The sequence below is a fragment of the Pseudomonas sp. B33.4 genome, assembly GCF_034555375.1.
Lineage (GTDB): Bacteria > Pseudomonadota > Gammaproteobacteria > Pseudomonadales > Pseudomonadaceae > Aquipseudomonas.
Genome location: NZ_CP140706.1, coordinates 1323377 through 1549747, shown reverse-complemented (window position 1 = coordinate 1549747; position 226371 = coordinate 1323377). Strand labels below are relative to the sequence as shown.

General features: G+C 59.1%; 223 protein-coding genes, 3 tRNA genes, 1 pseudogene and 1 riboswitch (2 of these 228 only partly in view). Of the genes and pseudogenes, 108 read left to right on the top strand and 119 right to left on the bottom strand.

Annotated elements, in window-relative coordinates; genetic code table 11:
- The 3 genes in view from U6037_RS06890 to rpoE are tightly spaced (at most 30 nt apart) and all read right to left on the bottom strand, a layout consistent with a single transcriptional unit that may run on beyond the window.
- Nucleotides 1-773, bottom strand: partial view of a MucB/RseB C-terminal domain-containing protein gene (locus U6037_RS06890; RefSeq protein WP_322846229.1) — the 5' portion only. It extends 193 nt beyond the left edge of the window; the window shows 773 of its 966 coding nt (coding positions 1-773); the start codon lies at nt 771-773; its stop codon lies off the left edge, out of view.
- Nucleotides 774-781: 8 nt separating this feature from the next.
- A complete protein-coding gene (locus U6037_RS06885) occupies nt 782-1369 on the bottom strand; it encodes a sigma-E factor negative regulatory protein (protein ID WP_034153146.1) in 588 nt (195 codons plus the stop codon).
- A gap of 30 nt (nt 1370-1399) precedes the next feature.
- Complete coding sequence (gene rpoE, locus U6037_RS06880; RefSeq protein ID WP_003172477.1) at nt 1400-1981, bottom strand: RNA polymerase sigma factor RpoE; 582 nt, start codon at nt 1979-1981, stop codon at nt 1400-1402.
- 558 nt (nt 1982-2539) lie between these two features.
- Here rpoE and nadB point away from each other — a divergent pair.
- Entirely contained in the window at nt 2540-4156 is a 1617-nt protein-coding gene (gene nadB / locus U6037_RS06875) for an L-aspartate oxidase (RefSeq protein ID WP_322846228.1), read from the top strand.
- Here the strand turns inward: nadB and U6037_RS06870 are convergent.
- Nucleotides 4125-4577 (bottom strand): protein YgfX, encoded by a 453-nt coding sequence (locus U6037_RS06870; protein WP_322846227.1) that lies wholly within the window; start codon nt 4575-4577, stop codon nt 4125-4127. The genes nadB and U6037_RS06870 overlap by 32 nt on opposite strands.
- Complete coding sequence (locus tag U6037_RS06865; protein WP_053118052.1) at nt 4561-4815, bottom strand: succinate dehydrogenase assembly factor 2; 255 nt, start codon at nt 4813-4815, stop codon at nt 4561-4563. The genes U6037_RS06870 and U6037_RS06865 overlap by 17 nt, the downstream gene beginning before the upstream one ends.
- Nucleotides 4816-4965: 150 nt before the next feature.
- Here U6037_RS06865 and U6037_RS06860 point away from each other — a divergent pair, with 150 nt between their 5' ends.
- Nucleotides 4966-5907: a folate-binding protein YgfZ gene (locus U6037_RS06860; protein WP_322846226.1), complete on the top strand. Its 942-nt coding sequence runs from the start codon at nt 4966-4968 to the stop codon at nt 5905-5907.
- Between the two features lie 35 nt (nt 5908-5942).
- Entirely contained in the window at nt 5943-6764 is an 822-nt protein-coding gene (locus U6037_RS06855; protein ID WP_322846225.1) for an HDOD domain-containing protein, read from the top strand.
- Nucleotides 6765-6872: 108 nt separating this feature from the next.
- Here U6037_RS06855 and U6037_RS06850 read toward each other — a convergent pair whose 3' ends face one another.
- Both U6037_RS06850 and U6037_RS06845 read right to left on the bottom strand, forming a co-directional pair.
- Nucleotides 6873-8258 (bottom strand): sensor histidine kinase, encoded by a 1386-nt coding sequence (locus tag U6037_RS06850; protein ID WP_064119692.1) that lies wholly within the window; start codon nt 8256-8258, stop codon nt 6873-6875.
- Entirely contained in the window at nt 8251-8922 is a 672-nt protein-coding gene (locus tag U6037_RS06845; protein WP_007911422.1) for a response regulator, read from the bottom strand. Before U6037_RS06845 ends, U6037_RS06850 begins: the two co-directional genes overlap by 8 nt.
- A gap of 235 nt (nt 8923-9157) precedes the next feature.
- On the opposite strand from U6037_RS06845, the gene U6037_RS06840 reads away from it, so the two are divergent.
- The 5 genes from U6037_RS06840 to U6037_RS06820 are packed head-to-tail and all read left to right on the top strand — an operon-like array spanning nt 9158 to nt 14539.
- Entirely contained in the window at nt 9158-10450 is a 1293-nt protein-coding gene (locus U6037_RS06840; RefSeq protein WP_322846224.1) for an OprD family porin, read from the top strand.
- A gap of 53 nt (nt 10451-10503) precedes the next feature.
- A complete protein-coding gene (locus tag U6037_RS06835; protein ID WP_322846223.1) occupies nt 10504-11481 on the top strand; it encodes a tripartite tricarboxylate transporter substrate binding protein in 978 nt (325 codons plus the stop codon).
- 56 nt (nt 11482-11537) lie between these two features.
- Nucleotides 11538-11996 carry a tripartite tricarboxylate transporter TctB family protein gene (locus tag U6037_RS06830; protein WP_008083560.1) on the top strand — a complete coding sequence of 153 codons (459 nt, stop codon included), beginning with the start codon at nt 11538-11540 and terminating at the stop codon, nt 11994-11996.
- Nucleotide 11997: 1 nt separating this feature from the next.
- Entirely contained in the window at nt 11998-13512 is a 1515-nt protein-coding gene (locus U6037_RS06825; protein ID WP_322846222.1) for a tripartite tricarboxylate transporter permease, read from the top strand.
- Nucleotides 13505-14539 (top strand): AbrB family transcriptional regulator, encoded by a 1035-nt coding sequence (locus U6037_RS06820; RefSeq protein ID WP_322846221.1) that lies wholly within the window; start codon nt 13505-13507, stop codon nt 14537-14539. The genes U6037_RS06825 and U6037_RS06820 overlap by 8 nt, the downstream gene beginning before the upstream one ends.
- 124 nt (nt 14540-14663) lie before the next feature.
- Here the strand turns inward: U6037_RS06820 and ung are convergent, their stop codons facing one another.
- The gene (gene ung / locus U6037_RS06815) at nt 14664-15356 is read right to left on the bottom strand and encodes a uracil-DNA glycosylase (protein WP_064119805.1); all 693 of its coding nucleotides are present in this window, start codon (nt 15354-15356) and stop codon (nt 14664-14666) included.
- A gap of 132 nt (nt 15357-15488) precedes the next feature.
- On the opposite strand from ung, the gene U6037_RS06810 reads away from it, so the two are divergent.
- Complete coding sequence (locus U6037_RS06810; protein WP_322846220.1) at nt 15489-16601, top strand: enoyl-CoA hydratase/isomerase family protein; 1113 nt, start codon at nt 15489-15491, stop codon at nt 16599-16601.
- 66 nt (nt 16602-16667) lie between these two features.
- On the opposite strand, the gene U6037_RS06805 is transcribed toward U6037_RS06810, so the two are convergent.
- From U6037_RS06805 to U6037_RS06785, 5 genes are all read right to left on the bottom strand, one after another.
- Nucleotides 16668-22232 carry a calcium-binding protein gene (locus tag U6037_RS06805; RefSeq protein WP_322846219.1) on the bottom strand — a complete coding sequence of 1855 codons (5565 nt, stop codon included), beginning with the start codon at nt 22230-22232 and terminating at the stop codon, nt 16668-16670.
- Nucleotides 22233-22349: 117 nt separating this feature from the next.
- Entirely contained in the window at nt 22350-23090 is a 741-nt protein-coding gene (locus U6037_RS06800) for a hypothetical protein (protein WP_322846218.1), read from the bottom strand.
- A gap of 1 nt (nt 23091) precedes the next feature.
- Nucleotides 23092-24336: a glycosyltransferase family 4 protein gene (locus U6037_RS06795; protein WP_322846217.1), complete on the bottom strand. Its 1245-nt coding sequence runs from the start codon at nt 24334-24336 to the stop codon at nt 23092-23094.
- Nucleotides 24337-24531: 195 nt separating this feature from the next.
- Nucleotides 24532-24939, bottom strand: coding sequence for a hypothetical protein (locus tag U6037_RS06790; RefSeq protein WP_322846216.1), 408 nt, complete (start codon nt 24937-24939; stop codon nt 24532-24534).
- 180 nt (nt 24940-25119) lie between these two features.
- On the bottom strand, nt 25120-25383 hold the full coding sequence (locus tag U6037_RS06785; RefSeq protein WP_322846215.1) for a hypothetical protein: 264 nt from the start codon (nt 25381-25383) through the stop codon (nt 25120-25122).
- A gap of 283 nt (nt 25384-25666) precedes the next feature.
- Nucleotides 25667-25767, top strand: a riboswitch (guanidine-I (ykkC/yxkD leader).
- 63 nt (nt 25768-25830) lie between these two features.
- Between U6037_RS06785 and U6037_RS06780 the strand changes: the two genes are divergently transcribed.
- The 16 genes from U6037_RS06780 to U6037_RS06705 all read left to right on the top strand — a co-directional run bounded on the left by U6037_RS06780 (nt 25831) and on the right by U6037_RS06705 (nt 42330).
- On the top strand, nt 25831-26898 hold the full coding sequence (locus tag U6037_RS06780) for a putative urea ABC transporter substrate-binding protein (protein WP_322846214.1): 1068 nt from the start codon (nt 25831-25833) through the stop codon (nt 26896-26898).
- An 18-nt stretch (nt 26899-26916) separates the two neighbouring features.
- Nucleotides 26917-27732, top strand: coding sequence for an ABC transporter permease (locus tag U6037_RS06775; protein ID WP_077571513.1), 816 nt, complete (start codon nt 26917-26919; stop codon nt 27730-27732).
- On the top strand, nt 27729-28517 hold the full coding sequence (locus U6037_RS06770; protein ID WP_127926183.1) for an ABC transporter ATP-binding protein: 789 nt from the start codon (nt 27729-27731) through the stop codon (nt 28515-28517). The genes U6037_RS06775 and U6037_RS06770 overlap by 4 nt, the downstream gene beginning before the upstream one ends.
- A gap of 13 nt (nt 28518-28530) precedes the next feature.
- Complete coding sequence (locus tag U6037_RS06765; protein WP_322846213.1) at nt 28531-29256, top strand: urea amidolyase associated protein UAAP1; 726 nt, start codon at nt 28531-28533, stop codon at nt 29254-29256.
- Nucleotides 29257-29267: 11 nt separating this feature from the next.
- Nucleotides 29268-29909, top strand: coding sequence for an urea amidolyase associated protein UAAP2 (locus U6037_RS06760; RefSeq protein WP_322846212.1), 642 nt, complete (start codon nt 29268-29270; stop codon nt 29907-29909).
- Between the two features lie 278 nt (nt 29910-30187).
- The gene (uca, locus tag U6037_RS06755) at nt 30188-33820 is read left to right on the top strand and encodes an urea carboxylase (RefSeq protein ID WP_322846211.1); all 3633 of its coding nucleotides are present in this window, start codon (nt 30188-30190) and stop codon (nt 33818-33820) included.
- A 24-nt stretch (nt 33821-33844) separates the two neighbouring features.
- A complete protein-coding gene (gene atzF, locus U6037_RS06750; protein WP_322846210.1) occupies nt 33845-35617 on the top strand; it encodes an allophanate hydrolase in 1773 nt (590 codons plus the stop codon).
- A 280-nt stretch (nt 35618-35897) separates the two neighbouring features.
- On the top strand, nt 35898-37385 hold the full coding sequence (locus U6037_RS06745; RefSeq protein WP_322846209.1) for a sensor domain-containing diguanylate cyclase: 1488 nt from the start codon (nt 35898-35900) through the stop codon (nt 37383-37385).
- The gene (locus U6037_RS06740; RefSeq protein WP_108225318.1) at nt 37378-37608 is read left to right on the top strand and encodes a cysteine-rich CWC family protein; all 231 of its coding nucleotides are present in this window, start codon (nt 37378-37380) and stop codon (nt 37606-37608) included. Before U6037_RS06745 ends, U6037_RS06740 begins: the two co-directional genes overlap by 8 nt.
- Before the next feature lie 33 nt (nt 37609-37641).
- Complete coding sequence (locus U6037_RS06735) at nt 37642-38334, top strand: pseudouridine synthase (protein ID WP_322846208.1); 693 nt, start codon at nt 37642-37644, stop codon at nt 38332-38334.
- A 316-nt stretch (nt 38335-38650) separates the two neighbouring features.
- On the top strand, nt 38651-39535 hold the full coding sequence (locus tag U6037_RS06730) for an alpha/beta fold hydrolase (protein WP_102900243.1): 885 nt from the start codon (nt 38651-38653) through the stop codon (nt 39533-39535).
- 158 nt (nt 39536-39693) lie between these two features.
- Nucleotides 39694-39767, top strand: a tRNA-Gly gene (locus U6037_RS06725).
- Between the two features lie 226 nt (nt 39768-39993).
- Entirely contained in the window at nt 39994-40143 is a 150-nt protein-coding gene (locus U6037_RS06720) for a type II toxin-antitoxin system HicA family toxin (RefSeq protein ID WP_322847290.1), read from the top strand.
- Between the two features lie 48 nt (nt 40144-40191).
- On the top strand, nt 40192-40599 hold the full coding sequence (locus U6037_RS06715) for a type II toxin-antitoxin system HicB family antitoxin (protein WP_186623803.1): 408 nt from the start codon (nt 40192-40194) through the stop codon (nt 40597-40599).
- Between the two features lie 143 nt (nt 40600-40742).
- Nucleotides 40743-41060, top strand: a complete 318-nt coding sequence (locus U6037_RS06710) for a helix-turn-helix domain-containing protein (protein WP_007911474.1) — start codon at nt 40743-40745, stop codon at nt 41058-41060.
- Nucleotides 41053-42330 (top strand): type II toxin-antitoxin system HipA family toxin, encoded by a 1278-nt coding sequence (locus U6037_RS06705; RefSeq protein WP_322846207.1) that lies wholly within the window; start codon nt 41053-41055, stop codon nt 42328-42330. Before U6037_RS06710 ends, U6037_RS06705 begins: the two co-directional genes overlap by 8 nt.
- 58 nt (nt 42331-42388) lie before the next feature.
- Here U6037_RS06705 and U6037_RS06700 read toward each other — a convergent pair whose 3' ends face one another.
- Nucleotides 42389-42751: a DUF6124 family protein gene (locus tag U6037_RS06700; protein ID WP_322846206.1), complete on the bottom strand. Its 363-nt coding sequence runs from the start codon at nt 42749-42751 to the stop codon at nt 42389-42391.
- Nucleotides 42752-43319: 568 nt separating this feature from the next.
- Between U6037_RS06700 and U6037_RS06695 the strand changes: the two genes are divergently transcribed.
- A complete protein-coding gene (locus U6037_RS06695; protein WP_322846205.1) occupies nt 43320-44102 on the top strand; it encodes a class I SAM-dependent methyltransferase in 783 nt (260 codons plus the stop codon).
- Nucleotides 44103-45438: 1336 nt separating this feature from the next.
- Complete coding sequence (locus U6037_RS06690) at nt 45439-46302, top strand: HNH endonuclease (RefSeq protein WP_322846204.1); 864 nt, start codon at nt 45439-45441, stop codon at nt 46300-46302.
- 89 nt (nt 46303-46391) lie between these two features.
- Here the strand turns inward: U6037_RS06690 and U6037_RS06685 are convergent, their stop codons facing one another.
- Entirely contained in the window at nt 46392-46652 is a 261-nt protein-coding gene (locus U6037_RS06685; RefSeq protein ID WP_273914379.1) for a hypothetical protein, read from the bottom strand.
- A gap of 610 nt (nt 46653-47262) precedes the next feature.
- Nucleotides 47263-48033: a trans-aconitate 2-methyltransferase gene (tam, locus tag U6037_RS06680; RefSeq protein ID WP_322846203.1), complete on the bottom strand. Its 771-nt coding sequence runs from the start codon at nt 48031-48033 to the stop codon at nt 47263-47265.
- A gap of 377 nt (nt 48034-48410) precedes the next feature.
- Between tam and U6037_RS06675 the strand changes: the two genes are divergently transcribed.
- The 3 genes from U6037_RS06675 (at nt 48411) to U6037_RS06665 (ending at nt 50113) form a co-directional block, all read left to right on the top strand.
- Nucleotides 48411-48914: an inclusion body family protein gene (locus tag U6037_RS06675; protein WP_016982769.1), complete on the top strand. Its 504-nt coding sequence runs from the start codon at nt 48411-48413 to the stop codon at nt 48912-48914.
- 126 nt (nt 48915-49040) lie between these two features.
- The gene (locus U6037_RS06670; RefSeq protein ID WP_322846202.1) at nt 49041-49580 is read left to right on the top strand and encodes an AidA/PixA family protein; all 540 of its coding nucleotides are present in this window, start codon (nt 49041-49043) and stop codon (nt 49578-49580) included.
- Between the two features lie 122 nt (nt 49581-49702).
- Nucleotides 49703-50113: a low affinity iron permease family protein gene (locus U6037_RS06665; RefSeq protein ID WP_064119712.1), complete on the top strand. Its 411-nt coding sequence runs from the start codon at nt 49703-49705 to the stop codon at nt 50111-50113.
- A gap of 81 nt (nt 50114-50194) precedes the next feature.
- Here the strand turns inward: U6037_RS06665 and U6037_RS06660 are convergent, their stop codons facing one another.
- The 8 genes from U6037_RS06660 to U6037_RS06625 form a co-directional block, all read right to left on the bottom strand.
- A complete protein-coding gene (locus U6037_RS06660) occupies nt 50195-50698 on the bottom strand; it encodes a DUF4142 domain-containing protein (RefSeq protein ID WP_322846201.1) in 504 nt (167 codons plus the stop codon).
- 76 nt (nt 50699-50774) lie between these two features.
- Nucleotides 50775-50930 (bottom strand): KGG domain-containing protein, encoded by a 156-nt coding sequence (locus U6037_RS06655; RefSeq protein ID WP_007911485.1) that lies wholly within the window; start codon nt 50928-50930, stop codon nt 50775-50777.
- A 117-nt stretch (nt 50931-51047) separates the two neighbouring features.
- The gene (locus U6037_RS06650) at nt 51048-52397 is read right to left on the bottom strand and encodes a bifunctional diguanylate cyclase/phosphodiesterase (protein WP_322846200.1); all 1350 of its coding nucleotides are present in this window, start codon (nt 52395-52397) and stop codon (nt 51048-51050) included.
- Nucleotides 52398-52476: 79 nt separating this feature from the next.
- Entirely contained in the window at nt 52477-53115 is a 639-nt protein-coding gene (locus tag U6037_RS06645) for a LysE family translocator (protein ID WP_116028846.1), read from the bottom strand.
- Nucleotides 53116-53175: 60 nt separating this feature from the next.
- Nucleotides 53176-53592 (bottom strand): fosfomycin resistance glutathione transferase, encoded by a 417-nt coding sequence (gene fos, locus U6037_RS06640; protein WP_322846199.1) that lies wholly within the window; start codon nt 53590-53592, stop codon nt 53176-53178.
- A 4-nt stretch (nt 53593-53596) separates the two neighbouring features.
- Nucleotides 53597-54322 carry a hypothetical protein gene (locus U6037_RS06635; RefSeq protein ID WP_322846198.1) on the bottom strand — a complete coding sequence of 242 codons (726 nt, stop codon included), beginning with the start codon at nt 54320-54322 and terminating at the stop codon, nt 53597-53599.
- 29 nt (nt 54323-54351) lie between these two features.
- Nucleotides 54352-55086, bottom strand: a complete 735-nt coding sequence (locus U6037_RS06630; protein ID WP_322846197.1) for a hypothetical protein — start codon at nt 55084-55086, stop codon at nt 54352-54354.
- 22 nt (nt 55087-55108) lie between these two features.
- On the bottom strand, nt 55109-56020 hold the full coding sequence (locus tag U6037_RS06625; protein ID WP_322846196.1) for a LysR substrate-binding domain-containing protein: 912 nt from the start codon (nt 56018-56020) through the stop codon (nt 55109-55111).
- 77 nt (nt 56021-56097) lie between these two features.
- Here U6037_RS06625 and U6037_RS06620 point away from each other — a divergent pair.
- Nucleotides 56098-56585: pseudogene (locus U6037_RS06620) on the top strand (DMT family transporter).
- 76 nt (nt 56586-56661) lie between these two features.
- Here the strand turns inward: U6037_RS06620 and U6037_RS06615 are convergent.
- Nucleotides 56662-56820, bottom strand: a complete 159-nt coding sequence (locus U6037_RS06615; RefSeq protein WP_322847377.1) for a hypothetical protein — start codon at nt 56818-56820, stop codon at nt 56662-56664.
- 377 nt (nt 56821-57197) lie between these two features.
- Here U6037_RS06615 and U6037_RS06610 point away from each other — a divergent pair, with 377 nt between their 5' ends.
- Both U6037_RS06610 and U6037_RS06605 read left to right on the top strand, forming a co-directional pair.
- The gene (locus U6037_RS06610) at nt 57198-58433 is read left to right on the top strand and encodes an aminotransferase class I/II-fold pyridoxal phosphate-dependent enzyme (protein ID WP_322846195.1); all 1236 of its coding nucleotides are present in this window, start codon (nt 57198-57200) and stop codon (nt 58431-58433) included.
- 15 nt (nt 58434-58448) lie between these two features.
- Nucleotides 58449-59609 carry an MFS transporter gene (locus U6037_RS06605; protein WP_322846194.1) on the top strand — a complete coding sequence of 387 codons (1161 nt, stop codon included), beginning with the start codon at nt 58449-58451 and terminating at the stop codon, nt 59607-59609.
- 9 nt (nt 59610-59618) lie between these two features.
- Here the strand turns inward: U6037_RS06605 and U6037_RS06600 are convergent, their stop codons facing one another.
- Nucleotides 59619-60920, bottom strand: coding sequence for a hypothetical protein (locus U6037_RS06600; RefSeq protein WP_322846193.1), 1302 nt, complete (start codon nt 60918-60920; stop codon nt 59619-59621).
- A 219-nt stretch (nt 60921-61139) separates the two neighbouring features.
- On the opposite strand from U6037_RS06600, the gene U6037_RS06595 reads away from it, so the two are divergent.
- Entirely contained in the window at nt 61140-61751 is a 612-nt protein-coding gene (locus U6037_RS06595; protein WP_322846192.1) for a hypothetical protein, read from the top strand.
- Between the two features lie 29 nt (nt 61752-61780).
- Here U6037_RS06595 and yiaY read toward each other — a convergent pair whose 3' ends face one another.
- Nucleotides 61781-62929, bottom strand: a complete 1149-nt coding sequence (yiaY, locus tag U6037_RS06590; RefSeq protein ID WP_322846191.1) for an L-threonine dehydrogenase — start codon at nt 62927-62929, stop codon at nt 61781-61783.
- A gap of 153 nt (nt 62930-63082) precedes the next feature.
- Here yiaY and U6037_RS06585 point away from each other — a divergent pair, with 153 nt between their 5' ends.
- On the top strand, nt 63083-64102 hold the full coding sequence (locus U6037_RS06585; RefSeq protein ID WP_322846190.1) for a DUF4917 family protein: 1020 nt from the start codon (nt 63083-63085) through the stop codon (nt 64100-64102).
- A gap of 101 nt (nt 64103-64203) precedes the next feature.
- On the opposite strand, the gene U6037_RS06580 is transcribed toward U6037_RS06585, so the two are convergent.
- Nucleotides 64204-64746 (bottom strand): XRE family transcriptional regulator, encoded by a 543-nt coding sequence (locus tag U6037_RS06580; RefSeq protein ID WP_322846189.1) that lies wholly within the window; start codon nt 64744-64746, stop codon nt 64204-64206.
- Nucleotides 64747-64852: 106 nt separating this feature from the next.
- Here U6037_RS06580 and U6037_RS06575 point away from each other — a divergent pair, with 106 nt between their 5' ends.
- On the top strand, nt 64853-65635 hold the full coding sequence (locus U6037_RS06575) for an aldolase (protein WP_322846188.1): 783 nt from the start codon (nt 64853-64855) through the stop codon (nt 65633-65635).
- Nucleotides 65636-65657: 22 nt separating this feature from the next.
- Nucleotides 65658-66539: a dihydrodipicolinate synthase family protein gene (locus U6037_RS06570; protein ID WP_322846187.1), complete on the top strand. Its 882-nt coding sequence runs from the start codon at nt 65658-65660 to the stop codon at nt 66537-66539.
- A gap of 138 nt (nt 66540-66677) precedes the next feature.
- Here the strand turns inward: U6037_RS06570 and U6037_RS06565 are convergent, their stop codons facing one another.
- The 3 genes from U6037_RS06565 to U6037_RS06555 all read right to left on the bottom strand — a co-directional run bounded on the left by U6037_RS06565 (nt 66678) and on the right by U6037_RS06555 (nt 68115).
- Nucleotides 66678-67022: a YegP family protein gene (locus U6037_RS06565; protein ID WP_322846186.1), complete on the bottom strand. Its 345-nt coding sequence runs from the start codon at nt 67020-67022 to the stop codon at nt 66678-66680.
- 192 nt (nt 67023-67214) lie between these two features.
- The gene (locus U6037_RS06560) at nt 67215-67520 is read right to left on the bottom strand and encodes a ribbon-helix-helix domain-containing protein (protein ID WP_322846185.1); all 306 of its coding nucleotides are present in this window, start codon (nt 67518-67520) and stop codon (nt 67215-67217) included.
- 13 nt (nt 67521-67533) lie between these two features.
- Nucleotides 67534-68115 carry a DJ-1/PfpI family protein gene (locus U6037_RS06555; RefSeq protein WP_116028833.1) on the bottom strand — a complete coding sequence of 194 codons (582 nt, stop codon included), beginning with the start codon at nt 68113-68115 and terminating at the stop codon, nt 67534-67536.
- 292 nt (nt 68116-68407) lie between these two features.
- Between U6037_RS06555 and U6037_RS06550 the strand changes: the two genes are divergently transcribed.
- Nucleotides 68408-69313: a DMT family transporter gene (locus U6037_RS06550; RefSeq protein ID WP_322846184.1), complete on the top strand. Its 906-nt coding sequence runs from the start codon at nt 68408-68410 to the stop codon at nt 69311-69313.
- Between the two features lie 81 nt (nt 69314-69394).
- On the opposite strand, the gene U6037_RS06545 is transcribed toward U6037_RS06550, so the two are convergent.
- From U6037_RS06545 to U6037_RS06530, 4 genes are all read right to left on the bottom strand, one after another.
- A complete protein-coding gene (locus U6037_RS06545; RefSeq protein ID WP_322846183.1) occupies nt 69395-70612 on the bottom strand; it encodes an SAM-dependent methyltransferase in 1218 nt (405 codons plus the stop codon).
- Nucleotides 70613-70933: 321 nt separating this feature from the next.
- Nucleotides 70934-71551: a hypothetical protein gene (locus tag U6037_RS06540; protein ID WP_322846182.1), complete on the bottom strand. Its 618-nt coding sequence runs from the start codon at nt 71549-71551 to the stop codon at nt 70934-70936.
- 33 nt (nt 71552-71584) lie between these two features.
- A complete protein-coding gene (locus tag U6037_RS06535) occupies nt 71585-72334 on the bottom strand; it encodes a TPM domain-containing protein (RefSeq protein ID WP_322846181.1) in 750 nt (249 codons plus the stop codon).
- Between the two features lie 115 nt (nt 72335-72449).
- A complete protein-coding gene (locus U6037_RS06530) occupies nt 72450-73058 on the bottom strand; it encodes a LemA family protein (RefSeq protein ID WP_034153093.1) in 609 nt (202 codons plus the stop codon).
- A 262-nt stretch (nt 73059-73320) separates the two neighbouring features.
- Here U6037_RS06530 and bglX point away from each other — a divergent pair, with 262 nt between their 5' ends.
- Entirely contained in the window at nt 73321-75612 is a 2292-nt protein-coding gene (bglX, locus tag U6037_RS06525; RefSeq protein WP_322846180.1) for a beta-glucosidase BglX, read from the top strand.
- A gap of 98 nt (nt 75613-75710) precedes the next feature.
- On the opposite strand, the gene U6037_RS06520 is transcribed toward bglX, so the two are convergent.
- The 5 genes from U6037_RS06520 to U6037_RS06500 form a co-directional block, all read right to left on the bottom strand.
- Entirely contained in the window at nt 75711-76868 is a 1158-nt protein-coding gene (locus U6037_RS06520) for a phosphatidylserine/phosphatidylglycerophosphate/cardiolipin synthase family protein (RefSeq protein ID WP_322846179.1), read from the bottom strand.
- A gap of 1 nt (nt 76869) precedes the next feature.
- Nucleotides 76870-77460 (bottom strand): YceI family protein, encoded by a 591-nt coding sequence (locus U6037_RS06515; protein WP_322846178.1) that lies wholly within the window; start codon nt 77458-77460, stop codon nt 76870-76872.
- Nucleotides 77461-77603: 143 nt separating this feature from the next.
- Entirely contained in the window at nt 77604-77900 is a 297-nt protein-coding gene (locus tag U6037_RS06510; protein WP_322846177.1) for an amidase, read from the bottom strand.
- Nucleotides 77897-78976, bottom strand: a complete 1080-nt coding sequence (locus tag U6037_RS06505; RefSeq protein WP_322846176.1) for a serine hydrolase — start codon at nt 78974-78976, stop codon at nt 77897-77899. Before U6037_RS06505 ends, U6037_RS06510 begins: the two co-directional genes overlap by 4 nt.
- A gap of 166 nt (nt 78977-79142) precedes the next feature.
- Complete coding sequence (locus U6037_RS06500) at nt 79143-80021, bottom strand: acyl-CoA dehydrogenase family protein (RefSeq protein ID WP_322846175.1); 879 nt, start codon at nt 80019-80021, stop codon at nt 79143-79145.
- A gap of 153 nt (nt 80022-80174) precedes the next feature.
- Between U6037_RS06500 and olsB the strand changes: the two genes are divergently transcribed.
- Both olsB and U6037_RS06490 read left to right on the top strand, forming a co-directional pair.
- The gene (gene olsB / locus U6037_RS06495; protein ID WP_322846174.1) at nt 80175-80930 is read left to right on the top strand and encodes an L-ornithine N(alpha)-acyltransferase; all 756 of its coding nucleotides are present in this window, start codon (nt 80175-80177) and stop codon (nt 80928-80930) included.
- Nucleotides 80930-81724 (top strand): lysophospholipid acyltransferase family protein, encoded by a 795-nt coding sequence (locus U6037_RS06490; RefSeq protein WP_322846173.1) that lies wholly within the window; start codon nt 80930-80932, stop codon nt 81722-81724. Before olsB ends, U6037_RS06490 begins: the two co-directional genes overlap by 1 nt.
- A 104-nt stretch (nt 81725-81828) precedes the next feature.
- Here the strand turns inward: U6037_RS06490 and U6037_RS06485 are convergent, their stop codons facing one another.
- On the bottom strand, nt 81829-82413 hold the full coding sequence (locus tag U6037_RS06485) for an ACP phosphodiesterase (RefSeq protein WP_322846172.1): 585 nt from the start codon (nt 82411-82413) through the stop codon (nt 81829-81831).
- A 170-nt stretch (nt 82414-82583) separates the two neighbouring features.
- On the opposite strand from U6037_RS06485, the gene U6037_RS06480 reads away from it, so the two are divergent.
- The 3 genes from U6037_RS06480 to U6037_RS06470 are packed head-to-tail and all read left to right on the top strand — an operon-like array spanning nt 82584 to nt 85165.
- Entirely contained in the window at nt 82584-82886 is a 303-nt protein-coding gene (locus U6037_RS06480) for an ArsR/SmtB family transcription factor (RefSeq protein WP_007917068.1), read from the top strand.
- A 34-nt stretch (nt 82887-82920) separates the two neighbouring features.
- Nucleotides 82921-84087 (top strand): MFS transporter, encoded by a 1167-nt coding sequence (locus U6037_RS06475; protein WP_322846171.1) that lies wholly within the window; start codon nt 82921-82923, stop codon nt 84085-84087.
- A 28-nt stretch (nt 84088-84115) separates the two neighbouring features.
- On the top strand, nt 84116-85165 hold the full coding sequence (locus tag U6037_RS06470; RefSeq protein ID WP_122845029.1) for an alkene reductase: 1050 nt from the start codon (nt 84116-84118) through the stop codon (nt 85163-85165).
- A gap of 480 nt (nt 85166-85645) precedes the next feature.
- On the opposite strand, the gene emhR is transcribed toward U6037_RS06470, so the two are convergent.
- A complete protein-coding gene (emhR, locus tag U6037_RS06465) occupies nt 85646-86278 on the bottom strand; it encodes an efflux system transcriptional repressor EmhR (RefSeq protein ID WP_007917080.1) in 633 nt (210 codons plus the stop codon).
- 266 nt (nt 86279-86544) lie between these two features.
- Here emhR and U6037_RS06460 point away from each other — a divergent pair, with 266 nt between their 5' ends.
- From U6037_RS06460 to U6037_RS06440, 5 genes are all read left to right on the top strand, one after another.
- Nucleotides 86545-87702: an efflux RND transporter periplasmic adaptor subunit gene (locus tag U6037_RS06460; RefSeq protein WP_127926135.1), complete on the top strand. Its 1158-nt coding sequence runs from the start codon at nt 86545-86547 to the stop codon at nt 87700-87702.
- 3 nt (nt 87703-87705) lie between these two features.
- Nucleotides 87706-90855: an efflux RND transporter permease subunit EmhB gene (emhB, locus tag U6037_RS06455; protein ID WP_322846170.1), complete on the top strand. Its 3150-nt coding sequence runs from the start codon at nt 87706-87708 to the stop codon at nt 90853-90855.
- On the top strand, nt 90852-92312 hold the full coding sequence (gene emhC, locus U6037_RS06450) for an efflux RND transporter outer membrane subunit EmhC (protein ID WP_322846169.1): 1461 nt from the start codon (nt 90852-90854) through the stop codon (nt 92310-92312). The genes emhB and emhC overlap by 4 nt, the downstream gene beginning before the upstream one ends.
- A gap of 442 nt (nt 92313-92754) precedes the next feature.
- Entirely contained in the window at nt 92755-94014 is a 1260-nt protein-coding gene (locus U6037_RS06445) for an OprD family porin (protein ID WP_322846168.1), read from the top strand.
- Between the two features lie 269 nt (nt 94015-94283).
- Nucleotides 94284-95087: a methyltransferase domain-containing protein gene (locus tag U6037_RS06440; protein WP_322846167.1), complete on the top strand. Its 804-nt coding sequence runs from the start codon at nt 94284-94286 to the stop codon at nt 95085-95087.
- A gap of 106 nt (nt 95088-95193) precedes the next feature.
- Here the strand turns inward: U6037_RS06440 and pcaC are convergent, their stop codons facing one another.
- The 11 genes from pcaC to pcaR all read right to left on the bottom strand — a co-directional run bounded on the left by pcaC (nt 95194) and on the right by pcaR (nt 106197).
- Nucleotides 95194-95586: a 4-carboxymuconolactone decarboxylase gene (pcaC, locus tag U6037_RS06435; RefSeq protein WP_025110738.1), complete on the bottom strand. Its 393-nt coding sequence runs from the start codon at nt 95584-95586 to the stop codon at nt 95194-95196.
- A 13-nt stretch (nt 95587-95599) separates the two neighbouring features.
- Nucleotides 95600-96388 (bottom strand): 3-oxoadipate enol-lactonase, encoded by a 789-nt coding sequence (pcaD, locus tag U6037_RS06430; protein WP_322846166.1) that lies wholly within the window; start codon nt 96386-96388, stop codon nt 95600-95602.
- 12 nt (nt 96389-96400) lie between these two features.
- Nucleotides 96401-97765 carry a 3-carboxy-cis,cis-muconate cycloisomerase gene (locus U6037_RS06425; protein ID WP_322846165.1) on the bottom strand — a complete coding sequence of 455 codons (1365 nt, stop codon included), beginning with the start codon at nt 97763-97765 and terminating at the stop codon, nt 96401-96403.
- 46 nt (nt 97766-97811) lie between these two features.
- Nucleotides 97812-99107 (bottom strand): MFS family transporter, encoded by a 1296-nt coding sequence (locus U6037_RS06420; RefSeq protein ID WP_180699771.1) that lies wholly within the window; start codon nt 99105-99107, stop codon nt 97812-97814.
- 196 nt (nt 99108-99303) lie between these two features.
- Nucleotides 99304-99870 (bottom strand): protocatechuate 3,4-dioxygenase subunit alpha, encoded by a 567-nt coding sequence (gene pcaG, locus U6037_RS06415; RefSeq protein ID WP_322846164.1) that lies wholly within the window; start codon nt 99868-99870, stop codon nt 99304-99306.
- 1 nt (nt 99871) lies between these two features.
- Entirely contained in the window at nt 99872-100576 is a 705-nt protein-coding gene (gene pcaH, locus U6037_RS06410; protein ID WP_016982815.1) for a protocatechuate 3,4-dioxygenase subunit beta, read from the bottom strand.
- A 36-nt stretch (nt 100577-100612) separates the two neighbouring features.
- The gene (gene pcaF / locus U6037_RS06405) at nt 100613-101818 is read right to left on the bottom strand and encodes a 3-oxoadipyl-CoA thiolase (RefSeq protein WP_258709367.1); all 1206 of its coding nucleotides are present in this window, start codon (nt 101816-101818) and stop codon (nt 100613-100615) included.
- Nucleotides 101815-102594: a CoA-transferase subunit beta gene (locus tag U6037_RS06400; RefSeq protein WP_016982817.1), complete on the bottom strand. Its 780-nt coding sequence runs from the start codon at nt 102592-102594 to the stop codon at nt 101815-101817. Before U6037_RS06400 ends, pcaF begins: the two co-directional genes overlap by 4 nt.
- The gene (locus tag U6037_RS06395) at nt 102594-103451 is read right to left on the bottom strand and encodes a CoA transferase subunit A (protein WP_053117863.1); all 858 of its coding nucleotides are present in this window, start codon (nt 103449-103451) and stop codon (nt 102594-102596) included. The genes U6037_RS06400 and U6037_RS06395 overlap by 1 nt, the downstream gene beginning before the upstream one ends.
- Nucleotides 103452-103713: 262 nt before the next feature.
- On the bottom strand, nt 103714-105060 hold the full coding sequence (locus U6037_RS06390; protein ID WP_322846163.1) for an MFS transporter: 1347 nt from the start codon (nt 105058-105060) through the stop codon (nt 103714-103716).
- A gap of 294 nt (nt 105061-105354) precedes the next feature.
- The gene (gene pcaR, locus U6037_RS06385) at nt 105355-106197 is read right to left on the bottom strand and encodes a pca regulon transcriptional regulator PcaR (RefSeq protein ID WP_322846162.1); all 843 of its coding nucleotides are present in this window, start codon (nt 106195-106197) and stop codon (nt 105355-105357) included.
- A gap of 652 nt (nt 106198-106849) precedes the next feature.
- Between pcaR and U6037_RS06380 the strand changes: the two genes are divergently transcribed.
- Both U6037_RS06380 and U6037_RS06375 read left to right on the top strand, forming a co-directional pair.
- Nucleotides 106850-107050, top strand: coding sequence for a hypothetical protein (locus U6037_RS06380; protein WP_008080067.1), 201 nt, complete (start codon nt 106850-106852; stop codon nt 107048-107050).
- A 374-nt stretch (nt 107051-107424) separates the two neighbouring features.
- On the top strand, nt 107425-108900 hold the full coding sequence (locus tag U6037_RS06375; protein WP_322846161.1) for an inorganic phosphate transporter: 1476 nt from the start codon (nt 107425-107427) through the stop codon (nt 108898-108900).
- Nucleotides 108901-110010: 1110 nt separating this feature from the next.
- On the opposite strand, the gene ccoM is transcribed toward U6037_RS06375, so the two are convergent.
- The 3 genes from ccoM to U6037_RS06360 all read right to left on the bottom strand — a co-directional run bounded on the left by ccoM (nt 110011) and on the right by U6037_RS06360 (nt 110889).
- The gene (gene ccoM, locus U6037_RS06370) at nt 110011-110124 is read right to left on the bottom strand and encodes a cytochrome c oxidase subunit CcoM (protein WP_003222396.1); all 114 of its coding nucleotides are present in this window, start codon (nt 110122-110124) and stop codon (nt 110011-110013) included.
- Nucleotides 110125-110269: 145 nt separating this feature from the next.
- Nucleotides 110270-110431 (bottom strand): hypothetical protein, encoded by a 162-nt coding sequence (locus U6037_RS06365; RefSeq protein ID WP_201227655.1) that lies wholly within the window; start codon nt 110429-110431, stop codon nt 110270-110272.
- Nucleotides 110432-110547: 116 nt separating this feature from the next.
- Nucleotides 110548-110889 carry a hypothetical protein gene (locus U6037_RS06360; protein WP_003222394.1) on the bottom strand — a complete coding sequence of 114 codons (342 nt, stop codon included), beginning with the start codon at nt 110887-110889 and terminating at the stop codon, nt 110548-110550.
- 254 nt (nt 110890-111143) lie between these two features.
- Here U6037_RS06360 and rapA point away from each other — a divergent pair, with 254 nt between their 5' ends.
- Entirely contained in the window at nt 111144-113990 is a 2847-nt protein-coding gene (gene rapA / locus U6037_RS06355; RefSeq protein WP_322846160.1) for an RNA polymerase-associated protein RapA, read from the top strand.
- Nucleotides 113991-114152: 162 nt separating this feature from the next.
- Here the strand turns inward: rapA and U6037_RS06350 are convergent, their stop codons facing one another.
- Nucleotides 114153-115502, bottom strand: a complete 1350-nt coding sequence (locus tag U6037_RS06350; protein ID WP_322846159.1) for an MFS transporter — start codon at nt 115500-115502, stop codon at nt 114153-114155.
- A 301-nt stretch (nt 115503-115803) separates the two neighbouring features.
- Here U6037_RS06350 and U6037_RS06345 point away from each other — a divergent pair, with 301 nt between their 5' ends.
- Together U6037_RS06345 and U6037_RS06340 are read left to right on the top strand one after the other, a co-directional pair.
- Nucleotides 115804-116172, top strand: coding sequence for a YkgJ family cysteine cluster protein (locus tag U6037_RS06345; RefSeq protein ID WP_282358523.1), 369 nt, complete (start codon nt 115804-115806; stop codon nt 116170-116172).
- Nucleotides 116173-116321: 149 nt separating this feature from the next.
- Nucleotides 116322-118604, top strand: a complete 2283-nt coding sequence (locus tag U6037_RS06340) for a bifunctional diguanylate cyclase/phosphodiesterase (RefSeq protein WP_322846158.1) — start codon at nt 116322-116324, stop codon at nt 118602-118604.
- On the opposite strand, the gene U6037_RS06335 is transcribed toward U6037_RS06340, so the two are convergent.
- Nucleotides 118495-119391, bottom strand: coding sequence for an NAD(P)-dependent oxidoreductase (locus tag U6037_RS06335; protein WP_322846157.1), 897 nt, complete (start codon nt 119389-119391; stop codon nt 118495-118497). The genes U6037_RS06340 and U6037_RS06335 overlap by 110 nt on opposite strands.
- A gap of 197 nt (nt 119392-119588) precedes the next feature.
- On the opposite strand from U6037_RS06335, the gene U6037_RS06330 reads away from it, so the two are divergent.
- Nucleotides 119589-121787, top strand: coding sequence for a hypothetical protein (locus U6037_RS06330; protein ID WP_322846156.1), 2199 nt, complete (start codon nt 119589-119591; stop codon nt 121785-121787).
- 303 nt (nt 121788-122090) lie between these two features.
- On the opposite strand, the gene U6037_RS06325 is transcribed toward U6037_RS06330, so the two are convergent.
- Nucleotides 122091-122411 (bottom strand): DUF2288 domain-containing protein, encoded by a 321-nt coding sequence (locus tag U6037_RS06325; RefSeq protein ID WP_322846155.1) that lies wholly within the window; start codon nt 122409-122411, stop codon nt 122091-122093.
- A gap of 352 nt (nt 122412-122763) precedes the next feature.
- Between U6037_RS06325 and U6037_RS06320 the strand changes: the two genes are divergently transcribed.
- The 9 genes from U6037_RS06320 (at nt 122764) to U6037_RS06280 (ending at nt 130500) form a co-directional block, all read left to right on the top strand.
- The gene (locus tag U6037_RS06320; protein ID WP_034154998.1) at nt 122764-123891 is read left to right on the top strand and encodes a branched-chain amino acid ABC transporter substrate-binding protein; all 1128 of its coding nucleotides are present in this window, start codon (nt 122764-122766) and stop codon (nt 123889-123891) included.
- A 230-nt stretch (nt 123892-124121) separates the two neighbouring features.
- Nucleotides 124122-125045, top strand: coding sequence for a high-affinity branched-chain amino acid ABC transporter permease LivH (gene livH / locus U6037_RS06315; RefSeq protein WP_008082254.1), 924 nt, complete (start codon nt 124122-124124; stop codon nt 125043-125045).
- Nucleotides 125042-126298: a high-affinity branched-chain amino acid ABC transporter permease LivM gene (locus tag U6037_RS06310; protein WP_322846154.1), complete on the top strand. Its 1257-nt coding sequence runs from the start codon at nt 125042-125044 to the stop codon at nt 126296-126298. The genes livH and U6037_RS06310 overlap by 4 nt, the downstream gene beginning before the upstream one ends.
- The gene (gene livG, locus U6037_RS06305; RefSeq protein ID WP_041478028.1) at nt 126295-127062 is read left to right on the top strand and encodes a high-affinity branched-chain amino acid ABC transporter ATP-binding protein LivG; all 768 of its coding nucleotides are present in this window, start codon (nt 126295-126297) and stop codon (nt 127060-127062) included. The genes U6037_RS06310 and livG overlap by 4 nt, the downstream gene beginning before the upstream one ends.
- On the top strand, nt 127063-127764 hold the full coding sequence (locus U6037_RS06300) for an ABC transporter ATP-binding protein (protein ID WP_003222380.1): 702 nt from the start codon (nt 127063-127065) through the stop codon (nt 127762-127764).
- Nucleotides 127765-128053: 289 nt separating this feature from the next.
- Complete coding sequence (locus tag U6037_RS06295; protein ID WP_322846153.1) at nt 128054-128359, top strand: DUF2282 domain-containing protein; 306 nt, start codon at nt 128054-128056, stop codon at nt 128357-128359.
- Nucleotides 128360-128384: 25 nt separating this feature from the next.
- Nucleotides 128385-129272 carry a DUF692 domain-containing protein gene (locus U6037_RS06290; protein WP_322846152.1) on the top strand — a complete coding sequence of 296 codons (888 nt, stop codon included), beginning with the start codon at nt 128385-128387 and terminating at the stop codon, nt 129270-129272.
- The gene (locus tag U6037_RS06285; protein ID WP_322846151.1) at nt 129269-130027 is read left to right on the top strand and encodes a DNA-binding domain-containing protein; all 759 of its coding nucleotides are present in this window, start codon (nt 129269-129271) and stop codon (nt 130025-130027) included. The genes U6037_RS06290 and U6037_RS06285 overlap by 4 nt, the downstream gene beginning before the upstream one ends.
- A complete protein-coding gene (locus U6037_RS06280; RefSeq protein ID WP_322846150.1) occupies nt 130024-130500 on the top strand; it encodes a DoxX family protein in 477 nt (158 codons plus the stop codon). The genes U6037_RS06285 and U6037_RS06280 overlap by 4 nt, the downstream gene beginning before the upstream one ends.
- A 22-nt stretch (nt 130501-130522) precedes the next feature.
- Here U6037_RS06280 and U6037_RS06275 read toward each other — a convergent pair whose 3' ends face one another.
- Nucleotides 130523-131437 (bottom strand): LysR family transcriptional regulator, encoded by a 915-nt coding sequence (locus tag U6037_RS06275; protein WP_322846149.1) that lies wholly within the window; start codon nt 131435-131437, stop codon nt 130523-130525.
- A 104-nt stretch (nt 131438-131541) separates the two neighbouring features.
- Between U6037_RS06275 and U6037_RS06270 the strand changes: the two genes are divergently transcribed.
- From U6037_RS06270 to U6037_RS06260, 3 genes are all read left to right on the top strand, one after another.
- Nucleotides 131542-132141: a short chain dehydrogenase gene (locus U6037_RS06270; RefSeq protein ID WP_322846148.1), complete on the top strand. Its 600-nt coding sequence runs from the start codon at nt 131542-131544 to the stop codon at nt 132139-132141.
- A gap of 59 nt (nt 132142-132200) precedes the next feature.
- Nucleotides 132201-132854, top strand: a complete 654-nt coding sequence (locus tag U6037_RS06265; protein WP_322846147.1) for a hypothetical protein — start codon at nt 132201-132203, stop codon at nt 132852-132854.
- A 97-nt stretch (nt 132855-132951) separates the two neighbouring features.
- Nucleotides 132952-134565, top strand: a complete 1614-nt coding sequence (locus U6037_RS06260; RefSeq protein ID WP_322846146.1) for an NAD(P)/FAD-dependent oxidoreductase — start codon at nt 132952-132954, stop codon at nt 134563-134565.
- Between the two features lie 119 nt (nt 134566-134684).
- Here U6037_RS06260 and U6037_RS06255 read toward each other — a convergent pair whose 3' ends face one another.
- Nucleotides 134685-135779 carry a PLP-dependent cysteine synthase family protein gene (locus U6037_RS06255; protein WP_322846145.1) on the bottom strand — a complete coding sequence of 365 codons (1095 nt, stop codon included), beginning with the start codon at nt 135777-135779 and terminating at the stop codon, nt 134685-134687.
- 251 nt (nt 135780-136030) lie between these two features.
- On the opposite strand from U6037_RS06255, the gene nhaA reads away from it, so the two are divergent.
- The 5 genes from nhaA to U6037_RS06230 all read left to right on the top strand — a co-directional run bounded on the left by nhaA (nt 136031) and on the right by U6037_RS06230 (nt 139513).
- Nucleotides 136031-137218: a Na+/H+ antiporter NhaA gene (nhaA, locus tag U6037_RS06250; protein ID WP_322846144.1), complete on the top strand. Its 1188-nt coding sequence runs from the start codon at nt 136031-136033 to the stop codon at nt 137216-137218.
- Nucleotides 137219-137299: 81 nt separating this feature from the next.
- On the top strand, nt 137300-137569 hold the full coding sequence (locus tag U6037_RS06245) for a hypothetical protein (protein WP_322846143.1): 270 nt from the start codon (nt 137300-137302) through the stop codon (nt 137567-137569).
- Nucleotides 137570-137777: 208 nt separating this feature from the next.
- Complete coding sequence (locus U6037_RS06240; RefSeq protein WP_322846142.1) at nt 137778-139007, top strand: colicin E3/pyocin S6 family cytotoxin; 1230 nt, start codon at nt 137778-137780, stop codon at nt 139005-139007.
- Nucleotides 139008-139015: 8 nt separating this feature from the next.
- Nucleotides 139016-139270 (top strand): colicin E3-like toxin immunity protein, encoded by a 255-nt coding sequence (locus U6037_RS06235; protein WP_007918564.1) that lies wholly within the window; start codon nt 139016-139018, stop codon nt 139268-139270.
- 9 nt (nt 139271-139279) lie between these two features.
- Nucleotides 139280-139513, top strand: coding sequence for a hypothetical protein (locus U6037_RS06230; protein WP_093438749.1), 234 nt, complete (start codon nt 139280-139282; stop codon nt 139511-139513).
- A gap of 57 nt (nt 139514-139570) precedes the next feature.
- On the opposite strand, the gene U6037_RS06225 is transcribed toward U6037_RS06230, so the two are convergent.
- Complete coding sequence (locus tag U6037_RS06225; RefSeq protein WP_007918566.1) at nt 139571-140035, bottom strand: glycine zipper 2TM domain-containing protein; 465 nt, start codon at nt 140033-140035, stop codon at nt 139571-139573.
- A 179-nt stretch (nt 140036-140214) separates the two neighbouring features.
- Between U6037_RS06225 and U6037_RS06220 the strand changes: the two genes are divergently transcribed.
- The gene (locus U6037_RS06220) at nt 140215-140451 is read left to right on the top strand and encodes a hypothetical protein (RefSeq protein WP_322846141.1); all 237 of its coding nucleotides are present in this window, start codon (nt 140215-140217) and stop codon (nt 140449-140451) included.
- 5 nt (nt 140452-140456) lie between these two features.
- On the opposite strand, the gene pdxH is transcribed toward U6037_RS06220, so the two are convergent.
- The 5 genes from pdxH to dinG all read right to left on the bottom strand — a co-directional run bounded on the left by pdxH (nt 140457) and on the right by dinG (nt 148410).
- Nucleotides 140457-141104 (bottom strand): pyridoxamine 5'-phosphate oxidase, encoded by a 648-nt coding sequence (gene pdxH, locus U6037_RS06215; RefSeq protein ID WP_322846140.1) that lies wholly within the window; start codon nt 141102-141104, stop codon nt 140457-140459.
- A gap of 24 nt (nt 141105-141128) precedes the next feature.
- Entirely contained in the window at nt 141129-142235 is a 1107-nt protein-coding gene (locus U6037_RS06210) for an OmpA family protein (RefSeq protein ID WP_322846139.1), read from the bottom strand.
- A 113-nt stretch (nt 142236-142348) separates the two neighbouring features.
- Nucleotides 142349-143494 (bottom strand): serine hydrolase domain-containing protein, encoded by a 1146-nt coding sequence (locus U6037_RS06205; RefSeq protein ID WP_322846138.1) that lies wholly within the window; start codon nt 143492-143494, stop codon nt 142349-142351.
- A gap of 195 nt (nt 143495-143689) precedes the next feature.
- Nucleotides 143690-146170, bottom strand: coding sequence for a beta-galactosidase (locus U6037_RS06200; protein WP_322846137.1), 2481 nt, complete (start codon nt 146168-146170; stop codon nt 143690-143692).
- A 95-nt stretch (nt 146171-146265) separates the two neighbouring features.
- A complete protein-coding gene (gene dinG / locus U6037_RS06195) occupies nt 146266-148410 on the bottom strand; it encodes an ATP-dependent DNA helicase DinG (RefSeq protein WP_038358136.1) in 2145 nt (714 codons plus the stop codon).
- A 98-nt stretch (nt 148411-148508) separates the two neighbouring features.
- Between dinG and U6037_RS06190 the strand changes: the two genes are divergently transcribed.
- The gene (locus U6037_RS06190) at nt 148509-148973 is read left to right on the top strand and encodes a CopD family protein (protein ID WP_322846136.1); all 465 of its coding nucleotides are present in this window, start codon (nt 148509-148511) and stop codon (nt 148971-148973) included.
- Nucleotides 148974-149168: 195 nt separating this feature from the next.
- Here the strand turns inward: U6037_RS06190 and U6037_RS06185 are convergent, their stop codons facing one another.
- From U6037_RS06185 to U6037_RS06170, 4 genes are all read right to left on the bottom strand, one after another.
- Nucleotides 149169-149927 (bottom strand): hypothetical protein, encoded by a 759-nt coding sequence (locus U6037_RS06185; RefSeq protein WP_105707455.1) that lies wholly within the window; start codon nt 149925-149927, stop codon nt 149169-149171.
- The gene (locus tag U6037_RS06180; protein ID WP_038358130.1) at nt 149920-150201 is read right to left on the bottom strand and encodes a DUF1145 domain-containing protein; all 282 of its coding nucleotides are present in this window, start codon (nt 150199-150201) and stop codon (nt 149920-149922) included. The genes U6037_RS06185 and U6037_RS06180 overlap by 8 nt, the downstream gene beginning before the upstream one ends.
- A gap of 163 nt (nt 150202-150364) precedes the next feature.
- The gene (locus U6037_RS06175) at nt 150365-151087 is read right to left on the bottom strand and encodes an OmpA family protein (RefSeq protein ID WP_141129689.1); all 723 of its coding nucleotides are present in this window, start codon (nt 151085-151087) and stop codon (nt 150365-150367) included.
- A 91-nt stretch (nt 151088-151178) separates the two neighbouring features.
- Nucleotides 151179-151874 carry an OmpA family protein gene (locus tag U6037_RS06170; RefSeq protein WP_095119209.1) on the bottom strand — a complete coding sequence of 232 codons (696 nt, stop codon included), beginning with the start codon at nt 151872-151874 and terminating at the stop codon, nt 151179-151181.
- A gap of 200 nt (nt 151875-152074) precedes the next feature.
- On the opposite strand from U6037_RS06170, the gene U6037_RS06165 reads away from it, so the two are divergent.
- From U6037_RS06165 to U6037_RS06150, 4 genes are read left to right on the top strand one after another with little or no spacing between them, the layout of a single operon-like run.
- Complete coding sequence (locus U6037_RS06165; protein ID WP_322846135.1) at nt 152075-152572, top strand: DUF6231 family protein; 498 nt, start codon at nt 152075-152077, stop codon at nt 152570-152572.
- Between the two features lie 4 nt (nt 152573-152576).
- Entirely contained in the window at nt 152577-153053 is a 477-nt protein-coding gene (locus U6037_RS06160; protein ID WP_322846134.1) for a YchJ family protein, read from the top strand.
- Between the two features lie 42 nt (nt 153054-153095).
- On the top strand, nt 153096-153590 hold the full coding sequence (locus U6037_RS06155; RefSeq protein ID WP_242204765.1) for an LEA type 2 family protein: 495 nt from the start codon (nt 153096-153098) through the stop codon (nt 153588-153590).
- Nucleotides 153587-153790, top strand: coding sequence for an SEC-C metal-binding domain-containing protein (locus U6037_RS06150; RefSeq protein ID WP_034154967.1), 204 nt, complete (start codon nt 153587-153589; stop codon nt 153788-153790). The genes U6037_RS06155 and U6037_RS06150 overlap by 4 nt, the downstream gene beginning before the upstream one ends.
- Nucleotides 153791-153991: 201 nt before the next feature.
- Here the strand turns inward: U6037_RS06150 and U6037_RS06145 are convergent, their stop codons facing one another.
- The gene (locus tag U6037_RS06145; protein ID WP_322847289.1) at nt 153992-154549 is read right to left on the bottom strand and encodes a cysteine hydrolase family protein; all 558 of its coding nucleotides are present in this window, start codon (nt 154547-154549) and stop codon (nt 153992-153994) included.
- A 146-nt stretch (nt 154550-154695) separates the two neighbouring features.
- On the opposite strand from U6037_RS06145, the gene U6037_RS06140 reads away from it, so the two are divergent.
- The 11 genes from U6037_RS06140 (at nt 154696) to pdeM (ending at nt 168791) form a co-directional block, all read left to right on the top strand.
- Complete coding sequence (locus U6037_RS06140) at nt 154696-155340, top strand: glutathione binding-like protein (protein ID WP_322846133.1); 645 nt, start codon at nt 154696-154698, stop codon at nt 155338-155340.
- A 191-nt stretch (nt 155341-155531) separates the two neighbouring features.
- Nucleotides 155532-157982, top strand: a complete 2451-nt coding sequence (locus tag U6037_RS06135; protein ID WP_322846132.1) for a penicillin acylase family protein — start codon at nt 155532-155534, stop codon at nt 157980-157982.
- Between the two features lie 334 nt (nt 157983-158316).
- On the top strand, nt 158317-159351 hold the full coding sequence (locus tag U6037_RS06130) for a ligase-associated DNA damage response exonuclease (RefSeq protein ID WP_322846131.1): 1035 nt from the start codon (nt 158317-158319) through the stop codon (nt 159349-159351).
- Nucleotides 159348-161036, top strand: a complete 1689-nt coding sequence (locus U6037_RS06125; protein ID WP_322846130.1) for an ATP-dependent DNA ligase — start codon at nt 159348-159350, stop codon at nt 161034-161036. The genes U6037_RS06130 and U6037_RS06125 overlap by 4 nt, the downstream gene beginning before the upstream one ends.
- 234 nt (nt 161037-161270) lie before the next feature.
- Nucleotides 161271-162053, top strand: a complete 783-nt coding sequence (locus tag U6037_RS06120; protein WP_007918608.1) for a transporter substrate-binding domain-containing protein — start codon at nt 161271-161273, stop codon at nt 162051-162053.
- A gap of 56 nt (nt 162054-162109) precedes the next feature.
- On the top strand, nt 162110-162838 hold the full coding sequence (locus tag U6037_RS06115) for an ABC transporter permease (RefSeq protein ID WP_150749395.1): 729 nt from the start codon (nt 162110-162112) through the stop codon (nt 162836-162838).
- On the top strand, nt 162835-163545 hold the full coding sequence (locus tag U6037_RS06110) for an ABC transporter permease (protein WP_016986412.1): 711 nt from the start codon (nt 162835-162837) through the stop codon (nt 163543-163545). Before U6037_RS06115 ends, U6037_RS06110 begins: the two co-directional genes overlap by 4 nt.
- A gap of 28 nt (nt 163546-163573) precedes the next feature.
- Nucleotides 163574-164692: a succinylglutamate desuccinylase/aspartoacylase family protein gene (locus U6037_RS06105; protein ID WP_322846129.1), complete on the top strand. Its 1119-nt coding sequence runs from the start codon at nt 163574-163576 to the stop codon at nt 164690-164692.
- Between the two features lie 13 nt (nt 164693-164705).
- Nucleotides 164706-165470, top strand: a complete 765-nt coding sequence (locus tag U6037_RS06100) for an ABC transporter ATP-binding protein (RefSeq protein ID WP_034154958.1) — start codon at nt 164706-164708, stop codon at nt 165468-165470.
- Between the two features lie 178 nt (nt 165471-165648).
- A complete protein-coding gene (locus tag U6037_RS06095; RefSeq protein ID WP_322846128.1) occupies nt 165649-168138 on the top strand; it encodes a ligase-associated DNA damage response DEXH box helicase in 2490 nt (829 codons plus the stop codon).
- Nucleotides 168135-168791 (top strand): ligase-associated DNA damage response endonuclease PdeM, encoded by a 657-nt coding sequence (gene pdeM, locus U6037_RS06090; protein ID WP_322846127.1) that lies wholly within the window; start codon nt 168135-168137, stop codon nt 168789-168791. Before U6037_RS06095 ends, pdeM begins: the two co-directional genes overlap by 4 nt.
- 46 nt (nt 168792-168837) lie before the next feature.
- On the opposite strand, the gene U6037_RS06085 is transcribed toward pdeM, so the two are convergent.
- Nucleotides 168838-169047, bottom strand: coding sequence for a hypothetical protein (locus U6037_RS06085; protein ID WP_127926082.1), 210 nt, complete (start codon nt 169045-169047; stop codon nt 168838-168840).
- Nucleotides 169048-169155: 108 nt separating this feature from the next.
- Nucleotides 169156-169722: a dCTP deaminase gene (gene dcd, locus U6037_RS06080; protein ID WP_242204783.1), complete on the bottom strand. Its 567-nt coding sequence runs from the start codon at nt 169720-169722 to the stop codon at nt 169156-169158.
- Nucleotides 169723-170075: 353 nt separating this feature from the next.
- On the opposite strand from dcd, the gene U6037_RS06075 reads away from it, so the two are divergent.
- Nucleotides 170076-170285 carry a cold-shock protein gene (locus U6037_RS06075; protein WP_002554837.1) on the top strand — a complete coding sequence of 70 codons (210 nt, stop codon included), beginning with the start codon at nt 170076-170078 and terminating at the stop codon, nt 170283-170285.
- 165 nt (nt 170286-170450) lie between these two features.
- On the opposite strand, the gene U6037_RS06070 is transcribed toward U6037_RS06075, so the two are convergent.
- Nucleotides 170451-171458, bottom strand: a complete 1008-nt coding sequence (locus U6037_RS06070) for a DUF481 domain-containing protein (protein ID WP_242204785.1) — start codon at nt 171456-171458, stop codon at nt 170451-170453.
- Nucleotides 171459-171623: 165 nt separating this feature from the next.
- Between U6037_RS06070 and U6037_RS06065 the strand changes: the two genes are divergently transcribed.
- From U6037_RS06065 to U6037_RS06050, 4 genes are all read left to right on the top strand, one after another.
- Nucleotides 171624-171977, top strand: coding sequence for an MGMT family protein (locus U6037_RS06065; protein WP_034154953.1), 354 nt, complete (start codon nt 171624-171626; stop codon nt 171975-171977).
- A 43-nt stretch (nt 171978-172020) separates the two neighbouring features.
- Entirely contained in the window at nt 172021-173580 is a 1560-nt protein-coding gene (locus tag U6037_RS06060) for an AmpG family muropeptide MFS transporter (protein ID WP_322846126.1), read from the top strand.
- Nucleotides 173581-173709: 129 nt separating this feature from the next.
- Nucleotides 173710-175425, top strand: coding sequence for a proline--tRNA ligase (locus U6037_RS06055; RefSeq protein WP_034154951.1), 1716 nt, complete (start codon nt 173710-173712; stop codon nt 175423-175425).
- A gap of 17 nt (nt 175426-175442) precedes the next feature.
- The gene (locus U6037_RS06050) at nt 175443-176396 is read left to right on the top strand and encodes a hypothetical protein (protein WP_322846125.1); all 954 of its coding nucleotides are present in this window, start codon (nt 175443-175445) and stop codon (nt 176394-176396) included.
- Nucleotides 176397-176489: 93 nt separating this feature from the next.
- Here U6037_RS06050 and dinB read toward each other — a convergent pair whose 3' ends face one another.
- Entirely contained in the window at nt 176490-177551 is a 1062-nt protein-coding gene (dinB, locus tag U6037_RS06045) for a DNA polymerase IV (RefSeq protein WP_077571383.1), read from the bottom strand.
- 280 nt (nt 177552-177831) lie between these two features.
- On the opposite strand from dinB, the gene U6037_RS06040 reads away from it, so the two are divergent.
- The 5 genes from U6037_RS06040 (at nt 177832) to U6037_RS06020 (ending at nt 183285) form a co-directional block, all read left to right on the top strand.
- A tRNA-Met gene (locus U6037_RS06040) sits at nt 177832-177908 on the top strand.
- A gap of 222 nt (nt 177909-178130) precedes the next feature.
- Nucleotides 178131-178207: transfer RNA gene (locus U6037_RS06035), tRNA-Met, on the top strand.
- A 279-nt stretch (nt 178208-178486) separates the two neighbouring features.
- On the top strand, nt 178487-181126 hold the full coding sequence (mprF, locus tag U6037_RS06030; protein ID WP_322846124.1) for a bifunctional lysylphosphatidylglycerol flippase/synthetase MprF: 2640 nt from the start codon (nt 178487-178489) through the stop codon (nt 181124-181126).
- Nucleotides 181126-182421, top strand: a complete 1296-nt coding sequence (locus tag U6037_RS06025) for a virulence factor family protein (protein WP_322846123.1) — start codon at nt 181126-181128, stop codon at nt 182419-182421. Before mprF ends, U6037_RS06025 begins: the two co-directional genes overlap by 1 nt.
- Nucleotides 182422-182970: 549 nt before the next feature.
- Nucleotides 182971-183285 (top strand): DUF3077 domain-containing protein, encoded by a 315-nt coding sequence (locus tag U6037_RS06020; RefSeq protein ID WP_322846122.1) that lies wholly within the window; start codon nt 182971-182973, stop codon nt 183283-183285.
- A 197-nt stretch (nt 183286-183482) separates the two neighbouring features.
- Here U6037_RS06020 and U6037_RS06015 read toward each other — a convergent pair whose 3' ends face one another.
- A complete protein-coding gene (locus U6037_RS06015; RefSeq protein WP_416221717.1) occupies nt 183483-185324 on the bottom strand; it encodes a potassium transporter Kup in 1842 nt (613 codons plus the stop codon).
- 349 nt (nt 185325-185673) lie between these two features.
- Between U6037_RS06015 and rimO the strand changes: the two genes are divergently transcribed.
- The 6 genes from rimO to tsaA all read left to right on the top strand — a co-directional run bounded on the left by rimO (nt 185674) and on the right by tsaA (nt 191136).
- Nucleotides 185674-187011: a 30S ribosomal protein S12 methylthiotransferase RimO gene (rimO, locus tag U6037_RS06010; RefSeq protein ID WP_322846120.1), complete on the top strand. Its 1338-nt coding sequence runs from the start codon at nt 185674-185676 to the stop codon at nt 187009-187011.
- 445 nt (nt 187012-187456) lie between these two features.
- Nucleotides 187457-187930, top strand: a complete 474-nt coding sequence (locus U6037_RS06005) for a GNAT family N-acetyltransferase (RefSeq protein WP_322846119.1) — start codon at nt 187457-187459, stop codon at nt 187928-187930.
- 190 nt (nt 187931-188120) lie between these two features.
- Nucleotides 188121-188831: an rRNA pseudouridine synthase gene (locus U6037_RS06000; RefSeq protein WP_042704893.1), complete on the top strand. Its 711-nt coding sequence runs from the start codon at nt 188121-188123 to the stop codon at nt 188829-188831.
- A 72-nt stretch (nt 188832-188903) separates the two neighbouring features.
- Nucleotides 188904-189371, top strand: a complete 468-nt coding sequence (locus U6037_RS05995; RefSeq protein WP_034154940.1) for a DUF1456 family protein — start codon at nt 188904-188906, stop codon at nt 189369-189371.
- Nucleotides 189372-189544: 173 nt separating this feature from the next.
- Nucleotides 189545-190315, top strand: coding sequence for an SDR family oxidoreductase (locus U6037_RS05990; RefSeq protein WP_322846118.1), 771 nt, complete (start codon nt 189545-189547; stop codon nt 190313-190315).
- 122 nt (nt 190316-190437) lie between these two features.
- Entirely contained in the window at nt 190438-191136 is a 699-nt protein-coding gene (gene tsaA, locus U6037_RS05985; protein WP_322846117.1) for a tRNA (N6-threonylcarbamoyladenosine(37)-N6)-methyltransferase TrmO, read from the top strand.
- A gap of 157 nt (nt 191137-191293) precedes the next feature.
- On the opposite strand, the gene fpr is transcribed toward tsaA, so the two are convergent.
- Nucleotides 191294-192073 carry a ferredoxin-NADP reductase gene (gene fpr, locus U6037_RS05980; protein ID WP_007908723.1) on the bottom strand — a complete coding sequence of 260 codons (780 nt, stop codon included), beginning with the start codon at nt 192071-192073 and terminating at the stop codon, nt 191294-191296.
- A gap of 133 nt (nt 192074-192206) precedes the next feature.
- Here fpr and U6037_RS05975 point away from each other — a divergent pair, with 133 nt between their 5' ends.
- Complete coding sequence (locus U6037_RS05975) at nt 192207-193133, top strand: LysR family transcriptional regulator (RefSeq protein ID WP_038358063.1); 927 nt, start codon at nt 192207-192209, stop codon at nt 193131-193133.
- Here U6037_RS05975 and U6037_RS05970 read toward each other — a convergent pair.
- The 3 genes from U6037_RS05970 to U6037_RS05960 all read right to left on the bottom strand — a co-directional run bounded on the left by U6037_RS05970 (nt 193130) and on the right by U6037_RS05960 (nt 195188).
- A complete protein-coding gene (locus U6037_RS05970; RefSeq protein WP_003222276.1) occupies nt 193130-193492 on the bottom strand; it encodes a diacylglycerol kinase in 363 nt (120 codons plus the stop codon). The genes U6037_RS05975 and U6037_RS05970 overlap by 4 nt on opposite strands.
- A gap of 74 nt (nt 193493-193566) precedes the next feature.
- Nucleotides 193567-194217, bottom strand: coding sequence for a response regulator transcription factor ErdR (gene erdR, locus U6037_RS05965; RefSeq protein WP_008077176.1), 651 nt, complete (start codon nt 194215-194217; stop codon nt 193567-193569).
- Nucleotides 194218-194441: 224 nt separating this feature from the next.
- Nucleotides 194442-195188 carry a tRNA-uridine aminocarboxypropyltransferase gene (locus tag U6037_RS05960; protein ID WP_322846116.1) on the bottom strand — a complete coding sequence of 249 codons (747 nt, stop codon included), beginning with the start codon at nt 195186-195188 and terminating at the stop codon, nt 194442-194444.
- A gap of 189 nt (nt 195189-195377) precedes the next feature.
- Here U6037_RS05960 and U6037_RS05955 point away from each other — a divergent pair, with 189 nt between their 5' ends.
- Nucleotides 195378-195803, top strand: coding sequence for a PA3611 family quorum-sensing-regulated virulence factor (locus U6037_RS05955; protein WP_008077172.1), 426 nt, complete (start codon nt 195378-195380; stop codon nt 195801-195803).
- Here the strand turns inward: U6037_RS05955 and U6037_RS05950 are convergent, their stop codons facing one another.
- Nucleotides 195804-195998, bottom strand: coding sequence for a hypothetical protein (locus U6037_RS05950; RefSeq protein WP_034154934.1), 195 nt, complete (start codon nt 195996-195998; stop codon nt 195804-195806).
- A 348-nt stretch (nt 195999-196346) separates the two neighbouring features.
- Here U6037_RS05950 and U6037_RS05945 point away from each other — a divergent pair, with 348 nt between their 5' ends.
- Entirely contained in the window at nt 196347-197465 is a 1119-nt protein-coding gene (locus U6037_RS05945; protein WP_322846115.1) for a TIGR00730 family Rossman fold protein, read from the top strand.
- A gap of 56 nt (nt 197466-197521) precedes the next feature.
- On the opposite strand, the gene recX is transcribed toward U6037_RS05945, so the two are convergent.
- The 37 genes from recX to U6037_RS05760 all read right to left on the bottom strand — a co-directional run.
- A complete protein-coding gene (recX, locus tag U6037_RS05940) occupies nt 197522-197992 on the bottom strand; it encodes a recombination regulator RecX (protein WP_008077166.1) in 471 nt (156 codons plus the stop codon).
- Nucleotides 197993-198000: 8 nt separating this feature from the next.
- The gene (gene recA / locus U6037_RS05935; protein ID WP_007908746.1) at nt 198001-199056 is read right to left on the bottom strand and encodes a recombinase RecA; all 1056 of its coding nucleotides are present in this window, start codon (nt 199054-199056) and stop codon (nt 198001-198003) included.
- An 83-nt stretch (nt 199057-199139) separates the two neighbouring features.
- Nucleotides 199140-199640 (bottom strand): CinA family protein, encoded by a 501-nt coding sequence (locus U6037_RS05930; RefSeq protein WP_322846114.1) that lies wholly within the window; start codon nt 199638-199640, stop codon nt 199140-199142.
- Nucleotides 199641-199707: 67 nt separating this feature from the next.
- A complete protein-coding gene (locus U6037_RS05925) occupies nt 199708-200226 on the bottom strand; it encodes a lysis system i-spanin subunit Rz (RefSeq protein WP_322846113.1) in 519 nt (172 codons plus the stop codon).
- The gene (locus U6037_RS05920; protein WP_322846112.1) at nt 200205-200771 is read right to left on the bottom strand and encodes a glycoside hydrolase family 19 protein; all 567 of its coding nucleotides are present in this window, start codon (nt 200769-200771) and stop codon (nt 200205-200207) included. Before U6037_RS05920 ends, U6037_RS05925 begins: the two co-directional genes overlap by 22 nt.
- A gap of 36 nt (nt 200772-200807) precedes the next feature.
- The gene (locus U6037_RS05915) at nt 200808-201062 is read right to left on the bottom strand and encodes a hypothetical protein (RefSeq protein WP_322846111.1); all 255 of its coding nucleotides are present in this window, start codon (nt 201060-201062) and stop codon (nt 200808-200810) included.
- A complete protein-coding gene (locus tag U6037_RS05910) occupies nt 201062-202222 on the bottom strand; it encodes a hypothetical protein (RefSeq protein ID WP_322846110.1) in 1161 nt (386 codons plus the stop codon). Before U6037_RS05910 ends, U6037_RS05915 begins: the two co-directional genes overlap by 1 nt.
- An 18-nt stretch (nt 202223-202240) precedes the next feature.
- A complete protein-coding gene (locus tag U6037_RS05905; RefSeq protein WP_322846109.1) occupies nt 202241-202687 on the bottom strand; it encodes a phage tail assembly chaperone in 447 nt (148 codons plus the stop codon).
- On the bottom strand, nt 202688-203584 hold the full coding sequence (locus U6037_RS05900) for a phage tail protein (RefSeq protein WP_322846108.1): 897 nt from the start codon (nt 203582-203584) through the stop codon (nt 202688-202690). It abuts the gene before it with no gap.
- A 41-nt stretch (nt 203585-203625) separates the two neighbouring features.
- Nucleotides 203626-204093: a phage tail assembly chaperone gene (locus U6037_RS05895; protein ID WP_322846107.1), complete on the bottom strand. Its 468-nt coding sequence runs from the start codon at nt 204091-204093 to the stop codon at nt 203626-203628.
- Nucleotides 204093-205019 carry a hypothetical protein gene (locus U6037_RS05890; RefSeq protein WP_322846106.1) on the bottom strand — a complete coding sequence of 309 codons (927 nt, stop codon included), beginning with the start codon at nt 205017-205019 and terminating at the stop codon, nt 204093-204095. The genes U6037_RS05895 and U6037_RS05890 overlap by 1 nt, the downstream gene beginning before the upstream one ends.
- A gap of 22 nt (nt 205020-205041) precedes the next feature.
- A complete protein-coding gene (locus U6037_RS05885) occupies nt 205042-205608 on the bottom strand; it encodes a tail fiber assembly protein (RefSeq protein ID WP_322846105.1) in 567 nt (188 codons plus the stop codon).
- Between the two features lie 7 nt (nt 205609-205615).
- The gene (locus U6037_RS05880) at nt 205616-206695 is read right to left on the bottom strand and encodes a phage tail protein (protein WP_322846104.1); all 1080 of its coding nucleotides are present in this window, start codon (nt 206693-206695) and stop codon (nt 205616-205618) included.
- Between the two features lie 57 nt (nt 206696-206752).
- On the bottom strand, nt 206753-207178 hold the full coding sequence (locus U6037_RS05875) for a phage tail assembly chaperone (RefSeq protein WP_322846103.1): 426 nt from the start codon (nt 207176-207178) through the stop codon (nt 206753-206755).
- A 1-nt stretch (nt 207179) separates the two neighbouring features.
- The gene (locus U6037_RS05870; RefSeq protein ID WP_322846102.1) at nt 207180-207911 is read right to left on the bottom strand and encodes a hypothetical protein; all 732 of its coding nucleotides are present in this window, start codon (nt 207909-207911) and stop codon (nt 207180-207182) included.
- Nucleotides 207912-207925: 14 nt separating this feature from the next.
- The gene (locus U6037_RS05865) at nt 207926-208525 is read right to left on the bottom strand and encodes a YmfQ family protein (RefSeq protein ID WP_322846101.1); all 600 of its coding nucleotides are present in this window, start codon (nt 208523-208525) and stop codon (nt 207926-207928) included.
- Nucleotides 208513-209556, bottom strand: a complete 1044-nt coding sequence (locus U6037_RS05860; RefSeq protein ID WP_322846100.1) for a baseplate J/gp47 family protein — start codon at nt 209554-209556, stop codon at nt 208513-208515. Before U6037_RS05860 ends, U6037_RS05865 begins: the two co-directional genes overlap by 13 nt.
- A complete protein-coding gene (locus U6037_RS05855) occupies nt 209546-209944 on the bottom strand; it encodes a phage GP46 family protein (protein WP_034154915.1) in 399 nt (132 codons plus the stop codon). Before U6037_RS05855 ends, U6037_RS05860 begins: the two co-directional genes overlap by 11 nt.
- Nucleotides 209944-210453 carry a phage baseplate assembly protein V gene (locus tag U6037_RS05850; RefSeq protein WP_016985044.1) on the bottom strand — a complete coding sequence of 170 codons (510 nt, stop codon included), beginning with the start codon at nt 210451-210453 and terminating at the stop codon, nt 209944-209946. Before U6037_RS05850 ends, U6037_RS05855 begins: the two co-directional genes overlap by 1 nt.
- A gap of 114 nt (nt 210454-210567) precedes the next feature.
- Entirely contained in the window at nt 210568-211614 is a 1047-nt protein-coding gene (locus tag U6037_RS05845) for a phage baseplate assembly protein (RefSeq protein ID WP_322846099.1), read from the bottom strand.
- Between the two features lie 3 nt (nt 211615-211617).
- Nucleotides 211618-212853: a DNA circularization N-terminal domain-containing protein gene (locus U6037_RS05840; protein ID WP_322846098.1), complete on the bottom strand. Its 1236-nt coding sequence runs from the start codon at nt 212851-212853 to the stop codon at nt 211618-211620.
- A complete protein-coding gene (locus U6037_RS05835; protein WP_322846097.1) occupies nt 212840-214615 on the bottom strand; it encodes a phage tail protein in 1776 nt (591 codons plus the stop codon). Before U6037_RS05835 ends, U6037_RS05840 begins: the two co-directional genes overlap by 14 nt.
- A 130-nt stretch (nt 214616-214745) precedes the next feature.
- Entirely contained in the window at nt 214746-215042 is a 297-nt protein-coding gene (locus U6037_RS05830) for a phage tail assembly protein (protein ID WP_007908778.1), read from the bottom strand.
- The gene (locus U6037_RS05825; RefSeq protein WP_007908779.1) at nt 215039-215386 is read right to left on the bottom strand and encodes a phage tail tube protein; all 348 of its coding nucleotides are present in this window, start codon (nt 215384-215386) and stop codon (nt 215039-215041) included. Before U6037_RS05825 ends, U6037_RS05830 begins: the two co-directional genes overlap by 4 nt.
- A gap of 67 nt (nt 215387-215453) precedes the next feature.
- The gene (locus tag U6037_RS05820; protein WP_160056277.1) at nt 215454-216950 is read right to left on the bottom strand and encodes a phage tail sheath subtilisin-like domain-containing protein; all 1497 of its coding nucleotides are present in this window, start codon (nt 216948-216950) and stop codon (nt 215454-215456) included.
- Complete coding sequence (locus U6037_RS05815; RefSeq protein ID WP_034154909.1) at nt 216950-217129, bottom strand: DUF2635 domain-containing protein; 180 nt, start codon at nt 217127-217129, stop codon at nt 216950-216952. The genes U6037_RS05820 and U6037_RS05815 overlap by 1 nt, the downstream gene beginning before the upstream one ends.
- On the bottom strand, nt 217126-217710 hold the full coding sequence (locus U6037_RS05810; protein WP_322846096.1) for a hypothetical protein: 585 nt from the start codon (nt 217708-217710) through the stop codon (nt 217126-217128). The genes U6037_RS05815 and U6037_RS05810 overlap by 4 nt, the downstream gene beginning before the upstream one ends.
- A 160-nt stretch (nt 217711-217870) precedes the next feature.
- On the bottom strand, nt 217871-218902 hold the full coding sequence (locus U6037_RS05805; RefSeq protein WP_322846095.1) for a phage late control D family protein: 1032 nt from the start codon (nt 218900-218902) through the stop codon (nt 217871-217873).
- Between the two features lie 9 nt (nt 218903-218911).
- Nucleotides 218912-219124 (bottom strand): tail protein X, encoded by a 213-nt coding sequence (locus tag U6037_RS05800; RefSeq protein WP_064393145.1) that lies wholly within the window; start codon nt 219122-219124, stop codon nt 218912-218914.
- Nucleotides 219117-219500, bottom strand: coding sequence for a phage tail protein (locus U6037_RS05795; protein ID WP_322846094.1), 384 nt, complete (start codon nt 219498-219500; stop codon nt 219117-219119). The genes U6037_RS05800 and U6037_RS05795 overlap by 8 nt, the downstream gene beginning before the upstream one ends.
- Nucleotides 219500-221476 carry a phage tail tape measure protein gene (locus U6037_RS05790; RefSeq protein ID WP_322846093.1) on the bottom strand — a complete coding sequence of 659 codons (1977 nt, stop codon included), beginning with the start codon at nt 221474-221476 and terminating at the stop codon, nt 219500-219502. Before U6037_RS05790 ends, U6037_RS05795 begins: the two co-directional genes overlap by 1 nt.
- 129 nt (nt 221477-221605) lie before the next feature.
- On the bottom strand, nt 221606-222187 hold the full coding sequence (locus U6037_RS05785) for a phage tail assembly protein (protein WP_322846092.1): 582 nt from the start codon (nt 222185-222187) through the stop codon (nt 221606-221608).
- Between the two features lie 90 nt (nt 222188-222277).
- The gene (locus U6037_RS05780; RefSeq protein ID WP_016985055.1) at nt 222278-222784 is read right to left on the bottom strand and encodes a phage major tail tube protein; all 507 of its coding nucleotides are present in this window, start codon (nt 222782-222784) and stop codon (nt 222278-222280) included.
- Nucleotides 222784-223950: a tail protein gene (locus tag U6037_RS05775; RefSeq protein WP_016985056.1), complete on the bottom strand. Its 1167-nt coding sequence runs from the start codon at nt 223948-223950 to the stop codon at nt 222784-222786. Before U6037_RS05775 ends, U6037_RS05780 begins: the two co-directional genes overlap by 1 nt.
- Before the next feature lie 2 nt (nt 223951-223952).
- On the bottom strand, nt 223953-224138 hold the full coding sequence (locus U6037_RS05770) for a hypothetical protein (protein WP_122843259.1): 186 nt from the start codon (nt 224136-224138) through the stop codon (nt 223953-223955).
- Nucleotides 224139-224370: 232 nt separating this feature from the next.
- Nucleotides 224371-224949 carry a phage tail protein gene (locus U6037_RS05765; RefSeq protein WP_322846091.1) on the bottom strand — a complete coding sequence of 193 codons (579 nt, stop codon included), beginning with the start codon at nt 224947-224949 and terminating at the stop codon, nt 224371-224373.
- Nucleotides 224950-224958: 9 nt separating this feature from the next.
- Nucleotides 224959-226371 carry the 3' portion of a phage tail protein gene (locus U6037_RS05760; protein ID WP_322846090.1) on the bottom strand. Its footprint extends 201 nt past the window's final position, so 1413 of the gene's 1614 nt are visible here — the last part of the coding sequence; its start codon lies off the right edge, out of view; its stop codon occupies nt 224959-224961.

Genomic DNA, 226371 nt, shown 5'->3' with positions numbered 1-226371 from the left:
AGGAAAACCGAAAAACGCGCCAGACCGTCGTCATACAGCAAGCTGTTGACCTGGGTCTTGGTTTCCGGATCTTTGTGCGAAGTACTGCTGGTCAGTTCGAAACCTGGCGGCAGCCAGTCCGAATGCCATACCTGCGCAGTCTTGACGGCCGAAGCCTTGTCGCTGTCGAGCGTAATCGCCTTGCAGTCGGCATCGGCCTGCAAGTCTTTGTCCGAAGGGACTTCGTCAGTATCAAGACTGGTGAACTGGAAACGCTCGAGCAACTGCCCTTTGTCGTTCAGCAACAACGACTTCAGCGGCAGGCCGGTTTTCTTGTCCTGATGCAATTCAAAGCCGTAACGATGCTGATCGCGAGGCGTCAGCGATACGATCACTGCGTCTCGCCCAGCCACGCGCGATTTGCCGATGACGGCAAGGTCATACCAGTTTTTCAGCTTTTGCGGATCGAGAGGACGAGCGGCTGAGTTCGGAGAATCCCCCAGCCCGGCAATCAGGGTGCCGCTGACGCATTGAGTATGTCCATCAACGCGCACGACTTCCTGCGCCGAGCCGTCGAGCTGGAGTAAACGCTCGCGGACCTGGCCATTCTGGACGCGATGCCAGATGTTATGGGTAGAAAAGCTACCGTTACGCTCGTAAACGAATGTGCCGTGAAAGCTTTGCTGCTGCTCGGCCTGGCCCAGACGGGTCAACCAGTCCTGGGCCTCATCAGCGTGGGCTGGAACAATGAACCAGCCGCTTAGCAGAAGCGAAAGTAGAGGTATGGCGCGCATGATCCTCCTTAACGGTTTTCCAGACTTGCTGCACGTGCGTATGGCAACGCGCTTTCAGTGCCTTTCAGTGCAGCCTGTTGAGCGTGCTGGCGCAGGTAACCTGGCAGACGCTGATCGTGCCAGCCTGGCTGACCTTGCAGTACGCCGTTAGCCATCGGGCCAGTGGCTTCCGAGCTCTCGCTGTAGCCTGCCAGAACAGCCGGACCTTTGACCTGTGGAGTGGCCAGGGTTGGCTGATTGGATTGCTGAGCCAGTTCGACACCAGCGATTTCGTCCTGGTTGTACAGGCGAACACCGGCCAGAACGGCAACAGTCACCGAGGCCGCAACAGCCAGACGGCCGAGGTTGCGCCATGGGCTGCGAGATACTTTGGCCGGAGCCGTTTCGTCTTCCAGTGCAGCAGACACTGCCGCAGCGATATCCAGACGTGGAAGCAGCAGATCCTTGTGCATGGCTGCCCGAGCGATCTGGTAACGAGCCCAGGTCTCACGGGTATCAACATCGTCCAGTGCATTGAGCACTCGACGCAATTCCAGTTCGTCCGCTTCGTTATCCATCACTGCGGACAGCGATTCCTGCAGGGCTTCACGACTCATGGCGTTCCTCTCTTGGCTGTCGCCGCTGTCTCAGTTTTCCTGCAACAACGGCTGCAGGGCTTTATCGATGGCCTCCCGGGCGCGGAAAATCCGGGAGCGCACGGTACCCACCGGACATTGCATGACGCTCGCAATGTCCTCGTAACTCAGACCATCGAATTCACGTAAAGTTAAAGCCGTACGCAAATCCTCTGGCAGTTGCTGAATGGTTCGATGGACGGTGCCTTCGATCTCATCCCGCAGCAGTGCACGTTCTGGGGACTCGAGATCCTTGAGGCCATGATCGCCATCGTAGAACTCTGCGTCTTCGGAACTTACATCGCTATCCGGCGGCCGGCGGCCGCGTGAAACCAGGTAATTCTTCGCCGTGTTAATGGCAATACGGTACAGCCACGTATAAAACGCACTGTCGCCGCGAAAGTTTCCAAGTGCTCGATACGCCTTGATAAAGGCTTCCTGAGCCACGTCCTGGGCTTCATGGGTGTCGTGCACAAAACGCACGATCAACCCGAGAATCTTGTGCTGATACTTCAGCACCAACAGATCGAAAGCTCGCTTGTCGCCGCGTTGAACGCGCTCGACCAGCTGCTGATCCTCTTCCTGGGTTAGCATGAACACTCCTCGATAAGCCCGAAGGAGACTTGCATAACTAAACGACCAGACTTGCAAACATAGACTCGGGCTTTTCGCAAAAGTTCTCCCCCTCCAGGCAAGTTTCCTGCGGGCTCTGATTTGGCACGCACGAAAAACGCAGCGCGGGATAAACCGGCTGCGCGAATAATCTTGTTATCGGTTTCGCCGGGCAGGAATCCAACCGCAGATTCCGCACTGAAGCCGACACGTCCCTTGTTTCTGGCACCGACTATTGATCTTGGGCCTTTGGCAAAAGTTCCAATTATTTATAGCCGCACCGCCCGGACATTGGGCAACCCAGGGCAGAAAAATCCTGTTTCAGCGCCGATACAGTCGTGTTCTACCCAAAAGGGTGAAAAAAACTTCCGACGAAGCACGCGGTTTTTTCCTACGCAGTAGTTTCACAATGCCATGTCGGCTCGGCTATTGTGCCGCCCCACCCCTCTATATACTAGTGGGCTGTGTGGCTGTCTTGACTCGCCGATCCAGCTGTCTTGCGCCACCCCCGACCCGGGTCGCTTTGAGCGGAATCCTGTAATGAGCCAACAATTCCAACATGATGTTCTGGTCATAGGCAGCGGTGCTGCCGGTTTGAGTCTCGCGCTGACCCTGCCGGGTCATTTGCGCATTGCCGTTTTGAGTAAAGGCGATCTGGCCAACGGTTCGACCTTCTGGGCCCAGGGTGGCGTCGCCGCCGTGCTCGACGACACTGATACTGTCGAATCCCATGTTGATGACACCCTGAACGCCGGTGGCGGTCTGTGCCATGAAGACGCCGTGCGTTTCACTGTGGAGCACAGCCGCGAAGCCATCCAGTGGCTGATCGACCAAGGTGTACCGTTTACCCGCGACGATCAATCCGGCACTGAAGATGGCGGATTCGAATTTCATCTGACCCGCGAAGGCGGTCATAGCCACCGTCGCATCATCCATGCGGCCGATGCTACCGGCGCGGCAATCTTCAAAACTTTGCTGGCTCAGGCCAAAGAGCGTTCGAACATCGAATTGCTGGAGCAGCGGGTTGCCGTTGATCTGATTACCGAACGCCGTTTAGGCATGGAAGGCGAGCGCTGCCTCGGCGCCTACGTACTCAACCGCAAAACCGGCGAAGTCGATACCTACGGCGCACGCTTTGTGATTCTGGCCTCGGGCGGCGCGGCCAAGGTTTACCTCTATACCAGCAACCCCGACGGCGCTTGCGGTGATGGCATCGCCATGGCCTGGCGCTCCGGCTGTCGGGTGGCGAACCTGGAATTCAACCAATTCCATCCGACCTGCCTGTACCACCCACAAGCGAAAAGCTTCCTTATTACCGAAGCCCTGCGCGGCGAAGGCGCACACCTGAAGCTGCCGAACGGCGAGCGCTTCATGTATCGCTTCGACAAACGCGCCGAGCTGGCACCGCGCGACATCGTCGCTCGGGCCATCGACCATGAAATGAAGCGTCTGGGTGTCGACTGCGTCTATCTAGACATCAGCCACAAACCCGAAGACTTCATCAAGACCCACTTCCCCACTGTTTATGAGCGCTGCCTCGGTTTCGGTATCGACATCACCAAACAACCTATTCCGGTCGTACCCGCCGCGCACTACACCTGCGGTGGCGTCATGGTCGATCAACAAGGTCGCACCGATGTGCTGGGCTTGTATGCCATCGGCGAAACCAGCTTCACCGGCCTGCACGGCGCCAACCGCATGGCCAGCAACTCGCTGCTGGAATGCTTTGTCTATGCCCGTTCAGCGGCGGCCGACATCGTCGCGCAACTGGACGATGTCGCCGCGCCAAGCGCCCTGCCCGTCTGGGACGCCAGCCAGGTGACCGACTCGGACGAAGACGTGATCATCGCGCACAACTGGGATGAACTGCGGCGGTTCATGTGGGACTACGTCGGCATCGTGCGCACCAACAAGCGCCTGCAACGGGCGCAGCACCGCGTGCGTTTGCTGCTGGACGAGATCGACGAATTCTACAGCAACTATAAAGTCAGCCGCGACCTGATCGAGTTGCGCAACCTCGCTCAGGTCGCCGAACTGATGATCAGCTCAGCCATGGAGCGCAAGGAAAGTCGTGGCCTGCACTACACGCTCGACTATCCCGATATGCTGCCCGAGGCGCTCGACACTATTCTGGTGCCGCCCACCTACGTCGGCTGAACTTGAGCCGCACTCGCAGGCGTCGGTGCAGATCCGCCGCCTGCGAGTCCCTTGGCACGCAGATCGATCTGACCCGCCATTCTCCGCGCAACCTGAACCTCAGCACCACGATCAGCGGCAGCGCGAGACTGTCCGGGCGTAGCTGCGCTGCCTGCCAACCCTGCACCTGGTTCCACAGCTGCCAGCCATCGGCGTCCCGGCGCAATCCACGAAACGCGGCGGGATGACTCAACAGAATCTGTCGTGGCAACACCCAAAAACCATGAAGCAGGCAGACTAAAGCTCCCAGCAGACTAGTCCAGAGTGGAATCGACAGAAGAAACAGGGAACCCAGTGCGAGCGCCTGGGCCAACAGATACGCCGCCAGCAACTGCCGTGAGGCATGCCAGCGGCATTCGAACGTATTACTTGGGCTGGACACGGTCCAGAATCATGCGAACCATGCGCTGCAGCTCCGGGTCTTCAGACTCGCTGCGCTCCATGAACCAGCCGAACATGTCCTGATCCTCGCACGTCAGCAGACGCACATACAGATCGCGATCCACCTGATTCAGAGTCGCGTAAACCTCCTTCACGAATGGCACCAGCAATACGTCAAGCTCAAGCATGCCGCGACGGCTGTGCCAAAACAGGCGATTCAGTTCAACTTGTTCGACCATGGGGCCCTCCTCAAATTTGCCGGCAAGTATACAGCCCCGACGCGGGTCGCACAGTCGGCTTTGGTCGGGCACCACCGATCCTTTATCAACTACCCATTTCACCAACGCACCCTTATGATGTGCCCCAGTCTATTTACCCTGCGATGACCCATGGCCGATTCTGCTTTTTTCTGCACCCTGTCACATGAAGGCGTTCTCGCGGTTCGCGGCGCGGATGCCGGAAAATTCCTGCAAGGCCAGTTGACCTGCAACCTCAATTACCTGAGCGACAGCCGCGCCAGCCTCGGCGCCCGCTGCACGCAGAAGGGCCGGATGCAGTCGAGCTTCCGCATTCTGCTCGAAGGTGACGGCGTGGTCCTGGCAATGGCCAGCGAGCTGCTGGAGCCGCAACTGGCGGACCTGAAAAAGTACGCGGTGTTCTCCAAATCGAAACTGACCGATGAAAGCGCCGCCTGGGTGCGTTTCGGCGTGGAGAATGGCGACAACGCTTTGACCGGCCTCGGTCTGGACCTGCCGGCCGAAACCGACAGCGTCGCGCGTAACGAAGGTCTGATCGCGATTCGCGTCTCGCCCGATCGCGCCGAACTCTGGGCGCCGGCCGATCAGGCTGAAGCGATCAAAGCCAAATTGTCCGCAGTCCTGTCTGAAGCCGAGCTGAATCAATGGTTGCTGGGCCAGATCCGCGCCGGCATCGGCCAGGTCATGCCGAGCACCCGCGAGCTGTTCATCCCGCAGATGCTCAACCTGCAAGCCGTCGGTGGCGTGAGCTTCAAGAAAGGCTGCTACACCGGCCAGGAAATCGTCGCGCGCATGCAGTACCTGGGCAAACTCAAGCGTCGTCTGTATCGCCTGAGCCTGGACGCCGCTGATTTGCCGGAGCCCGGCACGCAACTGTTCGCGCCAAGCCACAACAGCTCCATCGGCGAAGTGGTGCTGGCCGCCAAGGCCGGGCAAAACATTGAACTCCTGGCGGTGCTGCAGGCCGAAGCAGCCGAAGCCGGTGATTTGCATCTGGGCACCCTCGAAGGTCCCGCGCTGCATCTGCTCGACCTGCCTTACGAACTGGATCGCGACCGCGAAATCCAGCGCTGATCGCAGCATTTGTTGCAACACCCTAGAGAGTTTAAATGAGCGAACTGGCGGAAAAAGTCCAACAGGATTTGGTTGAGGCCATCGATAACGATGACCTGGTTCTGCCCACGTTGCCGGAAGTGGCCCTGCAGATTCGCAAGGCCGCTGAAGACCCGGAAATCAGCGTCAGCGACCTGAGCAAAGTCATCGGCCGTGACACCGCGCTGTCGGCGCGCCTGATCAAAGTGGTCAACAGCCCGCTGCTGCGCGCCGCCCAGGAAGTTACCGACCTGCACACAGCCATCACCCGTCTGGGCATCAACTACAGCAGCAACCTGGCGATCGGTCTGGTGATGGAGCAGATCTTCCACGCCCGCTCAGAAGTGGTCGAACAGAAAATGCGCGAAGTCTGGCGCAAGAGTCTGGAAATTGCCGGGGTCAGTTACGCGTTGTGCCGCCGCTACACGCAGCTCAAACCCGATCAGGCTGCGCTCGGCGGGCTGGTGCATCAGATCGGCGTGCTACCTATTCTGACCTACGCCGAAGACCACTACGAACTGCTCTCGGACCCGGTAAGCCTCAACCATGTGATCGATCACATTCATCCGTTGCTGGGCGACAAACTGTTGCGGGTCTGGGAGTTTCCGGAACGTCTGGTGGAATTGCCGGGGCGCTATCAGGACTTCAAGCGCGACTCGACGGCCATTGATTACGTCGATCTGGTGCAGGTGGCAAGCCTGTATTGCCACAAGGGCACTGACCACCCGTTTGCGCGGATTGATCCAATGACTGTTCCGGCGTTCAGGAAGCTCGGGATCGACCAGGAGAACAAAGAACTGTGCGCGGATCTGGAAGAGTCGCGGACGATGTTTTACTGATCCGAGACCGCGCCGCCCCCTTCGCGAGCAGGCTCGCTCCCACAGGAAAATACATTCCAGAGTGGGAGCGAGCCTGCTCGCGAAGAGGCCTGCAAGAACACCGCAAAGTCAGCCGGCAATAAAACTGACCCGCACCTTCAACCCCGCCTGCTCACCATCATGCAGACTGATCTGCGCCAGATGCGCCCGGCAGATTTCACCGACAATCGCCAGGCCCAATCCAGAACCTGCAACCTGCTGATTACGCCGGTAGAACCGTTCGAACACCCGATCGCGCTCCTCCAGCGGAATGCCCGGCCCGTCATCTTCAACTTCTAGCACCGCCGGCGCCGTGACGCGCAAAATTACATTGCCGCCCGGCGGCGTATGCGCCAAGGCGTTGTCTACCAGATTGCTCAGCAACTCATTGAGCAACGTCGGCTCACCGCGCAACCACACCGGTTCGTCCGCCTCCAGCGCCAGCGCCACCCCGCGTTTGTGCGCCAGTGGCGCCATGGCCATGCCCAGTTCCCGGGCCAACTGACTAAGATCGAGCAACTGCGCGCCACCTTCGGCGATCGCCCGCGCACCGTTTTCTACACGCGCCAGTGACAGCAACTGATTGGCCAGATGGGTCAGGCGATCAGTGCTCTGCGCCGAGGACTCCAGCGTCGAGCGCCAGATTTCGGCATCGTTCGAGCGCAGGCCCAATTCCAGCCGAGCCTTGAGCGCCGCCAGGGGCGTGCGCAATTCGTGGGCTGCGTCGGCAATGAACTGCGCCTGCCGCTCAAACTGGCCACGCAAGCGCTCGGTGAAATGGTTGAGCCCGCGTACCAGCGGCCACAGTTCATGCTGCACTTCCACCAATGGCAGCGGACGCAAGTCGTCGGGCTGTCGCTCCTCCACCGCCGTGCGCAAGCGCTCCAGCGGTCGCAGCGCAGCACTGACCGCAAACCACACCAGCAACAACGCGCCGATCGCCAACATGCCCAAACGCAGCAATGTGTCGGCGGCAAGACTGCGGGCCATGCTCACCCGCGCCTCGTCAGTTTCGGCCACGCGGATTTCCGCCATGCCGTTCATGTTCGGCTCGGTCACCGCTTTCAGCAGACTGACCACGCGCACGTTCTGGCCGTTGTAGGTCGCATTGTAGAAGCGCGCCAACGCCGGGTAACTGTCAGTGCGCGGCGTACCGGGTGGCGGGCCGGGGAGATTTTCGTAGCCGGAAATCAGCTTCTGATGGATATCGTTGACCTGGTAATAAATCCGCCCGGCGCTGTCGTAGGCAAATGTATCGAGGGCCACGTAGGGCACGTCGGCGCTGAGGCTGCCATCGCGTTGCGACAGGCCCGCCGCGATGGTCCGCGCCGAGGCCAGCAACGTGCGGTCGTAGGCAGTGTCGGCAGCTTCGCGGCCATTCCAGTACGCACTCAAACCACTGGCGAGCATCAACACCACCAGCAGCAATGCGAGGTTCCACAGCAAGCGCCAGCGCAGGCTGCTGGGCTTATGCATCGCGGCTTTCCAGCAGATAACCGAGGCCACGGAAAGTCACGATCGCCACCGGTTGCCCATCGAGTTTCTTGCGCAAGCGATGCACGTAGATTTCGATGGCGTCGGGGCTGGCTTCTTCGTCGAGGCCGAACACCTGAGAGGCCAGTTGCTCCTTGCTCATCACCCGCCCCGGACGGGCAATCAGTGCTTCCAGCACCGCTTGTTCGCGAGAGGTCAGCGTCAGCAACTCTTCACCGAGGGTGAAGCGCCGGGTGTCGAGGTCATAGGCCAGCACGCCACAACGTTGCTGACGCTCGCCGCCCAGCACACTGCGGCGCAGCAAGGCTTTGACCCGAGCTTCCAGTTCAGTCAGTTCGAACGGTTTGGCGAGGTAATCGTCGGCACCGAGATTGAGGCCATGGACGCGATCCTTCACATCGCTGCGCGCGGTCAGCATCAGCACCGGCAGATTTTTTCCGCGAGCGCGCAAACGCGCGAGCACTTCGAAACCGTCCATGCGCGGCAGGCCGACATCGAGGATCGCCACGGCATATTCCTCGCTGCCCAGCGCCAGATCGGCGGCCACGCCATCGTGCAACACATCCACGGTCAGACCGGTGCTCTTGAGCGCCTGAGCGACACTTTCGGCCAGTTGCAGATGGTCTTCGACGAGCAGAACACGCATGGATTTTTACCTCGTTCAGGGATGGCCGGCGCCACGCTTTGCCGCGGAGTTTACAGCCGCAACCGCCGCTGTGAAGCCCGAAAACCGTGAAAGTCAGCTGAAAGGTTAGCGAAAGGTTAGCCCGTTAGAGTCGGCCCACGGACAGTTCCGACTGCCGTCGCTGATGCCACACAGCGTAAAGAAAAACGCCACGAAGCGTTTTCGACCAATAAGAACAATAAACGGAGTACCCCGCATGCCGTCCATGCAGACCAAGGCACCTGTGCCTGTTCGCCCTTCCCGTTTCAGCCACACCGCCCTTGCCAGTGCCGCCGCTCTTGCCGGTTTTTCGCCGTTGAGTTTTGCCGACTTCATTGAAGACAGCAGCGCCACTTTCGAAACCCGCAACATGTATTTCAACCGCGACTTTCGCGATGGCACCAGCGCCCAGCAATCCAAGCGTGATGAATGGGCCCAGGGCTTCATGCTCAATCTGCAATCGGGTTACACCGACGGCACCGTGGGGTTCGGTGTCGATGCGTTAGGCATGCTCGGCGTCAAACTCGATTCAAGCCCGGACCGCACCGGCACCGGTCTGCTGCCGACCCACGGTGACGGGCGCGCCGCCGATGAGTACTCCAAGGTCGGCCTGACCGGCAAAGTAAAAATCTCCGCCACGGAACTGAAGATCGGCAGCCTGATTCCTGAACTGCCAATCCTCAAACCCAACGACGGACGCATCCTGCCGCAGACCTTTGAAGGCGGTTTGCTGACCTCCAAAGAGATCAAGAACCTGACCTTCACTGGTGGTCGACTGGAGAAGGCCAAGGATCGTGACAGCACCGATTTCGAGGACATCGCCCTCAACAACAAGAACAGCCGTTTTGCTGGCACCGCTGCCGGCAAGCATTTCGATTTTGGCGGCGTGGACTACAAGTTCACCGACAAGATCACCGGCAGTTACCACTTCGCCCAGCTCGACGAAGTCTACAACCAACACTTCTTCGGTCTCGTGGCTTCACGTCCGATGGGCCCAGGCACGTTTGCTACCGATCTGCGTTTCGCCGTCAGCGATGACCAAGGCGCGGCCCGTGGCGGCGAAATCGACAACCGCTCGCTCAACGGTCTGGTCAGCTACGCGCTGAGCGGTCACAAGTTCAGCGCCGGTTATCAGCACATGTCTGGCGACAGCGCTTTCCCTTATGTCGATGGCAGCGACCCGTATCTGGTCAACTTCGTGCAGATCAACGATTTCGCCGGCGCTGAAGAACGCTCCTGGCAGGCTCGTTACGACTTCGACTTCGCCAAACTCGGCATCCCCGGCCTGAGCTTCATGAGCCGTTACCTGAGCGGTGACAACATCAAGCTCAAGAACGGTGAGGAAGGCAAAGAGTGGGAACGCAACACCGAGATCAAATATGTAGTACAAAGCGGCGCCTTGAAGGATGTCGCCGTGCGTTTGCGTAATGCCACTTACCGCTCCAACTACTCGGCTCGCGATGCAGACGAAGTGCGTTTGCTGGTGAGCTACAGCGTCGCACTTTGGTAACTGCCCGTAAGTGAAAAACACGTCGAATAACAACAATGCCCGTGGAGAATCGAATGAACCTGTCACTGCGTAAAGTTGCACTAGCCGCCAGTTGTGTCCTGTTTGCCGGCCAACTGATGGCCGAACCGAAACGTCCTGAATGTATCGCCCCCGCCTCGCCCGGTGGTGGTTTCGACCTGACCTGCAAACTGGTGCAGAGCGCCCTGGTCAACGAAAAACTGCTGACCAAACCGATGCGCGTCACCTACATGCCCGGCGGTGTCGGCGCGGTGGCCTACAACGCCGTGGTCGCTCAGCGCCCGGCCGATGCCGGCACGCTGGTGGCGTGGTCGAGCGGTTCGCTGTTGAACCTGGCCCAAGGCAAGTTCGGTCGTTTTGACGAAACCAACGTACGTTGGCTGGCAGCGGTTGGCACCAGCTACGGCGCCATCGCAGTGAAAAGCGATTCGCCCTACAAGACCCTCGACGATCTCGTTCAGGCGCTGAAGAAAGATCCTAGCTCGGTGGTGATCGGTTCCGGGGGCACCGTCGGTAGCCAGGACTGGATGCAGACCGCCCTGATCGCCAAGGCTGCCGGGATCAACCCGCGCGACCTGCGTTACGTCGCCCTCGAAGGTGGCGGCGAAATCGCTACCGCCCTGCTCGGCGGTCACATCCAGGTCGGCAGTACCGACATCTCCGACTCCATGCCGCACATCCAGAGCGGCGACATGCGCCTGCTCGCGGTGTTCGCCGACAAGCGTCTCGACGAGCCGGAAATGAAAGACATCCCTACCGCTCGCGAGCAAGGCTACGACATCGTCTGGCCGGTGGTGCGCGGCTTCTACCTGGGGCCAAAAGTCAGCGACGAAGACTACGCCTGGTGGAAAGACTCGTTCGACAAACTGCTGGCCTCGCCGGAGTTCGCCAAGCTGCGCGATCAGCGTGAACTGTTCCCGTTCGCCATGACTGGCCCGGAACTGGACACCTATGTGAAGAAGCAAGTCGCGGACTACAAAGTGCTGGCCAAAGAGTTCGGCCTGATTCAGTGATCGTCCCTGTCTAGCGGCTGCGTTCCCGGTTGCGGGGACGCGGCACAGGAGCTCCCATGCTTATTCAACGCATTTTCGCCTCGGTGCTGTTGCTGGTCTGCGTCGGCCTGGCACTGATGGCGTGGCCGTACCAAGCGGCCTTTTCCTACGAACCGGTCGGCCCACGTGCCTTTCCTTTGCTGATGCTCGGCCTGATGGGCGCGGCGCTGCTGTACATGGTGTTTCGCCCGGCGCCGATCAAACACAGCGATGACGAGCCGCCACTGGATCGCGAAACCCTGACCAAAATCGCCATTTGCGTCGCACTGTTGTTGGTATTCGCCGGCCTATTCGAACCGCTGGGTTTCATCCTCAGCAGCATCCTCATCGGCATTCCGATGGCGCGCCTGTATGGCGGTCGCTGGATGCCGAGCATCGTGGTGACCACGCTAATGGCCATCGGTCTGTACCTGCTGTTCGACCGTGTGATGGACGTTCCGCTGCCCCTTGGCCTGCTCGACGTGCTGGAGAACTGATATGGATACCCTTGGTTATTTGGGTCAAGGCTTCGGCGTTGCGCTGAGCCCGTACAACCTGGTCACCGCGCTGTGCGGCACGCTGATCGGCACCGTCGTCGGCCTGCTCCCGGGCCTCGGCCCAATCAACGGCGTGGCACTGCTGATTCCAATTGCTTTTGCCCTCGGCCTGCCACCGGAGTCGGCATTGATTCTGTTGGCAGCCGTGTATCTGGGCTGTGAATACGGCGGCCGGATCAGCTCGATTTTGCTGAACATTCCGGGCGAAGCGTCCACCGTGATGACCACCCTCGACGGCTACCCGATGGCCCGCAAAGGTCTGGCCGGTGTAGCGCTGTCGTTGTCGGCGTGGAGTTCGTTTATCGGTGCGTTTATCGCCACCTGCGGCATGGTGCTGTTTGCGCCGTTGCTGGCGAAATGGGCGATTGCCTTCGGCCCGGCGGAATACTTCGTGCTGATGGTGTTTGCGATTGTCTGTCTCGGCGGCATGGCCGGTGATCGACCGTTGAAGACGTTTATCGCGGCGTTGATCGGTCTGTTCCTGTCGAGCGTCGGCATCGACGCCAACAGCGGCGTTTACCGCTTTACCGGCGACAACATTCACCTGACCGACGGCATTCAATTCGTCGTGCTGGTGCTGGGCCTGTTCTCGGTCAGCGAAATTCTGTTGCTGCTGGAGAAAACCCATCGCGGCCAGGAAGCGGTGAAAGCCACCGGGCGGATGATGTTCAACTTCAAGGAAGCGTCGTCGGTGTTCGTGGTGAACATCCGTTGCGGCCTGCTAGGTTTCATCATGGGCGTGCTGCCAGGTGCCGGTGCAACGCTGGCCAGTGCCGTGGCCTACATGACCGAAAAACGCATCGCCGGTGCCAGTGGCAAATTCGGTCAGGGTGACGCTCGTGGTCTCGCCGCGCCGGAAACCGCCATTGGCGCTTCGGCCTGTGGCGCACTGGTGCCAATGCTGACCCTCGGCGTCCCTGGTTCGGGCACCACGGCGGTGATGATCGGCGCGCTGTCGCTGTACAACATCACCCCGGGTCCACTGCTGTTCCAGCAACAACCGGACATCGTCTGGGGCCTGATCGCCTCGTTGTTCATCGCCAACATCATGCTGGTGATCCTCAACATCCCGATGATCCGCATCTTCACCCGCATCCTTGCCGTGCCGAACTGGGCACTGGTGCCGGTGATCGCGATCATCACCGGGATCGGCGTCTACGCGGTGCACGCCACCACCTTCGACCTGTTCCTGATGGTCGGCATCGGTATCTTCGGCTACATCCTGCGCAAGCTCGACTTCCCGTTGTCGCCGGTGCTGCTGGGTTTCATCCTCGGCGGGCTGATGGAACAGAACCTGCGTCGTGCGCTGTCGATCTCCAACGGTGCGCTGGAAATCCTCTGGTCGAGCCCGATCACCTTCGGTGTCTGGGTGCTGACCGCGATCATGCTGCTGATGCCACTGTTGCGCATCTGGCGCAAACGTTCGGTCGCGCGTCGCGCCCTCGCCGATGTTTGATCGCGCCTCACTGAAATCCTGGTGGGGAACCCCGCTGGTCGGTCTGCTTGGCGGTTACCTCGCCAGCCAGATCGGCTGGCCTCTGCCGTGGATGGTCGGCTCGTTGCTGGCGATCATCCTCGTGCGCTGCCTGACGCCGTGGCAACTCACGGAAATCCCTGGCGGCCGCAAGTGCGGCCAGTGGATTGTCGGGATCGGCATCGGCCTGCACTTCACCCCGGTGGTGATGGAGCAGGTACTCAGCCATTTCGGTTTGATCTTCTTCGGTGCGCTGGTCACCAGCCTGTCGGCGGTGGTCGGCGTGTGGTTGATGCGCCGCACCGGTGAGGACCGCGCCACCGCGTTTTTCTCGAGCATGCCGGGCGGTTCCGGGGAGATGGTCAACCTCGGCGCGCGTAACGGCGCGATGCTCAGCCACGTCGCGGCGGGGCAGAGTTTACGGGTGTTGGTGGTCGTTTTGTGTGTGCCGGCAGCGTTCAAGTATCTGCTCGGTGACGGCACACCGATTTCTCATGCGGGCAGCGTCGATTGGCGTTGGCTGGCGATTCTGTTTCCGGCGGGCGGTTTGCTTGCGTGGCTCTGGCAGCGTTTGCGCCAACCCAATCCGTGGCTGTTCGGACCGTTGCTGGTGAGTGCGGCGGTGAGTATCAGTTGGGATTTGCACATCGGTCTGCCCAATGGCGGCAGCCAGATTGGCCAATGGCTGATTGGCAGCGGTTTGGGCTGTCACTTCAACCGGCAGTTCTTCCGCCGGGCGCCTTCATTCATGGGGCGGACTTTGATTGGCACGGCGTTGACCATGTTGATCGCAACGTTGGCGGCATTGGGCTTGAGTGCGCTGACCCATCTGGATCTGCGTTCGCTGACGCTGGGCATGATGCCCGGCGGAATCGCCGAGATGAGTCTGACGGCGGAGACGCTGCAATTGTCGGTGCCGCTGGTGACGGCGATGCAGGTGATGCGGTTGTTGTTTGTGCTGTTTCTGGCGGAGCCGTTGTTCAAGTACTGGAATCGTAATCCGGAGTAAGACCGAGTTGCCCCATCGCTGGCAAGCCAGCTCCCACAGGCTTTTGGGTTGTGTACAAAAACTGTGGCACCCACAAGTACCTGTGGGAGCTGGCTTGCCAGCGATGGGCCCCTTCAGACCCCCATCAGATGGGCGGCAAACGCCACTCGATCGGCGTCTCGCCATTCTGCTCGAGAAACTTGTTGGTTCGGCCAAAGTGCCCGCAACCCAAAAACCCGCGATACGCCGACAGCGGCGACGGATGCACCGACGTCAGCACCAGATGCTTGGTCGCGTCGATCAGCTTCTGTTTGCTCTGCGCATGCGCGCCCCAGAGCATGAACACCAGATGCGGCTGGCGCTCACTGACCAGCTCAATGATCCGGTCGGTAAAAAACTGCCAACCCTTGTCCTTGTGCGCATTGGCGTTGGCCCGCTCGACGGTCATGGTCGTGTTGATCATCAGCACGCCCTGATCGGCCCAGCTCTGCAGGTAACCGTGATTGGGAATGTCGATGTTCAGGTCGCGCTTCAACTCTTTATAGATGTTGACCAGCGACGGCGGCGCCGGCACGCCCGGTTGCACCGAGAAGCACAAACCGTGGGCCTGGCCTGGGCCGTGATACGGATCCTGGCCGAGGATCACCACCTTCACTTTATCCAGCGGCGTTGAATTCAAGGCGTTGAAAATCATCGGTCCCGGCGGATAGATTTCCTTGCCGGCCGCCCGCTCCTGCTGCAGAAACTGGCGCAACTCTGCCATGTAAGGCTGGTCGAATTCAGCACGCAGTGCCTCCTTCCAGCTCGGTTCGAGTTTGATACGGTCGTCAGCAGTCATGGTCATACCCGGCAAAAACAATGGGGCGAACCCTAGGAAAGCCGACCACGCTTGTCAATTGCTCTGACACAGATCCGGCACTTTCCCACACAACGATCATACTGATCGTTCAAATTCCCGATCGAGGTCACGATGAATCTGCACTTCGAAGAACTCACCGGCACCGACGGCGCCCGCATGGGTATCGCCAGCCTGGATGCTGAAAAATCGCTGAACGCGCTGTCCCTGCCGATGATCAACGCCCTCAGCGACAAGTTGAACGCCTGGGCCAAGGATCCGCAAATCGTCTGTGTGTTGCTGCGCGGCAACGGCGCCAAGGCTTTCTGCGCCGGCGGCGAGGTGCGCAGCCTGGTCGAAGCCTGTCGCGCTCATCCCGGCGAAGTCCCGCCGCTGGCTGCACAGTTTTTCAGCGCGGAATATCGATTGGACTACAGCCTGCATACGTACCCGAAACCGCTGATTTGCTGGGGCCATGGTTATGTGCTCGGCGGCGGCATGGGTTTGCTGCAAGGCGCCAGCACGCGGATCGTCACGCCAAGCAGCCGTTTGGCCATGCCTGAAATCAGCATTGGTTTGTATCCGGATGTCGGCGCCAGTTGGTTTCTCGCGCGGCTGCCGGGCAAGCTCGGTCTGTTCCTCGGATTGACCGGTGCGCACATGAACGGTCGTGATGCGATCGATCTCGATCTGGCCGACCGCTTCCTGCTTGATGAACAACAACCGCAACTGATCGAAGGCCTGTTGCAGCTCAATTGGCAGGAACAGACCGACATGCAGCTCAATAGCCTGCTCAAAGCGCTGCAACAGGAAGCCGTGGCGCAGATGCCCGAGGCGCAGTGGTTGCCGCGTCGTCAGCAAATTGATGAATTACTGGATGTCAGTGACATCACCTGTGCGTGGAAAGCCATCAGCCTGCAACGCGACAGCAGCGATCTGTTGATCGCCCGCGCGGCGAAAACCATGAGCGAAGGCTCACCGCTGACCGCGCATCTGGTCTGGGAACAGATCATTCGCGCACGGCACCTGTCGCTGGCTGAAGTCTTTCAGATGGAATACACCCTGAGCCTCAATTGCTGCCGGCATCCGGAGTTCAGTGAAGGGGTTCGCGCGCGGTTGATCGACAAGGATCAAAAGCCGCACTGGCATTGGCCGGACGTCAGTAGCGTGCCGGATGCGGTGGTCGAGGCGCATTTCCACAAGGTCTGGGAGGGGCGGCATCCGTTGGCGGATTTGACGCAGTATTGAGATTGATTGCCCGCGATGATCACCTCTTGGTCCCATCGCGGTTCCCTCAATCTGAAGTTATTGCGGTCACATGTTCAGTTCGTAGAACTGAATTATTTCGGCCAATGCGAGTTGCGCCTCTTCATTTTCCTTTACAAGAATATCCTCCACATCACGCAGTGGTGGAAGAGGATGCAGTCGTTCGGTAATTTGCATGGCGGTGTAGTCTTGAACTGTCTTTCCTTCACCGCTAACCCTTATGAACCCAATCGCGCTTTCGCCTCCAGAGAAATGATTAGCCACTCGAATCTTCGGGCCCATGCCATAACTGACCACTATGACAAGATCTTCCTGATCGCGATGAAACCTTAATTGTTCAATAGGTAGACCCACACCAGAAAAATCGATTCCATCGATCCCACCCCCGGTGTTATTAATCAAGTCTCTTCCAAGACCATCGTATTTATAGAGATCGTTGCCAGCACCACCAGACAATGTGTCATTACCTGGACCGCCTAGCAGTACATCATCGTCAACACTCCCCATCAGCGCATCATGTCCCTGCATACCTCTGATTTCACCTGCACCGCTTAAAGTGTCATTACCGTGACTTCCCACCAGCGGGAGCGTTTGGCCATCTCTCAAAGATTTGGCGCTGGCCGCATTAGCGACCAAGAGACCATTGTGATAAGTATCCGGTGCAGGACCCAGCTGACTGGAGCCAAACAACTCTTTGAGACTAGCGCTTGATCCATCTGCAAACTTTATAACCTCGATACCGGAACCCACAACATCCCCGGCATTGGGTAGAACAATACGAACTTTCTGCGACCCACCCCATTTAATATCGAGTGTCGAGTAGAGCATTTTTGCCCGAGGCGGATGGCGATAGGCATTACGAGGCGGATCAGGTGCCAACTCAACATTGACTGTTTCAATGAGTGTTGCGCCCCAACTGAGCTGCAAATTCTCCTGCGTCGCGTCCCCTGGAAGCACGACAGTATCTTGATCGACCACCCCATACTCGTCCTTCCATCCGGCCACACCTACTTCAGGTCGGAGAAAAACCGGATTCAGCACATCCGCGATAATGGTCGTTGCGCCAGCATGCGCCTGCACGATGTAAGTATCGGCACCGTTCTCACCGTACAGGTAATCATCCCCTGAGCCGCTCACTAAATAATCAGCGCCTTCAGAACCGAGCAGGGTATCGTTGCCTGCCCCGGCGGACAAAAAGGCACCCGGTATCCTGTCATTGATAGAGCCATAATTAAGCAGAAAACCAGAATAGGCGACGATCAGGTCATCGCCCGCACCACCCTGGAAAAGATTGCCGACTTCGACATTAACTCGCCCACCGGCATCGTCGCCGTAGACAACTTTATGTTTGATCGTTTCAGTTGTGACATCCCGCCGAAATTCCCTGCGGACAGTTTCGCCCGCCGCGAAACTTTCAGCGGGATAGACGTACCACCCTTCAATAGCGCCTGAATCTTTTCTATCCGCGATAATTACGTCGCCGATTTTGAATGAAAAACCGCTGGCAGTGCCTGATCGAAAATAACGTGGTATCAGGGATGACGGCGCTGCTGTGCCCTCTTTCTTGACCTCTCGAAAACTGGATTGGGATGTAGAGTTTGTCTGTCTTTCGCTAAATACCGCATCACCAGTGGCAGCCCCCATCCATTGAGGTGTTTCAGACAATGTACCCGTTTCAGTGTTTTCATTTACCACGTCAGTGTGGGTGATATAACCCGTATCGCTGGTGGCTATATAGCTCCGATCCCAAACACCTTGGTTATTCAAAGTAAAACCTGTTACATGCCTGCTTTTGGAACGCTTTGCCTTGAGCTCCGCCAGGAACCTGTCTGTCCAGCCAACATTATGTTCAATGGCATTACTTCGTTCCTCACCAGGAACAACGATCCCTGATTGGTCCGGAACAGCAACCGGATCTTCGTCTGCAATGATGTCTTTATCTTCTTCTTTGGCCAGCACTCCATCCCCTGCTGGCGGTTCGATGACCTCTACGGCTGGCAGCGTTTTTTTCATGACTTCTTGATAGCCGAGATTGACACCATCGCTAAACGTGAACGTTGAAGTCTTCCATTCTTCATAATTCCTGATAAGTATGGCGTCCCCCTCGCCATTGAACAGCCGCAATACCCGGCCTACGGAAACATCAATGATGTCGGCCTTCAGACTTTCCGCAGAAAACCCGGCGCCGAACTTGATGACATTGCTGCCACCTGAATCGGTGATGACGTCAAGACCATCACCAGCGCCGAAATAGTAGACATCAGCTCCGTCATGGCCTTCCAGCACGTCGTTACCTGCACCGCCATCAAAAACGTTATTGCCAGAATCGCCGCGAAGGTGGTCTACGCCCTCCCCGCCCAATAACGTGTCATTGCCACCACCGCCGAGCAAGGTATCGTTACCTGAACCACCGTCCAGATAATCTGCGCCGTGTTCAGCCTGGGCTGTCTGCTCGTAGTCGCCGGATAACATGTCATCATCAGCGCCGCCATAAAGTGTGTCGGCGCCCAAGCCGCCCAAAAGGGTATCGTTTCCTTCATCGCCTTGAAGGTAATCATTGTTGATTCCACCTGACTGCAGGTTGGACACATCGCCATCCATCGCGTCAGCTCCTGCCCCACCGATCAGGGTATCGGAGCCACCCATTCCCTGAAGTGTGTCATCGCCCGTTCCGCCATCAAGTAAATCATCACCGTGATAACGAACCGGATGCTCAGCATAATCCCCGGCCAGCGCGTCGTTACCTTCACCTCCGAACAGCAGATCATCCGCCCCACCGCCCCAGAGTGTGTCGTCTCCCCCACCACCGTCCAGCAGGTCATTTCCAAAAAAGTGGGCGGCATCACCGGCAACGCCGTTCAGTACATCGTCATCCCCGTGGAGAGTGTCATTACCTGAGCCACCATAAATCGCATCGGCTCCACCGTTACCAGCGAGCCAATCATCGCCACTGCCACCGTCCAATACATCGTTGCCATGGTGTTTGCTTTGCAGGCCACCGCCCCAGTCGAGGTTATCGCCCATCATTGTGTCGTTACCGCTTCCTCCAGCCAGGGTGTCATCCCCCCCATCCCCTCCAAGAAGATCATCTTCAGTTCCGCCATCAAGCAGATCCTCACCCCATCCACCATTGAGAACATCGCGACCGCCCTGGCCGTAGAGAACATCGTTATCGCCTTGCGTCGAACTGTTAAAGGAGGCCTTTGAAAAGACAGTTCGGTGACTGGTGACGCCACCGTCTATAAGCACTTCGACGCGTTTGAATGCCCATTTCTGCTCCAGCGCGCCGGTCGTTTCATCCCCTGATAAAACGTCATCTCCCGCACCTCCAATCAGCGTATCCCGATCGTTACCGCCTAGAAGCACGTCCTGGGATGCCGTACCGATGAGCAAATCGTGGCCAGCACCGCCATCAAGCCAATCGCCTCGAGCGGCTTTCCCTTTAGAGTCGCCAGCGGCCAGGGCTTTTTCGAGCGTCGTCTGTTTATCCCCAAACAACTGATCGTTTCCAGCCTTGCCGAACAATCGGTCTGATCCGCCAAGTCCGAGAATGACATCGTCTTTTGCAGAGCCGTAAAGCACATCGGCCTTGTTTCTCTGTTTTACGTTGGGCAATAACAAGGCGTTGCCCAACTCATCGTATGAGAACTGATCCCCGGGAACATTGGGCTCGATATCTTTCGCTTTCCAGTCGCCCTGGAGAACCAGATCGGGAGCAGAGAACGTAGGGTCTTGGGGTTCGGGAAGTCGGATGCCAAGCATCCCGGGGCGGAAGTTCTTGATAACGACGAGATCGTTCAGGCCATATTTGATGTTGAGCGTGGGTTCAGTGAGTTCTTCGATGAGGGTCAGGGTGATGGCCTGATCCTCGGTCGACCAGATATTGCTCAAAGGGGCGCGACGTTGGAGTGAAGGAATCGGCAGGCCGTTGATCCATAACTGCCCATTTACGTTGGCGTCGAAGATCTCATCGATGCCATCACCGCTGGAAAACTCATAGCGATCGCTGCCCTCGCCACCGATCAAAGAGTCGCTGCCCTTTCCTCCGACCAGAACATCATCACCGGCCATTCCGTGCAGCGCATCATTGCCGTCGCCTCCGGCAAGCAAGTCGTTGCCGCGTCCACCCTCGATGACATCGTGACCTGCCAGTCCGTTGATCGTGTCATTGCCCGCGCCGCCATACAGATGATCAGTGTTCACACCGCCCTCGAAAGACCGCGCGCCGTCATCACCGAACATGACCAGCGGATTCAACACACCGGTGGTCATCAGCGCCTGTTTGGCTGAGGCGAGATCGGAGTAGGAAAACTTCTGCAGCGAGTTTTCTCCAAACGAGCCCTGAGTTCGGGCAATCAACCGGGCCAACATCTGCGCACGATCGGCAAGCCATTGCGCGGTGATGAAACCTTCGCCGGTCAGCGGATCGTAGAGCTCCAGTCCGCGTCCGGGGTAACCGTCAGCTCGTTCTATGACGACTTCGCTTAGTTGCTTCAGGGAATTGCGCAACGACAGGCCGATGGGTGTCGACTCCCCAGCCAGTTTTGCCCATGAATTCGCGTTTCCGTATTCGCCTATTGATTGGGTGACGATGCTTTGGGACTGCTCCGGTGAAAATGCCGAGAAGAATGCGTGAGCGTTGGTGGCGAAGGTTTCATCGGTAGTAGGTGGCGCTGCTGAATCGCCGTCGTAAGTGCGCTTGAACATGTCCAGGAATTCGTTCTGGCCATAGCGCAATATCAGGTCGACCACGACGGAAACCGACGTGCCTTTCACGACATGCTGAATCAGCGGATTGAGGCTGCCACTGGCGAGCGCGATATTGATTTGCTCCGGCACGACGGAAAGCAGACTTTGCAATGGGTTGACGCCGAAATTACTGATCGCCGCTCGCAGGCCGACACTGTATGAATCGATGGCGAACAGAATATTTTTATAGTCATCGAGCCTGTTGGCTTTTGCTTGAATCGGCGGGCCGCCATCTCCCCGCTCCGCGTCACCAGCGGAGATCAATCTCCAGGTCTCATAGGGTGGCATTCCGCCCAACAGGCTGAACCCGACTGTCCCGGACCAACCGGCGTTATGGCTCACGGCTGTATCCTTCTCTCCGCAAGCCTCACTAAACAGTGCCTTGCCGATCGCACTGGCATCAATCTCTGCAATCTGGCTGATGGACGGCACCGTCCAGGGTGCCAGTCGACCGGCGAGGGATCCGTCGATCAAGGTATTGATGAAGTTGGCGGCGACCTGATTCGATGACAGTTGCATCAGGTGTTCACTGAAGATTTTATTCAATCTCAGTTCACCTTGGCGCGAGGTGTAGCCGCGAATCAGGGCGGAGTAGGCACCGTTTCCACCGTTGGCATCAATGGCCACGGCAAGCCAGAGCCTGGCGCTTTTCAGAATTTTTCCAGCCTCTTTATCGACGGCGGTAATGTCGGAAACTCTTCCGCCAATAATATCGAATAGTTTTTGATACAGCGGCGCGCAGCTAGCCCCTATTAATTTCAGCGCAAGATATTCGACATCTTCAGAATCGAACATCAACCCCTTGCAAATATTTGCTGCATTTAAAATTTCTGATTTTTCCAGATCATTAAAAACATAACTCATCGTTACTTCCTTGTAATAACAGAGCGTGAAAGATAGCCACTCAGAAACTTGAGCATTTCAGGTGATTCGCGTAATGACGATAGACCGAGACTTACCCGACCGTGCCCTCCGGAAAAGTCAAAGTTGTGTAACTCCACGGTGCAAAAAAAAATTCAAACTTCCGAAATCCAGATTTTCCAATTCAGTTCTGTTGAGCTTTGCCAATTTCTCGTCAGTCAGTTTTTCCTCAGCAGCCGGGCGAATCAAGCCGTTACAACTTATCAATCGAGGGGTGCCATCACGCCGCGGCCAGTCAGCAATGACAAACTTTCGAACGGAAGCCTCATTCTTGAAATGCGGCGGAGGTGCATTAAGCCAAAGTTCCAGCCCAGGATAATTTTTCAATTTCACAATCAACTCATCCGGCCAGTTGACGTGTCGATAGCCCCTTTCATGGGGCTCGGCAGTCTCTTTTCTTGTATAAAGCCCGGCGGTAATTTTATAAAGACGCCAACTTTCAGGAATCGACTTCAGGCTCTGATCCTGGTACCGGTGCAAACCCGTCCCGGTCCACCAGAAATGCCCCTTGAGCGTATTGGCCAGACACGCTTTCTTGTTCGCCAATTCAGGCATGCCCACATAAAACTCCGGCACCAGAGTCTTATCCACGTAGCTGCCGCCCAGTATTGGCACCTGCTTCATGCTCGCCAGCTTCTTTTGACAGGCCTCCTGATCCGCGTAATAGATTGCCATCGCCTCGGCGACTTCTTCTTCACGAATATAAAAACCCACCACGCAGTAACAGACATAAATAAACAAGCCGTATTTCAACAACTTCTTAAACCAATTTACCCATTGCTTACGCGACATCCGGAGCATTTCAAATCTCCCGGTCAAGCTGAGGTTCAGGCTGTTTCTTGAGATGCCCGGACATCGCGTTTTCAAATACCTCAAAGTACTGTTTAGTGCCGTACTCCACATCAAATCTGCTCGCTGTCAACTTCGCAGCGCGGCGAAGGCAGTCGTACTCATCAACGGAATCAAGAACCTTGGTAATACGTTTGGCGATACCGTGATGATCGAAGAAATCCACCAGCATTCCATTGTGCCTATCGACGATCACGTCCCTTACCGGAGCCGTATCTGACGCTACTACCACACACCCAGCCGACATCGCCTCCAGTAACGACCACGACAAAACAAACGGATACGTCAAATAAACATGAACCTTTGAACAGTCCAGAACCGCGCGGTAAGTCCGGTAAGGAAGCTTCCCTGTGAAATGAACGGTGGAATGATCGAAACTTACCTCTGCCTCCATCCTGCTGCGCCAATTTGCATAGCCAACCGGCTTACACCCGTAACTGACGTCATCACCGCCCACTATGATTATCTGTGCATCGGGACACACAGACTGAATAGGCGGGATCGCTCGCATAAAACTGTGAAACCCGCGATAAGGCTCAAGATTCCTCGCGACATAAGTAACGATCGGCTGCCCAGCTCTCAGTTCGATGCCATTGGGCAACCTGACGACCCCAGCTTTCGCCAAACAAGAACCTTGAATGACGCCCTCGTGAATAACCCGAATGGCCGACTGATAAGCGGCCGGAAACAGACTGCGCTGCCACCGCGTGGGCGCAATGGCAATGTCACATTGCTCGAGATTCAAAAGATGCAGCGAATTGAGCACTCGCAGCCTTGATGACTCTCTTGTGGCTCGCGGGAATTCAGGGTCGAACCCGGAATCCGCGCCCTGCGCCCGATAGTAATATTCGCAATAGTAAATAAGCGGCGTGGCAGGATAGACATCCTTGACGAAGAGCGTTTCCCCCCAGCCGGGATGAGCGAGAATCACGTCCGGCCGATAACCCGAATGTTTCAGCCTGTTCAGAACTTCAAAAACCTTCTGTCCATCAGTCACCGCTTGTTCGTAACGGGTCAGGTAGGGGTGAATATCACCCGGTGCTCTGCTGGCAGCGTGATATCGATATGTTTTCACCCCTGCGATACCCGGCGCCGTATCCCGACCTATCGCCAAAACCTCATAACGCCGGTCAATCGCAGCCAGCACCACCTGACGGAACTGGCCCGGAAAGTTTTGGTGAATCACAAGAAGCTTCATAGCGGCATCGTCCTTTTATTCGCCGCTATTGAACTGAGTTTTGCTCACCTCAATCGGCAGGAACAAACGCTAACAAATGCAAGGAAATGAAACTGTAGGAAGCGTCTGGGAATGCCCTAGGAGATGGCTAACGGGGCGACTTTTCGACGGGCATAAAAAAGCGGCGCTAATTGCGCCGCTTTCTTTTGCGTGGATTTACCAGCGGTTACCACGCCCATTGTGATCACCGCGTCCACTGTGTCGGTCGTAATTGCCACGACCGCGATGATCGTTATCCCAACCGCCGCGGCGGTGGCCATCCCAACGTCCGCGATCGTTGTCGTGCCAGCGACGGCTTTCGTAGTAACGCGGGGCGGGTTGATAGTAACGCGGCGCCGATTGGTAATAACGCGGTTGCTGGTAGTACCGCGGTTGCGGTTGGTAGTAACGCGGCTGCGCGTAATAGGTGTTGCCGCCTCTGTAATACGTGCCGCCCGTGTTGTAGTAGGCCGGTGCAGGTGATGTGTAGACCTCTGAGCTGTAATACGAGTCCGCGTAGGAGTACGGGACGCAACCGGCAACGGAAAACATCAACGCAGCAAGTAGAAGAATTCGTCTATACATGGCGGCCTCCTGGACCGCGGGTTGGCCACACCAGCGACGCTGGCAGGCGACAGTCATTTAATCGGTGACTGTCGAAAAATCAGACAGCGTTTTCGGCATCTGGTGCGTTCCTGCAACAAGTTGAAACAAGTGATTCATGAAACCTTGTTCACCCGCAGAACGCCGTCATTCAGCTGCTGATTAATGGTGCCCGCCGTGATATCCGCCGCCGTGATAACCCCGCCCGTAACCGCCACGATAACCGTAGCCACCGTAGTAATAACGTGCGCCGCCGTAGTAGCGCGGGCCGTAATAACTGCCGTAGGAATAAGGTGAGTAATAGCCGGGATAGTAGTAAGTGGCGGGATAACTACCGTAGGGTCCGGCGTAGTAGTAACAACCGGACAGACCCAACCCGAGCACCGCGCCCAGCAGCACCCTTCGCAACGTTTTCTGAATGAGCATGGCGGCCTCCTGAAAGACCCGCGACAGCAGTCGGCACAGACCGGCTGACACCTGTTTTGACTGGCAAAGCCATGTCGAGTGCCAAGCCCCAAGAGCCATCGGATCAGCGGCAACCACGCTGCATCACGGTGCAGCCACGCACCAACACAAAGCGCCCCACTGCCCTCTCCGCCAACCTGACTCAAGCCGCGCGCCCGTGCCAGAGCGCCTGACGCGACTTGGCACGCGTCTCGCTTTAGCAAAGCCGTGCAGGAGTCATCACAGGTTCGCGGCACCACAATTTGCAATGGCTGACTAGGGTTCCGGCTCGCATTCGCGAGTGGCTGGTCCGAGAGTTGGCGACCTCCAGTTGAGGTTACACGGCGGGACAAAAGCCCGGGAGACAAGCCACCGTTCGCGGTGCCGCGTTGCCTTCCTGTCCGCCCTTGATCAACTGGAGAATCCGCCATGACCCGACTACGTTTGCCCACCCTGCTCGCCGCCGCGTTCGCCGCGCTCATCAGCACGCAATCCCCCGCCGCCCAGAAAGATCACTTCAGCGTGTGCTGGACGATTTACGCCGGCTGGATGCCATGGGAATACGCCGGCAGCCAGGGCATCGTCGACAAATGGGCGAAGAAGTACGGGATCAAGATCGACGTCGTGCAGCTCAACGACTACGTCGAATCGATCAACCAGTACACCGCCGGCCAGTTCGACGGTTGCACCATGACCAACATGGACGCACTGACCATTCCAGCGGCTGGCGGCGTCGACAGCACCGCGCTGATCGTCAGCGATTTCTCCAACGGCAACGACGGCATCGTCCTCAAGGGCAGCGGCAAGAAAGTCACCGATCTCAAGGGCATGGACGTCAATCTGGTCGAGCTTTCGGTCTCGCATTACCTGCTGGCCCGCGCGCTGGACTCGGTCGACCTGACCGAGAAGGACCTGAAAGTGGTCAACACCTCCGACGCCGATATCTCTGCCGCGTTCAACACCGAACAGGTCAACGCGGTGACCACTTGGAACCCGATGCTCTCGGACATCAAGGCCAAACCGGGCGTTACCGAAGTGTTCAACTCCAGCCAGATTCCCGGCGAGATCATGGACATGATGGTGGTCAACAGCACCACCCTCAAAGACAACCCGGCGCTGGGCAAAGCGCTGACCGGTGCGTGGTTCGAAGTGGTCGAGCTGATGAACGCCAAAAGCGCCGCGAGCAAGGCTGCGCTGGAGCACATGGCCAAGGCATCGGGCACTGATCTGGCCGGATTCCAGGCACAACTCGACACCACCAAACTGTTCGCCACGCCGAGCGAAGCGCTGATTTTCGCCACCAGCAAACAACTGCCGGAAACCATGCGCAAGGTTGCCGAGTTCTCCTTCCAGCACGGCTTGCTGGGGGAAGGCGCGAAAGACACCAGCGCGGTCGGCATGGCCTTCGCCAACGGCGTGACCAGTGGCGATACCGGCAACCTCAAGCTGCGTTTCGATCCGACCTACGTGCAGATGGCCGCCGACGCCAAGCTGTAAGCCACGGAGGATTTGGCCATGCGCCTGATCAATCGCCACCCGGATCGCCCGAGTCGCCTGTTGCTGGTGATCCTGCCGTTCGCTCTGCTGCTGTTCGCCTACTTCATGGGCTCGGCCGAGCGTCTGGCGGACAACCCCAACGACAAACTGCTGCCCAGCGCCGTGCAGATGACCGACGCAGTAAAACGCCTGGCCTTCAATGCTGACAGCCGCACCGGTGACTACCTGTTATGGCAGGACACGGCTTCCAGCCTGCGGCGGCTGGCCATCGGCCTTGGTATTGCCGCGCTGGCCGGGCTGTGCCTGGGTATCGCTGCCGGCACGCTGCCGCTGTTCGGCGCGCCGTTGTCGCCGCTGCTGACGGTGCTGTCGATGGTGCCGCCACTGGCGATCCTGCCGATTCTGTTCATCGTTTTCGGTTTGGGCGAGTTATCGAAAGTCATGCTGATCGTGATCGGCATCACCCCGGCGCTCGCTCGCGATCTGGAACAGCGCGCGCGGGAAATACCGGTCGAACTGCTGATCAAGGCGCAGACCCTCGGCGCTTCGACCTGGACGCTGATGCTGCGCGTGGTACTGCCGCAGTTGCTGCCACGCTTGCTGATCTCGTTGCGGCTGATGCTCGGTTCGGCGTGGCTGTTCCTGATTGCCGCCGAAGCAATCGCCTCCACCGACGGCCTCGGCTACCGGATTTTTCTGGTACGGCGTTATCTGGCGATGGACGTGATTCTGCCGTACGTGGTGTGGATCACCCTCCTCGCCTGGCTGATGGATTGGGGCCTGAAATACCTGACCCGTCGCGCCTTCCCTTGGTATGAGGGGGCGGCGAAATGAGCTTCATCACCGTGAAAAACGTCTGGCAGCAATACGCCGATCAGGTCGTGCTGGAAGGCTTGAACCTGAGCGTCAACGAGGGTGAATTCTGCACCCTGGTCGGCGCGTCCGGTTGCGGTAAATCGACCTTCTTGCGCCTGCTGCTCGGTCAGGAAACCGCGAGTCGCGGCGAGATTCTGCTCGACGGTCAGCCACTGGCCAGCGAACCGGATGCCAGCCGTGGCGTGGTGTTCCAGCGCTACTCGGTGTTCCCGCATTTGAGCGTGCTCGACAACGTCGCCCTCGGCCTCGAACTGCCGCGTGCGCCATTGCTCGGTCGGCTGTTCGGCAGCGCCAAACGCGAGGCGCGCGAACAGGCTGCGGCATTGCTGGACAAAGTCGGCCTCGGCCATGCGCTGGACAAGTACCCTGCGCAGTTGTCCGGCGGCATGCAGCAACGTCTGGCGATTGCCCAGGCACTGATCATGAAACCGCGCGTGTTGCTGCTCGACGAACCGTTCGGCGCGCTCGATCCGGGCATCCGCAAAGACATGCACGCGTTGCTGCTGGAACTGTGGCGCGAGACCAAACTGACGGTGTTCATGGTCACCCATGACCTGTCCGAAGGCTTCAGCCTCGGCACGCGTCTGCTGGTGTTCGACAAGGTGCGCCTCGACCCGCACGCCCCCGGCGCCTATGGCGCGCGCATCACCTACGACATCCCTTTGAACAGCGACCGCCGCGCCCAACGCGCCGCCGTCGACGCCCTGCCGTTGCCACTGGCCGGCGCCCTTCGCACCGCTTGAGAGGACTGCTGCAATGACTGATTCGACTCAACTGTTCCCACCCTTCGCCGAAGAAATGCTCCCCGGCGGTGGCCACCGTTCCTTCGTACTCAAGCGCGGTCAATTGTTGCGCCTGACCGATCTGCGCAGCGGCGCCAACGTCAGCCTGACCCTGCTCAACGCCAATGAAAAAACCGAACGGCTGAACCTGCCCGACAGCCTCAAATGCCAACACACCGCCAAGCTCACCACAGGCCATTGCCTGTACTCGGACATGGGCCGCGTGCTGGCCGCAATCACCGCCGACACTTGCGGCTGGAGCGACAGCCTCGGCGGCGTGCTCTGCGCTGAAGAGGTCGCGCAGAAGTACGGTCAGGGCCGTTATCAGGAGCTGCGCAACGGCTTCTTCCGCAACGGCACCGACAACCTGCTGGTGGAACTCGGCAAGTGGGGCCTGGGCCTCTCCGACCTGTTGATGACGCTCAATCTGTTCAGCCGCGTCAACGTCGATGAGGCCGGGCGTTTCCACTTCGTCGAAGGCAACTCCAAGGCCGGCGACTACATCGAGTTGTACGCGCCGATGGACACGCTGGTGGTGCTCACCGCGCTGCAGCACCCGATGGACCCGGCGCCCGAATACGCGCCAAAACCGCTGAAGCTGAGCTGGATGAATGCCGACGCCAGCGTCGCCGAACACTGCCGCACCTCGCGCCCGGAAAATGAGCGCGGCTTTATCAACACCGACCGTTTGTTCGCCTGAGGATCGCTGCCATGTCAGTTGCTATCGCCACTTCGCCAAAACAACCCGACACAGCGGTGTACCGCGCCACGATCCCGGCCGGTGAACCCTGGCTGATGGAGGTCAAGGCTGGACAGACCCTGCGCATCCTCGATCTGGAGGGCAATCAAGCGGTCGATACCTTGTTCTATAGCCTCGCCAATCCCAAGGAACGCTACGACGTGCAACGCACGCTGCGCCGGCAGAACAGCGTCTACCTGAGCACCGGCAGCGTGCTCTATTCCAACCTCGGTCACGCGATGCTGACCATCGTCGCCGACACCTGCGGGCGCCACGACACCCTCGGCGGCGCCTGCGCGCAAGAGAGCAATACCGTGCGCTACGCCCTGGAAAAACGCTACATGCACAGCTGCCGCGACAACTACCTGCGCGCCTGTGTGCATGACGGGCGATTGGGCAAAGGCGATATCGGGCCGAACATCAATTTCTTCATGAATGTGCCGGTCACGGCGGACGGCGGACTGACGTTCGAGGACGGGATTTCGGCGCCGGGCAAGTACGTCGACTTGCGTGCGGAGATGGATGTAATCGTGCTGATTTCCAACTGCCCGCAGTTGAACAACCCGTGCAACGCCTACAACCCGACACCTGCGGAGCTGCTGGTATGGAACTGAATTTAAATCGACTGCGCCGTTGGCTTTTCGCACTGTGCCAGGCGCGCTCCGGCCAGTGCCTGAAAAAGTGAAACCACCACAAATCCCATTGTAGGAGTGAGCCTGCTCGCGATCGCGGTGTGTCAGACACATCAGTTTTGACTGATCCGACGCTATCGCGAGCAGGCTCACTCCTACAGGGGCTCGCTGGTGATCTGAAGTGTTTTTTTCATCCGGGACGGCCCGGATGTCTGTCGAAAAACGGCGGGACGGCCCGCTTCCCCTTCAGGGGTTATGCCATGTTCGAAAAAGTCCTCATCGCCAACCGTGGCGCCATCGCCTATCGCATTCTGCGCACCCTTGAATCCTTGCAGGTCAAAGGCGTGGCGGTGTATTCCGAAGCCGACGCCGCGAGCCTGCACATCCTGCACGCCGATGAAGCGCACAGCCTCGGTGAAGGCGCCGCAGCGGGCACTTATCTGGCCGTCGAAAAGATCCTCGCCATTGCCAAACAAAGCGGCGCCACGGCGATCCATCCCGGCTACGGATTTCTCTCGGAAAACGCCGCGTTCGCAGAAGCCTGCGCAGCGCACAACATCGCCTTCATCGGCCCGACGCCCGAGCAACTGCGCGTGTTCGGCCTCAAACACACGGCCCGCGCGTTGGCCAAGCAGCACGGTGTGCCGATGCTTGAAGGCACCGAACTGCTCGACAGCCTTGACGCTGCACTGATCGCCGCTGAGCAAGTCGGTTACCCGGTGATGCTGAAGAGCACCGCCGGCGGTGGCGGCATTGGTATGCGTGTGTGCCGCAGCGCCAGCGAATTGAGCGAATCGTTCGACGCAGTAAAACGCCTCGGCCAGAACAATTTCAGCGACGCCGGGGTGTTCATCGAGAAGTACATCCAGCGTGCCCGGCATCTGGAAGTGCAGGTGTTCGGCGATGGTCGCGGTGAGGTTATCGCCCTCGGCGTGCGTGACTGTTCGGTGCAGCGGCGCAATCAGAAAGTCCTCGAAGAAACCCCGGCGCCGAACCTGCCGGACGGCATGGCCGATGAGCTGTGCGCGGCGGCAATCAAACTGGCGAAAGCGGTGAACTACCGCAGCGCCGGCACGGTGGAATTCGTTTTCGACAGCGAGGCGCAGCGTTTCTATTTTCTCGAAGTGAACACGCGATTGCAGGTGGAGCACGGTGTTACCGAACAGGTCTGGGGCGTTGATCTGGTGCGCTGGATGATTGAGCTGGCCGCGGGGGAATTGCCGCCGCTGAGCGAGTTGTATCGCCAACTGAAACCTGAAGGCCATGCGATTCAGGCGCGGCTGTATGCGGAGGATCCGGGGCGGGATTTCCAACCGAGCCCAGGTCTGCTGACGGCAGTGGAATTCCCGCCGGCTAACGGTATTCAGCTGCGTATCGATACCTGGGTCGAGGCCGGCTGCGAGATCCCGCCGTATTTCGATCCGATGATCGCCAAGGTCATCACCTGGGCGCCGACCCGCGAACAGGCGCGTGCCGAGTTGCACCAGGCGTTAGGCGACAGTCTGTTGTACGGCGTGGAAACCAACCGCGATTACCTGCGGCAGATTCTCCTCGATGCTCCGTTCGCCAGCGGCGAGCCGTGGACCCGTTGCCTGGAAGGTCTGGTTTATCGCGCCAACACTTTCGAAGTGCTCAGCGCCGGCACACAAACCAGCGTGCAGGATTATCCCGGCCGCCTCGGCTACTGGGCCGTTGGTGTGCCGCCGTCGGGGCCGATGGACAGTCGCGCGCTGCGCCTGGGCAACCGCTTGCTCGGCAATGCTGAAGGCGCGGCGGCGCTGGAAATCACCATGAGCGGGCCGCTGCTGCGCTTCAACTGTGAGGCGGTGGTCGCGGTGACCGGTGCGCCAATCGCGCTAACGTTTGAGGGTGAAGGCGTACCGATGAACACCGCGCTGCTGATCCCGGCGGGCGCGACGTTGCATCTGGGCAGCATCAGTGGCGCCGGGGCACGCAGTTATCTGTGCCTGCGCGGTGGTTTGCAGGTGCCGGATTATCTGGGCAGCAAAAGTACTTTCACCCTTGGCCAGTTTGGTGGGCATGGCGGACGGGCGTTGCGTGCCGGGGATGTATTGCATATCCCTGCGCTGACTGACCGCAGTGCTGGTCAGCAGCTGGCCGAACAGCACATCACCGCGTTGCCAGTAGTGCGGCAGATTCGTGTCATTTATGGCCCGCACGCTGCGCCGGAATACTTCACCGAAAACTACATCAACACATTCTTTGAAACCCAGTGGGAAGTGCATTTCAACTCCAGCCGCACCGGTGTCCGCCTGATCGGGCCGAAGCCGGAATGGGTGCGTGCCGACGGTGGCGAGGCCGGGTTGCATCCATCGAACATTCACGACAATCCGTATGCCATCGGCGCGGTGGATTTCACCGGTGACATGCCCGTCATCCTCGGCCCGGACGGCCCGAGCCTTGGCGGGTTTGTCTGCCCGGTGACGGTGATCGAAGCGGATCTGTGGCAATTGGGGCAGCTCAAGGCTGGCGATAAAATCCAGTTCATCCCCGTCGACCTCAAGACCGCCCGCGATTTCGCCCTGAAATGGGATCAATGTAGGAGTGTGCCTGCTCGCGATGAAGTTGATGCGGTGCCTGAACTGGCCTCATCGCGAGCAGGCTCACTCCTACAGGGGGTTGTGTCGCCTGTGGTGCTGGAGTTGGGTCAAGGTGATATGCGCCTGGTCGGGCGGGTTTCTGGGGATACTCATCTTTTGCTGGAAATCGGCGAGCCTGAACTCAACCTGGTCCTGCGCTTCCGCGCCCACGCCCTGATGCAAGCACTGGAAAGCAAAACCCTGCACGGCGTGATCGATCTCACCCCCGGCATTCGCTCATTGCAAATCCACTACCAGCCCGAGCAACTGCCACTCGCCGATCTGCTCGGCATCATTGCCGGCGAGTGGGACGCGGTGTGCGCCGCCAACGACCTGCAAGTGCCGTCACGCATCGTGCATTTGCCACTGTCCTGGGATGACCCGGCCTGCCAGTTGGCCATCGAGAAATACATGACCACCGTGCGCAAGGACGCGCCGTGGTGCCCGAGCAATCTGGAGTTCATCCGCCGCATCAACGACCTGCCCAACCTCGACGAAGTGCAGCGCACGGTGTTCGAGGCGAGCTATCTGGTGATGGGGCTTGGCGACGTTTACCTCGGTGCGCCAGTCGCCACGCCGCTCGATCCACGTCATCGTTTGGTCACGACCAAATACAACCCGGCACGCACCTGGACCGCCGAGAATTCGGTGGGCATCGGCGGCGCCTACATGTGCGTGTACGGCATGGAAGGCCCCGGCGGTTATCAGTTTGTCGGGCGCACCTTGCAGATGTGGAATCGCTACCGCGAAGTCGCCGCGTTCGATGGCAAACCGTGGCTGCTGCGCTTCTTCGACCAGATTCGTTTCTACCCGGTCAGCGCCGATGAGCTGCTGCGCATCCGCCGCGATTTTCCACTGGGGCGCTTCGATCTCAACATCGAACACAGCCAGCTCAACCTCGCCGATTATCAGGAGTTTCTCAGCCGCGAAGCCGAAGGCATCAGCGCCTTTCGCGCTCAGCAACAGGGCGCCTTCAATGCCGAGCGCGAACGCTGGATCGCCAGCGGTCAGGCGCATTTCGACAGCGAAGAAGCCCTGCCAGAATCGACCGAGGATGCGCCACTGGCCGACGGCGAACACAGCGTCGACAGCCACATTGCCGGCAATCTCTGGCAGGTGCAGGTCGAGGCCGGCAGCCGTGTCGCGGCGGGCGATGTGCTGGTGATTCTCGAGTCGATGAAGATGGAAATCCCGGTACTCGCGCCGCTGGCCGGGGTGGTGCGCGAGATCCGCGTACAGCCCGGTTCGGCGGTGCGTGCCGGACAACGGGTCGTGGTGCTGGAACTCGACTGAAGCCAATTGGATAAGGATCAACTCATGAATCTGCAACTCGATGTTCTGCGCCAGGCCTATCGCAATGGCGACACCACACCGTGCCAACTGCTGCTGAAACTGCGCGAAAAAGCCGCCGCGCTGAACCCGGATTACCACCTGTTCATTCATCTGCTCAGCGTCGCCGAACTGGAGCCGTATCTGGCTGCCCTCGATGGTCGTGATCTCGACAGTCTGCCGCTGTACGGCGTGCCGTTTGCGATCAAGGACAACATCGATCTGGCCGGCATTCCCACCACCGCCGCCTGTCCGGATTTTGCTTATGTGCCGGAGCGCTCGGCGACCATCGTCGAGCAACTGATCGCGCTGGGGGCGATTCCGCTGGGCAAGACCAATCTCGATCAATTTGCCACGGGGCTCAATGGCAGCCGCTCACCGTATGGCGCGTGCCCGAACAGCGTGTTGCCGGAATATCCGTCCGGTGGTTCCGGCGCCGGTTCGTCGCTGGCGGTGGCGTTGGGCGTGGCGAGTTTTGCCTTGGGCACCGACACCGCAGGCTCCGGTCGGGTGCCGGCAGCTCTGAACAATCTGGTCGGATTGAAGGCGAGCAAAGGCCTGATCTCCACCGCCGGCGTGCTGCCGGCGTGTCGTACGCTGGATTGCGTAACTACGTTTACCGCCACCGCGCGTGAGGCCAGCCAGTTGCTGGCGCTGACGGCAAAACTTGATCCGCGCGATGAGTACAGCCGTCGCAATCCATCGTGGAATGACGGCTCGGCGTTTGGTGCACCACGCGCGTTTCGTTTCGGCGTGCCCCGCGCGCAGGATCTTGAGTTCTTCGGTTGCGTCGAAGGGCCGCTGTTGTTCGGCGACGCCATCGATCAACTCAAGGCCCTGGGTGGCGAAGCGGTCGAACTGGACCTGTCGCCATTCCTTGAAGCCGCGCGCCTGCTTTACGAAGGGCCGTGGGTGGCCGAGCGTTACAGCGTGGCGGGTGAGTTGATGGAGCACAATCCCGAAGCCATTTTACCGGTGATCCGCGCCGTGCTGGCCAAAGCTCCGGCGGTGACCGGCGTGCAGACTTTCCGCGCGCAATATCGGCTGCAAACCTTGAAAGCGTTGTGCGATCAGGCACTCGAAGGTCTCGACTGCGTGCTCACACCGACCATCGGCCGTCCGGTGACGCTGGCCGAACTGCACGCCGAACCGGTGCTGCGTAACTCCGAACTGGGTTACTACACCAACTTCATGAACCTGCTCGACTACGCCGCCGTCGCCGTGCCAAGCGCGTTCATGGCCAATGGATTGCCGTGGGGCGTGACGCTGTTTGGCCGGGCGTTCACCGATCAATATCTACTGAGCGTGGCCGATGCGCTGCAGCGTCAGCTGGATTCGGAGTTGCCGACACCTGCGAACGTTGCGCGCCATGATCGCGCACGCATCGTGGTGTGTGGCGCGCATCTGCAAGGGTTGGCGTTGAACTGGCAACTGACCCAGCGGGGTGGACGCTTGCTGGAGACGACGTTGAGTTCGCCGGATTATCAACTGAATGCGTTGGCTGGCGGCCCGCCGCTGCGTCCGGGCATGGTGCGGGTCAAGGACGGCGGCGTGGCGATTGCGGTGGAAGTGTGGGAATTGCCGAGCAGCGAATTGGGCTCGTTCCTCACCGGGATTCCAGCACCGCTGGGACTGGGCAAGGTGCAACTGGCGGATGGTCGCTGGGAGAGCGGGTTTATCTGCGAGCCGTATGGTCTGGAAGGAGCGCTGGACATCAGCCATTTGGGGGGATGGCGGGCGTATCTTGAAACTCGCAGCTGATCCAGAAACCAACCCACCCTAGCCCTCTCCCTCCGGGAGAGGGGACTGACCGAGGTGTTTGTCAGGTGGTTGCCATTCAGTGACACCCCGTCGAACTCAGGTTTTGAAATCACCACAATCTAGCTCCCTCTCCCTCCGGGAGAGGGCTGGGGTGAGGGAGCGATCCTGCAGACACACCCTCTACGTCATATCCCCCGCCATTTCAGGCACAAATCCCGCAGTCTTTTCCCGACCATCCCACTAGAATGCATGCCATCGGGCCACTGCCAACGGAACTGCCATGCCGCTTCGTTCTCCCCTCTACTCGCAACACTCGCTGGTCCTGACGCTGATCGCCCTGCTCGGCGCCGGTTTTCTCGCCACCTCGTTGCTCAGCTACTACGCCTCCCGAGAGTCGATCCGCGACAACATCGTCAACACAGAATTGCCGCTGACCTCCGACACGGTGTACTCGGAAATCCAGAAAGACCTGGTCCGGCCGATCCTGATCTCCTCGATGATGTCCCGCGACACCTTCATGCGCGATTGGGTGGTCAACGGCGAGCAGAATCCCGAGCAGATGACCCGCTACCTCGACGAAGTCATGACCCATTACGGCGCCTACACCGCGTTCTTTGTTTCCAACGCCAGCCACACCTATTACCACGCCAAAGGCGTGCTCAAGCAGGTCAAGGTCGACGAACCGCGCGACACCTGGTACTTCCGCGTGCGTGACATGAAGGATCCGTACGAGATCAACGTCGACCCGGATCTGGCCAACAAGGACAACCTGACCTTCTTCATCAACTACAAGGTTTACGACTACCACAACCGCTTCATCGGCGCGGCGGGCGTCGGTCTGACCGTGGACGCGGTGATCAAGCTGATCGACAAGTATCAACAGCGCTATCAACGCAGCGTGTACTTCGTCGACACCTTCGGCCGATTGGTGTTGACCGGCGCCGACGGCGGCCCGGAAGGCGCGCACATCGGCCAGAGCCTGAGTGAACTGGAGAGCATGAAAAGTCTGGTCAGCCAGTTACCGAAACCCCACAGCGGCAGCTACGAATACTCCGCCCACGGCCAGGGACATTTCCTCAACGTGCGGTTTATCCCGGAGCTGAACTGGTATCTGTTTGTCGATAAACGCGAAGACGGCGCGCTGAGTGAAATCCGTCAGTCGCTGTATCTCAATCTGCTGATCTGCCTGCTGGTGACGCTGATTGTTCTGGCGCTGCTCAACCGCGTGATCAAACGCTATCAAAGCAAAATTCAGGCGCAGGCCATTCTCGACAGTCTCACCGAACTGCCCAACCGCCGTGGCTTCGACATTCTCGCCGCACAGGCCCTGCACGAAGCGCAACGCGAAACCAAACCGCTGACCGCGTTGCTGCTCGACCTCGACCACTTCAAAGTGTTGAACGACACCTACGGGCACATGGCCGGCGATCAGGTGTTGATCGGTTTTGCCCGCGACCTGCAAAGTTGCCTGCGCCACGCGGACATTGTCTGCCGCTGGGGCGGTGAGGAATTTATCGTGTTGCTGAAGGACACCGACGGCGACACCGGTCAGAAAATTGCCGAGAAGATCCGCCAACACGTCGAACAACACGAATATGCCTACGACGGCCATCGCCTCAATCTGACGGTGAGCATCGGCGCCACCACCCTGCAACGCGATGACACCTTGCACAGCTTGCTGTCGCGGGCCGATCATGCGATGTACCGGGCCAAACAAACCGGCCGCAACCGCACCTGCGTGGAAATGCCTCACTCGACTTATGCCTGATTCCGACGTTAAACCCGACCATTGCCCGGCCTGCGGCGCCCGTAACGACTGCAGCCTGGCCGACCCGCGCACCGCAGACCGCGAATGCTGGTGCTATGGCGTGAGCATCGATCCGGCCGTACTTGAAGCGCTGCCGCCAGAACTGCGCAACCAATCCTGCCTGTGCCCACGTTGCGCGCAAGTCGAGGCGCAACTGCAAGCAGCCAGGCGGCCGATCCCGTAAGATGCGCGCCCCTTCATTGATCGAACTCTGAACATGCGCGTCGACCGATTCCTCAGCAACCTGCCCCGTTACAACCGTCAGCAGGTTCGCCTGTTGCTGGTGGAAAAGCGCGTGCGGGTTGACGGAAAAGTCGTCAGCGATCCGCACAGTGAAGTGCTGGAGTTCAGCCGCGTCGAAGTCGATGACGAAGTCCTGCAAAGCGGCAAACCGGCGCGCTACTTCATGTTGCACAAGCCGCCGGGCTGCGTCAGCGCTACTCGCGATCCGCAACACCCGACCGTGCTCGACCTGATCGATGAACCGGACAAGGACGATCTGCACATCGCCGGGCGCCTGGACTTCAACACCACCGGTCTGATGCTGATCACCAACGACGGCGCGTGGTCGCGACGCCTGACCCAGCCGCAGACCAAATTGCCGAAGGTCTACTACGTCGAGACCGAGCAGGAGATTGGCGCGCAATATGCGAGCACCTTTGCCGAGGGGATTTACTTCGCGTTCGAGGATCTGACCACGCAGCCGGCGCAGTTGGAACTGCTCGGGCCACGGTCGGCGCGGCTGAGCATCGTCGAGGGTCGTTACCATCAGGTGAAGCGCATGTTTGGGTTCTTCAACAATAAAGTCCTGCGCCTGCACCGCGAATCGATGGGCCCGCTGCTGCTCGATAACGCGCTAAAACCGGGCGAGTACCGCGCTTTGCGCACCGAAGAGATCCATTTGTTCTAAGCCCGCGACCGCTCAGCAGAAGTTGTCGAACAATTTACCAACGGCACTTGCGCGATCCCGACTCCCCTGCTTGAATCAGGACGTCGGCCAAATTGTGACCGATGAGTCACAGCATACCTCTAAGAAACTTTTTGCCGGTAGAGAGCCTTCAAGGCTCCGCCTCAGCCGGCAGACTGCCCGCCAATAACAATACCCGTCGACCGCAGTCATGGATCGACATGGGCCAAGCAAATTCCAGGCGTATGCCTACCTGTCACAAAGCTCGTGCAATCTCTATTTGCGCGCATACCCGCTTGCTTGCCAGGAGTCTTATGACATGAGGCCAGAAATCGCTGTGCTGGATATACAGGGTCAGTATCGGGTTTACACGGAGTTCTATCGCGCAGACGCCGCAGAAAAGACCATCATCCTGGTCAACGGCTCGATGGCCACGACTGCGTCGTTTGCACAGACTGTGAAAAACCTGCACCCGCAATTCAACGTGGTCTGCTACGACCAGCCCTACGCGGGTCGGTCAAAAGCCCACAACCGCCATGAGAAACATCTGACGAAAGACGTCGAAGGGCAGATTCTGCTGGAGCTGATCGACCACTTCGCCGCCGAACACGTGCTGTCGTTTTCCTGGGGCGGTGCCGCGACGCTGGTCGCCCTCGCCCACCAGCCACGGCGCATTGAACGGGCGGTGATCAGCTCTTTCTCGCCGGTGATCAACGCACACATGCTCGATTACCTCGAACGCGGCGTCGACTACCTCGGCCAGCGTGACGGCGACCGCGTCGGCCATCTGGTCAACAACACCATCGGCAAACACTTGCCGTCACTGTTCAAACGCTTCAACTACCGCCACGTCAGCAGCCTCGCCGAGCACGAATACGGGCAGATGCACTTCCACATCAGCGACGTGCTGCACAGCGATCGGCAGTGCTATCTGAATGCAGCGAAAAAGATCAACGTGCCGGTGCTGTTTCTAAACGGCGAATGGGACGAATACACCGCTGCCGAAGACGCGCGCCTGTTCGGCAACCACGTGGCGCAGAGCACGTTTACCACGCTGCAAGCCACCGGGCACTTCCTCGACATGGAACACAAGGCCGCGTGCCGCGATAGCCAGAATGCCCTGCTCGGCTTTCTGAAACCGGCGCCGCAAGCCAGCCGAACGCGTTACTCGTTTGTTCAGGATCAACATGCATTGGCTATTTGAAAGAGTGTCTTCGCGTGCGGGACTGCGGGATCGAGATTTTGCTTTTCTCACCGCAGTGCTCGCCCGCGATTGACCGTTTTCAGTGATTCAAAGCGTTCATGAGTAAAAGAAAAACTTCAAATCCGTGGCCGAGTCTGGTACAAAGTCAGCCGCTCTGAGCGGGTATAGTTTAATGGTAGAACAGTAGCTTCCCAAGCTTCCGACGAGGGTTCGATTCCCTCTACCCGCTCCACTCGAATATGAATCTCACGTTGTGTTTTTTGACGGGGGATGCAGGAACAGAAAAAACCGGCCTTGATGGCCGGTTTTTTTGTGCCTGAAAAAATCCGATGCTGCATTTCGAAACAATGCAAAAACCTGCAACACACTCTGAATCCTTGGGGATTCAAACCTCTGAGCCGAATGACGGACAATGACCACTTGGTGGTTATAGTGTTGATCACAAAAGCCAAGTAGGTATAGGCCAGCTCGTCGCAGACGGTTGGTCTTTAGTGCGGGTCAGAGGCAGCCACCATCACTTCAAACAACCAGTCAAGCCTGGACTGGTCACTGTGCCGCATCCGAAGAAAAATCTGTTGAAGAAAACGGCCATCAGTATTTTGCAATAAGCGCTGCTCTGACTTGTTCAGGTCATCGGCGCGATGGAGGAAACGAATATGCTCTACCCGATTGCGATTTCAATAGGTGATGAGGAACACGCCTGGGGCGTGGAGGTGCCGGACATTCCGGGCTGCTTTTCGGCTGGCGATGATCTGGATGATGCCGTCGCCATGGCTCGCGAAGCCATCGAGGGACATTTCGAAATTTTGGCTGAGGACGGTGCGCCGATCCCGCCTGCGAGCAAACTGGGCGTGAACGTCGCTAATCCGAAGTACGCAGGATGTGCATGGGCCGTGGTCGATATAGATGTCGTGAAGTACTTGGGTAAAGCCCAGAAACTCAACATCACGTTGCCGGGGCATTTGCTCAACCGCATTGATGAGTATGTGTTGCATCACCCGGAAGAGAAAAGCCGCTCGGGCTTTCTGGCGTCGGCGGCTCTGAAAGTTTTGCAGCAGGGTTGAACCTTGGCGCGTCAACCCGTGCTGGCCTATCCTACTGATTAAACCTAATTACATTTTCTTGTGAGTTAAAGGATATTTTTAGGTTTAATCCACAGTATATTGCGTACTGAGAATCAAAACTGAACGCCGACGGTACACACGACATGCTGGATTTAAGCCTCACCACCGCAAGCGAGATCGTCAAACGGATTTGCCACCGCCTGCGCACAGAACGATTGGCTTTGGAGATGACACAGGCAGACGTGGCCGCTCGCGCGGGCATTGCGACGAATACGGTGTCAAACCTTGAAGCCGGTCGTAATGTGAGTTTCGACAACATGGTGCGAGTGGCGATGGTTCTCGGGCGCGAAAAGGAACTCGAAGGGTTGTTTCTGCCAAGGCTCGAAACTCTGGACGATATCATTCGCTACGAAAAAACGGCCAAGCGTCATCGCATCAAAAGGAAAGCCGACAATGCTTGAACAAGTTGACGTCTATTACGAGGGCTGGGGTGAACGTTGGCGGTGGGGCACACTTGCTTCGACGAAAGCCCTGACCGGTCGCCCGCAGGTCATGTTTGAGTACAGCGATGAGGCAAAAAACAGAGGGCTGGAACTCTCCTCCTTGAGGCTTCCATTACAGGGAGCCAGGTTAAACCGGGATTTCCCGTCACATCAGCTGGGACTGCCTGGGCCGGTTTATGACTCGCTGCCAGATGGCTGGGGCATGTTGCTGATGGACCGATTGTTCAAACGTCGAGGCCTCAACCCCGCGCGCATAGGCCCCTTGGAGCGGCTAGCCTACATTGGCAACAATGCCATGGGGGCCATGTCGTTTGAACCTGTTGCACCCGAGGCGCTGGAACCGCAAATGCATGTTCCCATCGAGCTGCTCGCGTCCGAAGTGCAGGAGGTACTCAAAGGTAAAGGTGGAGAGCTTCTCCAGAAACTGCTACTGATCGGAGGCTCTCCACAGGGCGCCCGACCAAAAGCGCTGGTGTATCGCGATCCGCACACTGACGCCTTTACTACGGCTGCCACTCCCGGTTTCGAAGCCTGGTTGGTGAAGTTTCCGGCTCAGCAAGAACATCCCGAGGTGTGCGCCATCGAAATGGTCTATGCCGAATGTTTACGCTTGTGCGGTATCCAAACCCCTGACACTCGTTATTTCAGCCTGTCTGAAGGAATGGCCGCTTTTGCCACCAAACGCTTTGACCGACAAAACGACTTGCGGGTGCCCATGCAGAGTCTTGCAGCCTTTACCGGTGCGGACTTCAGATCCCCAGGGGCGCTGGACTACGTCAACTTCTTGCGTGCGACTCATAAGTGCAGCAATGACGTACGAGAGAAAGCCGTAGCGTTTGAGCGGGTCGTCTTCAATGTCGCATTCAACAACCGAGACGACCATCCGAAGAACTTTGCTTACATCATGTCGCCTGGCGGAGACTGGAAATTAGCGCCGGCCTATGACGTCACTTTCTGCGAGGGGCCGGGAGGCTATCACCAGATGGACGTGATGGGTGAAGCCTTGGAAATTGGAAGAGAACACCTGCTCAACCTTGCAGTGGAGGCTGAAGTAAACGCCGCTACGGCCGCCGACATCATTGACCGATTTTGCGAGGTGGCTAGCCGATTCTCAGCCATGGCTAAAAGCTTGTATCCGGGTGTGATCACCCAGGAAACATTGCGCACCATTCAACAACGCATCGATCAAAACATCGGGCTACTTGCCGGAAGTCGTGCTGCCAGGTAGCCGTCTCGAGAAACCGGCACTCATTGGCCGGTTTCTTTGGCGTCTTGAAGCGAAAGGGTTAACCCACCGGCACAACCTTATCCAGCGCCTGATTCACCGCCAATTCCCCCAACATGACGACCTGCGCGATGCCGAGTGCAGTCTTGCGGTGTGAGGTATCCAGCAGCGCGGCGAAGTTGTTGAGCATGGTGGTGGCCGAGCCGAGTGTTTCGCTGGCGTTGGCCAGCAGAGACTCGGTGTCGTAGGCAGGGTTGGCGAGGTACATCGGTTCGGGTTCGTGGGTGGAACCCATGATTCTGGCCGTGGGGCTGAGGTAGTGGTCGAGGGCGCGTTCGGCGGCTTCGTGGAATTTCTTTGAGTTGGGTGATTCGTAGGGGGATGCCGGATCGGTTTCCGGCGGATTTGGCGTTACCTTGAACATGGAATCTTCCTTTTATGGTAACTGCAACCATCCCGCTGCTATACGAAAGGGTGGCAGCTGTACGCAAGTTAGCAGACCGGTAGGAAGTCCAAAACCCGGCGCACCCGAGGGTGCCATGCGCACAGCCACCATCAAGTGCAGGCGATGCCTGACTGGAAGATACATGTGCAACCGTTGGTCAGTCCTAGCCGGGCTGCTAAACCCGATCACTGGAAATCAGTGACGCGAACCAAGTTACCGACCGCCTGCCAAGCGCACAAGCCGGCGGATTCTGGCGTAGTGGTAGGCAACGGCGCAAGGATTTGTAGGCATCAGGACGTAACACCGAGCGCTTATAAACACTGGCCACCGAGTGCGTTTAAGCAGCCAAAAACCTTGCAGAATTTTCTGACATTACAGATCCACAACACTCCATCGATTTTCACCTTCCTCTCGACCGACTAGCATTTCCCTTTCAGCCACCACCCTCCCCCTGCGCGGCCATCGACGAATACGCGCCATCACTTTCGAGGGATTCCAATCGCGGCCACTTTGCCGCTGACGACCGAACTCAAAAGAGTATTTCAACATGACGCAAAACATTTACGATGATCCCGAATTTTTCCAGGGCTACAGCCAGATGAACCGCTCAATCGGCGGCCTCGACGCGGCGCCGGAGTGGCCGGCGCTTAAAGCGCTGTTGCCATCCATGCATGGCTTGAACGTGGTGGATCTGGGCTGCGGTTATGGCTGGTTCAGTCGTTGGGCCATTGAGAATGGCGCGGGGAGTGTGTTGGGGCTGGATGTCTCGGAGAAGATGCTGGAGCGAGCGCGGGCTACCACGACGGCGGCGAATATTCGGTATGAACGCGCCGATCTGGAACAGCTCGATCTGTCCGCCTGTAGTTTTGATTTGGCCTACAGCTCACTGGTGCTGCATTACATCAAGGATTTGCCGGGGCTGTTTGCTCACCTGTACGCGGCACTGAAACCGGGTTCGCACTTTGTGTTTTCCATTGAGCATCCAATCTTCATGGCGCCGCGTAATCCGGGTTGGTTGATTGACCGTGACGGTAACAAGCGTTGGCCGCTGGACAGCTATCAGTTGGAGGGTGAGCGGGTGACGAACTGGCTGGCTGAGGGCGTGATCAAGCAACATCGTACGGTCGGGACATTGCTCAATTCGCTGATCGATGCGGGGTTTACCATTCGACATGTCAATGAATGGGGGCCGAGCGATGCTGAAGTCGCGGCGCAACCGGCGCTGGCAGAAGAGCGGGAGCGGCCGATGATAATGTTGGTGGCGGTGCAGCGCTTTCGAAGTGCGCGAAACACCCCGGCCGGAACTGGGCGCCAGTCTTCCATAGGTTGATTTGGAGAATGAGTGTTATTTGTGTTAATGATCTGAGAGGAGCGGCCGCCGAGTGGGGACTCCTCCACCTTGGTGACCGCGCCAAAACAATCGGAGGTTGTGAACCTCTAAAACAAATCCCGATGGACTCTTAAGTTTTATTTCGATGATTAGCACATTAGCTCGTTGCAATATCGGCGCTTCTGGCTTTTTTGCGAAATTTATTTCGAGTGATAATATCAAACTTTAATAATTTCAAAGTTAGTCGACGGAAAAACACTTTAGCGATCGGTCTTGTTTTTCTTCGGAGGGTAGGTATTGATGAGGCCACAATCCAAAACAATAATATCGGCACAATAATTATGATGCCCACTAGGAGTACTATTAGCTGAGAGCAGTCTTTTATAAACTGAACCATTGAGAAACTCCTTTGGTATGTATGATGCTTCAATAGCGCGTCCGAAATTACATTTGTACCTATGGCCGCTGATATTGCAGGGAAGAGATAACTGAAAATAGCCTGATACTTTAGGAAGTTATCGTAAACACTTTGCGATAATTGATTTTTGTTAATTAGCGACACTGCTTCCGTTTGCATTTCTATGAATTGGACATGACCATATGCGCCAAGACAAATCAAACAGACGCCAAGAAATATTACTACTGGCCGCGTAAACTCCCCGCTCAAGAATAGCCCACAAGTCAATAGAGCCAGCATCAATAAGCTAGCGGCAATTATTGACAATATAGTAGGTGAGTAAATTGGATCGAATGGCATGTTGGTTTCCGATGCGGGTTTAAATATGATTTGACTGTGGGTATATACGTATCATCTTATGGACTACGTTTTTTTTGGATGATTTGCATTATCTACACAGTACTGTACTGAAACTAAATTCATACTCCGATGAACCTAGATTACTTTCTTGTAGCTCAATAGCGTAGTCATGCTAAGTTGATCTTTACACTGTCTTGCCTAATGTGCGCTCTTGGCGTATCAAGCCATATAGCGTTTACCTGTGCAAGCTATTTGCCACCATTGGGCCCGATGTCTGCTTTCGTCAAAAGGAGACGGGGGGGCAATTCCGGTGCATAAGGTCTCTGGTCGCCCCTCAGTTCGACAACTTGCGTGAAAACACGCCTATAGGTACTCACCCTACCGCTAGATTGTTTACGCAAAAGGGCATTTGATGCGTCAGCGACGAGGGAGAGTGATCATGATGCTGAAGATCCGCGCGGTTTTGTATTGTCACGTGTATCGGATTGTCGTCACGGTGCCGTCATGCGTGCCATGCTCGGTTTCAGGAGACGCGAGTACTCCATCAAGCTGGTCACCCTTATGGAAGGATAGAAGTCTATGGCGAACAGACACCTTTACAACAAAGATGCGTTAAGTGAATTTGGCGAATTCAACGGGGTCGCGATGTACTCCGCAAGGCCAACTACTATCAGCTCAGGTGACCTGATATATGTAGTTTCTGGAAGCGCAGACAAGTTGAAACGTTATTTTTTTCATGGGATTTATCGATATACCAAAGAGGAGGAAACAGATAAGCGAGGACGGCGTAAATATCTGATCGAGGCCTTTACCCCCCTCGCACCACCGCTTGAAATTACAAAAAAAATGCTTCCTGAGGGGCATACATTTAACACGTTCATTGGAAGCCACATCACCTCTTTAGAGCTGGTGCGGGACGATTACAAAGCGCTTTACGACGAGATGATAGCTACTAGTGCTCAGTACAGATCGTCCTTAGAGAAAGATATTGAAGAAATGACTCGCACTGACTCTAGAGATGCGTCGATTACAAGAGAGGTGATGTGTCGGCTAGGCCAAGGTGAGTTTAAGAAAAATGTCATGAGAGTCTGGGGGAGTAAGGTATGTGCTCTAACAGGCATCGACGTGCCCGAAATGTTGATCGCCTCACACATCAAACCAAGGGCCGAATGTGAAGACGGGGAGCACCGAAATGGCTGCAACGGCATTCTTTTGGCCAGTCACATCGACAAACTTTTTGATAGTCATCTAATAACCTTTCGGGAGGGTGTGGGTGGATTTTCGTTGGAGGTCAATCCGAAATATGCGGAAATTTTGGACAAACATTTTCAACTTAAAAAAAGACGGCTTGAGCTTGGAGAAATGAAACCCTCCGATTCGAGAGAAATTGGTGCTTTTTTGCGCTTTCATAACAACGCGTTTGATCTAAAGCGGGGGACGTAACGCCCTAGCTCTGCTTCAAGATGGGATTACAATCCACATAGCGAGGCCGTGGATATCTGAGTGAATACCGGACTGCCCGGAAAATTGGCTCAAACGAGTTCATGCTCCCATTTGTAGCTGCTGTATAGGAATGGTCGGCTGTCTTCCTTGGTAGTCTCCACAACCCTCAGGCGCACCTTCGTGCCTACTGGATAATCTCTGATCTCTCTCGAGCACTCAATCTTCATGTTTTGGGCAAAGGACTGCCCGCTTGTTGGTCGCACGCCATTCTTGCGGCGGGCGGGATCATAGAAAACCTCCGCGATGATTGAAACGTATTCCTTTGGGTCGTGCCTGCGTTCCCAGGTCATGGTCGCTCCTTAATACATCGTATCTGTCGAGACGTGAGTGAAGGTTAGCCAACGCGTGCTGTCAAAGCCTTATATCTGATTTGTGCTCGAACCTAAGAAAACCTGATACTGGATAAGCAACGCGACTTGGACAATGGTTTCCTGATTGGTCACCACCCACGTTTAGAGAACAGCTATGACTTATCTACAGATTTTGTATCGATTGCGATCAGGTTTGTGGATTTTGGAGGCATAAATCCACGCAACTACAACCTCTGATATAGCGTTCCAAGGCATGGCTTCTGATAGGGCCGTGATTACTTCCACCAGTCCCGAACCTTGAGAGTTTGTGAAAAACATATGAATGGGGCCGTGCAAAATCTTGGCCTCATCCAGAGCGTCGAGGAACGACCCTGCGCTGTGTTTGAAAAGTGTTAGGCGAATTTATGTATAGGTGTCTGTGTCCATGCTGAACTCACTGGTCAAATTGGAAGCGGCAGCGATATCCGCTGTAATAATTATCAGATCAAGGTCTCCCTCGGGAGAGGCTGGGCGGGCGGCGTTCCGATGAAGGGCCCGTCCCAAAGCGCACCAAAAATTTCCAGCCGAAAAAAAATAGGACCAATTTATTTCAGCGCGTCGCGACGATAAACAACCTGGGAAATGGCAGCAGCACCGAGCCATTCGCCAACGCCGGATAAGCCTTCTCAACCTCCGCCAGATACTGCTCCAGGTACTGCGCCTTTTCCGCCTCGGTCAGCGGACTCAAGAACGGAATCAACCCGCTGCCCTTGAACCACTCCACCACCCCCGCCGCCCCGCCTGAGAGCTGATGGTGATAGGTGGTGCGCCACACATCGACCCGCGCACAATGTGGCCGCAGCATCGAGAAATAATCGCCGGCGCTCGCCATGTCGGTACGCTGGCCCGCTGCACCCGCGAGTTTACTGGCCCAAGGGCCATTCGCGGCGACTTCACGCATCAAGCGGTGGGAAGGTTCATTGAGGTTGTCCGGCATCTGGATCGCCAGGCTGCCACCGGCAGACAGTTTGCCTGCCAGTGCCGGCAGCAACGTCGCGTGATCCGGCACCCACTGCAGCACGGCGTTGGCGAAGATCACATCGAACGGGCCTTCATCCGCCCATTTATCAATCTCCCCCACGTCGAACCGCAAATCCGGCAAGCGCTTGCGAGCTGCATCGATCATGTCCGCCGAACTGTCCAGCCCGCTGACTTTCGCCCCGGGAAAACGCTGCACCAGCAGCTCCGTCGAGTTACCGGGACCACAACCGATATCGACCACGGTTCGCGCGTCAGACGTGGGAATCGCCGCCAGCAGATCGCGGGCCGGGCGGGTGCGTTCATCTTCGAAAGCGACGTATTGTTTGGCGGACCAACTCATTGCGTTCTCCTGTCGGGGACATTTCAGCGGTTCGTCACGATACAGGGTGCGCAGCGAGCAGTTCCACAGCGGCTCGATTGCAAACGGTGTCAGACCGTCCTGCCTGCTTATAGCCAATAGGTCGGACCTTATGGATTCAGCGACCGTCCGTCGAGCCATACAAAAGCGATTTTGACAGCCAAAAAATCGTACCTATAGTCAAGGAGCGGCAGTCGGAAGGAACCCGAATCAGTCGATTTCGTGCAAGGAGCACGGCCTGTTCATTTCTCGTGATCAGTGGGTTCCCCCAGTAGTGTGCTCGCAAAAGCCATACGGCAAGCAAGCATCGTCGTGACTGGATTGCAGTCCGACGTTCACTATGAAAAAGGAGCATCACCATGTCTCGAGTGACGGATATTCTGGTTTCCATCGACACCGAAACCATTCTGAAAAAGTATCCAAACATCAGCAAGGATCCGAAGAACCCCACGCTGATCGATTGGAAACATGTGTACATGGTCACCAATCAGGACAACGTCGTCAGTGGCCAGGCCGGTGGCGAACTGGACCTCAAGGCTCAGGTCGGCGATCTGATTCGCTGGCGAGAAACCAGCCTGTCGCAGAGCTTCGAACAGGCGGTGATTTTCTACAAATTCATCCCCAACGCCGGGGAGAACCTGATCTCGCCCCCCTCCCCGCGCAAGGCCACAGCGTGCGTAGCTGTGCCCAATACAAGCAATCCATCCGTGCCAAGCTGCCAGAAAGTCGACAACCACTATTGGTCATCCGAAACCCTGGACTGTGGCCGCGTGACCTATCACTTCCACTTCCTGATCGTCGACCGCAACTGCCAGATCATCGGCTGCTGCTCGTGGGATCCGTTCATTTCCATCCATAACTGATGATGTGTCGAACCCTTTGGGTAACAAGGGGCTCAACCGATCCGCTGCTGCTTCGGTCGCAACAGGATGTCTTGCCTTGACCGAAGCGGCTGTCGTTTTGTGCCAACATCATGAAAGGAATCCATGATGACCAGCGAACCGATCCCTTCACCCTCATCCGCCGTCACCGACGCACACAATGTGTTGCTGATCGTCGATGCCGAATCAGTGCTGACGCGTTATCCGAACCCAAGTCTGGACGCGGCCGCGCCAACGAGCATTACCGATGGATTTATCTTTTTCGCCATAGGTAATAACTCGAAAGAAATAGTCATAAATGACAGCACAATAACAATCCCCGTTGAGATTGACCGCGACCTGCACGTTCGCGGACGCTCCGTCAGCCTGATCGCCGAACACAGTGTGGTCGTGTACCGCATGACAGTGGCTGACAGCGGCGTGCTTTCCGAACCGAACCTGCAAATTCATCCCGATCTGACGGTGCCCGCGCCCAACCCGGACGACCCGACAACACCGGGCAGCCGACAGGCTGATGATCATTTCTGGACGTGCACGCCGAAGAAACCCGGCGACGCGCAATGCGAACTGAGTTTCATGCTGGTCAATCAGCAGTGTGAGGTGGTGGGTTATTTCCACTGGACCGTCGACATTGAGATCAAGCTATAGAGTACCAATGCCAAAACCGGTCGGAAGGCCGGTTTTTCAGGGACATCTCGCACATCAGTAGAATTTTCATATCGCCCCCAATGTCTGAATTTCAAGCACTCCCCCCAATAAGGAACCCCGCTATGAAATTCGCAAAAATCTCCCAGAAGCTCGCGATGGTGGCTGGTAGTCCGAAGACCTTCATGGGCGCGTTGATCCTGATCGGGTTGTGGGGTTTGAGCGGGCCGATTTTTCATTACAACGATACCTGGCAACTGATCATCAACACCTCGACCACGATCATCACGTTCCTGATGGTGTTCCTGATCCAGAACACGCAGAACCGCGACACCGACATTCTCCATTTGAAGATCGATGAATTGCTCTTGGTGACCAAAGAGGCGCAGAACGCGATGCTTGGGCTGGAAGCGCTGGATCTGAAACAGTTGGAGGCGTTGCGCAGGCACTACCGCTCGTTGGGCGAAGGGGAAGTGTTCAATCTTGAGGGGCTGGGCGAGAAGAGCAAACCGAAGCAGGATTTGAATGAATGCTAAAAAGCAAAAGATCGCAGCCTTCGGCAGCTCCTACATAAACAGGTGTAGGAGCTGCCGAAGGCTGCGATCTTTTGATCTTGATTAACGGCTGGCCTGTAACTGGCGGGCCATCTCCAGATGGCTTTGCAGTTTCGGCAGGGTCTCGTCGGCGAAGGCTTTGATCTCCGGCACGTCGGTGGTCTGCGCTTCCTGCTGAATCTGCTCGATGGCCTCTTCGGTGGCTTTAACCTGACTGGCAGCGTAGGCCTGATCGAAGGATGCGCCTTCGGTCACTTGCGGCATCAACTCCTTGGCCTTGCCGGCCAGTTCCTCACGCGGCGCGACCGGCAAGTCGAGCTTCTTGGCGATTTTCGCCAGGTGCTGGTTGGCTGTGGTGCGGTCGTTGATGACGACGATGGTGTAGTCCTTGACCTCTTTCGACTCGGCCTTGCTGTGGGCCAGACGACTGGCCTCGATATCGGCCATGCCTTTGGCCGAGGCATCGTTGATGAAATCGGCGGGCGACTGGGCAAAAGCGCTACTGGCACACAGACCCAACAGCGATGCAAAACTCATGGTGCGTATACGGGTGGCCATTCGGCTCATGGTCGCGCCCTCCTTACTTGCAAAATTCAAGCGGGAGCTTACGCCCCCGCCTCTCAATCAAAACTACCTTCACCGACTACTTCGATTTCTGAGCGGGCTTGCGACCCATATCGGGTTTTGGCTCTTTGTCGACGGTCGTTGTGGTGGTTTTCCCACCTTTGCGACCTGCTTCAGAGGCCTTCGTTCGATCGTTGGCGAAGTTTCCCGAGTTCGAGTTTCTTGAATTAGGCATGATTCTCTACCTCTTGGTAATGATCGTGGCGAGCAGGTGCCCGCCTAAGATTGAGAATTTTCTGGCCGGCAAAGGTTTAGAAAAGTTGCAGTCGCTGCGACGAACGGCGGCCCCGGATCAGCTATTCAACGCGTGATGGTTCAAGCGTTTGGCCGCGTACATCGCCTGATCGGCATGCCGAAACAGTTGCTGCTCCTCACTGCCGTGCTCTGGATAGCGGGCGACGCCAATGCTCGGTTCGATATGCAGATTGTGGCCATCCAGGCGCATCGGTTGCACCAGTACCTGTCGGATTTTTTCCGCCACGCCGTCAGCGTCTTCCGAGGCCTGAACGCTGTGCAGCAGCACGACAAATTCATCACCGCCAATTCGGGCCACGGTGTCGGTTTCCCGCACGCAGCCCTTGAGACGATTGGCCACGGTTTGCAGGAGCATGTCGCCGACGGCATGGCCGAAGGTGTCGTTGACCTGTTTGAAGCGATCCAGGTCGACGTACAACAAAGCCATGTGCCCGGATTGCTCGCGAGCGCCGGCCAAAGCCGCCTTCAAACGATCGCGCAGCAATTCGCGATTAGGCAGTTGCGTCAGTTGATCGTACTGCGCCATGCGCCGCAGGCGGGCGTGCAATTGCTGGCGTTCGATGGCCGTGGCGACCTGAGCGCAAACGTACTGCAGCAGTTCCTTGTCCTGTTCGGTATAGCGCTCGCCGCCGGGCAGACTTTTGACGATCAAGGCACCGATGGTGCCGTTTTTCGAGTTCAACGGTACGCCGAGCCAGCAAGGCGAGTTCTGCCCCGCCACCAGTTCGGCGAAATCCGCCGGGGAATCTGCACTGTCCGGCGTCAGAAGAATCGGCTGGCCGCTACGGATAACTTCCGCGCACAGACGCCCGGTGACGGTGCCCGGTTGCTCGGGTTGCAATTCGTGATCGTCGACGTGATAGGGGAAATTCAGTTGCGCGCAGTGTTCGTCGTACAGCGCCACGGAGAAATTCATCGCCGGCAGCCATTCGCCGATGATCAGGTGGATGCGTTTGAACAGCGCCAGCAGATCTTCGGCCGCATGGGCCGCTTCGGAAATCGCGTACAGCGCTGCCTGGCGCGACTCGGCCTGCTTGCGCTCGGTGATGTCGCGCGCCACGGCGATGCGCAGTTGGTCGACTTCCGACCAGCGCGCCGACCAAAGGATATGCACGACGCTGCCGTCCTTGCGCAGGTAACGATTTTCGAAGTTGAGTTTGGGTTCGCCGCCCATGATTTCGTTGGCGGCGGCGAGCGTGCGCTGACGATCCGCCGGGTGCACCAGCTCAATCATTTGCCGGCCGATCAATTCTTCAGGCGAATAGCCGAAAACCCGTTCGCAGGCGGCGCTGACAAAAACGAAGCGGCCTTGCTTGTCGACCGCACAAACGGCGTCCAGCAACAGGTCGATAAAACTCGCCAACGGCGCGGAATTTCGGCTTTCCATGGTTCAGCGTGGGTGTCCGGGCAATGCAGCACTGTTCAACCATCCCTGACCTCGTGATTGCGCCTCCCTGCACTCACTTTCAAGCCTTGTTCGGCATCAGCCCCGGCAGCGCATGCATCAGCGCGTTGATGGCAAAACCGATGAACATCACGCCGCACAAGCGGGTGATAAGCAGCTCATGACGCTGATACAGCGTGCGAACCCGTTGCGCGCCGACCACGCCGATCAGAATAGCGTAGGCCAGCAGGCCACCGAGGAAACTCAGGGCAATCAGCGCCGGCAGCATCGACCAGTTGAGCAGTTCGGCACGGCTCGACAGCAGCGCGGTGAACGTCGCCACCGCCACCGGATAGGCCTTGGGGTTGGTCAAACCAAACAAAATGCCGTGCCAGAACGGCTTGCGCGCCGCGCCTTGCGGTTCGTCACCGTTGCGACGCTGGGCCCGCACGGCACGCCAGCCAAGCCAGAACAAGTACAAGCCGCTGAGCACACCGAGCACATCAAACGCGGTGCTGCCGATTTCCCGGGCGCCGACAATCGCGATCAGCGCCGTACTGCACCAGACCACATCGCCGAGCAGGTGCCCGCAAAGAAACCCCGCCCCGGCCCGTCGCCCATGGGCTGCGCCAATGCCGAACACCGCCAGTACACCCGGTCCGGGCGTAATGCCGTAAATGAAACCCGAGGCCAGCACGGCCATTAGCAACGATGGAGTCATGGAAAACCTGCAAGCGCCAGAACACGTGGCGGCCAGTCTATAACAGACAAATGTGTCTGATCATGACTCGTCGTAAAAATGCATGCCGGCGTATGGTTTTTGCCGACAGGCTGCCAGTCGTGAAGCGAGATCGCCGACGTGAGCCTCGAGCTTGTGGCCGTCGGGATCGAGGAAGTAGAACGACGCGCCTTCGCTGCGGTTATCACGCCACTCCTGCACGTTCACCGCTTTCAGCTTTGCTACGAATGTTGAGAAATCGGCTGCATTGAGGCTGAACGCGTAATGGGTGTAATCGGCGCACGGTTCACTCGAGCGCAACGGATCAAGCGACAGACACAACCACAACCCCGGCAGCGACAAGTAGGCACCGGCATCCCACGTGGCTTCGACGCGCAGTTGCAACACATCGCGATAGAACGCCAGGCTGCGGTTCAGATCGCTGACCGCGAGTGTCAGGTGGTTGAGGCCGGTGAGCATCGGGTCAGTAACCTCTGAGGTCTTCGGGGACGGTGTATTGTTCGCCGTCGTAGGTCAGGGTGATCTGTTTTTGCTTCAGGCGGGTGGTATTAGAAACGCACTCTTTACCCGACTGGGTGTTTTTCATTTTGCTGCCGCTGGTGGTGACAATCAAATCGGCCAGACCATGATGACTGGAAGAGCCGATCTCGACGGTTCGGCGAATCGTCTTTGTGTAGCCTTCGCAATCATTCATGAACTCGCCATTGCTCTTGGCAACCACCAAGCCCTCCAGCACCGGACGCAACTCATTGCCTTCGCGCACATACAACGCCAGATCGGTTTTCTCGTAGGGAATGGCGTGGGAGCTGTGCACGAACTTTGAACGCAGGCCGAAAGCGCGAACTTCCGGCGCCAATCGATAGCGCGCCGTGTCGATGCGCAGATCCTCAAAGCGCACGGCATCGGAGTTGTAAGCGCCCGGTTTACGGTAAGTGGCGATGGGGTTGTAAGTGCTGGCGTTGACGATCGACAGATCCAGATCGAAGACCCCGGCATCATCGCCGCCGGCGTCGGCAAGATAAGTCGATTTAACCGCAATCGCCTGGTTCTGCACGGCCGGCCAGACTTTGCAGCGCGACAGGGATTTGCCGTCGAAGTCTTTGGTCTGGCAGGCGGCCTGGGCTTGGGCGGTTGTCGTTAAAAGACCCATTGCGATGAAAGAGCCCAGCAAGGTGATACGCGAAATCATTGTTCTTCCTTGAGTAGAAAAAATCTGTCTTAGAGGCCTTTGAAATCTTCAGGCATTACGTAGTTTTTGCCGTCATAGCGAAGTGTCGTCAAGACCGGTTTTTGCGTGACGGTATTGGATACACACGCCTCGCCTTCGCCCTCGCCAACGGTCGAGCTACGGATCGTTTTGATCATCAGGTCGGCATAGCCATGGCTGCTGGTCTTGGCCAGCGCCACGGTTCGCGTAGTCTCGTAGCGCTCTCCCGCACAATTGCCATCCCACTCCCCGCCATATTCATACATCACCAGCCGATCCATGACCGGACGCAATGCGTTGCCATCTTTCACATAGAGCGACAACCAGGTTTCATCCAGAGGATTCACCCGCGAAGAACCTTTAAACCGTACCCGCACGCCAAAGACCTGCAATTGCGGCGCGAGCTTATAGCGGGCGGTATCGAATTTCAGTTCGTCCAGCGCGATGGCATCAACAGAGAATGCCGAGGGCTGATAGAAGCTCGCTAGCGGCTGCGAGTCTGCGCTCGCCACCAAGGCCAAACGCAGATCGTAAAGCCCAATAGTCTCTGACTCGCCATACACCGGATCGGGCGAGAAATGGGCGGCAGCGGTTAGCGTCAGCCCGGGATACGCCGGCCAGTCCTTGCAGAGTGAAAAATCCATCTCATGCGCCGTGGGTGCCGGTGTGCAATCAGCAAATGCCTGCCCCGCCAGCAACCATCCGCACAATACCGCACACCCGATCCAGCCAGACTTCACTGTCACTTCCCGCTCCTTGATTATTTTTTCAGCCGCGCACTATCCCTTGCTCAATCGTTCGATTCAACCAGTTCAACGCCTGATCCCCACCCCTGCGCTTATGCCACGCCAGCACAAACGTAAACGGCGCAATCTCGAACGGCGGCGGCACCACGATCAGTTCACGCTGATCAATCTCACGCACGCTGCGTGAAGACACCGTAAGAATCAGATCCGTGCCACTGATGAACTGCGGCGCGACGTTCCAGTGCGGCAGGCTGATCGCGACGCGGCGACGTTCACGCAGAGACGTCAATGCGCGCTCGATTTCTGGTGTGCCGCTGCCGCGCATTTCCAGCAGTACGTGCGGCCGCGACAGGTAGCTCGGCAAATCCAGCACACCGTTGGCCGGCAGCGTCTGGCGATCCAGCAGGCAGACGTAGCGCTCTTCAAACAGCACCGAACTACGCAGTTCGTGGGGCATTTCCGGGAAGACGCCGGCAGCGACGTCGATATCGCCATTGAGCACGCCTTCCAGCATGCCTTCGCGGCTGGCATGGCTGATTTGCAGGTCGATGCCCGGTGCCTCCCGGCGCAGAGTGCGGATCAGCGTAGGCAGAATGATCGCCGCGCCATAGTCCGACATCGCCACGCGAAAGGTCCGATGCGCACTGGCCGGATCGAAGGTGTTCGGCGCCAGCAGCGATTGCACCTGGGCCAGCGCTTCGGTCAGCGGCGCGACCAGTTCCAGCGCTCGCGCGGTGGGCACAAGGCTTGAACCGGCACGCACCAGTAACGGATCACCGAGCAGGTCGCGCAACCGCGCCAGTGCATGGCTGACCGCCGGTTGACTGAGGTGCAGACGCTCGGCGGCGCGGGTGACGTGTTGCTCGCTGAGCAAGGCGTCGAGGATCACCAACAGGTTGAGGTCGATGCGGCGCAGATCATTCATCTGATGCATGTTCTGGATGATGAAACGGAATTTAAATCTGCGCGACGAATACTCTAGAGTCCAGAAAAATCTGTTGGAGAATCGAGATGAGTACGTTGCAGTGGGCCGGATTGTTGGTGCTGGCCGCGTTTGCCGGGGCCGTGGTGCCGTTTCGAGTGCGATCAACAGCAATCTGGCGCGTGGGCTGGGACATCCGTTGTGGGCGACATTGGCGTCGTTGCTGGTCAGCGTGTTGGTGCTGTTGCCGGTGATTATGGCGTTGCGTTTGCCGTTGCCGTCGTTGGCGTTTATCAGCAAGGCGCCATTGTGGATGTGGGCCGGGGGTGCGTTTGGCGTGTGTTTTGTGGCGTTGGCGGTAGTGTTGTTGCCCAAGCTTGGCGCTTCAGGGTTTGTCGCGCTGGCGTTGGCTGGGCAAGTCATTGCTTCGATGGTGCTGGATCACTTCGGGTGGTTCGGGCTGGTTGAAAAACAACTGACGGTATCGCGGGTGTCGGGCGCGCTGTTATTGATTGCCGGGGTGGTGTTGATTCAGTTTGGTGGGGTGTTTGAGAGGAATGCAGTGGCTCCTGGATGATCGTTTGAATCGATGATTTTCAGTGACCGGAAGTCAGTCTTCGCGAGCAAGCTCGCACACAGGGGAATGTGTGTGTTCAGGTGGGGATCGGGTGCAGGTCGCAGTTGCGTCCGGCCTTAGCCAGTTGACCGGGCACTTCGTGGCCCAGCAGATCCGGCAAGCTGCGCGCGGCAAACGGCGCGGTGATCAGGGTGCCAATCTCGATCACTTTGATCGCACTCAAGGGGGCAGTCATCGCAGAGTACCTCTTGTTCTTGGAATAGGTGGCCAAGGCTAGAGGAACGCCAAGCGAAGAATCCAATCTTCTCTCGGCAATGAGCGTTCGCGAAATGCGAACGCTCGGGCGAGATTTCGTTGAACTCAGGTCCGTCATCAGCCGGTCGGGCTCACTGACCGGGGTTGGTCAGTGGCGGCAGGATTGCCCGATTTCGCCCACGTCAGAAAGGTGATTACTCGACAGACTTTCGTCGCTTCGCCCTACAAACAAAACTCCGTAGCCTCTCAGGATTCGCGGAAACAGCCGATTTTTGCTGAGCTTTTCGCTCTGTAAAGTCTGGCAATACACACAAATTGCAACACCCCATGGATCGCTACGCTCAAGGAATGTCGCCTGTGAATCTTCCGTTGCACACGCCCAATCTGTATTCCAATTTCCGCAAAATCATCGCCCTGGCCGACTATGATTGGGACATCGCCGAGCAGAGCAAAGTCGCCGGCCTCAATGTCGAAGTGAAGAGCCCCAACCACCTGCTTGATCAGTATGGACGTGAATTCCATCATTTCTGTACGACCTCATACCTTGGTCTCGACCATCACCCTGCATTGCTCGAAGGCGCCATCACCGCGTTACGCGAAACCGGCAGCCTGCGGGTTGCCAACTCGAAAAACCGCTGCAAACTGGCGATTCTCGAGCAATACGAGAGCGAATTGTCGCAACTGTTCGACGCCGTCTGCCTGAGCACCTTGTCTTGCAGCGCCGCCAGCGCTGGAATCCTGCCATTGCTGGCCAGCGGCATCTTCACCGAAGGCCGGCCACCGGTAATGGTGTTTGACCGTCACGCGCATTATTCGATGAGTCATTTGAAGGCCGCGTGTGCCGATGAAACCCGCGTGGTGACTGCGCCGCATAACGACATGGATTTCCTCGAGCGCGCATGCCAGCAATACGGCCGCGTGGCGTATGTCGCTGACGGCGCGTACAGCATGGGTGGCGTCGCCAACATGGAAGACCTGCTGTATTTGAAGGAGCGCTACGGGATGTTTCTTTATCTGGATGACTCCCACGCGTTGTCCGCTGTCGGTCAGCATGGCGCCGGCCTCGTTCGGCCACGGATGGCGGCACTGGAGGAGGACTGCCTGATCGTCGCGTCACTGGCCAAGTCGTTTGGCGCCAGCGGCGGGTTGGTGATGCTGGGCAACGGGCGACAAAAAACGCTGATTCAGCGCTACGGCGGGCCTAGCAACTGGTCGCAGAGTCTCAACTGCGCGGCGATCGGTGCCGGCAGAGCGTCGATCCGCCTGCATCGCAGCGCCGAGTTCGCCACGCTGCAAAGCAATCTTGAGGCTAATATCCGCCTCTTCGACAGCCTGATCAGCACCGAACAATGCCACAGCAACATGGCCATTCGGTTGATCAAATGCGGACAGGCTGCCGTGGCCAATCGTATTGCCAGTGAATTGGCCGAACAGGGATTTTTCACCAGCGCGGTATTTTTCCCGGTGGTCGCACAAGGCAAGGCAGCCATCCGTATAACCCTGCGTGCGGACATGCCGCCGGCGCTGATTCGGCGCTTCTGTGAAGTGATCACCGGGCTGTTGCGCATCCACCGTGGCAATGTCGACGACTGAAAACAGGGACGAGTCATGAACGCCAGCGTCACCCTCCTGATCACCTGCAGCACGGTTTTTCTCGCCCAGTTGGGCATGAGTGTTTATTTGCCGGCATTACCGGAGATCGCCCTTTATCTGGGTGCGGAACCTGCGCTGGTGTCGTGGGGGTTGTCGCTGTACCTGATCGGCATGGCGCTGCCGATGTTGTTCTGGGGCAGTCTGGCCCAGCGCATCGGACGCAAACCGGTGCTATTGGCGGCGTTGGTTATTTACGGGGTGGCCAATCTGGCGTTGCCGTCGGGTTCGACGCTTGAAGCGTTTTTGCTGCTGCGACTGATGCAAGGCGTCGGTGCCAGCGGTATTTCGGTGATGGCGCGGGTGCTGATCCGCGACAGCTTTCGCGGCGATCTGCTGGCCAAGGCGTTGTCATGGATTTCGATTTCGTTCGTGGTGGCGCTGGGCATCGGCCAATATGCGGGCTCGCTCATCGAGGTGACACTGGGCTGGCAAGCGATTTTCTACTTGCTCGGTGTGACGAGCCTGTTGATGGCGCTGATTGTGGCGCGAGTCACTTTCCCAGCGATGGCTGACGAACCGGCCAGCGCCTCATCGTGGTCGGCTTATCGGCAAATTCTGTTGCACAGGGGGTTTCTGCTGCCGGCTCTGGCCGGTGGCTTGGGCTACGGAGTGATCATCGCATTCAACACTGCGGCGCCACTGATACTGCAGGGGCCATTCGCGTGGTCGTCGGCGGATTACGGACTGCTCGGCTGGCCCATCAGCGCTGCCTATTTTCTCGGCGCGCTGGCGGTCAATCACTTCGTGCTGCGCACCGGTCAGGCGTGGTTGATGACGGTCGGCGCAGGTTTGGTATTGGCCGGTAGCAGCGTGATGTTGCTGGGCAGTCTGACGGCCAGTTCCATCGCACTACTGTTTTGGCTGCCGTATTGCGTGGCCGTGTTCGGCCAATCGTTGAACTACCCGATCAGCCTGTCCCGTGCCAACGATAGTGCGCCGATTGCCGGTGCTTATGCGATGGCACTGAGTGGGTTCATTCATCAATTGATGGCGGCAATCATTGGTGCGATGGCCAGTCTGATCGCCAGCCCACAAGCCTGGCGCCTGTCGCTGCTGTGCACGTTGCTCGCTGTCGGCACGATGCTCTGCGTGCGGTTCACACCGAAAATGCGATGAACCTGCCCGTCAGCTCGCCGCTGTCAGCAATCGCACCAAGTGAGCGGATTCATTGCTCTGCCCCAGCACCAGCATCGACGAATCCTGCAGACAGGCGTCCTGCGCAATCCACTCGATAGCAGCCGCGCCTTTTACATCAAATGCCGGATCCACGGCGCCGTCGATCAAAAAGCCTCCCGTGAGTAACCGTCGTTCGCCGTCCGAGGTCTGTCCGCCCGTGACGATCCGTTTGCCAGCGCTGTCATCCAGCGCAAGCCCTGCTTTCCAGCCTTTGAGATCGAGTACTCCTGTCGCAGCGGTGATAACAGGGTTGTTACCGTTGAACGTTTCATCCATCTGGCCGGCGTAGTTGATCGCGCTGATGAAGGCATGCTGGAACTTGTCCCCTGCCGACGCTTCGACCGCCGATCCGATCAACAGTAAGCGCCCTGACGTTTGCACAATGATCTGCTCGACCGAGCTTTCGAGCGGCTTGTTATCCTTTTGAAGGTTCAACAGCAATGTCCCGTTGTTGCCAAACGCTTCTGCGACTTTTCCGGTGTGGTCGAACGCCATGACCAATCCCTGGTTGGTTACTTGTGTTTTCCCAAACACCAGAATCAGCCCATTGCCCAGCTGGATGATCCCCAGCAACGTGATCGCCACCTGTGGCAGCGTCAGAACAATCCAGCCGTTGTCAGCGAACGATGAATCGTCAGAGCCATCGAGATGTAACCGCGTCAGCAATCCACTGCCTTTTTGCGAGGTCACGAACAACAGTCTGTCCGTCTCTGCTGCCTGAGGAGTGGATTTCGCCAGAATCAGACGCCCACCCGTAGCACCTGTCAGCAGAGGAATACGCGTCGGCACAATCCGATAGCCGCTCTTATCGTCGCCGAACCCGGTATCCGGCGAGCCGTCGGGCAAGAACCGGGCGATGACCTGTTGGTAATCGATGGCCGTGTCTTTGATCACGCCAATCACACCACACAGATAGATCCGACCGTTTGCATCAACGATTAACTGCCCGCCTTGCGACAGCAGATCACTGCCAAATTGGCCGCGAAGATAGCCGTCATCACCAAAGTCCCGATCTCGATCTCCATTGGCATCCAGACGCACCAGGCCGAAATACGAAAGCCCCGATACCTCAACGGTTGCGCTGACCATGATCTGCCCTGACGGAGTTATCGCCACCCCACGGCCAATGGTCTTGCTCGCTCCGGGAAAATTCAGCGTTCGCAGGCCAAAGCGATCATCCAGCTCTCCCGCTGATTGTACTTTTGCTGTTTTGCGGGCTTTCGATACTTTGGATGCTATGGCTTTCGGCATGGTCGTGTGCTCCTTGAGAGATCGAAGTCGCCCCCCGTTGTCAGAGCATTCGATCCGAAGCAGCCATGCCAGACAACTGACAGAAATGACAGTTTTTTAGAAGAAAATGAAATTACCAACCAAGCAAAAAAAGCTAAAAAACTGGTAGTTCTTACAGGTTCGAAACGAATTACGCCGTGCCAATGTTTCGCTTCAAATCAGCTTGAAGGGAGAAGAACAATGAGTGCTCCGCCAAAACGCAAACGAAAGGCCCCGCCACCACCGATCATCCTTCTTCCCAGAGAGAAAACCACAACCGGGCCTGCAACACTGTTGCTCGGCAGCGGTATACCGGGTGCTCTGGTGCAGGTTTGGAACATTGAAAATACGCATTCGCTCGGTGGAGGTCGGGTCAGCGATTATGGACGGTGGGCGTTTAGCATCAGCGGTCTCCAGTCTCCAGGGGATCAGGGGATTAAGGCCCACCAAACGTGGAATGGCGTCACGTCAGAATGGAGTGAGGCGCGCAGGTATACCGTGCTACTGCGGCCGGAAATCGACGTCCCGGTGGTTTTCGAACCAAAAGAGGGAGCACAGGTAGATACGGTTCCGGTCTTTTCAGGAGATGTCACACAGGCTAGTGGCTTCGTTAACATTATCGATCTGGACAACGGAGAGGTGATTGCCGAAGCCGACGTCGACTCCCTCAAGCAATGGCGTACTCAGGTTACCTTACCTCCCGGACTGTATCGGACATCCGCTATTCACAACATCGAAGGGACGGTGTCTGACTGGGGCCGTGTTCGAACGTTTACGGTGACCGCTGGAGGCAAGGGCAAGGGCAAAACCTGACCATCAATAATTCAACCCGACCTTGTCTCTCAAAACGCGTTACGAAAAATCTCCTCGATCTGGCGCTGATCCGCCGCCCGAGGATTGGTCAGACCGCAGGCGTCTTTCAGCGCATTGCTGGCGAGCAGCGGAATGTCACTGAGTCTGGCGCCCAATTCGCGCAGGCCAACGGGAATCTCGATATCTTTGGCCAGGCAGCGGATCGCATTGATCGCCGCCTGCGCGCCCTCTTCCGCGCTGAAACCGCGAATGTCGGCGCCCATGGCGTGAGCAACATCGGTCAGCCGATCGGCGCAGACCAGCGCATTGAACGTCTGCACGTGGGGCAGCAGCACCGCGTTGCACACGCCATGGGGCAAGTCGTAGAACCCACCCAGTTGATGCGCCATCGCATGCACGAAACCAAGCGAGGCATTGTTGAAAGCCATGCCGGCAAGGAACTGCGCGTACGCCATGTTTTCCCGCGCGGCGAGGTCGCTGCCGTCGCGTACGGCCAGGCGCAGGTTGTTGCTGATCAGAGTCATGGCTTTCAGCGCGCAAGCGTCGGTGATCGGGTTGGCGGCCGTCGAGACATAGGCTTCGATGGCGTGGGTCAACGCATCCATGCCGGTGGCGGCGGTCAGGCCTTTGGGCATAGCAACCATCAGCTCCGGGTCATTGACCGACAGCAGCGGCGTGACGTTGCGGTCGACGATGGCCATTTTCACGTGGCGCGATTCGTCGGTGATGATGCAGAACCGCGTCATCTCGCTGGCGGTGCCGGCGGTGGTGTTGATGGCGATCAGCGGCAGTTGCGGCTTGCTCGATTGATCGATGCCTTCGTAATCACGGATCTGTCCGCCATTGGTCGCGCACAGGGCAATGCCTTTGGCGCAGTCGTGCGGCGAACCGCCGCCCAGCGACACGACGAAATCGCAGCGACTTTCCTTGAGCAGCCCCAGACCCGACTCGACATTGGCGATGCTCGGGTTCGGTTTGGCGCCGTCGAAAATCACCGAATCGATGTCCTGCATCGCCAGCTTCTCGGCGACCATCGTCGCCACGCCCGCCTTGGCCAGTCCCGCGTCGGTGACGATCAGCGCTTTGCGAAAACCATAGTTGCGGATCGCGACCATGGCTTCGTCGAGGCAACCGTTGCCCATGATGTTTACCGCCGGAATGAAAAAGGTGCTGGTCATCTGCGTCTCCTGACTGGGGCCAAATCGACTGCTGCGATCCGGCGGACAGACACAGGATCGACCGATCGGTCACCACCGATGTTGATCTGGCTCAATGCCCGCTCGTGATAAAGTCGCCGCCCATCAGCCCCTTTGTTTTGAGACGCCTGCGCAATGACCGATTTTCTGGATGTCGACGCCACCCTCGAAGACTGGAACGCCTTGCGCGCCACCAGTGACTTCAACGGCCTGCTGGTGGGCAATGGCGCCAGTCGTGCGGTGTGGGATGACTTCGGCTATGACTCGCTGTTCGAAAACGCCCGAACCGTTGAAGAGAAACCGCTGAGCCCGTCGGAGCTGGCGGTGTTCGACGCCATGCAAACGCGCAGCTTCGAGCAGGTACTCGGCGCGCTGAAAACCACCAGCCGGGTCAACAAAGCGTTGGCCGTCAGCTCAGCGGCGCCGCGCAATCGCTACTACGCGATCAAGGAAGCGTTGATCAACACCGTGCACGCCGTGCACATTCCGTGGCGACTGGTGAAGCCTTCGACGCTGGCAACGCTGAATGAAGAACTGGCGCGTTATCGCACGGTGTTTACCACCAATTACGACCTGCTCAACTACTGGGCGCTGCAACATCACAGCGAGGCAATCGACGACCTGTTCAACGGCGCCAATGCAAGTTTCGATCTGAGCGAAAGTGCCACCGACAAACCGCGTTTGCTGTATCTGCACGGTGGTCTGCATCTGGTGCGCAATCAGGACGGCACCGCGCGCAAGCTGACCTCGACCGAAGGCACGCTGCTCGGCAGTTTCGCGATCAACAATACGATCAAGACGCTGGATGACGTGCCGCTGTTCGTCACCGAAGGGCCGAGTGCAGACAAGCTCAAGACCATTCGCAGCTCGGATTATCTGTCGTTCTGTTATGAGCAGTTGTTGGGGCATGGCGACAGCTTGTGCATCTTTGGTCACGCCTTGGGCGAGCAGGATGCGCACATTGTTCGGGCGCTGCGCCTGGCGAAACCGCAGGTGGTGGCGATCTCGATTTATCCGCGCAGTGCGGCGTTCGTACAGCATCAGAAGCGGCATTACGCGAAGGTGTTCGAAGGCACGGGGGTTGAGTTGCGCTTTTTTGATGCGAAGACGCATGCGCTGGGCAGTCCGAAATTGTCGGTGCCCGTCGAGGTTTGATACAGGCCTGACTGACGCCTTCGCGAGCAGGCTCGCTCCCACATTTGGAATGCATTCAACCTGTGGGAGCGAGCCTGCTCGCGAAGCTTTTGGGGGGCGCCTCAATCTTCAGCGCTGTGCACCACCACCAGCAACTGCGCCTGCACATCCCCGACCGATCTGATCCGGTGCGGCTTCTGCGCATTGAAGTGCAGCGCATCGCCGCGCTGCAGCAGCACTTTCTCGTTCATGAAATCCACCTCGACCTGCCCTTCGTGAACGAACAGAAACTCCTCGCCCAAGTGCTCCTTGAAGGTCTTGTCGCTGAACTCTTTTGGCGGGTAGATGATGAACGGCAGCAGGTTGCGCTCGCTGACCTGATGGGCCAGCACGGCATAACCGGGGCTCTGATCATTGGCGGCGAGTGACTGACGCTCGTGGCTGCGCACCAGGCTGTAGCTGTCGAGGCTGACGTTGTCTTCGGAGAACAATTCCTCGACTTTGACGTTCAGCGCTTTCGCCAGTTTCAACGCGGCAGCAATCGACGGGGTGTTGAGCCCGCGTTCGACTTTGGACAGATAACTCTTGGTCATGCCGGATTTTTCGGCAAGTGCTTCAAGGGTTACGCCAAGTTTTTTTCTCAATAATTTCAAACGGATAGACATGCGCAGCGGTTATTCCAGCAAGGAAGCGACGATTTGTGCTTGCCAATGACACTTTGTGTCATATAGCCTCTTTAGTGTCATCTGCAATCACCCAAAGGACACAGACATGGCCAAGACATTAGCACTACCCAAAGACCAACTGGTCAAGCAAGCGCTGACCCAGATGCAAAAAAGCCTCGCGGATAATACGTGGACGGACCGGCAAAAGCTGGCCCTGACGTGCCGGATTCTATTCGAGAACGGTCATGACTCAGGTCTGGCCGGACAAATCACCGCTCGTGGCCCGCAGTCCGGCACCTATTACACTCAGCAACTGGGTCTGGGTTTCGACGAAATCACTGCGAGCAATCTGTTGCTGGTCAACGAGGACCTGGAAGTCCTCGAAGGTCACGGCATGGCCAATCCGGCCAACCGTTTCCACAGCTGGGTGTACCGCGCCCGTCCGGATGTGAACTGCATCATCCACACTCACCCGACCCACGTGGCGGCGCTGTCGATGCTGGAAGTGCCACTGCAGATTTCCCATATGGATCTGTGCCCGCTGTACGACGACTGCGCATTTCTCGAAGGCTGGCCGGGGGTGCCGGTGGGTAATGAAGAAGGTGAACTGATTGCCGGTGCGCTGGGCGACAAACGCGCGATCCTGCTTTCGCACCACGGTCAGCTGTCGACCGGTACGACGATTGAAGAAGCATGTGTCATCGCCCAACTGATCGAACGCGCAGCCAAGCTGCAACTGCTGGCGATGGCCGCCGGCACGATCAAGCCGATCATCCCTGAGCTGGGCCGCGAAGCGCATGACTGGATCGCCAAGCCAAAGCGTCACGCCGCCGCCTTCAACTATTACGCCCGGCAGAACCTGCGCCAACACGCCGATTGCCTGAACTGAAACCTGTTACGGAGAGATTCCCATGTTCACTATTCACGGCATTATCGGCTACACCATCACCCCGTTCGGCGCCAATGGCGAAGGGCTGGATCTGCCCGCGCTCGGCCAATCGATCGATCGTTTGATCGACAGCGGCGTTCACGCCATCGCGCCGTTGGGCAGCACTGGCGAAGGCGCTTACCTGAGTGATTCAGAGTGGGACCAGGTCGCCGAATTCAGTATCAAACACGTGGCCAAACGTGTGCCGACCATCGTCAGCGTGTCCGACTTGACCACCGCCAAAGCCGTGCGCCGTGCGCGTTTTGCTGAAACTCATGGCGCCGATGTGGTGATGGTGCTGCCGGCCTCGTACTGGAAGCTCACAGAGGCAGAAATCCTCGCCCACTACCGCGCCATCGGTGAGAGCATCGGCGTGCCGATCATGCTCTACAACAACCCGGCCACCAGCGGCACCGACATGTCGGTTGATTTGATTCTGCGCATCGTCAACGGTGTGGAAAACGTAACCATGGTCAAGGAGAGCACCGGCGATATTCAGCGCATGCACAAGCTGCAATTGCTTGGCGAAGGTCAGGTGCCGTTCTACAACGGCTGTAACCCGCTGGCGCTGGAAGCGTTTGCCGCTGGGGCGAAGGGCTGGTGCACGGCAGCGCCGAACCTGATTCCAAAACTGAATCTGGACTTGTACGCCGCATCGTTGGCGGGGGATCTGGACCGCGCGCGCGAGCTGTTCTATCGCCAGTTGCCATTGCTGGATTTCATCCTCAAGGGCGGTTTGCCGGCGACGATCAAGGCCGGGCTGCGTCAGACCGGGCTTGAAGTGGGCGATCCGCGCTTGCCGGTCTTCCCGTTGAGTGACGCGGGCCAGACTCAGCTGCAAGCAATCCTCAAGACCCTGCGCTGATCCACTGACAACGCAAAAACCTGTGGGAGCTGGCTTGCCAGCGATGAGGCCATTTCATTCAGCATCGATGTTGAATGATCCACCGCCATCGCTGGCAAGCCAGCTCCCACAGGAATGGTGGTGGATTTGAAAGCGGGTTTAGAGGACAGGCAAGGTCTTGTCCTTGATCACTTTGCTCGGCCCGTTCGTCTTGACGCTGACAATGCCTTTATCGCACGCCGCCTCCGATGAATAGGATTCGCTGCTGCCAATGATCTGGTGGTTAGCCGCTTTCAGATTGAAGTACGGGTGGCCGTCCTTCGTCGACTTCTTCTCGTAGCGCTCATCCAGCGGGCTATTGGTTTGCACCGCAGCGATGCCGCCGTCGGCCGCGGCGCGAGTGGTGTACAGCTCGCTGGTCAGAATCGTTTCGGCATTCGCCGCTTTCAGCACAAACCTGAACTGGCCGTTGCTGCTTTTACTGAGTTCGTACCATCCGGACATGCTCGTTTCTCCTTGGCAATTGAGAGATTTCGCGCAAATGAGTAAAGACCAGCCCCAGCCTTCTGTCGCCTGTACCGGCCCAATCGCTGGCAAGCCAGCTCCCACAGGGGTCTGTTGTGTGCCCTACAACTGTGCCGCATCACAATACCTGTGGGAGCTGGCTTGCCAGCGATGGGGTCAACCCGGTCTGGCCTATTTCACCACCGCCCGCACCACTGACAACGCCGGCGCACCCACCCGCCGCTGACTCAGATAGCGCGTACAACTCACCCGCAGGAACGAGGCAAAATTCACCACCTCCCCGCGATAATCCATCACCTCCTCATACAGTTTGGCGATCAACTGATTGGTGGTCATGCCGTCGACCTCGGCGATTTCGCTGAGGATGTCCCAGAACTGATTCTCCAGGCGCAGCGTCGTGACCACGCCGCAGATGCGTAGCGAACGCGAGCGCGATTCGTACAGAATCGGGTCAGCCTTGACGTAGAGCTCGCACATCGGCGATTCCTCGTTACAGGGTGATTTTAGTGCCGAGCAAGCCGAGGAAACCGGCCAGCCAGTTCGGATGCGCCGGCCATGCCGGGGCTGTGGCCAGATTGCCTTGAACGTGGCCGTCCGTCACCGGAATGTCGATGTACGTACCGCCGGCCAGTCGCACTTCCGGCGCGCAAGCCGGATAGGCGCTGCATTCGCGGCCTTCCAAAACGCCCGCCGCCGCGAGCAGTTGCGCGCCGTGACAAACGGCAGCAATCGGTTTTCCAGCCTTGTCGAAGGCGCGCACCAGATCGAGGACTTTTTCGTTGAGGCGCAGGTATTCCGGGGCACGACCGCCGGGGATCAACAGCGCGTCGTAATCGGCTTCGTTGACCTTGGCGAAGTCGAAGTTGAGGGCGAACAGGTGACCGGGCTTTTCGCTGTAGGTCTGATCGCCTTCGAAATCATGGATCGCGGTGCGCACGGTTTTGCCGGCAGCCTTGTCCGGGCAAACGGCGTGGACGGTGTGCCCGACCATCTGCAGGGCCTGGAACGGCACCATCACTTCGTAATCTTCGACGTAATCGCCGACCAGCATCAGGATCTTTTTCGCGGCCATGGGGAGGACTCCTCTGGGGAATGCTTGGGAATATTGAAGGTAGACCTTATCCGGAGGCTCGGGTAACAACCGGCTACTACCGAGTTGACTTCATCGCTGGCAAGCCAGCTCCCACAGGTTCTGAGGCGATCACCGATGTTGTGTTCAACTCGGACACTGTGGGAGCTGGCTTGCCAGCGATGCGATCTCAAACTGTACGGATAAGTCTGTGCCTAGCTGTAACAGCCCGAACTGCACGGTTTATGGCTTGATGAAGGCTATTCCCTGCCACTTACGATTCCGGTCCCCCATCATGTCCTCACGCGAAAACACCGGCATGGCCCTCGGCCTGCTCGGCGTGGTGATTTTCAGCCTTACCCTGCCCTTCACCCGCATCGTGGTGCAGGAACTGCACCCGCTGCTCAACGGTTTGGGCCGGGCACTGTTCGCGGCGATTCCGGCAGCGTTGCTGTTGCTGTGGCGCCGCGAGAAATGGCCAACGTGGCAGCAGGTCAAAGGCCTGAGCCTGGTGATCGCCGGGGTGATTCTGGGGTTTCCGGTGTTGTCGGCGTGGGCCATGCAAACCTTGCCGGCGTCTCACGGGGCGCTGGTCAACGGCTTGCAACCGTTGTGCGTGGCACTGTATGCCGCATGGCTGTCCCATGAGCGTCCGTCAAAAGCATTCTGGGCTTGCGCGGCTTTGGGCAGTGCGTTGGTGCTCGGTTATGCGTTGTATACCGGGGCCGGCAGCATTCAGGCGGGTGATTTGCTGATGCTCGGCGCGATTGCCGTCGGTGGACTGGGTTATGCCGAAGGCGGACGGTTGGCCAAGGAGATGGGTGGCTGGCAAGTGATCTGCTGGGCGCTGGTATTGTCGACGCCGCTGTTGATCGGGCCGGTGCTGTATCTGGCGCTGCAGCATCAAGGGGCGGTATCGACCAAGACGTGGTGGGCGTTTGGTTACGTGGCCTTGTTTTCGCAGTTTCTCGGATTTTTCGCTTGGTACGCGGGGCTGGCCATGGGCGGGATTTCCCGGGTCAGTCAGGTCCAGTTGCTGCAGATCTTCTTCACCATCGCATTTTCGGCGCTGTTTTTTGGTGAACACGTCGAGCCGATTACCTGGGTGTTTGCCTGCGGCGTGATTGCCACCGTCATGCTCGGTCGCAAGACCGCCATCAAACCCCATGTGGGAGCGAGCCTGCTCGCGAAGGGTCCGTAACAGCCAACATCATCGTTGACTGTCAGTCCGCTTTCGCGAGCAAGTCGAATCGTCGCACCGTCGCTCCCACAGGGTTTTGTGTCAGGCCAGGTAGCCGTCAGCGCGCAGCAGGGTTTCCAGGCAGTGCTCGCTGATGTGGTAGAAAGCCTTCAACTCTTCGATCTTCACCAACAGCTGAGCCGGGTCGACCGGCTCGGCGCGTTTTACCGCGAGAATCATCTTGTTCTTGTTGGTGTGATCCAGCGAAATAAACTCGAACACTTTGGTCTCGTATCCGCAGGCTTCCAGGAACAGCGCACGCAAGCTATCGGTGACCATTTCCGCTTGCTGACCGAGGTGCAAACCGTATTGCAACATCGGTTTGAGCAGCGCCGGGCTCTGGATCTGCAGGCGGATCTGTTTGTGGCAGCACGGCGAGCACATGATGATCGACGCGCCTGAACGGATGCCGGTGTGGATCGCGTAGTCAGTGGCGATGTCGCAGGCATGCAGGGCGATCATCACATCCAGCTCGCTTGGCGCCACGCTGCGCACGTCACCGCACTTGAACACCAGCCCCGGGTGATCGAGCTTCGCCGCGGCGGCGTTGCACAGGTTGACCATTTCCTCACGCAACTCAACGCCAGTGACCTCGCCCTCGGCCTTCAAGGTGTTGCGCAGGTAATCGTGAATGGCGAACGTCAGGTAACCCTTGCCCGAGCCGAAATCCGCCACACGTACCGGTTGGTCCAGCGCCAACGGCGACGAGGTCAGGGCATGGCTGAACACTTCGATGAACTTGTTGATCTGCTTCCACTTGCGCGACATCGCCGGGATCAGCTCATGTTGCGCGTTGGTCACACCCAAGTCTTTGAGGAACGGTCGGCTCAGGTCGAGATAACGGTTTTTCTCACGATTGTGTTCGGCAGACGGCGCTTCGCGCAATTGCTGAGGTTTGCTCTTGAACAGCGAAGACTTGCCCTTTTTGCTGTATTCAAGCTGGGCTTCGTCAGTCACCGCGAGTAAATGCGCATTTTTGAACGAGGCCGGCAACAACTCGGCAATCGCCGCCACACCTTCAACCAAAGGCAGGTTTTTGGTGATGTCGCGGGTTTTGTAGCGATAGACGAAAGACAGATTCGGCTGCGCTTTGACCGTCACCGCTTTGATGATGACCCGCTGCAGTTCCGCCTCTTCACCGACGTACTTGGCCAGCACCAGTTTGATGAAGCCGTTCTGTTCGAGACTGGTTTGCAGCAGCTCGATGAACTGGGCGTGGTGATCGGGCGCGGGCTTGGTGGCAGGTGCAGTAACGGACATGGAAAAGCGGCCTCGGACGGGCGAAATCGGGAATGGCGGGTATTTTAGGGGGGTTGGGGGTCGGGGACACGCTCTTATTTACCGAACGGTTCTCAAGAGCGCCCTCACCCTAACCCTCTCCCGGGGGGAGAGGGGACTGACCGAGGTGTTTTCAAGAGTTACGCCGACCTGAAATACCGAGCCGAACTCAGGTCTGAACGAGTTGCTTTGAATCCATAATCGACTCGGTTTCTCAGGTCGATGTCGAGCGCCAGACACCTCGGTCGGCCCTCTCTCCCTCTGGGAGAGGGCTGGGGTGAGGGTTTCGATCTTAAAAACACTTCAGCCCAACACCACCAACCGATTCGGCAACTCATTCCTGACCTGCGTCACCGGCACATGCACTTTCAGCAACTCGCCACACGCTTCGATGCAAGTGACAAACCCTTCCAGCGTGCGCCCCAGCCGCACCTGCTCGGTAAACGCCGCGACAATCGCATCCCAGGATTTATTGTCGAGCCGTTTGGAAATTCCCTCATCCACCAGAATCTCCACATACCGTTCAGCCTCACAGACAAAAATCAGCATGCCAGTACTGCCCACCGTGTGATGCAGGTTCTGCTCGAGAAACTGCCGGCGTGCCAGGTTCGACGCGCGCCAATGCCGCACGCGGCGCGGAATCAGATGGGTAGTGATTTTCGGCAAACGAAACAGCAGGCACAGCACGATGAACGCGCCCCACTGCACCAGTAGCAGACTGCGCAGGGTCAGCCACCCGGTCAGGTAGTGCACAACGCCCGGCACCACCAGTGCCAAAAGGCTCGCCCACAACAGCGGGATGTACGCGTAGTCATCGGCGCGGGCGGCCAGCACCGTCACCAGTTCGGCGTCGGTGTCGCGCTCGACCCGGGCGATTGCCTCGGCGACTTTGCGTTGTTCGTGTTCAGTCAGTAATGCCATGTTGAAAAGTGCCTGCTCATTATTCTTCTGATCTCACCAGCCGCCGGACGAACCGCCGCCGCCGAAACTGCCCCCGCCGCCGCTGAAGCCTCCACCACCGCCACCAAAGCCGCCGCCACCGCCAAAGCCGCCCCCTCCTCCGGAGCCACCCCGGCCGGCAGGCAGGATACCGAGCATCTGGCAGACAAACACCGTCAGGATGAACAACATCACCAAAAACACGAACAATGCCGGGTGCCGCGAGATGAAATCATCGGACGGATCACCGCTGGATTCATACACCGTCGATGGCTCGTCGAGCGGATTTCCGCCCAGCACCACCAGCATCGCCGCCACGCCATCGCTGATGCCTTTGCTGAAGTTGCCGGCCTTGAACGCGGGGGTGATGACTTGATGGATGATCACTGAAGTCTGCGCGTCAGTCAGTCGGTCTTCCAGGCCATAACCGACTTCGATGCGCAGTTTGCGCTCGTCACGGGCGACGATCAGCAGCGCGCCGTTGTTCTTGTCCTTCTGGCCGATGGCCCAATGGCGGCCGAGCTGGACGCCGAAGTCCTCAATGGTTGTGCCTTGCAAATCCGGCACGGTGACGACGACCAATTGCTCGCCGGTCGCCTGCTCGTGGGCCTGCAATTGCTGGCTCAGTTGCGCGCGCACCGTTGGGTCGATCATCTGCGCTTCATCCACCACCCGGCCGCTCAGCGCCGGGAACGTCAGCTCGGCCCGGGCGTTGATAGCGAACAGCAACAGCATCAGCACCAAGCCCATCTTCAACACGCGCATGAATACCCCCCACCGATCCCTGTAGGAGCTGCCGCAGGCTGCGATCTTTTGATCCGTTTTTAAAAACCAACGTCAAAAGATCGCAGCCTTCGGCAGCTCCTACACAGGTGTGTTTTCAGAATTTGACCTGGGGTGCCTTATCGGCATCCGGCGTGGTGGCTTCGAAGGTTTCGCGGATCGGCAGGTCGCTGTACATCACGCTGTGCCAGAGGCGACCGGGGAAGGTGCGGATTTCGGTGTTGTATTTCTGCACCGCAAGAATGAAGTCACGGCGCGCCACGGCGATGCGGTTTTCCGTGCCTTCCAGTTGCGATTGCAGGGCGAGGAAGTTCTGGTTGGCCTTCAGATCCGGATAGCGCTCGGACACCACCATCAGGCGGCTCAATGCGCCGGTCAGTTGGTCCTGCGCCTGCTGGAATTGCTTGAGTTTCTCGGGATTGTCGAGGGTGCTGGCATCCACCTGAATAGACGTGGCTTTCGCCCGCGCCTCGATCACTGCCGTCAGGGTTTCCTCTTCATGCTTGGCGTAACCCTTTACCGTTTCCACCAGGTTGGGGATCAGGTCAGCGCGGCGCTGGTACTGGTTCTGCACCTGGCCCCACGCGGCTTTGGCCTGTTCGTCGAGGGTCGGGATATTGTTGATGCCGCACGCGGTCAACAGCGTGGCCAGCACTAGCAGTGTGGCGACCTGCAAACGCGAGCGATTGGTTGGGCTTACATTCATCGCAGTGATGCTCCTTGGCACATTTCATTATAAAAACCGAGCGCGAAACATTCTCCGCCGGCTCTTGGGGCATAATCGGCCGCGCCGCTGGATTACGACGCGCCAATGGGCTAAAAAGTGCCCTGCGCGATCACGCTGCCGCAGTGTCGGCTGTCGTTTTTGGCTCTGCTTTCTTGAGCCTGCACCCGAACAACAATAGTCGCTCCCTAAATTTTGGCTGGCCGGCGTTACCTCGCCGTTTGGGCCCTTGAGAAAAATATTCATGAAGAAGCTGTGTTTGCTGGGTCTGTTCGTCAGCCTGGCCAGTCATCAAGTATTGGCCGCCACGACCCCGGCACCCCTGGAAAACAAGGATGCGTTCATCAGCAATCTGATGAACCAGATGACCCTCGATGAAAAAATCGGCCAGTTGCGCCTGATCAGCATTGGCCCGGAAATGCCTCGCGAGTTGATCCGCAAAGAGATCGCCGCCGGCAACATCGGCGGCACGTTCAACTCGATCACCCGTCCGGAAAACCGTCCGATGCAGGACGCTGCCATGCGCAGCCGCCTGAAGATTCCGATGTTTTTCGCGTACGACGTGATCCACGGTCACCGTACGATTTTCCCGATTCCACTGGCCCTTGCCTCAAGCTGGGACATGGATGCCATCGGCCAGTCCGGCCGTGTTGCCGCCAAAGAAGCCGCCGCCGACAGCCTCGACATCACCTTCGCGCCGATGGTCGACATCTCCCGCGACCCGCGCTGGGGTCGCAGCTCCGAAGGTTTCGGTGAAGACACCTACCTGACCTCGCGCATCGCCGGCGTCATGGTGCGCGCCTATCAGGGTGCTACCCCGAGCGCCGCCGACAGCATCATGGCCAGCGTCAAGCACTTCGCCCTGTACGGCGCGGTCGAGGGCGGTCGCGACTACAACACCGTCGACATGAGTCCGGTGAAGATGTACCAGGACTACCTGCCACCGTACCGCGCCGCGATTGATGCCGGCGCCGGTGGCGTGATGGTCGCGTTGAACTCGATCAACGGCATTCCGGCCACGGCCAACACCTGGCTGATGAACGATCTGCTGCGCCGCGACTGGGGCTTCAAAGGCCTGGCGGTCAGCGACCACGGTGCAATCTTCGAGTTGATCAAGCACGGTGTCGCCCGCGACGGTCGTGAAGCGGCGAAGCTGGCGATCAAGGCCGGCATCGACATGAGCATGAACGACACCCTGTACGGCAAAGAGCTGCCGGGGCTGCTCAAGTCCGGCGAGATCGACCAGAAAGACATCGACAACGCCGTGCGTGAAGTGCTCGCGGCCAAGTACGACATGGGTCTGTTCAAGGACCCGTACCTGCGTATCGGCAAGGCTGAAGATGATCCGGCCGACACCTACGCCGAAAGCCGTCTGCACCGCGCCGAGGCTCGTGAAGTGGCGCGTCGCAGCCTGGTGTTGCTGAAGAACCAGAACGAAACCCTGCCGCTGAAGAAAGACGCGAAAGTCATGCTGGTCGGCCCATTGGCCAAAGCACCGATCGACATGATGGGCAGTTGGGCCGCCGCCGGGCGCCCTGCGCAATCGGTGACGCTGTTCGATGGCATGAGTTCGGTGATCGGCAATAAGTCGAACCTGATCTACGCCCGTGGCGCCAACATCACCAGCGACAAGAAGGTGCTCGACTACCTGAACTTCCTCAACTTCGATGCCCCGGAAGTGGTCGACGATCCGCGCCCGGCCAACGTGCTGATCGACGAAGCAGTGAAAGCTGCCAAGGACGCTGACGTGATCGTTGCAGCGGTAGGTGAATCCCGTGGCATGTCTCACGAATCCTCCAGCCGCACCGACCTGAACATCCCGGAAACCCAGCGCGAGTTGATCCGCGCGCTGAAAGCCACCGGCAAACCGTTGGTATTGGTGTTGATGAACGGCCGTCCGCTGACCATTCTCGAAGAGAACCAGTCGGCTGACGCGATTCTGGAAACCTGGTTCAGCGGCACCGAGGGCGGCAATGCCATTGCTGATGTGCTGTTCGGCGATTACAACCCGTCGGGCAAACTGCCGGTGACCTTCCCGCGCTCCGTGGGCCAGATCCCGACTTACTACAACCACCTGAGCATTGGCCGGCCGTTCACGCCGGGCAAACCGGGCAACTACACCTCGCAGTATTTCGATGACACCACCGGGCCGCTGTTCCCGTTCGGTTACGGCCTGAGCTACACCAACTTCGCCCTGAGCGACATGGCGCTGTCGTCGACCACCCTCAACGCCACAGGCAAGCTCGACGCCAGCGTCATGCTGAAAAACACCGGCAAGCGTGACGGCGAAACCGTGGTGCAGTTGTACATCCAGGACGTCACTGGCTCGATGATCCGCCCGGTGAAGGAACTGAAGAACTTCCAGAAAATCATGCTCAAGGCCGGCGAACAGAAAGTCGTGCACTTCACCATCACCGAGGATGACCTGAAGTTCTACAACGCCCAGCTCAAATACGCGGCCGAGCCTGGCAAGTTCAACGTGCAGATCGGCCTGGATTCGCAGGACGTGACGCAGCAGAGCTTCGAGTTGCTGTAACCGCTAAAAGCAAAAGATCGCAGCCTTCGGCAGCTCCTACATTGGGATGGTGTACACCCTGTAGGAGCTGCCGAAGGCTGCGATCTTTTGATCTCGCTCTACCCGCGGCGGTCGAGGATGTTAACCACCACCCGATCCACCCATCCCCACACCCGCTGCTTCACCCGCCGCCATAACGGCCGGCGCTGCCACTCTTCCAGACTCACCAACTGACTCAGCCCGAAGTCCTTCACAAAACTCGCCTGCACCGCTGCCGTCAACGACGGATCCAGCGCCTCCAGATTCGCCTCCAGATTGAAGCGCAGGTTCCAGTGGTCGAAGTTGCATGAACCGATGCTCACCCAATCGTCCACCAAGACCATTTTCAAATGCAGAAAACAAGGCTGATATTCGAAGATCTGCACACCGGCCTTGAGCAGTCGCGGGTAATAACGATGCCCGGCATAACGCACTGACGGGTGATCGGTGCGCGGCCCGGTCAACAGCAGGCGCACATCGACACCGCGCGCCGCTGCCTTGCGCAGGGAGCGGCGGATTTTCCACGTTGGCAGGAAATACGGCGTGGCCATCCAGATGCGTTTTTGCCCACTGTTCAAGGCGCGGAACAGCGATTGCAGAATGTCGCGATGCTGGCGGGCGTCGGCATACGCCACGCGGCCCATGCCCTCGCCCTTGTCCGGCACCCGTGGCAAACGCGGCAGACCAAAATGCGCGGCCGGGCGCCAAGCGCGGCGATATCGGTTGGCAATCCACTGGCGGTCAAACAGCAATTGCCAGTCGATCACCAACGGGCCACGGATCTCGACCATCACTTCGTGCCATTCGCTGGTGTCATGGCCCGGCGTCCAGAACTCATCGGTGACACCCGTGCCACCGACCACCGCCAGGCATTGATCGACCAGCAGCAATTTGCGGTGATCCCGATAGAAGTTGCCGACCCAGCGCCGCCAGTTCAGCCGATTGTAAAAGCGCAGTTCGACCCCGGCATGGGTCAGGCGCTGACGCAAATTGAGCGTAAAGGCCAGACTGCCGTAATCATCGAACAGGCAACGCACGCGCACGCCACGTTCGGCCGCCAGCACCAGCGCTTGCACAATGGTTTCGGCACAGGCGCCGGCTTCGACCAGATACAGTTCGAGTTCAATCTGCTCCTGCGCACCAGCAATCTGCTCAAGCATGCGCGGAAAGAATTGCGGGCCATCGATCAACAGTTCGAACCGGTTGCCGTCCCGCCACGGGAACACCGCGCCGCGCATGTCAGCGCGCCGTGAAGATCAGCACCGCACCCACCGGCACCGACAGACTGATAGCCGACAGGTCGGCGAGTTTGCGCAGGCTGTCCAGCCCCGGCACGAGGTCGAAATCCTCGGCGTTGATCACCAGCGGCTCTAGCGTGACCACTTGAAAACGCCGGTCATCGAGACGCGTCGCCAGCAGCTCGGCCGGGTACTCATGTTGTTTGCCGTGCAGGTTGACGGTCAGCGGCAAACGCAATTCCAGCTGCGCACCGGGGGCCAGATCGTTGATCGGGCGCAGGTCGATCTGGGTGGTGATGGTCGCTTCGGGGAATTGCTCGATCTGGAACAGCTCCTTGCGCATGCGCTCGTCGCGCAGCGGGATGCCGCTGTTGATCGAATCGAGCTCGACTTCGACTTCGGCGCGACCGTTGGGGTCGACCTTGCCGTGCAGCACCAGAAAGCGCTGCACTTCGGAAATGTGGGCGTTCTTCGTGCTGACGAACGACAGCCGCGACGACTCGCCGTCCAGATACCAATTGGCGTGCGCCGGCAGCGTGACGGCAGCGAGCAGCAGGCTGGACAGGGTTGCACACAGGGAGCGGTTGAACATTGAACACTCGTGGGGCCGATAAACCTGCACGAACCTTAACCGCCCCCAAAGTTATTGCAACATCAAGATCAAAAGATCGCAGCCTTCGGCAGCTCCTACAGGGTGGACCCGGTCATGTAGGAGCTGCCGAAGGCTGCGATCTTTTAAGGCTGTAAACGACAGCCTTGGCGTTCGCTCAACCATTGGGCGCGATTGCTGCGGCCCATGCCGCTGACGGTGATGGTTTTGCTGGCAGGGTCATCGGTGAACTGGCTGGTCGGCAGCCATTGTTTGACATAGCCACGGCAATACTCGGCACCGTTGTTCATCACATACCGGCACGAACAATATTCCTTGGCGGTGTAGGCGCTGATGATGTCGGGGAAGGCCCACAGGTTTTCGCGCTCGTAGCCGATCCAGCCGAGCAGCAAAACAAGCAGCAACAACAAAAAGCGCTTCATGGCCGCACCGCCTTCAGCACGCGTTTGAGCAGTTCGTTATGGCGGTAGCTACCATCGCGATCATCGGCGTAACGCACGATCAGCAGTTTCTCGCTGGGAATCACGTACAACGCCTGGCCCCAGTGGCCCAAGGCAGCGAAGGTGTCGGGCGGTGCATCGGGCCACGGTGATGCAGCGCCATCGACGGGACGATTGAGCCACCAGTGGCCGCCGGGCACGGCTTCGTCCTGATGAGCCTTGTAACCTGCGAAGGGTTTGAGGTTGAACACGAGCCAATCTTTGGGCAGCAGTTGCCGATCATTCCAGCGCCCGTCACGGGCCATCAACAAACCGACCCGCGCCAGATCCCGCGCGGTGAGATAGGCATAAGAGGAAGCGACAAACGTGCCACTGGCATCGGTTTCCCACACCGCGTGATGGATGCCCAACGGCTCGAACAATGCCGTCCACGGATAATCCGCATAACGCTGAAGACCGACGATGTTTTTCATCGCTGCCGCCAAGAGATTGCTGTCGCCACTGGAATAGCGGAAGGCCTGCCCCGGTTCGGCGTAGCTGTCGTGCTCAGCGGTAAATGCAGGCATGTCGCGATGACCACGGGTGTAGAGCATCGCCACCACCGAGGATTTCAGCGGGGCGTATTCATAGTCTTCCTGCCAGTCGATGCCGGACGCCCAGTGCAACAGATCGGCGATTTTTATCGCCGGGTGTTTGGTCAGTGGCGGGTAAAACTTCGCGGCCGGATCGTCGAGCTTGAACAGGCTCTCGCCGTAGGCCACACCGAGGACGGTGGCCATCAGGCTTTTGCTGATCGACCAGGTCAGGTGCGGGGTTTGCTCGGTGGTCGGGCCGGCGTAACGTTCGTAGATAATCTGGCCGTCGTGGATGATCAGCAGGGCATCGGTGCGGATGCCTTTGCGAGTTGTGTCGTCGCGGGGTGGGAAGGCGTAATTATCCAGAGCCTCGACGGCAGGGCCGATGATTTTCCGGCCGGTTGGCCATTGTTCAGCGGGCCATTGTTCGGCCTGAACGGTGAAGGTGATCAGCAACAGAAACAGCGACAGGCCTTTGCACATGGTGAGGGCTCTGGGAATGAACCTGCTGAGACTAGTCGGGGTTGATGACAGATGTGTGGTGTTCTTGGGATTGCTATCGCGAGCAGGCTCACTCCTACAGGGGATCGCATTTCAACTGACGAAACTCGATCAACTGTAGGAGTGAGCCTGCTCGCGATGAGACCCTTCAGCCCGCCACCAAAGCCTTGGCCAACCGCTTGGCCCGAGCCCCCGCCGCCAACTGCATCACCACCCGATCGCGCTGCCATATCTGCGCCCATTCTGTCGGTCCGTCAGCCAACGCCTGACTCACCTCCCCCTCCAACGCCGCAAACTGCGCAAACAACTCACCGAGCAACACATGCCCGGCCGGATTGTTCGGCGGTTGCCGACTCGCCTCGGTGCACCCGGCCAACAACGCCAGCAACCGAAGTTGCAGCGCCTGCGGCCAGTCACTGTCCTGCCCGACGCCATACAACCACGCGGTCATCGCGCTCAACACATAGACATCTTCCAGCGTGCGGAACGGTTTGACGTAAGCATCCCAACCATCCCCCGCCAGCAACTCACACAACGCGCCATCCAGCAGCAACCGGCCATGACTGATGTCCGGCATCAACGGCAGCGCCGGCAGTTTCTCCACGGTCACGCCGGGCTCGCCGGGATAGACCACGGCCAGACTCAGACGTGGGGTTTCGCCGGGTTCTTCGCTGCGCGCAGCAATCAACAGCCAGTCCGCCGCATCGCCAGCGGTGACAAAGTCCTTGCGCCCGTTCAGGCGCAATTCACTCAGCCGCGTCTGCATGTCCGCTGGACGCAAACTGCGCTGTTCGGTCGCACACAAAGCGCCAAGGCTCAGCGGCGCACTCGGCCACAACATACGCAACGCCGCTTGGTAACCGACCAGAAACGCCAGCCCCGGTGTTGCCATTCGCCGTCCGCCTGACACCGCCAGTTCGAACGGTGTGACGTTGCCCAACTGATGCAACAACGTCGCAAAACCCTCGGCCAGGTCAGCAACGGCGGGCAATCGTTCACGGCTGTGCAGCAGATCTGGCCAGGGCATAAGAGGCTCCTTGTGGGCTGTCATATAAGCATCACCGAACGTTCATGGCGATGACACCGGGGCTACATAGCCTGACTTTGCACAACACGGCTGCATAAAGAAAGTCGATCGGCTGCAACCCAAGACGGGTTAAAGGCCCGTACGGAGATTCACATGACTCAGATCGCCCGCATCAGCGACACCGGCAATGAACGCCGCCTGCAAGCCGAACGCCTGATCGGCGCCGAGGCCTTGCAGCAAGCCCAGGCCTTGCGCTTCAACGTCTTCAGCGGCGAGTTCAACGCCAAGCTGAAAGGCGCGGAACTGGGTCTGGACATGGATGATTATGATGTTCACTGCAGCCACATCGGCGTGCGTGACTTGAACACCGGCCGTTTGGTCGCGACCACACGTCTGCTCGATCACACCGCCGCCAGCAGCCTGGGCAAGTTCTACAGCGAAGAAGAATTCAGCCTGCACGGCCTCGCGCATCTGCAAGGCCCGATCCTCGAAATCGGCCGCACCTGCGTCGACCCGGCGTACCGCAACGGCGGCACCATCGCGGTGTTGTGGGGCGAGTTGGCCGAAGTGTTGAATCAGGGCGGCTACAGTTATTTGATGGGTTGCGCGAGCATCCCGATGCAGGACGGCGGCATTCAGGCCCACGCGATCATGCAGCGCCTGCGCGAACGTTATCTGTGCACCGAACACCTGCGCGCCGAGCCGAATAATCCGCTGCCGACGCTGGATATTCCTTCCAACGTGATCGCCGAAATGCCGCCACTGCTCAAGGCTTATATGCGCCTGGGCGCGAAGATCTGCGGCGAGCCGTGCTGGGACGAGGACTTCCAGGTCGCCGACGTGTTCATCCTGCTCAAACGCGACGAACTCTGCCCGCGCTACGCCAAGCACTTCAAGGCGGCCGTGTGATGAGCCGGCTGCGGGTGTACGCGCGGATCGCGCGGGTGCTGCTGGTGGTGTCGCTGGGTTTGACCATGGCCAGCGTCTTCGGCGTATTTGAACGCATCGGTCTGGCGCATTCGATGGAGCGGCGTCAGCGCTGGTCGCGCTTCTTCATGGCGCGCCTGAGCAATGCCCTGCCCTTTCGCGTGACTGTGCACGGCGAGTTGCCGAAACAGCCGATGCTGTGGGTCAGCAATCATGTGTCGTGGACTGATATTCCGCTGCTCGGCATGCTGACGCCGTTGTCGTTTCTGTCCAAGGCCGAAGTGCGCACCTGGCCGGTGGCCGGTTGGCTCGCGGCGAAGGCTGGCAGCCTGTTCATCCGTCGCGGTTCGGGCGACAGCCAGTTGATCCGCAAGCAGATGACCCGTCACCTGCAAACCGATCACGCCTTGTTGATGTTCCCGGAAGGCACCACCACCGACGGCCGTTCGCTGCGTACCTTTCACGGCCGTTTGTTGGCGGCGGCGATTGATTCCGAGGTGATGCTGCAACCGGTGGCGATCCGTTACCTGCGCGATGGCGAAATCGATGCGCTGGCACCGTTTATTGGTGACGACGATCTGCTCTCGCACCTGATGCGCCTGTTCAGCCATGATTGCGGTGATGTTGAAGTGCACCTGCTCAAGCCGCTTGCCTGTCAGGGTCGTGAACGTGCGGCACTGGCGTTCGAAGCGCAGCAGGCGGTGCAGAAGGCGTTGTTTGGTGAGGTGGCGAAACCTGCTGAACCGCGTCGTGCTGGCGAATTGATCGCTGCCTGAAAACACAAATCCCCTGTAGGAGTGAGCCTGCTCGCGATAGCGGTGTGTCAGTCAATACTAATGTCGACTGACACACCGCTATCGCGAGCAGGCTCACTCCTACATTAGATTTTCTGTGTCTGAAGGTTTTGTGCGAAGTCCTGAAGTTGTGGGTAGAAGAGTCGGAAGTCTTCACTGAGCGGCTCATACAACCGCCGCAATTCCTCCATCGCACCCGCCAGTTCCTCCGGCCGGCTCAGCCGCCGCGAGATCCCGCGCAACACCTGCTCCAGCACTTCAAATTGCTGATATGAACCCAACCAGTCATTGGCGACCATGTGCGGGGCGATCTTCGCCAGTCGCACGGGCAATTGCGGTTCACGGGACAGCACCCGATAGACATCAGCGGTGAAAACCTCCAGTGGCTGATCGGCATACAGCGTCCAGTCCCGCGCCAGGCAATGATCGAAAAATACATCGAGCACGATCCCGGCATAGCGCCGCCGCGTGTCGGAAAACCGCCCCAGGGCGATGTCCACCAACGGATGGCGGTCAGTGAACACGTCAATCCGTCGATGCAGTTGAATGGCCGCCTCCACCTCCGGCGCAAACTGCCCTTGCAGCCGACCTTTGACGAAATCGCCATACAGACTGCCGAGCAGTTGCCCGGGGCGCTGGCCACCGAGGTGTAAATGTGCGAGATAGTTCATGGGCGCAGCTTAGCACTGCGGCCCATAAGCCATACACCCATGTATCGTTATAACGCGATATACCAATTTATGCTGACGTCAGATCAAAATTATATTGGTGTATCGCGATCTAACGATTTATATTTCGCCACATCGCGATATAGCGTTGTACACATTGTGAGCACCCTGCCATGAACCTCGACCTCGACGAAATAATAAAAGCCCTGGCGCACCCAGTACGGCGAGACATCCTCAACTGGCTGAAAGACCCGAAGAACGAATTCCCGGAACAGTTGCACAACCACGAGTACGGCATCTGCGCCGGGCAGATCGATCAGCGTTGCGGCCTGTCGCAGTCGACCGTTTCGGCACACCTCGCGACGTTGCAACGCGCCGGTCTGATCAGCAGCCAGAAGGCCGGTCAATGGCACTTTTTCAAACGTAACGAGGACGTGATCCAGGCGTTTCTCAGCACCCTCAGTAAAGAGCTCTGACCCTTAACGTCAGCCAGCCGACAAGGAAACCTGCATGCCCCTCTCGCTCCTCATCCTCGCCTTGAGCGCCTTCGCCATCGGCACCACCGAATTCGTCATCATGGGCCTGCTGCCCAATGTGGCGGCCGACCTCGGTGTATCGATCCCCGGCGCCGGTTGGCTGGTGACCGGTTACGCCCTCGGTGTGGCCATCGGTGCGCCGTTCATGGCAATGGCCACGGCCAAACTGCCGCGTAAAGCAGCACTGGTCGCGTTGATGGGTATCTTTATTGTCGGCAACCTGCTCTGTGCGATTGCCAGTGACTACAACGTGCTGATGTTTGCCCGGGTGATCACCGCGCTGTGCCACGGTGCGTTCTTCGGCATCGGCTCGGTGGTGGCGGCCAATCTGGTGCCAGCCAACAAGCGTGCTTCGGCGGTGGCCTTGATGTTCACCGGCCTGACCCTGGCCAACGTCCTCGGTGTGCCGTTGGGCACTGCGCTGGGTCAGCAATACGGCTGGCGCTCGACCTTCTGGGCGGTGACCGTCATCGGTGTGATTGCGCTGATCGGCCTGATCCGCTTCCTGCCGGCCAAGCGTGACGAAGAAAAACTCGACATGCGCGCCGAACTCGCCGCCCTCAAAGGTGCCGGGATCTGGCTGTCGCTGAGCATGACTGCACTCTTCGCCGCATCCGTCTTCACTCTGTTCACCTACGTCGCCCCGCTGCTCGGCGAAGTCACCGGCGTGTCGCCGCGTGGCGTGACCTGGACGCTGATGCTGATCGGTCTGGGCCTGACCGTCGGCAACATCATCGGCGGCAAACTCGCCGACAAGGGCATGGCCGCCACGTTGATCGGCGTGTTCATCGCCATGGCCGTGGTTTCCACCGTACTGACCTGGACCAGCGTTGCGCTGATCCCGACTGAAATCACTCTGTTCCTCTGGGCCACCGCGTGTTTCGCCGCCGTACCGGCGCTGCAAGTCAACGTGGTGACCTTTGGCAAAGCCGCGCCGAACCTGGTTTCGACCCTGAACATCGGCGCCTTCAACGTCGGTAACGCCCTCGGCGCCTGGGTCGGCGGCAGCGTCATCGCCCACGGTTATGGCCTGACCAGCGTGCCACTCGCGGCTGCTGCTCTGGCAGTGCTCGCCCTGCTGGTGACCCTGATTACTTTCCGTCAGAACGGCAATGCCGATCTGGCCCCGGCTACTCACTGATTAACTTTCACCTACGAGGGTTGTAGACATGGCAACTATTTTCGATCCAATCAAACTCGGCGACATCGAGCTGGCCAACCGCATCATCATGGCCCCGCTGACCCGCTGCCGCGCCGACGAAGGCCGCGTGCCAAACGCGCTGATGGCTGAATACTACGTACAACGTGCTTCTGCTGGCCTGATTCTCAGCGAAGCCACTTCGGTGACGCCGATGGGCGTTGGCTACCCGGACACCCCAGGCATCTGGTCCAACGATCAAGTGCGCGGCTGGGCCAACGTGACCAAAGCGATTCACGGCGCTGGCGGCAAGATCTTCCTGCAACTGTGGCACGTCGGCCGGGTTTCCCATCCGTCGTACCTCAACGGTGAAGCGCCGGTGGCACCGAGTGCGATCCAGCCAAAAGGCCACGTCAGCCTGGTTCGCCCACTGGCCGACTACCCGACCCCACGCGCCCTGGAAACCGCTGAAATCGCCGACATCGTCGACGCCTACCGCACCGGCGCCGAAAACGCTAAAGCCGCCGGTTTCGACGGCGTGGAAATCCACGGTGCCAACGGTTACCTGCTCGACCAGTTCCTGCAAAGCAGCACCAACCAGCGCACCGACAACTATGGTGGCTCGCTGGAAAACCGTGCGCGCTTGCTGCTGGAAGTGACTGACGCCGCGATCGAAGTCTGGGGCGCCGGCCGTGTCGGTGTGCACCTGGCACCGCGCGCTGACTCCCACGACATGGGCGACGACAACCTGGCAGAAACCTTCACTTACGTCGCGCGTGAGCTGGGCAAACGCGGCATCGCGTTCATCTGCTCCCGTGAGAAAGAAGGCGCCGACAGCCTCGGCCCACAACTGAAAGAAGCGTTCGGTGGCCCGTACATTGCCAATGAACGCTTTACCAAGGACAGCGCCAACGAGTGGCTGGCGAGTGGCAAGGCTGACGCCGTGGCGTTTGGTGTGCCGTTCATTGCCAACCCGGATCTGCCGGCTCGTTTGAAGGCGGATGCGCCGTTGAATGATGCGCGTCCGGAGTTGTTCTATGCCAAGGGCCCGGTTGGTTATATCGACTATCCGGCGCTGTAAGGCATACCGCAGAAATACAAAAGCCCCCGACTTGTGAGAGTTGGGGGCTTTTTTGTGCTCGCCTGGAGAATGATTGCGCGGCTGAGTACGTAGCCCCTCACCCCAGCCCTCTCCCAGGGGAGAGGGAGCCGATCTGTGTGCGTTTCAAATCTGGAGTTCGACCTGATATCTCAGGTCGGCGTAACTCGCAAGAACACCTCAGTCAGTCCCCTCTACCTCTGGTAGAGGGAGCCGATCGCGGAATATTCGAAACCTGAGTTCGACTGGATTTTTCACGTCGGCGTATCTCGCAAGAACACCTCGGTCGGTCCCCTCTCTCTCTGGGAGAGGGCTAGGGTGAGGGCAAGCGGCCAACACTCATTCACACAGACGACACAAATTCCCTACAAAATGCGTAGTTCGCTACGTATAAACTCCCCGCCGCAAACGTATATAAAGGCAGGCCAATTGACATAAGCTGTGCCAATTACGCATTTTGTTTCATTTGCGCAGGCTGGGGCTCAGGCGCAGCATATCCAACCCTGTATCGACCCAACGCTCGGCCTCGGCATGCAGCTCGAAGCTGTCCGGCGCCAGAAGCCATCCATACAGAAGGCCATCGATATAGCTGTGAATGCTGATGGCCGCGCGGGCAGTGTCGAGATCTTCCGGCAATTGGCCGCGATTTACCGCATTACGCAACGTCAGAGCGATGCGCTCATTGCAATCGAGACTGACGTCCCGGCGCTGCTGGCGCAGATCGCACATTTCATCGGTGAACTCGCACTTATGAAACAGAATTTCGTTGATACGCCGGGTTTTCGGGTCCAGCGCAACTTGATGAAACAAATGAATCAGCAGTTGGCGCATGCAGCCCAGCGGATCCAGTTCGTCTTCACTTTCGCTGGCTCTGGCCAGTTCATCCAGCGGTTCACGCAACGAATCGAGCATCGCCTGCACCAGATCGGCCTTGTTGCTGAAATGCCAGTAAATGGCACCGCGCGTGACGCCGGCCAGGGCCGCGATATCCGCCAGGGTCGTGCGCGCAACGCCCCTTTCATAAAAGGCTTTCTCTGCCGCTTCCAGAATCTGGCTGCGGGTTTCCTGAGCTTCCTCTTTGGTACGACGGACCATGGCAGTAAAACCTCAAACAGGATGTTTCAGGGATGGCTGAATATCCGCTGAATAAAGAGGGGGCGATCTCTCATGAATCGGCTCCCCAGCCTACAATTTCAAACCTTGCGACGATTTTTGTAACAGGGTGGATACGACGCCAAGGTGTTTACAAACAACCATGAACGTAAGTATATTCCTTAGCAAGCTACTTATCCACCCGGCATCATTTTTTTACCCTTCCACACTTCTTGTGCGCTTTTCGCGCGCCTGACCCGAGGATCTTCATGCAATTCAAGCCAGCTGTTACCGCTCTGGTCACTGCCGTTGCCCTGGCATCGCTGCTCAGCGGATGTAAAAAGGAAGAAGCGGCCCCGGCCGCTCCACCGCCTCAGGTCGGCGTCGTCACCCTGCAACCACAAGCCTTTACCCTCACGTCGGAACTGCCGGGCCGCACCAGTGCGTTCCGCATCGCTGAAGTTCGCCCGCAGGTCAACGGCATCATTCTCAAGCGTCTGTTCAAGGAAGGCGGCGATGTCAAAGCCGGCCAGCAGCTGTATCAGATCGATCCGTCGGTCTATGAAGCGACCCTGAAAAGCGCTGAAGCCAACCTGCGTTCGACCAAGTCGATCTCTGACCGCTACAAGCAACTGGTCGACGAGCAGGCCGTGAGCCGTCAGGAATACGACACCGCCGTGTCCAACCGCATGGAATCGGAAGCGTCGTTGCAGAGCGCGCAGATCAACGTGCGTTACACCAAGGTGTACGCGCCGATCTCCGGCCGCATCGGTCGTTCTTCGGTCACCGAAGGTGCACTGGTCAGCAATGGCCAGACCGACGCGATGGCAACGATCCAGCAACTGGACCCGATCTACGTCGACGTCACCCAGTCCTCGGTTGAACTGCTGGAGCTGCGCCGCGAGCTGGAAAGCGGTCGCCTGCAGAAGTCCGGCGATACCGCCGCAGCGGTCAAACTGACCTTGGAAGACGGCAGCCAGTACAAGCTTGACGGTAAGCTGGAATTCTCCGAAGTCACGGTTGACCCGACTACCGGTTCCGTGACCTTGCGCGCCGTGTTCCCGAACCCGGATCACACCCTGCTGCCAGGCATGTTCGTCCGCGCCCAGTTGCAGGCCGGCGTCAACGCTGCGGCCATTCTGGCGCCGCAACAAGGCGTGACCCGTGACCTCAAAGGCACTCCGACCGCACTGGTCGTCGGCGCCGATAACAAGGTCGAACTGCGTCAGCTCAAGGCCAGCCGCACCGTCGGCAGCCAGTGGCTGATCGAAGACGGGCTGAAGGCCGGCGATCGCTTGATCACCGAAGGCCTGCAGTACGTGCGTCCAGGTGTTCAGGTCAACCCGACCGAAGCCACTAACGTAGGCAACAAGAACCCGGCCCCCGCTCAGGCAGCTGACAAAGCCGCCGGCGGCAAAGGGGAGTAATCCATGTCAAAATTCTTCATCGACCGTCCGATTTTCGCTTGGGTAATTGCCCTGGTGATCATGCTGGTCGGGGCACTTTCGATCCTGAAATTGCCAATCAACCAATACCCGAGCATTGCGCCACCGGCCATTGCGATCTCCGTAACCTACCCGGGTGCTTCGGCGCAAACCGTGCAGGACACCGTGGTCCAGGTAATCGAGCAGCAGCTCAACGGTATCGACAACCTGCGGTATGTGTCCTCGGAAAGTAACTCCGACGGCAGCATGACCATCACCGCGACCTTCGAGCAGGGCACCAACTCCGACACCGCGCAGGTGCAGGTTCAGAACAAGCTGAACCTCGCTACCCCGCTGTTGCCGCAGGAAGTGCAGCAACAAGGTATCCGTGTGACCAAGGCAGTGAAAAACTTCCTCTTGGTGATCGGCGTGGTATCGCGTGACGGCAGCATGACCAAGGACGACTTGTCCAACTACATCGTGTCGAACATGCAGGACCCGATCTCGCGGACCGCCGGTGTCGGTGACTTCCAAGTCTTCGGTGCCCAGTACGCGATGCGCATCTGGCTCGACCCGGCCAAGCTGAACAAGTACAACCTGACCCCGGCTGACGTCAGCTCCGCCATCTCGGCGCAGAACGTTCAGGTCTCGTCCGGTCAGCTCGGCGGTTTGCCGGCGCTGCCAGGCCAGCAACTGAACGCGACGATCATCGGCAAGACCCGTTTGCAGACCGCTGAGCAGTTCAAGGCGATTCTGCTGAAGGTCAATCAGGACGGCTCGCAAGTGCGCGTCGGCGACGTCGCCGATGTCGGTCTGGGCGGTGAGAACTCGACCATTTCGGCACAGTTCAACGGCAAACCGTCTTCCGGTCTGGCGGTGAAACTGGCCAACGGCGCCAACGCCCTCGACACCGCCAAGGCCCTGCGCAAGACGATTGACGAGCTCAAGCCGTTCTTCCCGCAAGGCATGGAAGTGGTGTTCCCGTACGACACCACCCCGGTGGTGACCGAGTCGATCAAGGGTGTGGTTGAAACCCTGGTCGAAGCGATCGTGCTGGTGTTCCTGGTGATGTTCCTGTTCCTGCAGAATTTCCGCGCTACCGTCATCACCACGATGACTGTGCCGGTGGTATTGCTCGGTACGTTCGGCATCCTCGCGGCATTCGGTTTCAGCATCAACACCCTGACCATGTTCGGCATGGTGTTGGCCATCGGCTTGCTGGTGGACGACGCCATCGTGGTGGTGGAAAACGTCGAGCGGGTGATGAGCGAGGAAGGCTTGTCACCGAAGGAAGCGACCAAGAAGTCCATGGGCCAGATCCAGGGCGCCCTGGTCGGTATCGCGCTGGTGCTGTCGGCGGTATTGCTGCCGATGGCGTTCTTCAGCGGTTCCACCGGTGTGATCTACAAGCAGTTCTCGATCACCATCGTCTCGGCCATGGCCCTGTCGGTACTGGTCGCGCTGATCTTCACCCCGGCGCTGTGCGCAACCATGCTCAAGGCAATTCCGAAAGGCGAGCATGGCACGCCGAAGAAGGGTTTCTTTGGCTGGTTCAACCGCAATTTCGACCGTGGTGTGCAGAGCTACGAGCGCGGTGTCGGCAACATGCTGTCGCGCAAAGCGCCGTACCTGCTCGCCTATCTGCTGATCGTGGTCGGCATGATCTGGCTGTTCACCCGTATTCCAACCGCGTTCCTGCCGGAAGAAGACCAAGGCGTACTGTTCGCCCAGGTGCAAACCCCGGCCGGCTCCAGTGCCGAACGTACCCAAGTCGTGATCGACGAAATGCGTTCCTACCTGCTGGAGAAAGAATCCGGTGCGGTGTCCTCGGTGTTCACCGTTAACGGCTTCAACTTCGCCGGTCGCGGTCAGAGCTCGGGTCTGGCGTTCATCATGCTCAAACCGTGGGACGAGCGTGACGCGAGCAACAGCGTGTTCGCCCTCGCCCAGCGTGCGCAGCAACACTTCTTCAGCTTCCGCGACGCGATGGTGTTTGCTTTCGCCCCGCCAGCGGTACTGGAATTGGGTAACGCCACCGGTTTCGACGTGTTCCTGCAGGACCGTGCCGGTATCGGTCACGAAAAACTGATGGAGGCGCGCAACCAGTTCCTCGGTCTGGCCGCGCAGAGCAAGGTGCTCTATCAGGTGCGTCCGAACGGCTTGAACGACGAGCCGCAATACCACCTGGAAATCGACGATCAGAAGGCCCAGGCCCTCGGCGTGAGCATTGCCGACATCAACAGCACGCTGTCGATCTCCTTCGGTAGTAGCTACGTCAACGACTTCATCGACCGTGGTCGGGTGAAGAAGGTGTACGTGCAAGGTCAGGCCGGTGCTCGCATGAGCCCTGAAGACTTGAAGAAGTGGTACGTGCGCAACAACGCCGGGACCATGGTGCCGTTCTCCGCGTTCGCCAAGGGCGAGTGGATCTACGGTTCGCCCAAACTGGCGCGTTACAACGGTGTAGAAGCGATGGAGATCCTCGGTTCTCCGGCGCCGGGTTACTCCACCGGTGATGCGATGGCCGAAGTCGAAGCGATTGCCAAGAAGCTGCCGGCGGGTGTCGGTATCTCCTGGACGGGTCTGTCTTATGAGGAACGTCTGTCCGGTTCGCAAGCGCCAGCGCTGTACGCCCTGTCGCTGCTGATGGTGTTCCTGTGTCTGGCGGCGTTGTACGAGAGCTGGTCGATTCCGATCGCGGTTATGCTCGTGGTGCCGCTGGGGATCATCGGTGCGCTGCTGGCCACCAGCCTGCGCGGTCTGTCCAACGACGTGTACTTCCAGGTCGGCCTGTTGACGACCATCGGTCTGGCGGCTAAAAACGCCATTCTGATCGTCGAGTTCGCCAAGGAACTGCATGAGCAAGGGCGCAGCCTGCGGGATGCGGCGATTGAAGCGTGCCGCATGCGTCTGCGACCGATCATCATGACCTCGCTGGCCTTCGTCCTCGGTGTTGTACCGTTGGCGATTTCCACGGGCGCCGGTTCAGGCAGTCAACATGCGATCGGTACGGGCGTGATTGGCGGTATGCTCACGGCCACGATCCTGGCGATCTTCTGGGTCCCACTGTTCTTCGTTACGGTTTCGTCCCTGGGCCAGCGTAAAATCGCTGACGAGGATGAAGCTACTGAAACTCCTAAAGAGGCTGGCCAATGAGCAAGTCGCTACTCTCCATCGCAGTCGCCGCCTTCGTGCTGAGCGGTTGCTCGCTGATACCTGACTATCAGCAGCCTGAGGCTCCGGTCGCAGGTCAGTTCCCGCAGGGGCCGGCGTATTCGCCGGCCCAGGCTCCGGCGCAGGCCGCTGCCGAGCAGGGCTGGAAACAGTTTTTTCATGACCCGGCGCTGCAACAGCTGATTCAGGTTTCGCTGGAAAACAACCGTGACCTGCGTGTCGCGGCACTGAACATCGACGCTTATGCGGCTCAATACCGCATCCAGCGTGCCGACCTGTTCCCGGCGGTTTCGGCCAATGCAAGCGGCAGCCGTCAGCGAGTTCCGGCTCGTGCATCGCAGACCGGTGAAGCGGGCATCACCAGTTCCTACTCGGCCACCGTCGGCATCAGCGCCTACGAACTCGATCTGTTCGGTCGGGTTCGCAGCCTGAGCGAACAAGCGTTGCAACAGTACTTCGCCACTGAAGAAGCACGGCGCAGCACCCAGATCAGTCTGGTCGCCAGCGTCGCCAATGCTTACCTGACCTGGCAAGCGGACAAGGAACTGCTCAAGCTGACGCAAGACACCCTCGGTGCCTTTGAAGAAAGCTACAAGCTGACCAGCCGCAGCAACGAAGTCGGTGTGGCTTCGGCGCTGGATCTGGCGCAGTCGCGCACCTCGGTCGAAAACGCTCGTGCACAACTGGCGCGTTACACCCGCCAGGTGGCACAGGACGAAAACAGCCTGACCCTGCTGCTTGGCACCGGTATCCCGGCCAATCTGCAAGCAGCCAAACCGCTGTCGGATGACCTGCTCAGCGATGTACCGGCCGGTCTGCCTTCGGACCTGCTGCAACGTCGTCCGGACATCCTGCAAGCCGAGTACAACCTGAAAGCGGCCAACGCCAACATCGGCGCGGCCCGTGCTGCGTTCTTCCCGAGCATCAGCCTGACCGCCAACGCGGGCAGCCTGAGCCCGGACCTGTCGGGTCTGTTCAAGGGTGGTTCGGGGACGTGGCTGTTCCAGCCGCAGATCAACCTGCCGATCTTCAACGCCGGCAGCCTGCGCGCCAGCCTCGACGCCGCCAAGATCCAGAAGGACATTGGCGTGGCGAACTACGAGAAGTCCATTCAAACGGCCTTCCAGGAAGTCGCCGACGGCCTGGCCGCCCGCCAGACCTACACCGATCAGCTGCAAGCGCAGCGTGACTTCGTTCAGGCCAACCAGGATTACTACCGCCTGGCCGAGCGTCGTTACCGCATCGGTGTCGACAGCAACCTGACCTTCCTCGATGCCCAGCGTCAGTTGTTCAGCGCGCAACAAGCGCTGATCACCGACCGTCTCGCGCAGCTGACCAGTGCGGTCAACCTGTACAAGGCCCTGGGCGGTGGCTGGAATGCGCAAACCGCGCAGAACGAACCGCTGAAAGAAGAAGCGCCGAAGATGAAGTTGTTCTGATCATCGGCTGAATACAAGGAGCCCACCGATTGGTGGGCTTTTTGTTGCCTGTCAGAAAGTTGTGGTGTCTGGGCTGGCTCCATCGCTGGCAAGCCAGCTCCCACATTGTTCTGTGGTGTACCCAACATTGTGAACGACACAAAAACCTGTGGGAGCTGGCTTGCCAGCGATGAGGCCCTCCCATTCACCCAAAACCCCGAGCAAATCTTGCGTTCGATAATCGCCCAAAAACCGCTTCCGCCGATTGAATACCCACCACCGCCCCCCGCACCATTCGCTCCACAAAACCAATAACAACAGGTTCGACACCATGCTCCCGCGCCCTGCTCCGTCCGGCTGATCGCCCCGCTTCACCCCCTGAATTCATCGCATTTCTGCACCGCAAAAAAAAAACGGCCGCAGCGCCCCCGTTCGCCTTAAAAAAACAAGAGAGACCCCAGCTATGACAACCTCCCCTGCGCCTTACGCATTTCCCGGTCTGATCGCCCTGGCCCTGGCCGGCGCGGCGATGCCCGCTGCGGCTGAAGAGGCCGGTTTCATCGAAGGGGCCAAGGTCAACCTGAACCTGCGCAACTTCTACATCAACCGCAACTTCACCAACCCGACCAAAGCGCAGGGCAAGGCTGAAGAGTGGACACAGAACTTCATCCTCGACGCCAAATCCGGTTTCACCCAGGGCACCGTCGGTTTCGGCATGGACGTGCTCGGCTTGTATTCGGTGAAACTCGATGGCGGCAAAGGCACGGGTGGTACGCAGTTGCTGCCGCTGGACCATGACGGCCGCCCGGCGGACAACTTCGGTCGCACCAACGTCGCCTTCAAAGCCAGACTTTCGCAGACCGAAGTGAAAGTCGGCGAGTGGATGCCGGTGCTGCCGATCCTGCGTTCGGACGATGGCCGCTCGCTGCCACAGACCTTCCGTGGCGGGCAGATCACGTCGAAAGAAATCGACGGCCTGACCCTCTACGGCGGCCAGTTCCGCGCCAACAGCCCGCGCGACGACAGCAGCATGAGCGACATGTCGATGACCGGCAAAGCGGCGCTCACCTCCGATCGCTTCAACTTCCAGGGCGGCGAATACGTTTTCAACGAAAAACGCACACAGATCGGCCTGTGGAACGCCGAACTCAAAGACATCTATAGCCAACAGTACGTCAACCTGATCCACAGCCAGCCGCTGGGCGACTGGACCCTTGGCGCCAACCTCGGCTTCTTCTACGGCAAGGACGACGGCAGCGCCCGCGCTGGAGACCTCGACAACAAAACCTGGTCGGGGATGTTCTCGGCGAAGTACGGCGGCAACACTTTCTACGTCGGCCTGCAGAAACTCACCGGCGACAGCGCGTGGATGCGCGTCAACGGCACCAGCGGCGGCACGTTGGCCAACGACAGCTACAACGCCAGCTACGACAATGCGCAGGAACGCTCCTGGCAGTTGCGTCACGACTACAACTTCGCCGCCATGGGCGTGCCCGGCCTGACCCTGATGAACCGCTACATCAGCGGCGACAACGTGCACACCGGGACGATCACCGACGGCAAGGAATGGGGCCGCGAATCGGAGCTGGGTTACACCGTGCAGAGCGGTGCGCTGAAGGATCTGAACTTCAGATGGCGCAACTCGACCATGCGCCGGGATTTCAGCAACAACGAATTCGATGAGAACCGCTTGATCGTCAGCTACCCGATCAGCCTCCTTTAAACACCGATCAACCCCTGTAGGAGCTGCCGCAGGCTGCGATCTTTTGATCTTAAAAACAAGATCAAAAGATCGCAGCCTGCGGCAGCTCCTACAGGGGAATTCTCGCCACTGGTCAGGAGAAGTGGCACTTCGCAGGCCGGCAGGTAAAGTGACAAAACCTGAAGGACTCAGGAGCTTCACCCTTTCCGCTTCCGTCGTCGTAGTCGGTCCTCAAGCTGTGAGCCAGGTTGTCATCGGAAGACACCAACGATCACCGGAGGACCACCTCAATGATCTCTCGTCTCGCAACACCCGACTGGGACGCCAAGGCGTACCAGCAGTTTTCCCGTCTCAGGCAACGCCCAGTCCATGAATTGCTCGACCGTGTCGACCTGCCCAACCCGCAACGCATTTACGACCTTGGCTGCGGTACCGGCATTGCCACGCAGTTGTTGGCCGAACGCTGGCCGCGCGCGCAGTTGCAGGGCGTCGACAGCTCCACGCAGATGCTCGATGAAGCGCGCTGTCTGCCGATCCGGGCGCAGTGGAAGTGTTGCGATCTGCTCGACTGGCGGCCGGAGCAGCCAGCGGATCTGCTGCTCGCTGCCGCCGTACTGCACTTTATCGGGGGCCATGAAACGCTGCTGCCGCACCTGCTCGGTTATCTGAATCCCGGCGGTTGTCTGGCAGCGCACATGCCGGACTGGCGCGATGCGCTGTGGTATCGGCTGATGCTCGACACCCTCGAAGACGGCGGTCCCGGCGGCACGCCAATAGGCACACCAGAACTGCGTCAGCGCATGGCCGCACGGCCGTTGTTGGCACTGCAGGATTACTACCGTTTGCTCGCGCCGCTGACCTCGTCGCTGGATATCTGGGAGACCGAGCAGTTGCAGGTGGTCGACGGCAAGTCGCCGGTGTACGACTGGGTGAAGGTCTCGGCGCTGCGGCCGGTGATGCAGGCGCTGAGTCCAGAGGAACAGACGCGGTTTATCTATCACTATCTGATGCGGGTGCATGAGCATTATCCGCAGGAGGGGGATGGGCGTACGTTGTTTGCGTTCAAGCGGATATTTATTGTTGCCACCGTCTGATTTGTCGCGGCCACTATCGCTATCGCGAGCAGGCTCACTCCTACAGGGGAACGCATTCCAAATGTAGGAGTGAGCCTGCTCGCGATGGCGTCAGCCCGGCCAACGACTATTCTCGGGATTCAACACCCAGCTCATCCCAAACCGATTCAGCCAGATGAAACGTCGCATTCGCCGCCGGAATCCCGCAATAAATCGCGCTCTGCATAATCACTTCCTTGATCTCGCCGCGACTCACCCCATTATTGGCCGCCGCACGCAGATGCAGTTTCAGCTCACCCTCGCGGTTCATGCCGATCAACATGGCGATAGTGATCAGGCTGCGCGTGTGCCGAGGCAAGCCCGGACGCGTCCAGATATCGCCCCAGGCATGCCGGGTGATCATCTCCTGAAACTCCGAGTTGAACTCGGTCAGCGTGGTCAGGCTGCGATCGACATGCGCATCGCCCAACACCGCGCGGCGCACTTGCATGCCGTCGTCGTAACGTTGTTTCTCGTCCACGAAAATCCCCTTATCAGGCGTTTAGAAACGCCAACACGCGATCACTGAAATCGTCACCCGCCTGCACGTTCGACAGATGGGCCGCATAGAACTCGGCGTATTCGGCGTCGCGCACGTGTTCCTGAATGAAATGCCCACCGGACGGCGGCGTCACCGCATCTTCAGTGCCGGCAATCACCAGCAACGGCACGTTGATCGAAGCCAGTTGCTCGCGGAAATCGGCATCACGCACCGCTGCGCAGTTAGCCGCGTAACCTTCAGGCGAAGTGGCCGCGAGCATGTCGGTAATCTGCTTGGCCGCTGCCGGATGAGCAGCCGAAAAGTCCGGGGTAAACCAGCGGGCAATCGACGCATCGCGCAGCGCAACCATCGCCGCCGCACCATCGCGTAACACGGTTTCGATGCGTGGATTCCACACCGACGGATCGCCGATTTTTGCCGCAGTGTTGCAAACGATCAGCTTGTTCAGGCGATGCCCGGCGTTGATCCCCAGCCACTGGCCGATCAGGCCGCCCATCGACAAACCGCAAAAATGCGCGCGCTCGATGTGCAGCGCATCCAGCAGACCGAGCACATCGTGACCCAATTGCTCAATGCTGTAAGGCCCCGGCGTCACCAGCGATTCGCCGTGACCACGGGTGTCGAAACGCAGCACGCGAAAATGCTCGGTAAACGCCGGCATCTGTGCGTCCCACATGTGCAGGTCGGTGCCCAGCGAGTTGGACAGCACCAGCACCGGCGCAGCGACCGGGCCCTCGATTTGATAGTGCAGTTCGCCATCGGCGAGTTGAACGAAAGCCACAGCCCTCTCCTTTCAGACAGACAATGCGTTGTGTTCGGCCACCGCGCGCTCGACCCAGGTTTGTGCCTGGCCGAGGTAATGGGCGGGGTTCAGAAGATGATCGAGTTCAGCGCTGCTCAACTCGGCGGTGACTTGCGGTTCGTCACCGAGCACGGCGCGCAAATGGCGCTGTTCGGCCACCGCGCGTTTGCAGCATTGCTCAAGCAAATGATGCGCGGTGTCGCGGCCGACCCGTTGCGCGAGGACGATGCTGACGGCTTCGGCCAGCACCAGCCCCTGCGTCAATTCGAGGTTGCGCGCCATGCGCTCAGCGTCGACTTCCAGCCCTTGCGCCAACAAGCGAGCCTGTTGCAGCGAACCGGAAACAAGGCAGCAAATCTCCGGCAAGGTTTCCCATTCGGCATGCCACAGACCGAGGCTGCGTTCGTGCTCCTGCGGCATCGCGCTGAACAGCGTCGAAACCAGACCCGGCACACGTGTCGCCGCGCCGATCAACACCGCTGCGCCAACCGGATTGCGTTTGTGCGGCATGGTCGACGAACCGCCCTTGCCCGGCGCTGAAGGCTCAAAAACCTCAGCGGCTTCGGTCTGCATCAACAGGCTGATGTCGCGACCGAATTTGCCGAGGCTGCCGGCGATCAAACCGAGCACCGCACCGAACTCCACCACACGATCGCGCTGGGTGTGCCACGGTTGTTCCGGCAAGGTCAGTTGCAGTTCTTCGGCCAAGGTTTCTGCGATCGGCAACGCCTGTTCGCCCAACGCCGCGAGCGTCCCGGACGCGCCACCGAATTGCAGCACCAGCAAACGCGGTTTAAGTTCGCGCAGACGCTGACGGCTGCGAGTCACAGCGCCCAACCATCCGGCGATTTTCATGCCGAGGGTGACCGGCGTTGCGTGTTGCAGCCAGGTGCGCCCGGCCAGCGGCGTCGCCGCATGGCGTTGTGCTTGAACAGCAAGCGAATCGGCCAGTTGCGCCAGATCGCTTTCAATCAACTGCAGCGCCTGACGCAATTGCAGCACCAGCCCGGAATCCATCACGTCCTGACTGGTCGCGCCCAAATGCACATAGCGCTCAGCCTCGGCATCGGTGGCGGCGATCTGTTTGCCCAACGCCTTGACCAGCGGAATCGCCGAATTGCCGGCCGTGGCAATCGCCTCGCCCAGTGCTGCAAAGTCATACAGACCGGCGCTGCACGCCGCCGCAATCGGTGCCACGGCGGACATCGGAATCAATCCGACCCGCGCCTCGGCCCGGGCCAGCGCCGCTTCAAAGTCGAGCATGGCCTGCACGCGGCCCTGATCACAGAACACTTCACGCATATCGCGGGCAGTGAAATAGGCATCGAACAATTGATTGCCCGGTCGCTGAGTCATAAACAGTCCTTGCCGGCGCGGGCCATGACGGCCCGCGCGCATCGGGTTAGAGATCGTGGTGCAAGTACGCCGCCTGTTTCGGCAGGCGCAGGCTGAACAGGAAGGCGATCGCCATCATGGCTGTCACGTACCAGTAGAAGGAGTTTTCCATGCCGATGTTTTTCAGGCTCAGCGCGACGAATTCCGCCGAGCCGCCGAAGATCGCATTCGCCACTGCATAGGCCAGACCGACACCGAGGGCGCGGACTTCCGGCGGGAACATTTCGGCTTTCACCAAGCCACTGATCGAGGTGTAGAAACTGACAATCGCCAGCGCCACGGTGATCAGCACAAACGCCAGGAACGGGCTGCTGACGCTTTTCAGGCTCAACAGAATCGGCACGGTGAACAGCGTACCGAGCGCGCCGAACCAGAGCATTGAGTTACGTCGGCCGATCTTGTCGGCGAGCATGCCGAACAGCGGCTGCATGCACATATATAAGAAGAGCGCGCCGGTCATGATGTAGCTGGCGGTCTTGGCGTGCATGCCGGCGGTGTTCACCAGGTATTTCTGCATGTAGGTGGTGAAGGTGTAGAAAATCAGCGAACCACCGGCCGTGTAACCGAGCACGGTGATGAACGCGGCTTTGTGATCGCGGAACAGCGCGGCGATGCTGCCGGCATCTTTGTGCGCGCGGGTTTCCTTGTTGGTGGTTTCTTTCAAGCTGCGACGCAGGAAAAGCGAAATCAACGCCGCCACAGCTCCGACCACAAACGGAATCCGCCAGCCGTAGGCACGCAGGTCTTCCTCGGTGAGAAACTGCTGCAGGATCACCACCAGCGACACCGCCAGCAGTTGCCCGCCGATCAGGGTCACATACTGGAACGAGGCGAAAAATCCGCGCTGGCCCTTGAGGGCGACTTCGCTCATATAGGTCGCGGTGGTGCCGTACTCGCCGCCGACCGACAGGCCCTGCAGCAAGCGTGCGAACAACAGCAGGACCGGCGCCCAGACGCCGATGTCCTTGTAAGTCGGCAGGCAGGCGATCAGCAACGAACCGAAGCACATCATCAGAATCGAGATAAGCATCGAGTTCTTGCGTCCGTGCTTGTCGGCAACACGGCCGAAAATCCAGCCACCGATCGGGCGCATCAGGAAGCCGGCAGCGAACACGCCAGCCGTGTTGACCAGTTGCACCGTGGGGTTGTCGGAGGGGAAAAACGCCGGGGCGAAATAGATCGCGCAAAAGGCATAGACGTAGAAGTCGAACCATTCGACGAGGTTGCCGGACGAGGCGCCGACAATGGCAAAGATGCGCTTGCTGCGCTCTTCACCGGTGTAATGGGAGGTGGTGGTTGTCATTGTTTTTCACTCGATAGGGACAGTGAGAGTCTAGACATACTTTGCAACAGTCCCGTTCCACAGTTCCATCTGCAACACAGTTCTCACCTGTGGGAGCGAGCCTGCTCGCGAAGAGGGAGTGTCAGTCGACATTGATGTTGGCTGACCCACCGCTTTCGCGAGCAGGCTCGCTCCCACAGGGGATGGTGGTGATCGATTAATAATCGAAGAACACCGTCTCGGCATCAGTGCCCTGCAGGATTACATTCCACTGGTAAACACCCGAGGCGTCCTGCTTGGCCAGCAACGTACTACGACGCTCGGCCGGCACACATTCGAGCAACGGATCATCGACGTTGGCCGGCTCGCCTTCAAAGTAGATCCGCGTCAGCAAGTGCTTGACCAAGCCACGGGCAAACACCAGCACCACCAGATGCGGCGCCTGGGTCGAGCCTTTCAGCCCCTCAACCGTACCCGGTTTGATCGTGGTGAAACGGAAACGCCCTTCAGCGTCCACCGGCACCCGGCCAAAACCTTCAAAGTTCGGATCGAGCGGTTTGTCCTGCTCGTCTTCCGGGTGGTCGTACTTGCCGGCGGCATTCGCCTGCCAGACTTCAAGCATGGCATCGTTGACGACATCGCCATTGCCATCCACCACTTGCCCGGTGATTGCCACGCGCTCGCCGAGGGTTTGTTCGACGGTGAGGTCTTCGCGGTTCAGCCAGGTCAGGCCGATGTGGTAATACGGCCCGACGGTGTGGGACGTGGTCGCAGTCAGCGTCATCTTATTTCTCCATCGGCGTGGCTTCACGCCCGCGCAGCACGATGTCCCAGCGATAACCGAGGGCGTAGGACGGAATGGTTTTTTCCAGGTCGAAACGGGCGATCAGGCGTTCCTTGGCCGAGGTGTCCGGCACACAGTTGTAGATCGGGTCGTACGCCAGCAGCGGGTCGCCCGGGAAATACATTTGCGTGACCAGACGCGTGAGGATGCTCGGCCCGAACAGCGAAAAGTGGATATGCGCCGGGCGCCACGCGTTGTGGTGATTGCCCCACGGATAGGCGCCGGGCTTGATGGTCTGGAACTGATACCAGCCATCGGCGTCGGTGACGGTGCGGCCGGTGCCAGTGAAGTTCGGGTCCAGCGGCGCGTCGTGCAGGTCGCGCTTGTGGTTGTAACGACCGGCGGCGTTGGCCTGCCAGATCTCCACCAGAATTCCCGGCACCGGCAGACCATTTTCGTCGAGCACGCGGCCGTGAATGATGATGCGTTCGCCCTGCGGCTCGCCTTCATGCTGGGCGGTCAGGTCGTTATCGGTGTCGCCCACGCGCTCGGCGCCGATGGTCGGCCCGGTGATTTCCGACAGCGAGTGCGGCAGAAACACCAACGGCTTCGACGGCGAGCGCAGGTTGGTGGATTGATACGTCGGGTGCAGGTACTCAGGCTGAGTGCCTTCCTGCGGACGACGGTAACCAGGCTTGTCAGACATGTCGCTTTCCTCTGTTCTTTTTCGTCACGGCTTGCGTCAGACGCGTTCGATGGCCAAGGCCAGACCTTGGCCGACACCGACGCACATGGTCGCCAGACCTTTCTTGCCACCGGTCTTTTCCAACTGATGCAGCGCGGTCAGCACCAGACGCGCACCGCTCATGCCCAACGGGTGGCCGAGGGCAATCGCCCCACCGTTCGGGTTGACCTGCGCGGCGTCATCGGCCAGACCCAGTTCACGCAGCACCGCCAGGCCTTGGCTGGCAAACGCTTCGTTGAGTTCGATCACGTCGAAATCGCTGACGGCTACGCCGAGACGCTCAATCAATTTGCGCACCGCTGGCACCGGGCCGATGCCCATCACCCGAGGCGCGACACCGGCGCTGGCCATGCCGAGCACTTTGGCACGGGCGGTCAGACCGTGTTTTTTCACCGCTTCGGCGGAAGCCAGAATCAGCGCGGCGGCACCGTCGTTGACGCCAGAAGCATTGCCGGCGGTAACGGTTTTGTCCGGGCCGTTGACCGGTTTCAACTTGGTCAACGCTTCAATCGTGGTGTCGGCGCGCGGATGTTCGTCCTGGCTGACCACGGTTTCGCCCTTCTTGTGGGCAATCCGTACTTCAACAATTTCTTCGGCGAAGTAACCGGCAGCCTGCGCGGCGGCGGTACGTTGCTGACTGCGCAAAGCGAAAGCGTCCTGATCGGCGCGCGACACTTTATAGTCGTCGGCGACGTTGTCGGCGGTCTGCGGCATCGCGTCGACGCCGTACTGCGCCTTCATCAACGGGTTGATGAAACGCCAGCCGATGGTGGTGTCTTCCAGCTTCATATTGCGCGAGAACGCCGCGTCAGCCTTGCCCATCACGAACGGCGCGCGGGACATCGACTCGACACCGCCGGCAATCGCCAGCTCCATCTCGCCACTGGCAATCGCACGGAATGCGGTGCCGATGGCGTCCATGCCCGAGGCGCAAAGACGATTGAGGGTCACGCCCGGCACGCTTTCCGGCAGACCGGCCAGCAGCAGCGCCATACGCGCAACGTTGCGGTTGTCTTCACCGGCCTGGTTGGCGCAGCCGAGGAACACTTCGTCGATGGCGTTCCAGTCCACCGAGGGATTGCGCTCCATCAGGGCTTTGATCGGCACAGCGGCCAGGTCATCGGCGCGAACGGCGGACAGTCCGCCGCCGAAACGGCCGATCGGCGTGCGAATCGCGTCGCAGATATAAACGTCACGCATCATGCTTCTCCCGGTGCCTGGCCGTGGGCGGCCGCGGTGCGCGCTTCGAGATCGCGCAGCGCGGTCAGTTCGACGTCGGTCGGTTCAGCGGTGGTTTCAACGCTGTCAGCAAAACGAATCGCCCAACCGGTGGCTGCGACCACTTGCTCGCGGGTCACGCCCGGGTGCAGTGCGGTGACCACGAACTCGTGGGTGCCCTCTTCCGGCTCCATGATGCACAGGTCGGTGATGATCCCGACCGGCCCGGCGCCCGGCAGGCCCAGACGTTTGCGCGAATCGCCGCCCTCGCCATGACCGACCGAGGTGATGAAATCGAGCTTGTCGACAAACGAACGCGCCGACTGTTTAAGGATGATCAACACGCTTTTCGCCGAACCGGCAATTTCCGGCGCGCCACCGGCACCCGGCAGGCGCACTTTCGGCGAGAAATAATCGCCGACCACGGTGGTGTTGATGTTGCCGAAACGGTCGACCTGCGCGGCGCCGAGAAAACCGACGTCGATGCGCCCGCCCTGCAGCCAATAGCGAAAAATCTCACCGGTCGGGACGACGGTGTCGGCGGTTTCCGCCAATTCGCCGTCACCGATGGACAGCGGCAGCACGCTTGGCTTGGCGCCAATCGGGCCCGATTCATAGATCAGCACCACGTCCGGCGACGAGGTCAGGCGCGCGAGGTTGGCGGCTTTCGACGGCAGGCCGATACCGACGAAGCACACCGAGCCGTTCTTCAGGCGACGGGCCGCAGCGACGGTCATCATTTCATTGGTGGTGTAAGTCATTACTTGGCCTCCGAAGCAGCGGCCAACTTGGCCTGGAACTCGCTGAAGTCAGCGCAGCCATGGATGTATTCGTTGATCCACGCGGTAAACGTCTCACGGTCGCGGGCGATCGGATCCCACGCCTGATAGAAACGATTGTCGCGCTCGTTGTAACCGTGGGCGTAGGACGGATGTGCACCGCCGGGTACATGGCAGACTGCGCTCAAGGCCCAGGTCGGCAAGACGCAGGAGTTCATCGGTGCGTTGAGGTTGTCGACGATTTCTTCAACGGTGACGATGCAGCGTTTAGCGGCCAGTGCGGCTTCTTTCTGTACACCAAGAATGCCCCACAGCAGCACGTTGCCCTGGCGGTCGGCTTTCTGTGCGTGGATCACGGTCACGTCCGGGCGCACCGACGGTACGGCCGCCAACACTTCACCGGTGAACGGGCAAGTCACGGTTTTGATCAGCGGATTGACCTTCGGCAGGTCGGAACCGGCGTAGGCGCGCAGAACTGCGAACGGTAGGCCGGAAGCGCCGGCGACGTAGGCATTCGCCAGGTCGGCGTGGCTGTGTTCTTCGATTTCCAGTGGCTGCGGCCATTGTTTCTCGACCGCATCGCGCAGACGGTGCAGCGAACCGACGCCCGGGTTACCGCCCCAGGAGAAAATCAGTTTGCGGGCGCAACCGGCCCCGATCAGTTGGTCGTAGATCAGGTCAGGTGTCATCCGCACCAGCGTCAGATCTTTCTTGCCCTGACGAATGATTTCATGACCCGCTGCGGTAGGGATCAAGTGAGTGAAGCCTTCGAGTGCGACGGTGTCGCCGTCGTTGACGAATTGCTTCACCGCGTCGTGCAGCGAAAGGATCTCAGCCATGGAGCGGGCTCCTGTTTTTGTAATGAATCGCCAGTGATAAAAAGGCGCGAGGTTCAGCGCCGGAGTCACTGCAGATTAAGCCTGGGAAATTCGCCAAACAATCCGATAATCGACTGAGCGTTCGTTTATCGAACAGATTGTTGTCAGCCTATCGGTTCGTGTTGCCTGCAAAAGATCGCAGCCTTCGGCAGCTCCTACAGGGTTACGCGTTCACATGTAGGAGCTGCCGAAGGCTGCGATCTTTTCGCTTTACATCGAAATATCAGGTCGCATCCGCATGACTGACCATACCCTTGATCAGCACCGCAGCCGTGGCCAATGCCGCCGGAATCACCAACGCCGTCAACACCTGCTCGAAATTCCAGCCCAACCCCAGCAACGTCGCGCCCATCCACGCCCCGAGAATGGCGCCAAAGCGGCCAATCCCCAACATCCACGAGACACCCGTCGCGCGACCCTGCGTTGGATAGAAACGCGCCGCCAGCGACGGCATCGCCGATTGCGCGCCGTTCACGCACATCCCCGCCACCAGCACCAAAGTCGCCAGCAAGGTAATGTTGCCCAGGCTCTGCCCCACCGCGTAGGCAAACACCCCGGCCAGCAGGTAGAAAGTGCCGATGACCTTGTGCGGATTGAAGCGATCCATCGCCCATCCCACACCGACCGCGCTCAATACCCCGCCGAACTGGAACAACGCACCGATAAATGCGGCTTGCTCCATGCTAGCGCCACTGTCACGCATCAACGTCGGTAGCCAACTGGTCAGTAGATAGACAATCACCAGGCCCATGAAATAGGTCAGCCACAGCAGCAAGGTGCCGGTGCTGTAAGTGCCGGAGAAGATCACTGCGAACACATTGCGCGCCTTGACGGTTTTCTGTTCCGGCACACTGAAACTCGAGGCTTGGGCGACAGCGACTGGATCAATCGGCGCCAGGGTCTTGCGTATTTTGTCGGTGCCACGATTGCGCACGACCAGATAGCGCGCCGATTCCGGCAACCAGAACAGCAGCACCACGGCGAGAATCAGCGGCAAAATCCCACCGATCAACAACAGGCTGTGCCAGCCGAACGCTGGTATCAACTTGGCGGAAATAAACCCGCCACCGGCCATGCCGAGGTTGAAACCGCAGAACATGCTGGTGACCAGCAGCGATTTCTTGCGCTCCGGGGTGTATTCCGAGAGCAGAGTTGTGGCATTCGGCATCCCCGCGCCCAAGCCAAGGCCAGTGAGGAAGCGCAGCACCAGCAGTTGCTCAACGTTGGTGCTGTACGCCGACGCCAGGCTGAAAGAACCGAACAGAACCACCGCGCCAACGAGTACCACTTTGCGCCCGAAGCGGTCAGCCAAAGGACCGGAACCCAGTGCGCCGAAAACCATGCCGATCAACGCGGCACTCATCACCGGGCCGAGGCTGGCGCGGTCGATGCCCCAGTCCTGCGACAGCGCCGGGGCAATGAAGCCCATCGCGGCGGTGTCGAGGCCATCGAGGAAGACAATCAGGAAACACAGGATCACCACCCGCCACTGATAGCGCGAGATCGGTTGGGCATTGATGAAGGTCTGCACGTCGAGGCAGTTACCCACAGCGGACTGAGGCTGGTTCATTATTTTTATTCCACGCAAAAAACGCAGTCGAACGGCGGCCGGCCAAAACACGGCACGGTCACAAGAATAGAAGGTCTGGATCAGGCGTTGCGGTGAACCCGGCAACAGGGGATGGGGCGGAGACAGTCGGGGAGCATGCGCATGGTGAGTTGCCTCTTGTCATTATTATGGGAGTCGACAGTCCGGCGGGCTCATTCACATCAGCGCCGGATGACGCTGCCGCGACATTAATGATCCAAGGGTTTTAGCGTCAATTCGATAAACGCAACACTGTGCGTTTATCGAACAGCTTCATCAGGCGAACAACTGCGCGCTGAGGTCGCGGCTGGCGCTGAGCAGGCCCGGCAGGACGCGTTGTTCCAGCTCGGTACGGCTGACGCGGCCGGCGTGGGTGCTGACATTGAGCGCCGCAACAACCTGGCCGGAAGCGTCGTAGACCGGCACGGCAATCGAACGCAGACCCTGCTCCAGTTCCTGATCGACGATGCACCAGCCTTGCTGCCGTACTTCTTGCAGGCATTCGAGCAAAGCGTCTGGCGTATGGATCGTGCGACTGGTCTTGGCCACCAGTTCGGCGTGATCGAGGTATTCACGCAGCGAAGTGTCATCAAGTGCCGCCAGCAGAATCCGCCCCATCGACGTGCAGTACGCCGGCAAACGCCCGCCCACTGACAGGTCCACCGAAATCAGCCGCTGAGTCGTCGCCGAACGCGCGATATAGAGGATGTCATCACCCTCCAGTGTGGCCATGTTGCAGGCTTCGTGCAGTTGCTCGCTCATCCGGTCCAGATAAGGCTGGGCGGATACCGCCAATGGCGTCGACGACAGATACGCGTGGCCGAGGGTCAGCACTTTGGGCAGCAAAGAATAGGTGCGCCCGTCGGTGGTCGCGTAACCGAGTTTGATCAGCGTATGCAGGCAGCGGCGCACGGCGGCGCGGGGAATTTCCGTGCGGTGGCTGATCTGGGCGATGGTCAGATGACGCTTGCGCTCCTGAAACGCCTGTACCACCGCCAGGCCCCGGGCCAGCGAGGTCATGAAGTCCGGATCACCGGTCAGCGCCTGGATGCGTTTGGCCGGCGAGGCGACGATCGGCGGCGCCACAGAGGTGAAGGAATTGCGCATTTGATCGTTCATTTCTTGTCCTTTTATCCGGCACGGATCAATGGGCTATACAAGCGGCTTGCCGACAAATGCACAAGCATCGGACCTGCAACATCGGGCGATTATCGAACCGTCGACCGATAATCGCAATCAACGGTTGCGGCCCGTTCATGCTCCTTTCCGGGTTTACTCAACTTCTCTCGTTATCCGAATCACGGCCTTAGTTGTTCGACTAAATGGCGCCAAAAACCGATCGCTCGCCCAATAAGGGCCAGCACGCACTTCAACTAGCGACAAAAGTTGCGAGTCACAAAACAATCACACATCCAGAACCGTTTTTAACTTGGCAAAGATAGTCATTCCTGAATCGACCGCTATAATGCACCTCAGTGGCACCTCGTTCTTAATCACCGGGGTCGTCACCCGCTGAGGCGATGTCCATCGCCAACAGCCCGGCCAGCGCCTGACGCGCATCACTCATGCAATGCCTGCGCTCGCTGAAACAGGAAACTGATGCTGCGTCAGTTTTTATCTGGTGCCGTAGCCGCCTGTAACACGGAAGTCTTGATCGCCCCACTGATTACACCAATACCTGCCCAGGTGTTGGGTGCTCGGTGGCCTCGTTCAATCGATTCGTTGCAGTGCGTTTCACCAGACATTTAACTCAACTCATACAGGTAGCACTGTGACGAAAGACGAACTGCGCGCGGAACTTGAGCGCCAGGAACAACGTTACAAGGAAGTTTACGGCGGGGAAGTCACCACCTACGCCGCTCAGCCCGAACCGGAACGCAAAGCGTGGCGCAAACGCCCGACCGTTCAGGATCAGGTCTTCAAGCAAGAAATCGAAAAGATCGAAAAGGAACTCAAAGCCGAAGAGCCTTGAACCACGGTTTTTGTATCTTTTGAAGGTTTGCGTCCACACCGGTTACAAGCGCGGTGGAACGACGATGCCTTGCGCGCCCGCTACCCGCGGGCAGCGGCCATGACCCGGTCTGGCCGACTGAGAACGGGCGTCCTACAGGTTTCACAGATATTTCAGACAAGCGTTTGATACCTTGCTGCCTCGCTTAAATCATCTGCAAATTCAGTGTTTTATCAAGTAAATCAACCACTTGAAAAACCCTGCACAACGCTTGGTTTTCATGTGCTGCAACAAATTAAATCGAAGAAGTGTGTAACCGATGAGCAGGTAGGGGATCGATTTCCAGTCTTTTCTGGCATAATCGCGCCCCCTTACGACCGGGTCAGAAAACCTTCATGATCGATTTATTCAGCGGACTGGATGCTTGGGTGCTTGTGAGCCTCTTGCTCGCCCTGACGTTTGTCCTCGCCTTCGAGTTCATCAATGGATTTCATGACACCGCTAACGCGGTAGCCACTGTTATCTACACCAAAGCCATGCCGCCCCACCTGGCGGTGTTCTTTTCCGGTGTGTTCAATTTCCTCGGCGTGCTGCTGGGTGGCGTTGGCGTGGCGTATGCCATCGTCCATTTGCTCCCGGTTGAACTGCTGATCAATGTGAACACCGGCCATGGTCTGGCGATGGTGTTCTCGTTGCTCGCCGCGGCAATCGCCTGGAACCTGGGCACCTGGTACTTCGGTATCCCGGCTTCCAGCTCGCACACCTTGATCGGCTCGATCCTCGGTGTCGGCCTGGCCAACGCCTTGATCAACGATATTCCGTTGGCCGACGGCGTGAACTGGCAGAAAGCGATCGATATCGGCGCCTCGCTGGTGTTTTCGCCGATGGCGGGTTTCCTGGTCGCGGCACTGGTGTTGATCGGCCTTAAATGGTGGCGCCCGCTGTCGAAGATGCACAAGACGCCGGAACAGCGTCGCAAGATCGACGACAAGAAGCACCCGCCGTTCTGGAACCGCCTGATGTTGATCATGTCCGCCATGGCCATGAGCTTCGTGCACGGCTCCAACGACGGTCAGAAAGGTATCGGCCTGATCATGCTCGTGCTGATCGGTATCGTGCCCGCACAGTTCGTACTCGACCTGAACAGCACCACCTACCAGATCGAACGTACTCGCGATGCGACACTGCACCTGAGCCAGTTCTACCAGCGTAACTCCGCCACCCTCGGCGAGTTCCTGGCACTGGGCAAAAGTGTAGAAGGCGACCTGCCGGAAAAATTCAGCTGCAACCCGCAGCAGACCGAACCGACCATCGCTGCCTTGCTGCACACCCTTAAAGGTGTAACGGACTACCACTCGCTGCCGTCTGAAAGCCGCATCGAAGTTCGTCGCTACCTGCTGTGTCTGGACGACACCGCGAAGAAGGTCGCCAAGCTGCCGGGCCTTGAGTCCCGCGAAAAGGCTGACCTGGACAAGCTGCGCAAAGACCTGACCACCACCACCGAATACGCCCCGTTCTGGGTGATTCTGGCGGTGGCACTGGCCTTGGGTCTGGGCACCATGGTCGGCTGGAAACGTGTGGTACTGACCATCGGCGAGAAGATCGGCAAGCAAGGCATGACCTATGCCCAAGGCATGTCGGCTCAGATCACTGCTGCCACCATGATTGGCCTGGCCAACATTTTCAGCCTGCCTGTGTCCACCACTCACGTCCTGTCCTCGGGTGTGGCTGGCACCATGGTCGCCAACAAGAGCGGCCTGCAGGGTGGCACGGTTCGCACGATTCTGTTGGCTTGGGTGTTGACCTTGCCGGCGACGGTTGCGCTGTCGGCTGGTTTGTTCTGGCTGGCTTCGAAGGCGCTGGGTAGTTGATCGATAGCTGAAACGAGAAAGGCGCGATTCTTGGGGATCGCGCCTTTTTTTTGGTTTGGGTTTGGTTTGTGGGCATATCCGTTGCTGCGGGTGTTGCCGCTGGCGGTTTCGCTCTTACAGCGAGTCACCTTTTCCAAACGCCGAAAAGGTAACCCAAAAGGCTTTGCCCCGGCGTACGGCACTTCGCTGAGGCTCAGTGTTCCCTCGCTACGGTGTCCATCCGGGGGCATCGCCTACGGTTTGCTTCGCTGCACCTCCTCTCGATGTATGCGGCTGCGCCGCACGGCGCTGCGCGCCTACCCCCGGATGAACACCTCCGCTCGGCCTGCCGATGGGGCAAAAAATCAAAAGCCGAAGCAAGATCAAGAGCCAGATCAAAAGCCCCTCACCCTAGCCCTCTCCCGGAGGGAGAGGGAACTGACCGTGGTGTCTGGGGGAGCTACGCCGACTTGAAATACCGAGTCGAACCCAGATTCCGAAACAGATCAAAAGCCCCTCACCCTAGCCCTCTCCCGGAGGGAGAGGGGACTGGCCGAGGTGTTTGGGAGAGCTACGCCGACGTGAAATACCGAGTCGAACACACATTTTGAAAAGCTCAAAAATCGGCTCCCTCTTCCTCGGGAGAGGGCTGGGGTAAGGGGCGAATCCACCACAAACCCAAAGCCGACCACGCCCCGCCCTTCACCACTCAAGGCCGAGTGTCAGCTCGCCTGCTCTTGATCTTGATCCACGAACGACGTCGGCAGGCTGAGTGGAGGGATTGATCCGGGCGTGGGAGCGCAGCGACCGTTTGGCGCAGCCAAACACAGCGAGAGGAGGTGCAGCGAAGCAAACCGTAGGCGCTGCGCCCGGATCGATCCCGCAGCGAAGGAACCCCGAGCCCCAGCGAGCGGGCCGCACGTAGGAGCAAGCGTTTTTTGCTTACTTTTTTAGGCGCTTGTAAAAAAGTGAGTCGCCGTAAGGGCGAAACCGCCAGTGGCAACCTCCGAAAAAACGGATATACACACAAAACCACCCAAAGCCTGGTCGGCCCACAGGCCGCCAAGGCAAAAAAAAAGGGGCAACCGAAGTCGCCCCAAAATGCCTTGCGTGCTCATCAATCCAGAAGAATCACTTCTTGCGCTTATTCGCATCCTTCCAGATAAAAAATCCAAACCCTGCAAAAAACAGAACCATCAGCCCTACAGTCAGGACCCCGGCAAACACCACGTTATCGAAAAACATGACTGGCCTCCTGGCCCCTGCTCTGCTGCGATGGACCTAAGTTACCAAACACACAGGCGCACAAATTGACCGGGATCAATACCAGCAAGGAAGGGAGATAAAGGAGGGAAATTAAATGACCTGCATCAACAGATGCAGGGGCAGATCAACGCTTTTTCGGCTTGTTCTTCGACTTTTTCTTGGTTTTTCCCAGCGGCATCGCCTGCTCGAACGCCTGGCGCACTTCGTTAAGCCTCTTCTCTTTAATGTCATGCACACGCTTGGCGCGCTCAGTGCTGAGGTCAATCAGTTTGTCGTCTTGGCTCATGGCGTCAGTACATCACTTGAAAGAATCACAACTGCCACATCACCGGCAGGACTGCGCCAATAATGCAGCCTCAGCCGCGCGCTGACCAGCCGGCTAGCCTCCCGCGGTAAAACGCCTCAGATCTCGATATCGACCCACAAGCCCTGACGCGGCTGATCTTCCATCAGCGGCACCACCGGCACGGTGTTGTCGGCATTGAGTTCAGTGCCAGGCACCGCCAGGTGTTCTTCCGGGTCTTCATCGGCTTCGCGGCGACGGCGATCACGCTCCTGCTGGCGGCGCTGCTCTTCACGCGCCAGCAGTCGATCCTCTTCCGGATCGCGCTTTTGCAGATCGATCGTGCTTTCGTTGGAGCTTTCCTGCACCGGCACCACCGGCGGAATGTCCGGCCGCTGGCGGATCGGATCCTGCTGGGAAGTGATCGGCACAGCGCTCAGGGGGAGCATCGGTGGCAACATATAAAGGGTCTCCTGTCTGCAGGCTATCGGCTTGGGCGATGATGGCTTGAGCCGTCGGTCGCAAACTTGTGACCGGGTTGGCACTGTAGGAGCTGCCGCAGGCTGCGATCTTTTAATGGGACAACACGGGTTCCAAGTGTTCCCCCGAGATCAAAAGATCGCAGCCTTCGGCAGCTCCTACCCCAGTATTCCTTTGGCCTCAGGGTCGCATTCCGTTAAGATAGCCCGCTTTTTCAAGGTGGGAGTCAGGCAGCATGGCGCAGCAGTATCAACCGGGGCAACGCTGGATCAGTGACAGCGAAGCAGAGCTTGGTTTAGGCACCGTTCTGGCACAGGACGGCCGCTTGTTGACCGTGCTTTACCCGGCCACTGGCGAAACCCGCCAGTACGCGCTACGGAATGCGCCCCTGACCCGCGTGCGGTTCTCGCCGGGTGACAGCATTACCCACTTCGAAGGCTGGAAGATGACCGTGCAGCAAGTCGACGATGTCGACGGGCTGATGGTCTATCACGGTCTCAACGGGCAGAACGAAGCCGTCACCCTGCCGGAAACCCAGCTGTCGAACTTCATCCAGTTCCGTCTGGCCAGCGACCGTCTGTTCGCCGGGCAGATCGACCCGCTGGCGTGGTTCTCGCTGCGTTACAACACCCTCGAACACACCAGCCGCCAGTTGCAATCTTCGCTCTGGGGCCTGGGCGGCGTGCGTGCGCAACCGATCGCGCACCAGTTGCACATCGCCCGTGAAGTCGCCGACCGTATCGCGCCACGTGTATTGCTGGCGGACGAAGTGGGTCTGGGTAAAACGATCGAAGCCGGTCTGGTGATCCATCGCCAACTGCTCTCGGGCCGCGCCAGCCGCGTGCTGATCCTCGTCCCGGAAAACCTTCAGCACCAGTGGCTGGTGGAGATGCGCCGCCGCTTCAACCTGCAGGTCGCGCTGTTCGACGAAGAACGCTTTATCGAAAGCGATGCCAGCAACCCGTTCGAAGACACCCAACTGGCGCTGGTAGCGCTGGAATGGCTGGTCGACGACGAGAAAGCGCAGGACGCACTGTTCGCTGCCGGTTGGGATCTGCTGGTGGTCGACGAAGCGCACCACCTGGTCTGGCACGAAGAAAAGGCCAGCCCGGAATACACCCTGGTCGAGCAACTGGCGGAAACCATCCCGGGCGTGTTGCTGCTCACCGCTACCCCGGAACAACTCGGTCAGGACAGCCACTTCGCCCGTCTGCGCTTGCTCGATCCAAACCGTTTCCACGACCTGGCTGCGTTCCGCGCCGAGAGCGACAACTATCGCCCGGTGGCCGAAGCCGTGCAGGAGCTGCTCGACAAGGGCCGTCTCTCGGCCAAGGCACACAAGACCATTCAGGGTTTCCTCGGCAACGAAGGCGAAGCCTTGCTCACTGCGGTCAACGATGGCGACACCGAAGCCAGCGCGCGCCTCGTGCGTGAACTGCTCGATCGCCACGGCACTGGCCGCGTGCTGTTCCGTAATACCCGTGCTGCCGTGCAGGGTTTCCCGGAGCGCAAACTGCATCCGTACCCGCTGCCGTGCCCGGACGAATACCTCGAACTGCCGCTGGGCGAACACGCCGAGCTGTACCCGGAAGTCAGCTTCCAGGCGCAACCGGACGCCAGCGAAGAAGAGCGCTGGTGGAAATTCGACCCGCGCGTCGAGTGGCTGATCGATCAGCTGAAAATGCTCAAACGCACCAAAGTGCTGGTGATCTGCGCCCACGCCGAAACCGCGATGGACCTGGAAGACGCCTTGCGCGTGCGTTCCGGCATCCCGGCCACGGTGTTCCATGAAGGCATGAACATCCTTGAGCGTGACCGCGCCGCCGCCTACTTCGCGGATGAAGAGTTTGGCGCGCAAGTGCTGATCTGCTCGGAAATCGGCAGTGAAGGTCGTAACTTCCAGTTCGCTCATCACCTGGTGCTGTTCGATCTGCCGTCACACCCGGACCTGCTCGAGCAGCGTATCGGTCGACTCGACCGGATCGGCCAGAAGCACATCATCGAACTGCACGTGCCGTACCTGGAAACCAGCCCGCAAGAGCGCCTGTTCCAGTGGTACCACGAAGCGCTGAACGCGTTCCTCAACACGTGCCCGACCGGCAATGCCTTGCAGCATCAGTTCGGCCCGCGCCTGCTGCCGCTGCTCGAAGAGGCTGACGACGGCGAGTGGCAAGCGCTGATCGACGAAGCGCGCAGCGAGCGCGAGCGTCTGGAAGCCGAGCTGCACACCGGCCGTGACCGTCTGCTGGAGCTCAACTCCGGCGGCGCGGGCGAAGGTGAAGCGCTGGTCGAGGACATTCTTGAGCAAGACGATCAGTTCGCCCTGCCGATCTACATGGAAACCCTGTTCGACGCATTCGGCATCGACAGCGAAGACCATTCGGAAAACGCCCTGATCCTCAAGCCGAGCGAGAAGATGCTCGACGCCAGTTTCCCGCTGGGCGACGACGAAGGCGTGACCATCACTTACGACCGCAATCAGGCGCTGTCGCGCGAAGACATGCAGTTCATCACCTGGGAACACCCGATGGTGCAGGGCGGCATGGACCTGGTGCTGTCCGGTTCGATGGGCAACACCGCCGTCGCGCTGATCAAGAACAAGGCACTGAAGCCGGGCACCGTACTGCTGGAATTGCTGTATGTCAGCGAAGTGGTTGCCCCGCGTTCGCTGCAACTGGGCCGTTACCTGCCGCCGGCCGCCCTGCGCTGCCTGCTCGATGCCAACGGCAACGACCTCTCGGCTCGCGTCTCGTTTGAAACCCTGAACGACCAGCTGGAAAGCGTGCCGCGTGCCAGCGCCAACAAGTTCATCCAGGCCCAGCGTGATCAGCTGACGCCACGGATCAACGCCGGTGAAGACAAGATCGCCCCACGTCACGCCGAGCGCGTGGCCGAGGCCCGTCGCCGTCTGGCGGCCGACACCGACGAAGAACTGGCGCGCCTGACTGCGTTGCAAGCGGTCAACCCGACCGTGCGTGACAGCGAACTGGATGCGCTGCGCCAACAGCGTGAGCAGGGTCTGGCGATGCTGGATAAGGCTGCGTTGCGACTGGAAGCGATTCGGGTGTTGGTAGCGGGCTAAACTGCCCTGCTCCAGCGCTGAAAACAAGAAGGCCCGCAGTGATGCGGGCCTTTTTTGTTGCCTGTGATTTTTCAGCTGATGCTGATGGCTCTATCGCGAGCAGGCTCACTCCTACAGTTGGAATGTGTTCCCCTGTAGGAGTGAGCCTGCTCGCGATAGCGGTTAGGCAGTCGCTACTGCAACTTCTGGCTCAACCACAGCAACCAACCCTTCCTTCATCCGCTGCGCATCGCGCACAAAACACCGCGCCGCTAGAAACAGAAACACCATCGTCAGGAACAGCGCCACCGGTATCAGGTACATCGCATCATGCAACCCGACAGCCTTGAACGCCTCGGTCATCTGCTCAGCCCCGGCCGCCGCCATCGCGGTATGCGCAAAATGATCCGACAGACCACCGACCACCACCGGCCCCAAACCACCGCCGAGCAAATACAACCCGGCAAAGAACAGCGCCATCGCCGTCGCCCGCAGGCGCGGCTCGACCACGTCTTGAATCGCCGTGTAAACGCAGGTGTAGAAGTTGTAGGCAAACAGCCAGCCGACGCTGAACACCGCGACAAATACACCAATCTCAATGCGTCCTGAATGCAGCGCCCACGCCGTGCACAAGGTCGAGATAATCAGGCTGAACGCCGCGAACAACAGCCGCCCATTGGCCACACGCTGGTGAATCTTGTCAGCAATCCAGCCACCCAGCGTCAACCCGACCAGCCCGGTCACGCCAACGATCATGCCGGTGGCCACTGCCGCTTCCTGCAACGGCATGAGGAAATAGCGCTGCAGCATCGGCACCAGAAACGAGTTGCAGGCATAGGTCGCGAAGTTGAAGCACAACCCGGCCATCACCAGCCAGAGAAAGGTCGGCACCGCCAGAATCCGCCGGATCGGCTTGTCGACTTTCTCTTGCGAGACCTGCACGGTTTCCGCCGCACCGCGCTTCGGCTCTTTGATGAAGAACATGAAAATCGCCAGGATCAGCCCCGGTACCGCCGCAATGAAGAATGGCGCACGCCAGCTATCAAAGGCCTTGACCATCGCGCCGATGGTGAAGAACGCCAGCAATAGCCCCAGCGGCAGACCGAGCATGAAAATACCCATGGCCCGCGCCCGACGGTGTGCTGGAAACAGGTCACCGATCAGCGAGTTGGCCGCTGGCGCATAACTGGCTTCGCCGATGCCAATGCCCATGCGCACGATCAGGAAACTCCAGAAACTGCCGACCAGGCCGTTAACCGCCGTCAGCGCGCTCCACGTCGCCAGGCCCCAGCCCATCAGTTTGCTGCGCGAACCGGTGTCGGCCATCCGCCCCAGCGGCAATCCGGCGATGGCGTAAACAATGGTGAAGGCGGTGCCGACGATCCCCAGTTGAAAATCGCTGAGGTGCCATTCCATACGGATCGGCTCGATAATGATCGCTGGAATGGTGCGGTCGAAGAAGTTGAACAGGTTGGCAAGGAACAGCAGGAACAGAATGCGCCAGGCATTCGCCGCTTGGGTCGAGTTCTGCATGGGTCCGTCTCTTTATTGTTATAGGGCTTCACTGCCAACGCATCCGAGCCCGGAACCTGCAATCTAGTCAGCCATGACGTAGCTGTCTGTGATCATTCGTCTGCCTGATATCTGGCCATGGCACTGTAACGAAACGTAAGCCCTTGATAACGCTTGAATCCCCCGAAAAACGGGGCTTTTGCGGCAAAACCTTGCCACAAAAAAATAGTTTCACGCCCCCCTTCCCAACGCCGTGGCGAAGCCTAGAATAGCCGCCGGATCCGTCCGGATCTCCCGATCAATCCCTTTGATACCCCCGTCCATGTCCGAAGTCAGTCCGTGTCTGAATTGCGGTGCCTGTTGTTCCCATTTCCGTGTGTCTTTTTTCTGGGGTGAGTGCGCTTCCTCCGGCGGCACCGTGCCCGATGAACTGGTCACGCAGATCAGTCCGAGCCGGGTGGCGATGAACGGCACCGACTGCAAATCGCCACGCTGCACGGCGTTGGAAGGCGAAGTCGGCAGCGAGGTGAAGTGCTCGATTTATGAGTTGCGCTCCAGCCCCTGCCGCGAATTCGAATCGTCATGGGAACACGGTGAACAGAACGTCGATTGCGACAAGGCTCGCGCGCGTTTCGGCTTGCCGCCACTGCAACCGGACTGGGCGCAAATCCCTTTCGAACAGATCGCCTGAGCCGTTAGCGCCAATCGCTATGACGCTAATGCCGAAATCATTAGCGCCAATGTGCCACTACCCCTTGCACGGCAAAAACCGCCTCTATACTCCAGTCATTCGCCTGCGTTCACCGCGCAGTCAGGACGACTTCAGAGACGGGGCATGCTATGGAGTGGCTTGGTTTGCAGTTTGTTACCGAGCTGCCGGAGAGCGGGCAGGTCATTTTAGATTGCACACATAATCCCTTGCTGGTGCTGGTCGCCTATCTGGTTGCCTGCGCCGCTAGTTTTGCCACACTCGATATGGCCGAGCGGGTTGGACACGCCGAAGATCCGCCCTCGCAACGGCTGTGGCGCTGGATCGGCGCGACCTGCCTGGCCGGCGGCATCTGGGCCATGCACTTCATCGGCATGCTGGCGTTCCAGGCGCCGATCGAGATCCACTACGACCTGCCCATCACACTGTTTTCCCTATTGATCGCCCTGCTCGCCTCGTGGCTGGCCATGCACACACTGAGCGAAGCGCAGCCGAGTCTGGTGCACTACCTGAAAACCGCCATCGTTATTGGTCTGGGCATTGCTGGCATGCATTACGTCGGCATGGCGGCGATGGAGTCGAGCGCCACCGCTTATTACCAACCGACGCTGTTCGTGCTGTCGATCGCCATCGCCATCGGCGCCAGTTTCGCCGCCCTGTGGGTGGCCGGTTATCTGCGTGAAGGCAGCGGCCTGGTCCATCAGATGCTCAAATACAGCGCCGCTCTGATCCTCGGTGCCGGCATCTTCAGCATGCACTTCACCGGGATGGCGGCGCTGAACCTGGTCTTGCCAGCAAACAGCCTGCCATCGATAGCGGCTGAAACCAGCCATCTGCAATTGGGCCTGACGGTCGCGCTGATCACTTTGCTGATCCTTGGCAGTGCGATCAGCGCGGCGCTGGCCGACAAGAAACTGCAAAACAAGGAACACGACCTGCGCCGGGTCAATGCCCTGCTTAGCCAGCTCGATCAGGCGCGCATGTCGCTGCAACAAGTGGCCAACTACGATGCCCTGACCAACTTGATCAACCGACGCGGATTCAACCAGATCTTCGCCGAAAAACTCAGCCAGAAAACCAGCGAAGGCGGCATGCTCGCGGTGATGTTTCTCGACATCGACCACTTCAAGCGGATCAACGACAGCCTCGGCCATGACGCCGGTGACGAGCTGCTCAAGGTCATCGCCCAGCACATCAAAAGCTCGGTGCGCAGCCATGAAGACGTGGTTGCGCGCTTCGGCGGCGACGAGTTCTGCATCCTCATCAGCCTGCATGACCGCGAGGAAGCCCGCAACATGGCCCAGCGCATCATGCTCAAGATGAAAGAGCCGATCGAACTGGCCGGGCGGCGGATGGTGATGACCACCAGCATCGGCATCAGCCTGTTTCCGGAAGACGGCGCCACCTGCGAGGAACTGCTCAAGCACGCCGATCTGGCGCTGTATCAATCAAAGGGCGCCGGCCGCAACGGCCTGCACTTTTTCAATTCCAACCTGAAAAACCGCGCGACCCTGGAACTACAACTCGAAGAAGAGCTGCGCCACGCCTTGCGCGAAGAAAACGGCCTGATGCTGTATTACCAGCCGATTTTCGAACTCAAGACCGGGCGGGTGACCAAACTTGAGGCGCTGATTCGCTGGCAGCACCCGCTGCATGGCTTGCTGACCCCGGACCGCTTCATTGCCATTGCCGAAAACAACGGCCTGATCGCCGAGCTGGACAACTGGGTGCTGCGTCGTGCCTGCAAGGATTTGGGAGAGTTGTCGCGGCATGGCTGCGAAGAACTGAAAATCGCCTGGAACTGCTCACCGCTCAACCTCGCCCGGGAAGAACTGGCCATCGAAATCGAAGGTGCGTTGCGCACCGCCGGGGTCGCACCGGAACGCCTGGAACTGGAAGTCACCGAAAATGCGCTGATGGGCAACATCGCCAATACCCTGGTGCTGCTCCGGCAGATCCGTGCCCTCGGTGTATCACTGTCGATTGATGATTTCGGCACCGGCTATTCTTCGCTGGCTTATCTCAAGCGCCTGCCTCTGAACACGCTGAAGATCGACCGTTCGTTCATCCTCGACATCCCCACGGCCACGGCGGACATGGAGATCGTCCAGGCGATCATCGTCATGGCGCACACCCTGCATTTGCAGGTGGTCACCGAAGGCGTGGAAAGCCTGGAGCAGTACGAATTTCTTGAACGCTCGGGCTGTGATTTCATTCAGGGCTACCTGCTCAGCCGACCCGTGCCGCTGGACGAGCTGCGCCCGGTGCTGGAAGAAATCAATCAGCGCAAACATTCACATGCGGTCAATCCGTTGATTCTTGCGCGCGGTACATTTGCACCAGTGTCGCTGGATCCTGCGCCAAAAAGCCCTGCGCCCCATGCAGGCGCATCAGTTGTGCGGCCAATCCGCTGATCGGTGTCGCCGAACCCTGTTCGCGGGAGAATTTGACAGCGGTGTCGAGATCCTTGAGCAAGGTGCGCACGTGCCACTTGATCGGTTCGAAACGGCTTTCGGCCATTTGCGGCGCCAGAATCTGCAACGGTTTCGAATCGGCGAAACCGCCGGCCAACGCTTCGGCGATCAGGCTGGCATCGACGCCGGCCTGCTCGGCCAGCGCCACCACTTCGGCGATCACCAGCGCATTGCAGGCAACGATCATCTGGTTGCAGGCCTTGGTCACTTGCCCCGCGCCGATGCCGCCCATGTGCGTGACCCGCTGACCGAGATTGAGCAGCACCGGGCGCACGCGTTCAAGGTCCGCGGCCTCGCCGCCGACCATGATTGCCAGACTTCCCGCCTCGGCGCCGACCACGCCGCCGGACACCGGAGAATCCAGCCAGGCCATGCCGCTTTTCTCGGCCAGTTGCGCCGCCATCTCGCGCGTGGCGGTCGGTTCGAGGCTGGAAAAGTCCACCAGCAACTGGGCACTTTTCGCACCCTCGGCGATACCGCCGTCGCCAAATACCACCTCACGCACCACCGCCGTATCGGCCAGGCATAACATCACGATGTCCGCGTGTTCGCACAAGTCGGCGGGACTCGCCACCTGCCGGGCACCGGCTTCGACCAGTGGCGCGCACTTGGCCGGGTTGCGGTTCCACACCGTCAGCGGGTAACCCGCCGCCAACAGACGCCGGCACATGGGCAGGCCCATCAGACCGATTCCGGCGAACCCCAACGAAGGTAGCGTTGACATCATTTTGCCTCTTTTCGATTAAAGATCGCCGAATAATGGCCGATTCATCAACGATCAGGAAAGGATTCCCCCCAGCGACAGTCAGGCCAAATCCCTGACGCTCGGGCTCAATTCGCGCAAATAAAGACGCGAGATCTTATTCCGTGAGGTTCGCAGGCAACTGGCCCGCGAGCCAACCCAGTCCAGGTATATGGCGCACAATGACTTCTAAAAACAATCCCGCCACTGCGGTATCCGATCTGACTTTGAGCCATGCAGCCAACAGCCCCTCATCGTCGAAGCCATTGGCCCCGTCGCGCCCGCTGTCGACTCAGCAATACCTGTACTTCACCGAAACCAATACCGACCGCATCCTCGACAACCTCGACGGCCTGCGTGATCTGGTGTTCCCGCGCCCGCCGCATCTGGAAGGCGACAACGAGCAGCACAACGATCAGGAATTCCCCTCGGTGTGCCTGATCGGCCTCGGTCGCTGCGGCTCGAACATCGCCCTCGATGTCGCGGAGCTGGTGTACAACGCACGCAAGTTCTACCTCAACGAATTCAACAACGAAGACCGTGCGGCAGATCGCCGACTGGCCGACAAGGGCTACAGCCCGGCGCAGTGGATCAAGAACAACCTGCGCATCGGCCCGAACAAATCGACCAAACCGGTGTTTCTGGTCGAACCGCTGGTGATGCTCGGCGACCTCGACAAGGACATCGCCGGGCGCATCCGTTTCTCGCGCAAAGGCGAGAAAAGCGGCTTCCTGCGCGACTACAGCAAAATGAAGATCATGGACTTGTCCGAAGTCCACGCCGGCGGCGCCGGTAACGCGCCGATCCTCGGCCAGTACCTGGCGAAGATCATCCTCAACAAGGACACCCAGCGCTTCTCCAGCCCTGACTGGAAAATGATTCACTCGTACCTGATCGACAGCTGCGGCATCAAGGCCAACCAGTCGCGCCTGTACTTCTCGATCTTCAGTGCCGGCGGCGGTACCGGTTCCGGCATGGCGTCGGAATTCGGTCTGGCCCAGCAGCACTCGTACATGAACAAGACGTTCGACACCAAGCCGATGGACGAGCATGACGGCAAGAGCGGTCATTCGTTCGTCTTCGAACCGATCTTCACCAGCGGTATCTGCGTGTTGCCGAACATTTCCGATCACCGCAGCGAAATGTCCGAGGCGCTGCACATCAACGCCGGACGTCTGCTTTGCAAATACCTCTCGGAAGAATGGGATTTCTCCTACAACTTCGCCAACGAAGACAGCAGCGAAGCCAGCGTCATGGGCCGTATCCGCCCATGGAACGCAATGATGCTGATCTCCAACGACATCATGCGTTACGCCGAAGAGAGCGATGACGGCAACATCCAGAACATTGATGTCAATGCCATGGAAAAGCACGCCAACCAGTACATCTCGCAGCAGATCTTCAACATTCTGACGGCGCAGGCGGTAACGACGGACTACGATCAGAACTATTTCCGCCGCGCCGGCATCGACATCGGTGAGACCATTCGCCTGGATGCCAACGATCTGTTCATGAGTCTGGCCGGCCCGGTGGCAATTGCCTACGCCGAATCAGTGGTGCCGGAAACCCCGCCGCCGAGCAGCGACAAATTCAAGGTGTTCGACAAAGAGCCACAGCGTCTGAACATCGATGACCTGTTCTTCCGCTCGATCGACCTGCCGCACTTCAACAAAGTGACGCAGGCGATCGAAGGCATCAGCCTGTTGCCGATCGAATCCAAGCGTTATCGCGCTTCGCTGGAGCAGTACAAGAACTCCGGCTACGACGCCGCCGCCCTGCACGACCTGCACTTCTTCAAGAACTGCTCGTCGGTGGTGTCGATTGTCTCGCTGCCGAAAGACTACAAACTGTCGTACATGGACCTGAACCGGTTGAAGACTCACCTCAACAGCCTGTTCCCCAACACTACGCTCAAACGTTATGCGCTGGTGATCGGCGCTTCGGCCAACCTGTCGCTGACAACCCTGATCGCCAAGAGCCCGTGCCTGTCGGACGACTTCCTGACTTTGATCGTGGCGTTCATCAAGCGCTGCTTCGCGAAGAACCCGTACCGTTTCGACGAGACCCTGGACAACTCGATCCTTGATTTCATCATCAACGAAGAATTCGACGAAGACCGCATCGACGACCTGCTTAACGAATTCGAGAACCCGGCGAAGATCCTCGACACCAACTGGTACGCGATCAAGCCGATGTATGAGAAGAAATACCGCGAGCTGATCAACGACAAAGAGAAGTTTGTCTCGATCAATGACATTCGTTTGTCGCGTGATTGCGTGAAGAAGTCGATCAAGTATCTGCGAGAGATTTATCGTCACCGGATTGGCAAGACCAAGGTTATTTCGCTGAATAACCATACCGGGAAGTCGTTCTCGGTCTGACGCCTGACCGAGTCGCTCCAATCGCTGGCAAGCCAGCTCCCACAAGGTCCGGGTGAACACAAATTTTGTGAACAACACCAAAACTGTGGGAGCTGGCTTGCCAGCGATGAGGCCCTGAAACTCACTGAAGATTTCAGCCTTTCCAATATCCAGAAACAATTAAGCAGCCGTTAGGCTGCTTACTAAACTGTTCCCGTTACGTTTACGTCACCGTGAGGCCACCGTCGCTTGTGGTGTTTCTCTACGGCAACGTGCCATCACGCTACTCCGCTACACACTTTTCGCTGACGACAGGTCGCACCATCAAGGTGCAGCATCAGCTGCGCCTGCCCTTTCCTGGATCAGAATCCACGGCGAAACCACCACCGCCCAGAGCTGCGGATCGCGTTCGAAAAGATCCAGCGCCCGCGTCTCAGACAGCTTGGCGACTTTGTCTTCAGCCAGCCAGGCAGCCACTTTCTCGCCCTCATCCGACGCCACGGCCTCGGCGGCAGCGATCAAATCAAGGCTCGGGTCGACCCACAATAGGGCACCCTTGGCGAAGAACGGCTCCAACTCTTTCCAGGTAATAGATGCGGTTTCACCAAGCAGCTTGGCATAGAGGGTGCTAGGTTCTTGATTCATGGGTGCTGTCCGGAAAAGAAATCGACGCGAATAATAACGTTGGTGGTCCGCCAGCAAAACCCGGTTGCAAATGGCTGTACCGAACGAAAAGAGCAGGAACGCCAAGGAATGCTGCTGATTGGGATATATGCCCACGAACGCCCCGCCGCAATTCTGTCTTTTTCATTCAAAAATGCGACACCCCCAAGTTTTGCCCCTCGGCGCCCGCTTCCCAGGCTGACAACCGGCGCTCTACACTGTACCGGTACAGTTGCCGGGGGCATTTCCGGAGGGTATCGCAAAGATATCTGACCCGGTTCTGCTGCTACGGCGCCAGAACTCAAAAAAATTACAACAGTAAGAGTGGAGCACTATGACTAAGGCTACTAAGCAGATTTCCAAACTGTTTGCCGCTATGGTTCTGGCCGGGGTTGCCAGCCATTCGTTCGCAGCTGACACCATCAAAATCGGTATCGCCGGTCCTAAAACCGGTCCAGTAGCCCAGTACGGCGACATGCAGTTCAGCGGCGCGAAAATGGCCATTGAGCAAATCAACGCCAAGGGCGGCGTCGACGGCAAGAAACTCGAAGCCGTTGAATACGACGATGCCTGCGATCCGAAACAAGCGGTAGCGGTCGCGAACAAGGTCGTCAACGACGGCGTCAAGTTCGTCGTCGGTCACCTGTGCTCCAGCTCCACTCAACCGGCTTCGGACATCTACGAAGACGAAGGCGTGATCATGATCACCCCGGCTGCCACCAGCCCGGACATCACTGCCCGTGGTTACAAAATGGTCTTCCGCACCATCGGTCTGGACAGCGCCCAGGGCCCTGCCGCCGGTAACTACATTGCCGATCACGTGAAACCGAAAATCGTTGCCGTCCTGCACGACAAGCAACAATACGGTGAAGGCATCGCCACCGCCGTTAAAGCGACCCTCGAGAAGAAAGGCACCAAGGTTGCCGTGTTCGAAGGCGTCAACGCCGGCGACAAGGACTTCTCCTCGATCATCGCCAAACTCAAGCAAGCCAACGTCGACTTCGTTTACTACGGCGGCTACCACCCGGAGCTGGGCCTGATCCTGCGTCAGTCGGCCGAAAAAGGCCTGAAAGCCAAGTTCATGGGTCCGGAAGGCGTGGGTAACGACTCCATTTCGCAGATCGCCAAAGACGCTTCCGAAGGTCTGCTGGTAACCCTGCCGAAATCCTTCGACCAGGATCCGGCCAACATCGCCCTGGCGGATGCATTCAAGGCGAAGAAAGAAGATCCGAGCGGCCCGTTCGTGTTCCCTTCCTACTCGGCGGTTGAAGTGATTGCCGGCGGTATCACTGCGGCCAAATCCGAAGACCCTGCCAAAGTGGCCGAAGCCATTCACGCTGGCACCTTCAAAACCCCGACTGGCGACCTGAGCTTCGACGCCAAGGGCGACCTGAAGGACTTCAAATTTGTGGTTTACGAGTGGCACTTCGGCAAACCGAAAACTGAAGTTTCGCCTCAGTAAGGCGCTGCCTGACTGACTGCCAATAAAGCCCACGGCGTGCCGTGGGCTTTGTTTTACGAATGTATGGGCCGCGCTGGCGTGATCCGCCAGTCTCCCCACCTGAAAATCTCAAAACCGTCATCAGCGGTTCGCTGGCAAAACCCGGATTCGAAGTGGATAAAGATCCACGGGGCCGGGCGGGAAAATGACTCCACCAGTGAAATGCGTATCAGGTTTTTAGGAGCGTTGTAATGCCTGACCTCTATCACTTCTTCCAGCAGCTGGTTAATGGTCTGACCATTGGCAGCACGTATGCCCTGATTGCCATCGGCTATACGATGGTTTACGGCATCATTGGAATGATCAACTTCGCCCATGGCGAGGTGTACATGATCGGTTCCTACGTGGCGTTCATCGCCATCGCCGGGCTGGCCATGATGGGAATCGACAACGTCCCGCTGTTGATGACCGCAGCCTTCATTGCGAGCATCGTTGTCACCAGTTCGTACGGTTACAGCATAGAACGGATCGCCTACCGCCCCCTGCGCGGCAGCAACCGTCTGATCCCGCTGATCTCCGCCATCGGCATGTCGATCTTCCTGCAGAACACAGTTCTGCTGGCGCAAGACTCCAAGGACAAATCCATCCCCAACCTGATCCCCGGGAACATTTCCTTCGGGCCAGGTGGCGCACATGAAGTGCTGATTTCCTACATGCAAATCGTGGTGTTCGTGGTGACTTTGATCGCCATGCTCGGCCTGACGCTGTTCATCTCCCGCTCTCGCCTGGGCCGCGCCTGCCGCGCCTGCGCCGAAGACATCAAGATGGCCAACCTGCTCGGCATCAACACCAACAACATCATCGCCCTGACCTTCGTCATTGGTGCTGCGCTGGCGGCCATCGCGGCCGTACTGCTAAGCATGCAATACGGCGTGATCAACCCGAACGCCGGTTTCCTCGTCGGCCTCAAAGCCTTCACCGCTGCGGTACTCGGCGGCATCGGCAGCATCCCCGGCGCCATGCTCGGCGGGTTGGTGCTGGGGGTGGCAGAAGCGTTTGGTGCCGATATCTTCGGCGACCAGTACAAGGACGTCGTGGCTTTCGGCTTGTTGGTTCTGGTGCTGTTGTTCCGTCCGACCGGCATTCTGGGCCGTCCGGAGGTTGAGAAAGTATGACTAGAAATCTTAAACAGGCGCTGTTCAGTGCGCTCTTGGTTTGGGCAGTTGCGTATCCTGTGCTCGGACTGAAACTGACCATCGTCGGCATCAACCTCGAAGTGCACAACACCAGCCCGATGATTCTGGCGACCATCGCCATCTGCTCGGTGCTGATGTTCCTGCGGGTGCTGTTCAACCAGCAGATCAGCAAGGCGTGGAAATCCTCGCCGGGCCTGCCGTTGATCCCGGCCAAGGCCAGCAACTTCCTGACCCTGCCGACCACGCAACGCTACTTCATCATTGCGCTGATCATCGGTGCACTGGTGTGGCCGTTCTTCGGCTCGCGTGGTGCGGTGGACATCGCAACCCTGATCCTGATCTACGTGATGCTTGGCCTCGGGCTGAACATCGTCGTCGGTCTGGCCGGTCTGCTCGACCTCGGTTACGTCGGCTTCTACGCCGTCGGCGCCTACAGCTACGCGCTGCTGTCGCACTACTACGGCTTGAGCTTCTGGATCTGCCTGCCGATTGCCGGCCTGATGGCGGCGACGTTCGGCTTCCTGCTGGGCTTCCCGGTGCTGCGTTTGCGCGGTGACTATCTGGCGATCGTGACCCTTGGTTTCGGCGAGATCATCCGTCTGTTCCTGCGTAACCTGACCGACATCACTGGCGGTCCGAACGGCATCAGCAACATCGAGAAACCGACGTTCTTCGGCCTGACTTTCGAACGTAAAGCAGCGGAAGGCATGCAGACCTTTCACGAATACTTCGGCCTCGAATACAACTCGATCAACAAGGTGATTTTCCTCTACCTCGTTGCCCTGTTGCTGGCGCTGGCGGCGCTGTTCGTCATCAACCGCCTGCTGCGCATGCCGATCGGCCGCGCGTGGGAAGCGCTGCGTGAGGATGAGATCGCCTGCCGTGCATTGGGTCTGAATCCGACGATCATCAAGTTGTCCGCGTTCACTCTCGGTGCTGCGTTCGCCGGTTTCGCCGGTAGCTTCTTCGCTGCCCGTCAGGGTCTGGTGACCCCGGAGTCGTTCACCTTCATCGAGTCGGCGATCATCCTCGCCATCGTCGTATTGGGTGGCATGGGCTCGCAGTTGGGCGTGATTCTGGCCGCTGTGGTAATGATCCTGCTGCCGGAAATGATGCGTGAGTTCAGCGAGTACCGCATGTTGATGTTCGGTGCGCTGATGGTGTTGATGATGATCTGGCGTCCACAAGGTCTGCTGCCGATGCAACGCCCACACATGGAGTTGCGAAAATGAGCCGCGAGATCCTTAAAGTCGAAAACCTGAGCATGCGCTTCGGCGGCTTGCTGGCGGTCAACGGCGTGGCCCTGACCGTCAAAGAGAAACAGGTGGTGGCACTGATCGGGCCCAACGGCGCCGGCAAGACCACCGTGTTCAACTGCCTGACCGGTTTCTATCAGCCAACCGGCGGTAGCATCCTTTTGGACGGCGAGCCGATTCAAGGCCTGCCGGGCCACAAGATCGCCCTCAAAGGCGTTGTGCGGACCTTCCAGAACGTGCGCCTGTTCAAGGACATGACGGCGGTCGAGAACCTGTTGATCGCCCAGCACCGTCACCTGAACACCAACTTCCTGGCCGGCCTGTTCAAGACCCCGGCGTTCCGCAAAAGCGAGCGCGAGGCCATGGAGTTTGCCGAGTACTGGCTGGAAAAGGTCAACCTCAAAGAGTTCGCCAACCGTACCGCCGGCACCCTGGCTTACGGTCAGCAACGACGTCTGGAAATCGCTCGCTGCATGATGACCCGTCCACGGATCCTCATGCTCGACGAACCGGCCGCCGGCCTGAACCCGAAAGAAACCGAAGACCTCAAGGCGCTGATCGGCGTGCTGCGTGAAGAGCACAACGTCACCGTGCTGTTGATCGAACACGACATGAAACTGGTCATGAGCATTTCCGACCACATCGTCGTGATCAACCAGGGCACGCCTCTGGCTGACGGCACGCCGGAACAGATCCGCGACAATCCTGAAGTGATCAAAGCCTACCTGGGGGAAGCGTAAATGCTGCAGTTCGAAAACGTTTCCACCTTCTACGGCAAGATCCAGGCCCTGCACAGCGTCAACGTCGAAGTCCGTCAGGGCGAGATCGTGACCCTGATCGGCGCCAACGGTGCCGGCAAGTCCACGCTGCTGATGACGCTCTGCGGTTCGCCGCAGGCGCACAGCGGCAGCATCCGTTACATGGGTGAGGAACTGGTCGGCCAGGACTCGTCGCAGATCATGCGCAAGAGCATCGCCGTGGTGCCGGAAGGTCGTCGGGTGTTTGCCCGTCTGACCGTTGAAGAAAACCTGTCCATGGGCGGTTTCTTCACCGACAAGGGCGACTATCAGGAGCAAATGGACAAGGTCCTCGGCCTGTTCCCGCGCCTGAAAGAACGCTTCAACCAGCGCGGCGGCACCATGTCCGGCGGCGAACAGCAAATGCTCGCCATCGGCCGTGCGCTGATGAGCAAGCCGAAACTGCTGCTGCTCGACGAGCCGTCGCTGGGCCTGGCACCGATCATCATCCAGCAGATCTTCGACATCATCGAACAACTGCGCAAGGACGGTGTGACGGTGTTCCTGGTCGAGCAGAATGCCAACCAGGCGCTGAAAATCGCTGACCGCGCGTACGTTCTGGAGAACGGTCGTGTGGTCATGCAAGGCACCGGTGAAGCATTGTTGACCGACCCGAAAGTACGCGAGGCGTACCTCGGCGGTTGATGTATTTCAGCCACAAAAAACGGCCTTCGGGCCGTTTTTTTGTGCCTGCACGATTTTCAGATTCTCCAAAAATCCCTTGTAGGAGTGAGCCTGCTCGCGATGGCGTCGTGTCATTCAACATCGCCGGTATCTGACATGACGCCATCGCGAGCAGGCTCACTCCTACAGGGTTTTGCGTTTTTCCAAAAAGATTTTTAGCGGGCTGTAACGCAACGCCACCTCGTTTCTCTAGTGGGGTAAGCAAGCGCATAACGCTTGTAAAAACCCTGAACAAGACTGGAGAAACATCATGACTGCTACCACTCGCACCCTGTCCGCCACTGCCTTGGTTCTGGCCCTCGGTTCTGCCCTGAGCATGACCGCTGTATCGACCGTCCACGCTGCTGACGCCGACATGGAAAAATGCTTCGGCGTGGCCATGAAAGGCAAGAACGACTGCGCCGCAGGTGCAGGCACTACCTGTGCCGGCACCGCAAAAATGGACTATCAGGCCAACGCCTGGAAACTCGTTCCTAAAGGCACCTGCGCTACCACTGAAAGCAAAACCTCGCCGACCGGTTTCGGTCAGATGGATGCCTTCAAAGCCAAGTCCTGATCTGCGAACTGCCTGAGTGACGATCATGCTCACTATCAATGACCATGCCCAATCCCGCACTCAGGCAGCCCGCACCGGGCTCCCGCCCCGTGCCGGACTGGGGCTCAAGACCGGGCACTTTCGTGAAGTGCTCGGTTCATCACCGGACATCGGCTTCTTCGAAGTCCACGCCGAAAACTACATGGTCGACGGCGGTCCGTTTCATCATTTTCTCGGTTTGATCCGCGAGCAGTATCCGCTGTCGCTGCACGGTGTCGGCTTGTCCATCGGTGCCGAAGGACCTCTGGATAAACCACATCTTCAGCGTCTTGCCGAACTGATTCGACGCTATCAACCGCAATCCTTTTCCGAACATCTGGCCTGGTCGAGCCATGGCCCGATGTTTCTCAATGACCTGCTGCCGCTGGCCTATGACACGGCGACGCTGATCCGCGTCTGCGAACATATCGATCTGGTACAGAGCACGCTTCAACGGCCGATGCTGCTGGAGAATCCTGCGACTTATCTGGCGTTCGAGCGTTCGACGATCGATGAGGCGGAGTTCATCGCCGAGGTCATCCGCCGCAGCGGTTGTGGTCTGTTGCTGGACATCAACAATGTCTACGTTTCCTGCGTGAACCATCAGCGTGATCCGCTGGCCTATCTCGATGCCCTGCCCTTGCACAGGGTTGGCGAGATTCATCTGGCCGGGTTTGCCGAAGATTGCGACAGCCTCGGCGACCGTTTGCTGATCGATGATCACGGCGCGCCGATCGATCAAGCCGTCTGGGCTTTGTACCGGCAAGTGCTGCAGCGTGTTGGCCCGGTAGCAACGTTGATCGAACGCGACAATCAAGTGCCAGCATTCGAGGTGCTACTGGCGGAAGCTCAGCAAGCTGATGCGCTTTTGCTGGATGCCGGAGCACGCACATGAGCACTCAACGCGCTTTCGCTGCAGCGCTCATCGACACGCGGCTGCCTTGCCCCGAAGGCCTGTGCAGTGCCAACGGCGCTGATCCGGCGAGCCGTTTCGCGGTGTATCGCAATAACGTGCAAGGTTCGCTGATCAATGCGTTGGGCGACAGCTATCCGGTGGTTGCGCAATTGGTGGGCGACGAATTTTTCCGTGCCATGGCGGCCGTTTTCGTACAGCAGGAACCGCCGCAAAGTCCGTTGATGAGTTGCTACGGCGAAGCGTTCGCGGACTTCATTGCAGCGTTTGAACCAGCCGGTAGCGTGCCTTATCTGGCAGACGTGGCACGCCTTGAGCACCTGCGCACCCTCGCCTATCACGCAGCCGACGCCCTGCCCGTCCGGCCAGAAGAAATCACAGCAGCGCTGACTGATGCGCAAACGCTGAGTGAACTGCGCCTTGACCTTCATCCCTCCCTGCACCTGCTCGACTCAGCCTTTGCCGTGGTTGCGATCTGGGGCGCACATCAGCACGACTCGACGCTGGAGGGAATCGACGTCAACCAAAGGCAACACGCCATGGTGTTGCGCAATGGCCTGGACGTCGAAGTGTTTGCCCTCGACCCCGGTGCCAGCAGGTTTATCCGCAACCTGATCGATGGCCAGCCACTGCTGGCAGCGGCTGAAAACAGCCCTGAGTTCGATCTCACGCAAACCCTCGGCTTGCTGATCGCGCGCAACGCCATTACCCACTTGAGTAACAAGGAACTGCCATGAAAACGCTCATCACCCGCGCCATCGCGCTGCTGGAAAAAATCCCTCACAGTCTGATCGCATTCATTGCACGTTTCTCGATCGCCGCGGTTTTCTGGAAGTCCGGGCAGACCAAGGTTGAAGGCCTGGCCATCGACCTGATCGACGGCACCTTTCAACTCGGCTGGCCACGGCTGGCCGACTCGACCATCCCGTTGTTCAAGAGCGAATACCACGTACCGCTGCTGTCGCCAGAGATTGCCGCGCACATGGCGGCGTTCGCCGAACACTTTTTTCCACTGCTGATCCTGATCGGCTTCGCTACGCGGTTTTCGGCGCTGGCGTTGTTGGGCATGACCCTGACCATTCAGTTTTTTGTCTATCCGGATGCTTATCCAACCCACGGCACCTGGGCGGCGGTGTTGCTGTACTTGATGACGACGGGGCCGGGCAAGTTGTCGATTGATCATTTGATTGCCCGCCGCTTCGCAAAATAAACACAAGCTTTGTGGGAGGATGTCAGCGCTGGAGGCGGTCCAGCGCTTCGCCACTGCGCTTGAACCAGCCGATCAAATAGTCCGCCAGCACCTGCGTGCGTTTCGGCAAGCCGCCCTGATACGGATGCACCAGGTACATCGGCATGCGCCGGGTCTGAAAATCGCGCAGGAGCCAGCGCAATCGGCCGTCAGCCAATTCCGCTTGCAGTAAATAGGAGGGCAATCGCGCGATACCAGCGCCGCTGAGCGCGGCTTTCTTGAGCAGGTTGTAATGGTTGCTGGCAAACGGTCCTGACACGCGAACCCGCAGCAATTCATGCTGCTGGTGATACAGCCATTCCTCGCGCCCGCTGTAATGGCTGTTGAGCAAACAGCGATGTTCGGCCAGTGCTTGCGGTGTCAGCGGTTCACCGAAACGCTCGAGATAAGCCGGGCTGGCGCAGGTCATTTCCTGCCAGGCCAGCAACGGTTTGGCCACCAGTCGCTGGTCATTGGCCACCTCGCTGCGGATCGCCAGATCAAAGCCGTCCCGGGACAGATCGCGATAACTGTTGTTCAGCTCCAGTTCGATCTGCACCTCGGGATACTTCTGCGAGAACTCCAGCAACAAGCCATCGAAGAAGGTTTCCCCCAGCGATACCGGAACCGTCATACGCACGGGCCCGGCCATGTCGTCCTTCAATCGCGCCAATGCCTGACGCGCTTTTTCGACCTGGACTACAAGCGCCTGCGCCTGCGGCAATAACGCAGCGCCCGCCGCCGTCAGGCTCAGGCGTCGAGTGGTGCGTTGCAGCAACACCACGGAAAACTGCGCTTCGAGTTGGCTGATGCGCTTGGACAACTGCCCCTTACTGCAGCCCAATTGCTGCGCCGCCAAGGTGAAACTGCCGGCTTCAATCAGCACGGCGAACGCCGCCAGATCATCCATTTCACTCATGGATTGTTTCCATTTGAAAACCAAAGGTTGCCTATTAGTGCGCTTATCCGCAGAAAAAACCACTTTAGACTGAAACCTCGTTCAATCACTTGAGGTACGGCTCGATGAAAATTCTGTTGATAGGCGCTGGTGGCACCATCGGTTCGGCCGTGGACAAAGAACTGTCGCAACGCCACGAAGTCATTCGTATCGGTCGCAAAAGCGGCGATTTCAAGGTCGATATCAGTGACAGCGCATCGATCCGCAAACTGTTCGAACAGACCGGCAAGTTCGATGCACTGGTGTGCGCGGCGGGCAACGTGACCTTCGCCCCGCTTGGTGAGATGAATGAAGACAGCTTCGCCCTCGGTCTCAAAGACAAACTGATGGGCCAGGTCAATCTACTGCTGATCGGCCGCGAATTCGCCAACGATGGCGCTTCGTTCACCTTCACCACTGGCGTGCTCAGCCACGATCCGATCCGCAGCGGCGCATCCGCAGCGCTGGTCAACGGCGCCCTCGACAGCTTCGTCCGCGCCGCCGCCATCGAGTTGCCGCGCGGCTTGCGCGTGAACTCGATCAGCCCGACTGTGCTCCTCGAAGCCATGGGCAGCTACGCCCCGTATTTCCGTGGTTACAAACCGGTTCCTGCAGCGGATGTGGCATTGGCCTACGCGAAAAGTGTCGAAGGCTTGCAGACAGGTCAGACATTTCACGTGGGCTAAACCCTTGTGATGAACGGTCAGGCTGCGTAACGTGGCGGCACTTGTCTGGAGAGCCGAAGATGCGTGTTGCCCGTTCGTTAGCCGTTGTTGCCCTGCTGCCGTTGTTTGCCGCTTGCCAGTTGTTCGATGGCCAGCGAGAAAGTGCCTCGCACGTCGGGCAGACGCGGATGCAGGGGCAACTGACCGCCGCTGACGGCAAACTGGTGTTCCAGCCGTGTCAGGAACAGCGCCAACTTGTCGTCAATGACATCGGTGGCACCAGCATTCTGCAGGAAGCCGCGACGCTCGCTGATGAGCAAGGCAAGCTGTTCGCCGATGTGCGCGGCAAGGTCGCTGGCGACCGTCTCGATCTGACTCAGTTGTACCGCGTCGAGCGCTCCGGCACAGCCTGCGACGATCCCAATTTCAAACTGCTGATCCTGCGCGCCGCCGGCCATGGCCCGGAATGGAATGTCAAAGTCAGCGGCAAAGGCATGGTCATCGACCGCGACGGCCAGCCACCGCTTGCCGTACCGTATGTCGAAGAACAGCTGGGCGACGGCCGCTTCAACCTCAGCAGTGAGGCCAACAATCAGCGCATCGAATTGTGGGTCGCGCCGCAACGCTGCGTCGACAGCAGCACCGGCAGCGTGCAGCACATGAGCGCCGAGTTGCGCATCGACGGCCAGGTGCAGCGCGGTTGCGGGTATTTCGGCGGATCGCGCAACGACTGAGCGTTTTAGCCTCACCGGATCCGGCCTTTGCGGCTTATAATCGCGGCCTTCAAACGCCCTGGCGCAGTTGTGCGCCCCGCGAACCCGGATCCTCGCCATGTTACGAATCACTGAACTCAAGCTGCCAATCGACCATCCCGAAGAAGACCTGCGCCCTGCCATCGTGCAGCGCCTGGGCATCGCCAGCGATGACTTGCTCGATTTCACCTTGTTCAAGCGCAGCTACGACGCGCGCAAAAAGTCCTCCGAACTGTGCTTCATCTACACCATCGACCTCAGCGTGCGCGACGAGGCCAAGGTGTTGGGCAAGTTCGCCGACGACCGTAACGTCAACGTGGCACCGGATGTCAGCTACAAATTTGTTGGCCAGGCGCCAAGCGACCTGAACCAGCGTCCGATCGTCGTCGGTTTTGGCCCGTGCGGGATCTTCGCCGGCCTGCTGCTGGCGCAAATGGGCTTCAAACCGATCGTTCTCGAACGCGGCACCGAAGTTCGCCAGCGCACCAAAGACACCTGGGGCCTGTGGCGTAAAAGCGTGCTCAACCCGGAATCCAACGTGCAGTTTGGCGAAGGCGGTGCGGGGACGTTCTCCGACGGCAAGCTGTACAGCCAGATCAAGGACCCGAAGTTCCTCGGCCGCAAAGTCCTGCACGAGTTCGTCAAGGCCGGCGCACCGGAAGAAATCCTCTACGTCAGCAAGCCGCACATCGGTACGTTCCGTCTGACCGGCATGGTTGAAAACATGCGCGAGCAGATCCGCGAACTGGGCGGCGAAGTGCGCTTCCAGGAACGCGTCACTGATGTGCTGATCGAAGACGGCCAACTGGTCGGCGTCGAACTGGCCAGCGGCGAAACCCTGCATTCGAAACACGTGGTTCTGGCCCTCGGCCACAGCGCCCGCGACACTTTCCGCATGCTCCACAGCCGCGGCGTGTTCATGGAAGCCAAACCGTTCTCGGTGGGTTTCCGCATCGAACACCCGCAATCGCTGATCGACCGTGCGCGTCTGGGCAAGTACGCCGGCCACCCGAAACTCGGCGCTGCCGACTACAAACTGGTGCACCACGCCAAGAACGGCCGTTCGGTCTACAGCTTCTGCATGTGCCCGGGCGGCACCGTGGTCGCGGCAACGTCCGAGCCGAACCGCGTGGTCACCAACGGCATGAGCCAGTATTCGCGTAACGAGCGCAACGCCAACTCCGGCATTGTTGTCGGCATCACCCCGGAAGTCGATTATCCGGGCGGCCCACTGGCCGGGATCGAGTTGCAAGAGCGCCTGGAATCCCACGCCTTCATCCTTGGCGGCAGCGATTACAAAGCGCCGGCACAACTGGTTGGCGACTTCATCAACGACATCCCTTCAACCGAACTGGGCGAAGTCGAGCCATCGTACAAACCGGGTGTGGCGCTGGGTGATCTGGCCTTGGCCTTGCCGGATTTTGCCATTGAGGCGATCCGTGAAGCCTTGCCGGCGTTCGAGAAGCAGATTCGCGGGTATTCGCTGCACGATGCGGTGTTGACCGGGATCGAGACGCGTACTTCGTCGCCTCTGCGCATTACCCGAAATGAAACGCTGCAGAGCATGAACGTCAAGGGCTTGTTCCCGGCCGGTGAAGGCGCGGGTTATGCGGGCGGGATTCTGTCGGCGGGTGTCGACGGGATTCGCATCGCAGAAGCTGTGGCACGCGACATCCTAGGCCTGACTGATTGACTGACACAAAACCCTGTAGGAGTGAGCCTGCTCGCGATAGCGGTAGTCCATTCAACATCAATGTTGAATGTTATTACGCCATCGCGAGCAGGCTCACTCCTACAGTTGATTTCGGTGTGTCAGATATTCGCGCGTAGCACTGAAGTCGGCAGCTCCTCACCGCGCTCGGCACTCGCCGCCACCGCCTCGATCAACCCGGCCAACTCATACCCCTGCGCCTTTAGCCAATCCTGATCGTAATAGGTGTCGGCATACCGCTCGCCGCCATCACACAGAATCGCCACGATCGACCCCGTCTCCCCCGCCGCTTTCATCTGCTGTGCCGCCATCAGCGCACCAATCAGATTGGTCCCGCTCGAGCCACCAACATGCCGTCCCAGACGTTGCGCCAGATAATGCATGGCCGCCAGCGACAAGGCATCCGGCACTTTCACCATCGCATCGATCACCTTGGGCAGGAACGACGCTTCGACCCGCGGCCGGCCAATGCCTTCAATGCGCGAACCGCAATCCAGGCGCAAATCGGCGTCGCCGGTCTGGTAGTAATCGAAGAACACCGAACGTTCGGCGTCGGCGCACAACACGCGTGTGCAATGCTGGCGATAGCGCACGTAACGACCCAGGGTCGCGGTGGTGCCGCCGGTACCGGGGCTGGAAATCAGCCAGCTCGGTTCCGGATGTTTCTCGTAGCGCATCTGCTGGAAGATCGATTCAGCAATGTTGTTGTTCGCCCGCCAGTCGGTCGCGCGCTCGGCGTAGGTGAACTGGTCGATGAAGTGGCCGCCATGCTCGCGGGCCAGACGCTCGGATTCGGCGTAGATCTGCGTGGGATCTTTCACCAGATGACTTTGGCCACCGTAGAACGCGATCTGGGCGATCTTCTCTTTGGACGTGGTCGCGGGCATCACCGCAATAAACGGCAGACCGAGCATCCGCGCGAAGTACGCTTCGGAAATCGCCGTCGAACCGCTGGACGCCTCGATCACCGGCGCGCCGGGTTTCAGCCAGCCATTACACAACGCGTAGAGAAACAGCGAACGAGCCAGACGATGCTTGAGGCTGCCGGTCGGATGGCTGGATTCATCCTTTAAATACAACTCGATGCCCGCAAAACCCGGCAGCGGCAAAGGGATCAGGTGGGTGTCGGCGCTGCGCTGAAAATCCGCTTCGATGATGCGGATCGCTTCGCGGGCCCACTGTCGGTTGTCGCTCATGTTGATGGTTCTCATTGAATCGGCAGGAGATGAAGCTGTTCGAAAGGCTCACTCATCAGCTTAGGAAAATTCCGATAGCGCGCACAGATACAGCTGAGTCTCAATATGTCAGGCAACTGCTAGGCTCAGCGTGGCTTGAGCCAGACACCTTGTAACGCCATATAACAAAAAAGAATATAACTTTTGTTTTAACAACTAACAGTACGGGTTAGGGTGTCCCACCTTTTTTGACGATTCGATGGAGAGCGACCTTGCCTCTGCGTAGCACTTTCACGCGTTTCTTTCAGTTGGAAGCTGCCAGCGGTCTGTTATTGATCGCCGCAGCCATCCTGGCCCTGATTATCAACAACTCGCCACTGTCGTGGCTGTATACCGGCCTGCTCGACACCCCGGTGGTGGCGCAGATCGGTGCGTTGAAAATCGCTAAACCCCTGCTGCTGTGGATCAACGACGGTCTGATGGCGATGTTCTTCCTGCTTATCGGCCTGGAAGTGAAACGCGAAGTCCTCGACGGCCAGCTGTCGAAACCGTCGCAGATCGTCCTGCCCGGTGCAGCCGCGATCGGCGGCATGCTGGTGCCGGCGCTGATCTACTGGTTCCTCAATCGCGACAACCCGGCAGCCCTCGACGGCTGGGCGATCCCGACTGCCACCGACATCGCCTTCGCCCTCGGCGTGCTGGCCCTGCTCGGCAAGCGCGTACCTGTGTCGCTGAAGCTGTTCCTGATGACCCTGGCGATCATCGATGACCTCGGCGCCATCGTAATAATCGCGATCTTCTACTCCGGCGAACTGTCGACCCTGTCGCTGGGCCTGGCGGCCGCGTGCATTGCAACGCTGGTGGCGATGAACCGGCTCGGGGTGGTCAAACTCGGGCCGTACATGATCATCGGTTTGATTCTTTGGGTCTGTGTACTCAAGAGCGGTGTCCACGCCACGCTGGCGGGCGTAACCCTGGCCTTCTGCATTCCATTGCGCACGAAAAACGCCGAGCCGTCGCCACTGCTGACCCTCGAACATGCGCTGCACCCGTGGGTGGCCTACGGCATTCTGCCGCTGTTCGCCTTCGCCAACGCCGGTCTGTCGCTGAGCGGTGTCACCGTGGAAAGCTTCACTCACCACGTGCCAATGGGCATTGCGGTTGGCCTGCTGCTGGGCAAGACCGTCGGCGTGTTCGGTCTGACCTGGCTCGCGGTCAAAACCGGCATCGCCGCCCTGCCCCAAGGCGCCAACTGGGGCCAGGTACTGGGCGTGGCAATCCTGTGCGGGATCGGCTTCACTATGAGCCTGTTTGTCGGCTCGCTGGCGTTTGAACCGGGTGTGAGTGATTACGCTGGCATGGACCGGATGGGGATTTTGACCGGGTCGATTCTGGCAGCGCTGATTGGTTATGCGGTGACGGCGGCGGCGAGTCGCCGGAGCACTCTGCAAAACGTCTGAAACGCTTCCTAGAAAATCACAGCCCTTCTCTATAGAGGGGCTTGGCTCTGAACCTTCTCAGCACCGTTTCCGGAGTCACCTATGTCACGTAAAGCAGAAAAACATCCAATGACGGACGACCAGATTTCCGTTCAGGAATCGCGGATTCCGGACATCGCTCGGAAGGCATTCAGCAACGCTTATAAGATTGCGCTCGCCAATGGCGCTGCAGTCCTCGTTGCTAAAGGTGGTCACCTGTTTGAAGTGACAGCCGAGAGTTCTGTTGCTTTGCGCGCACTCGGTGACTACGGAAACCTGAAAAGCGGTACTCGCCTGCACATCAACAAATCCTTAAAACAGGTTACTTGTTGAGCACACCGAGAATATGGATAGTCGCAGGCCGAACGACTCAGGAAAAAGACTTCAATCAAAAAATTCCCCCACGTTTGCTTGGAATTGATACACAGCGACTAATCCCCACGTCGTTAGAGACGCGTCCTACAGCCACCATTTTCCTGCTTCGTTAACGTTGCGCAGCCCTTTGCGAAGGGCTGTCGATGGATGAACGAAAGGACGATCAGTGGCTGGCAACAAGGACATTCCCCGGGTTCAAAACCCACCGCAAGGCGACGGGCATCACGTCACCTACCGCTACATGACGGCCACGGAATTGGCCGAGCGCGAGGCCAGACAAAACGCTTACGACGCCATGCTGGCGCGGCAGGAGGCTTTCGAGCGCAGCCGTGAGGTGGCGGTTAAAAAGACAGAGCCCGTTCGTGCCGGCTGCGTATTCGCCAAGTCCTGCAAACTGCCGGATGCGATTATCGATTACTCCAATCCTTCGGGAATGGTGCCGACTGACAGTCTCAAGGATTACGGCGACCTGATCCTGCTGGGCGCGCGTGAAGCCGATGAAAGCGGCGCAGTTCCTCTCAAGAAAATCGGCGCAACTGCTGTTCCGGCCGGATTTGGCAGTCTGGCTTTGGCGGGATCGGTGTTTGAAGCACTGCCCGCTGCTGTATCTAGTGCGGCTGTTGCGCCTTTAGTTGGTTTGGTTGCGCTGTTCATGCCATCGAGTCTTGGCGACAGTGCGCTCTATACCGACGAACAACTGCGTGGACTTGAACAGGCGCGAACGCGTGTTCGGTTGAGGGTCGAACAGCAGGCCGACGGCAGCCTGAAGGGCTACGGCTTCTACACCGGCAAGAATCGCGATTGGGAAATGGTTGATGTCGTGCAGTTCAAGTTGCGTGACAGCCGGTTCATTGCTGACTTGGGCGAAGGCGTAGAACTGATCTGGACGCCGGCTGTGGATGGCTCCGACATCCTTGGCATCCCCGCGCTGGAGGCTGCACCGCAAGCGCCGCATATCTGGGTGTATCCGCCGACGAAAGCGGCGGACGGGATTCTGGTTAATCCGGTTTATCCGCCGGAGTACAGGGATTTTATTCTGGTTTTTCCACCAGGTTCGTTGGTTCAGCCGGTATATATCGTAGTCAGCACATCATCACGTAAAGGCTTACCGTCCGCGGGGCATAGTTATCATAGGCCTCCAAAAGCAGAGGAAATCACTGCATTTCCCGGACTGATAAAGGTGCAGAAAAAGAATCCTATACAAGGAGGCGGAGGACTTCGGGAACGGTGGAAAGATGCGAAAGGTAGAAAAATCTACGAGTGGGACTCAATGCACGGAGAGTTGGAGGTTTACCGAGCAAGTGACGGAACTCACCTAGGCGCGTTTGACCCTTTTACGGGGGAGCGACGCGAAGATGCGAAAGATGAAAGAAGCATCAGAAAAAAATATTTGTGAGGTTGATGATGGGATTAAAACTGAGGCTAGAGTGGTACGACAAGCAAACTGATCTGTGCGAAGGCGAAGAGTATTCCAAGGATTTAGGCGATGATGAGGGCGTTTTGAATGCCTTGGGAATACCGGTGGAAAACAACATAAACAATGGCGGTTTCAATGTTTTCGAAGAATGGGTTCCAATCATTCAGCCGTATTTTCAACATGGCATCGTCTTCAAAACTTACGATTATCAGATCTCTTTTGACTACAGCGATGTCTGGTGACGGTCTCTTATGATTTATAGGATTGAAGCATTCGATAGGAAAACAGAGTTTCTCGTTTTTGAAGAAGACCTGCCTAGCGGATGCGACGAGAACTTGGCTGCCATCATGAATTGGTCTTGTAAGCAGGAAGGCTGGGAGGGTTACGATCTTTCAAATGATCAGCTTGCCGCGCTGGAGAAACTGCTGGGAAGGAATGTCTTCGATCCGAAGTTCACCTTCCAACTGACGTGCAATGGACGTTAAATGCATTAAAAAACCCGACCAGTCACCTGATCGGGTTTTCTTTACCCTGAATTCCGCTTAGTGCGAAACGCGGCTGGTCCCGCCAACGGTCGAAATCCGTACCCGCTCGCCAACGCGGAACACTTCATTCTCCTGCACCTGCTGCACATAGGCACGCATGCTGCCATCGTCTTCACGCACGGTGATTTCCACACCTTGCGTACGAGTCAAGCCTTCTTCAGTCGCCGAACCAATCAGACCACCCGCCACCGCACCGATGACCGCAGCAACGATGCTGCCCTTGCCGCCGCCGATGGCGCTGCCGCCGACGCCGCCGACCGCTGCACCGGCGAGGCCGCCGATCGGGGTCTTGGTGCCTTCGATTTTCACCGGGCGCAGGGATTCGATGGTGCCCATGCGAATCGTCTGCACACGACGCGCTTCGTCACGGGAGTAGGAGTCACCGGTCAGGCTCGATTGGCAGCCGGTAAGCAACATCGCCATCGTGGAAAAGGAAGCAACCAGCAGAACAGACTTACGCATAGCATCAACTCCAAAGAAACATATAGTCATTAAACTCCGTGGCTTGACGCCTGTCACGACACCGCCCGGATAAATTGGCTTTCATTCAGGCGCGGTACAGACACCTGCACGCTCTCCCTGATGTAGCCCTACAGTAGCGCCAAATTACCGATTCTGCGCCACGGACACCAAGGATTTTCATGGATTACTTCATCATCGTCGTCACCACGGCCGCCGGTCTGTACTTCCATTGGTGGTTGTACGTGCGGATCAAACGCTGGATGGATCGCGATCTGGCGTTGTCGCTGGGGGGCAAGGATGAAGGCAAACGCGCCTTCATGCTCGAACAGTTAGCGAATGCTCAGATGCAGAAGATCAAGCGCCGGGATCTGCCGAAGTGGCTGGAGGCCGCTGCGGCAGGCTATCCCGCTCGGTAGACTGCTCAGGGTGCCAGACGTTCAAGAATCCAGTCGGCGCCCTGCACACGGTAGTTGAGGCGATCGTGCAGACGGCTCGGACGGCCCTGCCAGAATTCGATGCGCTCCGGCAGCAAGCGATAACCGCCCCAGTGTTCAGGGCAGTCGGGTTGCGTGTCGGAGAAACGCTGTTCGGTGACCTTGAGCAAATCTTCCAGTTCACCGCGCCCGTTGATCACCCGGCTCTGCGGTGATGCCCAGGCACCGAGACGGCTGCCCAGCGGACGCACCTGATAATACGCATCCGACTCCGCGGGCGAGACCTTCACCACCCGCCCTTCGATGCGCACCTGACGCTCCAGGGTCGGCCAGAAGAAGGTCATGGCGGCATACGGGTTGGCCGCCAGATGCTGGCCCTTGGCGCTGTCGTAGTTGGTGAAGAAGGTGAAGCCCTGCTCGTCCAGCCCCTTGAGCAGCAGAATGCGACAGTGCGGTCGCCCATCCTGGTCGACCGTGGCCACGGTCATGGCGTTGGCTTCCACCGGTGCCTGTTCGGTTTTCACCGCGTCAGCGAACCACTGGTGGAACAACGCAAACGGCTCGGCCGGGGCTTGCGCCTCGGTCAGACCATCCCGGGTGTAATCACGACGCATATCTGCCAGAGCCTGGGTCATGGCGCATTCCTTTTCGTTAGCGGATCACTTCTTGGTGGCATCGGTCGCGGCGACTTTCTTGTCGGTCGCGGCGGCTTTGGCTGGTGCAGTTTTCTTCGCTGGGGCCTTGGCTGGAGCTTTTTTCGCTGGAGCCTTGGCAGCGGCTTTCTTGGCCGGAGCCTTTTTGGTTGCCGGAACAGAGGCTTTTTTCGCCGCAGGAGCCGGGGTTACCGGTTTGGCGGCGGGCTTGGCGTCCTGCGCAGCAACCATGGTCACTGGCTTCGGTGCCGGCATGTTGTACTTGCTCAGCAGGGCAACCATGGTGTTCTGCGGGGTCACCAGCAGCTCAACGCGACGGTTCAGGGCACGACCCTCAACGCTGTCGTTGGCCGCACGCGGCGCTTCGGAACCCATGCCGCGCAGCATCAGGCGATCACGCTGCAAGCCGCTGAGACGGAAGATCGCCGCAATGGACTGGGCACGTTCCTGGCTCAGTTTGATGTTGGCAGGCGCGGCACCGCTGGAATCGCTGTGGCCAAGGACCAGCACGGCAGTTTTCGGGTCGGCTTCAAGGATTTTCGCCACTCGGGTGAACGGGCCGAGGGTGACCGGCAGCAGCATGGCTGGACGATCCGGGTTGAACGAGCCTTCGACCGGTGCAGTCACGACCAGCACGTTTTCACGGCGTTCGAGTTGCAGGTTGCTGTCCTTGACCGCTTCACGCAGACGCGGCTCGTAATCGTCGAGCCAGGCCTGGGTCACTTTCGGATCCGGCATCGGCACGGCTTTGGTCGTGGGTTGATCCTTGCCGCCAAACGGCCACCACCATTTGCCACCCGCGTCGGCTTCAGCTTTGGCAACGGCTACTGGCTTTTTCGCTTCCGGGGCAACCTCAGCCTTCATGTCCGCTTTGGCCGCTTCATCATCGGAACCGAACGGCCAGTACCAAGGGCTGCTGCTTTCAGTCTTGGCCACGGGTGCAGTGGCCGCAGGTTTCAGAGGGGCTGGAGCCGGTGCTGGCTCCTTGGCCGCAACTTTGTCGGACGAACCGAACGGCCACCAACTGCCGCCGTCCGCATCGTTTTTCGGGGTCTGTGCACAACCGGTGATCGCTACACACAGGGCCAGGGCGAGGGTCTTTTTAGATGACATTGAAAATCCACAAAATGAAGTAATGAAAAATCAGAGCACTTTCGCCCGGATAAACAGCCGTTTTGAAACGAAAAACCGCTTGAGGTTCCGACCCTGGGACCTCGGATGAAACTTTACAGACAAGTGGCAAGCACCCGCGCGAGCTTCTGCGCGCGCGGATCCATCAAAACGTACGGCCCAAGGGTATTTGTCACAAAACCGAAGGCAACATCATGCTCAGGATCAGCGAAACCGATGGAGCCGCCCGCGCCCGGATGACCGAACGCCTTGGGGCCGAGGCCATAAGTGGCGTTGGGCACGTCCGGCTGATCAAGCATGCAGCCCAGACCGAAACGGGTCCGGGTCAGCAAAGTCTTGTCTTCGCCGAGGCTGTGTTCGCGGGTCAGCTCTTCGAGCATGTCGCTTTCGAGCAGGCTGCCATCGAGCAGACCCGCGTAGAAACCGGCCAGACTGCGCGCATTTCCGTGGCCGTTGGCTGCTGGTTGCTGCATGCGCCGCCACTCAGGTTTGTTGGTGCTGGTCAGCACCGATGGCGGATTGGTAAAAGCACGGGTGGTCATGGCTGTCGGTTCGCGCATGGTCACTTGCAGCAGACGTTGCGCGGCGGCATCGCCAGCGTTGCCCTTGCCGCGAGCGATGTGCGCGACGCGATGGAATTCTTCATCGGCCAGGCCAACGTGAAAGTCCAGGCCCAACGGCTTGGCCACGCGGGCAACGATGGATTCCCCCGGCCCACGACCGTCAGCGCGGCGCAGCAATTCGCCGATCAGCCAGCCGTAAGTGATTGCGGCGTAACCGTGGCCAGTACCCGGCGTCCACCATGGCGCTTCTGCCGCGAGGGCATCGACCATGGTTTGCCAGTCATACAGCGCTTCCGGCGCCAGCAGCTCCCGCAGCGCCGGCAGGCCGGCCTGGTGGCAGAGCAAGTGACGCAGAGTGACGGATTCTTTGCCGGCAGCGGCGAATTCCGGCCAATAGCGGGCGACGGGAGCGTCCAGTTGCAACTTGCCCTCGGCGACCAGCTGCAGGGCGGTGACAGCGGTGAAGGTTTTGGTGCAGGAGAACAGGTTGGCGATGGTGTCGCTGTGCCAGGCCTCAGTGCCATCCTTGTCGGCAGTACCGGACCAGAGGTCGAGGACGGTTTCTCCACCGACCTTGATGCACAGGGCTGCGCCGCGTTCCTGGGGATCGTCGAACAGTGCGGCGAAAGCTTCGCGCACCGCTTCGAATTGAAGCTCGTAATGTCCCTGAATCTGCACCCGCAACTCCCCCGCGAAAACGCTCTACAAAGTGGCCCGCATTGTTCCAGCCCTTGAGGGATTTGGGAACAGCTGCGGGCCAGACGGTTAGATCAAAGACAAAGTCAAAAGATCGCAGCCTGCGGCAGCTCCTACATGGATTGCGTTTCCCTGTAGGAGCTGCCGCAGGCTGCGATCTTTTTAAAGCATCACGCGTTAATGACCATTGCCGGAATGCCCACCGGCATGCCCTGCCCCCGGCCCTTTGCCGGCCTCGCCCTTGCGGCCTCCCTCAGCCTCATGCCCCGCCGCTGCGGCCGCTTTTTCAGCCTCTTTGCCAAGCTGATCAATCGCCTGCAAATTGCTCTTGCGCACTGTCTCGACAAAACCCTGATACGGCAGATCCGTCACGCCCACCAGACCAAAGTGTCCATTCTCGCCATCGAGTAGACGCCCGGTCACCGGTTGGTCGAGATACTGGAACCAATGCACACCGACAATCGACGGTTCGCTCAAGGCCTGTTTGAGGAAATTGGCGTAAGCCGGGCCGCGATCTTCTTCCTTGGCCACTTGCGTGACGCCGCCCCAGAACGGGCCACGATCCGCTGAGCCAAAGTTGAATTCGGTGATCATTACCGGTTTATCCAAAGCCGCCAACGCCGCGAAGTCATAACCATCCTGCGGTTTGAGCGTGTACATATTGAAGCTCAGCACATCGCAATACTGCGCACAGGACGCCACGGCTTCCGGGGTACTGATGGCGAAACGGCCGCCAAGCAGCAACTGGTTCGGCGCGTGCCATTTCAGCGAGTCGGAAATGGTTTTGAAGTAGGTATCGGCGAAAACCTTCTGGAAGTATTTGAAGTCCGCCTCGATTTCCGGATGCTCCGGGTTCGGCAGCGGCGGCACGAAACCCGGGTCTTCCATCAATTCCCACGCCGGCAGCTCGATACCCCACGCCTTCGACAGCCCCGCCTGATTGCGGTACTTGTCGCGCAACTGTTTGAGGAAGGCACGCTTGGCCGGTACATCGGTGGTCATTTTCAGCGTGCCGTAGGCCAGCGCGTAACGGGATTTCGGATCATCACCAGGACCGGCCCAGGCCAGTTCGTTGTCGGCGTAATAGCCGATCAGCCACGGATCGTCGCGGTGATCGCGGGCAGCAATGGCTACGGCACGCTCGGTGGCCATGGCGAAACGCGGATCGAACGGATCCGGCATGCCGCCCCACCAGTCGCTGCCGGTGCTGATGCTGGTGTAGTCACCGACAATCGACAGCGGCAAAGTGTACGGCACACGATCGGCCTCACTCAGCGAATCGGCACTCCAGTTACCGACGGTGTTGAAGCCCCAAGCTTGCAGGCGATCGAGCGTGTGGCTGGCCCACTGTTGCTCATCGATGGTGGCCTTGCACGGCTCGGCAGCCTGTTCTGTCGTCGCTTGTACGGTTTCAGTCTTGGCCGCTTCAGCGACGCCGGACTTCGGCTCGGCAGGTACAGGGGCAGGCTCGGCGGCTTTCACCGCAGCCGTTTCTGCGGCTTCAGTCCTGGCCGTTTCGGCTACCCCGGATTTGCTCTCACTGTCGGCTTTGCACGGTTCACCGTACACGCGCTGCAGGTTCGCGCCGTAGAAGTCATACCAGCGCCCGTTTCCATACCCGCGGCCCTGATCGACACCGTTGCCGCCACGGTTATCGCCATCGCCAAAGTGCTTGGCCAAGGGGTCTTCAGGTTTGGGCAGCGATTCGAACATGTACTCACGCCCGGCCACGTAGGTCTGGTTGACCTTGGGGCTGACGGTGTTCACGCCCAACGAGTAAAATGGATGCCCTTCAGGCGTGACCAGATACCAGCGACCATCACGCTTTTCGGTGCGGAAGAAACCACTGGCCTTGAACGCCGGGCCTTTGCTCCAGCCACCGAATTTGTCCAGCGAGGACTTTTCGCGCTCGGCCAGCCAGGTTTTCAGCTGTTGCTGTTCCTTGGCGGCGGCGGATTTCAGTTGTTCATCATTGGCGATTTTTTCCGGCCACTTGCTGCGGGTCGATTGCCCGTAAGCGTCGACCAGATTGCCGTACACCGCTTGGCTGACCGAATCACCGTCCTGTACGCCGAAACGCTCGAGCAGCAAGCTCTGGGCGACCTTCGGCTGATCCATCGACAGGCTCACCGAAACCACTTGGCTGCGATCAATCTCGCCGCTGCTGCTGACCAGCAGGATCCGTTGACCATCGACGGTCATGGGCATTGGCGGTCCGGCTTTCATGCCCTGACTCAGCGGCGTCGACGCCACCAGCGGCACCAGCAAGGTCTGCGCAGGGCCGGCCGGCAGGTCGACGCGGCTGAGCAGTGTGCGGCCGTCATTGCTCTGGATCTGCACGTAGACCGTCACAGCCCAGTCCATTGCGCTCTGCAATCGCAGGGTCATCATCCCCGACTGCGACCAGTCCCACGCACCGGTCTGCGGCGTCAGACGCAAGGTCGGGCGCGCCACCGGGTTGAACGTCACCCGGCGCAGCACTTCGCCTTCAGGGGTTTGCTCGGCGTTGGCTTGCGGCAGATCAGCGTTTTCGGTGGCGATTTTCACCACGTCGGCAGGACGCACAAAGTTGAACAGGGTCTGCTGACCCGCAGGCGCCGCGAACAGCGGCGTGGCGAAGATCAAAGCGAATACGGCAGGCAACGAACGGCGGATCATAAGAACGGAGTTCTCCCTAACGACCAACAATGGCCAATGGAAAAGCGATGGCAGAGAGATAGACAACACGGTGGGCAAAACTGCCCACCGTTGTCTCAGGATATTTCACGACGGAAAGGAGGCAACGCATTGAGGATCGCCTTGCCGTAGCGCTGGGTGACCAGCCGCCGATCGAGCAAAGTGATGGTGCCGCGATCTTCTTCGGTACGCAGCAGACGCCCGCAGGCCTGCACCAGTTTCAGCGAGGCATCGGGCACGGAGATTTCCATGAACGGATTACCGCCACGGGCCTCGATCCATTCCGACAACGCCGCTTCGACCGGATCGTCCGGTACCGAAAACGGGATCTTGGCGATCACCACGTGTTCGCAGTAGGCACCCGGCAAGTCGACGCCCTCGGCGAAACTGGCGAGACCGAACAGCACACTGGAATCACCGCCATCGACCCGCGCCTTGTGCTTGTTCAGGGTTTCCTGTTTCGACAGGTTGCCTTGAATGAACACTTGCTTGCGCCAGTCGCGGTCGAGACCGTCGAACACGTCCTGCATCTGTTTGCGCGAAGAGAACAGCACCAGCGTGCCACGCGAGCCTTCGACCAGATCCGGCAACTCGCGGATGATCGCTGCCGTATGAGCAGCGGCATCGCGCGGGTCGGCTTTCAGATCCGGAACCCGCAGCACGCCGGCATCGGCGTGATGGAACGGGCTCGGCACCACGGCGGTGACGGCTTTTTTCGGCAGGCCGGCGCGCATGCGGAAACGGTCAAAGGTGCCCAACGCGGTCAGCGTCGCCGACGTTACGAGGCAACCGTAAGCGACATTCCACAAGCTGCGGCGCAAGGTTTCCGCCGCCAGAATCGGGCTGGCGTTGACCTCGATGTCGAACAGCGAGCCGCTTTCGGCCAATGTCAACCAGCGCGCCATCGGCGGGCTGTCTTCCGGGTCTTCGGCGGTGAACGCGGTCCACAGTTCCCAGTTACCGGATGCGCGGGACAACAGGCTGCCGAACAGCGGATACCACTCTTCAGCCTGATTGCTGGCGATGCCGATGTTGACCTCACCGTCCATACCTTCCTTGAGCAGGTCGGTCAGGCGCGTGAACAGATCGTTGAGGCGCGAAAAGCCCTTCTTCAGCTCGATGCCCATTTCGCGCATGTGCTCGGGAATCACCCCGGCGACGAAACGATGACGCGGGCGCTCACGGCCCTCGACGTCTTCGCCGGGTTTGAAGTCGGCGACCTGCTCGCAGGCGCTGAACATGAACTGCTGCTGCGCCTTGATCTCCCGCGCCAGCTCCGGCACCTGTTCGATCAATTTGCCGAGGTCGCCCGGCAGCGGGTGCTGGGCCAGCAGTTTGGTCAGGTTCTTCGCCGTGGTTTCCAGCCAGTCGGCGGTGGAGCGCAAGCGCGTGTAGTGGGCGAAGTGGCCGATCGCCTTGTCTGGCAGGTGGTGACCTTCGTCGAACACATAAATGGTGTCGCGTGGATCCGGCAGCACTGCGCCGCCGCCCAATGCCAGGTCAGCCAGCACCATGTCGTGGTTGGTGACGATCACGTCAACCTTGCCCATGCCTTCGCGGGCCTTGTAGAAGGCGCACTGGCCGAAGTTCGGGCAATGACGATTGGTGCACTGGCTGTGATCGGTGGTCAGGCGCGCCCAATCGGCGTCTTCCAGCGCATTCGGCCAGCTGTCGCGGTCGCCGTCCCATTTATTGCCGGCGAGTTTCTCGATCATGCTGGTGAACAGCTTCTGACTGGCCTCATCGACCTCGATCTTGAAGCCTTCTTCTTCGAACAGCTGGGCGGTGGCGGTTTGCGCGTGGCCTTCCTGCAAGAGCATGTCGAGTTTGGACAGGCACATGTAGCGGCCACGGCCCTTGGCCAGGGCGAAGCTGAAATTCAGCCCGCTGTTGCGCATCAGGTCGGGCAAATCCTTGTAGACGATCTGCTCTTGCAGGGCCACGGTCGCGGTGGCGATGACCAGGCGTTTGCCGGCCAGTTTCGCGGTCGGGATCGCGGCCAGGCTGTAGGCAACTGTCTTGCCAGTACCGGTGCCGGCTTCCACCGCGACAATCGCGGGGTCGCCACTGCGCCGGCCTTCGTCGTCGGTGTCGATATCCCCGAGGACTTTGGCGATTTCAGCGATCATCAGGCGCTGGCCGTAACGCGGTTTGAGGCTCTTGGCCTCTAGAAAACGCGAGTAGGCGCCCTGGATCGTGGTTTTGAGTTCAGTGCTGATCATGATTGTCGGGCGCAAAAAACGCTGGATAAATTTTCAGTGGTTTCGGATGGCGGCTATCATACCCCGCTAATTAATCCCGCGCAGAACGGAGTGCCCCAATGACACCTTTTAGCCTCGTTTATCCCCTGCATGTGCTGTCCGCCCTGGTCTGGGTCGGCGGCATGTTTTTCGCCTGGATGGTCCTGCGCCCCGCGGCCGTGAAGGCCCTCGACGGCCCTGCCCGGCTGACCTTGTGGGTGGAAGTGTTTCAAGGTTTTTTCCGTTGGGTCTGGGTTGCGGTGATCCTCCTGCCGATCAGCGGCGTGGGCATGTTGCATTTGCAACAGGTCGGGTTTGAGACCGCGCCGAAATATGTGCAGGTAATGATGGGGTTGTACGTGGTGATGACCGCGCTGTTTATCCGCATTCAGGGGTTGATGCTGCCGGAGCTGCGTAAAGCGGTGGACGCGAAGGACTGGCCGGCGGGTGCGGCAGTGTTGGGGCGGATTCGCCGGGTGGTGGGGCTTAATCTGATTGTCGGGTTGGTGCTGGTGGCGATTGCGGCGGCTCGGCCGATGATCTGAAAATCAAAAGCCCCTCACCCTAGCCCTCTCCCAGAGGGAGAGGGGACTGAGTGGGGGATATTGAAGAGTTACGCCGACTTGAGAGATTCGCTTTGAATCCATAATCGACTGGTTTTTTCAGGTCGATGGATGGCCTGAATCATCTCGGTCGGCGCCCTCTCCCTCCGGGAGAGGGCTGGGGTGAGGGTAAAACGTTCAGAGGCGCTGCACAGTCACAGCCCCCGCCGCCCCCACCGGCCCAGGCTGTCCATCCGCCCCCGCCTTGCCATTCTTGCCGCCATCGGCGCGATACACCAGGCAGCCCTTGGACTTGCCGCCCTTGCCTGCCTTGCCGCCAACACCTGCCGGTCCGCCCGCACCGCCCGCGACATTGACCTTGATCAGCTCGGCCGGAAACTCGCGCGGCACTTCAAGGCGCACCAGCGCACCCGGTGCTCCCGGTTGGCCGTCGCTGCCGTTGCTGCCATCAAAACCGTGCCCGGCCGAGCCATAAGTGCAGCCCGGGTCTTCACCATTACCGCCATCGAGGCCGACAAAACCGGGGGCACCGGTACCGCCACGGGCATCGACCAACAGTTGCGGCGCGTTCAACGCCTTGAATTGCAGATTCAGATTACGTCCGGCACGGGCAGCTTTTTCATACGTCCCCGGCGCCCCGCGCGCGGTGATCTGGCTGCCATCGCTCAGCTCTGCGCGAACGACCTTCATATCCAAAGCGTTCTCGCCCGGAACGATCGCGATGCGTGCTTCATGGCCAAGACGTAGTTCACCGACACTCAATTCGGTCACGTTCGCCGGAATCAACAGCGTGCCGTAATCGGCCACTTCGAGTTTTTCCAGCTGCAAGGTGCTGGCCGTGTTGGGCAACCGCATCAGCGAATTGGTTTCAACGCTGACCACCTGGGCACAGGCCAAAGGACTGATGAATGCAGCGAGCAGGCAAAGTTTACGCATGGGAAGAAGCCTCCGGAGCGGCCGGGGCCGGGATGGATTGCAAGTGGAATACGCCGAACAGCAGGATGCGGCCACGGTCACGCCAAGGGTGCGGACGGCCTTTGAGGCTGCGATTGCACAGCAGCACTTCGAGCAGATGAATCAGCAACAGCAGGCCGCCAGCCAGATTGACCAGCAGGTGCAGCGGATGTACGAACGGCACCAGTTGATTGGCCAGTACCACGCAGCAGAACAGCAGGGTCAGCAATCGCCCCAGCCCCCAGAACACTTTCATACGCTCCCCCGTGTTGCGAATTATTCTTTGGGCGCACAGTAACGGCTTCTGCGGGGGATAAGCCAGAGGGGTAAATGAAAAAACTTCCATCGCCTGCCAAATGGCTGCCGAAACGACGCTCATCGTCGCCCGGCAGCTCTAGCCTGCGCCCTTCAGGCGCGCCCTAACGATTTATGTGCAACTCCACGCGCCGGTTTTGCGCCCGGCCTTCATCGGTTGCGTTATCGGCCACCGGCTCACTTTCGCCGCGCCCTTCGCTGGTGAGTTTGTTCGGTGCCAGGCCCTGACTCAACAGATACGCCGCGACACTGCTCGCACGTCGCTCCGACAAAGCCTGGTTATACGCATCCGAACCTTTGCTGTCGGTGTGGCCGATGACCTTGATGCTTACCACGTCAGCATTGCGCAGCTTGTCCATCAGCGTATCGAGCTGGGCTTTTGCCGCCGGGGTCAGGTCCGACTTGTCGAAATCAAACAGCACGTTGCCGGCATCGCTGAGGGTGATCACCTCAGTTTGCGGTACGGGCTCCGGCACTTTTTCCGTGACCGGGTACTGCGGCAGCGGGCAACCACGGTGATCGACCGGGGTATTTTCCGGGGTGTCCGGGCAACGGTCGCGGCGGTCGAACACGCCGTCGCCGTCTTCATCGCCGTCCTGGGCATAACAGATCAGTCCGCCGGTAAGAATCCCCAGCGCTGCGCCGCCACCGGCCCAGCCGCCACTTTCAATGGCGCCGAGACCGCCACCGACCAGCCCGCCAATAAGGCTGCAGATCGGCCACGTACGTTGATTGAGGGGTGCAGTGCCATCACTGTGGGTGGCGCAACCGGTGAGCAAGCTGCCTAGCAGCAGCACCGGCAAGACGGACCTTGAGAAAACAGTCATTGTGAAAGCTCCTGTGTCACCGGCCCATACCGGTTACACAGGAGTAAAGACCCGCATCCGCGACTGCACAAGGCGCGGATGCGAGAGGGGCTTAACGCTGGATTTTGATTTCGGTACGACGGTTTTGCGCGCGACCGTCAGCGGTTTTGTTATCGGCAACAGGCTGGCTTTCACCCAGACCGGACACCGAAACGAAGCTGGCGCGCGGCACACCTTGCTGGATCAGGTAATCCACCACCGAGTGCGCGCGACGATCCGACAGTTTTTTGTTGTAGGCATCGCTGCCCACGCTGTCGGTGTGACCGGTCACGGTCAGTTGCGCCGTCGAGGATTCCTGTTTCAGGCGGGTGGCGACCTTGTCGAGTACTTGCTTGTCAGGGCCGGTCAGCGTGGCTTTGTCGAACTGGAAGTGCACATCACGGATAACAATGGTTTCTTCCTTGACCACTACAGCTTCTTCGACCACGGGTGCAGGCGCTGGTGGAGGGCAACCGTCAGCGTCGACCTGTACGCCTTTAGGCGTGCCCGGGCACTTGTCGCGACTGTCCGGCACGCCATCGCCGTCTTCGTCGCCATCACCGTGTACCCAGCAATAGGCCGCTGCCGTGCCACCGATCAACAACGCGCCGTAGCCGGCCCACGCCGAACTCTCGGTTGCGCCGAGACCGGCACCGACGACACCACCGACCGCCGCACAGGTCGGCCAGTCGGTTTTCTGCAAACCTGCGCAACCAGTCAACACACTGGTTAGCAGAATCAAAGGTAATGCTGTCCGAACTATGCTCATCTGGTTTTCTCCTGAGGGATCGGCTTAAAACCGATTCAGGGAGTAAAGACCGGAGTTTTAATCTCCGCCAGCAATAGGCCACCGCAGTTTGCGACCGTGTTCACAGGACGTTGGCGCTTTTGCCGCAAAGCCACGAGACAGGGGCGCTAGGCTCCGATGAAGGAGCGCGCTAGTCTTGGCGGTCTGATTGAGGAGCTTTGATGAACGTCGCCATTTCTTCCCGTACGCCGCAACAGGCGTTGGCCGCTTTGCTGGATCGCTACGCCCCGGCGCGTCTGCTGCTGATCGGCGCCAGCGAATTCCCAGCCCTGAGCGCCTTTAAAGAGGCGCATCCGTACACCGTCGTCGCCCATGCGGCGCCGGGCGCATTGCCCGCCGAACTGGCAGCGCAGCGTTTTGATCTGGCGTTGGTGGTCGATTGCCTGGAACATTTGCCCAAGCGCGATGGCCTGAATCTGTTGGGCGGCATTCGTAATCTCAACGCCAGCCGCATCGTCGTACTGGCGGATCTATCGGCCAGCGGCTGGCAGGAAACCGACTTCTATTCACTGGCACTGCAAGCCAGCGAACGCTTTCAACGCGACGACCAAGTGCTGACCCTGTTCACCTACGATCTGCTTGACTACAAACAAGTCCCCGACTGGCTCAACTCACGGTTTTGGGCCAATCCGGAAAACTTCGGGAAATACTGGTGGTAATGCAATGAGTACAGCCATTTGCCCTTGCGGCAGCGGCAATCTGCTGGATGCCTGCTGCGGTCATTATCACGACGGCCATCCGGCGCCATGCGCCGAAGCCTTGATGCGTTCGCGCTACAGCGCCTATGTGCTGGGGCTGATCGATTACCTGGTGGCGACCACCCTGCCTGCTCAGCAAGCGGGACTGAATCGTCAATCGATCAGCGACTGGAGCGCGCAGAGCACCTGGCTCGGCCTTGAAGTGGAGAGTTCGGAAGTGCTCGGCGGTCAGCCGGAGCATGCCTTCGTCACGTTCACCGCGCGCTGGCACGATGATCAGGGTGAGCACAGCCACCGCGAGCGCTCATCGTTCGTGCAGAACGCCGGGCGCTGGTACTTCATTGATCCGACGGTGCAGTTGAAGCTGGGGCGCAATGACAGTTGCCCGTGCGCCAGCGGGCAGAAGTTCAAGAAGTGCTGCGCGGGGTATTTCGGCGCTTAGATTCGTCGGCGACTAGACTGGGACCAAAGGGAGTTTTACTCGATGCTCAGTCAATGGCGCACATTCCAGGTTTTCACCCTGATGCTGATCCTGAATCTCGGCGGTTGTGCGTCGTGGTTCAGCGACGACAGCGTCGACCCCGCCGTGCACCTGGTAAAGGTCGAAGTGGTGCGCGCCAAACTGCTCGAACAGAAATTCATTCTGCACTTTCGCATCGACAACCCCAACGACAGCGACCTGACCGTGCGCGGCCTCGAATACCGCATTCATCTGGCCGACATGCTGCTGGCCGAAGGCGAGCATGAACACTGGTTCACTGTCGGACCCAAGCGCAGTGCCTACTTCAAAGTACCAATCCGCACCAACCTGTGGCCGAAGGTAAAAGACGTGGTGAAAATGCTGAAAAATCCGAACCAGCAGATTCCCTATCGTTTGCAGGGCGAAATGGAAACCGGTTTATTCATCGCCCACTACGTGCACCTTGAGCGCAATGGCGTGATAATCCCCGCCGATTTAATTCCGGAGCAACACCGATGACCCAGCAACCTCATGTCCATGGCCCTGACTGCAACCACGATCATGACCATCATCACGAGCATGACCATGGCCACGTGCACGGCCCGAACTGCGGCCACGCCCACCAGGAACCGGTGCGCAACGCCCTGAAAGACGTCGGCCGCAACGATCCTTGCCCATGCGGCAACGGCAAGAAATTCAAGAAATGCCACGGCGCTTGATGCCCGGGGCGAAGACCCTCTTCGCCTGACCTGCCGCTTTCGCGAGCAAGCTCGCTCCCACCGTTGATCTGCACTGAACACATTTTTGTGGACATCCGCAGGCCCTGTGGGAGCTGGCTTGCCAGCGATGAGGCCGGCACATTCAACATTGATGTCGCCTGTTACTCCGCCATCGCTGGCAAGCCAGCTCCCACAGGTTTATCAGTCGGCTGCCAAAATCAGGGCAGCACTGACCACCGTCGCATACTCCCCGTGCAAATTCCCCAGCGACATCGCGTGCACCTCTTCAGCCGTGCGCAGCGTGCCGAAATAATCGGCCTTGTCGAAGGTAAAGCACGCATCCTCCGCCACCCACGTATCAAACCCCAGGTTGCCCGCCGAGCGCGCCGTTGACTCAACCGAGTTATGGGTCGCCACGCCCACGATGATCAGTTGCCCGACCCCCGCCCCACGCAACTGCGCCTCCAAGCCGCTGACACAAAACGCATCCGGCACCTGTTTCTGAATCAGCCATTCGCCGTCCTGCGGCAAAAATCGCTGCTGAAACTCAACGCCTTCCTGCTCGGGCCAAAACACCGAATCAGGCTCGCGCGACAGGTGCTGCACATGAATCACCGGCCTTGAGCTACGCCGCCAAAACCCCAGCAGATCAAGAATCCGTTCCTCAGCCAGAGGATTATTGCGCGGCCCCAGACGCGGCTGCAGGATGCCTTTTTGCTGGTCGATGATGATCAGTGCAGCGTTGGCCTGAAGCTCCATGGCGATTTTTCTCATGCGGGGTCATTGAATTCTGCGCAGTTCAGCATCACCTCTTCCTACCAGGCAAGCGATCAAACGCACACGGGACGACCTGACGCCGGCGTTTGCTGTCCGCACGCAAGTCCATTTCTGCTTTGGAGTTCTCCATGATCGACCTGTATTACTGGACCACCCCCAACGGCCACAAGATTTCCCTGTTCCTCGAAGAAGCCGGCCTACCGTACAACGTGCACCCGATCAACATCGGTCAGGGTGAGCAGTTTCAGCCGCATTTTCTGAAAATCGCCCCGAACAACCGCATCCCGGCCATCGTCGATCATGAACCGGCCGATGGCGGCGAGCCGTTGTCGCTGTTCGAGTCCGGGGCGATTCTTTTGTATCTGGCGGAGAAGACCGGGAAGTTTCTGCCCAAGGACCTGCGTGGTCGGCAAACGGCGCTGCAATGGCTGTTCTGGCAAATGGGCGGGCTGGGGCCAATGGCCGGGCAGAACCATCACTTCAGCCAGTTCGCCCCGGAGAAAATCCCCTACGCGATCAAACGCTACATCGACGAGACCGCACGTTTGTATGGCGTGTTGAACAAGCAACTGGCTGATAACGAATTCGTCGCCGGCAGCGAATACAGCATTGCCGACATGGCGATCTATCCGTGGATCGTCTCGCACAAATGGCAAAGCCAGAACCTTGAAGACTTCCCGCATGTGCAGCGCTGGTTCAACCACATCAAGGATCGCCCCGCGACCGTTAAGGCCTACGCGCTGGTGCAGAAGATCAATCCACCGAAGGCTTGATTGAACGGCAAAAGATCGCAGCCTTCGGCAGCCCCTACGGGGGAATGCATGCCTATGTAGGAGCTGCCGCAGGCTGCAATCTTTTCCATTCGACAGAAATACGCAAATAACCCCCGCCCCCGCTTGCGCGGCCACCTCCTGCTCACTAACGTAGCGCCTTTACTGACGCTACCCCCCGCAGGAGCTTTGCCATGGCCTCGCCAGCCCTCACACATTTTCTTCCCCGGTTCGGCGTTGCCGCAGCAGTGGCCGGTGTTTTGGGCCTGTCCGGTTGCCAGACCTGGAACGCTCAGGACACCCTCCCACCGACCTCCGGCGTGCAGCCGCTCAAGGGCCTGGCGCAGAACGTGTCGGTTCGACGCAATGCCATGGGCATGCCGTTGATCGAAAGTAATACTTTCCACGACGCACTGTTCAGCCTCGGCTACGTCCACGCCAGCGACCGCATCAATCAAATGGTTACCCTGCGTCTGTTGGCGCAGGGCCGTCTGGCGGAAATGTCCGGCGCGTCGATGCTCGATGCCGACCGCTACATGCGCGCGGTCAATCTGAAGAAAAGCGCCGGCGAGCTGTACAAGGCCTCGTCGCCACGCCTCAAGCGTTTCTTCGAAGTCTATGCGCGGGGCGTCAACGCCTACCTGTTCCGCTACGCCGACAAACTGCCGGGCGATCTCGCGTCCAGCGGTTACAAGCCTGAATACTGGAAACCGGAAGACTCGGCGCTGATTTTCGCCCTGTTGAATTTCAGCCAGTCAGCCAACCTGCCGGAAGAAATTTCCTCGCTGGTGCTGGCGCAAACCGTGACCACCGACAAACTCGCCTGGCTGACGCCGTCCGCGCCTGACGAAAACCTGCCACTGGCCGAAGCCGACAAGCTGCAAGGCCTCAAGCTCAACGGGCAGATTCCCGGGCTGACTGAATTGAGCGGCGCCAGCCAGCAACTGTCGGCACTCAACTTGCTCGGCACCACGTCTTCGAACAACTGGGCGATCGCCCCGCAACGCAGCCGCAGCGGCAAGAGCCTGTTGGCCAGCGACGCCCATGGGCCGCTGGCCGCGCCGTCGCTGTGGAGCTTCGTGCAGATTCGCGCGCCGAAATATCAGGCGGCGGGCGTGACCGTTGCCGGTTTGCCGCTGGTGCTAGGTGGCTTTAACGGCAAAGTGGCGTGGAGCATGACCAGCGTGCTCGGCGACAACCAGGACCTGTTCCTGGAAAAAATCCGTCGCCAGGGCAGCAGTTTGACCTACGAGGTCAACGGCAAATGGCAGCCACTGGGCGTGCGCAACGAAACCTACTTCGTCAAAGGCCAGCGACCGATTCGTGAAGCGGTCTATGAAACCCGCCACGGCGCGTTGCTCAACAGTGCCCAAGCGGCGGCCCAAGGCAGCGGTTTCGGTCTGGCCCTGCAAACGCCGAGCTTCACTGACGACAAGTCGCTGGATGCGTTTTTTGACCTGACCCGCGCGCAAACCGTAGAACGAGCGTCGGACGCCAGCCGGGAAATCCGCGCCATCGCCCTGAATCTGGTGTTCGCCGATGCGAGCAACATTGGCTGGCAAGTCACCGGGCGCTTCCCGAATCGCCGCGAAGGTGAAGGTTTGCTGCCATCGCCGGGCTGGGAAGGTCGTTACGACTGGGACGGTTACGCCGACCCGATGCTGCATCCGTACGATCAGGATCCGGCACAAGGCTGGCTCGGCACCGCCAACCAGCGCGTGATTCCTCATGGTTACGGCATGCAACTGTCGAACTCCTGGGCGGCACCGGAGCGTGGCGAACGTCTGGCGGAACTGGCCGGCAGCGGCAAGCACGACAGCCGCAGCGTGATCGCCATGCAGTACGACCAGACCACCACCTTCGCCGCCAAGCTGAAAAAAGTCTTCGAAGCGCCGGGCATGAAACAAACGTTGAAACAGGCGATCGATGCCCTGCCGGAAGCGGATCGCAGCAAGGCGCGTGAAGCGTTCACGCGGTTGATGGCATTCGACGGCAAGCTCAGCCCGACCTCGGCGGATGCGGCGATCTACGAACTGTTCCTGCAGGAAAGCATGAAGCAGATCTTCCTCGATGAGCTCGGTCCGGAATCGAGTCCTGCGTGGAAGGCGTTTATCGCCAATGGTGATTTGTCCTACGCAGCGCAGGCTGACCATCTGTTGGGGCGCGAAGACAGTCCGTTTTGGGACGACATCCGCACACCGCAGAAAGAAGACAAAGCGGTGATTCTTGCCCGCAGCTTTGCCGCAGCGATCAGCGCTGGCGAGAGTCAGTTGGGCGGCGATCACCGGGCCTGGCAGTGGGGCAAGTTGCACAGCTATGCCTGGAAGAACAGCAATGGCCAGACTGTGCGCGGCCCACTGGCAGCGGGTGGCGATCACACAACGTTGAACACTGCAGCGTTTGCCTGGGGTCAGGATTTCACCACCACCCGCGCGCCGTCGATGCGCTTCATCGTCGACTTCGGCCAGACCGAGCCGCTGATGGGGCAGAACGGAACGGGGCAGTCGGGTAATCCGGTCAGTCCGAATTACCTCAACGGGATTGATGCGTGGCTGAAGGGGCAGTACATCGGCTTGCCGATGCAGCCGCAGAACTTTGATCGGGTGTATGGCAAAACCCGCCTGACCCTTACTCCCGGCAAATAAGCTGTAAATCAAGAGCCCCTCACCCTAACCCTCTCCCGGAGGGAGAGGGGACTGATTGGGGGATGCTGCAGACTTACGCCGACCTGACAGTTCTGTGCCGAATCCGGAATCAACTTGGTTCGTGTAGTGCCGAATCCAGAGTTAGCTCGTTTCGTGCTGTCACCCAATCCATAATCGACTCGGTTTTTCAGGTCGATGTAGCTCGCCAGCCACCCCGGTCGGCTCCCTCTCCCTCTGGGAGAGGGCTGGGGTGAGGGTGGCTTTTCAAAGTCGATAGAACTTCCAGACACGCGCCAGCCTCATAGCTAACAAGCCCCCCATTCCTGGTAACGACATGGACCTTGTTATCGCGCGTCCCGAAGGTTTGTATTGCCCTGCGGGTGACTTTTATATCGATCCTTGGCGCCCCGTCGAGCGCTCGGTCATTACTCACGCCCACGGCGATCACGCTCGCACTGGCAACCAGCATTACCTCGCCAGCAGCGCCAGCGAAGGGATTCTGCGTGCGCGCCTGGGTCAGGACATCAACCTGCAAACCCTCGCCTACGGCCAGCGCCTGGCGCACCACGGCGTCACCTTGAGTTTTCACCCCGCCGGCCACGTGCTCGGCTCGGCTCAAGTACGCCTCGAATACGGCGGTGAAGTCTGGGTCGCATCGGGCGATTACAAGATCGAACCGGACGGCACTTGTGCCCCGTTCGAACCGGTGCGCTGCCACACCTTCATCACCGAATCGACCTTCGGCCTGCCGATTTACCGCTGGCAGCCACAGGCGCAGGTGTTCGGCGAGATCAACCAGTGGTGGGCCGCGAACATCGCGGCCGGCAAGGCCAGCGTGTTGTTCTGCTACTCGTTCGGCAAGGCTCAGCGGATTCTCCACGGTATCGATGAAACCCTCGGCCCGATCCTCAGCCACGGCGCGGTCGAGCCGCTGAATCGGGTCTACCGCGAGGCTGGCGTGTACCTGCCGCCGACGATCTACGCCGGCGACGTGAAAAAAAGCGACCCGATCATGCGCCAGGCCCTGGTCATCGCCCCACCCTCGGCGGGAGGCAGCAACTGGATGCGCCGCTTCGGCGATTACAGCGATGCGTTTGCCAGCGGCTGGATGCGTTTGCGTGGCACGCGGCGGCGGCGCGGTGTCGATCGTGGTTTCGTGCTTTCGGATCACGCCGATTGGCCCGGCCTGTTGTGGGCCATCGGACAGACCGGTGCGGAACGGGTGATGGTCACCCACGGCTCGATCGGCGTGCTGGTGCGGCATCTGCGTGAAAAAGGCCTGGATGCCCAAGGTTTCAACACTGAATACGGCGATGACGAAGAAGAAAACATCGCCACCGAACCGACCATCGCCGAGATGCCCGCATGAAAGCATTTGCCGAGTTATATGCCGAACTCGATGCGACCACGTCGAGCAACGCCAAACTGGCGGCGATGCAGACGTACTTCGCCCAGGCCGAACCGCATGACGCTGCGTGGGCCGTGTACTTCCTGTCCGGTGGCCGGCCCCGGCAACTGGTGCCGGTGAGAATCCTGCGCGAACTCGCCGTCGAGGTCTCCGGCCTGGAACCGTGGCTGTTCGAGGAAAGCTATCAAGCAGTCGGCGACCTGGCGGAAACCATTTCACTGGTGCTCGCCGAAAACCCGTACAGCTCCAACGCCGGCCTCGCCGAATGGATCGAAGAAAAACTGCTGCCGCTGCGTGGTGAAACCCCGGAGTTCTTAAGCCGACAACTGCCGGCCCTGTGGGCGCAACTGGATCGATCAAGCCTGATGCTGTGCATCAAATTGATCACCGGCAGTTTCCGCGTCGGCGTGTCGAAACTGCTGGTCACCCGCGCCTTGGCATCGATGGCCGGGCTGGACAGCAAACGCGTGGCGCAGCGTTTGGTGGGTTACACCGATCTGTCGAACCGGCCGAGCGCCGCCAGCTACCTGAAACTGATCGCCCCTGAATCCAGCGATGAACATGCCCAGCGTGGCGGCCAACCGTACCCGTTCTTCCTCGCCCATGCCTTGTCGCAACCGGTGGAAGAATTCGAAGCCCTGATCGGCCCGGCCAGCGATTGGCAGATTGAATGGAAATGGGATGGCATCCGCGCGCAAGTGGTCAAGCGTGAGGGGCGGCTGTGGATCTGGTCGCGGGGCGAGGAATTGGTGACCGAGCGTTTTCCCGAACTGGAAGTGCTGGTGCACGGCCTGCCCGACGGTACGGTGATTGACGGCGAAATCGTCGTGTGGAAAAGCACCCATCCGAGCACCGAAGACGCCTTTGATCCGCAATCGACCGAACCACCGGCGGTGCAGCCGTTCGCCCTGCTGCAACAACGCATCGGCCGCAAGACTCTCGACAAGAAAATCCTCGAAGACGTCCCGGTGGTGGTGCTCGCCTACGATTTGCTGGAATGGCAGGGCGAAGACTGGCGCAACCAGCCGCAAGCGAAACGTCGGGCGCAACTGGAAGCGGTGATTGCCCGCTGCAACAGCCCGGTGCTGCTGGCCTCACCGGTGCTGACCGGCACTGATTGGCTGGACCTCGCCCGCCAACGCGAGTCTTCGCGGCGACTGGGTGTCGAGGGAATGATGCTCAAGGCGCGGGATTCGCTGTATGGCGTGGGGCGAACCAAGGACATGGGCGTTTGGTGGAAGTGGAAAGTCGATCCGTTCAGCGTTGATGCGGTGCTGATTTACGCGCAGCGCGGGCATGGCCGGCGGGCCAGTCTGTACAGCGATTACACCTTTGCCGTGTGGGACGGCCCGCCCGATTCGAGTCAGCGCGCGCTGGTGCCGTTTGCCAAGGCGTATTCGGGGCTGACCGATGAGGAAATGCGTCAGGTCGACAGCATTGTGCGCAAGACCACGGTGGAGAAGTTTGGCCCGGTGAGCAGTGTGAAGCCGAGTCTGGTGTTTGAACTGGGCTTCGAAGGTATTGCCCTGTCACGCCGACACAAGAGCGGGATTGCCGTGCGTTTTCCGCGGATGCTGCGCTGGCGGCAGGACAAGACCGTGGATGAAGCGGATAGCTTGGCCACTTTGCAGGATCTGCTGGCCTGACCCCTTTTCCCGGGACATCAATCGATCATTTGATCGATCGGCTTCAAATCAGTGCATGCTTTCTGCGATGCCCATTTCCGGGCATTCAATCGCCCTCGCCCTTCCCCGCTCAACCTTTTAAAACACTTGTTCGGGACTCTGGTTCGGAAATTGCTACTTTCTATAGGTCGTACGCGTTCCAGTAACAATAATTCTGCGCCACAAGCGCTCATATTGGTTCTTAGGGATTGAATAATGAAAAAAGCATTGCTGACCCTTTCTGCACTGGCGTTGTGCATGGCCGCTGGCTCCGCGCTGGCCAAGGAATACAAAGAGCTGCGCTTTGGCGTTGACCCTTCGTACGCACCGTTTGAGTCGAAAGCGGCCGACGGCAGCCTGGTGGGCTTCGACATCGATCTGGGCAACGCGATCTGCGCCGAACTGAAGGTCAAGTGCAAGTGGGTCGAAAGTGACTTCGACGGCATGATCCCGGGCCTCAAGGCCAACAAATTCGATGGTGTGATCTCGTCGATGACCGTGACCCCGGCCCGCGAAAAAGTCATCGACTTCTCCAGCGAACTGTTCTCCGGCCCGACCGCTTATGTGTTCAAGAAAGGTTCCGGTATCACCGCCGACGTCGCGTCCCTCAAGGGCAAAACCGTCGGCTACGAGCAGGGCACCATTCAGGAAGCCTACGCCAAAGCCGTGCTGGACAAGGCTGGCGTGAAAACCCAGGCCTATCAGAACCAGGATCAGGTGTATTCCGACCTGACCTCCGGCCGTCTCGACGCCGGTATCCAGGACATGCTGCAAGCCGAACTGGGCTTTTTGAAGTCGCCACAGGGCGCCGACTATGACGTCAGCAAGCCAGTCGACAGCGAATTGCTGCCAGCCAAAACCGCTGTCGGTATTAAGAAAGGTAACACTGAGCTGAAAGCGCTTTTAGATAAAGGTATCAAAGCGTTACACGATGACGGCAAATACGCCGAGATTCAAAAGAAACACTTTGGCGATCTGAATCTGTACAGCGGCAAATAATGCCCCGGCGCCCATCCTCGATGGGCGCCTTTTCCATCCGCTCAGGTTGCTGATTTATGTTTGAAAACCTCTTACAAAATCTGGGGCTCGCAGCCTTCAGCCTCAAGGGCTTTGGCCCGTTGCTGTTGGAAGGCACCTGGATGACCATCAAATTATCGGCGTTGTCGCTGCTGGTGGCCGTTTTGCTCGGCCTGCTCGGCGCCAGTGCCAAGCTGTCAAAAGTCAAACTGGTACGCCTGCCTGCCCAGCTCTACACCACGCTGATTCGCGGCGTGCCGGATCTGGTGCTGATGCTGCTGATTTTCTACAGCCTGCAAACCTGGCTAACGTCCCTGACTGACTACATGGAATGGGAATACATCGAGATCAACCCATTCAGCGCCGGGGTGCTGACCCTGGGCTTCATCTATGGCGCGTATTTCACCGAAACTTTCCGTGGCGCGATTCTCGCCGTGCCGCGCGGTCAGGTTGAAGCCGCCACCGCGTATGGCCTCAAACGCGGCCAGCGCTTTCGCTACGTGGTGTTCCCGCAAATGATGCGCTTCGCCCTGCCGGGCATTGGTAACAACTGGATGGTGATGCTCAAGGCCACCGCACTGGTGTCGATCATCGGCCTTGCCGACCTGGTCAAAGCTGCACAGGACGCCGGTAAAAGCACTTATCAACTGTTCTACTTCCTGGTTCTCGCCGCGTTGATCTATCTGCTGATCACCAGTGCTTCCAACTTCATCCTGCGCTGGCTCGAACGCCGCTACGCCGCCGGTGCCCGGGAGGCCGTACGATGATCGAACTCCTGCAGGAATACTGGCGCGCCTTCCTTTATACCGACGGCCAGAACATCACCGGGCTGGCGATGACGCTGTGGCTGCTCAGCGCCTCGATCTTCATCGGTTTTCTGGTGTCGATTCCGTTGTCGATTGCGCGAGTTTCGCCGCACTTCTACATTCGCTGGCCGGTGCAGTTTTACACCTACCTGTTCCGTGGCACGCCGCTGTATATCCAGTTGCTGATTTGCTACACCGGCATTTACAGCCTCGCCGCCGTGCGCGCGCAGCCGTTGCTCGACAGTTTCTTTCGCGATGCGATGAACTGCACGATCCTCGCCTTTGCCCTGAACACCTGCGCTTACACCACGGAGATTTTTGCCGGGGCGATTCGCAGCATGAACCACGGCGAAGTCGAAGCGGCCAAGGCCTACGGTCTGACCGGTTGGAAGCTGTATGCCTACGTGATCATGCCGTCGGCGCTGCGCCGTTCGTTGCCGTATTACAGCAATGAAGTGATCCTGATGCTGCACTCGACCACCGTGGCCTTCACCGCGACCATTCCCGATATCCTGAAAGTCGCCCGGGACGCCAACTCGGCGACCTTCCTGACCTTTCAGTCGTTCGGCATCGCCGCGCTGATCTACCTGACCATTACCTTTGCGCTGGTCGGCCTGTTCCGCCTTGCCGAACGCCGATGGCTGGCCTTCCTCGGCCCGACTCACTAGGCCCAGCTCAGGAATAAAGAGATAAAAAATGCGCCACCTGATCCATGACTTGCTGGCCCCGCTGCCGGGGACCGCACGGCAGATCCACAGCTTCCACTTCGGCCCGGAGCAGGCCAAGGGCAAGGTCTACATTCAGTCCTCGCTGCATGCCGACGAACTGCCAGGCATGCTCGTTGCCTGGCACCTCAAGCAGCGTCTGGCCGAGCTCGAAGCCGCTGGCCGCCTGCGCAGCCAAATCGTGCTGGTGCCGGTGGCCAACCCGGTCGGCCTCGAACAAGTGCTGATGGACGTGCCGCTGGGCCGCTACGAACTGGAGAGCGGGCAGAACTTCAACCGCTGGTTCGTCGACCTCAGTGAAGAAATCGGCAATGCCATCGAAGGCAAGCTGAACGACGATCCGCAGCACAACCTCGAATTGATCCGCACGCACCTGCGCAACGCCCTCGCCCGCCAGACCGCCAGCACGCAACTGCAATCCCAGCGTCTGACCCTGCAACGGCTGGCCTGCGATGCCGACATGGTGCTCGACTTGCACTGCGACTTCGAGTCGGTGGTGCACCTCTACACCACGCCCGAAGCGTGGCCGCAGGTTGAGCCGCTGGCGCGCTACATCGAAGCGCAGGCGAGCCTGCTGGCCACCGATTCCGGCGGTCAGTCGTTCGATGAATGCTTCACGTTGCTGTGGTGGCAATTGAAAGAGCGCTTCGGCGAACACTTCGAGATTCCGCTGGGCAGTTTCTCGGTGACCGTCGAGTTGCGCGGTCAGGGTGACGTCACCCATCCGCTGGCCAGCCGCGACTGCCAGGCGCTGATCGATTATCTGATCCAGTCCGATGCGATCGTCGGCGAAACCAAACCGCAGCCGCCGTTGCCGTACCCCGCCACGCCACTGGCGGGTGTGGAACCGGTGACTACGCCGGTCGGCGGCTTGCTGGTATACACCGCCACGGCGGGGCAATACCTGCAAGCCGGGCAACAGATCGCCGAAATCATCGACCCGATCAACGACCGGATCACCCCTATTCATTGCACCAGCGCCGGCGTGATGTACGCCCGCTCGCTGCGCCGCATGGCCACTGCCGGCATGGTTATCGCCCATGTCGCGGGCGCTGAAGCCTATCGCAGCGGCTACTTACTTTCGCCTTGAGGATGCTCGTCCCATGTACAAACTGACCGTTGAAGGCCTGCATAAAAGCTATGGCGACCATCAAGTGCTCAAAGGCGTGTCGCTCAAGGCCAAGACCGGCGACGTGATCAGCCTGATCGGCGCCAGTGGCTCGGGCAAAAGCACCTTTTTGCGCTGCATCAACTTTCTCGAACAACCCAACGACGGCGCCATGAGCCTTGATGGCCAGGCGATCCGCATGGTCACCGACCGCCACGGCATGCACGTCGCCGACGCCGATGAACTGCAACGTTTGCGCACGCGGCTGGCGATGGTGTTCCAACATTTCAATCTGTGGAGCCACATGACCGTGCTGGAAAACATCACCATGGCCCCGCGCCGGGTGCTGGGTTGCAGCAAACAGGAAGCCGACGACCGCGCCCGGCGCTATCTGGACAAGGTCGGCTTGCCGGCGCGGGTGGCGGATCAATACCCGGCGTTTCTTTCGGGCGGGCAGCAACAGCGCGTGGCGATTGCCCGGGCATTGGCGATGGAGCCGGAGGTGATGCTGTTCGATGAGCCGACCTCGGCGCTCGATCCAGAATTGGTGGGGGAAGTGTTGAAGGTGATTCAAGGGCTGGCCGAGGAAGGCCGGACCATGATCATGGTGACTCACGAAATGAGTTTCGCCCGCAAAGTCTCCAGCCAGGTGTTGTTCCTGCATCAAGGTCTGGTGGAAGAAGAAGGCGCCCCCGAGGATGTGCTCGGCAACCCGAAAAGCGAACGCCTGAAGCAATTCCTCAGCGGTAACCTCAAGTAGCCCACGTTCCCCTGTAGGAGCTGCCGAAGGCTGCGATCTTTTGATCTTGTTTTATAGAGATCAAGATCAAGATCAAAAGATCGCAGCCTTCGGCAGCTCCTACACGGTCACCCAGATTAAACCTTTCGCCAACTGATGTGGTCACTGGAAGAACCCCTCCAGAGCGCGCGCAGCCCGCATGGCGAAATCTCCCGACCACGCAAAAACCTGGTTCAGCGCCCGCGGCTGGAAGCCGTTCGCCTTTCAGAAACAGGTGTGGGCGGCGGTAAAAAACGGCGAGTCCGGGCTGCTCCACGCCAGCACGGGCGCCGGTAAAACCTATGCGGTGTGGTTTGCGGCGCTCAATCGCTTCGCCCGCTCGCCACCTGCCATCGAAACATCGCGTAAACGAAAACCGCCGGCCGAACCACTGACCGTCCTGTGGATCACTCCCATGCGCGCCCTCGCCGCCGATACCGCGCGCGCCTTGCAAGCACCTGTCGATGACCTGCAGATCCCGTGGAGCATCGGCCTGCGCACCGGTGACACCAGCAGCAGCGAACGCGCTCGGCAGAGCCGACGCCTGCCGACCACGCTGATCACCACCCCGGAAAGCCTGACGCTGTTGCTGGCCCGCGCCGATGCACAAGTCGCGCTGTCGAGTTTGCGCATGATCGTCGTCGATGAGTGGCACGAACTGCTGGGCAACAAGCGCGGCGCGCAACTGCAATTGGCCCTGGCCCACCTGCGCCATTGGCAACCGGGGCTGATTGTCTGGGGCGTCTCCGCCACCCTCGGTAATCAATCCCACGCCGAGCAGGTGCTAATTCCGCAGGGTGGCGGCATCAGTATTCAGGGACAGAGCGAAAAATCGCTGAAGGTCGACACCCTCCTCCCACCGGCCATCGAGCGTTTTCCCTGGGCCGGGCACATCGGTCTGAAAATGTTGCCGCAGGTCGTTACCGAACTCGACGCTTGCGCCAGCACCCTGGTATTCACCAACACCCGGGCGCAATCGGAAATCTGGTATCAGGCACTGCTGGAGGCTCGGCCGGACTGGGCCGGCTTGATCGCTCTGCATCACAGCTCACTGTCTCGCGAGACGCGCGACTGGGTTGAGCAGGCCTTGAAGGACGGGCAACTGAAAGCCGTGGTTTGCACCTCAAGCCTGGATCTGGGCGTGGATTTCCTGCCGGTCGAGCGCGTATTGCAAATAGGCTCGGCCAAGGGTATCGCACGCTTGATGCAACGCGCCGGACGCTCCGGTCATGCACCGGGACGCACGTCGCGAGTGACACTGGTGCCGACGCACAGCCTTGAATTGCTCGAGGCGGCTGCCGCCCGTGACGCCGTCGAACAACGGCGTATCGAACCACGCCTGTCACCGCACAAACCGCTGGATGTACTGGTGCAGCATTTGGTCAGCATGGCCCTCGGTGGCGGATTTTTACCCGATGAGTTGTACGAAGAAGTCCGCAGCGCCTGGGCTTATCGTGACCTGACACCCGCCGATTGGGCTTGGGCGCTGGCTTTCGTACGCCATGGCGGGATGTCTCTGACAGCCTATCCGGACTATCGCCGGGTTGAACCGGACGAGCACGGCGTCTGGCGTGTACCCGATGCGCGATTGGCTCGGCGTCATCGCATGAGCATTGGCACCATCGTCAGCGATGCCAGTATCCAGCTTAAGTTCTGGAGCAAGGGCGGCGGCGGTAAACAGCTGGGCAGTGTCGAGGAAGGCTTCATTGCCAGACTCAAACCGGGCGACGGTTTCCTGTTTGCGGGACGTTTGCTGGAACTGGTACGGGTGGAAAACATGACGGCTTACGTCAAACGCAGTACTGCGAAAAAAGCCGCCGTACCGCGCTGGAATGGCGGGCGGATGCCGCTGTCGAGCGAACTGGCGGAAGCGGTGGTCAGGCGTTTCAGTGCCGCCGCGCAAGGTGAGTTTGTCGGCCCGGAAATGCAGGCGCTGCGCCCGTTGCTGGAAACCCAGATGCGCTGGTCCGGCTTGCCCACCGCCGAAAACCTGTTGGCCGAGGTGCTGAAATCCCGCGAAGGCTGGCACCTTTTCCTCTATCCATTTGCCGGAAGGCAGGTGCATCTGGGCCTGGCGAGTCTGCTGGCGTGGCGCGTCAGTCAGCGCCAGCCCGTAACGTTCTCCATCGCGGTGAACGATTACGGCCTGGAATTGCTCAGCGCCACGCCGATCGACTGGGCCGAGTATTTGAATAGCGATCTCTTCAATGCCGATGATTTACTGGAGGACGTTTTGGCCAGTTTGAATGCCGGCGAGTTGGCCCTGCGCCGGTTCCGTGAAATCGCGCGGATTGCCGGGCTGGTCTTCGCCGGCTACCCCGGTGCGCCAAAAAGCACCCGTCAGGTGCAGGCGTCCAGCGGCTTGTTTTTCGAAGTGTTCAAACAATACGACGCCGATAATCTGTTGCTGGCGCAGGCCGGGGAAGAAGTCCTGCGGGAAGAACTGGATATTCGTCGCCTGGAACAGACATTGGAGCGGATCAACCAGATGAAACTGGACGTGCATCAGGTTAAACGTCCTACACCGCTAGGGTTTCCGCTGCTGGTGGAACGCATGCGCGAAAGCATGAGTTCGGAAAAACTCGCTGATCGCATCAGGCGCATGGTCGGCGATCTGGAGAAGTCCGCCGACAAAGCTAAATCATCATGAGCGCGCCATTCCCTGTGCGCCTGGCGGGTGAAGACCTTTGGTTACTGCCGGAAAAAGCCCTGTACTGGCCGGCACAACAGGCGCTGCTGATCGCCGACGTGCATTTCGGCAAGGCCGCCGCTTACCGCAGCCTTGGCCAACCGGTCCCGCAAGGCACCACGGCGAGCAATATCGCGGTGATTGATCGATTGCTGGCGAAACTGCCCTGCCGGCAATTGATCTTTCTTGGCGATTTCCTCCACGGACCCGGCTCGCATGCCGTAGGGACGCTGCACGCGCTGGCGCAATGGCGGGCGCGTCATGTTGATCTGCCGATGACGCTGATCCGCGGCAATCACGACAAACGCGCCGGCGACCCGCCGCAATCACTGAATATCCGGGTAGTGCCGGAACCGCTGCTGATCGGGCCATTCGCCTTGCAACATGAACCCGATCCGCATCCAGAAAGACACGTGCTGGCCGGTCACATCCACCCGGTCTACCGACTGCACGGCAAAGGTCGGCAGAGCTTGCGTCTGGCGTGTTTCCGGCTCGGCGAGCGCATCAGCCTGCTACCGGCATTCGGAGCGTTTACCGGCGGGTACGCGGTCGAGCGGGAGGAGAGTTCGAGGATTTTCGTCATCGGCGATAACGAAATATGGCCAGTCAGTTGAAGTCTTTGCAGACCTCATCTGACTGGCCATTCATTTTCAATGCCGATCAGGCAACCGGTGCCGGTGGCGGCTCGTCCGGAAGGGTCGGTTCGCCCGGCTCGGTCGGTTGTTCGTTGGGCGTATCGGGATCGGGCTGTCCGGGAATTCCGCCAGCCATGCTCAGCGACGGATGCGCCAACAATGACCAGGCCAATACGCCAACCTGATTGGGCTCAAGCCTTGCCAGTTCGGCAGTGATTTGCGGATCGATCTTCATGGGGCACTCCTCGGCGAAGGCCCGCCTTGCCGGAAAGCAAAAACGGGCAGTACACCCCATAGAGTGTCTGCCCGCCAAAGAATTCCCGCGATCTGTCGGATGGACCGATCAGGTGCGCGGCAAGGTCACACCACGCTGGCCCTGGTACTTGCCGCCGCGATCCTTGTAAGACACTTCACATTCCTCGTCGGATTCGAGGAAGAGCATCTGCGCCACGCCTTCGTTGGCGTAGATCTTCGCCGGCAGGTTGGTGGTGTTGGAGAATTCCAGTGTCACGTGGCCTTCCCACTCAGGCTCGAGCGGCGTGACGTTAACAATGATGCCGCAACGCGCGTAGGTGCTTTTGCCCAGGCAGATGGTCAAGACATTGCGCGGAATCCGGAAGTATTCAACGGTGCTGGCCAGCGCGAACGAGTTCGGCGGAATGATGCAGACGTCGCTGTGGACGTCGACAAAGCTGCCCGGATCGAAGTTTTTCGGGTCGACGATCGACGAGTTGATGTTGGTGAACACCTTGAAGTGATTGGTGCAACGCACATCGTAGCCGTAGCTCGACACACCGTAGGAGATCACACGGTTGTCGTCGCTGCCGCGCATCTGGCGCTCGACGAACGGTTCGATCATGCCGTGTTCCTGCGCCATGCGGCGAATCCACTTGTCCGATTTGATGCTCATGGCGGGTGTCCTGAATAGCGAGGTGGAAAAATTCTGTCCGGCATCTTACCGGGCGCGCCGCCGGGTTCAAAGTGCGGCCTGCAATTCTCGCCGATCCCCCATGATTTGCGCGCTCTGGCGACGAACCGTCACACCGCCGATCCCTAAATCAGAGAAACCTTCGCAAGAAGCATTGGCACGTCCCGGAAAAAGGGTTAAGGTGGCGCCACTGTGCTGCTTGTGTCACTGAGAATCTCTACACGATATGTTGAATTTCGATCCAACCATCTACAAGAATTTTTCCTGCTCTTTGCACTCAGTCTCGGCCAGGGTTCTTCCTGCGTCGCAGTTATCTTTGTTCAAGGAGTTACACCATGTCTAATCGCCAAACCGGTACCGTTAAGTGGTTCAACGATGAAAAAGGCTTCGGCTTCATCACCCCACAATCCGGTGACGACCTGTTCGTTCACTTCAAAGCTATCCAATCCGACGGCTTCAAAAGCCTGAAAGAAGGCCAACAGGTTTCTTTCATCGCTACCCGCGGTCAGAAAGGCATGCAAGCTGAAGAAGTACAAGTTATCTAACTTGTAGCTTCTTTAGAAAAGAGCCCCGCCCTTAAAAGCGGGGCTTTTTTGTGGGCGTCTGTTTTTCAGCTCGCAAAAAAAAGATCGCAGCCTTCGGCAGCTCCTACAGGATGTATATCAATCCTCTGTAGGAGCTGCCGAAGGCTGCGATCTTTTGCTTGTGCCTTACCAGGCCACACCAAACCCCGCGGTGTAACGGGTCTTGTTCAGATCGGCATCGTTGGTGCCACTGATGATGTCACGCTCGGCCTTGAGGTTAAGCGAGGCCCAGTCGGTGACCTTGTAACGCAGGCCCATTTCCGCATCCAGCGCGTAGTTGGCCACATCCGACAGCGGCTTGCCGATTTCACCATTGGTGAAGAACTCGACTTTCTTGCCGATCAGGTAACGGTTGTAATCCCACTTCATCGCGACGGAATAGAAGTTGTCTTTGCTGCCATCGCGATACTCGTAATCGGTGCGGTTGAACAGCGAGCCGAGTGAGAATGCGCCCAACTCGTCATCCCAGAACTGGTAGCCAGGACCGGTACCGACCACACGCTGGCGAGCCAGTTCTTCGATGTGATCACGCTTGTAGTTCAGACGGCCCTGCCAGAACCACTTATCGGTAAGGAAGCGGTCGAGTGCGTATTCGGCGCGCCAGTTGTCGGTGGTGGTCTCGTCGTCTTGCACTTCGCGGTTGTATTCACCCTCGGCGGTATGACGCCAGCGCCCATGCCGTGCCGTGGTCTTGAAGCCGACATCGTAGTCATCGGTGTCCTTCTCGGCGCGCTGATAGTCCAGCGCCAGGTCGACATTGCCCTTCCACACCAGATCCTCGACCACCGGTTTCGGTTTGAGAATCTGCTGAATGCTCGCCAGCTCGACGGTTTTCGGCGCCTCGCCGTTGGCCAGGGTGACCTTGCCATCTTCGGCAGCCGTCAGCGATTTGGAGACTTCACCGGTGTAGGCATCCTGCTTGACCAGCAAGTGCTGATCGCTGTCGAGCGTCTTCACCTCTTTCCAGTCAATCGTCACCGCACCGGCGTATTTGGTCTGGATCAACAGCTTGCCGCCATCGAACACGGTGATGGTGCCGCTCAACTTGTCACCGTTCTTCAACCAGACGGTGTCGGCAAGCAGGGGCGTGGACGCACTGAAGACAGCAAGGCACAGCAAGGATCTGGACAACATAAGCGAATCGAAGGCTCAAGTTTGCGAAAAAAGATCGGCATTATCCGTAGGAATAAGACCCTGACAAGGACTGACCGGACTATTTCTGATGAGTTCATTTCTCAACTGGCTGATCACCGATTACTCTGAAAGCCATCAAACTGTTCATGCTCAGGAACCGCGTACGTGAAAGACCCGCTCGACAGCGTTGAAAACGATGCGCAAATCCGACGCACGGCACTCTACTCGACGCTCGCCCAAGTGCCCGAAGGCAAAGTCGTCAGCTATGGTCAGTTAGCTGAACTGGCCGGTTTGGGGCGCGCCGCCCGCTGGGTCGGCCGCACCTTGAGTCAGTTGCCCGGTGATACCAGGCTGCCCTGGCACCGTGTACTGGGTGCCGGCGGTCGGATCAGCCTGCCGGTGGGCAGCCCGTCGGGCGATGAACAACGGGCACGATTGCGCATGGAAGGCATCACCGTCCTGAACAATCGTGTGGATATTCAGCGCCATGGCTGGCGTCCGGTAGAGCACAGCGGTTAGAGTGCGCGCTTTGTTTTCGCAATCTTGAGGCAGACTTCAGCCCATGCCCCGTAAAACCTGGCGCGCCGCGCTAGCCGCTTATGCCAGTCCTTCGACGCTCGTGCTGTTGTTGCTCGGTTTCGCCGCCGGCCTGCCGTACATGCTGGTGTTTTCAACGCTTTCCGTCTGGCTGCGTGAAGCCGGCGTGGCCCGTGAAACCATTGGCTATGCCAGCCTGATCGGCCTGGCCTATGCGTTCAAATGGGTCTGGTCGCCCCTGCTCGACCAATGGCGCCTGCCGTTGCTGGGCAAGCTTGGCCGACGCCGCTCTTGGCTGGTGCTCTCGCAAACCTTGGTGATTCTTGGGCTGATCGGCATGGGTTTCTGTGATCCGCAGAAGCATCTGTCCTGGTTGATCGCCATTGCCGTTGTCGTCGCCTTTGCCTCCGCCACTCAAGACATCGCGGTGGATGCCTATCGCCTGGAAATCGCCGAAGACAATCGCCAGGCCGCCCTCGCCGCCAGTTATATGTCGGGTTACCGCGTGGCGGCACTGCTGGCGACCGCCGGGGCGTTGTTCTTCGCTGAGGGCTTCGGCTCCACTGGCTTCAACTATCAACATTCGGCCTGGGCCGGCACTTACGCACTGTTCGGTGCCTTGATGGTGCCCGCGCTGCTGACCACGCTGCTCATGCGTGAGCCGCCTGTGCCGCTACGCACTCAGTTGCAGGCCGGGCGTTACACCTTCATGCACCAACTGATGTCGGTATTTGTGCTGATCGTTTTGCTGGTCTCCGTCCCGGCGATGTTCACCCAGTTGTACAACACCGATTTCGCCGGCGTGCTGTTCGGCGGCATGAGTCCGCTCGACCTGCTGCTCGAAGACCGCGCCTTTCTGCGCGCCATTCTCTACACGCTGCTGACTGGCCTGTGCCTGTCGACCATGGGCCGTCGCGGCCTGGCGCCGGTGCTGACGCCGGTCAACGACTTTATTCTGCGTTATCGCTGGCAGGCGTTTCTGTTACTGGGTCTGATTGCCACCTATCGGATGTCGGACACGGTGATGGGCGTCATGGCCAACGTGTTCTATATCGACCAGGGTTTCACCAAGGATCAGATTGCCAGTGTCAGCAAGATTTTCGGCCTGATCATGACGCTCGTTGGCGCCGGCATGGGCGGCCTGCTGATCGTGCGTTTCGGCATTTTGCCGATTCTGTTCATCGGCGGCGTCGCTTCCGCAGCCACCAACCTGCTGTTCGTCATGCTCGCCGACATGGGCCCGAACCTGCAGATGCTGGTGGTGACCATTTCCCTCGACAACTTCAGCTCGGGCCTGGCGACGTCAGCCTTCGTTGCTTATCTGTCGAGCCTGACCAACCTGAAGTTTTCCGCCACCCAATACGCCTTGCTCAGCTCGATCATGCTGCTGTTGCCGCGCCTGATGGGCGGCTATTCCGGGGTCTTGGTGGAAAAGTTCGGTTATCACAGCTTCTTCTTGATCACCGCCCTGCTCGGTGTGCCGACACTGGTGCTGATCGCCCTGCACTGGTTTCAGGAAAGCCGCCGCGAAGGCCCGACGCCAACGCCCGAGCCTGTGCCGACACCGCTCACAGAAGAATCGTAAGAGATTTCGGCAACGGCGGGAGGAATCCCGCCGTCGTGCCTGCCCACTGACCTCACGCCTGTACGTCGGCAAAACTCGCCGGTACACTGCGGAGTCATTTCCAGTCATAGCAACCGACAACGGCCAACCATGCGCACCAGTCAATTTTTGCTCGCCACACAGAAAGAAACGCCTTCCGACGCGGTCGTGATCAGCCACCAGCTGATGCTGCGCGCCGGCATGATCCGCAAACTTGCCTCGGGCCTGTACACCTGGCTGCCCATGGGCCTGCGAGTCATGCGCAAGGTTGAAGCCATCGTTCGCGAAGAGATGAACGCTGCCGGCTCTCTGGAAGTGTTGATGCCGAGCACCCAACCGGCCGAGCTGTGGCAGGAATCGGGGCGCTGGGAAGAATACGGCCCTGAGCTGCTGCGCATCAAAGACCGCCACGGTCGCGACTTCTGCGCGGGCCCGACCCACGAAGAAGTAATCACCGATCTGATGCGCAACGAGTTGAGCAGCTACAAACAGCTGCCAATCAACCTGTACCAGATCCAGACCAAGTTCCGTGACGAAATCCGTCCACGCTTCGGTTTGATGCGCGGCCGCGAATTCATCATGAAGGACTCGTACTCCTTCCACGCGGATCAGGCGTCGCTGCAGATCACCTACGACCGCATGCATGAAGCCTACTGCAACATCTTCACGCGTCTGGGCCTGAAATTCCGTCCGGTTGAAGCCGACAACGGTTCGATCGGCGGCGCCGGCTCGCACGAGTTCCACGTGCTGGCCGAGTCCGGCGAAGACGATATCGTCTTCAGCAACGGTTCCGACTACGCGGCGAACATCGAAAAAGCCGAAGCCGTACCACGCGAAACTTCGCGTGCCGCTGCGACCGAAGAGCTGCGTCTGGTCGACACGCCAGACACCAAAACCATCGCGGCCCTGGTGGAAAAATTCAATCTGCCGATTGAAAAGACCATCAAGACCCTGATCGTGCGCGCCGAAGAAGAAGGCAAGCTGATCGCGCTGGTCATCCGTGGCGACCACGAACTCAACGAAATCAAGGCTGCCCAGCAACCAGGCGTGGCCAGCCCGCTGGTCATGGCCACCGACGCTGAACTGCGTGACGCCATCGGCGCCGGCGCCGGTTCGCTCGGCCCGCTGAACCTGCCGTTGCCAATCATCATCGACCGTTCGGTCGAGCTGATGAGCGACTTCGGCATCGGTGCGAACATCGACGACAAGCACTACTTCGGCGTGAACTGGGAGCGTGATCTGCCAGTTCCGACGGTTGCCGACCTGCGTAACGTGGTCGCGGGCGATCCAAGCCCGGACGGCAAAGGCACCCTGGAAATCAAACGCGGTATCGAAGTCGGGCACATCTTCCAGCTGGGCAACAAGTACAGCAAGGCGATGAAGTGCGAAGTGCTGGGCGAGAACGGCAAGCCAGTAACCCTGGAAATGGGTTGCTACGGCATCGGCGTATCCCGCGTGGTGGCTGCAGCCATCGAGCAGAACAACGACGAGAACGGCATCATCTGGAGCGACACCCTGGCGCCGTTCCAGATCGCTCTGGTGCCGCTGCGTTATGAAACCGAGCAGGTGCGCGAAGCCACCGACAAGCTGTACGCCGAACTGACAGCGGCCGGCTTCGAAGTGCTGCTGGACGATCGCGACAAGAAAACCAGCCCGGGCATCAAGTTCGCGGACATGGAGCTGATCGGCATTCCACACCGGATCGTGGTCAGCGACCGCGGCCTCGCCGAAGGCAACCTGGAATACAAGAGCCGTACCGAAGGCGAAGCGCAAGCATTGCCGGTGGCTGACGTATTGTCCTTCCTGCAGGCCCGTATCCGCCGCTGAAACCAGATAGAGACGTCATGTTCAAGCGAAACACCTTAGGCCTCGGAGGCACCGCCCTGTGCGGTGCCCTGCTGGTCAGCGGCTGTGCCAATCACATGTCACAACGCAGCGAGCACGAAGAGCGGATCGAGCGAAAATTGCTCGACCATAGCCTGCAGATTGATGTCGGTGAGCCTAAGGAGCTTGAGCTGCCGCAGCGACGCGTGAAGATCAACGAACAGAAGACTTTTGAAGTCACCGAGTTCGAAGTGACGCGTCGCTACGATCGCTACACGCCTTACCAGCCTTGGCGGGAGGTCTACGAGATCCCGCTGGGCGCGGTGGCCGTGGTCGGCGGCGTCGGCGCCAACGTGGTCAATGTGTTTGCCCTCGGCAACCTGCCGGACAGCATCACCAAGGACTGGCTGAGCTACGGTTTTGCCGGGCTCAACCCGTTCATGAACGTACAGTCCAACGGTCGTGCACAACAGAACCTCGCCGGCATCGATGAAGTCCAGCGCGACAAGCGTACGGAGTATTCGAGCCTGCCGTGGAGCGAGCGCCCGGTGCAAGTCAAGGCTGGCAAGCAGACCTTTGACATGACTACCGATCGCAACGGTGTGCTGCGCCTGAATCTGCTCGACAGTCCGTTTGCCGAAAATGATCTCAATCATGTCGGCAAATTGCAGATCAGTGTCGAAGACGCCAAGGATGACGTGCACTCTGATTCGTCGCTGATGATCAGCAGTCACCTGCGCGGCAAGCTGCTGGAAGCGCACGGGCTGATTTATGACGATCTGGAAGACGACGAAGTGAGCCAGTGGGTGCACCGGGTCAAACGTCTGTCGGAACTGGGTCTGGAAGAAGAAGCCAGCGAGCTGGAACAAAGCCTGATCGAACTGACGCGCAACGATCCTGAGTTGCAGACCGAGTTTCTCAAGTCGCTGACCAAGGATGCCGGGCGCTTGGTGGCGGATCCGGGACCGAATTAAAGCCAATCGCGAGCAGGCTCACTCCTACATTGGAACGCATTTCAATATGGGAGCGAGCCTGCTCGCGAAGAGGCCCTGACAGGCACAGCAAATCTACCGCTCAAACAACTCCATCTGCTCAAACCCGCCGCGCAAATCCTCCAGTCTCACCCCAACCCCCAACAACCGCACCGGTTTCCCGCCGCGATTGAACGCCTGCGTCAGCATCAACTGATAGCTACCGAGATCTCGCCCTGCCCCGGCCTGCTCCAGCGTCGTCTGGGTAAAGTCATGAAACTTCACTTTGACGAACGGTTTGCCCGGTCGATAACTGCTGTCGATCCGTGCCATGCGGGTTTTCAGGGTTTCCAGCAGCTCCGGTAATTTATCGAGGCAACTGCGCAGATCCGGTAGATCAACGTCGTAGGTGTTTTCCACACTGATTGACTGACGCCGACTGTCGTTGTGCACCAACCGGTCATCGATCCCACGGGCGAGACTCCACAGTCGCTCGCCAAAACTGCCAAATTCGCGCACCAGCGCCAATTTGTCCCACTCGCGCAACTGCGAGCAGTCAACGATGCCGAGCTTGCCTAGCTTATCGGCCGTAACCTTGCCAACACCGTGCAACTTGCTCACCGGCAAACCACTGACAAAGTCTTCGACCTGATCCGGCGTGATCACAAACAAACCATTGGGCTTTTTCCAGTCGCTGGCGATTTTGGCCAGAAACTTGTTCGGCGCCACACCCGCAGACACGGTGATGTGCAATTGATTGGAGACCCGGCGGCGAATGTCCTGGGCGATGCGCGTGGCACTGCCGCCGAAATGCGCGCTGTCCGAGACGTCCAGATACGCCTCATCCAGTGACAGCGGCTCGATCAGGTCGGTGTAATCGCTGAAGATCGTGTGTATTTCTTTCGACGCTTCGCGATAGGCGTCCATGCGTGGCTTGACGATGGTCAGGTCTGGACACAACTTGAGGGCATGCCCCGACGCCATCGCCGAACGCACGCCATACGCGCGCGCTTCATAGTTGCAGGTGGCGATCACCCCGCGCCGGTCGGCCGAACCACCCACCGCCAACGGCTTGCCAGCCAGACGCGGGTCATCGCGCATCTCGATGGCGGCGTAGAAACAGTCGCAGTCAATGTGGATGATTTTTCGCTGAGTCATGTCAGAAAAGGAAACGTGGCGAACCGAATCGGCAGTATCTCACTGACACCTGTATATAGCACCAGTGGTATGAATGTTCTTTGCAAACGGTAGGAAATGTCCTTTGAATTTATTTTCTCAATCGACAAGTGGCCTCCAATAGAGCTGAAAGCCTTGCCCCGCCTGCCCTGCAGCGTGAAAAACACCCGAGAAAAAACGCTAACCGATTGAACCTCAACAGATTTTATCCTGATTTAAGGTTGACACCCCGGCGTTCCTCTGTAGAATGCCGACACACAGACGCGGGATGGAGCAGTCTGGTAGCTCGTCGGGCTCATAACCCGAAGGTCGTCGGTTCAAATCCGGCTCCCGCAACCAAACATCAAAAAAGGCTACTCGAAAGAGTGGCCTTTTTTGTGCGCGTCTGTTTTGTCGATTTGCTCTTCTAATAGAGAAGCGACCGCCAAACAGGAATTCTTTGCATTTCCGAAACTTAACGCGCCACCTGCGACCGTTTGACGCGATTGCACACTTATTTGACCCTTTACGGGATTAGCGGTTGACACCCCGTCGTTCGTCTGTAGAATGCCGCCACACAGACGCGGGATGGAGCAGTCTGGTAGCTCGTCGGGCTCATAACCCGAAGGTCGTCGGTTCAAATCCGGCTCCCGCAACCAAACATCAAAAAAGGCTACTCGAAAGAGTGGCCTTTTTTGTATCTGTTGAAAAAGTCCTTTCGCAACAATGATCTGTCACTGTGCAGTGAACCGCTTGGGATCTTCAGAAGTGCTGACTTGCGACTATGCTTGAGTCGCAGGCAAGGCCTCTGCAATCCAGGAACTGCCCTCGCCGATACCCGGTGAGAGGCGTAGTATTTTGTGATTATTTTTTTCTACAGGGATTGGTTACTTGGCTGGATACCTCCATCCTGTCGCGCACAATCCAAGAGGTGATTGATGCGCGCCAACTCGTCTGATCCACAAGACACCGTCACAGCGGAACATCCGATCAAACCCGAGCGCCTGCGCTTGCTGGATCGGTTGAGCAAATACCGGCAACCGATTGGTCTGGCGGTGACTTTGCTGCTGTTCGCGATTGCGCTGATTGCCTGTCGTCATCTGCTCGCCGAACTCGATCTCGATGCACTGCACGACTCGATTCTCGACGTGCCGAAACCCGCCCTGCTCGGTGCCTTCGGCGCGACCGTGGTCGGCTTCATCATTCTGCTCGGCTATGAATGGTCGGCCAGCCGTTATGCCGGCGTGACACTGCCACTGCGCACATTGGCGCTGGGCGGATTCACCGCGTTTGCGATCGGCAATGCCATCGGCCTGTCGCTGCTGTCCGGCGGTTCGGTGCGCTACCGTTTATATGCACGACTGGGTCTGGGCGCGTCGGAAGTCGCGCACATGACCTTGTTCGCCAGTTTGTCACTGGGCTGCGCCTTGCCGCCGCTGGCCGCACTGGCAACGCTGAGCGATCTGCCTGCTGCCTCGCAGGCGCTGGGTTTGTCCGAAGGCCTGCTCGGCACTATCGCCGCTGTCGTGCTGTTGCTTGGCGCAGTACTGGCTATCGGCATCTACCGTCGACGCCTGCCGGAACAACCGTTACGCGACAACCTGCTGGTCAGGGTTGGCCGCCGCACGCTGCGCTTGCCGGGGCGTCGCCTGACCTTCCTGCAACTGATCATTACCGCCCTCGACGTCGCGGCTGCCGCCACGGTCCTTTATCTGTTGCTGCCGGAAGCACCGCCGTTTGGTGCATTCCTGCTGGTGTACCTGCTGGCACTGGCTGCCGGCGTACTCAGCCATGTACCCGGTGGCGTCGGTGTATTCGAAGCGATCCTGCTGGCCGCGTTCGCCGACAAGCTCGGTGCCGCACCACTGGCCGCCGCCCTCCTGCTCTATCGTCTGATCTATGTGGTGCTGCCGCTGTTGGTCGCCTGCGTATTCCTGCTGATCAACGAAGGTCAACGCCTGTTCCAGACCCAGACCATGCGCGCGGCGTCCGGTCTGGCCGCGCCGATTCTGGCAGTGCTGGTGTTCCTGTCCGGCGTGGTGCTGCTGTTTTCCGGCGCGACTCCCGAGATCGACACACGTCTGGAGCACATCGGCTTTCTGATCCCGCATCGTCTGGTGGACGCTTCGCACTTTGGCGCCAGCCTGATCGGCGTGCTCTGCCTGATGCTCGCTCAGGGCCTGCGTCGTCGCCTGTCGGCCGCGTGGATGCTGACCACCATTCTGTTGCTGGTTGGCGCCCTGCTCTCGCTGCTCAAAGGTTTTGACTGGGAAGAAGCGACGCTGATGACACTGACGGCTGCGCTGCTCGGTGTGTTCCGTCGCTCGTTCTATCGCCCGAGTCGCCTGACCGAACTGCCCTTCTCGCCGCTGTATCTGGTAGCCAGCCTGTGCGTCCTCGGTGCCTCGACGTGGCTGCTGCTGTTCGCTTATCAGGACGTGCCGTACAGCCATCAACTGTGGTGGCAGTTCACCCTCGACGCTGACGCGCCACGTGGCCTGCGTTCGCTGCTCGGTGCCGCTGTGCTGTTGCTGGTGATCGCGCTGACCTGGCTGCTGCGCACCGCGCGCCCGGTCATTCACTTGCCGACGCCGGACGAACTCGATCGCGCGGCAAAGATCCTGATGGCTTCTTCGCAACCTGACGGAGGCCTGGCGCTGACCGGTGACAAGGCGTTGCTGTTTCACCAGAACGACGAAGCGTTCCTGATGTACGCGCGCCGTGGCCGCAGCCTCGTGGCGCTGTACGACCCGATCGGCCCCGGCCAGCAACGCGCCGAGATGATCTGGCAGTTCCGCGACCTCTGCGATATTCACCACGCTCGCCCGGTGTTCTACCAGGTGCGCGCGGAGAACCTGCCGTACTACATGGACATTGGCCTGACCGCGATCAAACTCGGCGAGGAAGCCCGAGTCGATCTGCATCGCTTTGACCTGGAAGCCAAGGGCAAAGAGATGAAGGATCTGCGTTACACATGGAACCGTGGCACCCGCGATGGTTTGTCGCTGGAAATCCACGAACCGGGTCAAGCGCCGATGGACGAGCTGAAAGTGATTTCCGATGCGTGGCTGACCGGCAAGAACGTGCGTGAGAAAGGCTTCTCCCTCGGCCGTTTCAGCGACGAATACCTGAAGCATTTCCGCATCGCGGTGATTCGCTTCGAAGGGCGCCCGGTGGCGTTCGCCAACCTGCTCGAGACTTACAGCCATGACCTGGCCAGTCTCGACCTGATGCGCGCGCACCCGGATGCGCCGAAGCTGACCATGGAATTCATGATGGTCGGCCTGATTCAACATTATAAGAGTCACGGATACGCGCGTTTCAGCCTGGGCATGGTGCCGTTGTCGGGGTTGCAACCCCGCCGTGGTGCACCGCTGACCCAGCGTCTGGGCTCGATGGTTTTCCGCCGTGGTGAGCAGCTGTACAACTTCCAAGGCTTGCGCCGCTTCAAAGACAAGTTCCAGCCTGACTGGGAACCCCGTTATATGGCCGTGCCCGCCGGACTCGATCCGCTGGTGGCGCTGGCCGACACTGCTGCCCTGATCGCGGGCGGCTTGACTGGATTGGTGAAACGCTGATGATTCAACGCTCCCTGAAGTACATCCTGGCCGCACTGATCGTGCTGGCCGTGATTGCCGGCGGCGGTTACTGGTACCTCAAACGCCCGGCACCGGAACCGACCGTCGAACAGCTCAACCCGGCCGATGGCGCCGCCATGACCCGCGTCATCCCTGGCACCAAGCCCAAAGCGCAGGTGCTGGTAGCAGTCAACGACGACCAGAAACTCTCTGAAAAACAACTGACCACCCTGAGCCGCAGCGCCTCGGCGCAAATCGTCCAGGTGATTCTGCCCAAGGACTGCCTGCTCCAAAGCCGCGCTCTGCAATCGGGCCTGCGTGAACTGAATGGCCCGGCCACCCTGGTCAGCGGCATCGGCCCGGGCGCTGTGCTGGCCTGGCGCTGGTTGGCGGAACAGAAAGACGACAAGGCCCAAGCGGTGTCCGTCGACCTGGCTCTGGAAAAAGGTGGCTGCACCCACCTGCTGCCGAAATCCGCCGCCCACGGCCACTGGCTGGCCGCCTGGAACGACAACCCGGACGACGCCAGCGCAGGTTTTGTGCGCGATCAACCGAACGCCGAAACCAGCATCAGCGATTACGACATCAACCTGCCGCAAGTGCTCAACAACGAACTGCGCAAGATTCTCGTCGGCGGCGACAAGGCCAACGGCGGTCTGGCGATCCCGGTGGTTGAAGTGCCGGCCGGCCAGGCGAAAGACACCGTGACCCTGTTCCTCTCCGGCGACGGCGGCTGGCGCGATCTCGACCGCGACGTGGCGGGCGAGATGGCCAAGATCGGCTATCCGGTGGTCGGCATCGACACCCTGCGCTACTACTGGCAGCACAAGAGCCCGGAACAAAGTGCGCTGGACCTGACCGAACTGATGCAGCACTACCGGCAGAAATGGGGCACCAAACGCTTCATCCTCACCGGTTACTCGTTCGGTGCCGACGTATTGCCAGCGATCTACAACCGCCTGCCAGACACCGAGCAGCAGCGCGTCGACGCGATCATCCTGCTGGCCTTCGCCCGCACCGGCAGCTTCGAAATCGAAGTCGAAGGCTGGCTGGGCAACGCCGGCAAAGAAGCCGCCACCGGCCCGGAAATGGCCAAGCTGCCAGCAGCCAAGGTTGTGTGCATCTACGGTGAAGAAGAGACCGATGAAAGCGGCTGCACCGACAAGACTGCAGTCGGTGAAGCGGTGAAACTGCCTGGCGGCCACCACTTCGACGAGAACTACCCGGCGCTGGCCAAGCGTTTGGTGGATCTGATCGAGAAGCGCCAGAGCAAGGACTCGGTCGCCGAAGAGTGATCTGAATCGCATCCACAAAAAGCCCCCGCAACTTCGCAGTTGCGGGGGCTTTTTACATTCCAGCAGCCACCAAAATCCTGTGGGAGCGAGCCTGCTCGCGAAAGCGGAGTACCAGCCACCTATTTGCCAACTGACACACCGCTATCGCGAGCAGGCTCACTCCTACAAGGAACTGCGTGTCCGACGTGTAGTTTTGTTTACTTCCAGTCTCGCAATATCAGATGACGCCCACAGACCTTGTAGGCAAACTCCGAAACTCTTGTTGGGGCGCTGTGCCGCTCTATTGCGCTGTTTTTTGACGGGATACTCTCCGGACGTCGCTGACCCATTCAGCGATCGGGCTTGGTAACCCGGTGGAATAAGGCGCAACAGCGCACCCGACACGACTCAGGCGAAATCCCGTCCGAGCCCCTGTGTTATGGCAGCTGTGTGTGGGACGCTTTCGAGCGTGCCGGTTTCCTTGGTTCCCCGGTTTACCAACCTGCGCACAGCTGCCACCCATTCGCTTGGTATCGGATGCGGCAGCTCTCGAAATCAAGGGAACTGATAATGAACAATCCATCTGATCTTAAAACCATCGGCTTCACCCCTTTCCTCTACAACTCGGATCAAGCGTTCTTCAACGTCCGAGCCGGCATCCCGATCATTAATGCCTTGTCCCAATCCTCCGACCTGCTATCCCTCGCCAAATCCTTCGCCGAGGATGCGGCTTTCATCAAAGACACCGACCGCCATGCCTGGGCTGCGCATTACCTGACAGTGATGGGCAAGGCCTTGATTGATGATGTGATCCAAGCGCTGATCCCACGACCTGCGCGGACGAAGACCGAATCCGAAGCCGATCTGACTCAACGCACCTCCTGATTCAACCTCATACCCTGTGGGAGCGAGCTTGCTCGCGAATGCGGTGGATCAGCCACCACATGTCTCGACTGACACTCAGCCTTCGCGAGCAAGCTCGCTCCCACAGGGGATTTGCAGTGGATTGGAGGCTTATGTGCAGGCACAAAAAAGCCCCCGCCAGCCACTAGGCCGACGGGGGCTTTTCGGTTGAGGCGAGGTTACATCTCCACCTGCGTCCCCAACTCAATCACCCGGTTCAGCGGCAGATTGAAAAACCGCAAGTTCCCATTGGCATTCTTCAACATGAACGCAAACAGCGCTTCCCGCCAACGCGCCATGCCCTCAAGTTTCGAGGCAATCACCGTTTCGCGGCTGAGGAAGTAAGTGGTACGCATCGGGCTGAAATCCAGATCATCCAGATGACACAGCTTCAGCGCCTGCGGCACGTCCGGCTCGTCGGTGAAGCCAAAGTGCAGGATTACCCGGAAGAAGCCTTCTCCGTGGGCTTCGACCTCGAAGCGCCGCGATGGCGGCACACGCGGGATGTCTTCGTAGACCACCGTCAGCAGCACCACCTGCTCGTGCAGCACCTGGTTGTGCAGCAGGTTGTGCAACAACGCATGCGGCACGGCGTCGGAGCGCGCAGTGAGGAACACCGCAGTGCCCTGCACACGATGTGGTGGCTGCACACGGATGCTGCTGATAAAGATCGGCAGCGGCAGCGCGCCTTCGTCGAGGCGATCGACGAGCAGTTGTTTGCCGCGCTTCCAGGTGGTCATCAGCACAAACAGCGCGATACCGGCGATCACCGGGAAGGCACCGCCCTGAACGATCTTCGGCACGTTGGCGGCGAAGTACAGACCATCCACCAACAGGAAGCCGATCAGCACCGGCACCGCGAGGATCGGTGGCCATTTCCACAGCAGCAGCATCACCGCCGACACCAGAATGGTGGTCATCAGCATAGTACCCGTCACCGCCACGCCGTAGGCCGAGGCCAGGGCGCCGGAGGATTCGAAACCCAGCACCAGCAACACAACGCCGACCATCAGCGCCCAGTTCACCGCGCCAATGTAGATCTGGCCCTGCTCGTCGCTGGAGGTGTGCTGGATGTACATGCGCGGGATGTAACCGAGCTGAATCGCCTGACGGGTCAGGGAGAACGCGCCGGAAATCACCGCTTGCGAAGCGATCACCGTGGCCAGCGTCGACAGACCGACCAGCGGAATCAACGCCCAGCTCGGCGCCAGCAGATAGAACGGGTTACGCGCCGCCTCGGGATTTTCCAGCAGCAAGGCGCCCTGACCGAAGTAATTGAGCACCAGCGCCGGCAATACCAGGATGAACCAGGCGCGGGCAATCGGCTTGCGGCCGAAGTGGCCCATGTCGGCGTACAGCGCCTCGGCACCGGTCAGCGCCAGCACCACGGCGCCGAGGATCGCCACGCCCATGCCCGGATGAACGACGAAGAAATTCACCGCCCAGATCGGGTTCATCGCATGCAGCACTTCTGGCGCGTGGCTGATGCCATACACACCGAGGGCGCCGAGGACAAGGAACCAGGTGACCATGATCGGCCCGAACAGAATGCCGATCCGCGCCGTACCGTGGCTCTGGATCAGAAACAGCGCGACCAGCACCACCAGCGACAGCGGCACCACCCAATGGTCGATACCATCGAATGCCAGTCCCAGGCCTTCAATCGCTGACAACACGGAAATCGCCGGGGTGATCATGCTGTCGCCGTAAAACAGCGCCGCACCGATCAGCCCGCAAACCACCAGCAACGAGCGCAGCTTCTTGCGATGCCCCGCCGCCCGCCGTGCCAGTGCGGTGAGCGCCATGATGCCGCCCTCGCCCTGGTTGTCGGCGCGCAGCACGAACATCATGTATTTGATCGACACGACCCAGATCAGCGACCAGAAGATCAACGACAGAATACCCAGCACGCCATCGTGATTGACCGATACGCCGTAAGCGCCGGAAAACACTTCTTTGAGGGTGTACAGCGGGCTCGTGCCGATGTCGCCGTAAACCACCCCGACCGCCGCGACCAGCATGCTCAGCGGCTTGGAGGCCGAACCCTCGGCGCCTGCCGCATGACTACTTGCCTGACCCATCCAACACTCCTACTTCTCAGAACCGGCTTCTTGAATGAAGCACTATGCTTTGTGGTGCAGCATGCGCTGTTTTACCTGTTGTTACAGACGTTTTGTTGACTGTAAAAAATTGGTAAAGCTCAACGGCGCGAAGCATAGCGCAGCACTCGTCGTATTTCCCTGCATAAAGCTGGTCAAGTGCGTTGCTCGCCGCTAGAATTGCGCACTTTTTGATCAGAGGCGCGCCCTAAGCGCCCGTCCGTCGGCTTTCGCATCAAGAAAGCGATGTCACAAAATACCGAGGTTAGACATGTCCACCACTCCTGCGCCGGCCAATCCAAAGGTTGGCTTTGTATCTCTGGGTTGCCCGAAAGCACTGGTCGACTCCGAGCGCATCCTGACCCAGCTGCGCATGGAAGGCTATGACGTGGTGTCCACCTATCAGGACGCCGACGTTGTAGTCGTCAACACCTGCGGTTTCATCGATTCGGCCAAGGCTGAGTCTTTGGAAGTGATCGGCGAAGCGATCAAGGAAAACGGCAAGGTGATCGTCACCGGTTGCATGGGCGTGGAAGAAGGCAACATCCGCAACGTCCACCCGAGCGTGCTGGCCGTGACCGGTCCGCAGCAATACGAGCAAGTGGTCAACGCCGTGCACGAAGTGGTGCCGCCGCGTCAGGATCACAACCCGTTGATCGACCTGGTGCCGCCGCAAGGCATCAAGCTGACCCCGCGCCACTACGCGTATCTGAAGATTTCCGAAGGCTGCAACCACAGCTGCTCGTTCTGCATCATCCCGTCGATGCGCGGCAAACTGGTCAGCCGTCCGGTCGGTGATGTGCTCGACGAAGCTCAGCGTCTGGTCAAATCCGGCGTCAAAGAGTTGCTGGTGATTTCGCAAGACACCAGCGCCTATGGCGTCGACGTGAAATACCGCACCGGTTTCTGGAACGGCGCGCCGGTGAAAACCCGCATGACCGAACTGTGTGAAGCCCTGAGCACCCTCGGCGTCTGGGTGCGTCTGCACTACGTTTACCCGTACCCGCACGTTGACGAGCTGATCCCGCTGATGGCCGCCGGCAAGATCCTGCCGTACCTGGACATCCCGTTCCAGCACGCCAGCCCGAAAGTGTTGAAGTCGATGAAACGCCCGGCGTTCGAAGACAAGACCCTGGCGCGCATCAAGAACTGGCGCGAAATCTGCCCGGATCTGATCATCCGTTCGACCTTCATCGTCGGCTTCCCGGGCGAAACCGAAGAAGACTTCCAGTACCTGCTGAACTGGCTGACCGAAGCCCAGCTCGACCGCGTCGGCTGCTTCCAGTACTCGCCGGTTGAAGGCGCTCCGGCCAACGATCTGGATCTGGAGATCGTACCGGACGAGGTCAAGCAGGATCGTTGGGATCGCTTCATGGCGCACCAGCAAGCGATCAGCTCGGCACGTCTGCAAATGCGTATTGGCCGTGAGATTGAAGTGCTGGTGGACGAAGTCGACGAGCAAGGCGCGGTTGGCCGCTGCTTCTTCGACGCACCGGAAATCGATGGCAACGTGTTTATCGATAACGGCAGCAATTTGAAGCCGGGTGACAAGGTCTGGTGCAAGGTTACTGACGCTGACGAGTATGACCTGTGGGCTGAGCAGATCTGATCTGAAGGTCAAAAGCCCCTCACCCCAGCCCTCTCCCGGAAGGAGAGGGAGCTGACCGAGTTGTTCTTTCGAGGTACATCGACCTGAGCGATCCGGTCGAACTCGGGTTTTGAACAGCACGAAGTTCAGCTCCCTTCCCCCTCGCCCCTCGCCCTCTCCCAGAGGGGGCGGGGACTGATCGAGGAGTTCTTTCGAATTGCGGCGACCGGAAATATCGAGTCGAACTCAGGTTTTGAACAGCATGAAGATCTGCTCCCTTCCCCCTCGCCCCCTTGGGGGAGAGGGTTGGGGTGAGGGGGAGAGATCTTGCTGGCGACAGAAGTATCCAGCCAGACACCGCAATAAATACAGAAAGCCCCGCTCTTTTTACAAGATGCGGGGCTTTTTTACGGCTATCGTTTAGCGGGGGACGGACTCCCTTGAAACGGACAAGAGGCAGACAGGCATGCGTCACCATTCGGTCATCCACACGCCGAAACTCAGCGATTATCAGGAACTGACCCGGGTCTGGGAGGCCTCGGTCCGCGCCACCCATGACTTTCTGCCGGACAGCTATATCGAGCTGCTGCGCAATCTGGTGCTCACGCGTTATCTCGATGCGGTGATGCTGGTTTGCACCAAGGACGCCGACCAGCGCATTACCGGGTTTGCCGGAGTTGCGGCGGGCAAGATCGAAATGCTGTTCATCGATCCGGATTATCGGGGTCAGGGCTTGGGCAAGAAACTGCTGAACTACGCCTTGCAGCATTTGAATGCCGATGAACTCGACGTCAACGAACAGAATCCGCAAGCGCTGGGCTTCTACTTCAAGCAGGGGTTCGAAGTGATCGGCCGCTCGGAGGTGGATGGCATGGGCCAGCCGTATCCGTTGCTGCACATGCGTTTGCGCCAAAACCAGCAACGCTCAGGCAACGGCTGACACACCACAAAACCCTGTGGGAGCTGGTTTGCCAGCGATGCAGACACTGCGATCTGCCAGAAATACCGAGGTGATGCCATCGCTGGCAAGCCAGCTCCCACAGGGAATTGCGAACAGCCTGTAAATGGAACCGGGCTTAACCGGCGCCACACAGGTACAATGCCCACCCATTTTTTGTTACGGCCCTGTCATGACTGACCCGATTCGCCTCTCCAAACGCCTCATCGAACTGGTCGGTTGCTCCCGCCGGGAGGCCGAGCTGTTCATTGAGGGCGGCTGGGTCACTGTGGACGGCGAAGTGATTGATGAGCCGCAATTCAAGGTCGGCGACCAGAAGGTCGAGCTCGACAAGGACGCCAAGGCCACCGCGCCGGAGCCGGTGACCATCCTGCTCAATGCGCCCGCCGGCATGGACGTCGAAACGGCCATGCAGTCGCTGAGCGCCGAAACCCTCAGCGAAGAACACCGCTTCAGCAAGCGCCCGTTGCGCGGGCACTTCCTGCGCCTGACCGCCAGCGCTGACCTGCAAGCCAAGGCCAGTGGTCTGCTGGTGTTCACTCAAGACTGGAAGATCCTGCGCAAGCTCACCGCTGACGCCGCGAAGATCGAGCAGGAATACGTGGTGGAAGTCGAAGGTGACATGGTCGCTCACGGCCTCAATCGCCTGCAGCACGGCCTCACCCATAAGGGCAAGGAGCTGCCGCCGGTCAAGGCCAGCTGGCAGAACGAAAACCGTCTGCGCTTCGCCATGAAAAATCCGCAGCCGGGGATCATCGCCCAGTTCTGCGAAGCGGTCGGCCTGAAGGTCATCGGCATCCGCCGCATCCGCATCGGCGGCGTCTCGATCGGCAAAGTCCCGGTCGGCCAATGGCGTTACCTGTCCGGCAAAGAGAAGTTCTAAGACTTCCACTGCCGCCACACATTCCGGCAACGCGCCTGCGCGCTGCCCACAACGCTTATCAGGATTACTCACATGATTCATAACGACGTATTGCGCAGCGTGCGCTACATGCTCGACATCAGCGACAAAAAGGTTGTCGAGATCATCAAGCTCGGCGGCATGGAAGTCGCACTCGCCGACGTGGTGACCTGGCTCGACAAGAAAGAAGAAGACGAAGAAGGTTTCGTGCGCTGCCCGGACGAAGTCATCGCGCACTTCCTCGACGGCCTGGTGATCTTCAAGCGCGGCAAGGACGAAAGCCGTCCGCCGCAGCCGATCGAAGTGCCGGTGACCAACAACATCATCCTGAAAAAACTGCGCGTGGCTTTCGAACTGAAAGAAGACGACATGCACGCGATCCTCAAGGCTGCCGAGTTCCCGGTGTCCAAGCCTGAGCTGAGCGCGCTGTTCCGCAAAGTCGGCCACACCAACTATCGCCCGTGCGGCGACCAGTTGCTGCGTAACTTCCTCAAGGGGCTCACGCTTCGCGTGAGAGCGTAAAGCAGTTTAGAGCCGCAAGCTGCAAGCTGAAGCTATAACCCTGCTTTAACTTGCCGCTTGTAGCTTGCCACTCGAAGCTGGCCGCATGGCCCTCCATTCCGTTAGAAAATAGTGGCTCCGCTTTTCGCGGCTGACGACTAGGGTGTACTGATCCCTAATCCTCAGGACTCGCCATGCACCCGTATTTCTCCCTGCAAGGCCGCACCGCTCTGGTGACCGGCGGCACCCGTGGTATCGGCAAAATGATCGCCAAGGCGTTCGTCGAGGCTGGCGCACGCGTCTATGTCTGCTCGCGCGACGCCGAAGCCTGTCATCAAACCGCGGAAGAACTCGCCGCTTTGGGTATTTGCTACGGCATGGCAGCGAATCTGGCGACTGAAGAAGGCGTGCAGGAACTGGCCGCGCGTCTGGGCGAGCAGATCACCCATCTGGATATTCTGGTGAACAACGCTGGCACCACGTGGGGCGCGCCGTTGGAGAGCTATCCGGTGAAAGGCTGGGAAAAGGTCATGCAGCTCAACGTGACCTCGGTGTTCACCTGCATCCAGCAATTTTTGCCGCTGTTGCGCAAGGCCGGTTCGGCGGCGAATCCGGCGCGGATTATCAACATTGGTTCGGTGGCGGGGATTTCTTCGTTTGGCGAGCAGGCGTATGCCTACGGGCCGAGTAAGGCTGCCCTGCACCAATTGTCGCGAATTCTGGCGCGGGAGCTGGTGAGCCAGCACATCAATGTCAACGTGATCGCACCGGGGCGGTTTCCGAGCAAGATGACTCAGCATATTGGCAATGATGAAAAGGCGCTGGCGGAGGACACAGCGGTGATTCCGATGAAGCGTTGGGGGCGTGAGGAAGAGATGGCGGCGTTGGCGATCAGTCTGGCGAGTACCGCCGGGGCCTACATGACCGGGAATATCATTCCGCTGGATGGTGGGTTTAGCCTTTAAAAGATCGCAGCCTTCGGCAGCTCCTACATGGGATCGACGCGCCCCTGTAGGAGCTGCCGAAGGCTGCGATCTTTTGATCTTTAGTGCATCATTCCCACCCTGCCCTGCTTCGAATGCAAACCATGACTTATAGCGTCTCCCCCATCGGCTTCGTGCGCTCCTGCTTCAAGGAGAAATTCGCCATCCCCCGCCAGCCACAACTGGCACCCGCCGCCCGTGGTGTGCTGGAACTGGTGGCGCCGTTTGATCAGGGTGACGCCGTGCAAGGGCTGGAGCAGGTCAGTCATGTCTGGCTGCTGTTCCTTTTCCATCAGGCACTGGAGGAAAAGCCACGCTTGAAAGTCCGTCCGCCGCGCCTGGGCGGCAACAAGTCCATGGGCGTGTTCGCCACCCGCGCCACACACCGACCGAACGGCATCGGCCAGTCGGTGGTGAAACTGGATAAGGTTGAGGCCAATCGCCTGTTCATCTCCGGGATCGACTTGCTCGACGGCACGCCAATTCTCGACATAAAACCCTACGTGCCTTACGCCGATATCATCCCCGACGCCGCCAACAGCATCGCCAGCGCTGCGCCGCAGTTGATCGACGTGCAGTGGACAGATTCGGCGCTGCAACAAGCGTACACACACGCTCAGCGCCTCGACGAGCCTTTGGTTGAGCTGATTGAACAGTGCCTGGCGCAGGATCCGCGCCCGGCGTATCAAACACCGCTGCCTGAGCGCGAATACGGCGCGCAGTTCTGGGATCTGGACGTGCGCTGGCATTACCCGACACCGGAGCAGATCCGCGTGCTCGAAGTCATCCCTGCCGAGGCCTGATCCCGGAAACGAAAAAGCCCGCGCTGCCTTCACGGCAACGCGGGCTTTTTGCTTTTCTGTAGGAGTGAGCCTGCTCGCGATAGGGCCGTGTCAGTCGACATTCATCTTGACTGATCCACCGGTATCGCGAGCAGGCTCACTCCTACAGTTTTGGGGCTTACTTCTCGACGAACGCACGCTCGATCAGGTAGTCACCCGGCTCGCGCATCCGCGCCGAGATCTTCAGGCCGAAGCTGTCGAGTACTTCGCTGGTCTCGTCGAGCATGCTCGGGCTGCCGCAGATCATCGCGCGGTCGTCCTGCGGGTTGATCGGAGGCAGACCGATGTCGCTGAACAGCTTGCCGCTGCGCATCAGGTCGGTCAGACGGCCCTGATTCTCGAAAGGCTCGCGGGTCACGGTCGGGTAGTAGATCAGCTTGTCACGCAGCGCTTCGCCGAAGAACTCGTTCTGCGGCAGGTGCTCGGTGATGAATTCGCGGTAGGCGACTTCGTTGACGTAACGCACACCGTGCACCAGGATCACTTTTTCAAAGCGCTCATAGGTTTCCGGGTCCTGGATCACGCTCATGAACGGCGCCAGACCAGTGCCGGTGCTCAGCAGGTACAAGTGCTTGCCCGGGTTCAGGTCGTCGAGCACCAGGGTGCCGGTAGGCTTCTTCGAGATGATGATCTCGTCGCCTTCCTTCAAGTGCTGCAACTGCGAAGTCAGCGGACCGTCCTGCACCTTGATGCTGAAGAATTCCAGATGCTCTTCCCAGTTCGGGCTGGCGATCGAGTAAGCGCGCATAAGCGGGCGGCCGTTAGGCTGTTGCAGGCCGATCATCACGAACTGACCGTTCTCGAAGCGCAGGCCCGGATCGCGGGTGCACTTGAAGCTGAACAGAGTGTCGTTCCAGTGATGAACACTGAGGACACGCTCGTGGTTCATGTTGCTCATGTACGTTTGACTCCTGGAGATTGGGTCTGCGCTGGCTTTTGAAGGCGACGGTGCGCAATTGCATCGCATTCTAATAGCGACGACAATATCTGTTAACTGGATTATTAAGATAAGGGTTATCGGTTATATCGATATGCGATTTACTCTCCGTCAACTTCAAGTCTTCGTCGCCGTCGCCCAGCAGGAAAGCGTATCCCGTGCTGCGGGTCTGCTCAACCTCTCGCAGTCGGCCGCCAGCACCTCGATCACCGAGCTCGAGCGCCAATCCAGCTGCCAGCTGTTCGATCGCGCCGGCAAACGCCTGAGCCTCAACGCCCTCGGCAAACAGCTGTTGCCGCAGGCGGTGGCCCTGCTCGATCAGGCCAAGGAAATCGAAGACCTGCTCAACGGCAAATCCGGTTTCGGCTCGCTGTCAGTCGGCGCGACGCTGACCATCGGCAACTACCTGGCGACCCTGCTGATCGGCAGTTTCATGCAGCGCCACCCGGAAAGTCAGGTGAAGCTGCATGTACAGAACACTGCCAATATCGTGCAACAAGTCGCCCATTACGAAATTGATCTGGGTCTAATTGAAGGCGATTGCAGCCACCCGGACATCGAAGTGCAGAGCTGGGTCGAGGATGAGCTGGTGGTGTTCTGCGCGCCGCAGCATCCACTGGCGCAACGCGGCAGCGCGACCATGGAAGAGTTGACTCATGAAGCGTGGATTCTGCGCGAACAGGGTTCCGGCACACGCCTGACCTTCGATCAGGCCATGCGTCACCATCGCAGTGCGCTGAATATCCGTCTGGAGCTGGAACACACCGAAGCGATCAAACGCGCGGTGGAGTCAGGGCTGGGGATTGGCTGTATCTCGCGGCTGGCGCTGCGTGACGCGTTCCGGCGCGGCAGTCTGGTGCCGGTGGAAACGCCGGATCTGGATCTGGCGCGGCAGTTCTACTTTATCTGGCACAAGCAGAAGTATCAGACTTCGGCCATGCGCGAATTTCTCGATCTGTGCCGCGCTTTCACCGCTGGGGTGCAGCGCAGCGACGAGATCGTCTTGCCGACAATCGCTTAAAGCAGAATCACCGCCCACACCAGCGCGATCATGCTCAGTGCCACGAATTGCGCGGCGCTGCCCATGTCCTTGGCGTTCTTCGACAGGGGGTGCAGTTCCAGCGAGATGCGGTCGATGGCCGCTTCGACTGCCGAGTTCAGCAACTCGACGATCAGCGCCAGCAGACACACCGCAATCAACAAGGCCTGTTCGACACGGCTGACATTGAGGAAGAACGTCAGCGGAATCAGCACCACATTGAGCAGTACCAGTTGGCGAAAGGCCGCTTCACCGGTGAAAGCTGCGCGCAGGCCGTCCAGCGAGTAACCGGAGGCGTTGAGGATACGTTTCAGGCCGGTCTGGCCCTTGAAAGGTGACATAAAGTAGAAACCAACCAAAAAGGAGTGGGAAAGCTAGAGCAACAAAAGTCAAAAAAGCGTGAAGACGCCAGCCATTATTGGCTCGGAATTGACTCAAGTTGTTGCAGCAGTAAAGCCGCCTGCGTGCGAGTACGCACATTCAGCTTGCGAAAGATTGCCGTGACGTGGGCTTTGATGGTCGCTTCCGACACACTCAGCTCATAGGCAATCTGCTTGTTCAGCAACCCTTCGCAGACCATGGTCAACACGCGGAACTGCTGCGGGGTCAGGCTGGCCAGACCATCGCTGGCGGCCTTGGCTTCGTCGGAAACGGCAACGGCTTCGAACGCCTGCGGCGGCCAGAACACATCACCATCGAGCACTTTACGCACCGCTTCCTGAATCACGCTGAGGTCGCTGGACTTGGGAATGAAGCCGCTGGCGCCAAACTCACGGGATTTGACCATCACCGACGCTTCTTCCTGCGCCGAAACCATCACCACCGGAATCTGCGGGTACTGGCCGCGCAGCATGACCAACCCGGAAAACCCGAAAGCGCCGGGCATGTTCAGGTCCAGCAGGACCAGATCCCAGTCGGCTTTTTCGGTCAGGCGGGTTTCCAGCTCGGCGATGCTCGCCACTTCCACCAGCCGTACATCCGGGCCAAGGCCCAGCGTCACCGCTTGATGCAGGGCGCTACGAAACAGGGGGTGATCATCGGCAATCAGGATGTCGTATGTGGCCATTTTTCAAATGATCCTGTTTTTGATGGCAGACCCGGTGCATTCCGGTCTGGCCAAAGCAACTCAAGATGCCGCTTTTGAAGCGATATCCACAGGGGCACGTTCAACGCCAATCAACAGCAAACACGGCGTTTCAAACCTTGGCCGCACCCTAATCGGCGCCAAGCATGCCCAGCGAAGACGGGGTGGTCAAGCAGCACGGCCGCTGGCTTGTACAGTATGGGCCACTATCGGGCCAACTCCGGCTGCGGCTTTCGTATATAGGGCAGCAGCTCGGCGTGAGCGGGGGTCGATTCATTCATATCCAGTTGTTGCTTGGCACCGAGGTAATGCTGGCTGAACACGTCGAAATAGGCGTCCAGCGCAGAAGCCGCGTCGCTGTCACCGGCCAGTTCCAAACATAGCGCGGCGACTTCGGCGGTGCACAAGTGCTCGCTGCGGGTCGAACGGCGCAAGCGATATCGCGAAAGTTTATCCGGCAGCAGGCTAAGAATCGGCAAGCGATCGAAATACGGGCTCTTGCGGAAAATCTTTCGTGCTTCGGTCCAGGTGGCGTCGAGCAGAATGAACAGCGGGCGCTTGCTGCTATCGATCGCGACGGTGTTGGTCACTCGCGACGGCTCCACGTATTCACCGGGAAACACCAGATAAGGCTGCCACTGGGGATCGTTGAGCAGCGCCAGCATCTGCGGATCAGGCTCGGTGCGCGACCAGATAAACGCGTGGTTATCGCGCACCACATCGGCAATCAGCCAACCGGTGTTGCTCGGTTTGAACACTTCTTTGCCGGTCATGATCAGACACACGCCCGAACGGGTTTCGACGCTCGGCCGCCACGCGCACAGGCAATGGCTGATGATCACCCGACAATCGCGGCAGCGCTCGGAGCGAAAGCCACGGGCCTGAATCGGCTTGATACCTTCATCTTCGCGCTGGTCACGCAGACGGGCGACGGCGTTGGGGGCATGGTTCATCGCGGGCAGCGCCGGCAGACAGGAAAACTCGACACGAACAACACTCGGCAGGGCAATAAAGGCCGGCAGTTTATCAGAGCGACGGGCACAAGCCTGTACCCTCCCGACCGGCTCCCCTATAATTCGCCGCCACTGAACGCACAGTCACGTGGCTGGTCGAACCACCAGTCACTGAACCAGGAGAGTTTCATGCTGCGCCTTATCGTTCCCACCGCTGCCATTCTGCTGGCGTCGTCCTTCACCGCTCAGGCTGCCTCCCTGAGTGAGCAGAATCTGAACCGCGAGCTGCGCAACGTCGCCGCCCAAAGCAGCGTCGGCACGCCACGCGCCATCAGTGAAGACATTCTTGATCAGGGCTTCACCGTTGAAGGCACGCAGTTGATCAACCACCTGAGCGTGCAGAAGAGCCACGCCGACAAGATGCGCGCTGATCCTAAAGCCGTGTATTTCCAGTTGGGCGCTTCAGTGTGCAACAACCCGTCGTTTCGCAAGCTGATGGCCAAGGGCGCGATCATGCGTTACGACTTCACCGAAGTGAAAACCAACAAAGCGATCGGCTCCGCCAGCTACCAGGAATCGGATTGCCCGAAAGCCGGCCCGGCGAAGAAGAAGTAATCATCTCGAATTGGCGCGCCGCTGTTCATCCTCGGCGCGCAGTTCGGCCAGCAAGGCCTGTAAATAGTGCGAACGGCGCTCGCCGCCAGCCAAGCGCCGGCAGCACTCCTCTTCGAGACTGAGATGATTGGTCTCGGCTGATGCCTTCAACATTCGATACAACTGCGTATCGATCTCCAGAATCACTCTGGCCATGTCCCGCCTCCTTGCCACCCGCAAATCCTTGAATCGCGTGCACCTTGCGTACGTTTGTTGACGCAAAGCTGTCGTACGGCGCCTGTACGTTAGTTAATCAGAGGGATTGCCGCTCGGCGCACGTTCGGACGAGCGGTGACGCAGCGGCGGAAAATCAATAAACGGTTGCCAGACAAAATGTTGCGGCGCAATGATCAAATCAGCGCGATTGCGCGCAAGGGTCTAGATTCAGAGTATTCCCGATCACTTTTCAACGGCAGGCAAGGAACTGCCGATCGTGTGTTTTTTGCAGCGCGGCACTGACGCCGCTCGTCAGGGCCATCCGCTCTGTGCAGAAGGAGACGTTGAATGCCTTACCAACCGAATGACCTCTTGAGCCGTCATTTTCAGGAAAGCGGTCCCGACCTCATCAGCCAGGTCGAAGAACAACTCAGCCGTGTTTCCCCCAACAGCCCCAACCTTCCCATCTACCGCGACATGATCCTGACTGTGCTGCGCATGGCCCAGGAAGACCACAACCGCTGGAACGCCAAGATCACCCTGCAAGCCCTGCGCGAACTGGAGCAAGCGTTCCGGGTACTGGAACAATTCAAGGGCCGACGCAAAGTCACGGTGTTCGGCTCTGCGCGCACACCCGTCGAACATCCGCTGTATGCCATGGCCCGAGAGCTCGGCGCGGCGTTGACCCGTTCGGAGATGATGGTCATCACCGGGGCCGGGGGCGGCATCATGGCCGCCGCCCATGAAGGCGCCGGCCGCGATCATAGCCTCGGGTTCAACATCACCCTGCCCTTCGAACAGCATGCCAACCCGACCGTCGACGGTACCGGTAATCTGCTGCCGTTCCACTTCTTCTTCACGCGCAAGCTGTTCTTCGTCAAAGAGGCTGACGCCCTGGTGTTATGCCCGGGCGGGTTCGGCACGCTGGATGAAGCACTGGAAGTGCTGACGCTGATCCAGACCGGCAAAAGCCCATTGGTGCCGGTGGTGCTACTGGATGCGCCGGGCGGCACATTCTGGCAAGGCGCGATGGACTTCATCCGTCAGCAACTGGAGGAGAACCATTACATCCTGCCGACCGATATGAAACTGATGCGACTGGTTTACACCGTTGAGGAAGCGGTGGAACAGATCAACCAGTTCTACAGCAACTTCCACTCCAGCCGCTGGCTCAAGCGGCAATTCGTGATCCGCATGCACCACAAGCTCAGCGATCAGGCGCTGGAGCATATGCAGGAAGCGTTCGCCGACTTGTGCCTGAGCGACCAATTTCATCAGCACGCCTACAACGGCGAAGAGCACGACGAAGCGCAGTTCAGCCATCTGACGCGCCTGGCCTTCGCCTTCAACGCGCGCACTCACGGGCGCCTGAGGGAGTTGATCGATTACATCAATCTGCCGGAAAACTGGGCTGATTCAAGACCACAAACCGCGCAACGCAGCCGCGAGCCATCAAAGGCAATCTGAAGGCAAAAAAAAAACGGCCAGCTATTTTCATAGCGGGCCGTTTTTATTGAAGCGCTTTAATCGTCCATCCCTCGACCGCTGAACAAACGGTTGATCATCTCCATCGAGAACCCCCGATAGGCCAGGAACCGACCTTGCTTGGCCCGTTCTTTCGCATCAATCGGTAAATGTCCGGAGAACTTCCGGCGCCACGTGTCCTGAAGTTGTTCCTGCCAACTGATACCGCTTTCGCGCAGGGCGAGCTCGATATCCGCGCGTTGCAAACCGCGCTGGCTCAGCTCCTCGCGAATCCGTAGAGGGCCGTAGCCGGAACGGGCACGGTAGGAAACAAAGCTTTCAAGGTAACGGGCTTCGGAAAGCAGCCCCTCTTCCGTCAAACGGTCGAGGGCGGTTTCGATCATCTCCGCCTCAGCGCCGCGTTGACGCAGCTTGCGCGTCAACTCGACTCGACCGTGCTCGCGACGTGCGAGCAGATCCATGGCGGTTCGCCGCACCGCGACGAGGGTATCGAGTACGGCGGTGGTCATCGCTGCAATCAGATATCAGCGTCGGCCAGGTCGTCTTCAGTCTCTTTGACTGCAGAAGCCTTGGAGTCGATCACCGCAGGAGTCAGCAGTTTGTCACGCAGTTGCTTCTCGAGCTTCGCGGCGATTTCCGGGTTGTCTGCCAGGAACTTGGCCGAGTTGGCCTTGCCCTGACCGATCTTGGTGCCTTCGTAGGCATACCATGCGCCGGACTTCTCGACGAAACCGTGCAGCACACCCAGGTCGATCATCTCGCCGTTGAGGTAAATGCCCTTGCCGTAAAGAATCTGGAACTCGGCCTGACGGAACGGCGAAGCGACCTTGTTCTTCACAACCTTGACGCGGGTTTCGCTACCGACCACTTCGTCGCCTTCCTTCACCGCGCCGGTACGGCGGATGTCGAGACGAACCGACGCGTAGAACTTCAGCGCGTTACCACCGGTGGTGGTTTCCGGGCTGCCGAACATCACGCCGATCTTCATGCGGATCTGGTTGATGAAGATCACCAGGCAGTTGGCGTTCTTGATGTTACCGGTGATTTTACGCAGCGCCTGGGACATCAGACGGGCTTGCAGGCCCACGTGCATGTCGCCCATTTCGCCTTCGATTTCAGCCTTCGGTACCAGTGCGGCCACGGAGTCGACGATGATCACGTCAACCGCGTTGGAGCGCACCAGCATGTCGGTGATTTCCAGAGCCTGTTCACCGGTGTCCGGCTGGGACACCAGCAGGTCGTCGACGTTGACGCCCAGCTTGCCGGCGTACTCAGGGTCGAGGGCGTGTTCGGCATCGACGAATGCGCAGGTCGCGCCGGCTTTCTGAGCCTGGGCGATCACGGACAAGGTCAGTGTGGTTTTACCGGAAGATTCAGGACCGTAGATCTCAACGATACGGCCTTTTGGCAGACCGCCAATGCCGAGCGCGATGTCCAGACCCAGAGAGCCAGTGGAGATAGCCGGGATCGCCTGACGGTCCTGATCGCCCATACGCATTACGGCACCCTTGCCGAATTGACGTTCGATCTGACCCAGGGCCGCAGCCAAGGCTTTCTTCTTGTTGTCGTCCATTAAAGTCCTCACGTAATCAATAAGGCCTGACGGCCAACACCTGTATAAGTAGCCAGTATTATTCCACAGCGTTCGCGGATCGCCTACCCCTGATTTTCGATTTCTCGTGCCGCTAGTCGCAGGAGCCCCTCTAGCGCGGCCTTCACCGTTTGTCGGCGGACTTCATCGCGGTTGCCGGGGAAGTGCTGAACCTCACTGGTGACTGTTTCGCCAACGCCCCAGGCCAGCCACACCGTGCCGACCGGTTTGTTCGGCGAGCCACCGTCCGGGCCGGCCACGCCACTCACCGCCACGGCAAATCGCGCCAGGCTTTTGTCCTGAGCACCACGCACCATCGCTTCGACCACCTCGCGACTGACCGCGCCCACCGTTTCGAACAACTCGGCCGGCACATTCAGTTGCTGGGTTTTCTGCCGGTTGGAGTACGTGACGTAGCCCGCCTCGAACCACGCCGAACTGCCCGGGATCCGCGTGATCGCTTCTGCGATGCCGCCACCGGTACAGGACTCGGCGGTGGTGACGTGGGCATTGAGCAGTTGCAGGCGTCGGCCAAGGTCGGCAGCCAGTTGGGTGATCTCTTTCACGGCGCACTCCGGATCGTGTGGAATGCCTCCACCGTACACGAGCCGGTTGCGCTTTCAATACACAGACTCATTCAAAATGTGCAGGCGCCAGCGCTCTGACATACGCCTGACACGCCTGCAAGGCGATCAGTCCACGGTCGCCGGTGTCGGTGATGGCGACAATTCGTTGAGCATGCGCCGGGTCAAGTCGGGCGCGTACGGCTGCATGATCCACGCCGCCGGCGCCGGTGGTGGCTGGCATGTTGCAGCCTGGGGCAACGTCGCTGGCGTCGAGAAGGACTGACAGGCGCACATCAGCAGTGGCAAGGCGATCGCGCAGGCGATCCTGATCACGTTGGGCATCGCTCAGCGCTCGATAATGGGTTTGTTCACTGGCGGCGAGTCGTTGCTCCAGCGCCAGGCGTTTATCCTGCTCAGCCTGTTGCGCTGAGGCAGCAGCAAAATTCTGTTGATTGAGGACTTCGGCGTTTAACCGTGCCTGCTCCGCCAATTGCCGCTCGTAGCGCCACTCCTGAAACTGCCACGCCGCAGCAAAAGCAGCAGCGGCCAGCAATAAGATGCCGATCACTCGCCAGGGGATTGGCATAGCACCGCCCTCGCCCGCGCCCAGATTTCCAGGCGATCCTGCAAGCCGTTCAACCCACCATTGATGCGACGGGTAATGGTGTTGAACTGATCGCGATCGGCCAGTTCGTTCAAGCCGTTCTGTTCCCAGAACCAAGCGGCAGACTCAGCGGCCCATTGCGGTTGTTCGAGCAACTCGGGCAACGACAGCAGACGCTCATCGCCGAACAGACCGAGGCTGCACTGACGGTAATTCGAACGGCCGGTAATCTGAATCAACCCGCGACCTCGGTATTTTTGCCCGTCGCCATCGGCCTCCGGTGTATTGCCCAAACGCAAGGCCAACGTACCCGTGTCGTATTTGCTCAGGTATTGGTTGTTGCCCAGTTCGCGCACATAGCGCAACTGCCCCGACTCATGGCCGACTTGTGCAAGGAACGCAGCAATACGTTTAGGCGTGTCGATACGCCGCCGAGCCATGGCACTGTTGAGTGCAGAAACAAAAACGCCCGCTTGGGAGCGGGCGTTGGGCATGATGTCGATAAGGTTGTTTTCAGTTATTTGCATAATGCTTGATCCTCCCTGGATATTGCCCCGATTGAATCACGGTTGACGACCAACACCTGTGAACCATTTTCTTGCCAGAGTTTTCAGAGAGTTCTCCGGAGCAAGTTCTTCGGGGGATGTGAACATCCAACCGAGTGTGCCGAAATTGGCAGTCCAGTCGATTTGCGGTGCCGGAGTGATTTCAGTGATGTCGACCCAGAGCAGATCCGGATGAAACATCTCGGCCATGTTTCCGTTGGTCGAGAACAGTTCGACCACGGTGTTGTGGGTGATGCGTGCGTAGGTTTTCATCAGGCGTACTCGAAGATGATCACGGCGCCGGACGCGCCTGCTGCGCCCGATCTACCAGGCTGATTGGTTGTGTTAGCGATCCCGCCAGCGCCTGAGCCATAACCGGAACCAGGCGCAGCCACACTCAATGCAACGCTGCTCGCATAACCACCACTGCCAAGTGGTGAGTTTGCGCCATGCCCGGCAAGTGTTGATCCGGTGAGGCACATCCCAGGGTTGCCGGCCGCACCTGCCGAATTGACAATGTTGCCGCCACTTGAGGTTTGGCTGGGAAAACCACCCACATACAAGCCGAATCCAGGAAGCGTGAGCGGAGAATTCCAGGGAGACCCGCCACCGCCAGTGGCCGAAACCAATGAACCCAGCGAACTTGTTCCGCCACTTCCCCCGCCTGTGCCGACAACCCCCGCCGCGCCGCCGGCCCCCACTGTAATGATTTGGCTCTGCCCGATCGCGGTAGATGATAACCAGGCTTGTGCGTAGCTACCGGAAGCGCCACCGCCTGTAAGGGAAACCTGGGTGGAGTTCGTCGCACCGATTCCCGAGCTGCCACCACCTCCGCCGACGATGGTGACCAATACGTTCTTCATTCCCACTGACGGCACATAGTTGCCGGATGCGGTAAACGTCTTGATCCCCAGGAGCCGACCACTTGCAGCATTGCCACCACTCGCATACACCAGCACCCAACTATCCAGTGCTGCGCTGTACACCACCGAACACACACTACCGCCGACAATCTCTGCAGGGCGCAATGCACTCGCTGCAAGACTGACCATCGGCTTGGGCATCAACCCGTTCGGTGCAAACGTACTCGCCCCGGTATTGGCATTACCGGCAGTAAAGCGCAGCGCCAAGCCGTCCTTCAATGCGGTGACGGCAGGCACATAATTAGCCATGTAGAGATTGGCGGCGCCGATGTCAGCGGCATGTTTGTCTTCACCTGCCTGACTGAGTTTTTTCACCGCTTGCAACAACTGGGTTGCATCGGCTTCGCTCGGCTCAAGGCCGGCGGATTTGAGGACGTTCAATAATTCATCGGTAACGCTGTTGCCCCAGGTCGCCGGGATCAACGATCCGGGCAATCCCGCGACGACGTCTTCATTGACAAATTTGCCATTCACCAGCCCAACACTGGGAACGCTTTTTGGATAGTCCATTTCAACTTCCCTGATGACTTACAGCGCAGCAGCCAACCACTTCGGCGCAATCGGCCGATGCTCGCTGAACGGAAAAAAAGAACCCTGCGGCCAGTCCCGCAATTCACGGCGATAGGTTTGCAATTCGGCGTATTGCCCGGTGGTCAATGTGGTACCGCCGCCGTCCTCCAGCTCATCACGATCACGGGCCACCAGACCGTCGGTGGCGGCGAGTTGCGCCGTACGCCACGAGCGCTCGATGTCAGCAGCTTCATCCGGTGAAGGCGGTGGTGGATCGACCAGAACCGGATAGCCGTTATCGGCACGCACGCCAATCACTTTCGGGGTGACCGCCATCTGCTGCAGCAGCGAGATCCAGTAACCCTGAGGAATTTCGATAACGTCGTCGGGAATATCCGTTGAGTTGATACCCGGCACATAGGCGCCCCGGGTACTGGCGCTAAACAAAACATTGAACGGATTCATTCAGTAGCCCTTTGCAAGAAAAAAAACACCCCAGTTCGCACTGACTTCACCGGTGTAGCTACGGACCTTCAGCCGGCAGCCCTGTTTCGTCGCAGAGGTGGAGAGCATGATGACCATCGCGCCGTCGCCCCCCGAGTGGATGGCCACGATCGATGAAAACGCGTTGGGAAAAGAGATAGGAAAACTGACATTAACTTCGCCTTTGGCATCCGTGGTGCCAACATCCCACTGGTCGATGTTACCGCTGGGATAGCGTTGATAACCGACGTTGCCTACGACACCGGAATGCGCTGTGGCATACCTATCGCTGACCGATCCCCCATATAAACGCCACTGATTGCTCAGCTTGATCAGATAAGCGGAATCACCAAGATCCAGCTTCAGCGGTCCGAATGTGCCATTACAGGTTTCGATCTGTTCATTGGCTGCCGGACTGATCGTTAAAATACCGGTGCCCGCATTGATCACGTGAAGGGTACTGGCGTGGGCAATTCCGTTGACTGAAGGCAACGTCGCCGTGATCGGCGAGTTACTCGCAAAGCTGGCGACTCCACCGATATTGGCAGCGCTCAGAACTGTGCTCACTCCATAGGACGCGAAACCGGAAAACTGCAAACCGGTTCGGGTTACGAATTCAGTCGTTGCAACCGATTTGCCACTGTCGAATTGCGGCGCAGTCACAAATAACCTGTTACTGCGTAAAGCCCCCAACAGTTGATCATTGGCGGACTCTGCAGGCGTAAGACCGGCAGTCTGGATGACCTTCAGTAACTCCTGCGTGACGCCGTTCCCCCAACTCGCCGGAATCAACGATCCCGGTTTACCCGCTACCGGATCCTCATCGACAAACTTGCCGTCCACCAGACCCGCACTGGGAACACTTTTTGGATAATCCATTACTCATCTCCTGTTCGGAAAACACATGCAACTTGATGGCGCTAGCCAACATCAGCGGCGAGCCACTCGGGGGCCGAAGGCCGGGAAACGGCCGAAGGAAACTGGCTTGAATCAGGCCAGTCGCGCAGCGCCTGGCGGTATTCCAGCAACTCCAGATACTGCGCGGCCTTGAGCGTCGTCCCACGCCCCAGCGCCTGCTCGTCGCGATGCCGCGTCACCCGCCATTCGGTGGCCGACAGACTGGACTGACGCCAGGTGCGCGCTGCTGCCAAAGGCTCTTGCTCCTCGACCACCGTTTCAGGAATGACCACAGACTTGCCCATGTCCGGCAACGGTGTGACCTCATGGCGCAGTTCACTGATGGGTGCGCCGATCTCAAGGTGCATGCCCTCCGGCACCTGCACCATCGCCTCGACAAAAGCCGGTGCATACAGTTGAGTGATTGCGTACTCACCGGTATCGATCAGTTCGATCGCGATACCGTTTTCCAGTCGTGCATAACGGGCCATTACTCGTACTCCCAGATTTCACAGAAGGCGTTGCCGCCGGCGCCACTGACGAATGAACTCGAAGGATTGGACGAACAAGAGCCACTGCCTCCCGAGCCTCGGACGCCAGCGAAACCAGGATTGTGTACGCCCCTGTACGGGCCGCCACCGTCGAACGGGCTCGCCGCTCCGCCTCCGGAGAGCATTCCCCAATTGCCGTTGAACATCGCGTAGCCACCGGTGTGACCCCGTGCATTGGCAAGGTTGCCGCCCACGGCGTCTTGTCCTCCAGTCCCACCCTGAACGTACCCTGAGGAAGAGGTTGTCGTATCGATGTTCAGGATCTGTGCACCGGCGCCTCCTGCAGCGCTCATGTAGGAGCCGAAGGAAGCCCCACCGCCTGCCAGCCCCATCGTAGTGCTGGCAGGTCCACCCGCCCCCAAAGAAACGGGCACACCGGCAAGCATCTGGGGCGTCACGTCATAAAGACTCTCCGCATAGGCCCCCGACCCACCGCCGCCACCGAGACGCAGATTACCGGCGGCGACAGTTGCACAACCACCGCCAGATCCACCCGCCCCGACCAGCCGCACACGAATCCGTTTGGCCCTCGGGTTGGGCTTGTAAACCGTGATCCCGACCGTCTCGATCTGCCTGACTGCCAGCAACCGCCCCACCGCATCGGTGATGCGATAACCGACCAACGTGGTTGGGGTATTTTTTAGTTTATTGAAGTCGACCAGTGCACCGATTGCGCTGGCCAGCTGATCGGTTCTGGCTTCATCCGGTATCAATCCGGCGGCCTTGATCGCGTTGAGAATTTCTTGCGTGACGCTGTTGCCCCACGCCGCGGGAATCAATGATCCCGGTGTCCCGGCGAGCGGGTTTTCATCGACGAAGCCGTCGTTGACCAGTCCCACGCCGGGGATAGTTTTTGGATAATCCATTGCACTGCTTCCTGTGCTGAAATCAGTTGGCTACGGTTGCGCCGGGTGCGACCGGCCAGGTAATTTCATCGGGGAAACCGGCCTGTTTTTCGATGCGGTTCAGCTCGACGCTGTAGAGCTTCCACTCGATCAGCAGCAGTTGTTCGTCATGGCTGGCATCGCCAATGTCTTCGGCGTATTGCAGGGGTGCGATGCGCAGTACGGCATCGCGTAGCACTGCGTCACGCTGATTGAGGCATTGCTGTCTTACGCTCGCCAAGCGAGTCTGCTCATCCTGTACCCAGGCGTTGTCGCGCCAGACATGGAACTCCCCTGGCCACGACTGGGCGGTCAGGGTGTCTGGCAACTCTCCCAGTTCGGTCCATATTTGCCTGACTCCATCGTTTTTGCGGTAAACCACACCGCGCCGGTCTGTCAGCTCTCGAGGAACATTGTTAACCAGTGCCCATACTCGCCCGCTTTCGGGCGATGGCAGCTCGAATGAAAGTTGAACGGCATTACTCGGCAGCTGAACACCAAGACCGGGGGTGACGTCAAACTCGACAGGGCCGGTCAAACAGCCCAGATGATCAATCAGATAATTAAACATGAGCACCTCAGACAAGTTTGATTCGACCCGGATAAGCAATATTTCGAGGACGCGTGATACCGCCGTGGTTCAGCAGTTCTGAATCGGCGATTGGCGTAATCGGCGCAGCAGGTGTGATGTATTTGACGGTGGCGCCGGCGTAATCGGCGTAGTTGCCCATATCGAAACCCAGCTGGGCTTTCTGGGAAATGATGTTTGTCGCAAACAAAATATTGTCGGCGACGCCGTTGTCCCCCTGAACCAACGAGCCTTTTTGCCAGGATCCCGCCGCACGACCGGTATCGACCAAACCGCCTTCGGCCAGGACGCGCAAGAATTCACCACGGGCTTCTGGCAGGCGAAAAGTCGTGGCGCCGTCTCCAGGCGTCCACGCACCGCCACGATCCGCCTCGGAACGCAACATGCCCGACTGCTGCGCGTGGTCCCAGAGCCACGGCCATTCCGAGCGATTCAGTACGGAACCATTCAATGCGGCATAGCCACCGGGCAGCACAGCCAGAGTGGTCTCGAAGGCTACGTACCCGAGTGACGAACCGTCCAGACGACCGATCGGCCACCAATTACCCGCTGTGTCACTGCGCAAGTGCCACCAGTCACCGGCTCCCATCAATACGAGAAACGGATAACCCGAAGCATTCAGGTGGGTGTGAAACTTGATCGCATCGCCGCTTGCACTTCTCACGACCAAGCGGTTACCGCTGTTATCGACGCGCCGCATAATGACGTCACACACCCCAAGGCTGGTATTGGCTGGAGGCAAACTGACGGTCAATGCGCTGGCCCCGGCATCGATCAGAACCAAGCCCAACTCATCGGTGGTCAATGACCTGGACGCTCCAACCCGAGTAATCACCGAACGCATCGGGCTGGCGTTGCCGACAATTGACTGAATCGCCTTGAACAACTGAGTGGTGTCCGCCTCTGAGGCCACCAACCCACCCCCTGTAATCACACTCAGAATTTCCTGAGTCACACTGTTGCCCCACACCGCCGGAATCAACGATCCCGGCGTACCCGCCACCGGGTTTTCATCGACGAAACGACCATCGATCAAGCCAACGCTGGGGACACTTTTTGGATAATCCATAATTGTTTTTCCTATACCTGGAATATTGATAGGCGATGCCGACAAAGCAGCATCCAGTCACTCGGCAGTCATCCAGGCAGGCTTTTTCGGTCGAGAGCGTTTGGCGGGAAATTTCTTCGCCTGGGGCCACTTGCGCAGCGCCTGCAGGTAAGTCAGCAGCGTCAGATATTCAGCGTCGGACAGCGTGGTGGCCTTCATTAGCTCCACTTCGTCACGGTGGCGATCGCGCAACCAGGCAACCCGGTTGAATTCCTGATCGCGCCACGCCTTGGCTTCGGCCGAAGTTTGCTCATCTGAAAGAGCTGTCATCTCGACCAGGATCGGCAGACCTTGCTCGTCATGGGATCGCTCGGTACCCGCTACAGGATTTGCGATGACCGACTCATAACGCGCCTCGTCGATTTCAACGGCATCGTCCGGAAGGCTGGTGTGATAACCCGACAAATAGGTGTTGCCGGTGGTTCGGCTATAGAAACGTTTCATGTCAGTTCCCCACCCCCAGGACAGTGACAAAACCGGAGCCACCGGAATTACTCAAGACTTGAACCTGGCTGGGATCAAAGTAGGTCACCAAGGGTGGAGTGACGATATCGAAAAAGGGTGCGTTGCCGCTGTGCGAGTAACTTGCCCAGGTAGCGGCGCACTGGGTCTTGAAAGCCACCGGCCAGGGTTTTGCAACATAGGTTTTATCTGTAGCGACGGTGATCATGACCCACTGAATCATGAAGCCCCCCAACCAGCTCGGAAAAGCGATATAGCCGTTCGCGCCAATGCTGTAGGAAACACCAAACCAGAGTTTTTTCGGCGTGACGAAAGTGGTGTCATCCGTCCCCGCATTGACCTGGGCTTGAGTCGCGATCCGCGCCCAGCCAAAAACCGTTTCAGTGGCTTGCACCACTTTCTTTTCGATCGCCTGGAACACCCGCTGCGGAGTCATCAGACGGCTGCTGCTGGTACCCGCCTCGGCCTCATCCTTGCTTGCCAGAGAATCACTTTTGTTCTTTTCGACAATTGCCGAAATCGCCGCTTTGAGTTGCGTAGTGTCGCCCTCGTCGGGGACTAGTCCGGCGGCAGTGATCACGTTGATTACTTCGTCGGTAACGCTGTTGCCCCATCGCGCCGGAATCAATGAACCCGGCGTTCCCATCAATGGGTTTTCATCAACAAATTTGCCATTCACCAGCCCGGAACTGGGCACGCTCTTCGGATAATCCATCCCGTCATTCCTCCCTAGTCATAATTGATGTGCACCTTGGTATGCGCCGGCGCACTGCGGTGAATCAGGCATTCCAGCGCCGACCCCGGATTGACGCCGAAGCGCTCGCCCCAGTAGCTCGCGCCGAAACGCCGACCGAGCAACAAGCGCCCGCCGGTGTTGAGGGTCCACATGAACTGCGCTTCCCACGTGCCCCAGTGCGCCGAGCCGAAACGCGAACGGCCCATGCGCGGGGCTTCGAGTTCGGTGATGGTGGCGTTGGGATAGCCCTGGCTTTTGGCGATTTCGAGGTAGTAGCCGACCGCTTGGCTGCCGACCGCGAGCAAGCGTCGGCGTACGGCGAGCCGGCGGTCGTCGAACAGTGGCGTCGCACCCAGGCATGGGTCGGGCAGGTTCATCACCCGCTCCCAGTCCGGCACCAGTTCGCTGACGCCGGCCGGGTCCATCTCGTTGAGCAGGTCGGCGGCGCGCGCATCGAGGCGTGCCAGTTCGACGGCGACGCCTTGCAGCACTTCCTCCAGTTCCGGCACGCGCTCCGGGTCCCACGCCGGGCCACTGGGCAGCAAGGCGCGCAGTTGCGCCTGATATTGTGCGACGGTTCTTATGCCCCCCATACACAACCTCCGAAGGTCAGCAGTTCGCTGTCGTTGGCCGTGACGTTGGCCACGGGAGCTGTCAGCACGTGGTCGGTTTCACCTGCGGCGCTACTGATCGCTTCGCGGATATGGCTGATCAACAGATCTTCGCCGAGGTCGGCCTCGCGGTTATGCAAGTCGCGCAGTTGGGTTTCGACCGCCGCGCGCACCGCGCTGGTATCTGGGGTCAACTTCAGGCGATAGGTCACAGGCACTTGAATCGGTGGACGCACATGCACTTCAGCCGTCACCGGACGCAAGGGTTCGATATAAGCCTGAACCTCGGCCAGTTGTTCATCGTTCGGCACCGGTTGCGGATCGTCGTCACGCATGATGTACACGCCGACGGTGCCCGGCCCGAGCAAGCCACCACGGCACCAGGCGCGCGTTACGCCGGGCACTTCCAGCGCCCAGGTTTCGTAGTCACTGGCCGAGCCACCATGGGGAATCACGCGGTAGGAACGGATCACCCGCGAACGCAGCGACTCCAGACTTTCCCGCGCCACACCGCCGCTGAGTCCCGGCGCCAGCACCACAAAACTGTTGCCGATCACACCGGCAATCGGCTGCACCGGGGTCAGCGCCAGCCCGGCGTCGGCATTGCCCAGACTGCCGGCATCCAGCGCGGCGATCGTGGTGGTGTTGCTGCCATTGACGGTGGTGCGCGCGGCGGTGACTTTGTAGGTGCGGCCGTCATTGGTCTGCAGCAGCGTATTGGCGTCGAGCACCGCGCCGGCAGTGGCGGTAAAACTGACGCTGCCGGTGGCCACTTGCGCGGGTTTGCGCGGTTGGTTCAGACGCAGAGCGGCAATGCGTTCCAGGGTCGACTCATCGGCCTTGTCCGGCAGAATCTGCTCGGCAATCCAGTCGAGATAACCGTACAGACCATAAGCCGCGCCACCGAGGGTACGGGCCAGCACTTGCGCATCGGACTGGCGCAGCGAATCGCCGGCCAGGTCGCTTTGGGTGCGCTTGATCAGCACCGGCAGCGAAGGGGTTTCAAACGGCATAGATCACCTGCCAACTGTTATCGGGGTTGATGTCCAGACGTTCGCCGTCGGCCAGAGTCAGGACCGTGCGCAGGTTCAGGCGCTGGGCGTCGAGGCGTTCGCTGATGATGTCGATGGCGCTGCAGTGGCCGTCGTCGATCAGCCATTGAAGGGCTTCGCGGGCATAAAACTCGGCGTCCATCTGCGTTTGCCGGGTCAATTTCACCCGGCGCAGCAGCCATAGCCGCGAGCCGATGCGGTCGTCGGCAACGCTGGGAAACGTATCGCCCCACCAGCCGAAACGTTCGTCGTCGTCGAGGGCGTCGTCATCGGCGGCGCGGCGCCAGGTGAACAGGCTGATCAGTACGGAGCGGGTCAGTGCGGCGTGGAGATTTTGGCTGATCAGCATCACTTGCCTCCTGCCGGCGCGCCGGTCTGGCCGCTGCCGGCCTGTACGCCGACGTGCACGTGTTTGATCTGGCTGATGCCGCCGGCCAACTGGTCGCCGGTGGAAACGATTTTCCCGGTCTGATTGATCACCGGCGTGTCGAAGTTCACCGCGCTGCTGGCGCGGATGTTCAGCGTGGCGGTTTCAATGTCGATGATCCGCCCGCGCTTGAAGTGAATTTTGTCGCCTTCGTCGGTGTAGATCGCCACTTCGCCCGATGCCAGCGATTGCAGGCGATAACGGCGATCGGCAATGACCAGGGCGATGGCGTGGGAACGGTCGCCGCCGATGAACGTGACGACACCTTCAGCGCCGGCCAGCGGGTGGCTGGTGAAACCGTAAGGTTCAAAGTGCTCCATGTCGTCGTTCACTTCGCCAGCGGTGAGGCGCATTTGCAGCGATTGCAGCTTGGATGCCGAATTGGCGAGCACGACAGTGCCGCGCGCCAGCAGGCGTGTCAGTAGGCTCATGCTTGGTTCCTGTAAGAAACGGGCCGACGTCAAAAGATCGCAGCCTTCGGCAGCTCCTACATGAGATCGGCGTACACCTGTAGGAGCTGCCGAAGGCTGCGATCTTTTCAGGGCCTATGTGGTTTTTTTCGGGGGGCTGGGATTGGCATCGAAGGTATGCGGCGGCGCCACTTGCAGTGTGGTCACCGAACCCTGTGCCGACAACGAATACGTGACCTTGGAAATCAGCATGTCGCCATCAAACCCCAGCACCGGATCCGTGACTTTGACCAGCGTGTTGTGCCGCCAAAGATCACCGTTGGCCTGGCGCCAGCCCTGCACCTGATACGTGGTGGTCTGCGCCCGCCCCATACGGGTGGCGCACTCCCACTGGGCGCGTTGCTGGGCCAGTTCGAACGTCAGCGCGGTGCCCTCGTTGATGATGGTGGTGCGTCGACGTTTGAAGCTCAGATCGGTCGCGCTGGATTCAACCTCGCTGACCGCCGCCCCGCTCTTCTTGTCCGAACCTTTCTGCTGGCCGATCACCCGGTATTCGGAGAACACCTGACTCTGATCCATGGGGGCATTGGCCGACAGGATATTCTTGCCCAGTTCCAGCGCATCGCTGGCCCGACCACCGCTGCCGGGTTTGGCCAGCACCAGTCGGCCCTGCTCGTCATCGGTGGAAAACACCCGCAGCAACGAGAGCAAACGGTCGATCGACTGGAACACGGTTTCACCCGGCACGATCGTGTGCTTGGTCAGCCGTGCAGTCTCGGGAATTTCATTGACCACCATCAGCCCGTACTCCATCGCCAGCGCCTGAACGATGCTCAGCAGCGGTTGCTCCTGCCACTGGTTCGGCTGGTTTCTGGCGGCGCAATCGACCAGATCCTGGGTCTTGGAACTGCCCTCGATGCTCAGGCTGATCTGGCGTCCGTCATAGCTGATCGGCGCCTTGAACACATAGCCGGTGAGCACCAGATCCTGGCCGATTTTCACTTCGCAGGGGTCACCCGGCTTGATCCGCTGGTCCACCGTCTGCCCCGGCCACTGCCAGGTGATGTCAAGTTTGAACGTGCGGAACTGGCGCTCCAGATCGGCCGTGATCTCCACGCTTTTCCAGCCGCCGTATTCCATGTTGTTGACGGTCAACGTGACGCGGTTATCCATCTCGCTCATGGCTCACTCCCTGGACACTTTCACGTCGTTGGGTGAAAAGCCCGGATGGTTCATCGCGTTGCTCTGAGTCACTTGCGTCACCCGTGTGGCATCGGCAAATTGCTTGTAGGCCACAACCAGCGCCGGCAAGCTTTCCTGGAACGATTTGGTGACCTGTCGCACACCGGATGACGCCACTGCCTTGAGATGCGCTAGCAGCGCTTCCTTGACATCGTTGATTGCCTGGTGGTGTTTGGGATCGGCCTTGTCCAGCATCGGGTCAATGGCCACCCCGACCGCCTTCTGCAGCGCTTTCATTTCTTCGGTCACCGGTACTTCCTGACGGGTCACCGGTTGATCCGCCTGATGCGCCACCGAGGGTGTCGACGACAGCTTCACGGCGGGGCTCGCCACTGGCATCGACGCCACCCACTGCGCCACTTTGACCAGCATCGTGTCCTGCACCAGATCGGCCATGGCCTGCGCTGCGGCGTTGGTGTCCTTGCCGGTGGTGATCTTCGGCGCATCAGCCTTGCGGATTGCTTCGAGTTGTTGGGACACGTCGGCAATCACGCCACGGTAGCCCTCCTTCGCGAATTCCTTGAGCTCCTTGATATCGCCGAGCAGGCCTTTGAACTCCGCCGCCACTTCCTTGGGTAACTCCTTGACCGCTTTGACCAGTTCAGTGATCTGCCGGTACTGCTCGATCAGCGGCTTGAGCTGTTCTTTGATCACCTCATAAACGCCGGTCAGGCTGTTACGCAGATTGGCAATGCCGATCCGCGCGGCCTTGATCAGCGTCATCGCCTGTTCGAAACGTGCCACCGCAGACCCCAAAAGCGTGTCGGCCTTGGCCAGCAACACTTTCTGTGTGCTGACGGTAGCGGTCGGAAACGGCAACGGTTGGTCTGGATAGAACTTCAGCGTAATGGTCACTAACCCGCCGTCCTGGCGGGTGTGGGTCATGTCGCATTCGCCGACCTTGACTTGCAGTCGCCCCAGCCACGGATGCACCAGTTCACCACTGCCCGCCTCCAGTGCCTTGAGCAGCTTGTCGCGCTGCTCCAGGCAATCGGCGCCGATGATGAATGCGGTGACGTCGTGAATCCTCGCCTGTTGGCCGAGATCTTCGAAATACGGCAGATCGCGTTGCGGATACTCGTGCAACTGACCTTTGCGACCGACCGGGGTTTTCGCCTGATCGATCCAGAAACCGACACCACGAAAGGATGCCGGCAACAAACGGTCACGCCAGTTCATTGGAACCTCCCATCGACAGCGAGCGATAGCCGATGCGCGAAGACAGCGCCAGGCCCGGTTGATTGGTTTGCGGTTGATCGGTGCGCAACCCGGCCGGCGCATTTTCGAAGCGCACGGTCAGGCCGCCTTCGAGCTGCGTGCGGTTGTTGATTGCGCTTTGTTGAATCAGTGCGCCAGAACTCTGTGGCAACGAACCACTTTGCAGTGCACCGTTGCCCGCTGCTTGCGGCGTTGCCCCGAAGAACGCCGGAGCCAGCTCTCCTTTGCCTTCGGCATTGGTCTGGCGTTGCGCTTCGGTGAACGTTTCCACCTTGCCGGTGACCTTGGCGATCAGTCCGGCAAAGCCGCCGTCGAACAGCTCTTGGATCGGCGCAATGACGGTTTGCAGCTTTTGCCACAACTCGCCGAACCACTCGGTGATCGGCCCCCAGTTCTTGATGATCTGCCCCAACGGCGTCCATTCGAACATGTTGTGCAAAAACTCGAGTACCGGTGCGGCCAACGCTTGCACCACGCCCCACAGCGCCGAAAACACTTCGCTGATCGGTTGCCAGTACATCGCGATCTGTTCCAGCGGCGACCATTCGAACAGGCCCTGGAAGAAGCTTTTGATCTGCTGCGCCGACGCTTGTAGTGCGGCCCAGATCGGTTCGAAGAACGTGACGATGCTGCCCCAGTTGTTGACGATCATGCCCAGTGGGGAATAGTCGAACAACGTGCCGAAGAAGTCCTTGATGGCTTGTGCCGCCGGTTGCAGCGCCGTCCAGATCGAGGCGAAGAAGCCAGTGATCGCCCCCCAGTTGTTGATGATCATCCCCAACGGTGTCCAGTCGAACAGTCCTTTGAGAAACGACTTCACCGGCACACTCAAGGCCTTGAGCAAGTTCCAGATCGCCGAAAACAGACCGGTCAACGGCGCCCAGTTTTCCAGGATCATGCCGGCGGGCGTCCACGAGAACACCGATTTGAAGAAGTCGATCACTGGCGCGGTGACCGCTTTGACCGTGCCCCAGATCCCGGAAAAAAATCCCGCGAGCGGTGACCACAGCGCCGCCAGTGCATCCAGCGGTCGCCAATCGAGGATCGAGCGCAACGTCGCCATCGCACTCGCACCGATGTTTTTCACGCCCTCCCACATGCCTTTGAAGAAAGCGCTGATCGGCGTCCAGTTGGCATAAATCAATCCGGCCGCCACTGCGATACCCATGGCGATCAGCATGATCGGGTTGGTCTTGAGCACCATGCTCATCACGTCCATCACCTGGGTCATACCGGTGACGGCGGTTTGCATCGCCGAAAAGGCAATCGCCCCCGCCGCTAGGCCTTCGACCAGTTTCGGGTTGTCGGCGAGCAGGCTGCCGACTTGGGTCAGCATCGGTTCCAGCCCGACCACCAACGCCCCCACCGCCGGCACCAGTGCCGCGTCCACGGCGGCTGAGACCTTTTCCATCGACGCACTGAACACGTTCATGTTTTGCGCAGCGACTTTCGGTGTGGCGGGCAGGTCGACGGTTTTTGCCGTGTCGCTGACTTCAGTCAATTTGCCCTGAAACGCCGCCGCCGATTTGATCCCCTCCACGAACGGCGTGATCACGCTGCCGCCCTTGAACAGACCGCTGATGTCCAGTTTGCCGAGGCCAGCCTGTTCGAGATTTTTCTTGAAACCCTCGACCTTGGCTTGAAGGGCGCCGAGTTTGGGCGACAGTTCATCGATGCCCGTGATCAGCACCGGCGTTTTCACTTTTTTCTCTTCGTCTGCCATCACTGCACCTGCTGCATCGCATTGATCCGTTGCGCGTGCTCCAGCGATTCGCGGAGCACATCCAGTGGCCTGGCCATCATCTGTTCGGGGTCAACCTTCCAGAACCAGGCCAGGTCATAGGCGACGGCGATCAGGTCGGTGATGGCGCCGACGCCGCACTCATGAAAAAACTCGCAACGGCCCAGCTCAGCGCATTGAGGTCAGCCAGATCCAGCTGGTTGACCGACGACGGCGGAATGCCGGCGCACACGGCGATGTATTTGGCCGCCACGTCCATGTCGAGGCTGACTTCTTCGCTCTTGTCGATCTTGTACGGCAACGCCTTGATCGCTCGCACCTCCTGCACCGTCGGACGGCGCAGGACGAGTTCGGTCAGGGGCTCGCCGTGAGCTTCGATCGCAACCTGAAGCTTCACGGCGCCGCTCATTGCCAGGTCCCCTTGATGCCTTCGAATTTCAGTTCGATGGTGGCGTCATCGCCTTTGGAGACTGGCTCTTCGACCAGATACGCACCGGCCAGTACGTAGACTTTGCCGTTGCTGAATTCGCAGGTGACGGTGATGTCGGTGCCTTCGATCAGCTTCTTCAGCGGGAAGTCGGCGGTGTGCAGCGCGGTCACTTTGAACGACGGCGCAATATCGGTTTCCTTGTAGAAACCGGGTACGACGGTTTCGCGTTTGACCGCCATCAGCGGGGCTTCGCAGCCGCCATTGATAGTCAGTTGTGCGCCGTCGACTTTGACGTAGCAGGTGCCTGCAATCAGTTGACCCATGGTGTTACTCCCTTGATTAAAAAAGCCCACGCGCGGTGGGCTGAATGCTGGTGGTCAAACGCGGCGATCAAGCCGCGTCGTCGTACTGCAGACGGAACTGGTTGAGCAGTGCGAACACGCGCAGACCGTTGATGTAATCCGGCGGGAACAGCACGTTCACGCGGCTCGGGTCCTGCACGTCGCGTTCGACGATCAGGTGCTCGGCGAACAGCTCGGCGTTCTCGACGTGGCCTTCCAGTTCGAGCTTGGCGTACTGGGCGATCAGCTCACCGCGAATGGTCGCCGGGGTGACGATTGGCTGGCCGGCGCCGAAACGGGTGCCGTCGGAAGCCAGTTTGTGGCGACCGTATTTGCTGGTGATCACGCTTTGCAGACGGCGCACGATGAACGCCGACTGGTGCATGGTTTCGCTGTCCAGATAGGAGTTGTCGGCCTGACCGTAAGCGTTTTTCTGGTAAGTGGTGATCGAGCGCTGGATGCGCACGTAGCCGCCTTCGTAGTACGCGGTGGCGATGCCGTAGTTGAGCAGCGACTGACGCTCGGTCAGGGTGAAACGCTCACTCGCTGGCGCCGGATCAACACCCGGCAGACTGCCGCTTTGGGTCGGACGGCTGGCGTCAGCGGAGATGAACACCGCGGTGCGTGCAGCCAGTGCCGCCGCTTGTACCCAGAACGGTTGCGGAACGCCCGGCTCCAGCGCCTGAATGGTCATGTGCTGGTCGTTGCGTGCCTGGCCGGCTGCAACCAGCGTACCGACGGTGCCGCGCTTGGCGCTGTAGACGTGACCGAACAGTTGCTTGGCCCACGACCAGCGACCGGTGCTGTCATCCATGACCGCTTGCCAGGTGTTGAGGGTCGACAGATCGGACCATGGCAGTGCGATGAATTCGAACGGCTCATCACCCAGAGCGGCAATCGCCGCCACTTGATCCGGCACGCCGGCGCCGCCGGTCATGGCGGTGATCGCAGTGGTAAGGCCGGCCGGGGTGTCTTCGCCGTTGCTCTTGCCCAGGCGATTGAATTGCAGACTGATGTCGTTACCGCTGTCGCCAGTCCATTTGGCGTTCAGGGTGACCACACCTTCGGCAGCCGCAGCGCTGACCGGCAGGTCGGCGGTGGCGTTGATTTTCTGCGCCAGTGCGGTGGCCGCTTGTGCAGCAGTGGCACCGTTGACCACGGTGGCTTGCACACGCACGCCGCCGACATACAGATTGAGCACGCCGGCCTGAGTGGCGGTGCCGGTCAGGGTCAGCACGCCTTTGGCGATGGCGCCTTCAGCGTTGTGCAGCGGCAGGCACCAGATCTCGCCGATCGGGTCAGCCTTGCGGAAGGTTTCGTACATCGAGGCGAGCATCGAGCCTTGGCCGCCGATGCTCTTGGCCAGCGCAACACTGGAGACCAGCACCAGTTTGCCGACTTCGGTCGGGGCGATGTTGTCGTTGACCTGAGCGACGATCAAACGACGCAGGGTCGAACTCGCGCTATTGGCGGCCGAGTTGTCCATTTCGGCATAGAACAGCGGTACACGAATGTCCGCAGGGATGTTGCTGAATCCGATCGCCATTATTTGGCTCCCTTTTGTTTGGCTGGTGCGGTTTTGAGGGTGATATCGCCGTCCGCCAGACGTCGGCGCCACCAGGCGCTGTCCAGCACTTCACGGCCTTCCAGCGGCAGCAGATCGCCCGCCTCCGGGTCAGGTACGACACGGCCAGCGGCCGGCAGTACGGTGATGCGATTGCTCATGGGGTTACGTCTCCAGAGAAAGTCATTTCCACGCGCCCATCGGGGCCCGGGCGTTTCAGGTTGGGGTCGGCAGGATCGATCGCATCGACCCGCACGGTGGCCCCGGTAAAGGACGACAAACCGTCCAGTTCGCGTTCGTGCCAACTCTCCGCAGGCTGACTTGGCAGATTGCGGCCGAGCTGGAACTCGGCAAAAAAGCGCAGCCGGTAGAAAGCGCGGCTGCTGTTGATCGAGACCATTTCGCCGCCGTCATAGACGATGGCGCTGTAGTCGGAAGCGGGTTTGAATCCCACCAGTGCGCGCCACAGTTCGGCACGCAGGTCGTGCAACAGATCCAGCGCTTTTGTAGCGTCGGTGGCGTCAAGCACGAGGACGATTTCGAAGCGCTCGCGGATCGGTTGAGTGGTGAGGTTTTGTGTGGTGCTTTCACTCGCCAAGTCGGCCAGTGGCAGCACATGGGCCGAGGGTGTCGGCAGATCGACATTGCCTTGCAGCAAAGCCAGATCGACACCCACCGAAATGTGATTGGCAAGGCCAGGGCATTGCCCACGCAGTTGCGTGAGGATCGGGGTGATCTTCATGGGGGGTGTTCCAGAATTGAAATGAGTTGCAGAAAACACCGCGAATCCACTGTAGGAGTGAGCCTGCTCGCGATGGCGGTGCCACATTCAAAATCAATGTGCCTGACACACCGCTATCGCGAGCAGGCTCACTCCTACAGGGGACTCGTGGGCTGAGAGATCAGTCTTTGGCTTCGGCTTTGGGGTCCAGGCACGATGCATCGATCAGGCAGCGATAGCTGTTCTCGCGATTGCCGCTGGCGGTGACCTTGTCGATCGACCAGCGTCCGCGCATGAAATCCGGCCAGGTATCATCGAGCAGCACCAGGCCTTCAGCGGCCAGTCGCGGATCGCCCGGGCAGGTGATCTTCACCTTGAACTTTTGCCGGAGCATCTTGCGCACTTCACCCTCGCCGACGGCAATGGCGTCGGCTTCATTGGGTTGCTTCTGGCGGATGGTCTTGAACGGCGCAAGTCCCGTCTCGACCCAATGTAAAACGCCTGTAACAGCATCGACAAAACAGGTCTTGCAGCCCTTTGCCTGTTCGCGGGCGGCCTCTTCCAGCGTGGCGCTGATGAAGGCGTGATCGCCGGGACGATTGTTGTGGGTGACCGACAATGTCACATCCTGCAGTTTCTGCCCCGAGATGGATTTGATCTGCCCGGGCCGCGCCAGCACATACGCATCGCCATAAGGTTTGGCGACCAGGTTGTACTTCTTCGCCAGCCGCGTCAGAAAGCCCATGTCAGTTTCATTGGACTGGTCGACGTGGGCGATCTTGATCATCGACACGTCCGCAGCGACACGCGATGAAAAACCGTGCTGCGACACCAGTTTGCTGAACAATTGACCGAGCGTCGTCGGTCCATGACTGGCGGTGCGGCGCTGCTTGAAGCCGGTCTCGTCATCCTTGCTGAAAGGCGCTGCAGTGGCCACCAGGGTCAGGCGAAACGGAAACAGCGTCGGTGTCAGGCGAGTGACTTTGAACTGGCCCTTGTCGACCATCTCTTCCATTTCCAGGTAACCCACCAGCAGGCCGATTTTCCCGCCCAGATTTGGCAGCCCTTCGAGGCCTTCCAGATCAATGGTCATGGTCAGTTGATCCGACTCGATACCGGCGGCATCAATGTGTTCCCAACTGATCAGACGCTGGTTGAGCAGATCCGCGTTTGCGCCATAAATCTGAACGACCGGGGTAAAACCCAATGCCATACAACCTCCTTAATCCCAAGCCGTGAGCGCTTTGATTGCGGCGGGTTTGCTGTCGAGTTCAGGCAGCACGACCCAGATGCCAGCGGGCAGAACCGGGCCGTGTTCAGCCAGGGTCGGGTTGAGTTTCCACAGGGCTTCTTCAGCGGCATCGTCGCTGCGCCCGGTTTCGCGGTAGAGCAGCAGATTCACCGAATCACCGGCCACGCTTCGGACCTTACGCATTATTGAACTCCGCCAACTCGATGACCCAATCGACGACCATCGCCGTGCCGTCATCGATGATCTGGGTCTGGGTTTCCTGAACGTTGTTGATCCGCCACAAACCCCAGTTGCGGCCTATGCCGTCAATCAATGGCAGCGGTATTCGCAGGGCCTGCAAGGCGCGCAATTCATCGAGCCGATCCATGGCCACGGCGTACATCGATTTGCCGGTGATGGTCAGGGTTTCCGACTTCTGGCCGGTCTGGCTGGATTTCGGTTTGCTGGTGAGGATCTGTATTTCGGTCCAGCCGCCATCGGACTTGCGCAACAACTGGTGGTACGCAAATTGACGCGAGAGGCCGAAGATGAAACTGCCCAGTGCCATTTGTTGTTTCATCAGGCGACTCCATCGGTCAAGGCTGCGTCACGGCGGGTGGCGAGGGGGTTGCTGGTCATCAGCGGTGTGAATTGGCTGTCGAACTGGCTTCGCAGGTGCTGTGTCACCAGCAATCCGATGTTTTCCGAACTACCCGGATCACTGCAGTACACCTGAACCGAAGGTGCGTAAGTGACATGCTGGTTGGCGGCCTGGGCGCTCGCCAGATCCTTGCTGACCTGGCCGGGCGCGGAGAGGGTGTCGGGAGCGAAGAACACGAGCCGATCACTCAATGCAGCTCCCGCAACTTTGTCCGAAGCTGGAGCAACCTGGGCAATCGTTTCCATGGCAACGCTCGGAGGCCCCAGGCGCGGCGTATTGAGCAAGGGGGAGGGTTCGCCGATGTCCATTTCCCTGGCAGTCGCGGGCGCCAGACTGGCGATCTCCACGACCGGCGCATCCGTTGGAAGCTGCACTGCAGAATCGCCGGTAGATGAAAGATCGGGAGGATTGCCCGGCGCGCCACCGGGTATCCGTTTGCCCAGCCGCTCTTTCCCCTCCTCGACAGCGGTGTCCAACAGCACATCGAATATCTTTTTCAAGGCTGTGCCGACAGTGATGATCACCGCAGCCGTCGTCGGATGGGCCTCGGCGAATTCACTCATCCTGTCGAGGCTGGCACCGGCAACACTTAGCGCCTCTGGAGAAGGCGCCACGGCATTGGCGCTGGCGATGGTCAACCGATCGCTTCGCGCATTCTGAGCGTTCCACTGTCCTTGCGGGGTATTGGAGAGCGCCAGTGCAGACTGGCGCACCGAACTCTGATCACCGACCTTCGACGTCGCGTATTGGTCTTTGTCCTTCACTTGCGAGAAGGCCTGATTGACGTCGCCAAGGTTCTGCGACAGCAACTGCACCGCATTACCGCCATCGGCAAAGAGTGTCTGCGCCAACTGGGCGCGTTGCTCGGCCGGTTGGGCGTTCAGCGCAGCCAGCACCGACAGTACCGCTCCCTGTGCACTTTGCTTGTCCGGGTCATGCATCGCCGCGGTCACGGCCGCGGGATCCAGCCCCAGTTGCTTCCAGGCGCCACGCTCGGTGGCGGACGCGTTGTCCCCCCTGTCCAGCGCGTGGGCAATGCGCTTCAACGCGTCGCCGGCATCGTCTTTTTTCGTCCCGCTGTTGAGCAAGGCTGCGGACAGCGCGGCGGCTTGCTCGGGTTGCATGCCTACCGCAATGGCCGCATCACCCGACTGTTTGAGAACGGCACCGATGTCTGCCGGTTTGGCACCACCCGGTATTTTGCCGAGCTGGTTTGTCGCATCCGCAAGGTCAAACGCCTGGTCGCGAGTGAGCTTCATCGAAGTGCGCCACACCGCCATCATTTCGGCGACTTCCTCAGCCGGGACTTTGAAGGCTGATGCAACGATTGCAGCGTCGCCAGCAAAGTTGAGCAATTCAAAGGGTTTGTCCGCCGCATTCGTCAGCTCATTGCCAACCCCTGCGTCAGCTGCCAGCGTAGCGGCCTTGAGCAACTCTTGACCGCTGGTGCCGCCCGCGGCCACCAATGGCTTAGTGGCTATGATCAGGCTCGACAGCGCCATTTCGTTGGTCTGCTTTGGCGGCAGTTGCGCGGCGATGCCCAACTCGGCAGCAGCCGTGTACAAGTCAATCGCTGGCTTGAGACTCTCAGGCACCTTGGCCCGCTCACTGGCCTCACCCGGCGTAGTAGGTTCGCGGGTCGACTCGCTCTTCGCATTGTTGTTCAGCGAAATCGAACGCAGGCTGGACAACGCCAGCCTCAATGAGTCGATCGCGGCCGTCAGCGAGCCGATCTTGATACTCGCAGTGATGAGCGCCTGACTCAGGCTGGAAATCTGCTCGCGGCCGATCGCTCCTGTACCGGAGCTCACTGCTGCCATGTTCAAACTGATATTGCCGGCCGCCGCAACGCCGCTTTCACCGGCATTTATCGGTGCATATTTACTCTCTGCCATTGCCGCTCTACTCCTGTTTCACGCCAAGGCGAGTGATCGCTATGTCGTAGCGGCGCAACGCCTTTTCGGCGTCCCATTCGAGAATTTCCGCTTCACTTACCGGGTAAATGAGCGGGACGATATCGAGGATTACTTCGATGTCGCGTTCCGAAAGTAGGCCGCCGGCTGGTTTAAAAAATCGTCGATGCGCACCTGCAATTGCGTCCAGTCCGGGACTGTCATCAGGGCCAGATCGGGGATCATCAGGCCGGTGCAATGGGCAGTGATGAACTCGGCGCGTTCCTTGGCCGTTTTCAGTTTCTTCATCACTTTGGTGGCGCGCAGCACAGGCATTTCCAGGCTCAGCGAGGTCACGGTGCGGCCAGTCACGGCGAGCGGTTGCAGCAGTTGCACTTCGTCGGGATCTGCGGATTTTTCCGCGTCTTCGACCTGCTCCAGAAAGTACGACGCCGGGCGGGTCGACATCTCGTGCACGTACTGGGCGATGCTCACGTAGTCCGGGCGCTTGAGCTGGTCGAGTTCCTTGACCGACAGGCCGGTGGCGAGCAGTGCCAGTTCGAAGAACTGATCGTCTTCGTCATCGCCGGCGCGTTCCAGCGCTTCTTTTTGCGCGGCGTAGAACAGTGGCTTGAGCTGGATCGTTTCGATCTGCGAACCGTCGTCGCCGGTGATGGGCGACAACAGGTCATGCTGGGGTGGCATCCACGACATGTATGAATTCCTTGGTGATTCGTTTAGATCCACTGTGGGAGCGAGCTTGCTCGCTCCCACAGTGTTTTGTGATTGCCTGTAAGCCGTGAGTTACGGCATCAGCACCGCACGCCGCGCATCACCGAGGATGTCGACGCCGTTGAGCACGAACTTCTGGGTGCGCACGTCGATGTCGATCACCGGCACGCCGTTTTCCAGGCGGTTGTAGGTGCGGCAGGACAGCTCAAGATTAGTCTTGGGTTTTTCACCCATTTTCACGGCGGTTTCTTCGAGGGACTTCAGCTTGCCGCCGACGGTGTGGTAGGTGAACCAGGTGTTGCCATCCTGATCCTGACCGGCTTCACGCACGTTCAGCAGGATGTCGTCGCCCAGCTTCACACCCAGTGCGAGCATGACTTCGGCGCCGAGGCCTTGCAGGGTCAGCTTGGCGTTCAGCGCTTTGCCGCCCTTGGCCATTTCTTCGACGATGAAGCGGCCGCCACGCATTTCTTCTACGTCGAACTCGATCTTCGGCGGGGTGAATTCTTCAACGGTCGCCGACAACGGCAGGCCTTGCAGGGTGGCCGCGATGGCCTGTCTTACGCGGTTGGTAAACATTAGAGAACGTCCTCCAGGAACTGCTCGATGATTTCATCGCGGGCGTTGAGTTGATAAACCATGTGTTCGTTCGGCGCGTAGCGGCCATAGTCGATGACCACGTACCAGGTGCCGTTCTTGTACTTCTCGACGCTGTTGAGTTCCGGGTGCAGATACACGCTGCCGCCAGGAATGGTTTCGTCGGCGACCAGGGTTTGCAGCCAGTCGTTGATGCGCTTGACCTCTTGATCCATGAAGGACTTGGTGAGGTTTTTGGCCATGGCTTTCTGGCCGGCCTTGACCAGCTTGCGGCTGATCGCATCTTCGAGGCCGACGTAGCTGATGAATTTGCCGGTGATCGAGCGGTTACCCAGCAGCGAGAAGCCGCCAAGCACGGTACGGGCGTAGTAGCTGACACCGTAGCGGTTGAGCAGATCGCCTTCGGTGGAAGTGTCGAGGATGTTGTATTCAACGACCCGCGAAACGTCTTCGGCGTAGGTCACCTGGTTGCCCGGGCTCTCCCACTGCTTGACCTTGGCCAGCGCGGCAATCGCCAGACTCGACGGCGACAGGAACACGTTTTTCTTCGCCGCTTTCGAATACACGGCAGGCATGTTGTGCACCACCAGGCAACGGTCGAAACCGAGATCGGCGCCGCCGAGTTCCTGGCTGTACAGGACTTGATCGGCGACCGAAGCGTCCTTGCCGTCCAGCACCACACGGGCCTTGATGCGCTTGCCGAACGAGGCGAACTCGCCGGCCACCGCTTTGGTGCCGGTGAAGCCCGGCGCACCAATGATGGTCAGGTCTTCCGGGACACTGCCCAGCGCAGCCAGACCGAGCTTGCGGCCAGTCAGCGGATCAACACCACCGATCACGTTGTTGACGGTGTCGGCCGGGGTCGCGCCCGCTTCGACGATCACTACGTAGACCGGCACCTTGACCACTTTGAGGATCTGGTAAACCGCGTGGTACAGGGTACCCTCTTCCGAACCGGTCGGATCGAGCAGCGCGTGGGTGGTGAAGCTGTTGATGCGAAACGGCGCGTTACGCGGAATCAGCGGATCGGCTTTCGGCGCAGTGCCGACCAGACCGATAACGTTGTCACCCAGGCCACCCATGGCCTCGGGGGATTCGGTGGCATTGACGGTAATGCCGTTGTGCTCGAAGTTCAGAACCTCAGCCATAGTCAGTCAGCCTTCTTGGCAGCGGCCTTTTTGGCCTGGGTGGTGGGGGTTTTCAGTTCCAGCCGACCGGCGAAGTGCAGCGCACTGGCCTCGACGTCGAGCAGATCAAGGTCTTGACCGACGCTCGACCAGTGCCCACCGCCGGTGGGGAATGGGACGAGCACGGTGTAGGTTTGGCGGGTTGCCATTTTTCGTTTCTCCATAAACGGGAAAGCCCCTCGTGGGGAGGGGCTTGGCGGGTGTTGAGTGTTTTATGAGGGAAAGAAAACGCTCCGGGTTCGGGGCGTTTGTTGAGTTGCCGGTTCAGGTTGAACCGGTGGGTACTTCAGGTATCAGGATCCACTTGGGTGACGAGTTCACGAATCAGTGCACTCATCGGACTATCCGCACTGCGAAACCACAGACGTACTACGCGCACCGTCAACCCTGCACACGATCAATGCCAGTCACCGTCGCTTGGAAAGCCTTGATTGCTTCGTCGGCGATCTGTCTGGCTTCATCGATTGCATCAACTGCAATCCTGGCCTTAATCAGTTCCTTCGCCTCCAGGCGCCTTTCCCGAATCAGGTATAGAGCCTCTGCGTAGCGGGCGGCTTCGATCAGGATGCCGTCGGCAGATTCTTGAGGCGTACGGCCTGCGATTGCCCAGGCAGCCACAGTGCGCGGTACCGCATCTGCGGGATAACCGGCGTCTTTGAATGCTTGTGCTTCGGCGGCCGTTCGTTCGTATTCGACCGCCCGGAGTGGATCGACTGCAACCATCCGCCGAGCCTGGTCGGCGGAGTTATCAATTCTCGCGCACAGGTCAGCAACGGTAGGCGCAGGCTCGCCGTCATGCTCCCATTGGCCTTTCCATTCGCCGGTATCACTGATTCGCTCACCTTTGAATCGCGGATTCCAGCAAGGTTGAGGCAATTGGACAGCCGTCCAGTTTTCGGCCCCGGCCGGGGCATCGGTGGCGTAGAGAAATAGCCCGGTTTGATCAATGACAAAAATCATGCTGCCCCCTTAAGCCGCTTGAACGCAGAAACTGAACTGGCACATGTAACCCGCCACGCCCGCCGTCGATCCAATCGAGTAATCCAGGACAACCTCGCCCGTGGTTTCCACACGCCACGACAGCCATCCGAACCCAAGCTGACCAGTCGTTCCCCAATCACCCGTCCCGCACATTCTGCACAGAGGCCGAAAGCCTGGTGGAAGTGTGAACATGACCAACGCAGTGACTCCGTTACTAATCCAGCGTGCGGCGTCGATGCTCACATAGACATTGCCGTTGGCTCTCCAGTATCGGGAGGAGTTGGTGTCGGTGAAGCCGTTGATAAATGCAGGACTCTGGAGGGTTGTGGCAGAAAAGTTGGCGAAAGCAGTGCTGACAACGCTGTTGGTCTGGCCTTGGGTATAGCTATCGACAATTCCATAGCCCGCCAACGTATTGGGTTTTCCTGAGCTGATCTTGCTCCAGTCCAGAGCGGGGACATCCGATGCAATCAGGTTCCCGCCGCTGGTAGCCAACCCTTTGGCATTGACGGCAATTTTTGTGTAAGTACCGGCAGAAACGCCCGAGTCGGCCAGCGCCAGTGAAATGTTTGCGTTTGCCGAGCCGTCAAACGAAGTGCTACCGCTAGCCGCGCCGGAAATGGCAATACTGCGCGCCGTTTCAAGCTTGCGAGCCGCTACCGCCGTTGCGTTGATGCCAAGGGCGTCAGTGATCCCGAAGCCGGCCAGGGTCGCGGGGTTGGCCCCAGCCGTCGCTCGACCATACTCATCGACCGTCAGACTCTTGTAAGTCCCGGCAGCAATCCCGGTGCGACCGGCGAGCATCTTGAACGTCAGCGCGGTGCTGCCCAGGATGACCGGCGCATTGGTGGTCAGGTGCCACAGAGAATCACCGTTCGTTGTTCCCTCCTCCACCATCACCGTCAGGCCCGGCGTGACTTTGGCGCTGCTGTTGGCATCGGTCGCCCGCACCCAGTCGCCATTGGCGACGATCCACAGGCCGTTGTCCTTGGCCAGCGTCTGACTCGGCAACAGCGCGCGGTCGCCCGCAATCACTGCGACACCGTCAATCTGCTGCGCACCGTTCAACACAACATTGCCCGTCGCGGCAACACGCACCGACTGCTTGCCATCCAGCTTGCCGAGTTCTTCGGCGAGATAACTCATGACCCAGGCACGCGTGGCTTTGACCACGGTGTCATCAATCAACAACGTCACTAGCGGCGCATTACTGGTCTCGAAAATCGAGCGAATGTAGAACTCTTTGCCCGAACCCGACATCGCCAGAACCGGTTTGAACGACTCCGGATATTTGACGATGGCATAGAGAACGCCAGTATCAGTCCACAACCCCGCTTCCCGCACATACCAACCGCCAACATCCGGCGGAATGGTCACTTCGGCGAGCAGCCAGCTCGGGTT

What these genes read in the sequence shown, in the direction of transcription:
- U6037_RS06885 (WP_034153146.1), bottom strand. Translation starts at nt 1,369, where the DNA reads ATGAGTCGTGAAGCCCTGCAGGAATCGCTGTCCGCAGTGATGGATAAC.
- rpoE (WP_003172477.1), bottom strand. Translation starts at nt 1,981, where the DNA reads ATGCTAACCCAGGAAGAGGATCAGCAGCTGGTCGAGCGCGTTCAACGC.
- nadB (WP_322846228.1), top strand. Translation starts at nt 2,540, where the DNA reads ATGAGCCAACAATTCCAACATGATGTTCTGGTCATAGGCAGCGGTGCT.
- U6037_RS06865 (WP_053118052.1), bottom strand. Translation starts at nt 4,815, where the DNA reads ATGGTCGAACAAGTTGAACTGAATCGCCTGTTTTGGCACAGCCGTCGC.
- U6037_RS06860 (WP_322846226.1), top strand. Translation starts at nt 4,966, where the DNA reads ATGGCCGATTCTGCTTTTTTCTGCACCCTGTCACATGAAGGCGTTCTC.
- U6037_RS06855 (WP_322846225.1), top strand. Translation starts at nt 5,943, where the DNA reads ATGAGCGAACTGGCGGAAAAAGTCCAACAGGATTTGGTTGAGGCCATC.
- U6037_RS06850 (WP_064119692.1), bottom strand. Translation starts at nt 8,258, where the DNA reads ATGCATAAGCCCAGCAGCCTGCGCTGGCGCTTGCTGTGGAACCTCGCA.
- U6037_RS06845 (WP_007911422.1), bottom strand. Translation starts at nt 8,922, where the DNA reads ATGCGTGTTCTGCTCGTCGAAGACCATCTGCAACTGGCCGAAAGTGTC.
- U6037_RS06840 (WP_322846224.1), top strand. Translation starts at nt 9,158, where the DNA reads ATGCCGTCCATGCAGACCAAGGCACCTGTGCCTGTTCGCCCTTCCCGT.
- U6037_RS06835 (WP_322846223.1), top strand. Translation starts at nt 10,504, where the DNA reads ATGAACCTGTCACTGCGTAAAGTTGCACTAGCCGCCAGTTGTGTCCTG.
- U6037_RS06830 (WP_008083560.1), top strand. Translation starts at nt 11,538, where the DNA reads ATGCTTATTCAACGCATTTTCGCCTCGGTGCTGTTGCTGGTCTGCGTC.
- U6037_RS06825 (WP_322846222.1), top strand. Translation starts at nt 11,998, where the DNA reads ATGGATACCCTTGGTTATTTGGGTCAAGGCTTCGGCGTTGCGCTGAGC.
- U6037_RS06820 (WP_322846221.1), top strand. Translation starts at nt 13,505, where the DNA reads ATGTTTGATCGCGCCTCACTGAAATCCTGGTGGGGAACCCCGCTGGTC.
- ung (WP_064119805.1), bottom strand. Translation starts at nt 15,356, where the DNA reads ATGACTGCTGACGACCGTATCAAACTCGAACCGAGCTGGAAGGAGGCA.
- U6037_RS06810 (WP_322846220.1), top strand. Translation starts at nt 15,489, where the DNA reads ATGAATCTGCACTTCGAAGAACTCACCGGCACCGACGGCGCCCGCATG.
- U6037_RS06805 (WP_322846219.1), bottom strand. Translation starts at nt 22,232, where the DNA reads ATGAGTTATGTTTTTAATGATCTGGAAAAATCAGAAATTTTAAATGCA.
- U6037_RS06800 (WP_322846218.1), bottom strand. Translation starts at nt 23,090, where the DNA reads ATGCTCCGGATGTCGCGTAAGCAATGGGTAAATTGGTTTAAGAAGTTG.
- U6037_RS06795 (WP_322846217.1), bottom strand. Translation starts at nt 24,336, where the DNA reads ATGAAGCTTCTTGTGATTCACCAAAACTTTCCGGGCCAGTTCCGTCAG.
- U6037_RS06790 (WP_322846216.1), bottom strand. Translation starts at nt 24,939, where the DNA reads ATGTATAGACGAATTCTTCTACTTGCTGCGTTGATGTTTTCCGTTGCC.
- U6037_RS06785 (WP_322846215.1), bottom strand. Translation starts at nt 25,383, where the DNA reads ATGCTCATTCAGAAAACGTTGCGAAGGGTGCTGCTGGGCGCGGTGCTC.
- U6037_RS06780 (WP_322846214.1), top strand. Translation starts at nt 25,831, where the DNA reads ATGACCCGACTACGTTTGCCCACCCTGCTCGCCGCCGCGTTCGCCGCG.
- U6037_RS06775 (WP_077571513.1), top strand. Translation starts at nt 26,917, where the DNA reads ATGCGCCTGATCAATCGCCACCCGGATCGCCCGAGTCGCCTGTTGCTG.
- U6037_RS06770 (WP_127926183.1), top strand. Translation starts at nt 27,729, where the DNA reads ATGAGCTTCATCACCGTGAAAAACGTCTGGCAGCAATACGCCGATCAG.
- U6037_RS06765 (WP_322846213.1), top strand. Translation starts at nt 28,531, where the DNA reads ATGACTGATTCGACTCAACTGTTCCCACCCTTCGCCGAAGAAATGCTC.
- U6037_RS06760 (WP_322846212.1), top strand. Translation starts at nt 29,268, where the DNA reads ATGTCAGTTGCTATCGCCACTTCGCCAAAACAACCCGACACAGCGGTG.
- uca (WP_322846211.1), top strand. Translation starts at nt 30,188, where the DNA reads ATGTTCGAAAAAGTCCTCATCGCCAACCGTGGCGCCATCGCCTATCGC.
- atzF (WP_322846210.1), top strand. Translation starts at nt 33,845, where the DNA reads ATGAATCTGCAACTCGATGTTCTGCGCCAGGCCTATCGCAATGGCGAC.
- U6037_RS06745 (WP_322846209.1), top strand. Translation starts at nt 35,898, where the DNA reads ATGCCGCTTCGTTCTCCCCTCTACTCGCAACACTCGCTGGTCCTGACG.
- U6037_RS06740 (WP_108225318.1), top strand. Translation starts at nt 37,378, where the DNA reads ATGCCTGATTCCGACGTTAAACCCGACCATTGCCCGGCCTGCGGCGCC.
- U6037_RS06735 (WP_322846208.1), top strand. Translation starts at nt 37,642, where the DNA reads ATGCGCGTCGACCGATTCCTCAGCAACCTGCCCCGTTACAACCGTCAG.
- U6037_RS06730 (WP_102900243.1), top strand. Translation starts at nt 38,651, where the DNA reads ATGAGGCCAGAAATCGCTGTGCTGGATATACAGGGTCAGTATCGGGTT.
- U6037_RS06715 (WP_186623803.1), top strand. Translation starts at nt 40,192, where the DNA reads ATGCTCTACCCGATTGCGATTTCAATAGGTGATGAGGAACACGCCTGG.
- U6037_RS06710 (WP_007911474.1), top strand. Translation starts at nt 40,743, where the DNA reads ATGCTGGATTTAAGCCTCACCACCGCAAGCGAGATCGTCAAACGGATT.
- U6037_RS06705 (WP_322846207.1), top strand. Translation starts at nt 41,053, where the DNA reads ATGCTTGAACAAGTTGACGTCTATTACGAGGGCTGGGGTGAACGTTGG.
- U6037_RS06700 (WP_322846206.1), bottom strand. Translation starts at nt 42,751, where the DNA reads ATGTTCAAGGTAACGCCAAATCCGCCGGAAACCGATCCGGCATCCCCC.
- U6037_RS06695 (WP_322846205.1), top strand. Translation starts at nt 43,320, where the DNA reads ATGACGCAAAACATTTACGATGATCCCGAATTTTTCCAGGGCTACAGC.
- U6037_RS06690 (WP_322846204.1), top strand. Translation starts at nt 45,439, where the DNA reads ATGGCGAACAGACACCTTTACAACAAAGATGCGTTAAGTGAATTTGGC.
- U6037_RS06685 (WP_273914379.1), bottom strand. Translation starts at nt 46,652, where the DNA reads ATGACCTGGGAACGCAGGCACGACCCAAAGGAATACGTTTCAATCATC.
- tam (WP_322846203.1), bottom strand. Translation starts at nt 48,033, where the DNA reads ATGAGTTGGTCCGCCAAACAATACGTCGCTTTCGAAGATGAACGCACC.
- U6037_RS06675 (WP_016982769.1), top strand. Translation starts at nt 48,411, where the DNA reads ATGTCTCGAGTGACGGATATTCTGGTTTCCATCGACACCGAAACCATT.
- U6037_RS06670 (WP_322846202.1), top strand. Translation starts at nt 49,041, where the DNA reads ATGACCAGCGAACCGATCCCTTCACCCTCATCCGCCGTCACCGACGCA.
- U6037_RS06665 (WP_064119712.1), top strand. Translation starts at nt 49,703, where the DNA reads ATGAAATTCGCAAAAATCTCCCAGAAGCTCGCGATGGTGGCTGGTAGT.
- U6037_RS06660 (WP_322846201.1), bottom strand. Translation starts at nt 50,698, where the DNA reads ATGAGCCGAATGGCCACCCGTATACGCACCATGAGTTTTGCATCGCTG.
- U6037_RS06655 (WP_007911485.1), bottom strand. Translation starts at nt 50,930, where the DNA reads ATGCCTAATTCAAGAAACTCGAACTCGGGAAACTTCGCCAACGATCGA.
- U6037_RS06650 (WP_322846200.1), bottom strand. Translation starts at nt 52,397, where the DNA reads ATGGAAAGCCGAAATTCCGCGCCGTTGGCGAGTTTTATCGACCTGTTG.
- U6037_RS06645 (WP_116028846.1), bottom strand. Translation starts at nt 53,115, where the DNA reads ATGACTCCATCGTTGCTAATGGCCGTGCTGGCCTCGGGTTTCATTTAC.
- fos (WP_322846199.1), bottom strand. Translation starts at nt 53,592, where the DNA reads ATGCTCACCGGCCTCAACCACCTGACACTCGCGGTCAGCGATCTGAAC.
- U6037_RS06635 (WP_322846198.1), bottom strand. Translation starts at nt 54,322, where the DNA reads ATGATTTCGCGTATCACCTTGCTGGGCTCTTTCATCGCAATGGGTCTT.
- U6037_RS06625 (WP_322846196.1), bottom strand. Translation starts at nt 56,020, where the DNA reads ATGCATCAGATGAATGATCTGCGCCGCATCGACCTCAACCTGTTGGTG.
- U6037_RS06615 (WP_322847377.1), bottom strand. Translation starts at nt 56,820, where the DNA reads ATGACTGCCCCCTTGAGTGCGATCAAAGTGATCGAGATTGGCACCCTG.
- U6037_RS06605 (WP_322846194.1), top strand. Translation starts at nt 58,449, where the DNA reads ATGAACGCCAGCGTCACCCTCCTGATCACCTGCAGCACGGTTTTTCTC.
- U6037_RS06600 (WP_322846193.1), bottom strand. Translation starts at nt 60,920, where the DNA reads ATGCCGAAAGCCATAGCATCCAAAGTATCGAAAGCCCGCAAAACAGCA.
- U6037_RS06595 (WP_322846192.1), top strand. Translation starts at nt 61,140, where the DNA reads ATGAGTGCTCCGCCAAAACGCAAACGAAAGGCCCCGCCACCACCGATC.
- yiaY (WP_322846191.1), bottom strand. Translation starts at nt 62,929, where the DNA reads ATGACCAGCACCTTTTTCATTCCGGCGGTAAACATCATGGGCAACGGT.
- U6037_RS06585 (WP_322846190.1), top strand. Translation starts at nt 63,083, where the DNA reads ATGACCGATTTTCTGGATGTCGACGCCACCCTCGAAGACTGGAACGCC.
- U6037_RS06580 (WP_322846189.1), bottom strand. Translation starts at nt 64,746, where the DNA reads ATGTCTATCCGTTTGAAATTATTGAGAAAAAAACTTGGCGTAACCCTT.
- U6037_RS06575 (WP_322846188.1), top strand. Translation starts at nt 64,853, where the DNA reads ATGGCCAAGACATTAGCACTACCCAAAGACCAACTGGTCAAGCAAGCG.
- U6037_RS06570 (WP_322846187.1), top strand. Translation starts at nt 65,658, where the DNA reads ATGTTCACTATTCACGGCATTATCGGCTACACCATCACCCCGTTCGGC.
- U6037_RS06565 (WP_322846186.1), bottom strand. Translation starts at nt 67,022, where the DNA reads ATGTCCGGATGGTACGAACTCAGTAAAAGCAGCAACGGCCAGTTCAGG.
- U6037_RS06560 (WP_322846185.1), bottom strand. Translation starts at nt 67,520, where the DNA reads ATGTGCGAGCTCTACGTCAAGGCTGACCCGATTCTGTACGAATCGCGC.
- U6037_RS06555 (WP_116028833.1), bottom strand. Translation starts at nt 68,115, where the DNA reads ATGGCCGCGAAAAAGATCCTGATGCTGGTCGGCGATTACGTCGAAGAT.
- U6037_RS06550 (WP_322846184.1), top strand. Translation starts at nt 68,408, where the DNA reads ATGTCCTCACGCGAAAACACCGGCATGGCCCTCGGCCTGCTCGGCGTG.
- U6037_RS06545 (WP_322846183.1), bottom strand. Translation starts at nt 70,612, where the DNA reads ATGTCCGTTACTGCACCTGCCACCAAGCCCGCGCCCGATCACCACGCC.
- U6037_RS06540 (WP_322846182.1), bottom strand. Translation starts at nt 71,551, where the DNA reads ATGGCATTACTGACTGAACACGAACAACGCAAAGTCGCCGAGGCAATC.
- U6037_RS06535 (WP_322846181.1), bottom strand. Translation starts at nt 72,334, where the DNA reads ATGCGCGTGTTGAAGATGGGCTTGGTGCTGATGCTGTTGCTGTTCGCT.
- U6037_RS06530 (WP_034153093.1), bottom strand. Translation starts at nt 73,058, where the DNA reads ATGAATGTAAGCCCAACCAATCGCTCGCGTTTGCAGGTCGCCACACTG.
- bglX (WP_322846180.1), top strand. Translation starts at nt 73,321, where the DNA reads ATGAAGAAGCTGTGTTTGCTGGGTCTGTTCGTCAGCCTGGCCAGTCAT.
- U6037_RS06520 (WP_322846179.1), bottom strand. Translation starts at nt 76,868, where the DNA reads ATGCGCGGCGCGGTGTTCCCGTGGCGGGACGGCAACCGGTTCGAACTG.
- U6037_RS06515 (WP_322846178.1), bottom strand. Translation starts at nt 77,460, where the DNA reads ATGTTCAACCGCTCCCTGTGTGCAACCCTGTCCAGCCTGCTGCTCGCT.
- U6037_RS06510 (WP_322846177.1), bottom strand. Translation starts at nt 77,900, where the DNA reads ATGAAGCGCTTTTTGTTGTTGCTGCTTGTTTTGCTGCTCGGCTGGATC.
- U6037_RS06505 (WP_322846176.1), bottom strand. Translation starts at nt 78,976, where the DNA reads ATGTGCAAAGGCCTGTCGCTGTTTCTGTTGCTGATCACCTTCACCGTT.
- U6037_RS06500 (WP_322846175.1), bottom strand. Translation starts at nt 80,021, where the DNA reads ATGCCCTGGCCAGATCTGCTGCACAGCCGTGAACGATTGCCCGCCGTT.
- olsB (WP_322846174.1), top strand. Translation starts at nt 80,175, where the DNA reads ATGACTCAGATCGCCCGCATCAGCGACACCGGCAATGAACGCCGCCTG.
- U6037_RS06490 (WP_322846173.1), top strand. Translation starts at nt 80,930, where the DNA reads ATGAGCCGGCTGCGGGTGTACGCGCGGATCGCGCGGGTGCTGCTGGTG.
- U6037_RS06485 (WP_322846172.1), bottom strand. Translation starts at nt 82,413, where the DNA reads ATGAACTATCTCGCACATTTACACCTCGGTGGCCAGCGCCCCGGGCAA.
- U6037_RS06480 (WP_007917068.1), top strand. Translation starts at nt 82,584, where the DNA reads ATGAACCTCGACCTCGACGAAATAATAAAAGCCCTGGCGCACCCAGTA.
- U6037_RS06475 (WP_322846171.1), top strand. Translation starts at nt 82,921, where the DNA reads ATGCCCCTCTCGCTCCTCATCCTCGCCTTGAGCGCCTTCGCCATCGGC.
- U6037_RS06470 (WP_122845029.1), top strand. Translation starts at nt 84,116, where the DNA reads ATGGCAACTATTTTCGATCCAATCAAACTCGGCGACATCGAGCTGGCC.
- emhR (WP_007917080.1), bottom strand. Translation starts at nt 86,278, where the DNA reads ATGGTCCGTCGTACCAAAGAGGAAGCTCAGGAAACCCGCAGCCAGATT.
- U6037_RS06460 (WP_127926135.1), top strand. Translation starts at nt 86,545, where the DNA reads ATGCAATTCAAGCCAGCTGTTACCGCTCTGGTCACTGCCGTTGCCCTG.
- emhB (WP_322846170.1), top strand. Translation starts at nt 87,706, where the DNA reads ATGTCAAAATTCTTCATCGACCGTCCGATTTTCGCTTGGGTAATTGCC.
- emhC (WP_322846169.1), top strand. Translation starts at nt 90,852, where the DNA reads ATGAGCAAGTCGCTACTCTCCATCGCAGTCGCCGCCTTCGTGCTGAGC.
- U6037_RS06445 (WP_322846168.1), top strand. Translation starts at nt 92,755, where the DNA reads ATGACAACCTCCCCTGCGCCTTACGCATTTCCCGGTCTGATCGCCCTG.
- U6037_RS06440 (WP_322846167.1), top strand. Translation starts at nt 94,284, where the DNA reads ATGATCTCTCGTCTCGCAACACCCGACTGGGACGCCAAGGCGTACCAG.
- U6037_RS06425 (WP_322846165.1), bottom strand. Translation starts at nt 97,765, where the DNA reads ATGACTCAGCGACCGGGCAATCAATTGTTCGATGCCTATTTCACTGCC.
- U6037_RS06420 (WP_180699771.1), bottom strand. Translation starts at nt 99,107, where the DNA reads ATGACAACCACCACCTCCCATTACACCGGTGAAGAGCGCAGCAAGCGC.
- pcaG (WP_322846164.1), bottom strand. Translation starts at nt 99,870, where the DNA reads ATGACGCTGACTGCGACCACGTCCCACACCGTCGGGCCGTATTACCAC.
- pcaH (WP_016982815.1), bottom strand. Translation starts at nt 100,576, where the DNA reads ATGTCTGACAAGCCTGGTTACCGTCGTCCGCAGGAAGGCACTCAGCCT.
- pcaF (WP_258709367.1), bottom strand. Translation starts at nt 101,818, where the DNA reads ATGATGCGTGACGTTTATATCTGCGACGCGATTCGCACGCCGATCGGC.
- U6037_RS06400 (WP_016982817.1), bottom strand. Translation starts at nt 102,594, where the DNA reads ATGACTTACACCACCAATGAAATGATGACCGTCGCTGCGGCCCGTCGC.
- U6037_RS06395 (WP_053117863.1), bottom strand. Translation starts at nt 103,451, where the DNA reads ATGGCTGAGATCCTTTCGCTGCACGACGCGGTGAAGCAATTCGTCAAC.
- U6037_RS06390 (WP_322846163.1), bottom strand. Translation starts at nt 105,060, where the DNA reads ATGAACCAGCCTCAGTCCGCTGTGGGTAACTGCCTCGACGTGCAGACC.
- pcaR (WP_322846162.1), bottom strand. Translation starts at nt 106,197, where the DNA reads ATGAACGATCAAATGCGCAATTCCTTCACCTCTGTGGCGCCGCCGATC.
- U6037_RS06375 (WP_322846161.1), top strand. Translation starts at nt 107,425, where the DNA reads ATGATCGATTTATTCAGCGGACTGGATGCTTGGGTGCTTGTGAGCCTC.
- ccoM (WP_003222396.1), bottom strand. Translation starts at nt 110,124, where the DNA reads ATGTTTTTCGATAACGTGGTGTTTGCCGGGGTCCTGACTGTAGGGCTG.
- U6037_RS06365 (WP_201227655.1), bottom strand. Translation starts at nt 110,431, where the DNA reads ATGAGCCAAGACGACAAACTGATTGACCTCAGCACTGAGCGCGCCAAG.
- U6037_RS06360 (WP_003222394.1), bottom strand. Translation starts at nt 110,889, where the DNA reads ATGTTGCCACCGATGCTCCCCCTGAGCGCTGTGCCGATCACTTCCCAG.
- rapA (WP_322846160.1), top strand. Translation starts at nt 111,144, where the DNA reads ATGGCGCAGCAGTATCAACCGGGGCAACGCTGGATCAGTGACAGCGAA.
- U6037_RS06350 (WP_322846159.1), bottom strand. Translation starts at nt 115,502, where the DNA reads ATGCAGAACTCGACCCAAGCGGCGAATGCCTGGCGCATTCTGTTCCTG.
- U6037_RS06345 (WP_282358523.1), top strand. Translation starts at nt 115,804, where the DNA reads ATGTCCGAAGTCAGTCCGTGTCTGAATTGCGGTGCCTGTTGTTCCCAT.
- U6037_RS06340 (WP_322846158.1), top strand. Translation starts at nt 116,322, where the DNA reads ATGGAGTGGCTTGGTTTGCAGTTTGTTACCGAGCTGCCGGAGAGCGGG.
- U6037_RS06335 (WP_322846157.1), bottom strand. Translation starts at nt 119,391, where the DNA reads ATGATGTCAACGCTACCTTCGTTGGGGTTCGCCGGAATCGGTCTGATG.
- U6037_RS06330 (WP_322846156.1), top strand. Translation starts at nt 119,589, where the DNA reads ATGACTTCTAAAAACAATCCCGCCACTGCGGTATCCGATCTGACTTTG.
- U6037_RS06325 (WP_322846155.1), bottom strand. Translation starts at nt 122,411, where the DNA reads ATGAATCAAGAACCTAGCACCCTCTATGCCAAGCTGCTTGGTGAAACC.
- U6037_RS06320 (WP_034154998.1), top strand. Translation starts at nt 122,764, where the DNA reads ATGACTAAGGCTACTAAGCAGATTTCCAAACTGTTTGCCGCTATGGTT.
- livH (WP_008082254.1), top strand. Translation starts at nt 124,122, where the DNA reads ATGCCTGACCTCTATCACTTCTTCCAGCAGCTGGTTAATGGTCTGACC.
- U6037_RS06310 (WP_322846154.1), top strand. Translation starts at nt 125,042, where the DNA reads ATGACTAGAAATCTTAAACAGGCGCTGTTCAGTGCGCTCTTGGTTTGG.
- livG (WP_041478028.1), top strand. Translation starts at nt 126,295, where the DNA reads ATGAGCCGCGAGATCCTTAAAGTCGAAAACCTGAGCATGCGCTTCGGC.
- U6037_RS06300 (WP_003222380.1), top strand. Translation starts at nt 127,063, where the DNA reads ATGCTGCAGTTCGAAAACGTTTCCACCTTCTACGGCAAGATCCAGGCC.
- U6037_RS06295 (WP_322846153.1), top strand. Translation starts at nt 128,054, where the DNA reads ATGACTGCTACCACTCGCACCCTGTCCGCCACTGCCTTGGTTCTGGCC.
- U6037_RS06290 (WP_322846152.1), top strand. Translation starts at nt 128,385, where the DNA reads ATGCTCACTATCAATGACCATGCCCAATCCCGCACTCAGGCAGCCCGC.
- U6037_RS06285 (WP_322846151.1), top strand. Translation starts at nt 129,269, where the DNA reads ATGAGCACTCAACGCGCTTTCGCTGCAGCGCTCATCGACACGCGGCTG.
- U6037_RS06280 (WP_322846150.1), top strand. Translation starts at nt 130,024, where the DNA reads ATGAAAACGCTCATCACCCGCGCCATCGCGCTGCTGGAAAAAATCCCT.
- U6037_RS06275 (WP_322846149.1), bottom strand. Translation starts at nt 131,437, where the DNA reads ATGAGTGAAATGGATGATCTGGCGGCGTTCGCCGTGCTGATTGAAGCC.
- U6037_RS06270 (WP_322846148.1), top strand. Translation starts at nt 131,542, where the DNA reads ATGAAAATTCTGTTGATAGGCGCTGGTGGCACCATCGGTTCGGCCGTG.
- U6037_RS06265 (WP_322846147.1), top strand. Translation starts at nt 132,201, where the DNA reads ATGCGTGTTGCCCGTTCGTTAGCCGTTGTTGCCCTGCTGCCGTTGTTT.
- U6037_RS06260 (WP_322846146.1), top strand. Translation starts at nt 132,952, where the DNA reads ATGTTACGAATCACTGAACTCAAGCTGCCAATCGACCATCCCGAAGAA.
- U6037_RS06255 (WP_322846145.1), bottom strand. Translation starts at nt 135,779, where the DNA reads ATGAGCGACAACCGACAGTGGGCCCGCGAAGCGATCCGCATCATCGAA.
- U6037_RS06245 (WP_322846143.1), top strand. Translation starts at nt 137,300, where the DNA reads ATGTCACGTAAAGCAGAAAAACATCCAATGACGGACGACCAGATTTCC.
- U6037_RS06235 (WP_007918564.1), top strand. Translation starts at nt 139,016, where the DNA reads ATGGGATTAAAACTGAGGCTAGAGTGGTACGACAAGCAAACTGATCTG.
- U6037_RS06230 (WP_093438749.1), top strand. Translation starts at nt 139,280, where the DNA reads ATGATTTATAGGATTGAAGCATTCGATAGGAAAACAGAGTTTCTCGTT.
- U6037_RS06225 (WP_007918566.1), bottom strand. Translation starts at nt 140,035, where the DNA reads ATGCGTAAGTCTGTTCTGCTGGTTGCTTCCTTTTCCACGATGGCGATG.
- U6037_RS06220 (WP_322846141.1), top strand. Translation starts at nt 140,215, where the DNA reads ATGGATTACTTCATCATCGTCGTCACCACGGCCGCCGGTCTGTACTTC.
- pdxH (WP_322846140.1), bottom strand. Translation starts at nt 141,104, where the DNA reads ATGACCCAGGCTCTGGCAGATATGCGTCGTGATTACACCCGGGATGGT.
- U6037_RS06210 (WP_322846139.1), bottom strand. Translation starts at nt 142,235, where the DNA reads ATGTCATCTAAAAAGACCCTCGCCCTGGCCCTGTGTGTAGCGATCACC.
- U6037_RS06200 (WP_322846137.1), bottom strand. Translation starts at nt 146,170, where the DNA reads ATGATCCGCCGTTCGTTGCCTGCCGTATTCGCTTTGATCTTCGCCACG.
- dinG (WP_038358136.1), bottom strand. Translation starts at nt 148,410, where the DNA reads ATGATCAGCACTGAACTCAAAACCACGATCCAGGGCGCCTACTCGCGT.
- U6037_RS06190 (WP_322846136.1), top strand. Translation starts at nt 148,509, where the DNA reads ATGACACCTTTTAGCCTCGTTTATCCCCTGCATGTGCTGTCCGCCCTG.
- U6037_RS06185 (WP_105707455.1), bottom strand. Translation starts at nt 149,927, where the DNA reads ATGCGTAAACTTTGCCTGCTCGCTGCATTCATCAGTCCTTTGGCCTGT.
- U6037_RS06180 (WP_038358130.1), bottom strand. Translation starts at nt 150,201, where the DNA reads ATGAAAGTGTTCTGGGGGCTGGGGCGATTGCTGACCCTGCTGTTCTGC.
- U6037_RS06175 (WP_141129689.1), bottom strand. Translation starts at nt 151,087, where the DNA reads ATGACTGTTTTCTCAAGGTCCGTCTTGCCGGTGCTGCTGCTAGGCAGC.
- U6037_RS06170 (WP_095119209.1), bottom strand. Translation starts at nt 151,874, where the DNA reads ATGAGCATAGTTCGGACAGCATTACCTTTGATTCTGCTAACCAGTGTG.
- U6037_RS06165 (WP_322846135.1), top strand. Translation starts at nt 152,075, where the DNA reads ATGAACGTCGCCATTTCTTCCCGTACGCCGCAACAGGCGTTGGCCGCT.
- U6037_RS06160 (WP_322846134.1), top strand. Translation starts at nt 152,577, where the DNA reads ATGAGTACAGCCATTTGCCCTTGCGGCAGCGGCAATCTGCTGGATGCC.
- U6037_RS06155 (WP_242204765.1), top strand. Translation starts at nt 153,096, where the DNA reads ATGCTCAGTCAATGGCGCACATTCCAGGTTTTCACCCTGATGCTGATC.
- U6037_RS06150 (WP_034154967.1), top strand. Translation starts at nt 153,587, where the DNA reads ATGACCCAGCAACCTCATGTCCATGGCCCTGACTGCAACCACGATCAT.
- U6037_RS06145 (WP_322847289.1), bottom strand. Translation starts at nt 154,549, where the DNA reads ATGGAGCTTCAGGCCAACGCTGCACTGATCATCATCGACCAGCAAAAA.
- U6037_RS06140 (WP_322846133.1), top strand. Translation starts at nt 154,696, where the DNA reads ATGATCGACCTGTATTACTGGACCACCCCCAACGGCCACAAGATTTCC.
- U6037_RS06135 (WP_322846132.1), top strand. Translation starts at nt 155,532, where the DNA reads ATGGCCTCGCCAGCCCTCACACATTTTCTTCCCCGGTTCGGCGTTGCC.
- U6037_RS06130 (WP_322846131.1), top strand. Translation starts at nt 158,317, where the DNA reads ATGGACCTTGTTATCGCGCGTCCCGAAGGTTTGTATTGCCCTGCGGGT.
- U6037_RS06125 (WP_322846130.1), top strand. Translation starts at nt 159,348, where the DNA reads ATGAAAGCATTTGCCGAGTTATATGCCGAACTCGATGCGACCACGTCG.
- U6037_RS06120 (WP_007918608.1), top strand. Translation starts at nt 161,271, where the DNA reads ATGAAAAAAGCATTGCTGACCCTTTCTGCACTGGCGTTGTGCATGGCC.
- U6037_RS06115 (WP_150749395.1), top strand. Translation starts at nt 162,110, where the DNA reads ATGTTTGAAAACCTCTTACAAAATCTGGGGCTCGCAGCCTTCAGCCTC.
- U6037_RS06110 (WP_016986412.1), top strand. Translation starts at nt 162,835, where the DNA reads ATGATCGAACTCCTGCAGGAATACTGGCGCGCCTTCCTTTATACCGAC.
- U6037_RS06105 (WP_322846129.1), top strand. Translation starts at nt 163,574, where the DNA reads ATGCGCCACCTGATCCATGACTTGCTGGCCCCGCTGCCGGGGACCGCA.
- U6037_RS06100 (WP_034154958.1), top strand. Translation starts at nt 164,706, where the DNA reads ATGTACAAACTGACCGTTGAAGGCCTGCATAAAAGCTATGGCGACCAT.
- U6037_RS06095 (WP_322846128.1), top strand. Translation starts at nt 165,649, where the DNA reads ATGGCGAAATCTCCCGACCACGCAAAAACCTGGTTCAGCGCCCGCGGC.
- pdeM (WP_322846127.1), top strand. Translation starts at nt 168,135, where the DNA reads ATGAGCGCGCCATTCCCTGTGCGCCTGGCGGGTGAAGACCTTTGGTTA.
- U6037_RS06085 (WP_127926082.1), bottom strand. Translation starts at nt 169,047, where the DNA reads ATGAAGATCGATCCGCAAATCACTGCCGAACTGGCAAGGCTTGAGCCC.
- dcd (WP_242204783.1), bottom strand. Translation starts at nt 169,722, where the DNA reads ATGAGCATCAAATCGGACAAGTGGATTCGCCGCATGGCGCAGGAACAC.
- U6037_RS06075 (WP_002554837.1), top strand. Translation starts at nt 170,076, where the DNA reads ATGTCTAATCGCCAAACCGGTACCGTTAAGTGGTTCAACGATGAAAAA.
- U6037_RS06070 (WP_242204785.1), bottom strand. Translation starts at nt 171,458, where the DNA reads ATGTTGTCCAGATCCTTGCTGTGCCTTGCTGTCTTCAGTGCGTCCACG.
- U6037_RS06060 (WP_322846126.1), top strand. Translation starts at nt 172,021, where the DNA reads ATGCCCCGTAAAACCTGGCGCGCCGCGCTAGCCGCTTATGCCAGTCCT.
- U6037_RS06055 (WP_034154951.1), top strand. Translation starts at nt 173,710, where the DNA reads ATGCGCACCAGTCAATTTTTGCTCGCCACACAGAAAGAAACGCCTTCC.
- U6037_RS06050 (WP_322846125.1), top strand. Translation starts at nt 175,443, where the DNA reads ATGTTCAAGCGAAACACCTTAGGCCTCGGAGGCACCGCCCTGTGCGGT.
- dinB (WP_077571383.1), bottom strand. Translation starts at nt 177,551, where the DNA reads ATGACTCAGCGAAAAATCATCCACATTGACTGCGACTGTTTCTACGCC.
- mprF (WP_322846124.1), top strand. Translation starts at nt 178,487, where the DNA reads ATGCGCGCCAACTCGTCTGATCCACAAGACACCGTCACAGCGGAACAT.
- U6037_RS06025 (WP_322846123.1), top strand. Translation starts at nt 181,126, where the DNA reads ATGATTCAACGCTCCCTGAAGTACATCCTGGCCGCACTGATCGTGCTG.
- U6037_RS06020 (WP_322846122.1), top strand. Translation starts at nt 182,971, where the DNA reads ATGAACAATCCATCTGATCTTAAAACCATCGGCTTCACCCCTTTCCTC.
- U6037_RS06015 (WP_416221717.1), bottom strand. Translation starts at nt 185,324, where the DNA reads ATGCTGGTCGCGGCGGTCGGGGTGGTTTACGGCGACATCGGCACGAGC.
- rimO (WP_322846120.1), top strand. Translation starts at nt 185,674, where the DNA reads ATGTCCACCACTCCTGCGCCGGCCAATCCAAAGGTTGGCTTTGTATCT.
- U6037_RS06005 (WP_322846119.1), top strand. Translation starts at nt 187,457, where the DNA reads ATGCGTCACCATTCGGTCATCCACACGCCGAAACTCAGCGATTATCAG.
- U6037_RS06000 (WP_042704893.1), top strand. Translation starts at nt 188,121, where the DNA reads ATGACTGACCCGATTCGCCTCTCCAAACGCCTCATCGAACTGGTCGGT.
- U6037_RS05995 (WP_034154940.1), top strand. Translation starts at nt 188,904, where the DNA reads ATGATTCATAACGACGTATTGCGCAGCGTGCGCTACATGCTCGACATC.
- U6037_RS05990 (WP_322846118.1), top strand. Translation starts at nt 189,545, where the DNA reads ATGCACCCGTATTTCTCCCTGCAAGGCCGCACCGCTCTGGTGACCGGC.
- tsaA (WP_322846117.1), top strand. Translation starts at nt 190,438, where the DNA reads ATGACTTATAGCGTCTCCCCCATCGGCTTCGTGCGCTCCTGCTTCAAG.
- fpr (WP_007908723.1), bottom strand. Translation starts at nt 192,073, where the DNA reads ATGAGCAACATGAACCACGAGCGTGTCCTCAGTGTTCATCACTGGAAC.
- U6037_RS05975 (WP_038358063.1), top strand. Translation starts at nt 192,207, where the DNA reads ATGCGATTTACTCTCCGTCAACTTCAAGTCTTCGTCGCCGTCGCCCAG.
- U6037_RS05970 (WP_003222276.1), bottom strand. Translation starts at nt 193,492, where the DNA reads ATGTCACCTTTCAAGGGCCAGACCGGCCTGAAACGTATCCTCAACGCC.
- erdR (WP_008077176.1), bottom strand. Translation starts at nt 194,217, where the DNA reads ATGGCCACATACGACATCCTGATTGCCGATGATCACCCCCTGTTTCGT.
- U6037_RS05960 (WP_322846116.1), bottom strand. Translation starts at nt 195,188, where the DNA reads ATGAACCATGCCCCCAACGCCGTCGCCCGTCTGCGTGACCAGCGCGAA.
- U6037_RS05955 (WP_008077172.1), top strand. Translation starts at nt 195,378, where the DNA reads ATGCTGCGCCTTATCGTTCCCACCGCTGCCATTCTGCTGGCGTCGTCC.
- U6037_RS05950 (WP_034154934.1), bottom strand. Translation starts at nt 195,998, where the DNA reads ATGGCCAGAGTGATTCTGGAGATCGATACGCAGTTGTATCGAATGTTG.
- U6037_RS05945 (WP_322846115.1), top strand. Translation starts at nt 196,347, where the DNA reads ATGCCTTACCAACCGAATGACCTCTTGAGCCGTCATTTTCAGGAAAGC.
- recX (WP_008077166.1), bottom strand. Translation starts at nt 197,992, where the DNA reads ATGACCACCGCCGTACTCGATACCCTCGTCGCGGTGCGGCGAACCGCC.
- recA (WP_007908746.1), bottom strand. Translation starts at nt 199,056, where the DNA reads ATGGACGACAACAAGAAGAAAGCCTTGGCTGCGGCCCTGGGTCAGATC.
- U6037_RS05925 (WP_322846113.1), bottom strand. Translation starts at nt 200,226, where the DNA reads ATGCCAATCCCCTGGCGAGTGATCGGCATCTTATTGCTGGCCGCTGCT.
- U6037_RS05920 (WP_322846112.1), bottom strand. Translation starts at nt 200,771, where the DNA reads ATGCAAATAACTGAAAACAACCTTATCGACATCATGCCCAACGCCCGC.
- U6037_RS05915 (WP_322846111.1), bottom strand. Translation starts at nt 201,062, where the DNA reads ATGAAAACCTACGCACGCATCACCCACAACACCGTGGTCGAACTGTTC.
- U6037_RS05910 (WP_322846110.1), bottom strand. Translation starts at nt 202,222, where the DNA reads ATGGACTATCCAAAAAGCGTTCCCAGTGTTGGGCTGGTGAATGGCAAA.
- U6037_RS05905 (WP_322846109.1), bottom strand. Translation starts at nt 202,687, where the DNA reads ATGAATCCGTTCAATGTTTTGTTTAGCGCCAGTACCCGGGGCGCCTAT.
- U6037_RS05900 (WP_322846108.1), bottom strand. Translation starts at nt 203,584, where the DNA reads ATGGATTATCCAAAAAGTGTTCCCAGTGCGGGTCTGGTGGACGGCAAG.
- U6037_RS05895 (WP_322846107.1), bottom strand. Translation starts at nt 204,093, where the DNA reads ATGGCCCGTTATGCACGACTGGAAAACGGTATCGCGATCGAACTGATC.
- U6037_RS05890 (WP_322846106.1), bottom strand. Translation starts at nt 205,019, where the DNA reads ATGGATTATCCAAAAACTATCCCCGGCGTGGGACTGGTCAACGACGGC.
- U6037_RS05885 (WP_322846105.1), bottom strand. Translation starts at nt 205,608, where the DNA reads ATGTTTAATTATCTGATTGATCATCTGGGCTGTTTGACCGGCCCTGTC.
- U6037_RS05880 (WP_322846104.1), bottom strand. Translation starts at nt 206,695, where the DNA reads ATGGATTATCCAAAAAGTGTCCCCAGCGTTGGCTTGATCGATGGTCGT.
- U6037_RS05875 (WP_322846103.1), bottom strand. Translation starts at nt 207,178, where the DNA reads ATGAAACGTTTCTATAGCCGAACCACCGGCAACACCTATTTGTCGGGT.
- U6037_RS05870 (WP_322846102.1), bottom strand. Translation starts at nt 207,911, where the DNA reads ATGGATTATCCGAAGAGCGTGCCCAGTTCCGGGCTGGTGAATGGCAAA.
- U6037_RS05865 (WP_322846101.1), bottom strand. Translation starts at nt 208,525, where the DNA reads ATGGGGGGCATAAGAACCGTCGCACAATATCAGGCGCAACTGCGCGCC.
- U6037_RS05860 (WP_322846100.1), bottom strand. Translation starts at nt 209,556, where the DNA reads ATGCCGTTTGAAACCCCTTCGCTGCCGGTGCTGATCAAGCGCACCCAA.
- U6037_RS05855 (WP_034154915.1), bottom strand. Translation starts at nt 209,944, where the DNA reads ATGCTGATCAGCCAAAATCTCCACGCCGCACTGACCCGCTCCGTACTG.
- U6037_RS05850 (WP_016985044.1), bottom strand. Translation starts at nt 210,453, where the DNA reads ATGAGCCTACTGACACGCCTGCTGGCGCGCGGCACTGTCGTGCTCGCC.
- U6037_RS05845 (WP_322846099.1), bottom strand. Translation starts at nt 211,614, where the DNA reads ATGAGCGAGATGGATAACCGCGTCACGTTGACCGTCAACAACATGGAA.
- U6037_RS05840 (WP_322846098.1), bottom strand. Translation starts at nt 212,853, where the DNA reads ATGAACTGGCGTGACCGTTTGTTGCCGGCATCCTTTCGTGGTGTCGGT.
- U6037_RS05835 (WP_322846097.1), bottom strand. Translation starts at nt 214,615, where the DNA reads ATGGCAGACGAAGAGAAAAAAGTGAAAACGCCGGTGCTGATCACGGGC.
- U6037_RS05830 (WP_007908778.1), bottom strand. Translation starts at nt 215,042, where the DNA reads ATGAGCGGCGCCGTGAAGCTTCAGGTTGCGATCGAAGCTCACGGCGAG.
- U6037_RS05825 (WP_007908779.1), bottom strand. Translation starts at nt 215,386, where the DNA reads ATGGGTCAACTGATTGCAGGCACCTGCTACGTCAAAGTCGACGGCGCA.
- U6037_RS05820 (WP_160056277.1), bottom strand. Translation starts at nt 216,950, where the DNA reads ATGGCGATCGGATTCAGCAACATCCCTGCGGACATTCGTGTACCGCTG.
- U6037_RS05815 (WP_034154909.1), bottom strand. Translation starts at nt 217,129, where the DNA reads ATGAGCAATCGCATCACCGTACTGCCGGCCGCTGGCCGTGTCGTACCT.
- U6037_RS05810 (WP_322846096.1), bottom strand. Translation starts at nt 217,710, where the DNA reads ATGAAGATCACCCCGATCCTCACGCAACTGCGTGGGCAATGCCCTGGC.
- U6037_RS05805 (WP_322846095.1), bottom strand. Translation starts at nt 218,902, where the DNA reads ATGGCATTGGGTTTTACCCCGGTCGTTCAGATTTATGGCGCAAACGCG.
- U6037_RS05800 (WP_064393145.1), bottom strand. Translation starts at nt 219,124, where the DNA reads ATGCGTAAGGTCCGAAGCGTGGCCGGTGATTCGGTGAATCTGCTGCTC.
- U6037_RS05795 (WP_322846094.1), bottom strand. Translation starts at nt 219,500, where the DNA reads ATGAAACAACAAATGGCACTGGGCAGTTTCATCTTCGGCCTCTCGCGT.
- U6037_RS05790 (WP_322846093.1), bottom strand. Translation starts at nt 221,476, where the DNA reads ATGGCAGAGAGTAAATATGCACCGATAAATGCCGGTGAAAGCGGCGTT.
- U6037_RS05785 (WP_322846092.1), bottom strand. Translation starts at nt 222,187, where the DNA reads ATGTCGTGGATGCCACCCCAGCATGACCTGTTGTCGCCCATCACCGGC.
- U6037_RS05780 (WP_016985055.1), bottom strand. Translation starts at nt 222,784, where the DNA reads ATGTTTACCAACCGCGTAAGACAGGCCATCGCGGCCACCCTGCAAGGC.
- U6037_RS05775 (WP_016985056.1), bottom strand. Translation starts at nt 223,950, where the DNA reads ATGGCTGAGGTTCTGAACTTCGAGCACAACGGCATTACCGTCAATGCC.
- U6037_RS05770 (WP_122843259.1), bottom strand. Translation starts at nt 224,138, where the DNA reads ATGGCAACCCGCCAAACCTACACCGTGCTCGTCCCATTCCCCACCGGC.
- U6037_RS05765 (WP_322846091.1), bottom strand. Translation starts at nt 224,949, where the DNA reads ATGATTTTTGTCATTGATCAAACCGGGCTATTTCTCTACGCCACCGAT.